Source organism: Brachymonas sp. KE5 (genome assembly GCF_057773645.1).
In genome coordinates this window covers 1240287-1470972 of record NZ_CM173463.1, presented here as the reverse complement: position 1 = coordinate 1470972, position 230686 = coordinate 1240287, and the positions used below count along the sequence as shown (strand labels likewise).

Below are 230686 nucleotides of genomic sequence, written 5' to 3'. Positions count from 1 at the left end.
GCAGAACGTCAAGGCCGAAGTGGTGCAGGCCGTAACGACCGGCGGCAAGACCTGGGGCGTGGAAATCGTCGACGTGCGCATCACCCGTGCCGACTATGCCGAGGCGATTACCGAATCCGTCTATCGACGCATGCAGGCCGAGCGTGAGCGCGTGGCCAACGAGCTGCGTTCCACCGGTACCGCCGAAGGCGAAAAAATCCGTGCCGATGCCGACCGCCAGCGCGACATCACCGTGGCCGAAGCCTACCGTGACGCCCAGCGCGTGAAAGGCGAGGGCGATGCAGAGGCTACCCGCGTCTACGGCGAGTCCTTCGGCAAGAGCCCGCAGTTCGCCAACTTCTACCGCGGCCTGGAAGCCTATCGCAAGAGCTTCGAGAACAAGAACGACGTGATGGTGGTCGACCCGGCCAGCAATGACTTCTTCAAGTCGCTGCGCCAGGGTGGCGCCTCTGTGGGCGGCGGCAACTGATCAGGCTTCCATGCAGGACGATGTGCTGTGGCTGGCATTGGCCTTCATGCTGATGTTCGAAGGCCTGTTCCCGCTGCTGATGCCGGCACGCTGGCGCGAAGTGTTCAGCGAACTCACGCGCCTGCCGGACCAGCGCATCCGCCTGTTCGGCTTCCTGAGTGTGGCCGGCGGGCTGCTGCTGTACTGGATCATCAGCAACTGAACTCGGGCATCGGGTGACGGTTTGTGTCAACCTGATGGATTGCTTGTAAAATCCGGTTTTTAACAGACCTGATATTTCCAATGTCCGCCTGGGTACTTCCCGACCATATCGCTGATGTGCTGCCTGCGCAGGCACGACTGATTGAAGACTACCGGCGTACCCTGCTGGACACTGCGCGCAGCTATGGCTACGAGCTGGTGGTGCCGCCGCTGGTCGAGCATATCGATTCCCTGCTGTCCGGCACCGGCGAGGCGCTGGATCTGCAGACCTTCAAGATGGTCGATCTACTGTCCGGCCGCACGCTCGGCGTCCGTGCCGACACCACGCAGCAGGTCGCCCGCATCGATGCGCACCTGCTCAACCGCGAAGGTGTGGCCCGCCTGTGCTACTGCGGCCCGGTGCTGCATACCCGCCCCGAACAACCTCATGCCAGCCGCGAGCCGCTCCAGTTCGGCGCCGAAATCTACGGCTGCAGCGGCTCCGGGGCCGAACTCGAAATCCTCTCCCTGGCGCTCGATTCGCTCAAGAGCGTGCACACGCCCACAGAGCGCGGCCTGGTGGCCGACCTGACCGATGCGCGCATCGTGCCGGCCCTGCTGCAGCAGGCACCGGAAGTGGTGGTCGACATCGAACGCCTGCAGAATGCCCTGATTTCCAAGAACGCCGATGCGCTGGAGCTGGCGGCCCAGGCGCTGCCGTCCGTCGTGCGCCAGCAGCTGCATGCCTTGCTCGGCCTGTACGGCGATGTGTCCGTGATCGGCAAGGCGCGCAAGGCCCTGCCGGCATTGCCGCAGATCGGCGAAGCGCTGGACCAGCTCGAATGGCTGTGCGAGCATATCCAGCGCACCCATCCGGATATCACCCTGCTGATCGACCTGGCGGATGCCGCCGGCTATGCCTACTACAGCGGCCCGCGGTTCGCGCTCTACCTGCGAGGTTGCAGCGAAGCGCTGGTGCGGGGCGGCCGTTATGACGAGGTGGGCGCCGTGTTCGGCCGCAATCGTCCGGCGGTCGGTTTCAGCCTGGACGTAAAGGCGCTGGCGCGCATGTCCACGCCACCGGCACGCCCGGCCGCCATCCGCGCCGAGTGGCGCGAGGCGCTGGACTGGCGCCAGACCGTGCGCGCGCTGCGTGCCGCAGGTGAAACCGTGATCGTCACTTTCCCGGGGCAGGGCGTCGAGGAAGACACTGCCTGCTGCGACCGTACGCTGGTCGAGCAAGGCGGACAATGGGTGGTGCAGCCCATGTCCGCCGCCTGAGCGGATCGCTGTTCGCGCGATCCCCATAACCCTTTGTTTTGATTGAAGGAACATGCAATGAGCAACAATCTGGCTGGCCAGGCCGCCAAGGGCCGCAACGTCGTGGTGGTCGGCACCCAGTGGGGTGACGAGGGCAAGGGCAAGCTGGTCGACTGGCTGACCGAAAGCGCCAATGGCGTCGTCCGCTTCCAGGGGGGGCACAATGCCGGCCACACGCTCGTCATCAACGGCGTGAAAACCGCGCTGCACCTGATCCCGAGCGGCATCATGCGTCCGGGCGTGAAGTGCTACATCGGCAACGGCGTGGTGCTGTCCGTGACCAAGCTGCTGGAAGAAATCGCCGGCCTGGAAAAAGCCGGCGTCGAGGTGCGTTCGCGTCTGCGCGTGAGCGAGGCATGCCCGCTGATCCTGCCGTTCCACGCTGTGCTCGATATTGCCCGCGAAGCTGCCAAGACGCGCGCCGGCGCCGAGAAGATCGGCACCACCGGCCGCGGCATCGGCCCCGCCTACGAGGACAAGATCGCCCGCCGTGCCCTGCGCGTGCAGGACCTGAAGCATCCCGAGCGCTTTGCCGCCAAGCTGCGCGAACTGATCGAGCTGTACAACCACATCCTGTCCAGCTGGCTGCACGCCGCCGACGTGGACTTTGGCGAGGCGCTCAAGCCCTATCTGGTCAACGGCCAGGTGCAGTACGACGCCGTGTATGCCGAAGCCATGCAGCAGGCCGAGCAGGTCAAGCCGATGATTGCCGACGTCTCGCGCGAGCTGAACGAGGTGCACAAGGAGGGCGGCAATCTGCTGTTCGAAGGCGCCCAAGGCACGTTGCTGGACATCGACCACGGCACCTATCCCTTCGTGACCTCCAGCAACTGCGTGGCGGGCAACGCCGCCGCCGGCGCTGGCGTTGGCCCGGGAATGCTGCACTATGTGCTGGGCATCACCAAGGCCTACTGCACGCGCGTGGGCGGCGGTCCGTTCCCCACCGAGCTGGACTGGGAAACCGAAGGCACGCCCGGCTGGCACATGGCCACCGTGGGTGCGGAGAAGGGCGTGACCACCGGTCGCAGCCGCCGTTGCGGCTGGTTCGATGCCGCGCTGCTCAAGCGCAGCGCCCAGGTCAACGGCCTGAGCGGCCTGTGCATCACCAAGCTGGACGTGCTGGACGGCCTGCCCGAACTGCAACTGTGCGTGGGCTATGAACTGGACGGCGAACAGGTCGACATCCTGCCGCTGGGTGCCGATGACATCGCCCGCTGCAAGCCGGTGTACGAAACCCTGCCGGGCTGGACCGACACCACCGTGGGCGTGACCGAATACGACAAGCTGCCGGAACAGGCACGCAAGTACCTGCAGCGCATCGAGGAAACCACCGGCGTGCCGGTGCACGTGATCTCGACCAGCCCCGATCGCGATCACACCATCATGATGCAGCATCCGTTTGCAGTTCCTGCATCCGGCTGCTGATAACAAAAACACACCGGCCCACAAGGCCGGTTCTTCACTGGGAGGTCCGGCCATGTTGACGGAAGACGGCAAGCATCTGTATATCACCAACGACGAATACCACCGCCTGATCGAGCGCCTGGCGCTGATGGTGCACGAATCGGGCTGGGAGTTCGATACCATCCTGTGCCTGGCGCGTGGCGGCATGCGCCCGGGTGATGTGCTGAGCCGTATCTTCGAAGTGCCGCTGGCCATCATGTCCACCAGTTCCTACCGCGAGAACGACGGCAAGACCCAGGGCACGCTGGACATTGCCCACTACATTACCACCCCGCGCGGCCAGATTGCCGGGCGCGTGCTGCTGGTGGATGACCTGGCCGACAGCGGCGTGACGCTGCAGGCCGTGGTGCAGAACCTGCGCGAGAAATACCCCGCAATCGTCGAGCTGCGCTCTGCCGTGCTGTGGACCAAGGGCGTTTCGGCCTACCAGCCCGATTACTCCGTCGAACACCTGCCCACCAGCCCGTGGATCCACCAGCCGTTCGAGAACTACGACTCGATCCGGCCCCATGTGCTGGCCTCCAGGCTGGCCTCATAGCCTGCAGTGAAAACGACGCGACCATGAGCTTCTTCCGCCGCTGGATCCCCGATCAGGAAACGCTGGAGCGCAGCCGCTGGCTGGCCTGGCTGGCTCCCTGGCTGGGGCAGCCTGCCTTGTGGGTCTGGTCGCGTCATGGTGTGGCGCTGGGCGTTTCCATCGGCATCTTCTTCGGCATGCTGGTGCCGGTGGCACAGATTCCGGCCTCGGCGGTGGCGGCCATCGTGCTGCGTGCCAACCTGCCGGCAGCAGCAGCCAGCACGCTGGTGAGCAACCCGGTCACCTTTGCGCCGGTGTATTACCTGGCCTATCGCCTGGGCAACATTGTGCTGGAGCCCACTGCCCCCAAGAGCGCTTCGGAAAAAGACAGCGAAGCCGAACAAAAGGCCACCGAGTTGCACCAGACTATCCACGGCTCCGAGAAGGTCGGCTTCTGGCAAGGCATCAAGATGATGGGCAAGCCGCTGATGGTCGGCCTGGCGATACTTGCCGTCAGCGGCGGGCTGCTCGCCTATGTGCTGATCAGCCTGATCTGGTCTGCGCATCAGTGGTACAAGATGCGCTCCGGCAAGGAATAGCCAGTTGTATGCCTGACGCTCTAGGGAGTTGCTGTAGCGTGACAGAGGTCTCGGCGGCTGACACCAGTTGCGCGCTATCATGCCGGCATGAAACGCCACGCCAGCACTGACCTCATCCATCACGACTACCAGCCTCCTGCAGAATTCGAGGCGCCGCAACCGCCGGTCTGCAAGGCCTCCACGGTGTTCTTTCCGAACGTGGCCGCCATGCGCGAGCGCACCTGGCTCGACAAGAGCGGCTACACCTATGGCTTGCATGGCACGCCCACCAGCTACACGCTGGAAGAGCGTCTGTGTGCGCTGGAAGGCGGGCGCCACGCGGTGCTGGTGCCCAGCGGGCTGGCAGCCATCGCCTGCGTGAACATGGCCCTGCTGCACAGCGGCGACGAGGTCTTGCTGCCCGACAACGCCTATGGTCCGAGCAAGACCCTGGCCGACGGCGAGCTGGATCATTGGGGTATTGGCTACCGCACCTATGATCCCATGGACGTGAACGACCTGGCCGACAAGATCGGTCCCAATACGCGTCTGGTGTGGCTGGAAGCGGCCGGCTCGGTTACGTTGGAGTTTCCCGATCTGCTGGCGCAGGTGCGCACCTGCCGTGAACTGGGCGTGCTGACTGCGCTGGACAACACCTGGGGCGCCGGCCTGGCCTTCCAGCCTTTCGATCTGCTGCGCAGTGGCGATGAGGAGGCAATCGGTGTGGACATCAGCATTCACGCGCTGACCAAGTATCCCAGCGGCGGCGGCGACGTATTGATGGGCAGCGTGATCACGCGCGACCCGGCGCTGCACAAGCGCATCCTGCTCAGCCATATGCGTCTCGGCTTTGGCGTGGGCATGAACGACGTGGAAGCGGTGCTGCGCAGCCTGCCGAGCATGGCCTTGCGCTACCAGGCGGCCGACCGCTCGGCGCGTCACGTGGCGCAATGGTGTACCGGGCAGCCGCAGTTTGCGCAGGTATTGCACCCCAGCCTGCCTGATGCGCCCGGACATGACTACTGGAAAGCGTTGTGCGTCACGCCCGAGCAGCCGCATGGCGCGGCCGCCGGGCTGGTGAGCGTGGTGTTCGAGCCGCACTATACCCAGGACGAAATCGATGCCTTCTGCGACAGCCTGCGCCTGTTCCGCATCGGCTACAGCTGGGGCGGACCGGTCAGCCTGGTGATGCCGTACGAACTGGAAACCATGCGTGATGCCTGGCCGGAGCATATTGCGCGCGGCACGCTGGTGCGCCTGTGCATCGGGCTGGAAGACCCGCGCGACCTGGAGGCGGATCTGGCACAGGCGCTGCTGACCTTGCCGGTCTGAGGCAACAGGTTCTAGCGGCCCCCCGGGACCGAAGCCATTGTCCGGAGCGGACCGGCGTTGCAAGGAGATCAAGGGGGGCGACGCGGCCCTGCGCAGGGCAGATTGCGTGCCAGCTTACTTCAGCAGCAGTTTCTTCAGCTCGGGCAGCACATTGCCGGCAATTCGGGCTTGTGCCTTCGCATTCGGGTGAATGCGGTCGGACTGGAAGTATTGCAGTGCATCGGGCGCATCGGCCACGCCCTTGAGCAGGAACGGCAGCACGGCTGCCTTCTGGGCCTTGCCCACGTCGGCAAATACCTGGGCGAACTGGCGCGTGTAGCTGGCGCCGTAGTTGGGCGGCACCTGCATGCCCAGCAGCAGTACCTTGGCGCCGGATTGCTGTGCCAGTTGCGTCATGGCCGTCAGATTGGCCTGGGTTTGCGCCAGCGGCAGGCCGCGCAGGGCATCGTTGGCACCCAGCTCTAGCAAAAGCACCTTGGGTTGATGCGTCTTGAGCAGTTGCGGCAGGCGCGCGCGGCCGCCAGCGGTGGTGTCGCCGCTGATGCTGGCATTGACGAGGCGCGCCGGAATTTTGCCTGCGTCGAGCTGCTTCTGCAACAGGGCGACCCAGCCGGTGCCGCGGGGCAGGCCGTATTCGGCGCTGATGGAGTCGCCGACGACAAGGACGGCAGGGACATTGCCGGGAGCAGACTGTGCGGTGGCTGTTGCAGCAAGCCCCGACAGCAACAGGCTCAACGGCAGGGCAACAAACATCCGGCGCGAACGAGGGGGAGTGCTGGTATTCATGATGATAGTTGGAGTGCTGCGGGAGCAGATGGTTCCGGAAGGGGCCGCGTCAGGTGGCATGGCTGCGGAAGGGTTTGGTAAGGAGGGGTAACATGAGACCGTAGCTAGATTTGCCGACCCCGTTCCAAGGATGTCTCCCGTCATGAATATTGTTTCAGTCAATGCTGCTCCCGTTGCGCCACTGCTTAGCGTACAACGTGTATCGAAAACCGTGGAGCAGGCTGACGGGCCCCTGGTGATTCTGCCTGAAACCAGCTTTGAGATATCGTCCGGCAGCACCACTGCCATTGTTGGAGCCTCTGGTTCCGGCAAGAGCACTCTGCTGTCCATCATGGCGGGTCTGGACCAACCCAGCAGCGGCACCGTGGTCATTGACGGGCAGGATTTGTTCGCGCTGAATGAAGACGAGCGCGCAGCCTTGCGTGCGCGAACCATGGGCTTCGTGTTTCAGAGCTTTCAGCTCATGCCCAATCTGACGGCCTTGGAAAACGTCATGCTGCCTCTGGAACTGGCGGACCGGCGTGATGCGCGTGAACGTGCCGCTGCCATGCTGGAGCAGGTGGGTCTGGGCCGGCGCATGCAGCATTACCCGCGTCTGTTATCCGGCGGAGAGCAGCAGCGCGTGGCGCTGGCGCGCGCCTTCGTGGTGGAGCCACTGCTGTTGCTGGCAGACGAACCGACAGGTAGCCTGGATTCGGCTACTGGCGACAGCATCATGCAGTTGATGGTGGATCTCAACCAAGTGCATCAGACGGCGCTGGTACTCGTTACGCACGACAAACATCTGGCCCATCGATGCGAGCGACGGATTGCGCTTGGAACCATGCCAACCTAAGCTGTCGACCTGCTATTACATAGTTATTGCACCTTAATGAATTCTTGGGTTGATCGATAGCGCGTGTGCACCACTTGTTTTAAAACATGAAATCGGTTAATGTGATGTTAGGGTTTGTCATAATTATTTACATGTATTGAAAGTGTTTACAAGCCGGAGGTGCCGGGCGCTGTGAAGTGTCTGGTCTGCCAGTCAAAAACGCATTAAAGAGGAGATCGCCATGAATCGCTCATACAAGAGGATTTGGAATCAGGCGCTGGGTGCTTGGGTGGCCGCATCAGAAGTCGCGCGTACACGAGGCAAGCGTTCAAAATCGTTGCTGCTGACTGCGACGATCGCAGCGGTGACCGGTTTCCACATGGCCCCGGCAACAGCAGCTGACTTGTGGACAAGTGGTGCATGCACGTTTAACGTAACTGGCGGCGGTGTACTGGGAATCTCGGCCGCGTCTGGTTACACGGAACAACAATGTGCAGCAGCCTTGATCGGTAGTGGAGCTACTGGATGGGGCATTGGAGAAGGAGCCACAACTCCAGTGGTTGGTATTGTCAACAGCGGGGATCGGGTGGATTTTGTTTCCGGTGATTCCGGCAATACTGCAGTGGATGTCACGAAAACCGCTACGGACGCTGGTGAGCAGTTTGCGGTAACAATCAAGTCTGCTCGCTCTCCCATGCAGTACACGACTACAAATATTGCTGCTGGCGGAAATATCGCAAATGTGGATCAATTCACTCCTACGAACTTTGTGACCTTGGTGGGCGTGGGGACAAATGCTGTGACCATCAACAATGTGGCGCCGGCAGTTCTTTCCGCAGATAGCCTTCAAGCTGTCAACGGATCGCAGCTTTTTGCTTTGCAGGAATGGGTCAACAAGGGCTGGAATCTCACGACGGGGCAGAGTGGCACAGGCACTGTAACGGGCACAACAGTCGAGTCCGTAGCTCCGACCGAGACTGTGACACTTACGGCCGGCGACAACATTGCGATCACACAAAACGCCACAAACGTCACTATTGCTACCAAGGCGGATGTCGCTTTCAACAGCGTGACTGCCAATACCGTAACGGTTGGTCCGGTTACCATTGGCAGCGCGGGTATTAACGCCGGTGATACGAAAATAACCGGGGTAGCAGACGGAGCCATCTCCAAGGACAGCACGGATGCAGTGAATGGCAGCCAGCTCTGGGATCTGCAGCAAACTGCCGGTGCTGGTTGGAACCTCCAGGCCAATGGCGGCACGCCTACCAATATTGCGCCTAGGGGGACGGTCAATGTCGTCAATGGCAGTAATACAACGGCTGTCCTTGAGGGCAATCAGTTGAAAATCAATGTAGTTGACAATCCCACCTTCAGTGGCCCTGTAACGATGAATGGTGGAGCAACTGTGTCCAACAACTTGACGGTTACGAATGGCACAACGGTGGACATGGGTGGAAACAAGATTACCAATGTTGCCCCAGGTACGAATGGCACCGATGCCGTCAACCTGAACCAGTTGACCCAGGCAACCAAGGGCCTGACTAATATCGACAACAGGCTTAATGATCTGGACAAGGAGGCCCGTGCCGGTACTGCCAGTGCCATGGCCACCGCAGGGCTGCCACAAGCATATTTGCCGGGCAAGAGCATGCTGGCAGTAGCGGGAAGTACTTATCGTGGGGCGACGGGGGTTGCTCTGGGTGTATCCACCATCACCGACAACGGCAAATGGGTGATCAAAGGTAGTGTCAACACCAACAACAAGGGCCATGTAGGCGCTACGCTTGGCGCTGGCTACCAGTGGTGACCCCATGCCCCGGCGTGCGTGCCGGGGCACAGGGCTGGATGTTCTTTGAATCAACACATTGAAGGGATTTGTGATGAAAAAGCACACAAGCATCAAATGGGTTGCCACTGGCATGGCACTGGCTGCACTGGGTCTGGTGGGCTGCACCTCCACGGTGAGCAAGGGAGTGAACGACCAGGGCCAGGCGCAGGAAGTGGTCTTCCCTGATCTGGACAAGACTTCCGGCGTGCCGGAAGGCATCTTCCCCAACGTGGAGAACATGCGCAAGATCGGCCCCGGCGTTACCAAGGATGACCTGTACTACCTGATCGGTCGCCCGCATTTCCGCGAGATGAAGGGCGCCCGCGAGTGGGACTACGTCATGAAGTTCCGCGAGTCGGTCAACGGCCCGGTGACGGTGTGCCAGTACAAGGTCATCTTTGATGGCAACATGAAGGGCCAGTCCTTCCACTGGAAGCCCTCCGAGTGCGCGCGCTTCATCGGTGGCGTTCCGGTTGCTCCCCGGGTGATCAGCCTGAAGGCCGATGCCCTGTTCGCGTTTGATCGCTACAGCCTGGCCGACATGCGACCCGAAGGCCGTGCCGAACTGGACAAGCTGGCTGGCCAGTTGAAGGAACTGGGGCAGGATGCACGCATGAACATCGTCGGTCACACGGACCGCCTGGGCAGCGATGCCTACAACCAGCGCCTGTCGCAACTGCGTGCGAACACTGTGCGTGAGTACCTGATCGCACAGGGCCTGCCGGCCGGCAATATGCGTGCCGCCGGCATGGGCGAAAGCCAGCCGGTGGTGCAATGCTCGCAGCGCAACCGCACCGAGCTGATTGCCTGCCTGGCACCCAACCGTCGCGTCGACGTGGAAGTGTCCGGCATCCAGCAATAAGCACCGCGTTTGAGCTCCCGTCAGGGTGGGGGAACCACCCTGGAGCGGTTCATTCCGCATGCAGATCCTTGGATCGCATGCGGTTTTTTATTGCCCCAGCGGCGATAATTCCAGCATGTCCTCATCCCACAAGATTGTTTTCGGCTTCCACGCCGTCGGCGTGCGCCTGAAGATGGCGCCCGAGTCGGTGCTGGAGGTGTTTGTAGACCCCAGCCGGCGCGATGCGCGCATGCGCCAGTTCATCGAACGCGCCAAGGAGGCCAAGGTGCAGCTGGTGGAGGCCGATGGCCTGCGCCTGTCGCGCCTGAGCGGCAGCCACGGCCATCAGGGCGTGGTGGCGCGCGTGAGCGAGATCCAGCTCAAGCAGTCGCTGGATGACCTGCTCGACAGCCTGGACGAGCCGCCGTTGTTGCTGGTGCTCGATGGCGTGACCGATCCGCACAACCTGGGCGCCTGCCTGCGCGTGGCTGATGGCGCCGGGGCGCATGCCGTGATTGCGCCCAAGGACCATGCAGCCGGCATCAATGCCACGGTGGCCAAGGTGGCCAGTGGTGCGGCGGATACGGTGCCGTATTTCATGGTGACCAACCTGGCACGCACGCTCAACGAACTCAAGGAGCGCAACATCTGGATCATCGGCACCAGCGGTGATGCCGACAAGACGCTGTACCAGGTCGACATGCGCACGCCCACGGCGCTGGTGCTGGGCGCCGAAGGCCCCGGCATGCGCCAGCTCACGCGCAAGACCTGTGATGAACTGGTCAGCATCCCCATGCAGGGCGCAGTGGAGAGCCTGAACGTGTCGGTGGCCAGCGGCGTCTGTCTGTACGAAGCCCTGCGCCAGCGTTCGTTGCCCTGAGCCACCCGGAGTAGTAAAAGGAGAGCCCCATGCCCTTGCAGGAAAAAATGCAGAAGGTGCGCGGCTGGATCCAGTCGGCCCAGCGCGTCGTGGCGTTGACTGGCGCCGGCATCAGCGCCGAATCCGGCGTGCCGACTTTTCGTGATGCGCAGACCGGTCTGTGGGCGCGCTACAAGCCCGAGGATCTGGCGACGGAGGCGGCCTTCCGCCACGATCCACAGCGCGTCTGGGATTGGTATGCCTGGCGTCGCGAGCTGGTCGCCAACGTGAGCCCGAACGCGGCGCACCATGCGCTGGCCGAGTTTGGCAGGCAGCATCCCGGCCGGCTGACGCTGGTTACCCAGAACGTTGACGGCCTGCACCAGCAGGCGGGCAGCGAGGATGTGCTGGCCCTGCATGGCAATATCCGGCAGGACCGCTGGCTGCGTCCCTGTCCGCGAGAGCGTTTCTCCGAGCGCGATTGCGAGCCGGCCACCGCCACGGAAGGGCGCCCGCCCAAATGCGATGTGTGCGGCAACCAGTTGCGTCCGGCCGTCGTCTGGTTTGGCGAGGCGCTGCCCGAGATTTCGCTGTTCCGTGCCGACGAGGCGGCGGGCAATTGCGACCTGATGCTGGTAATCGGCACCTCGGGTCTGGTGTATCCGGCGGCCGGCCTGGCCGATGTGGCGCGCCGCGCCGGTGCGCGCGTGGTCATCATCAACACCGGCCCGACCGAGCTGGATGACCTGGCAGACTGCGTGATCCGCTGCAAGGCAGCCGAATGCCTGCCGGAGCTGCTGCTTGGCGAAGCACGGATGGCCGTGAATGCAGAGGATGGCGTATGACTTTGCGACAAGTGTGCCTGGCGACGTGCGTGGCTGCGCTGGCCCTGATCGGCGCGGATGCACGCAGGAGCAGCAGAACAAGATCAGCCGCGACATCCAGAACTGGACCGGCACCAATGGCGTGCTGGAGATCTACGCGGGTGACAAGCTGGTGCGCCGCTTTCTCAAGATTGACAAGATGAGCACCGCCATGGGCACGGATGATGGCCGCGCGCGTAACTACCGCTTCGGTTACGGTGTGCTGGATGAAAACCTGAATTTCGTGGCCGACCCGAATGAGCGCAAGGTGTATTTCGAGATCAGCGATTACACCAACATGGTGTTTTTCGAGAATCCGCGCTAGGGGCTGTGAGCAGTACCGGGGCGGCTTCTTGCGGTGGGCGGGCCGCCATCCTGCAGTGGCGACAGGAACAGGGTTTGCCACGGACTTTGAATGGGCGAGTGCTGCTCCTGGTGTCGCAAAACCGCTGCGCATGGCCGTGCCCGCGCAAGGGCGTTGCCTGCTGCAACTGGCGCCAAAACCCGCCACAAACTAGAATGCGCGCATGATTGCTACCAGCGCCCGCAGTACTTCGCGCGCCTCTTCTTCCCGTTCATCCGCCAAACCCCTCACCAGCTACAAGCCCTTCTGGGCCAAGCGTTTCGGCATCGCTCCTTTCCTGCCCATGAGCCGTGCCGAGATGGAGCAGCTGGGCTGGGACAGCTGCGACATCGTCCTGGTGACGGGCGACGCCTATGTCGACCATCCGAGTTTCGGCATGGCCGTGATCGGCCGTGTGCTGGAGGCGCAGGGCTTTCGCGTCGGCATCATCGCGCAGCCGGACTGGCAGAGTGCCGAGCCGTTCAAGGCGCTGGGCAAGCCCAACCTGTTCTGGGGCGTGACGGCCGGCAACATGGACAGCATGATCAACCGCTACACGGCTGATCGCAAGATTCGCAGCGACGATGCCTACACCCCCGGTGCCGAGGCCGGCAAGCGTCCGGATCGCGCCGCCATCGTCTACAGCCAGCGCTGCCGCGAGGCGTACAAGGACGTGCCCATCGTGCTGGGCGGCATCGAAGGCAGCCTGCGCCGCATCGCGCATTACGACTACTGGAGTGACAAGGTCCGCCGCAGCATGGTGGTGGACAGTAAGTGCGACCTGCTGCTGTACGGCAATGCCGAGCGCGCGCTGGTGGAAGTGGCGCATCGCCTGGCGCAACGCGAGCCGGTGGAGAGCATTACCGACGTGCGCGGCACGGCTTTCGTGATGCGCAGCAGCCCGGAAGGCTGGCAGGAAATCGATTCCACCGAGGTGGACCAGCCGGGCAGGGTGGATGCGCATGTGCATCCCTACCAGACCACGGGCGAGCGTGCGCAGGAGCAGGCTTGCGCTTCGTCGCAGCAGGCCGGCGAGCAGGTGGTGCGCGTCGTGCGCCGCAAGAATGCCAACGGCCTGAACGCGGATGCTCCGTCGGCAGAACCCATGCCCATGCAGACAGCTGCAGACCAGAATGCGTATCGTCCTGCGGTGCAACTGCAGCCAGGCGCGGTTGCTTCCAGCGCCACACCATCAGGAGCAGATCAACCGCATCGCGTAGCCCCGCCTCCGCGCGAGCGCAGCGTGATCCGTCTGCCGAGCTACGAACAGGTCAAGGCCGATCCGGTTCTGTACGCGCACGCCAACCGTGTGCTGCACCTGGAAACCAACCCCGGCAACGCCCGCGCGCTGGTGCAGGCGCACGGCGAAGGCCACACCGCACGCGACGTCTGGCTCAACCCGCCGCCCATCCCGCTCACCACCGAAGAGATGGACTGGGTGTTCGATCTGCCGTACGCGCGCAGCCCGCATCCGGTCTATGCCGATGAAAACGGCCGCCACGACGGCGCCACCAAGATCCCGGCCTGGGAGATGATCCGCTTCTCGGTCAACATCATGCGCGGCTGCTTCGGCGGCTGTACCTTCTGCTCGATTACCGAGCACGAAGGCCGCATCATCCAGAGCCGCAGCGAGGACTCCATCATCCGCGAGGTGGAGGAGATGCGCGACAAGGTGCAGGGATTTACCGGCATCGTCAGCGACCTGGGCGGGCCGACTGCCAATATGTACCGCCTGGGCTGCAAGAGCAAGGAGATCGAGGCCGCCTGCCGCAAGCCGAGTTGCGTCTATCCCGGCATCTGCCAGAACCTGACCACCAACCACGATCCGCTGATCGCCATCTACAAGCGCGCGCGCAAGCTGCCCGGCGTGAAGAAGGTGCTGATCGGTTCCGGTCTGCGCTACGATCTGGCGGTGAAGTCGCCTGAGTACGTGAAGGAACTGGTGCAGCACCACGTGGGCGGTTACCTCAAGATTGCGCCCGAGCATACCGAGCAGGGGCCGCTGTCCAAGATGATGAAGCCGGGCATCGGCACTTATGACCGCTTCAAGCAGATGTTCGAGAAGTACAGCAAGGAAGCGCACAAGGAACAGTTCCTGATCCCGTACTTCATTGCCGCGCATCCGGGCACCAGCGACGAGGACATGATGAATCTTGCGCTGTGGCTCAAGCGCAACGGCTTCCGTGCCGACCAGGTGCAGACCTTCTACCCGAGCCCGATGGCCACTGCCACGGCCATGTACCACTCGCGCCTGAACCCGCTCAAGGGCATTCACCGCCCGGATGGCCCCAATGCCGACCGGGCCGAGGAGGTGGATGTGGTGAAGGGCGAGCGTCGCCGCCGCTTGCACAAGGCCTTTCTGCGCTATCACGATCCGAACAACTGGCCCTTGCTGCGCGAGGCGCTCAAGAGCATGGGGCGTGCCGACCTGATCGGCAATGGCAAGCAGCATCTGATTCCGACCTGGCAGCCGCTGGGAGACGGGGGCTACCAAAGCCCGCGACGCACCAACTCGACGACGGGGACAATGCCAGGAAAAAGGGCGACTGTGGCCACTCCGGCCGGGGGCGCCACGACGCCCAAGCGCGCCAGCGTTGCCGGCAAGCCTGCCAAGGGAACGCTGCTGACCCAGCATACGGGCCTGCCGCCACGCGAACTGGGAGCGAAGGCGCCCGCTCGGCAGGGTCGGGCTGGCCAGACCGCACGCACGCCGGATGCGCGTACGCGCCTCGACGCCAAGCGCGGCAGTCCTGTCGGGCGTGGCAAGCGCGGATAAGCCGAAGCGCAGGCCTGCTGCGCGCTCCATTGGTCCAAAGGATTGCTGCTTGATGCGCAGCCCGCAACGAAGCGGCCTGTCACAGCAAGGCTAACCGCTCAAGTTCATCCATCAGGCGCCAGAAAAGCTGGCGCCTGACTGGTGCGAACCCTCAGTCCTCGTCCTGCACCTTGTACTCGGACACCAGTTGCTGCTGCACGTTCGGCGGCACGATCTCGTAGTGCGACAGCGAGACCGAGTAGGTGCCCTGACCCGCCGTCATGGCATGCAGGCGTGCCTGGTAGCCGGCAATCTCGGCCAGCGGCACCTGTGCCTGCACCACCATATTGCCCAGATTGGCACCGTCGGTGCCGGTCACCATGCCCCGGCGCGTCGACAGGTCGCCCGTGATGGCGCCCACGGCGCTTTCAGGCGCAGTGACCTGCATCTTCGCGATCGGCTCTAGCACCACGGCGCGGGCGGCGCGCATGGCTTCCAGGAAGGCCTTGCGGCCGGCCGTGACGAAGGCGATTTCCTTGCTGTCCACCGGGTGGTGCTTGCCATCATGCACCACCACGCGCACGTCGACCACCGGGTAGCCGGCAATGGCGCCGGTTGCCAGCGCTTCGCGCACGCCTTTTTCCACGGCGGGAATGAACTGGTAGGGAATCGCACCGCCCTTGACTTCGTCGGCAAACTCGAAGCCGGCGCCACGCGGCAGCGGTTCGATGCGCAGATGCACCTCGCCGAACTGGCCGGCGCCGCCGGTCTGCTTCTTGTGGCGGTACTGGGCCTGCGCGCCCTGGGTAATGGTTTCGCGGTAGGCGATGCGCGGCGGCTTGGTATCGACCTCGAACTTGTACACCTCGCGCATGCGGTCGAACATGACGCGCATGTGCAATTCGCTCAGGCCGTAGATGATGGTCTCGTTGGTGGTAGCCACATGCTCGATGCGCAGACACGGGTCTTCGGCCACCAGCTTGCCCATGATTTCCCACATGCGCTGCTCGTCGCCACGGCGCTTGGGCGAAATGGCCACGCCATACACCGGCACCGGGAAGGGCAGCGGGGCAAGGCGCAAATGCGCGTCTTCGGCGGCATCATGCAGCACCGCATCGTAGTGCAGTTCGTCTACCTTGCCGATGGCGCACAGGTCGCCGGGGCCGGCCTGGGGCACCTCAATATGCTCCTTGCCCTGCACCAGGAACAGGTGTCCCACCTTGAACGGCTTGCGGCCATCACCGATGAACAGCTGGCTGTCGCGGCGGATGGTGCCCTGGTGCACGCGCAGCATAGCCAGCTTGCCCACGTAGGGGTCGATGCTGATCTTGAACACCTGGGCCAGCACATGGGCGGCCGGGTCGGGCGTGGCGTGCTCAGGCACGGCATCGTCGCCTTCGCCGCGCAGGAAATCGGGCGGGTTGCCTTCGGAGGGGTTGGGCAGCATCTTCACGATGATGTCCAGCAGTTCGGCCACGCCGGCGCCGGTGCGGGCAGAGACGAAGCACACCGGAATCAGGTGGCCTTCGCGCATGGCCTGCTCCAGCGGGGCGTGCAGTTCGGAGGCGTCCACATCACCTTCGTTCAGGTAGCGTTCGACGAAGTCGCCGTCCACTTCCACCACCTGTTCCACCAGGGCCTGGTGGGCATCGGCCACCGCGCCAAAATCGCTGTGGCCTTCGCGATTGAAGAAGCAGTCCACCACCTTGCTGGCACCGGCGTCGGGCAGGTTCAGCGGCAGGCACTCCTTGCCGAAGGTCTGCTGGATCTGCTGCAGCAGGGCGGGCAGGTCGGCATCGGGGGCGTCCATCTTGTTGACGATGATGATGCGGTCGAGCTTGCAGCCGGCGGCGTACTGCATCAGGCGCTGCGTCATCGGCTCGATGCCCTTGGCGGCGTCGATCACGATGGCGGCGGTTTCCACCGCCTCGAGTGCGGGCAGGATCTGGCCGGCAAAGTCGGGCAGGCCGGGGGTGTCGATCATGTGGATGCGGGTGTCGCCGCATTGCATGTGCATCAGGGACGACTGCAGCGAATGCTGCGCCTTGATTTCCAGCGAGTCATGGTCGCTGACGGTGCTGCCGCGCTCCACGTTGCCGGCGGAGGCGATGGCGCCGGCTTGCACCAGCAGGGCTTCGGCGAGCGTGGTCTTGCCACTGCCCACAGCACCGGTCAGCGCCAGGGTGCGGATGTTGTCAGGGGCGATGGAAAATGCGTTACTGGAAAGTGTCGTCATAGTGCTTTGCTCCTTGTAACTGCAGCATAGCACCGGCGCAGCGCCTTCCCGGGGAGAAGGCACAGGATTTGTTGATGCAGGTTGACTCCTGCACGGCGAGTCGCCTCAAAAACTCTGCTGGTAATACAGCACGCCAAAATTCACGCCTGGATTAGGCTTTTTGATGCTGGCGTTCGAAATATGCTGATAGCGTAATCCGACGGTGTGCCGTGCGTTCTGCCCCCACTGATAGCCCACGCCGATCATGTCCGAAAACTGGAATGCCGTGGATACCGTCTTGTCGGCCGTTACCTGCGTGCGCGACAGCAGGCGCAGGCCGATGGAGGTTTCGGCGAAGAAGCGCCCCTGCTCTGGCGGCGTGTTGCGGTACAGGCGCAGCACTGGCGAATAGCCGACCTCGAACACATCTTTGTGCTGCTTGACCAGCCACTGCGAGGCGGTCACTTCGTGGCGCAGGTCGAGATGCCAGTTGCGGCCTTGCCAGAGCGGTTCGGCGGAGTGGTCCCAGCCCAGCACCAGCCCGACCTTGGCCACATCGTCATCGACTGCGGAGCCGGCGACCAGGCCAGCATCGAAGGCATGGGCCTGAGAGGCCATCCCGGATGCGCCCAGCAGGAACAGCGTACAGAAAAAAATGTTTTTGGATCGCGTAAACCTGAACGTTGCGTGCATACGGGATTCCTTTCCATGTGGCAAGAATTATAGGCCTGTCACTTTGCGCACAACGCAAGCGTCCGATGTGCCAACAAACAACGTCGAGAAAAATACTTGGTGGAAACACCAATCTGAACGATAATCCCATCTCTTTGGCGAGCACGGTGCAAAATGCCCCGCGCCATTCGCAGTACATCTCCCATCTAGCACCTCAGGCCACTTGGCCTTCTCCCACATCTTTCGTGGTGAATGCTGTCAGACGGTTGATGCACTTTTTCAACCCTGACACACGCAGCCCGCAACGGGTTTTTTGCGTGCGTGCGAGTAAAAAAATGACTCAAAACCAGACCACTGGGGCTGCCGCATTGGCGCAGTCCGAATCTTCCATGGCCGATGCTGCGCTGCAGGCCATTTCCGAGACCAACAATTCCATTCCGGATCCGCATCTGCATGCGCCGCTGGCGGCTGACGCCCTGGCGCCGGTAGCCGACGGCGACAATGGCTTCGTCAAGCTGGGCCTGGCCGAGCCGCTGGTACAGGCTTGTCTGGACCTGGGCTACACCCAGCCGACCGTGGTGCAGAACACCGCCATCCCGCTGGCCTTGGCCGAGCAGGATGCCGAGGGCCACAACTATGTGGACCTGATGGTGTCCAGCCAGACCGGTTCCGGCAAGACGGCGGCGTTCCTGCTGCCCGTGCTGCACACGCTGCTGGAGCAGCAACAGGCAGCCATCGCCGCCGAGAAGGCCGAGTGGCAGCGCAAGATCGACGAGGCCATCGCCAACGGCGAAGAGCCGCCGAAGAGGCCGCGCCGCAAGAACCCGACCGACCGCCGCCATTTCAAGGCGGCCACGCCGGGCGCGCTGGTGCTGTGCCCCACGCGCGAGCTGGCGCAACAGGTGGCGCATGATGCTATCGACCTGGTCAAGCATTGCAAGGGCCTGCGCATTGCGCACGTGGTGGGCGGCATGCCCTACGCCGTGCAGGTGGCGCGTCTGCAGAACGCCGATCTGGTGGTGGCCACGCCCGGCCGTCTGCTGGACCTGCAGCGCTCCATGCAGATCAAGCTGGACAAGGTGCAGTTTCTGGTGGTGGACGAGGCCGATCGCATGCTGGATCTGGGCTTCCAGGAAGACCTGGCCGAGATTCACCAGCTGACGGCCGACCGCCGCCAGACCATGATGTTCAGCGCCACGTTCGCGCCGCGCATCCAGCAACTGGCTGCGCGCGTGATGCGTAGCCCGCAGAAGGTGCAGATCGATTCCCCGCAGGAGAAGCACGCCTCGATCGAGCAGAAGCTTTACTGGGCCGACAACTTCGCGCACAAGCGCGCCATGCTGGACCACTGGCTGCGTGATCCTTCCATTGAGCAGGCCATCGTGTTCGCCAGCACGCAGATCGAGTGCGACGGCCTGGCCGAAGACCTGCAGCAGGCCGGCTTTGTTGCCGTGGCGCTGCATGGGGCCCTGAGCCAAGGCCTGCGCAACCGCCGCCTGATGGCGCTGCGCCAGGGCAAGGTGCAATTCCTGGTGGCTACCGATGTGGCGGCGCGCGGTATCGATGTGCCCAGCATTTCGCACGTGTTCAACTTCGGCCTGCCGATGAAGGCAGAGGATTACACGCACCGCATCGGCCGCACCGGCCGTGCCGGCCGCAGCGGCATCGCCGTGACCTTTGCCGAGTTCCGCGACCGCAACCGCGTGTGGGACATCGAGGACTATACGAAGCAGCCGTTCATGACGGCCGTGGTGCCGGGCATGGAGCCCGAGCAGCGCACGCCAACGCGCCATCCGCCCAAGGGCAAGGGCCGCGCCGGTTTTGGCGGTGAAGGCCGTGGCGGCCGCGGCAAAGGTGGTTTTGGTGGCAACGGTCCGCGCAAGGGCTTCAGCCAGGGTCGTGTGGCCGGTTTCGGCGGCTTTGGCGAAGCGCCGGCTCCGCGCAAGCCTCGCGCCGGTGCCGAGGGTGGTGGCAGCTGGGGCCGTCCGCAACGCGAGGCGGCACACCATGCCGGTCGCCGTCCGGAGCGCCAGGAGTTTGGCGGCAGCGGCCGTCCATCCTTCGGCGGCAACGGCCCGCGTCGTGAAGGCGGTGGCATGCGCGGCGGTGCCATGGCAGCTGGCCACCATTCGGGCAAGCGCGGCCGCTGACAGGTGTCGGGTCGCGCAGGTTCGTGGCCCAGGCAATCGATCACGGGTTGGCCGCCGCAGTTGCCAACCCGGCCAAAAACGAAGTCCTGCTGATTGAACTGCACCCCAAAAGTTGGACACCAACTTTGGGGTGTTTTTCATGGTGTGGTCGAAGCGGCAGAGCCCGGTGCAGCTCAGTTCTGCATGGCCTCGATTTCCATCAGCAGGTTGGAGCGGCAGATGTCGGCCACGAAATAGGCCACCTGCGCCTGTGGGGGCAGTCGCTCGATGCAGATCCGGCGGACCTGTTCCAGGTCACGCGCATGACGCACGTAGACCTTGTACAGCGTCAGCTGCTCCAGACTGGAGCCGGCATTGCGCGCCACGAGGGCGATGTTATCGATGGCGGTGCGAGTTTGCGCCGCAATGTCGCCGATATGCACGGTCTGGTGACCGATGATGCTGGCGGTGCCCGAGACGAAGAAGGGCCGACCGCCCGGCAGCCGCGCAGTGCTGGCGCGGGCAAAGCAGGGCGGCCGCGGGCCGTGATCGGACGGGTAGCGGTAGGCGGCAACCTGGCGCGGATTCTCGACATGCGTGCCGGGGTTGCGGCCTGCGAGGAAATACATGCGGATGCTGTCTCCGTCGCAGCCGATGCCCGTTGCTGCCGGCATATGGCGCGTGGCCCAGGGCATCTGGACCAGATCCTGGTCGTAGGCAGCGGCGAAGGCCTGCGCCCGGCCGGAGTTGAAATCGCGGTACACCTCCAGCCCCTCGCTGTTGGGCTGGTTGATGCGCGGAATGTAGTTCCATATACGCCAGAGGTGCGGGAAGCCGCTGTCCTGCAGCAGCCGGAACAGCTCCATGTAGGCGGCCGCGACTGCAGGCGCACATGCACCCTGTTCGGGCATGACGATGGAGGTGCAGCCCCACAGCACTTCGGTGTTGTGGCGGCAGGCGTAATTTCCGTACTGCAGGGGGTGGACGGGTGTCTGGCTCAGCCAGGTTTCATGCCATTCGCAGCCGTCCGGTTCGGCAGCCATCGGAATGGAAAATCGGCTGGGTGAGTTTGATTCTGGGTTATTTCCATAGACTCCGTTACCGAGAATAAAGCCCTGATCAGGAACAAATACGGAATTGGTTGAATATGTTCCCGATCTATCCACGGAAGGTGTGCCAAGCGGCATGGCGCGATATGCCGCAAGACGGCACGTTAGCAACAAAGGTTGATGGCGCAGATCGGTCATTGATTCATTCCACCCCATTGCGATGCGCCAGTTCCACGAACAGGCCGGAATGGTCGAGTTCGGCCAGCCCGTGGGCAATGGCTTCGCCATACAGTTGCTCCACCAGCGACGCGATGGGCAGCGTGCAGTCCAGCTCTGCTGCCGTGCTCATGGCGTTGCGCATGTCCTTGAGTTGCACATCCATGCGGGCGCGTTTGGCGAAATCGCGCTGCACCATGCGCTCGCCGTGCAGGGTCAGGATGCGGCTGTCGGCAAAACCGCCCATCAGGGCCTCGCGCACCTTGCCCATGTCGGCGCCGCCCTTGGCGCACAGGATGAGGGCCTCGGCAACGGCGCCGATGGTGGTGCCGACGATCATCTGGTTGGCCACTTTCGCAAGCTGGCCGCTGCCAGCCGGGCCTACGTGCGTGGATCGGCCGAGGGGGGCGAACACGATTTGGGCTTCGGCAAAATCAGCTGCAGACCCTCCTGCCATGATGGACAGCGTGCCCTGTTCGGCTCCAATCGTGCCTCCTGACACTGGCGCGTCCAGTGCACGTAAGCCAAGGACTGCCAACTGCTGTGCATGTTCCCTCGCTTCCGTGGGGGCGATGCTGGCCATGTCGATCCACAGGGCGCCGGGACGCATGGCATCGGCCACGCCCTGGTTGAATAGCACTTCGCGCACGACCTGGCCGTTTTCCAGCATGCTGATGAGGATATGAGCCCGCGCGGCGGCTTCGGCAGCGGTGGGGTGGACGATGGCGCCATATTCGGTCAGGCCGTTGGCCTTGCTGGCCGTGCGGTTCCAGACGTGGACGGCAAAGCCGGCCTGGCACAGGCGGCGGGCCATGGGAAAGCCCATGGCACCCGTGCCAAGCAGGGCCAGCACAGGATGATCGGAAGGGGAATCAGTCATGAACAGGAGAAGCGGGGCGCCGCAGGGCGGCGAATGCGGCAATGATAGCGGCTGGATCCGTACGCGTCAGCGCTCGTCGCGTCGCAAGCCCAGCGCCTTGCGCAATTGTCCGAACTCCTCGGACTGGTTCAGCAGGTCTGCCCCCGCGCGCTTGAGCTTTTCCACGGTCGGCCCCGGCAGGTAGAGCGAGGTTGGCACATTCAGCATTTCCTCGCGCAATGCGGAGTCGGCCAGATCCTTCAGTGTGAGGCTGATGAAGTACAACTCGATCGGCTCGCCGCCTTGCAGCTGCACGCGCCGTTCCTCGTCCTTGCGCCAGTTGTCGGCCAGGCGGCGGAACTGGCGCACGCTTTCCTGTGAGTTGCGGTCGATCGGGATGTTGATCAGGGCCTGTACCACCTCGCGCAGGCGCGGCACGTCGGCACTACGGTCGATGGTGGTGTCCATGCGGTTCTGCGCATTGACGTTGATGACCACGATCTTGCGTGTATTGTGCACCGTGAACTGGTCATACAGCTGCTTGTTGCTGTAGAGCTGCGTCATGTCCAGCAGGCTGCGCATGCCGAGGTTGTCCACCAGGCCGCCATCGAGGAGGTGGATATAGGGACGTTTCTCGCGGTTGCCGTAGCTCAGCACATTGTCGAGCAGTTCGCGGCGGGTGGTGGTTTGCAGGGCGTTCGGGTCGGCGTAGAACACGGCCTGCTCCATCTCGCCAGGCACGGCGTAGCCGCAATGCCCGCCGTTGTTGTTGAGCGTGAGGGGCGAAAATACCAGCGGTACAGCGCTGGAGGCCGCCACGGCCCGCGCCAGCGGCAGGGCAGAGAGATCCAGGCAGAGCGGATCGAAGGCCTCCTGCGTGAAATCCAGCCGCGTGCCCGAGGCCATGTCGGTACTGCCGATAACGGTGAACGGGCCTTTGCGCCTGTGCGCCAGATCGCCAAAAGTGGCGTGACGGAACAGGGCCAGGTTCAGCTGTTCCTCCAGCAGGTCACCGCGCCCGAACTGGGGCGAGGTCAGGCGCGACCAATTGGTAATGGTGAAAGCCTTGCGCGCGATATTGCCCTGCAGGTTCTGCTTGAGAAAATCCCGCTCGAAATCGCCGAACATGTCTTCGCCATGCAGCGCGTAGTAGGCAGACAGGATGGATCCGCCGGAAACCCCGAAGGTCAGATCCACCTGGTCGAACAGCCGGTGCGTCTTGCCATTCCATTCGAACTGCTGCCTGCGGAGTTCGTCCAGCACGCCATAGCCCAGCGCCGCCGCGCGCGAACCCCCCCCGGAGAACATCACCACCATGAAGATGTCGTCCGCATTGCCCGGCAACTGCTGGCGCGTAATGGCCTGGCGCAGGCGGTAGCCTTCCTGAGGGGCTATGCGGTCGATGGTTGCCAGCGGCTGGTACTGGACGGAGGCGCAGGCCTGCAGCAGCAGGACCAGCAGCAGGGCGGCAAGCAGTTTGAAGGAGCGGTGCATCAATTACATCAGCAGGTGTTCGGCATTATTGTCGCCGCCCAGTATGACGTAATTTACCTTGCGGATATCCATCAAGGCACGTCCGCCCGAATAGCTGATGGAGCTTTGCAGATCCTGCTGCATTTCCAGCAGGGTGTCGGCCAGCTTGCCCGTGATGGGCTCCAGAATGCGCTTGCCCTCCACATGGCGATATTCGCCCTTGTTGAAATCGCTGGCCGAGCCGTAGTATTCCTTGAACAGCTCGCCGTCCACTTCCACCGTGCGGCCGGGGGATTCCTCATGGCCGGCAAACAGCGAACCGACCATCACCATGGTGGCGCCGAAGCGGATGGATTTGGCAATATCGCCATGGCTGCGAATGCCGCCATCGGCAATCAGCGGCTTGGTAGCCACGCGTGCGCACCATTTCACCGCGCTGAGCTGCCACCCGCCGGTACCGAAGCCGGTCTTGAGCTTGGTGATGCACACCTTGCCCGGACCGATGCCGACCTTGGTGGCGTCAGCGCCCCAGTTCTCCATATCGATCACCGCCTCGGGCGTACCGACGTTGCCGGCAATCACGAAACTCTGCGGCAGCCTGTCCTTGATGTGGCCGATCATGTGCTTGACCGAATCGGCATGGCCGTGGGCGATGTCGATGGTGATGTATTCGGGCACCAGACCCTCCCGAGCCAAGGTGTCGACGGTGGCGCGGTCCTCCTCCTTGATGCCCAGCGAGATGCTGGCATACAGCCCCAGTTCGTGCATGCGGCGCACGAAGGCGACCGAATCCAGGTCGAAACGGTGCATCACGTAGAAATAGCCATTCTGTGCCAGCCAGATGCACAGCGGCTCGTCCACCACGGTTTTCATGTTGGCGGGCACGGCGGGGAGCTTGAAGCTGCGCGGGCCGAACTGCACGCTGGTGTCGCACTGACTGCGGCTTTCGACGCGGCATTTGCGCGGCAGCAGGAGTACGTGGTCGTAGTCGAAGATTTCCATGGAATTCCAAGTCCTTTGCTTGCGAAGAAACAGACAAAAAGAAAGGCACTTGGATTGCACCGCGGTCCCCGGTCATGCCTGTGAAGCAGGCACAAAAAACCGGGCGCAAATACTTGGGCCCGGTAGTTAATTCTAGCCTTGATCGGCACATCGTGCATGGGGCGCTCAGCTTTCTACAATAGCACCATGTCTTCCCTATTCGACGATGATTTCTTTGCGCCCGCCGCCCCCATGGCAGGCGCCGGCGATGCCCTGCTGCGCGGCCTGAACGACGAGCAGATGCGGGCCGTCACGCTCCCCGACGAGCATGCCCTGATTCTGGCCGGTGCCGGCTCCGGCAAGACGCGCGTGCTGACCACACGCATTGCATGGCTATTGCAGCAGCAGCGCGTATCGCCCGGCGGCATCATGGCCGTGACGTTTACCAACAAGGCGGCCAAAGAGATGGCGGCGCGCCTGTCGGCCATGCTGCCCATCAACGTGCGCGGCATGTGGATCGGCACCTTCCACGGTCTGTGCAACCGCTTTCTGCGTGCGCACTACAAGGTGGCGAACCTGCCGCAGGGCTTCCAGATCCTGGACACGCAGGACCAGCTCTCGGCCATCAAGCGCCTGTACAAGCAGTTCAACATCAATGATGACCAATTCCCCGCCAAGCAGATGCAGTGGTTCATCGGCGGCTGCAAGGAAGAGGGCATGCGCCCGGGCGACGTGCCGGTGCGTGATGCCGAAAGCCGCAAGAAGGTAGAGATCTATCAGCTCTACGAGGAGCAGTGCCAGCGCGAAGGCGTGGTGGACTTTGGCGAACTGATGCTGCGCAGCTACGAAATCCTCCGTGACTATCCGCTGGTGCGCCAGCATTACCAGCGCCGCTTCCGCCACATTCTCGTGGACGAGTTCCAGGATACCAACCGCCTGCAGTACCTCTGGCTCAAGCAGTTCGTGCCCGAGGCGGGCAGTCCGGTGCCGCGCAATGCCATCTTCGCGGTGGGCGACGATGACCAGAGCATCTACGCCTTCCGCGGTGCGCGCGTGGGCAACATGAACGATTTCGTCACCGAACTGAAAGTGCAGCACCAGATCAAGCTGGAACAGAACTACCGCAGCTACAGCAACATTCTGGACAGTGCGAACGCACTGATCAGTCATAACACGCGCCGCCTGGGCAAGAACCTGCGTACCGACCAGGGCTGCGGCGAGCCGGTCCGCGTGGTGGAGCTGCCTGGCGATCTGGCCGAGGCACAGTGGATCGTCGACGAGATCAAGCAACTGGTGCGCGACGGCAGTGCGCGCAAGGAAGTCGCCATTCTCTACCGCAGCAACGCGCAGAGCCGGGTGATCGAATCGACGCTGTTCAACCATGCGATTCCCTACCGCGTGTATGGCGGCCTGCGCTTTTTCGAGCGAGCTGAGATCAAGCACGCGCTGGCCTACCTGCGCCTGCTGGACAATTCGCGCGATGACACTTCCTTCCTGCGCGTGGTGAACTTTCCGCCGCGCGGCATCGGGGCACGCACGCTGGAGCAGTTGCAGGATGCCGCCCGCGGCGGCAATACCGCGCTGGTGGATGCGGTGCAGCAGGTGCCCGGCAAGGCCGGGGCCAATCTGGCCTCGTTCGTGGCCAAAATCGATGCCATGCGCGAGCAGGCAGACCAGATCACGCTGAAGGAAATCGTCGAGCTGGTGCTGGAAAACAGCGGTCTGCTGGAGCATTACCGCAACGAGCGCGACGGCGCCGACCGGGTGGAAAACCTGCAGGAACTGGTCAACGCCGCCGAAAGCTTTGTCAGTCTGGAAGGCTTTGGCAAGGAAAGCGCCGGCATGCACCAGCTCGATACCAGCGCAGCACCCGCCTGGCCCGGCGAGAGCGAGGCCGCCGCGCAGGATGCGGCGATCACGGCCAGTGCGGCCGACGTGCTGCCCGATGGCGAAACCCTGTCTCCGCTGGCCGCCTTCCTCACCCATGCGGCTCTGGAGGCCGGAGACAACCAGGCTCAGGCTGGCCAGGACGCCGTGCAGCTGATGACCGTGCACGCCGCAAAGGGCCTGGAATTCAACAACGTGTTCATCAGCGGCCTGGAAGAGGGTTTGTTCCCGCACGAGAACTCCCTCAACGACTACGACGGTCTGGAAGAAGAGCGCCGCCTGATGTATGTGGCCATCACCCGCGCACGCCAGCGCCTCTACCTGAGCCACGCGCAGACGCGCCTGCTGCACGGCCAGACGCGCTACAACATCCGCAGCCGCTTCTTCGACGAACTGCCCGAGGAATGCCTCAAGTGGATCACCCCCAAGCGCGCCGGCTTTGCCGATGCCATGCCGGGCTACGAAGGCCGCTGGGGCGGCAGCCAGGGCGATAGCTGGAACCGCGACGTGCGCCAGGCCGTGGGGCAGGGCGCAGCCGAAGTGGTGCGCAAGACCGAACCGGCGCATGGCCTGAAGAAAGGCATGCGCGTGTTCCACACCAAGTTCGGCGAAGGCACGGTGCAGATGCTGGAAGGCAGCGGCGCCGATGCCAAGGCGCAGATCAACTTCAGCCGCCACGGCGTGAAGTGGCTGGCCTTGAGCGTCGCCAAGCTCACGCCGATCGACTGAACCCGTTCCGGCACCGGCCCGTCCGCGCGATGCACAATAGGGCCGATGCACGAATCAGACTGACCAGGAGAGATTCCCCATGCGAGCCCTGTCCCGCACCTTGCAAATGACCCTGACACTGGCCGGAGCCGCCTGGCTGGCCGGCTGCGCCACCGTGTCGCTCGACAATCCGGGCTGGCCGCCGGTCGATGGCCGCCGCTCCGCGCCCGTTGAAACCCGCAGTACCGTTCCATCCCGCATCCCCGCGCCCGTTCCGCCGCCGCCCTCCGTGCAGGACCAGCTGGAAGATGCCGGCGTCGTCGTCACGCCGGTGCAGGATGCTTCTTTGCCGCGCGTTCCGGTCGCATCCGAGCCGGAGGCCCCGGCGCAGGACCTGTCCTGGGTCGGCCACTACGACGGCATGCTGCCCTGTGGCGATTGCGAGGGCATCCGCACGCTACTGTCGCTGTACGAGAACCACACCTATATCCTCAGCATGAAACGCGAAGGCAGCAACAGCCTGCCCAGCATCATGCGGGGAGCCTTCAGTTGGAATGCCGATCACACCGTGGTGCAGCTGGACCAGAATGCCCAGAACCGCCGCTACCAGGTGCTGGGCGGCTCGGCCCGCCTGCTGAACAAGGACGGCAGCCTGATCACCGGCGTGCTGGCGGATCGCTATATCCTGAAGCAGCGGCAGGACTGAGCCGCTGACCGGCCGGGGGCGCCCGCGCTTTAACGCTTCAACGCTTTCGCCACCTCATGCACCAGCGCCGGCCCGCGATAGATCAGGCCGGTGTAGATCTGCACCAGATCCGCTCCTGCAGCCAGCTTGCTGCGCGCATCCTCGCCGCTCAGCACACCGCCCACGCCGATGATCGGGAAGTCCTTGCCCAGCTTCGCACGCAGCTCGCGGATGACGTGGTTGCTCTTTTCCAGCACGGGTGCGCCGCTCAGGCCGCCGGTTTCCTCCGCGTGGGGCAGGCCCTGCACAGCCTCGCGCCCGATGGTGGTGTTGGTGGCAATCACGCCCAGCTTGCCGGCATGGCTGCCATCGGCATTGCAGCCATAGCGGCGCAGCGTGGTGGCAATCAACTCGATCTGGTCCTGCTCCAGATCCGGGGCGATCTTGATGAACAGCGGCTTGTCCTTGCCATGCTGTTGCGCCAGCGCGGCGCGGCGCTGCATCAGGGTGTCCAGCAGGGCATCCAGCGCCTCGTCGCTCTGCAGCGCACGCAGGTTCTTGGTGTTGGGGCTGCTGATGTTCACCGTCACGTAATCGGCCCAGGGATAGACGCCATCCAGGCAGATGAGGTAGTCGTCCGCCGCCTGCTCGATCGGCGTGCTCGCGTTCTTGCCGATGTTCAGGCCCAGCAGGCTGCGGCTATTGGCTGGCCGTGTGCGCTGCACATTGCGCACAAAGGCCTCCAGCCCCTCGTTGTTGAAGCCCAGCCGGTTGATCAACGCGTTGGCCTTGGGCAGCCGGAAAATACGTGGCTTGGGGTTGCCCGGCTGGCCCTTGGGCGTGACGGTGCCCACCTCGATCGAGCCAAACCCCATCGCCTCCCAGGCCGCAATGCAGCGCGCGTTCTTGTCCAGACCGGCGGCCAGGCCCACGCGGTTGGGAAAACGCAGCCCGCACAGCATCACCGGATCGTCCACGAAGGGCTGCGTATAGGCGCGGCGCAGCAGCGAGGAGTGCTGGGTCTTTGCCAGCATGTCGATGGTGGTTTCGTGGGCGGTTTCCGCATCCAGGCGGAACAGCACGGAGCGGGACAGGGAGTAGGGGATCAGGGACATATTGCTGTGTTCTAGTTGTTGGTGTGCCTGCTGCAGCGGGCACAATATGCGTATTGTCCCAAATCCTTTGCAGGAAAAGCAGCCCATGACCCAAGACGAACTCAAAACCCTGGTCGGCCAGGCCGCCCTCAACTACGTCACCCCCGGCACCATCGTCGGCGTGGGGACGGGTTCCACCGTCAACAAGTTCATTGATGCGCTGGGCACCATGAAGGACCAGATCCAGGGCGCGGTGAGCAGTTCGGTGGCTTCCACCGAGCGTCTGCAGGCGCTGGGCATTCCGGTGTTCCCTGCGGAAGAGGTGGAATGGCTGGATGTGTATATCGACGGCGCTGACGAGATTGACGGCCACGGCTACATGATCAAGGGCGGCGGCGCGGCGCTGACGCGCGAGAAGATCGTTGCCGCGCAAAGCCGCCGTTTCGTCTGTATTGTCGATGCCAGCAAGCGCGTGGAGGCGCTCGGCGCTTTCCCGCTGCCGGTCGAGATCATCCCCATGGCCGCCGGCCGGATCATGCGCCAGTTCGAGGAAATGGGCGGACAGGCCAGCGTCCGCCTCAAGGACGGCGTGCCGCTGGTGACTGACAACGGCCAGCATATCCTCGATGTGCACGGCCTGCGCATCACCGATCCGCTTGCCTTCGAGAATCTGGTCAACCAGTGGCCAGGGGTGGTCACCGTGGGCGTGTTTGCGCACCAGAAGGCGCATGTGTGCCTTCTGGGCACGGAGCAGGGCGTCGAGACACTGCTCTACTGATCGCCCGATTAACCCATGAAAAAACCCGGTCGGTGCAAACCTTCCGGGTTTTTTCTTTTGTCAGCCCTCCGTGAAGGAGGGCAGCAGCCGCATCAGGCAATCAGCAAACGCCTTGGGCCAGCATGGCATCGGCCACTTTGACGAAGCCGGCGATGTTGGCACCGTCCACGTAGTTGACGCGGCCCTTGCCGTCCTTGCTGCCGTAAGCCACGCAGTTGCTGTGGATGTCGGTCATGATGTTCAGCAGCTTGGCGTCGACTTCCTGGCTGCTCCAGTACAGGCGCTGGGCGCCCTGGGCCATTTCCAGGCCGGACACGGCCACACCGCCGGCGTTGCTGGCCTTGCCAGGTGCGTACAGCACTTTTTCGTTGGCCAGGAACACTTCCACGGCTTCCAGCGTGCTGGGCATGTTGGCACCTTCGGCCACGCAGATCACGCCGTTCTTCACCAGGGTCTTGGCGTCTTCCTCGTTGAGTTCGTTCTGGGTGGCGCAGGGCAGGGCAATGTCCACCGGGATGTGCCACGGGGTTTTGCCTTCTTCGTACTGCAGGCCGAACTGCTCGGCAAACTCGCTCATGCGGCCGCGCTTCTCGTTCTTCAGGTCCATCAGGGCCAGCAGCTTCTCCTTCGTGAAGCCGTTGGCGTCATACACGGTACCATTGGAGTCGGAAGCGGTCACCACCTTGGCGCCGAATTCCATGGCCTTCTCGATGGCGTACTGGGCCACGTTGCCGGAGCCGGACACGGAGACGGTTTTGCCTTCCATGGAGTTGCCGGCATGCTGCAGCATGGCCTGGGCAAAGTACACGGTGCCGTAGCCGGTGGCTTCGGGGCGGATCAGGCTGCCGCCGTAGGTCAGGCCGCGGCCGGTGAAGACGGTGCCGGTGTTGTTCGACAGCTTCTTCATCATGCCGTTCATGAAGCCCACTTCACGCGCGCCCACGCCGATGTCGCCAGCAGGCACGTCGGTGTCGGGGCCGATGTGGCGGTACAGCTCGGTCATCAAGGCCTGGCAGAAGCGCATCACTTCGTTGTCGCTCTTGCCCTTGGGGTCGAAATCGGAGCCGCCCTTGCCGCCGCCCATGGGCAGCGTGGTCAGTGCGTTCTTGAAGGTCTGCTCGAAAGCCAGGAACTTCAGGATGGACAGGTTGACGGAGGGGTGAAAGCGCATGCCGCCCTTGAACGGGCCGATGGCATTGCTGTGCTGGATGCGGAAAGCGCGGTTGACGTGGGTCTGGCCCTTGTCATCCTGCCAGCTCACGCGGAACTGGATCACGCGCTCGGGTTCGCACAGACGCTCGAGCAGGGCTTGCTGGGCGTAGCGCGGATTCTGCTGCACGAACGGCCACAGGCTCGACAACACTTCCTTGACCGCCTGCAGGAATTCGGGTTGATTGGGGTCGCGCTTGATCAGCGTGGCCAGGAAAGAGTCGAGGGAGGTGTTTTGTAGCATCTTGTCGTGCCCGTATCGTGAGGAGATATAAACCCCCGGAGAGGCGCACCGTCCCGCACACACACGACACAATCCTGCGCTCTTTCCGGATCAGGGCAGGTATTAACCTGCCACAAAGGCCGTCAGAACTTCGTCCGCATCACACTTTGCAGGTGAATTTTACAGACGTCGAAAGCATCCATGGACACTTTTGGGCCACGAATTGATGCAGCGCACCATTGTTACGGATGCGTCAAGCCAAAATGTTGCCGTGACGATACGCTGAAGCGCGCGTGGAAGCCTCCACGCGCGCTCGGGATTGCATGATGTATTACGGCGACCGGGGTGAGATTCAGTCAATGCCCTGGGTCACGCCAGGCTGACGAAACCGCTCAGGCCGGCTCGGCCATGCCCTGATGCCGCAGCAGCGCCTCGATGCTGGGCGTGCGGCCGCGGAAGGCCTTGAAGGACTCCATGGCCGGACGGCTGCCGCCGCGCTCCAGGATTTCCTCGCGGAAGCGGCGGGCCGTGGCCGGGTCGGGTGTGCCGTCGAAGGCGGCGGTTTCCTCGAAGGCGGCGTAGGCATCGGCGCTCAGCACCTCGGCCCACTTGTAGCTGTAGTATCCCGCCGAGTAGCCGCCGGCAAAGATATGGCTGAAAGTGTGCGCCATGCGGTTCCACTCGGGCGGCAGGATCACGGCTACTTCCTGGCGCACGGCGTGCAGCAGCGGCATCACGTCGGTCGGCGCCGGATTCTGGCTGTGCAGCAGCATGTCGAACAGGGCGAATTCCACCTGACGCAGCGTTTGCATGCCGCTCTGGAAGTTGCGTGCGGCCAGCATGCGCTCGTACAGTTCGCGCGGCAGCGGCTCGCCGGTATCCACATGGGCCGTCATGTCGCGCAGCACGCTCCATTCCCAGCAGAAGTTTTCCATGAACTGGCTGGGCAGTTCCACAGCATCCCATTCCACGCCGCTGATGCCGGAAACATCGTGCTCGTTCACCTGCGTCAGCATGTGGTGCAGGCCGTGGCCGGTTTCGTGGAACAGCGTGATCACGTCATCGTGTGTCAGCAGCGGCGGCTTGCCGCCCACGCCTTCGGCAAAGTTGCAGACCAGATGGGCGACCGGGGTCTGCAGGCTGCCGTCGTCCGGGCGCACCCAGCGGGCGCGCACGTCGTCCATCCAGGCGCCGCCGCGCTTGCCCTGGCGTGCGGGCGGATCGAGGTAGAACTGGCCCACCAGCACACCGTTGCGTTCCAGACGGTAGAACTCCACGCTGTCGTGCCAGACCGGCGCATGGTCGCGCCGGATGCTGACGTCGAACAGGTTTTCGACGATCTTGAACAGGCCGGCCAGCACCTTGGGTGCCGGAAAGTACTGCTTCACTTCCTGCTCGCTGAAGGCATAGCGCGCTTCCTTGAGCTTTTCGCTGATGTAGGGCCAGTCCCAGGGCTGGGGATCGTGCAGCTTAAGTTCCGTGGCGGCAAACTCGCGCAGGTCGGCGACGTCCTTTTCGGCATAGGGGCGGGCCTTGGAGGCCAGATCGCGCAGGAAGCCGATGACTTCGTCCGGCCGGTCGGCCATCTTGGGCACCAGCGAGACCTCGGCAAAGCTGGTGTAGCCCAGCAGCGCGGCTTCTTCCTGGCGCAGGGCCAGAATCTCGGCCATGACGGCGCTGTTGTCGTACTTCACGGCATCGCCTTCGGCCTGCTCCGAGGCGCGCGTGTTGTAGGCGCGATAGAGCTTCTGGCGCAGGGCGCTGTTGTCGGCAAACTGCATCACGGGCAGGTAGCTTGGGATCTTGAGGGTCAGCTTGTAACCCTGCTTGCCATCGGCTTCAGCGGCTGCACGCGCGGCGTCGATCACATCCTGCGGCACGCCCTGCAACTCTTCCAGCGTGGCGTAATAGGCCCAGGTGTCGGTCGCATCGAGGGCGTTTTCGCTGAACTTCTGCGTCAGCTCGGCCATGCGTTCCTGGATGGCGGCGTGGCGCTCGCGGTCGGCGCCCTCCAGTTCGGCGCCGCTCAGCACGAAACCGCGCAGGGCGTTCTTCAAGGCTTGCTGCTGTTCGGCGTTGAGGCTGTTGGCGTCGATCGCCTTGTATTTGGCATAGAGGCGTTCATCGGCACCCAGGCGCGTCCAGAAATCGGATACCGCGGGCAGCATGGCGTTGTAGGCGGCACGCAATTCGGGGGTGTCGCACACGCTCTTGAGGTGGCCGACTGCGCCCCAGGCGCGACCCAGCTTTTCCGTAGCGACATCCAGCGTTGCGGCCAGTTGCTGCCAGCTGGCAGGAAACTCGGCAGCGGTGACGGTGGCCAAGGCCTGGTCGGCGTCCGCCAGTAACTGGCTGATGGCCGGAGCAACGTGCTCGGGCCGGATCTGGTCGAACAGCGGCAGGGCGCCGAAGTCGAGCAGGGGATTGGTTGAAGGGCTGAGAGAAGCGGAGGTGGGTGCAGTCATCCTGACAATGTAAGGTTGAATGCCGACCCTTCAAGGGTGATATTGGGATACCTTGTGAGGCAAGGAAAGGGGGCTGGCCCCGGCGTGGCAGACTCGGGATTGCGGGGGCGGGCCATTTTGTGCGCAGCGAGAGGGATGAAGTCGCTGGTCGGCCGCATGAGCGGCAGGCCAGCGATTGCGAACAGCGATTCGCTACTTGCGCACAGGCTATCGCTGAATCAGCGCGCGGCCGCCTCGCGTTCTGCAGCCTCGATGGTGTTGACCAGCAGCATGGTGATGGTCATCGGGCCGACGCCGCCCGGCACCGGCGTGATGTAGCCGGCCACTTCCTTCACGCCATCAAAGTCGACGTCGCCGCAGAGCTTGCCTTCGTCGTTGCGGTTCATGCCCACGTCCAGCACGACGGCACCGGGCTTGACCATGTCGGCGGTCAGTACATTGCGCTTGCCCACGGCGGCCACGATGACGTCGGCCTGCAGGGTCTGCGCCTTCAGGTCGGCGGTGCGGCTGTGGCAGACGGTCACGGTGGCGTCCTTGGCCAGCAGCATCAGCGCCATGGGCTTGCCCACGATGTTGCTGCGGCCGATCACCACGGCGTGCTTGCCTTTCAGGTCGTAGCCGATGCTTTCCAGCATCTTCATGCAGCCGTAGGGCGTGCAGGGCCAGAAGCCGGGCATGCCGGTCATCAGGGCGCCTGCGCTGGCGATATGGAAGCCGTCCACGTCCTTGGCCGGGCTGATGGCCTCGATCACTTTCTGGGCATCGATGTGTGCAGGCAGCGGCAGTTGCACCAGAATGCCGTGGATGGACGGGTCGTTGTTCAGGGCGTCCACGCGGGCCAGCAGCTCGGCTTCGGTCATTGAGGCGTCGTATTTTTCGAGCACGGAGTGCAGGCCGTTGTCTTCGCAGGCCTTGACCTTGTTGCGCACGTAGACCTGGCTGGCCGGATTGGCGCCCACCAGCACCACGGCCAAGCCGGGCGTGATGCCCCTGGCCTTGAGCGCAGCGGCGCGCTCGGCCACTTCGCCGCGCAGTTTCCGGGAGAGTTCGTTACCGTTGATGAGTTGGGCTGTCATGGGAGATCCTGGAAAAATGGATTGATCAAAAAAACATTCCCGCTCGGGCGGGAATGCTGGTGCAGGGTGGGGCGTGCTCAGGACTTGGGGGCGTTGGAACCCAGTGCCACCTTGAGCAGGTCGGCCACCGTATTGGCGTTGAGTTTTTCCATGATATTGGCGCGGTGCGCCTCCACCGTCTTGATGCTGATGTTCAGGTCATCGGCAATCTGCTTGTTCAGGCGGCCGGCCACGATGCGCTCCAGCACCTGGGCTTCGCGGTTGGTGAGCTTGCCCAGCAGCGATTCGCGTGTGCTGGCCTGCTGGTGTTCGGCAAATGCGGCGCGCGCACGATCCAGCATCTTCTCGACCAGGGCTTCCAGGTCTTCCTCGCGGAAAGGCTTCTGAATGAAGTCGAGCGCGCCTTTTTTCATGGTCTCGACCGCCATGGGCACGTCGCCATGGCCAGTGATGAACACGATGGGCAGCGGCGATTTGCGCTCGATCAGGCGATCCTGCAGATCCAGGCCGCTCATGCCATCCATGCGGATATCCACGAACATGCAGGCGACCTCGCGCGGGTCGTAGCGGCTGAGAAAGGTCTCGGCGGAGTCGAAGCAGCGCACGCGGTAGCCCTTGCCCTCAAGCAGCCACTGCAGCGAGTCGCGTACGGCCTCGTCATCATCCACGACGTAAATGGTGCCTTTTTCTGGAATCAAGCTCATGATGTGATCGTCTGTGAGTCGCTGGGAACAGGGGTGGTGGGGATGGGCAGCCAGAAAGTGAATCGGCACCCAGCCACCATATTGTCATTGTAGATGTTCTCGGCCATCAATCGGCCCTGGTGCGATTCAACAATGCTGCGGCACAGGTTCAGGCCGATGCCCATGCCCTCGGCCTTGGTGGTGTAGAACGCCTCGAACAGGTGGTCCAGCGTTTCCTGCGACAAGCCGGTGCCCTGGTCCTGGATGCTGAATTCCACCACCGGGCGGTCTTCGCGCACGGTGCTGCAAACCTCCAGGCGTACGTGGCGGCGGTCGGCCAGCATGCCTGCCTGGTCGATGGCCTCGGCAGCGTTCTTGAGCAGGTTGATCAGCACCTGTTCCACCAGGATTTTGTCCACGCGCAGGATGGGCAGGCCGCGCTCCACGCTGTACTGCAGGCGCACATTGCGGCGGCGCATCTCGATTTCGGCCAGTTCCACGGCCTCGACCACCATGGTCTCGACGTCGGCATCCGAATAGTTGGGTGTGCTGCGCTTCACGAAGGTGCGGATGCGCTGGATGATCTGTCCGGCGCGCTGGGCCTGGCGCGAGGTCTTGTCCAGTGCGCCCAGCAGTGCCTCCTGGTCGATCTGTCCGTTGCGCAGGCGGCTGATCATGCCGTTGCAGTAGTTGTTGATGGCGGTGAGCGGCTGGTTGAGCTCGTGCGCCACGCTGGAGGCCATTTCCCCCATGGTGACCAGACGGCTCGCGGCCTGGGCGCGCGCCTCGTGCTGGGCACTTTGCTCCTCGGCCTGGCGGCGAGCGGTGATGTCGGTGGCGACCACCAGCTGTGCCAGCCGGCCGTCCACCCATTCCAGATAGCGCGAACGCACCTCGATCCACTTGTCGAGCTGCGACAGGTAGATTTCCGTGTTGTTGCTGGCATCGTGCAGCGCGGCGGTCGGCAGTCCGGCGAGCGGGTCTTCGCCGCTGCGGGGGGTGCCGGTCGCGTCGCCACCGGGGCTGCCAGCCTTGGTCAGCATGCGCATGTGGCCTGCCGCGTTGTCGTCGCTGAACCAATGGCGGTAGGCCTGGTTGGCAAACAGCAGTTCGTTGCTGCCGAGCGGCGCAACGGAAATGCTCACGTCCAGCGCATCCAGCACGCGGGTGAAGCGTTCGTAGGCGTTCGTGAGCTGGCGTTTGATGCGGTTCGGTTCGGTGATGTCCGTCATGGACGACATCCAGCCCGTCTGCCGGCCATCCACGCCGATCAGCGGCGACATGTAGATGCGCGCCTCGAAGGTGGTGCCGTTCTTGCGCTGCACACGCATGATGTAGCCGCCCTGCGGGATCTGGTCCTGCAGGGTCTTGCTCAGGATGCGGTGGTGGCGTGTATGGTCATCCTCATGCCAGAAGGAGTAGGGCGGGCGCTGCCCGATCAGTTCTTCCGCGCTCCAGCCGGTCATCTGGCAGAAGGCCGCGTTCACGTAGCTGATGCGTCCGTCCAGATCCAGTGCGCGCATGCCGATGACCAGCGAGTTTTCCATGGCGCGGCGAAAGCTGGTTTCGGACAGCAGTTCCTGCTGCGAACGCTGGCGACGGCGCAGGTGACGCCAGTTGGCGATCAGCATCCAGGCAGTGAGTGCACTCAGGGCCAGCACCAGCAGGAACAGGCCGCGGTTGGTCATGCTGCTGCTGGCACGGTAGGCGCGCAAATGCAGGGTCAGCACGTTATCCACTGTTGCCAGCGGGGCGTTGTACACGCTGTTGTGCATGGAAGACCAGAGCTGCCACCAGGCCACTTTTTCATCGGGATCGACGTTCTGGCCGGCTACCACGCGCTTGTGCGCATCCATCAGCGAGACGGCGTACTGGGCGAACACGTCCGAAGGGATGGCGTAATACAGCAGCGATGACAGGTTGTAGCGCGCGTACAGATAGCCATTCGGTGCGTCGCGCTGCCCCAGTGGCAGCATGAAAGCGAGGAATGCGTCCTCGCCTTCGTGGCGTGTGATGAGCACATAGCGCGCCTGCCGTGCTTCGCACACGGCCTCGAGCAGGCTGCGCTCCTGGGGCAGAGGCAGGGTGGCGCCCGGACGGGCCAGGGTGTAGGCCCCGGAATCATGCATTTCCCGCGAGGCGCGCGTGTTGCCGTCGGCGTCCAGCCAGGTCATGTCCAGCACCTCGGGGTTGTCGAGCGCCATACGGCTTACCTGCTGGGTGAACATCCCGGTTGAAACCCGGGCGGGATCCAGTTCGCGCCCGAACTTCTGCAATTGCTCCTGGCGCTCGGACAGGCGCAAGTTGACGCGCTGGCGCGAATGCTCGCCATCGCGTTGCACCGATTGCTGCTCGGCCTGCATCTCTTCCATGCGCAGATAGCTGATGGCGGCCACCACCGCCATCACGAACAGCAGCACCGCCAGCACCGGAAACAGGCCCATGAAACGGTCCTGCCGGTGCGCGGGAAGGTCGCGCCACCACTGCAGCGAAGTCAGGGGCTTGCCCCGCCGGGATCTGGTGCTGTTGCCCATGAAAACGATGATTGACCTTGTGCGACGACGGTTTGAAGAGAACTCAGCCGCCCATCATGCCAGCCCAGCTTTGTATGGGCCTTACAGAATGTGATCGATTGGTCATATTTTTATAATATAAAAACAATCATCATATTTTGAAATAGGGGTTTCCTTGTGAGATACTGCCTGTGCATTTATGCACAATCCCTTGAGAACCACAAACACAGGAGACAACCATGCCAGACGCACAGATGCCGGTGGACGGTCACATCATTCCGGATACCGACAGGGAAGAAACCCGGGAATGGGTAGACGCCCTGGCTGCAGTGATCGCCAACGAGGGCAGGGAACGCGCCCATTTCCTGCTGGAGCACCTGCTGGAAACGGCCCGCCAGCACAGCATGGACATGCCGTTTTCCGCTCATACGGCCTATGTCAACACGCTGGAGCCCGAGCAGGAAGCCCGCAACCCCGGCAACGTCACCATCGAAAAGCGCCTGCGTTCCTTCATGCGCTGGAACGCCATGGCCATGGTGGTGCGCGCCAACCGCCTCAACCCCGCTGACGGCGGCGATCTGGGTGGCCACATCGGCTCCTTCGCCTCGCTGGCCAGCATGCTGGGGGCCGGCTTCAACCACTTCTGGCACGCCGAAAGCGAAAACCACGGCGGCGACTGCCTCTACATCCAGGGTCACAGCGCGCCCGGCATCTATGCCCGCGCCTACCTGGAAGGCCGTCTGACCGAAGAGCAACTCGACAACTTCCGTCAGGAAGTCGGCGGCAAGGGCCTGTCCAGCTACCCGCACCCCAAGCTGATGCCCGACTTCTGGCAGTTCCCCACGGTGTCCATGGGTCTGGGCCCGCTGATGGCCATCTACCAGGCGCGCTTCCTGAAGTACCTGCACGCCCGCGGCATTGCCAATACCGAAAACCGCAAGGTCTGGGTGTTTCTGGGCGACGGCGAGATGGACGAGGTGGAAAGCCTGGGCGCCATCAGCCTGGCCTCGCGCGAGAAGCTGGACAACCTGATTTTCGTGATCAACTGCAACCTGCAGCGCCTGGACGGTCCGGTGCGCGGCAACGGCAAGATCGTGCAGGAACTGGAAGGCGAATTCCGTGGTTCCGGCTGGAACGTGATCAAGCTGCTGTGGGGCAGCAACTGGGATCCGCTGCTGGCCCGCGACAAGGACGGCAAGCTGCGCCAGCTGATGATGGAGGTGCTGGACGGCGACTACCAGTCCTTCAAGGCCAACGACGGCGCCTACGTGCGCAAGCACTTCTTCGGCCGCTACCCCGAAACGGCCAAGCTGGTCGAGCACATGAGCGACGACGAGATCTGGGAACTGCGCCGTGGTGGCCATGATCCGCAGAAGGTCTATGCCGCGTTCCATGCTGCCAACGAGCACAAGGGCCAGCCCACCGTGCTGCTGGTCAAGACCATCAAGGGCTTCGGCATGGGCAAGGCCGGTGAAGGCAAGAACACCGTGCACCAGACCAAGAAGCTGAGCGATGACGATATCCGCTACATCCGCGACCGCTTCAACATCCCGATCCCGGACAGCGAGCTGCCCAGCATTCCGTATTACAAGCCGGCGGATGACACGCCCGAGATGCAGTACCTGCACGCCCGCCGCAAGGAACTGGGGGGCTATCTGCCGCACCGCCGCGCGAAGAGCGACGAGAGCTTCACCGTGCCTTCGCTGGAAACCTTCAAGGCCGTGCTCGAGCCCACTGCCGAAGGCCGTGAGATCAGCACCACGCAGGCCTATGTGCGCTTCCTGACGCAGCTGCTGCGCGACCAGGCCCTGGGCCCGCGCGTGGTGCCCATCCTGGTGGACGAGGCCCGTACCTTCGGCATGGAAGGCCTGTTCCGCCAGATCGGCATCTACAACCCCGCTGGCCAGAACTACACCCCGGTCGACCGCGACCAGGTGATGTACTACAAGGAGCAGACCGACGGCCAGATCCTGCAGGAAGGCATCAACGAAGCCGGCGGCATGTCCAGCTGGATTGCCGCTGCCACCAGCTACTCCACGTCGAACCGGATCATGATCCCGTTCTACGTCTATTACTCCATGTTCGGCTTCCAGCGCGTGGGCGATCTGGCCTGGGCGGCTGGCGACATGCAGGCGCGCGGTTTCCTGCTGGGTGGCACCTCCGGCCGTACCACGCTCAACGGCGAAGGCCTGCAGCACGAGGACGGCCACAGCCACATCCTGGCCGGCACCATCCCGAACTGCGTCACTTACGACCCGACCTTCGCGCATGAAGTGGCCATCATCCTGCACCACGGCCTCAAGCGCATGGTCGAGAAGCAGGACAACGTGTTCTTCTACCTCACGCTGCTGAACGAGAACTACGCCATGCCTGGCCTGACGCCCGGTACGGAAGAGCAGATCATCAAGGGCATGTACCTGTGCAAGCCCGGCGCCGAAGGCGTGCAGCAGCGCGTGCAGCTGCTGGGCTCCGGCTCCATTCTGCGCGAGAGCATCGCAGCGCAGGCCCTGCTGGCGCAGGACTGGGGCATTGCCGCAGACGTCTGGAGCTGCCCGAGCTTCAACGAGCTGGGTCGCGACGGCCAAGACGCCGAGCGCTGGAACCTGCTGCACCCGCTGGAGACGCCGCGCAAGTCCTTTGTGCAGCAGCAACTGGAAGGCAGCACCGGCCCGGTGATTGCCTCCACCGACTACATCAAGGCCTACGCCGAGCAGATCCGTCCGTTCATCCCGGCCGGTCGCAGCTACCGCGTGCTGGGCACAGACGGCTTCGGCCGCAGCGATTTCCGCTACCGCCTGCGCGAGCACTTCGAGATCGACCGCCACTACATCGTGCTGGCCGCGCTCCGCTCGCTGGCCGACGAGGGCAAGCTGCCGGTGGCCAAGGTGGCAGAAGCCATCGCCAAATACGGCATCGACGCCGACAAGATCAACCCGCTGTACGCCTGATCCGGCGCGAAAGGAGACAGACTATGGCAACGATCGAAGTCAAGGTGCCGGATATCGGTGATTTTTCCGATGTGGCAGTGATCGAGGTGCTGGTCAAGGCCGGTGACACCGTCAAGGTGGAGCAGAGCCTGATCACGGTGGAGAGCGACAAGGCCTCCATGGAAATTCCCTCCAGCCATGCTGGTGTGGTGAAGGAAGTCAAGGTCAGCCTGGGCGACAAGGTGCGCGAAGGCTCCGTGGTGCTGCTGCTGGAAGCCTCCGATGCAGACGCAGGGCAGGGGGCGGCCGCGCCTTCCCCGGCCAATGCCGAGCCGCCGGTGGGGGGCAGCGAAGTGGTTCCGGGGGCGAGCGAAGCATCTGCCGCAGCACGCGCCGCCGACACGGCCGGCGCCGGCGTGCTGCAACAGCAGGCGCATGCCGCCCCGGGCGGCAGCGTCGAAGTGCGCGTGCCCGATATTGGTGATTTCAAGGATGTCGCCGTCATTGAGCTGTTCGTCAAGCCCGGCGATACCGTCAAGGTCGAGCAGAGCCTGCTCACCGTGGAGAGCGACAAGGCATCGATGGAGATCCCGTCCAGCCACGCTGGTACCGTCAAGGAAGTCAAGGTCAACCTGGGCGACAAGATCAACCAGGGCGACCTGATCGTGATTCTGGGGGCTGCCGCTGGCGCATCCGCGCCGGCTCCGGCCGCTGCACATTCAGAGAGTGCTGCAGCCCCGATGCAAGCCGCAGCCGCTCCTGCACAGGCAGCAGCGCCCTCGGTGCAGACAGCAACGCAGGACGCAGCCCCCAAGGCAGCCGCCCCGGCCGCAGCACATAACCCTGCTGCAGCACCCGCAAGCGGCAAGCTGCCACATGCATCGCCCTCCGTACGCAAGTTCGCGCGCCTGCTGGGCGTGCCGATTGCCGAGGTCAAGGGCACTGGTCCCAAGGGCCGCATCACGCAGGAAGACGTCCAGTCCTTCACCAAGGCCGTCATGTCCGGTGCGCTGCAGACGCAGGCGCAGGCGGCCAAGGCTCCGGCCGGCGGCGGCGTGACCGGTGGCGGCGAACTCAACCTGCTGCCCTGGCCCAAGGTCGATTTCGCCAAGTTCGGCGAAATCGAAACGCAGCCGCTGTCGCGCATCAAGAAGATTTCCGCACAGAACCTGTCGCGCAACTGGGTGATGATCCCCGCGGTTACTTACCACGAGGATGCCGATATCACCGAACTGGAAGCCTTCCGCGTCCAGCTCAACAAAGAGAACGAGAAGGCCGGCATCAAGGTCACCATGCTCGCCTTCCTGATCAAGGCCTGCGTCAAGGCGCTGCAGAAGTTCCCCGAGTTCAACAGCTCGCTGGATGGCGACAACCTGGTGCTGAAGAAGTACTTCAACATCGCCTTTGCCGCCGATACCCCGAATGGTCTGGTGGTACCGGTCATCAAGAACGCCGACCGGAAGTCTGTGTTCGAGATTGCCCAGGAATCCGGCGAACTGGCGAAGAAGGCGCGCGACGGCAAGCTGGGCCCGGCCGACATGCAGGGTGCCTGCTTCACTATCTCCAGCCTGGGCGGCATTGGAGGCACCTACTTTGCGCCCATCGTCAATGCTCCCGAGGTGGCGATTCTGGGCGTCAACAAGAGCGCCATGAAACCGGTGTGGGACGGCAAGCAGTTCGTGCCGCGCCTGACGCTGCCGCTCTCGCTCACGGCCGACCATCGCGTCATCGACGGTGCACTGGCTACCCGTTTCAACGTCTACCTGGCGCAGCTGCTGGCTGATTTCCGCCGCGTGGCACTCTAAGGAGCTGAAGATGAGCGAAGTGCAAGTCAAGGTTCCCGATATCGGCGATTTCGCCGAAGTGGCCGTGATCGAGGTGTTGGTCAAGCCCGGCGACACCATCAAGGTGGAGCAGAGCCTGGTCACTGTCGAAAGCGACAAGGCCTCGATGGAAATCCCGTCCAGCCATGCCGGCGTGGTCAAGTCACTGGCGGTGCAACTGGGCGACAAGGTCAGCGAAGGCTCCGTGCTGCTGACGCTGGAGGTGCAGGAGCAGGGTGCGGCCGCTGCTCCGGCGGCTGGACAGACAGCGGCAGCCACGGCCAGTGCCGTCCCTGCCCAGGCAGGCGGGGCCGCCGGCTCTGCTGCCGCGTCCACGCCAGACGCATCTGCGCCAGCGCCCGCAGCTTCCAGCTACACCGGCCAGGTCGACCAGCAATGCGACGTGCTGGTGCTGGGCGGCGGCCCCGGTGGCTACAGCGCCGCTTTCCGCGCCGCCGATCTGGGCCTGAATGTGGTGCTTGTCGAGCGCTATGCCACCCTGGGCGGCGTCTGCCTGAACGTGGGCTGCATCCCGTCCAAGGCACTGCTGCACGTGGCAGCCGTCATGGACGAAGTCAGCCACATGGCCGACCTCGGCGTGGAATTCGGCAAACCGGTCGTCAACATCGACAAGCTGCGTGGCCACAAGGAAAAAGTCATCGGCAAGCTCAATGGCGGCCTCGCCGCCATGGCCAAGATGCGCAAGGTCACCGTGGTACGCGGCTACGGCGCCTTCGTCAGCCCCAACCATGTGCAGGTCGAGGAAACCACCGGCACCAGCCAGGAAAAGACGGGCAAGATCACCACCATCGGCTTCCAGAAGTGCATCATTGCCGCTGGCAGCCAGGCCGTGCGCCTGCCCTTCATGCCCGAAGATCCGCGCGTGGTCGACAGCACCGGTGCGCTGGCGCTCAAGGAAGTGCCCAAGCGCATGCTGATCCTCGGCGGCGGCATCATCGGCCTGGAAATGGGTACGGTGTACAGCACGCTGGGCGCGCGTCTGGACGTGGTCGAGATGCTGGACGGCCTGATGCAGGGCGCCGACCGCGATCTGGTCAAGGTCTGGCAGAAGATGAACGCCCACCGTTTCGACAACATCATGCTCAAGACCAGGACGGTGGCTGCCAAGGCGACCGAAGCGGGCATCGAGGTGACGTTTGCACCAGCGGAAGAGGGCGGCCAGGCTCCGGCTCCGCAAACCTACGATTTGGTGCTGCAGGCCGTGGGCCGCAGTCCCAACGGCAAGAAGATCGCTGCCGACAAGGCGGGCGTGTCCGTCAGCGACCGCGGCTTCATCTCGGTCGACGTGCAGATGCGCACCAACGTGCCGCATATCTTCGCCATCGGCGACATCGTCGGCCAGCCCATGCTGGCGCACAAGGCGGTGCATGAAGCCCATGTGGCAGCCGAAGTCATTGCAGGGGAACTCAAGGGTGACAAGGATCTGGCAGCCGCCGCCTTCGATGCCCGCGTGATTCCCAGCGTGGCCTACACCGATCCCGAAGTGGCCTGGGTCGGCCTCACCGAGGAGCAGGCCAAGGCACAGGGCATCAAGGTCAGCAAGGGCCTGTTCCCGTGGTCGGCCTCCGGCCGCGCTATCGCCAATGGCCGCGACGAAGGCTTCACCAAGCTGCTGTTCGACGAGGAAACGCACCGCATCGTCGGTGGCGGTATCGTCGGCACGCATGCGGGCGACATGATAGGCGAAATCGCACTGGCGATCGAGATGGGGGCCGATGCGGTCGACATTGGCAAGACCATCCATCCGCATCCCACGCTGGGCGAAAGCATCGGCATGGCAGCGGAAGCCGCGCATGGCAGCTGTACCGACTTGCCGCCGCAGAGGCGCAAGTAAGTACGGAAAGACCTGACAGAAGAAACGCCGGTCGCCCCAGGGCTGCCGGCGTTTTTCATGTCCTGCCGCTCCAGAAACAGGAAAGCGACCACCAGGGTCGCTTTCGTGTGAAGAAACTGTGAAGCCGCCGGGCGATCAGTTGCCCATCTGCGAGGCAATATCGAATGCCGTCTTCGTGGTGATGGTGCCGGCCACGCCTTCGCTGCCCGGAACGCGACGGGCGCCGTTGAAGCGGGAAGACCAATAGCTGCCATCCATGCTTTCCACGCGTACGCGGGCGCCGGAGCGGGGCGCGTGGATGAACTTGCCGTCGCCCACGTAGATGCCCACATGGCTGAAGGCGCGACGCATGGTATTGAAGAACACCAGGTCACCCGGACGCAGCTCGGAGCGGGAGATGCTCTGGGTGGCCGCGGCCTGATCGGCAGCACGACGGGGCAGCACCTGACCCAGCGTCTTTTCATAGGTGGCGCGAACAAAGCCGCTGCAGTCGAAGCCGGATTCGGCCGAGGTGCCGCCATATCGGTACGGCACACCGATGAAGCCCATGGCCGTGCTGACCAGGTCGGACGCGGTATTGCGTACGTTCTGTCCTACGTTCTGGATCTGGGAGCTGATCCTGCGTTCCTGGAGGAAGCTGTCAAGTTCATCGGAGGGGGAAGCATGGGCCACGGAAGCGAACAGACCCACGAACAGGAGGACAGGCAATTTCTTCATGGGAGCGTAGTTTATCGGACATGTAGGTGAAATCCGACACGGATACACAGAGATAACCGACTTTTACCCGCTTTTTTGTATCAAAAGACCATTTTTTCCTGAAACAAGCCTGACAGTACCCTTTTTCGTCAATCCCTTGTCAGGATTTGTGATATATGCCTGCGCTCAAAGTGCGTAGGGGATATCCGCTAGGCCGCATCGGGACGGGCAGGGGAAAAGCAGCCCATAATCCCATGGATACCCCGAATGAACCAGAACAGAAGGACACGCCCATGCTGCTCAACGTCGAAGAATCCCAGCTCGTCCTGGTCGATTACCAGGAACGCCTCATGCCTTTCATCCACGAAGGCGACATGGTGGTGCGCAACGCCGTCCGCCTCGGCAAGATCGCCCGCATGCTGCAAGTCCCCGTCTGGGGCACCGAAGAGAACCCCTCGCGCCTGGGCCCGAATGCGCCCGAGGTGCGCGAGCTGTGCGACAAGACCCTGTCCAAGATGTACTTCAATGCCTGCGAGGATGGCCTGTCCGACGCACTGCGTCCGCCGGCACGGCCGGTTTCGGGCAATGCACGCAGCCTGCCGCGCCACCTGCAGAAGAACATCGACAAGCCGGCCGAGCGCAACACCATCGTGATCGCCGGCTGCGAGGCACATGTCTGCCTGATGCAGACCGCCCTGGGCCTGCTGGAGGACGAGTTCGACGTCTGGGTCGTGACCGACGCCTGCAGTTCCCGCACCGAGCGCAACCGCGATGCCGGCTTCGATCGCCTGGCCACCGCCGGCGCCGAACTGGTGACCACCGAGATGGTGGCCTTCGAATGGATGCGCACTGCCGAGCATCCGCAATTCCGCGATGTGCTGGCCCTCATCAAGTAAGCATTCGGCCGGGTCTAAGGACTAACCCGGTTTCTGCTTTTGCGCGCCCACGAAAGCAGCATTTCTCCTCTGGAGTGTCAGCCGCGCGCAAGAAAAGATGTCACATAATGCTGCAGATAAAAATACGGACACAAGGAGCCCTCATGCAGAGTTACGCAGACTTCCATCAACAGTCTCTGGACAACCGCGACGCCTTCTGGGCAGAGCAGGCCAAGCGCATTGACTGGGAAACCCCGCCCCAGCAGATCTGCGACTACAGCAACCCGCCGTTTGCCCGCTGGTTCGTCGGCGGCAAGACCAACATCTGCCACAACGCGGTGGATCGCCACGCTGCCAAGCGCCCCAACGATGCCGCCCTGATCGCGGTTTCCACCGAAACCAATACCGAAAAGACCTATAGCTTCTCCGAGCTGCAGCGTGAAGTCGAGCGCATGGCCGCCACGCTGCTGGATCTGGGCGTGCAGCAGGGCGATCGCGTGCTGATCTACATGCCGATGATCGCCGAGGCCTGCTTTGCCATGCTGGCCTGCACCCGTATCGGCGCCATTCACTCGGTCGTGTTCGGAGGCTTTGCTTCCGGCTCCCTGTCCACCCGCATCGACGATGCGCAGCCCAAGGTCATCGTGAGTGCAGACGGGGGTTCCCGCGGCGCCAAGCCCGTGCCCTACAAGCCTCTGCTGGACGAAGCCATCAACCTGGCGCAGCACAAGCCGGCCGCCGTGCTGCTCGTCGATCGTGGCCTGACCCCCATGAATCTGGTCGAAGGCCGCGACGTATTGTGGGGTGATCTGCGTGCCAGACACATGGACGCACAGGTGCCTTGCGTCTGGCTCGACTCCACCGCTCCGAGCTACACCCTGTACACCAGCGGCACCACCGGCAAGCCCAAGGGCGTGCAGCGGGACACGGGCGGCTACGCCGTGGCGCTGGCAACCAGCATTCCCTACATCTACGGCGGCCAGCCCGGCGAAACCTTCTTCTCCACCAGCGACATCGGCTGGGTGGTGGGTCACAGCTACATCATCTATGGCCCGCTGCTGGGCGGCATGGCCACCATCATGTACGAAGGCCTGCCCACGCAGGGCTTTGATCACCAGCCCGACGGCGGCATCTGGTGGCGCCTGGTCGACAAGTACAAGGTCAGCGTCATGTTCAGCGCGCCTACGGCCATCCGCGTGCTCAAGAAGCAGGACCCCGCGCACCTCACCAAGCACGATCTCTCCAGCCTCAAGGCCCTGTTCCTGGCCGGTGAGCCGCTGGATGAGCCCACGGCCAAGTGGATTTCCGATGGCCTGAATGGCAAGCCGATCATCGACAACTACTGGCAGACCGAAACCGGCTGGCCTATTCTGGGCATCTCCAACGGCATTGACGGCGTCGAGAAAAACCAGCCGCGCTTCGGCAGCCCGGGCTTTCCCACCTATGGCTACAACGTGCGCCTGGTGGATGAGGCAACCGGCCTGGCCGTCGAGGGCGATGATGCCAAGGGCGTGCTGGTGGTCGAGGGCCCGCTGCCTCCCGGCTGCCTGCAAACCGTGTGGGGCGACGACAAGCGTTTCGTCAGCACCTACTGGAACAAGATGGAAGACGCCGCCACGGGCGAAGGCCGCTGGGTGTACAGCACCTATGACTGGGCGCGCCGTGATGCCGATGGCTACTACTTCATCCTGGGCCGCACCGACGACGTGATCAACGTTGCCGGCCACCGTCTGGGCACGCGCGAGATCGAGGAGAGCATTGCCGCTCACCCCAACGTGGCCGAAGCGGCCGTGGTGGGGGTGGCCGACGACGTCAAGGGCCAGGTGGCTCTCGCCTTCGTCACGGCCAAGTCTTCCGAAGGTCTGGACACGCCCGAAGGCGTCAAGAAAATGGAGCAGGAAATCATGCGCCAGGTCGATGGCGACCTGGGTGCGGTGGCGCGTCCGGCACGCGTCATGATCGTGACGGCCCTGCCCAAGACGCGCAGCGGCAAGCTGCTGCGCCGCGCGCTGCAGGCCGTGGCCGAAGGCCGCGACCCGGGAGACCTGACCACGATTGACGACCCGTCTTCGCTGATGGCCATCAAGAGCATGGTCTGACCCCAGAAAGGCAGGCAGGCTGGCAACAGCCTGCCTTGCGGCCAGCGTCGGATCATGCGCAAAGTAAGCGCGTGGTCAGTCAAACGGTGGCACAATACTCGCCTGACTCGTGAGGTTGCACTCCCCAGTTCGGCGCAACGCGTACGCGTTCCGCACATCCTTCCCAGTCACTGTCGCATCCGCCAACCGGTTCAGCCGTGTCGCGGAAGGTTTTCCCAACCAGCTAATGTGCCCTGCAGGGGCACGGAGGTAAGCGCAAGATGAGCGATTCATCGGTATTCAAAGCCTATCAGTCCAACACGTACCTGTTTGGCGGCAACGCCCCGTACGTGGAGGAAATGTACGAAAACTACCTGGCCAATCCCGGCAGCGTGCCGGACAGCTGGCGCGAGTATTTCGATAACCTGCAGCACCTGCCTGCGGTCGACGGCACCAACAGCCGCGACATTCCGCACATGCCGGTCATCAATGCGTTTGCCGAGCGCGCCAAGCAGGGTGGCACCCAGGTGGTGTTTGCCAACCCTGACGTGGAACTGGGCCGCAAGCGCACCGCCGCGCAGCAGTTGATTGCAGCCTATCGCAACTCCGGCACCCGCTGGGCCGATCTGGATCCGCTCAAGCGCAGCGAGCGTCCCAACATCCCCGAACTGGACCTGGCGTTCTACGATTTCTCCGATTCCGACCTGGAAACGGTGTTCAACACCAGCAATACCTTCTTCGGCAAGGAGCGCATGGCCCTGCGCGACCTGCTGAACGCCCTGCGTGAAACCTACTGCGGCACCATCGGCGCCGAATTCATGCACACCAGCGATTTCAACCAGAAGCGCTGGTGGCAGCAGAAGCTCGAATCCTCCCGCGGCAAGCCGCAGTTCAACACCGAGAAGAAGAAGCGCATCCTCGAGCGCCTGACCGCAGCCGAAGGCCTCGAGCGCTTCCTGCACACCAAGTACGTGGGCCAGAAGCGCTTCTCGCTGGAAGGCGGCGAGAGCTTCATCGTGGCCATGGACGAACTGATCAACCAGGCCGGCGCCAAGGGCGTGCAGGAAATCGTGATCGGCATGGCCCACCGCGGCCGCCTTAACGTGCTGGTCAACACCCTGGGCAAGATGCCGCGCGACCTGTTCGCAGAATTCGACCACACGGCTCCCGAAGACCTGCCCAGCGGCGACGTGAAATACCACCAGGGTTTCAGCTCCGACGTGTCCACCGAAGGTGGTCCGGTGCACCTGAGCCTGGCGTTCAACCCGTCCCACCTCGAAATCGTCAACCCCGTGGTGGAAGGCTCCGTACGCGCCCGCATGGACCGCCGCAAGGATCCCCAGGGCAAGCAGGTGCTGCCGGTGCTGGTGCACGGCGATGCGGCCTTTGCCGGCCAGGGCGTGGTCATGGAAACGCTGGCACTGGCCGAAACGCGTGGCTACCACACCGGTGGTACCGTGCATATCGTCATCAACAACCAGATTGGGTTCACCACTTCCGATCCGCGCGACAGCCGCTCGACGCTGTACTGCACCGACGTGGTCAAGATGATGGACATTCCGGTGCTGCACGTGAACGGCGACGATCCGGAAGCCGTGGCGCTGTGCATGCAGTGGGCCATGGAGTACCGCAGCGAGTTCCGCAAGGACGTGGTGCTGGACATCGTCTGCTACCGCAAACTGGGCCACAACGAGCAGGATACTCCCATGCTCACCCAGCCGCTGATGTACACCAAGATTGCCAAGCATCCCGGCACGCGCAAGCTGTACGCCGACAAGCTGGCTGCGCAGGGCATGGGCGAGACGCTGGGCGACGACATGGTCAAGGCCTACCGCGCTGCCATGGACGAAGGCCGCCACACGGTCGACCCGGTGCTCAGCCACTTCAAGAGCAAGTACGCAGTGGACTGGACGCCGTATCTGGACAAGAAATGGACCGATGCCGGCGACACCGCCATTCCCGTCACGGAATGGAAGCGTCTGGCCGAGCGCATCACCACGGTGCCGGAAAACTTCAACGTGCACCAGCTGGTCAAGAAGGTGCTGGATGACCGCGCGGCCATGGGCCGTGGCGACATCCCGGTGGACTGGGGCATGGGCGAGCACATGGCTTTTGCCTCCCTGTGCGCCAGCGGCTTCCCGGTGCGCCTGTCGGGCGAGGACTGCGGCCGCGGTACCTTCACGCACCGCCACGCCGTGCTGCACGACCAGAAGCGCGAGAAGTTCGACGAGGGCATCTACATCCCGCTGCAGAACATTTCCGAGAACCAGGCTCCGTTCGTCGTGATCGACTCCATCCTGTCCGAAGAGGCGGTGCTGGGCTTCGAATACGGCTACGCTTCCAACGACCCGCAGTCGCTGGTGATCTGGGAAGCCCAGTTCGGCGACTTCGCCAACGGTGCCCAGGTGGTGATCGACCAGTTCATCGCTTCCGGTGAAGTGAAGTGGGGCCGCATCAACGGCATCACGCTGATGCTGCCGCACGGCTACGAAGGCCAGGGTCCCGAGCACAGCTCGGCCCGTCTGGAACGCTTCATGCAGCTGGCCGCAGACGCCAACATGCAGATCGTGCAGCCGACCACGGCCAGCCAGATCTTCCACGTGCTGCGTCGCCAGATGGTGCGCAATCTGCGCAAGCCGCTGATCATCATGACGCCCAAGTCGCTGCTGCGCAACAAGGATGCCACTTCTCCGTTGTCCGAGTTCACCAAGGGCGGCTTCCAGACCGTCATCCCCGAGCAGAACGCCGACGTGCAGAACAAGGCCGACAAGGTCAAGCGCGTGCTGGTGTGCTCCGGCAAGGTGTACTACGACCTGGTCAAGAAGCGTGAAGAGCGCAAGGACAACGACGTCGCCATCCTGCGTGTGGAACAGCTCTATCCGTTCCCGCACAAGGCTTTCTCGACAGAACTCAAGAAGTACCCCAACTGCCAGGAAGTGGTGTGGTGCCAGGACGAGCCGCAGAACCAGGGTGCCTGGTTCTTCGTGCAGCACTCGATTTTCGAGAACATGGCTCCCGGCCAGAAGCTGGGCTACTCCGGTCGTGCTGCCTCTGCCTCCCCGGCAGTGGGTTATGCGCACCTGCACCAGGACCAGCAGAAATCGCTGGTCGAAGGTGCCTTCGCCCGCCTGAAAGGCTTCGTGCTGACCCGCTGATGGGCCCGCCGCTGGTAATTACTTCAAAGATTCAAGAGAAAGAACAAAATCATGGCTATCGTAGATGTCAAAGTTCCGCAGCTGTCCGAATCCGTTGCCGAGGCAACGATGCTGCAGTGGAAGAAAAAACCCGGCGAGGCCGTCGCCGTTGATGAAATCCTGATCGAGATCGAGACCGACAAGGTCGTGCTCGAGGTGCCTGCGCCCGCTGGCGGTGTGCTGGCCGAGATCATCGAGCAGGACGGTGCCACGGTCACTGCCGAACAGCTGATCGCCCGCATCGATACCGAAGGCGTGGCGGGCGCCGCTCCGGCGGCTGCAGCCCCCGCGGCCGCTGCTCCGGCAGCCCCGGCTGCAGCGCCTGCGGCTCCGGCTGCCACCGGCGGCAGCATGGCCGGCGTGGCCATGCCCGCAGCAGCCAAGCTGATGGCTGACAACAACTTGGCCGCTGGCTCCGTGCCGGGTACCGGCAAGGATGGCCGCGTGACCAAGGGCGACGTGCTGGGTGCCGTTGCCGGTGGTGCCAAGGCGGCTCCGGCTGCCGTCATTCCCACGGGCGTGCCGACTTCCGCGCTGCCGCAGGCTGCCGCTCCCGCTCCCAATCTGGGCGACCGTCCGGAACAGCGCGTGCCGATGACCCGCCTGCGTGCACGCGTGGCCGAGCGTCTGCTGCAGTCCCAGTCCACCAACGCCATCCTGACCACCTTCAACGAGGTGAACATGGCGCCCGTGATGGAAATGCGCAAGAAGTTCCAGGAGAAGTTCGAGAAGGAACACGGCGTCAAGCTGGGTTTCATGAGCTTCTTCGTCAAGGCTGCGGTGGCCGCGCTGAAGAAGTACCCGGTGCTGAATGCCTCCGTGGACGGTAACGACATCGTCTACCACGGCTACTTCGACATCGGTATCGCCGTGGGCAGCCCGCGCGGTCTGGTGGTGCCGATCATCCGCAATGCGGACCAGATGAGCTTCGCCGACATCGAGAAGAAAATCGCCGAGTTCGGCACCAAGGCCAAGGACGGCAAGCTGGGCATCGAAGAGATGACCGGCGGTACCTTCTCCATCTCCAACGGTGGCGTGTTCGGTTCCATGATGTCGACCCCGATCATCAACCCGCCGCAGTCCGCCATTCTGGGCGTGCACGCCACCAAGGACCGTGCCGTCGTCGAGAACGGCCAGATCGTGGTGCGTCCGATGAACTATCTGGCCATGTCCTATGACCACCGCATCATCGACGGCCGCGAAGCCGTGCTGGGTCTGGTCACCATGAAGGAAGCGCTGGAAGATCCGGCTCGCCTGCTGTTCGACATCTAAGCCATTGCATGGCATCAAACGGGTGGCACTGCCGCCCGTTTTTGTAATTGATCAAAGGATTTCATCATGTCCCAACAATTCGACGTCGTCGTCATCGGTGCCGGCCCCGGCGGTTACATTGCAGCCATCCGCGCGGCCCAACTCGGCAAGAAGGTGGCCTGTATCGACGAATGGAAAAACGCCAAGGGCGGTGCTGCCCCCGGCGGCACCTGCACCAACGTGGGCTGCATCCCGTCCAAGGCGCTGCTGCAGAGCTCCGAGCATTACGAGCATGCCGCGCACCACTTCGCCGACCACGGCATCTCCGTCAAGGGCCTGTCCATGGACGTGGCCAAGATGATTGCCCGCAAGGACGAGGTGGTCAAGCAGAACAACGACGGCATCCTGTACCTGTTCAAGAAGAACAAGGTCACCTTCTTCCACGGCCGCGGCTCCTTCGTGAAGGCCGTCGAGGGTGGCTACGAAGTCAAGGTCTCCGGCGAGAAGGAAGAGGTCATCACCGGTCAGCACGTGATCGTGGCCACCGGCTCCAACGCCCGTCCGCTGCCGCAGGCTCCGTTCGATGAAGAGAACATCCTGTCCAACGACGGCGCGCTGCGCATCGGCGCCGCTCCCAAGAAGCTGGCCGTGATCGGTTCCGGCGTGATCGGCCTGGAAATGGGTTCCGTGTGGCGCCGCCTGGGTGCCGACGTGACGATCCTCGAAGGCCTGCCCACGTTCCTGGGCGCAGTCGACGAGCAGATCGCCAAGGAGGCCAAGAAGGCCTTTGACAAGCAGGGCCTGAAAATCGAGCTGGGCGTGCAGGTCGGTGACATCACCACCGGCAAGAAGGGCGTGAGCATCGCCTACAAGAACGCCAAGGGCGAAGACCAGAAGCTGGAAGCCGACAAGCTGATCGTGTCGATCGGCCGCGTGCCCAATACCAACGGTCTGAACCCCGAAGCCGTGGGCCTGCAGCTGGACGAGCGCGGTGCCATCGTCGTGGACGGTGACTGTAAATCAAATTTGCCCAATGTGTGGGCAGTGGGTGATGTGGTGCGTGGCCCCATGCTGGCGCACAAGGCAGAGGAAGAGGGCGTTGCCGTGGCCGAGCGCATTGCCGGCCAGCACGGTCACGTCGACTTCGCTCTGGTGCCTTGGGTCATCTACACCAGCCCCGAAATCGCCTGGGTCGGCCGTACCGAGCAGCAGCTCAAGGCCGACGGCGTGGCCTACAAGGCCGGCACCTTCCCGTTCATGGCCAACGGCCGTGCGCGTGCGCTGGGTGATACCACCGGCATGGTGAAGTTCCTGGCCGATGCCACCACCGATGAAATCCTGGGCGTGCACATCGTCGGCCCGATGGCTTCCGAACTGATCGCCGAGGCCTGCGTCGCCATGGCCTTCCGCGCCAGCAGCGAAGACATCGCCCGCATCTGCCATGCTCACCCGAGCCTGAGCGAATCCACCAAGGAAGCGGCGCTGGCCGTCGACAAGCGCACGCTGAACTTCTGATGACCGCTGCGTTGAAGGACGGACCAGTCGCGCGCGTGTACCAGCGGGAGCTGGCCGCGCGCGGCTTCCAGAGTGATCCGGCACAGCTCCGCGCCATTGCGGCGCTGGAGCGCTGTGCCCATGAATGGGCCCATTACAAGAGCAAGCGTTCGAGCAAGCTCAAGAAGATGTTCAACAACCCGCCGATTCCGCGCGGGGTGTACATGTATGGCGGCGTGGGGCGCGGCAAGAGCTTCCTGATGGACTGCTTCTTCGAGGCCGTGCCGATCAAGCGCAAGACGCGCCTGCATTTCCACGAATTCATGCGCGAGGTGCATCGCGAACTCGGCAAGCTGCAGGGCACCGAGAACCCGCTGGACGCACTCGGCAAGCAGATGGCCAGGCGCTTCAAGCTGATCTGCTTCGACGAATTCCATGTGGCGGACGTGACCGATGCCATGATCCTGCACCGCCTGCTGGTGGCGCTGTTCGAGAATGGCGTGGGCTTTGTCACCACCTCCAACTTCAGGCCGGACGACCTTTATCCGAACGGTCTGCACCGCGACCGCATCCTGCCCGCCATTGCCTTGCTGAACGAGCGGCTGGAAGTGCTGAACGTGGACAACGGTACCGACTACCGCCAGCGTACGCTGGAAAAGCTGCACCTGTATCTCACGCCGCTCACGCCCGAGACGGATGCCGAACTTGACGCAGCGTTCGACAAGCTGGTGACCGGCAAGGACGAGGAGCCGGTTTTCCATCTGGCTTCGCGCCAGATCCAGGCACGCCGCCGCTCCGGTGACGTGATCTGGTTCGACTTCCGCGAACTGTGCGGCAAGCCCTGCTCGCAGAACGACTACCTCGAGATCGCGACCGAGTTCCATACCGTGGTGCTGTCGGGCGTGCCCGAGATGAACGAAAGCATGGCCTCGATTGCACGCCGTTTCACCTTGCTGGTAGACGTGCTGTACGATAGGCGGGTAAAACTCGTGATCTCCGCGGCCGTGCCGCCGGCGCAGCTCTACACCAAGGGCATGCTGGCGCATGAATTCGTGCGCACCGTATCCCGTCTGGAAGAAATGCAGTCGGCCGAATACCTCGCGCTCGAGCACCGTGCGGTAGATATCACCCTGACCTGAGGCATTTTCCTGCATGCATTGTTTTCGGCATATCCCGGCCCGGTCCTGCCTGGCAGCATTCGGGCTGGTTGCGCTGGCCTTTCTCGCTGGCTGTACGCCGCCCAAGCTGCCGAGCTTGCAGCCGACGGTGGAAGAGGTTCCCTTCCTCGGCCAGCAACTGACCCAGGAGCAGATCGCCGAATGGCGTGACAAGGTGGCGCAGCGCCGCCAGGCCATCGAAGCCCGCCATGCGGCCGAGAAGGTGGAGTGCTACCAGCGCTTTTTCGTGAACCGCTGCATTGCCGAGAGCCGAAGCACCTATCGTATGGAGGCGAGCGTGCTGCGCAAGCAGGATCTGGAGCTCAATCGCCAGGAGCGGCTGCTCAAGGAAATCGACCGTCAGTTGCGCATCCAGCAGAACGCGCAGGATGCAGCGGCGGCGGCGGCCGCGGTAACGGCCGTACCTGCATCCGCTCCCGCCCCCATTGGCGCGGCTGTTGCACCGGCACGAACTTCTGCTTCTGCCGCAGCTCCCGCTGGTACGCGCTCACCCGCGCCGGCAAAATAACAGGCGGCCCGTCCTTTGCAGAGGCAAAATCCCCTCAGATCCACCATCCTGCCTGCCCCATGGCCGATATCACGACCCACTATCAGGACCACACGCTGCTGATCCGGATCAGCGACACCCTCCATGCGCCTTCGGCGGGAGAGCTTTTCGTCAACCTGGTCGAGATCCTGAGCGAGGCAGAGCGCAGCGAGGAGGTGCGCAGCATCGTGCTGACAGGCCATCAGGGATTTCTGCGCTCGCTGGCATTGCCTTCCGGTTTGCCGGCGCAGGAGGCGCAGGCCTGGGTCGAGGGATGGCATACCGTCCTCGAAACGGTGGATACCGGCACCCGGCCGGTGGTGGCAGCGCTTGAGGGCGAGGTGTCTGCCATGGGCTTTGCCCTGGCACTGGCCTGCGAGCGCGTGGTGGTGAGCCGCTCCATGCGTCTGGTGCAGGAGCCGGGGCAGCATGGCCTGGGTTCCGGTCTGAGCTGGTTTCTGGGCCAGCACCTGCCGCAATCGCTGGCCAGCCAGTTGCTGTTGGGCAGCGCGGCACGTATCCAGCCGGAGCAGTTGCTGCAGGCAGGCCTGATCGGCATGCTGGTGGGGCAGGGCGAGGCTCTGGATCATGCGCTGGCGGATGCTGCACACCTCAACCGCCATGCCGCACACACCGTGCAACTGGCGCGCGAGTTGCTGCGGCAGGCGCCGCTGCAGTCGCTGCATGCCCAGCTGGAAGCCGAGCGCCAGCTGTTGTGGAAGCTGCAGCGCCAGTCTCCGATCAGTTGATGTCCAGTCTTCAGGATCAGGTTCATCACGAGCCTCCTCAGACAGTGCCGGCGAGCGCACTGGAGCAGCAAGTCATCGAGTTTTTCGCGCCTGGCGGCGCGCTGGCCCAGCACGATCCCTACTACCGCGAACGCAGCGGCCAGTTGCGCATGGCGCTGGCGGTGGCGCGCGCGATTGCCGGGCATGATGCCCTGGTGGTCGAGGCGGGAACCGGCGTCGGCAAGACCTTTGCCTATCTGGTTCCCGCGCTGCTGGCCGGCGAACGCGTGCTGGTATCCACGGCGACCAAGACCCTGCAGGACCAGCTGTTCACCCGCGATCTGCCGTATCTGGCCAATCTGCTCGGACTGCCCTTGCGCCTGGCCTTGCTGAAAGGGCGGGGCAGCTATCTATGCCTGCACCGGTTGCAGCAGGCGCGGCACAGCGTGCTGCGTTCGGACGGCGTCCTGCTGCACACCATCAGCCGCATCGAGCGTTTCGCCCAGGTCACGCGCACGGGCGACCTGTCCGAACTGGAAGGGCTGGATGAGCGTTCTCCAGCCATTCCGCTGGTTACCTCCACCCGCGAAAACTGCCTGGGCAGCTCCTGCGAGCACTTCCGGCAATGCCATGTCAACGTGGCGCGGCGCGAGGCTCTGGCAGCGGACGTGGTGGTGGTCAACCACCATCTGTTCTTCGCCGATCTGGCGGTGCGTGAATCGGGCATGGCCGAGTTGCTGCCGTCCGTGCATACGGTGATCTTTGACGAGGCGCACCAACTCAACGAAATTGGCACGCAGTTCATGGGCATGCAGCTGGGCAGCAGCCATTTGCTGGACCTGTGCCGCGACATGCTCGCCACCGGCATGCAGTCGGCGCGCGGGCTGGCGGACTGGCAGACGCTGGCGCGCCAGCTGGAGCATGCGGTGCGCGAACTGCGCCTGGTGGTGGGGCAACGGCCCGCCGGCACCAAGCTGCGCTGGACCGAGCCGGTGCCCGACACCCTGAATCCGGACGAGTGGCCGGGCGCCTTGCGTGCAGTACGTGCGGCGCTGGAGGATGCCGCTGCATCGCTGGACATGATGTCGGAGCTGGGTCCGGACTTCGTGCGCCTGCACCAGCGCGCCACGTCCATGCAGGAGCGCATCGACCTGTTCCAGCAACCCTGCCCGCCGGACGCGGTGCGCTGGGTGGATGTGTCAGCCCAGTTGCGTCTGGTGCAATCGCCGCTGGATATTGCAGAAACGGTGCGTACGCGGATGCTGAAACGGGGCGCCAGCATCAAGCAGGATTCAGCCTGGGACGAAGTTGAAAAAAATCATGAAGAATTGCCAGTAAGACAGGATAGGGCCTGGATTTTTACCTCTGCAACCCTGGGTGACGAGCCTCAGTTGCGCTGGTTTACCGAGCCTTGCGGCATGGGCGATGTCGCCACGCTGCAGGTCGAAAGTCCGTTCGCCTATGCCACGCATGCCGGGGTGCATGTGCCCGGCGATTTTCCCTTGCCGAATGCGCCGGATCACCCGGCCGCCGTGGCAGGGCTGGTTGCCGACGCTGCCGGCCAGCTCGGTGGTCGCACCCTGGTGCTCACCACTACCTTGCGCAGTCTGCGCCTGATTGGCGAAGCCCTGCGTCGCCATTTCGAATGCAGGGACAGCATCGAGGTGCTGGTGCAGGGCGAATCCACCAAGCGCCGTCTGATCGAGCGCTTCCGCCAGGGGGATGACGAGGGCAGGCTGCCTGGTTGTATCCTGGTGGCTTCGGCCTCGTTCTGGGAAGGGGTGGACGTGCCGGGCGATGGCCTGCAACTGGTGGTGATCGACAAGCTGCCATTTCCGCCGCCGCAGGATCCGCTGGTGGAGGCGCGATCGCGCCGGCTGGAGCTGGAGGGGCGCAGCCCGTTCCGCGATTATTTCCTGCCCGAAACCGCCGTCATGCTCAAGCAGGGGGCAGGGCGCCTGATCCGGCGCGAGAACGATACGGGCGTACTGGTGGTGTGCGACCGGCGTCTGCTGCAGATGAGTTACGGCAAGCGCCTGCTCAAGGCCTTGCCGCCGATGCGCCTGCTGGCCAGCAGGGCGGAGCTGGATGCCGTGCTGCAGGAACTGGCCTGCAGGCACGGCCAGGACTGATTACCAGAGCTTCCAGAAGGACTTGCGCTCGGCCTTGTAGCCCTTCTCGAGGTAGCGGCTCTCGGGGAAGTTCTGCGCCAGCACGCGCTGGGCATCGTCACGCGGCTGCTCCAGGCCGAGGCGGTCGTAGGAGCTCATCAGGATGGCCAGTGCTTCTTCCTGGGCCGGCGTGCCCTGGTAGTTGCTGATGGTGGATTGCGCACGGTTGATGGCGGCCACATAGGCGCCGCGCTTGAAGTAGTAGGAGGCAATCGCCACCTCCGACTTGGCCATGGCGTTGACGATGTAGGTCATGCGCTTGCGGGCATCGGCCGCATAGCGGGAATCCGGGAAGCGCGTGACCAGCTCGCGGAAGGCCTCGAAGGAGTCCTTGGCGGCCTGCATGTCGCGCTCGGCCAGATCCTGCGTGCTCAGGAAGGTCAGCCAGCCTTCCTTGTTGTTGAAGTTGACCACACCCTTCATGTAAATGGCGTAATCGAGTGCCGGGCTGGAGGGGTTGAGGCGGATGAAACGGTCCAGCGTGGCACTGGCCTCGGCGATGTCGCCGTTCTGGAACTGGGCGTAGGCCTTTTCCAGCTGGGCCTGCTGTGCCAAGGGGGTGCCGGCGGCGCGGCCTTCGAGCACGTCGTACAGGGGGATGGCCTGCTCGAAGCCGCCCGAGTTGCTCTCGCTGCGGGCTTCGCTGTAGATCTTGTTGGGGCTCCAGCTGGAGGTTTTTTCCTGCAGCGTGGGCGGTGCGGAGCATGCGGACAGCAGCACTGCCATGCAGCCGGCGAGCAGGGCCGGGCTGTAAACGCGGGATAATGGACCGGTACGCATTGTTTTTTGCATGGAATAGGGCTCTGTGGCAGTCAAGTACTCGAAAGATTATAGCCAGCTCCCTGTCACTGCTAAGCCATGAATTTGCAAGCGTTTGCGGCACTGCTCCGGCACGGTTCGGCAGCTTGCCGGCGAGCGCGCTGTGCGGGCGGATTCCATGCCCGGAGGACCCATTCCCTTGCTTCCCCATTCCCCTGAAATAGCCGATGACGCCCTGTTGCCCGATGCCGCGGCGGCCGATGAGTCCGCGCTCGAGGCCGACGATGAAACCCGTGAGCTGATGGTCGACGCGGCCGGCAACGGCCAGCGGCTGGACCGCTTTCTGGCCGGTGCTGTTGCCGAGTTTTCGCGCAGCTATCTGCAGCAACTGATCGAGGCAGGCCTGCTGACCCGCAATGGCCAGCCCTGCAGCAAGGCAGCGACCAAGCTGCGGGCGGGCGACCGGCTGGCGCTGGTGCTGCGCGCCACGGCACAGTCGCAGGCCTTTGTGGCGCAGGAAATTCCGCTCGACATCGTCCATGAAGACGCGCATCTGGTCATCATCAACAAGCCGGCAGGCATGGTGGTGCATCCGGCGGCCGGCAACTGGAGTGGTACCTTGCTCAATGCCTTGCTGCACCGCTATGCCGAGGCGGCACAGGTGCCGCGCGCGGGCATCGTGCACCGGCTCGACAAGGACACAAGCGGGTTGATGGTGGTAGCCCGCGACCGCAGCACGATGGACCAGCTGGTGCAGCAGATTGCGGCACGCGAAGTCGGGCGCGAATACTGGGCGATAGGCCAGGGGCACTGGAAACGCGTGTCGGAGCAGGCCTGCAGCGTCGATGCCGCCATCGGCCGCGATCCGCGCAACCGGCTGCGCATGGCTGTGGTGGATCTGGCGCACCAGTCCGGCAAGACCGCGCGTACCGACATCACGCTCGTCGGCAACAGCACCACCGGCGGCGCACCGGCCTGCTGGGTGCAGTGCAAGCTGCACACCGGGCGTACACACCAGATCCGCGTGCACATGCAGCATCTGGGGCATCCGCTGCTGGGCGATGCCACCTATGGCGGTGCGCAGGCCTGGGGCATGCAGCGTCAGGCCTTGCATGCCTTCCGGCTTTCGCTGCGGCATCCCGTTACGGGGCAGCCCTTACAATGCGTGGCGCCGCTGCCTGCCGACATGCACGATGCCCTGCAGGCCATGGGGCTGCCGCCGCAGGCGCCTGCATTCTTTCCTGTCCAGCCATGAACTCCGCGCAAGCCAAACGCATCCTCGAGACCGCCTTGATCTGCGCACAGCAGCCCCTGACGCTGCGCGACATGCGCACGCTGTTCGAGGACGCGCTGGGCGCCGATACGCTGCGCCAGCTGCTGCACGAGCTGGCGCAGGAGTGGGAGCAGAAGGGCGTGGAACTGGTGTGCGTCTCGAGCGGCTGGCGTTTCCAGAGCCGACCGGAAATGCGCCCCTTTCTCGATCGCCTGCACCCGGAAAAGCCGCCACGCTACACGCGCGCCACGCTGGAAACACTGGCCATCATTGCCTATCGCCAGCCGGTAACGCGCGGCGATATCGAGGATATCCGCGGTGTGACGGTCAACTCGCAACTGATCAAGCAACTGGAAGACCGCGGCTGGGTCGAAACCATCGGCTACCGTGAAACGGCCGGCCGTCCCGGCCTGCTCGCCACCACGCGCCAGTTTCTGGACGACCTGGGTCTCGCCTCGCTGGACCAGCTCCCCGCGCTCGAGGATATTGACCAGGGCGCCGTGTTTTCCCAACTCGAATCTCTGGAAACCCCGTTGCCGCTCGAAGAGCCAGCTGCCACCGAGACAGCCGAATCCATCCCCGCTGTGGCGGCCACGCCAACCGGGGCTGCATCGGAAACCCCGGCAGTTGCCCCGCAGCCCGATGCAGGCGACAATACGCCATCGCACCATTCAGCAGTTCCGACGCCGGACGGCATGCCCGTCGCGTCTGATTCTCCCGATTCCGGGACGACTGGCTCCGGGCCGGTCTGATACGTTTTTCCTGCAGCTTCCTGCCAGACTTCGTACTTCTATCTCGGGCCTTGCCCATACTTTCTGCATGACCCGGCCGGATTTTCCGTGCCTTGCCAGTCCTGTTTTTCATCGACCGTCCACGCGGCCCATGCCCGTGCAGACCTGTTTTCCCTTGCCATGACCATGACCTCCAGTTCTTCGCAACATCCCGATCCGCAACCGAAGGAGGAGGGCGATCACGTTCCGGCTCCATCCGGCAAGACATCCGGGCAACCTGAAGACCTGTTCGCCGCCGTCGTCTCCGGCGAGTTTGACAGCGGCGATGAAGGCGAGGCCGAACGCCCCGCCAAGCGCGTGCTGCTGCCCCAGCCCGACGCTCCCAAGCTGCACAAGGTGCTGGCCCAGGCCGGCCTGGGTTCGCGCCTGGAAATGGAGCAGCTGATCACCGAAGGCCGCATCTCCGTCAACAACGAGCCGGCCCACGTCGGCCAGCGCATCCAGTTCGGCGACGTCGTCAAGATCAACGGCAAACCGATCCGCTTGCGCATTGCGCCCCCGCCGCCGCGCGTGATCGCCTACCACAAGCCGGTGGGCGAACTGGTCACGCACGACGATCCGCAGAACCGTCCCACGGTGTTCCGCAAGCTGCCGCGCCTGCCGCAGGGCAAGTGGCAATCGGTCGGCCGTCTGGACCTGAACACCGAAGGCCTGCTGCTGATCACCAGTTCCGGCGAGTTGGCCAACCAGCTGATGCACCCGCGTTTCGGCCTGCAGCGCGAGTACGCCGTGCGCGTGCTTGGTGCCCTGACCGACGAAGAAAAGCAGACCCTGCTCGACGGCGTGCAGCTGGAAGACGGCATGGCGCAGTTCGGCAGCATCGAGGAAGGTGGCGGTGAAGGCGCCAACTGCTGGTACCGCGTGACCATCTCCGAAGGCCGCAACCGCGAGGTGCGCCGCATGTTCGAGGCCGTTGGCCACGCGGTGAGCCGCCTGATCCGTATCCGCTACGGCGCCATGGCTCTGCCGCGCAATCTGCGCCGCGGCCACTGGATCGAGCTGGGCGATCGCGACATCAAGGCCCTGATGGCCATGGTGGGCATGAAGGACCCCGGCCGGGCGATTCAGGAACGCCAGGAAGTGCAGACGCGCCGCCGCAGTCCCGACCGGGGCGGTGCCGGCAAGAAGCGCCCCTCGCTGCCAGCCGGGCCTGCGCGTGCCAGCGCGCCGCGCCGCAGCCCGCGTTCTTCCACGCAACAGCAGCAGCCCGATCCGATGCAGACGTCTTTCGGCTACATGGATGGCCGCGGCGCCAGCCGTGGCGGCAAGGGTGGCGGTGGCCGCAGCGCTCCCGGCGGCTGGATGGGCCAAGGCAGCAAGCGCCGCAAGTAATCCCCAATCCGTGGCGCAAGTCCCGTGCTTTGGCTCTTGCGCGCGCTAAAATGCAATGTTTGCAGATGCAGGGTGGCAGAAGCCGCCGTGCCCGCGCAAATCCCATACGAATCCTCATAACCGACCCACAGGAAATACCATGGCAATCGAACGCACGCTCTCCATCATCAAGCCCGACGCAGTGGCCAAAAACGTCATCGGCCAGATCTACGCCCGCTTCGAAGGCGCCGGCCTGAAGGTCATCGCTGCCAAGATGGCCCACCTGTCCCGCGGCGAAGCCGAGCAGTTCTACGCCGTGCACAAGGAGCGTCCCTTCTTCAAGGATCTGGTGGATTTCATGGTCTCCGGCCCCGTCATGATCCAGGTGCTGGAAGGCGAAGGCGCCATTGCCAAGAACCGTGAGCTGATGGGCGCTACCGATCCCAAGAAGGCCGACAAGGGCACCATCCGCGCCGACTTCGCCGACAGCATCGACGCTAACGCCGTGCACGGCTCCGACGCCCCCGAAACCGCTGCCGTGGAAGTGTCCTTCTTCTTCCCGGGCATGAACGTCTACTCCCGTTAATCCGGAGTTTGTACGCATGACCACCGCCATCAACCTGCTCGATTTCGACCTCGAAGGGCTGGTGGCGTGGTGCGGCCAGCTGGGCGAGAAGCGCTTCCGCGCCACCCAGCTGTTCCGCTGGATCCACCAGAAGGGTGTATCCGACTTCGCGCAGATGAGCGACTTGGCCAAATCCCTGCGTGAAAAACTGGCCGGTGTGGCGGTAGTAGAGCCGCTGCCCGTGGTGTCGCAGCACATGTCTGCCGATGGCACCATCAAATGGCTGTTTGACGTGGGCGACGGCAACGCCGTCGAAACCGTCTTCATCCCCGAAACCGATCGCGGCACGCTGTGCGTTTCATCGCAGGCGGGCTGTGCGGTGGGTTGCCGCTTTTGCTCTACCGGACACCAGGGCTTCAGCCGCAACCTCACCACTGGCGAAATCATGGCGCAGCTGTGGTTTGCCGAACATTTTCTGCGCAAGCACCTGCAGACCGATGAGCGCGTCATCTCCAACGTGGTGATGATGGGCATGGGCGAGCCGCTGCAGAACTATGGCGCCCTGGTGCCGGCGCTGCGCATCATGCTGGATGACCATGGCTATGGCCTGTCGCGCCGCCGCGTGACGGTGTCCACCTCGGGCGTGGTGCCCATCATGGACCGCCTCTCGCAGGACTGCGCCGTGGCGCTGGCAGTATCGCTGCACGCGCCGAACGATGCGCTGCGCGACCATCTGGTGCCGCTCAACCGCAAATACCCGCTGGCCGAGCTGATGCAGGCCTGTCAGCGCTATCTGGAGTTCGCCCCGCGCGACTTCATCACCTTCGAATACTGCATGCTTGATGGCGTCAACGACCAGCCCGAGCATGCGCGCCAGTTGATCGATCTGGTCCGCAGTTCGGGCAAGGGCGCCTGGTGCAAGTTCAACCTGATTCCTTTCAACCCCTTCCCGGCATCGGGCCTGAAGCGCTCTTCCAACGCCGTGGTGCAGGAGTTCGGCCGCCTGCTCAATGAGGCGGGCATCGTCACCACCGTGCGCAAGACGCGCGGGGATGACATCGACGCCGCCTGCGGCCAGTTGGCGGGCGACGTGAAGGACCGCACTCGTGTCGAGCAGCGCATCGTGCTGCAGCGCAAGGCCGATATCGCTGTCCGTGCCGCAGGCGAGGAAGCCCGTGGCGACTGAGGGCCGGGTTCGCGCAATGCTTTGTCGGCGCCTGGGCCTGCCGTTCTGGCTGGGTGCCCTGGTCCTGATGGTGGGCCTGGGGGCGTGCAGCAATACCGCCGGCACAGTCGCTTCCGATACCAGCGCGCAGCAGCGTGCCCGCTTGCGCATGGAATTGGCCCTGGGTTATTTCCAGAACGGACAATCCGCCGTGGCGCTCGAAGAAGTCCGGCAGGCACTGGCTGCCGACCCTCGCCATGGTCCGGCCTACAACCTGCAGGGCCTGATCCTGCTGCGACAGGGCGACCGAGCCGGAGCGGAGCGCAGCTGGCGCCAGGCCGTACGCCTTAACGGACATGACGCAGACGCGCGGCATAATCTGGGTTTGCTGCTGTGTGAGCAGGGCGTCTACGAAGAGTCGGTGCAGCAATTTGCGCAGGCATTGGCCGAGCCCGCCTATGCGGGCAAGCCGCGCACCCATCTGGCAGCCGGCACCTGTGCGCTGAAGGCGGGGCGGGCGGCGCAGGCGGCCAGCCATGCCAAAGCAGCCAGCGAACAGCAACCGAGTGCGGCCTCGCTGTGGCTGGGCATGCGTGCCGAACACCAGCTGGGCCATGCGCAGGCAGTCAGCGACTATGCCCGCCGCCTGCAGCAGCAGTTTCCTGATTCCGCAGAAATGCAGCGTTACCAGCGCCAGGCCTGGAACGATTAACGACAGAACGACGCACCATGAATCAAGCAGTCAAAGCTTCCTACCAATTCGATTCCAGCCAGACGGCTGGCCAGATGCTGCGCGGCCTGCGGGAGCATGCCGGTGTGGAGCTCGAGGTGCTCGCCGCGGCGATGAAGGTGCCGCCGCAGAAGATCGAGGCGCTGGAGCAGGACAACCTCGTTTCGCTGCCGGCATACTTTGCCCGCGGCCTGTCGGCCAATATTTGCCGTTACCTCGATGCCGACCCGCATCCGGTGCTGGCCAAGCTGCCCGATGACAAGCCACGCATCGCCACCGATGACGAATCCATCAACGCGCCGTTCAGCCCGCACCGCTTCGGTTCCGGCATGCGCTCCGGCGGCATTCCGCCCTGGGCGATTGTTGGTGCCGGCGTGCTGGCAGCAGGTGCGCTGGTGCTGTTCCTGTATCCCACGCTGAGCAGCAAGCTCGGCAGTGCCCGTGCTGCAGCCAGCGCTGCCAGTGCGGCTCCGGCGGCTGATGCCGCATCCGCGGCGCCGGCGCAGGGTTCGCTGACCAATCTGCAGGCTCCGCCTGCGGCCGCTCCGTCCAACCTGCAGCCGGCGCCCTTGACTCTGCAGCCGGCACCGGCCGCCTCGGCACCGGACGCAGCCGCCAGTGCCGTTGCTGCGGCCCCGGTACCCGCCGGCGAAGGCCTGACCTTGCGCGCGGTAGGCGAAACCTGGGTCCAGGTGCGTTCGGCAGCGGGCAAGACTGTCTACGAGCGCACGCTCAAGGCGGGCGAAAGCGATCAGGTTGCCATTGCCGCCTATCCGGTGCGTGTCACCATCGGCCGTGCCGAGAACGTGCAGCTGACCGACCGCGGCCAGCCCTTCGACATGGCCAGCGTGGCCTCGATCGGCGTGGCACGTTTCGAACTCAAGTAAACGGAATATTCCTCATGCTGCTGACTACCGATCCCGTACCGGTTGCTGCTCCGGCCCGCCATGCCACGCTGCAGGCCGTTGTGCGCCATGGCGAGCGCGTGGTGACCATCGGCGGCGATGCGCCGGTGCGTGTGCAATCGATGACCAATACCGATACGGTGGACGCCGTTGGTACGGCCATCCAGATCAAGGAGCTTGCGCAGGCCGGCTCCGAGCTGGTGCGCATTACCGTCAACACGCCCGAGGCCGCGCAGGCCGTGCCGTATGTGCGCGAGCAGCTCGACCGCATGGGCATCGATGTGCCGCTGATCGGGGATTTTCACTATAACGGCCACCGTCTTTTGACAGAATTTCCCGATTGCGCGCAAGCTTTGTCCAAATACCGCATCAACCCGGGCAACGTGGGCAAGGGCGACAAGAAGGACAAGCAGTTCGGGCAGATGATCGAAGCCGCCATGCGCTGGGACAAGCCGGTGCGCATCGGTGTGAACTGGGGCAGCCTGGATCAGGAACTGCTGGCCGGCATGATGGACGAGAACAGCCGTCGCGCCCATCCCTGGAGCGGCCAGCAGGTGATGTACGAGGCGCTGATGGCATCGGCCATCGGTTCCGCCCATCGTGCCGTCGAGATGGGTATGCTCAAGAACCAGATCCTGCTGTCCTGCAAGGTCAGTGGCGTGCAGGACCTGATCGCCGTCTATCGTGCCCTGGCGCAGCGCTGCAACTACCCGCTGCACCTGGGCCTGACCGAGGCCGGCATGGGCACCAAGGGCACCGTGGCTTCCACCGCAGCCCTGTCGGTGCTGCTGCAGGAAGGCATTGGCGACACCATCCGCGTCTCGCTCACGCCGCAACCGGGCGAGTCGCGCACACAGGAAGTGGTGATCGCTTCCGAAATCCTGCAGGCGCTGGGTTTGCGCACCTTCGTGCCCAGTGTCACCGCTTGCCCCGGCTGTGGTCGCACCACCAGCAGCACCTTCCAGGAACTGGCCAAGCAGATCGACGATTTCCTGCGCGCGCAGATGCCGGTCTGGCGTGAACAGTATCCGGGTGTGGAAAACATGAAGGTGGCCGTGATGGGCTGCATCGTGAACGGCCCGGGTGAGAGCAAGCATGCCGATATCGGCATCAGTCTGCCCGGCACTGGCGAGGCGCCTGCCGCACCTGTCTACATCGACGGCGAAAAAGCCCTCACGCTGCGTGGAGAGAGCATCGCTGCCGAATTCCAGCAGCTCGTCACCCGCTATATCGAAGACCGTTTCGGCGCCAACCGCGCCCAATAAACCACCGGCATGGCCTGTTGTGCGCATTGCGCGCCAGAGCCGGCCGCAATGCATACCATGGCTGAAAAAATTACCGCAATCAAGGGAATGAACGATGTGCTGCCGCCGCAGTCGGCGCACTGGGAATGGCTGGAACAGCAAGTGCGCGAGGTAATGGCGCGCTTTGCCTACCGCAACATCCGCACCCCCATCGTCGAGCCCACCGGCCTGTTCGTGCGCAGCCTTGGCGAAGTCACGGACGTGGTCGAGAAGGAGATGTACTCCTTCGAGGATAAGCTCAACGGTGAGGCGCTGACGCTGCGCCCGGAGAACACCGCCGGCGTGGTGCGCGCCGTGGTCGAGAACAACCTGCTGTACGAAGGTGGCAAGCGCCTGTACTACATGGGCCCCATGTTCCGCCATGAGCGCCCGCAGCGCGGCCGCTACCGCCAGTTCCACCAGGTAGGCGCCGAAGCGCTGGGCTTTGCCGGTGCGCATGTCGATGCCGAGCTGATCCTGCTGGCACACAGCCTGTGGCAACAGTTGGGCGTGCGCGATGTTCGGCTGGAAATCAACAGCCTGGGCCAGCCCGACGAGCGCAAGGCGCACCGCGAGGCGCTGATCCGCCATTTCGAGGCCCATGCCGACCTGCTGGACGAGGACGGCAAGCGCCGTCTGTACAGCAACCCGCTGCGCATTCTGGATACCAAGAATCCGGCGATGAAGCCGGTGGTGGAATCTGCCCCGCGCCTGCTGGATTTCCTGGGCGAAGCCTCGTTGCAGGCATTCGAGACGCTGCAGGCCATCCTGCGCAGCAACGGCGTGGAGTTCACCATCAACCCGCGTCTGGTCCGCGGTCTGGACTATTACAACCTGACCGTGTTTGAATTCATTACAGAAAGCCTGGGCGCCCAGGGCACCATCTGCGCCGGCGGCCGTTACGATGGTCTGGTCGAGCAGGTGGGCGGCAAGCCGGCCCCTGGCGTGGGCTGGGCCATGGGCGTGGAACGTGTGCTGGAGCTGCTGAAGGAGCAGAACCTGCTGCCGGCCATCCCGGTGCCGGATGCCTATGCCGTGATTCCCGACATGGCCAGCCTGCCGGTGGCGATGCAGGCCATCCAGCAGCTGCGCATGGCGGGGGTCTCGGTGCAGATGCATGCCAGCGCCACGGCCGAGATGGGCAGCTTCAAGTCGCAATTCAAGAAGGCAGACGGCAGCGGGGCGCGTTATGCGCTCGTGTTCGGTGCCGACGAAGTGGCCGAAGGCTGCGTTACGGTGAAATCGCTGCGTGACGGAGCCGGCGCGCAGGAGAAAAAACCGCTGGCCGAAATTGCGCAGTGGGCGAACCGCCTACAATCATCGGATTGACGCGTGGGCAAGGCATGGCCTTGCATCACGACATTTTTGACAGGACGCTCGAACAAGCATGGCGATTCAGATTCAGAACCTCGACCTGGAAGAACAGGAACAACTCGACAAGCTCAAGCACTTCTGGGAGCGCTGGGGCAACCTGATCAGCGGCGTGCTCATCGTGGCGCTGCTGGGTTTTGCCGGCTGGCGTGGCTACGACTGGTACCAGTCGCGCCAGGCGGGCCAGGCTTCCGGTCTGTACGACCAGGTGCAGGCCAACGCCGAGGCGGGCGATACGACCAAGCTGGCCAGTTCGCTCAAGGCCATGCAGGATGATTACAAGTCGACCACCTATGCACAGCAGGCCAACCTTTTGGCAGCCAAGGTGTTCTTCGAGAAGGGTCAGCTGGACCAGGCGCGTAATGCCTTGTCGGCTGCTGCCGCTTCCTCGACCGACAAGGGCCTGCAAAGCCTGGCCAGGCTGCAACTGGCCTCGCTGTTGACGCAGCAGAAGCAGTACGATCAGGCCGTGCAGCAGCTCTCCACCGACATCCAGCCCGAATTTGCCGCTCTGGCCGCCGATCGCCTGGGTGATGTGCAGTCGCTGCAGGGCAAGAATGCCGAGGCCATCAAGTCCTATACCACCGCGTTCAAGGGCATCGAAGCCGGCCAGCCGTACCGTCAGATGATCGCCATGAAGCTGACGGCGCTGGGCGTAGACGTCAGCACCATCGATCCGAATTTCGGCAAGCAGGATGCTGCCGAGGAGGCTGCCCCTGCAGAAGCACCGGCCAGTATCACAGCACCCGCAGCCTCCGCGCCCGCTGCCGCTTCGAGCGCAGCTGCGCCTGCCAGCGCACCGGCTTCTGCCGGCTGATCGCCAAGAATCCGTCCGACCATTTTCCGAAGGAGACAGCATGATCCCGCGTCGCTCCCTGAAGTCCTCCGCTGGCCGCTGGCTGCTGGCATCCTGCACGGTGGCCGTCCTGGCGGCCTGTTCCGGCAACAAGCCTCCGCCGCCGTCGCCGCTGCAGGCCAACCCGGCCAGCGTGCCGGCCGGCGTGGCCTGGAGCCAGAAGCTGCCTGCCGAGGTGAATTTCCCGCTGCAGGTAGCAACGGTTGGCAACGAGATTGTGGTGGCTGACAGCCGCGGCAACGTGCAGGCCATGCAGGCCGGCAGCGGTGCCGTGCTGTGGCAGGCTTCCGTCGGCAAGGGGATCAGCGCCGGTGTCGGCAGCGATGGCACCACGGCAGCCGTGGTGACCGACCGCAACGAACTGGTCGCCCTGCGGGGTGGCAAGGAGCAATGGCGCATCCCGCTGGATACGCGTGTCTATACTGCGCCGCTGGTGGCGGGTGGCCGTGTGTTCGTGCTGGGTGCCGACCGCAGCGTGGCCGCCTACGATGGCGGCAATGGCTTCCGCCTGTGGACGCAGAAGGCCCGTGCCGCTGATGACGGGCTGGTGCTGCGTCAGGGCTCGCTGCTGACTGCCGCTGGTGGTGCGCTGCTGGCAGGCGTGTCTGGCCGCGTGGTGGCGTTCAATCCCGACGACGGCACCCCGCTGATGCAGGTCAGCGTTGCCAGCGCCCGTGGCGGTACCGACGTGGCCCGCATGGGCGACGTGCTGGCTCCCGCATCGCGCGAGGGCGGCAGCCTGTGCACGCGCACCTTCCAGGCCGGCGTGAGCTGTGCCGTGCTGGGTGGCGGCGGCAACACCGTGTGGAGCCAGCCCAGCACGGGGTCGACCGGCATTTCCGGCGATGCCCAGATCGTGGTCGGTAGCGATGACTCCGGCAACGTGGTGGCCTGGGAACGTGCCAACGGCAATCCGGTGTGGAACAACACCACGCTGCGTTACCGCGGCCTGGGCGCGCCGCTGGTGGCCGGCAACCAGGTGCTGGTGGGTGACGCACAGGGTTATGTGCATGTGCTGGCGCGCCAGAGCGGCGCCCTGGTGAACCGTGTTGCCACCGATGGTGCCCCGATCCGGGTGGCGCCGGTGCTGGCCGGCAACTCGGTGATTGTCGTGGGCAGCAAGGGCACCGTCACCGCCATTCAAGCCCGCTGATCCTGATTGTTTGTCATGAAACCTGTCATTGCCCTTGTCGGGCGGCCCAATGTGGGCAAATCCACGCTGTTCAACCGGATGACCAAGTCGCGGGACGCGATCGTGGCCGACTTTGCCGGCCTGACGCGGGACCGCCACTATGGCAACGGCCGCCAGGGGCGACGCGAATACATCGTCATCGATACGGGGGGCTTCGAGCCCGATGCGGGCGAAGGCAGCATCTTCCGCGAAATGGCGCGCCAGACGCAGCAGGCCGTGGCCGAGGCGGATGTGGTGCTGTTCATCGTGGACGCGCGTGCCGGCTTGTCGGCACAGGATCATGACATTGCCAACTACCTGCGTCGCCTGGGCAAGACCGCCATCCTGGTGGCCAACAAGGCCGAGGGCATGAAGGAAGGCCAGCAACTGGTCGACTTCTACGAGCTCGGCTTGGGCGAGGTGTACCCCGTATCGGCGGCGCACGGCCAGGGCATTCGCAGCCTGATCGATTTTGCACTCGACAGCATCGGCATGCCCGAGCCGGACGAAGATGCGCCGGATGAAAGCGAAGGCGTCATCAAGCTGGCCGTGGCCGGCCGTCCGAACGTCGGCAAGTCCACGCTGATCAACACCTGGCTGGGCGAGGAGCGCCTGGTGGCCTTCGACATGCCGGGCACCACGCGGGATGCCATCAGCGTGCCTTTCGAGCGCAACGGCCAGAAATTCGAGCTGATCGATACCGCCGGCCTGCGGCGCAAGGGCAAGGTGTTCGAGGCGATCGAGAAGTTCTCGGTGGTCAAGACACTGCAGGCGATCGAGTCGGCCAACGTGGTGCTGCTGTTGCTGGATGCCACGCAGGGCGTGACGGACCAGGACGCGCATATCGCCGGCTTCATCCTGGAAAGTGGTCGCGCCGTGGTGGTGGCGATCAACAAGTGGGACGCAGTTGACGAGTACCAGCGCGAGCTGGTGCTGCGTTCGGTGGAGACGCGGCTGGCATTCCTCAAGTTTGCCGCGCTGCACTATATTTCTGCCATCAAGCGCCAGGGTCTGGGCCCGGTATGGCAGTCCATCATCCAGGCGCACAAGGCGGCGAACATCAAGATGTCCACGCCGCAGCTCACGCGACTGCTGCACGAGGCAGTGCAATTCCAGGCGCCCAAGCGCTCGGGCATGTTCCGTCCCAAGCTGCGCTATGCGCACCAGGGCGGCATGAATCCGCCGGTGGTGGTGGTTCACGGCAATTCGCTGGAACACGTCACCGATGCCTACAAGCGCTATCTGGAAGGCCGGCTGCGCAAGCAGTTCAACCTGATCGGCACGCCGCTGCGCATCGAGATGAAAACCTCGCACAACCCGTACGCGGACAAGGAGTAAGCTGGCGGTCTGCGGTCTGCGGTCTGCGGTCTGCGGTCTGTGGTCTGTGGTCTGTGGTCTGTGGTCTGCGGTCTGTGGTCTGTCGTCAGCAGTCAGTAGTCAGCAGTCAACCGATGCGGCAGGCAAGGCTGTTGCCGCAGCCAGGCCACTACGGACGGCGCCTTCCAGAGTCGCCGGATAAGGACCTTCCACGTAATCCCCGCAAGCTTGCAGACCTGCAGCGATACCGGCCGGAGGACGCAGCACCCCAGCGTGGCACATAAAGGTCGCACGCTTGTCTACCAGCGTGGCGATGATGTCGAGCTGCTCCAGGCCGAGTTGCTCGCTGGCCTGTGCCCGGATGGCGTTTTCCAGGGCGTCTCGCTCCAGTTCGCAGCAACTGGTCACGAAAGCCAGCAGTTGTTCCTTGCGGCCGCCACTTGTTGTTCTCGCCTGCGCATCGTGGCTGAAGACGAATTGTGCGGGGCGTTCCGGGGTGTCGCGCAGGGCCTGCATGGGGGGCAGCGGTTTGGAGCTAGCGTACCGGGCGTAGGTAGTGGCGATGGGCGCATGCTGCAAAGTCCGGGCAACGTCGGCCCATTCCGGGGCAATGCTGCTGACCAGGCGCGCTGCCTCACGTGCGGGTACGGCCAGAATGATGCGGTCAAAACGCCCGACCTGTGAGGCCGCTGCCTTGCAGTCGTGCGCAAGCTCCCACATTCCCTGATGTGATCGATGGATCGCTCGTACGCGACAGCCGAGATGGACGCTGGCTCCCTTGCGTTCCAGCCACTGTGCGGCGGGGCGGGGCAGCAGTTCGCCGAGCGACTCGCGTGCAATCAGCGCATCCGAACCACCGCGTTCGGCCAGCAGGGCATCCTGCAGTACGCGCAGAAATACCGAGCCACTGGTGTCTGCAGGCTGGCTGTTGAAAGCGGATATGCACAGGGGCGTGACAAGATCGGCCATCACGCGCGGATGCAGGCCATGGCACACGTCCTGCACCGTTGCGCGTTCCGCTGCGCGGAAGCGCTGCCATTGCCAGCGGGCTGCAACCCGCAGCAGCGAGAGCCGCGCCGCCCAGCTCCATCCGCGCGCCCGCAGGATGGCGCGCAGTACATCGAGCTGCGGGTGGCCGGCGGGTGAAGGCATGCACAGTCCATGGCCATCGGGTGTGCGCAGATCCAGAGGCAGGCGGAGCAGGGCGCTCTGTGTATCCACGCCAAGCTCCTGCATCAGACGCAGGGATTCGCGGTAGGCGCCGATCAGAATGTGCTGGCCGTTGTCCAGCGTAGTGCCGTCCGGCAGCGTGACGCTGCGCGCCCGGCCGCCGGGTTCGGCAGCGGCTTCGAAGAGCGTCACCGCGTGCCCCTGGCGTGTTGCGGCCACGGCCGCGGCGCATCCTGCCCAGCCGGCGCCGATAACCGCGACTTGCAGTGGCATTTGCATTTCCGGACCCACGGTTGCGAACGTGTCGGGCTGTGGCACTCTCATATCAGTGGCTCCGGCATAGGCCCAGGTCGCCGGACGTGCGCGGGCTTTTGTTCGCCTTCCGAGTCACTGCTACCCGCCCTCAGATCCGGTGCGCTCCCAGCGCCTGCACCTTCCAGGCCAGCCAGAACTTGCGCAGCGGCGTCAGGCTGATGCGCTGGTGCAGCACCTGGAAGTTTTCCTGTTCGATCTCGCGCAGCAGGGTGCGGTAGATGCTGGCCATCATCAGGCCGGGTTTCTGGGCGCGGCGCTCTGACGCGGGCAACAGGGCCAGAGCCTTGTCGTAGTACTGGTGTGCGCGTTGGGCCTGGTAGCGCATCATCTCGACAAACTCCGGACTGTATTCGCGTGCCAGAATGGAGCTGGCCTTGACGCCGAAGTGCTGCAGGTCGCTGATGGGCAGGTAGATGCGGCCGCGCATGGCGTCTTCGCCGACGTCGCGGATGATGTTGGTGAGCTGCAGCGCCAGGCCGAGTTGGTGTGCGTATTCGGTGGTTTGCTGTTCGGTCTGGCCGAAGATGCGGGCCGAGACTTCGCCGACGATGCCGGCGACAAGGTGGCAGTAGCGCTGCAGCCCGGCAAAGTCGAGGTAGCGCGTTTGCTGCAGGTCCATTTGGCAGCCTTCGATCACCGCCATCAGGTGACGCTGCTCGATTCCGAAGGTGGGGGCGTGCCGCATCAGGGCGCGCATGACGGGATGCGTGGGCTTGCCGGCAAAGGACTGTCGCACCTCGTTTTCCCACCACGCCAGCTTGGTCTGTGCCAGGCTCGGGTCGCTCACTTCATCCACCACGTCATCCACTTCGCGGCAGAACGCATAGAAGGCCGTGATGGCGGCGCGTCGTTCGGCGGGCAGGAACAGGAACGCATAGTAGAAGCTGCTGCCGGATGCGGCGGCTTTTTGCTGGACGTACTGCTGGGGCGTGGCGGGCGTGGTTTCGGACATGGGTGCGCTCAGTGGGAGTGGCGGCTATTGTCCCATGCAAATGGGGCGCCGGCGTGACGGGGGGGGGCTTGCTCTGCCGTGTGCAGGACGTTCAGCGCAAGGGCTGCAGGCTGCGGGCGAGCATGAGCAGCCCATCCATGGCTCCGATGCGAGGTCGCTTGCTGAAGGCTTCCGCTCCCAGTTTCGCGGTTTTTTCCCCGATGCGCAGCCCGCCTTGCATGACCAGGCGCAGCTCCCAGGCGGCCTTGCGGCCGGCGATACCAGCCACGGCTTCCGGCAACGCCGCCCCTTGCGACATCAGCCCGCGCGCGCGTTCCAGCAATTCTTGCAGCAGGGCTGCTCGCTGCGCTGCCGGTGCATGCATGGGGTCACGGCAATCCACGCCATGGCGATCCGCCAGATCCTGCGGCAGGTAGTAGCGGCCGCGGGACACGTCCACCGAGATGTCCTGCCAGAAGTTGAACAGCTGCAGCGCGGTGCAGATGGCATCGCTCTGTCGCAGCGCAGGCTCCGAGCGCACGCCATACAGGTGCAACATCAGCCGTCCCACCGGATTGGCGGAATAGCGGGCGTAGTCGATCAGGTCATCATGGCGGGGGTAGACGGCGACGGCTTCCGAATGCAGGATGTCACGTTCAAAGGCCGTGAGCAGGTCGTGCAGCAGAGCCGCGGGCAGATCGTGTTGCCTCACGGCATGCTGCAGGGGGGGCATCACGTCCGGCCAGTCGCCATCAGCCGGGTAGGGCGCAGGCGCAGTGGCCAGTTCCAGCGCCCGGCGATAGCGGTGCAACGCCAGCAGACGCTCGCCGGCCTCCAGTTCGCCTTCATCCGCCAGATCGTCGGCAGTGCGCGCGAAATGATAGATGGCTGCCACCGCCGGTCGCAGTGGCTTCGGGCACAGCAGGCTCGCCACCGGAAAGTTCTCGTAATGCGTGACAGGTGGCGGGGTGGGAGAAGGCACGGATGCGGAAGGTAACAGTAAAAACCGGGGTGGCAGGGCAGAATTATCTGTCCGGGCCCCTAAACCGGGCTTTTTGCCAGCTAAAATCGCATGTTACCCGTTTTCGGTGAAGCCGCCCCAGGTGTGACTGATCCGCAAACGCAAGCGCGGGTGGCGAAATTGGTAGACGCACCAGGTTTAGGTCCTGACGCCAGCAATGGTGTGGGGGTTCGAGTCCCCCCCCGCGCACCACAGATTCTTTTCATGGCAAGCCCGTCCCCGGCGCCGCTTGCATTAGCCTGATCAAAGGAACACACCCATGTCCGTGAACGTCGAAACCCTGGAAAAGCTGGAGCGCAAGATCGTCCTGTCCGTGCCCGTCAAGGAAGTGCAGGATGAAGTGACCAAGCGCCTGCAGCGTCTGGCCCGCACCGTCAAGATGGACGGCTTCCGTCCTGGCAAGGTGCCGCTGAGCGTGGTGGCCAACCAGTACGGCCCCGGTGTCCAGTATGAAGTGATCAACGACAAGGTTGGCGAAGCCTTCTTCAAGGCTGCCACCGAAGCCGATCTGCGCGTGGCCGGCCAGCCCTCCATCAGCGAGAAGGAAGGTGCCGCCGAAGGCGAGATGCTGTTCGACGCCGTGTTCGAGGTGTACCCCGAAGTGCAGTTCAAGGATCTGGCCGAAGCCGAAGTCGAGAAGCTGACCGCCGAGGTGGACGATGCTGCCGTCGAGCGCACCATCGACATCCTGCGCAAGCAGCGCCGCACCTTCAGTCAGCGCGGCAAGGACGAGCCGGCCGTGGACGGCGACCGCGTGACCGTGGACTTCGAAGGCAAGATCGACGGTGAAGTGTTCGCCGGCGGCAAGGCCGAAGACTTCCAGTACCTGGTCGGCGAAGGCCAGATGCTGGCCGAGTTCGAAGACGCCGTGCGCGGCATGAAGATCGGCGAGAGCAAGACTTTCCCGCTGGCCTTCCCCGAGGACTACCACGGCAAGGACGTGGCTGGCAAGACGGCCGACTTCCTGGTGACCGTGAAGAAGCTGGAAGCCGCCCACCTGCCCGAAGTGAACGACGAGTTCGCCAAGCAGCTGGGCGTGGCCGAAGCCACCGTGGACGGCCTGCGTGCCGACATCCGCAAGAACCTGGAGCGCGAGGTCAAGTACCGCGTGCTGGCCCGCAACAAGACGGCTGTGATGGATGCCCTGGTGGCCAACGCCGAGCTGGACCTGCCCAAGGCCAGTGTGCAGGCCGAGATCAACAACATGGTGGCCAATGCCCGTGCCGACCTGAAGCAGCGCGGCATCAAGGACGCCGACAAGGCTCCGATCCCGGGCGACCTGTTCAAGGACCAGGCCGAGCGTCGCGTGCGCCTGGGCCTGATCGTGGCCGACCTGGTGCGTGCCAACAACCTGCTGGCCACGCCCGAGCAGGTGCAGGCCCACGTGCAGGAACTGGCTGCCAGCTACGAGAAGCCCGAGGACGTGGCCCGCTGGTACACCGGTGACCAGCAGCGCATGGCCGAGATCGAAGCCGTCGTGACCGAGAATAACGTCACCGACTTCGTGCTTGGCAAGGCCAAGGTCAGCGAGAAGAAGGTGAGCTTCGACGAGCTGATGGGCCAGGCCTGATCGCCTGGACGAGGCGTCCTGTCCCTGCGATAGCAACGCACTCGAACCAAAGGCCTGCCGGCGGGCTTGCAGTCTGCCGCGCAGGCCTTATTTATTGGGGCATCATTCTTGCCATAATGTGACAGCGTCGTCTTCTGCCAGCAGATGCGGCGAATGATCTGCCACAAAGCCATTTTCCGGAGTCAACGCATGCAATTCACGCGCAACAGTGCCCTCGATGCCCAAGCCCTCGGCCTCATCCCGATGGTGGTCGAACAATCCGGCCGGGGCGAGCGCTCGTACGACATCTATTCCCGCCTGCTCAAGGAGCGCGTGGTGTTCCTGGTCGGCCCGGTGAACGACCAGACAGCCAATCTGGTGGTGGCCCAGTTGTTGTTCCTCGAGAGCGAGAACCCGGACAAGGATATCTCCCTGTATATCAACTCCCCGGGTGGCTCGGTGAGCGCCGGCATGTCGATCTACGACACCATGCAGTTCATCAAGCCCGACGTGTCCACGCTGTGCATGGGCATGGCGGCCAGCATGGGTGCCTTCCTGCTGTCTTCCGGTGCCAAGGGCAAGCGTTTCAGCCTGCCCAACTCGCGCGTGATGATTCACCAGCCGCTGGGCGGTGCGCAGGGCCAGGCCACCGACATCGAGATCCACGCGCGCGAGATCCTGCGCCTGCGCAAGGACCTGAACCAGATCCTGTCCGAGAACACCGGCCAGCCGCTGGAAAAGATCGAGCGCGATACCGAGCGCGACTACTTCATGGCTGCCCATGAAGCCAAGGACTACGGTCTGGTCGACCGCGTGATCAAGCATCGCGGCGAAGCCGTCTGACGCGGCTGCCGTCGGGCTTGCCGTGCTGTGGTGCGGCGGGCCTGATCTACCACAATACTGTGTAAATACTGACGGTTAGAAACGTTTTCTAACCTACAATCGCACTCCATGACTAGCAAAAAAGACGCTCCCGGCAAGACCATGCACTGCTCCTTCTGCGGCAAGACGCAGGACGAGGTGGACAAACTGGTGTCCGGCAGCTACGGCGGTCAGTCCGTATTCATCTGCAACGAGTGCATCTCCCAGTGCAACGAGATCCTGGAAGAGGATGCCAGCCAGGCGGCTGCCGCTGCGCCCGCCGGCGAGCAGTTGCCCACGCCCGCGCAGCTCAAGGAAAACCTCGACAACTACGTGATCGGCCAGGAAGCCGCCAAGCGCACGCTGGCGGTGGCGGTGTACAACCACTACAAGCGCCTGATGCACAAGGAGCAGCTCGGCAAGGATGACGTGGAGCTGAGCAAGAGCAACATCCTGCTGATCGGCCCCACCGGCTCCGGCAAGACGCTGCTGGCGCAGACCATGGCGCGCATGCTGAACGTGCCTTTCGTGATGGCCGATGCCACCACCCTGACCGAAGCCGGCTACGTGGGTGAAGACGTCGAGAACATCATCACCAAGCTGCTGCAGAGCTGCGAATACGACGTGGAGAAGGCGCAGCGCGGCATCATCTACATCGACGAGATCGACAAGATTTCGCGCAAATCCGACAACCCGTCCATCACGCGCGACGTGTCCGGCGAAGGCGTGCAGCAGGCACTGCTCAAGCTGATCGAAGGCACCATGGCCAGCATTCCGCCGCAGGGCGGGCGCAAGCACCCCAATCAGGATTTCCTGCAGGTGGATACGACGAACATGCTGTTCATCTGCGGCGGCGCCTTTGCCGGCCTGGAAAAGGTGATCGAGCGCCGTACGGCGGGCAGCGGCATCGGCTTTGGCGCCGAGGTGCGCAGCAAGGAAAACCGCACGCTGACCGAGATCTTCCAGAATATCGAGCCGGAAGACCTGATCAAGTACGGCCTGATTCCCGAACTGATCGGCCGCATGCCCGTGGTGACGGCGCTGGCCGAGCTGGACGAGAAGGCGTTGATCAAGATTCTGACCGAGCCCAAGAACGCGCTGGTCAAGCAGTACGGCAAGCTGTTCCAGATGGAAGACGTGGAGCTGGAAATCACGCCCAAGGCGCTGCAGGCGATTGCGCGCAAGGCGATGGAGCGCAAGACTGGCGCCCGTGGTCTGCGCTCGATTCTGGAGCAGGCTTTGCTGGACACCATGTTCGACCTCCCGGGCATGCAGAATGTGGAAAAGGTCGTTGTGGACGAATCCGTGGTCAACGACGCCAAGCCGCCGATGCTGGTGTACCGCAACAAGGAAAAGCAGCAGGCCTGAGCCGCTGCATCCGATGTCTGACCGGCTCCCCTGCGAGCCGGTTTTCATGTGCGGCGCCGTGGTCTCGCAACACGCCCCGTGCACAGGGTTATTGCCCCGGGCGATGACGTGCCGGAGGAGTTGTGGGACATTGGGTTTGCGGTCTGCGCTTTCGGTGTTGCGCCTGCGTTGCACTGCTTGAAAACAGGGTGTATGGCCTCATAACAGGCTATCCAGCCCCTTTTGTGAAAGAAGTTCGAGATGTCTGACTTTGTCTACCTGCCCCCCGAAAGCGTGGAACTGCCCATGCTTCCCCTGCGGGACGTGGTGGTGTTCCCGCACATGGTGATTCCGCTGTTCGTCGGGCGCGCCAAGAGCATTGCTGCGCTCGAAGCAGCCATGGAAGCGGGCCGTTCCGTCATGCTGGTGGCCCAGAAGACGGCCGCCCAGGACGAGCCCGCCATCGACGACATGTTCGCCACCGGCTGCATTGCCTCCATTCTGCAACTGCTTAAGCTGCCGGACGGCACGGTGAAGGTGCTGGTGGAAGGGCGTCAGCGCGCGCAGGTGCAGTCCATTGCAGAGGGCGAGAAGTTCTTTACCGCCACCGTGTTGCCTGCAGCAGCCGATGCGGCTGTTGCGCAGGAATTGTCGCGCGAAGCGCAGAGCGAGATCGAGGCGCTGCGCCGTGCGCTGATGCAGTCCTTCGAGCAGTACGTCAAGCTGAACAAGAAGATTCCTCAGGAAATCCTGTCCTCCATCGGCAGCATCGACGATGCCGGACGCCTGGCCGATACCATCGCCGCGCACTTGCCGCTGAACCTGGAAGACAAGCAGGAAGTGCTGGAGAAGATGGATATCCAGCAACGTCTGGAACTGCTGTTTGGCCAACTCGAGCACGAGGTCGACATCCTCAACGTCGACAAGCGCATCCGCGGCCGCGTCAAGCGCCAGATGGAAAAGAACCAGCGCGACTTCTACCTGAACGAGCAGGTGAAGGCGATCCAGAAGGAACTGGGAGATGGCGAAGAGGGCGCCGATCTGGAAGAGCTGGAGCGCAAGATCAAGGCTGCGCGCATGCCCAAGGCGGCGCTGGCCAAGGCCGAAGCCGAGCTGAAGAAGCTGAAACTGATGTCGCCCATGTCGGCTGAGGCAGGCGTGGCACGCAACTATCTGGATGTGCTGGTCGGCCTGCCGTGGAGCAAGAAGACCAAGATCAAGCAGGATCTGGCGGAGGCCGAGCGCATCCTGAACGAGGACCACTATGGTCTGGAGCGGGTCAAGGACCGCATCCTGGAATACCTCGCCGTGCAGCAGCGTGTGGACAAGGTGAAGGCGCCTATCCTGTGTCTGGTCGGCCCGCCGGGCGTGGGCAAGACCTCGCTGGGGCAGTCCGTGGCCAAGGCCACGGGCCGCAAGTACGTGCGCATGGCGCTGGGCGGCATGCGCGACGAGGCCGAGATCCGCGGTCACCGTCGTACCTATATTGGCGCATTGCCGGGCAAGGTGCTGCAGAACCTGACCAAGGCAGGAGCACGCAACCCGCTGTTCCTGCTGGACGAGATCGACAAGCTGGGTGCGGACTTCCGCGGCGACCCGTCGAGCGCGCTGCTGGAAGTGCTGGATCCCGAGCAGAACCATACCTTCAACGATCATTACGTCGAGCTGGATTTCGACCTGAGCGACGTGATGTTCGTGGCGACGTCGAACTCCATGAACATTCCCGCGGCCTTGCTGGACCGCATGGAGGTAATTCGCCTGTCCGGTTATACCGAAGACGAGAAGGTCAATATCGCCGCGCGCTATCTGCTGCCCAAGCAGATGACGAACAACGGCGTGAAGGCCGAGGAGCTGGAGATCACCGAAGACGCGGTGCGCGACATCGTGCGTTACTACACACGCGAAGCCGGCGTGCGCGGGCTGGAGCGCGAGCTGTCGAAGATCTGCCGCAAGGTGGTAAAGGCGGTGCAACTCAAGCAGGTGAGCGACAAGGTGGTGGTGACGGCTGATAACCTGAACGACTATCTGGGTGTGCGCCGCTATACCTATGGCCGTGCCGACGAAGCCAGCCGCATCGGCCAGGTCGTGGGCTTGGCCTGGACGGAAGTGGGCGGCGATCTTCTCACCATCGAAACTGCCATCATGCCGGGCAAGGGCAATATCCTGCGTACCGGTTCGCTGGGCGACGTGATGAAGGAATCGGTCGAGGCGGCCCGTACCGTGGTGCGCAGCCGTGCGGCACGCCTGGGCATTGCGGACGAGGTGTTCGAGAAAAAGGACATCCACATCCACGTGCCGGATGGCGCCACGCCCAAGGACGGCCCGAGCGCGGGTGCGGCCATGACGACGGCGCTGGTGTCTGCGATTACCGGCATTCCGGTGCGCAGCGATGTGGCCATGACCGGCGAGATCACGCTGCGCGGCGAGGTGACCATCATCGGCGGCCTGAAGGAGAAGCTGCTGGCGGCGTTGCGCGGTGGCATCAAGAAGGTGATCATTCCCGAAGACAACATGAAGGATCTGCAGGAAATTCCGGCCAATGTGAAGGAAGGCCTGGAGATCATTCCGGTGAAGTGGATCGACCAGGTGCTGGCGATTGCGCTGGAGCGCGAGCCGCAGCCGCTGGAGATGGCGGAGTCTGCCGGTGTGCCGATCGACCCGGCGGCCACGGCTCCGGTAAAAACCGTGCGAGCCAAGCGTCCGGCTACAAAACACTGAAAATTCGGTATATAATTTAAGGCTTCGGCGATGCAGAAATGTGCGCCGAAGCGTAGTTGAGATGTGAGTGGCATCACACTGCAAAAAATCAGAAGACTTGAAAAACTCGCTGATTTCTTGCTATAATCTTAGCTTCACGCGGGAATAGCTCAGTTGGTAGAGCGCAACCTTGCCAAGGTTGAGGTCGCGAGTTCGAGCCTCGTTTCCCGCTCCATATTCAAAGGGGAAGCTCGCAAAAGCTTCCCTTTTTTGTCCAGCCTATGGCTGGGCATTGTCCCAGACAGGGCGCGATAGCAAAGCGGTTATGCAACGGATTGCAAATCCGTCTAGCCCGGTTCGACTCCGGGTCGCGCCTCCAAAAAAACACAGCACATTCAAGCACTTAGCGTCTTATGGCCTGGGTGCTTTTTCTTTGCCTGTGCGGCATGCGTGCAAACGGCTACCCGGCTGGACGGATTTGCAATCCGTCTCGGGGCGCTCCGCTACTGATGCAAGGGGAGGTGACAGGGGATGAATGGTGCGCGTGATACCTGCGAATCGTGCAGGCGGGGATAGTCAGGCCACGCTGGTTTCGCGCAGCGCCATTTCCTTCAGTTCACGCAGAGCTTGCTGGATCGGCTTGTTCAGTTCGGGCATGCCGGTGGAGGAGGGGAAGTCCAGCAGGGAGGCTTCCATTTCGGCGTAGGTCTGGCCGGGATTGTCGCAACGTTCCATCAGGCAGTCGGCAGCGGCGAATGCGATGGCTTTCCAGGTGGCGAGCTGGTAGTGCAGGTCTTTGTTTTCTTGCATGATGGCACCCAGGTGCTGGTGAGGAGTTCAAGCACAATTCTGGGTAGCTTGCATGTCACTATTGTGACCGACCTGTCATAAACCATCCCCTTACATTCAGGGTGTTGTGCGCAGGAGGCCCTCTCGAAGTCCTGCTCGCGCAACTCCCTCAGGGTGTGGTGCGTGGGAGGTTCTGGAACGGGTCTTCGGTCTGGAAGCGCTGGTATAGCAGCGGCTGGGCCGGGGTTACGTGGCCGTTGGCGCATTGCAGGTGCTGGTCGAGATGACGCTCGGAGGCCTGCAGCAGGCGGCGGTAGAACTCGCGGCACATCAGGCGCGCCTCGTTGCCGGGCCAGTCGTGCGGCAGCAGTTCGGCGGGCAGTTCGGGATCACGCAGCAGCAGGCGGCGGTATTCGTGGATCAGCACGGTGCGCAGCAGGAAGGCGGTTTCGTCGGGGATCACGTCGCCAAGATTCTGGCGCAGCGCCTCGATCAGCGGGCGGTAGCGCTCCACGAAGGCGGTGTAATCGTTGCCGAGTTGCTCCAGGTTCCAGGCGCGCAGCACCATGTCGACATCGCGCGCGGAGTTGCCGAAGTGGTTTTCCACGGCGAGCAGCGGCATCAGTTCCTGCAGCAGTTCTCCGAGGCCGTCGGCCATCAGGGCATCGGAGGCGGCGTCCAGGTCGGCGCTGGGGTGGATGAAGCAGTCGGTGCCGAGCAGGCCGAAGCCTTGCCAGAACAGGGCGCGGCGCAGTTGCTCGCGCTGGCGCGCGGCGATGTCGCCGACGACCAGCATCAGGCGCCAGCGGCGGTCCCAGACCGGAGTGCTGGAGGCGTAGATGTGGCCCGCGGCATCTTCGATGCGCTGTTGGCCGGCAGGGGTAAGCAGGTAGTCGGCCCGGCGGCCGAAGGCTTCGGTGCGCAGCCAGCCGTCCTGCGCCAGGCGGAAGACGGTGGTGCGGATCAGGCGCTCACCCACGCCCAGGGGTTCCAGCAGGCGGATCAGGCTGCCAAGCCAGATGCGACCGCCGCGCGGGTAGATCGCATCACCGAAAGCGGAGATGATGAGCGATCCGGCGCGGATGCGGCGTTGCTGGCTGAAGGCGTCGAGATGGGCCTGGATGAGGGTGGCGGGCATGCGGCGGGTTGCGCTGGGTCAAATGCATCATTATAGGAAGGCGGCAGCTGGCTTTTCGGAGCAGCGCCAGGGTCTTCCGGACAGGGCGGACGGGAGGTGCGGAAGGCAGCGTGGATTTGCCGGCGCGCAGGGACGAACCCTGGATGCCTGGCGGGTGCGAAGGTGCCAAGGTGTTTCATGCCCTTGTGCATGGGCGATGCCCTCGCGATGCGTGCGGGCGAGTCAGCCTGGCCTGGTTGCGGAGGGGTCGGGAGCGGTGGAGCCGAGCTGCCGTGAGAGGGCTTGCGCGGCTTCGCGCAAGGCGTGCATGGCCGGGCTGTCTTCGCCGAGGTCGCTCATGCCGGCGATGCCGACGACGACCAGGGCCATGGTGATTTCGTTGCGGAAGTTGAACACCGGTGCGCCGAGTGCCTGCACGCCGCCGGCAAAGTAGTGCTCGCCGATGGACACGGCGCCTTGTCCGCGGATCTGGGAGAGGCGCTGTTGCACGTCTGCCATGGTGCGCATGGGGGCGTCGGCGGGCTGACGGGCCAGTTCGGCCTGGATCAGGGCCGAGGTGCGGCGCTCGGGCAGCCAGGCTGCAAACACCAGACCGCTGGCACTGTTGAGCAGTTCTACGCTGACGCCGGTGACCACGTTGACGGTGATGGGCCGGCGGGGCCGTTCCCAGCGCACGATGACCGGGCCGTTGGCGCTCCAGACTGCCAGGGCGGTGGTTTCGTTGATCTGGTTGCGCAGCTGGGAGATGGCTTCCAGGCCGAGACGAATGCGGTCGATGCGGTTGACGGCGGCCAGACCGATGTTGAGAGCAAACGGGCCCAGATCGTAGTGGGAGGTGGCGGGGTCCTGCATGACCAGGCCGGCGCGGATCAGGCTGACCAGATAGCGGTGCGCCTTGGCCGGTGGCATGTCGGCCTGCAGGGCGATGTCCTTGAGCATCATCGGGCCCTGGCTGTTGACCAGCACGCGCGCCACGGACAGGCCGATTTCCAGCGATTGCACGCCGCTCTTGCTGTCTTTTCCTGGCTGGATCATGAAGCGCATCCTCCTGGGTCAATGAAAAAACGGTGCAGTGCAGAGGCACCGCACCGTTCGCGGGGAGACAGCCGCCCCCGCGCCTCGATCGGGGGCAGGCGTCAGTTCGCCGTGCTGAGCAGATGGGAGGCGTCGGCCACCGTAGGCTGCTGCTGGGCGAAGAAGCCTTCAGTGTAGATCATGCCGTCCTGTGCTCCGAGCGCCTTGACGGCATCGACGCAGGTGGCGACGAACTCCGGGCTGCCGGCGGCAAAGATGGTGTGTTTGGACAGGTCGGGGAACATGGAGGGCAGCACCTCGTTGACGCGGCCGTGCAGGAAACCGTCCTTCTGTTCGCGCGTGAGGGTGACCTTGTAGTCGAAGTTGCGGTGCTTGGTGCGCCACCAGGCCATCATGCCGTGACCGTACACGTCGGGCTCGGTGCGGGCGGAGAACAGCAGGGTGACAGGCTTGCGGAAGCCGCGGCGCAGCGCGGTTTCGGCCAGCGCCATGATAGGGGCCAGGCCGGTGCCTGCGGCCAGGCAGAGGATGGGAGTATCGACCGCCGGGTCGCCGATGAAGGTGCCGTAGGGGCCAGAGAGCTTGACGTTGTCGCCGATGGTGAGGGTGTCGTGCACCCACTGGCTGGTGGGGCCGTCATCGGAGCGGGCGATCTGCAGGGTGATTTCGCCATCGGGACGCGGGGCGTTGGCGATGGAGAAGGCGCGGGCCGGGATGTTGTTGCTGCCGGGGCCGAGCGTGACGTACTGGCCGGGCCAGTAGCGCAGCGGCTTGCCGACCGGGCGCAGGCGCAGTTCGACCACGCGGGCGGCCACGATGCGCTTGTCCACCACCACGAACAGGGCGTTTTCGCGTGGCGGGAATAGCTTGGGCTTGGCGTCTTCCGTGCCCCATTCGATCACCAGTTCGTCGGAGATGGGCTTGGCCATGCACATGAGGCCGAAGCCCTGGCGGCGGTCTTCCTGCGAAAGGGCCATGTCGAGCACCATGCCCTGATCGAACTGGCCGGAGAGAACCTTGACCTTGCATTCGCCGCAGGCGCCGGCGCGGCAGTTGTTGGGCAGGGCGAAGCCGGCCTTTTCCAATGACATGAGCACGGTGTCGCCATAAGCGCACTCGACGGATTTGCCGGAAGGCTGCATCACGATGCGGGCCATGTGTGTCTCCTGAATGTTTCTGGTTATCGTCTGCTTGTGGGGGTTTTCGGGTGCGCTTCCTGCGAAAGAAGCGCACCGGGAAACCGCCGCGAGGGCGGTGACCGGCAGATGCCGCGCGAGGCGGCACCTTGCGGACGGTATTCCGGGATCAGAACACCGGGATGATGTCTTCCATGTCGATGTCGGACACTTCCTGGCCGGTGATGCCGACTTCGGGGATGGCGGGGAACGGGATGTTGTAGCGGTCCAGCACGCCTTTCAGGTTGAGCATGGCGTTCTTCCAGTTTTCCAGCTTGGCTTCGTAGGTGGGGATGCCGAAACCGGCCATGCGCGCCACTTCCTCGGCTTCACGCTGGTTGGCGATGAAGTCTTCGGGCAGGTCCCAGAATTCCATCGGGGGCTCGAACAGCACGGCAGACAGGAACAAATAGCCGGCGCGGATCTGCTTGGTGACCACGGCTTTGGTTTCCTCGGCGATCTTCGGATAGTCGCGCTCCATCACGGCCATGCAGATGGCCATGTGACGGCCTTCGTCGCGGCCGATGTTCTTGAAGCCTTCCTTGAACACGGCCTCGCGGCTGTTCTCGTACATCTGCTTGAAGATGGTGGCGGCAGCGATTTCGCCCATCAGGAAGGAGCTGAACAGCACGGCCAGGGAGTACTTCGGCACGGCCTGCTTGTAGCCGGTCCAGTAGCGCGAGCCGTTGAAGTACAGCCACTTGGTGTTCTTCTGCAGACGCTTGCCCAGTTCGGTCTTGGGCTCGTAGGTGATGGGATCCGGGTGGCCCAGCAGTTTGGTGATGGCCAGGCCACACATGATTTCGTGGTTCTGCTCGTCACGCTGGACGGAGAAGAAGCACTTGCGCACCGGATCTTCCTCGTGCACTTCGTAGGTCTTGATCAGGGCTTCGGCGAAAACCGGCGGCGCGGAGGCGTCGAATACGGAGAGCAGGGTCCACCAGTAGGCGATGGCCTCGCGCTCTTCCCAGGAGTAGCTGTCCACGTCCAGCGTGTCCCAAGGCAGTTTTTCGGGTTCCCAGTTCTCGCGCAGGGCGGCTTCCCAGACTTCCTGCAGCTTCTGGGTGTGCGATTCCCACGACAGGGGGTACACGTTGGGTTGTTCGATCTCGGGCGGAAATTCCATCTTGTCCGCGAAGCGTTCCTTATGGCTGGCCATGTCTCATCTCCTCATAGGTTGGTACGGTGCAATGCCAGCCTGCCTCGGCTGGTCTGGAAAAACTATAACACACAGAAAAATAAAAACAACAAGATCATGTATCACATAAGCAAAGAATAGAGCCAATTTGGCCGGTTTCATGATCGCTTAAGAAGTGTTGATGATGATTTATCCACATGATTTATCAATGGATTTACGCTATTTTTACTTCCTTCGAAATGTGTTTCACTAATCGTAAACCCTAGTGTGGATTTGTTCAATTGATACTATAAAATTTGCCTCAACAACGATTCGTGTAGCACGACAAGTGCCAAACCCGCAGCGAACCGACTGCTGCTGAACTGGAGACGAGAACAATGAGCCATCCCCTGTACGAGAAGCACAAGGCCACCCTGGAGGCAGGCCTCAAGGCCTTCGGCGAGCGCAGCTACTGGTCTGCCTACAACGAGATGCCCAGTCCCAAGGTCTATGGCGAAGAGGCACCGGCAGCCGGCAAACAGGCCTTTGACGATCTGCTGGGCAAGCAGTTCGAGTTGGACCAGCCCGGCAGCAGCGGCTGGCAGGGCAGCGAAAAGTCGCCGTATGGCATCGAGCTGAACGTGCAATACCCGGCGTGCGATGTCGATACGCTGGTGGCTGCGGCCGAGAAGGCGATGGAGTCCTGGCAGGCGCTGGGCCTGGAAGGCCGTACCGGTGTGTGTCTCGAAATGCTGGAGCGCCTGAACAAGCAGAGCTTCGAAATTGCCCACGCCGTGATGCAGACCACTGGCCAGGGCTGGATGATGGCGTTCCAGGCGGGCGGCCCGCATGCGCAGGACCGCGGCCTGGAGTCCGTGGTGGCGGCACATCAGGTGCAGATGCTGTCTGCGCCCAGTGCACATTGGGAAAAGCCGCAGGGCAAGAATCCGCCGCTGGTGATGAAGAAGCATTTCGAGCTGGTCGGCAAGGGCGTGGGCGTGGTGATCGGCTGCGGCACGTTCCCCACGTGGAATACCTATCCGGGCCTGTTTGCTGCATTGGCCACGGGCAATGCCGTGATCGTCAAGCCGCACAGCAACTCGATCCTGCCGGCTGCCATTACCGTGCGCACCATGCGCGAGGTGCTGAAGGAGCAGGGCGTCGATCCCAACCTGGTAAGCCTGTGCGTGACCGGCGGTCATGCCGATACGCAGAAGCTGGTGACGCATCCGGCTGTCAGGTCGGTGGATTTCACCGGCGGCAACAGCTTTGGCCACTGGCTGATCGACAACTGCAAGCAGGCCACCGTGTACGCCGAAATGGCCGGCGTGAACAACGTGGTGATCGATTCCACCGATGCCTACAAGGCGATGCTGCGCAATCTGGCGTTCACGCTGTCGCTGTATTCCGGCCAGATGTGCACCACGCCGCAGGCGATTCTGGTGCCGGCCGGCGGCATCGAGACGGATGAAGGCCACAAGAGCTACGACGATGTCTGCAATGACCTGGCCAAGTCGGTGAGCGGCTTCCTGTCCAAGCCGGAAGTGGCGCATGCGGTGCTGGGTGCGATCCAGTCCGACGCGACGGCAGACCGCATTGCCGAAGCGGCTGCCGGCCACCATGGTCGCGTGATTCTGGCGCCGCAGAAGCTGGACAACCCCGAGTTTCCGCACGCTTCGGTCAGCACGCCGGTGCTGATTGCCGTGGATGCTGCGGACGAGAAGGCTTACATGGAAGAGCGCTTCGGCCCGATCAGCTTTGTGGTGAAGACGGCGGATACGGCGGCTTCGATTGCGCTGTCCGAGCGTCTGGTGAAGGAGTGCGGTGCGCTGACGGTGAGCGTGTATTCCACCAGCCGCGATGTGATCAACGCCATGATCAAGGCGACGCAGCGCTCCAAGGTGGCGCTGTCGATCAACCTGACGGGTGGCGTGTTCGTGAATCAGTCGGCGGCGTTCTCCGACTACCACGGCACGGGCGGCAACCCCGGTGCCAACGCCTCCTATACCGACCTGGGTTTTGTCGCCAACCGCTTCGTGGTGGTGCAGTACCGCGAGCATGCGTGAGGGCGGCATGGACTACCAGAACATTCTCTACAGCGTGCAGGATGGCGTGGCCCGCCTGACGCTGAACCGCCCCGACAAGCTCAACAGCTTCACTGGCGCCATGCATGCGGAAATCCGCCATGCGCTCGACCAGCTGGAGCAGGACGCCGGCGTGCGCGTGCTGCTGCTGACCGGCGCCGGCCGCGGCTTTTGCGCGGGGCAGGATCTGGCGGATCCCGATGTGGCCCCGGTGGACGGCAAGCCGGCGGATCTGGGAGCGGCTGTCGAGCGCAACTATCGGCCCTTGATCCTGCGTCTGCAGAACCTGCGCGTGCCGACCGTGGCGGCCGTGAATGGCATTGCAGCCGGTGCCGGCGCCTCGCTGGCGCTGGCCTGCGATCTGGTGATTGCCACGCAATCTGCCTCGTTCCTGCAGGCCTTCAGCAAGATCGGGCTGGTGCCGGATACCGGAGGCACCTGGTTCCTGCCGCAACGCGTCGGCATGGCGCGCGCCATGGGTCTGGCGCTGCTGGCAGAGAAGCTGCCTGCGCAACAGGCGGCCGACTGGGGCCTGATCTGGGCCGCTGTGGCCGACGAGGAGTTTGCGGCGCACGTCGACAAGCTGGTGCAAATGCTGGTGCAGGCGCCGACCAAGGCGCTGGTGCGTACGCGCCAGGCCATGCACGCCGCTGCCGGCCATACGCTGGAGCAGCAACTGGCCATGGAAGGCGGTTTCATGCGCGAGCTGGGCTGGAGCCACGACTACAACGAGGGCGTCGCCGCCTTCATGGCCCGGCGCGCGCCGCAGTTCAAGGGGGAATGAGCATGGCGGCATTGCCTCTGCAAACCGTGATCGGCGTGGTGGGCACCGGCGCCATGGGCGCCGGCATTGCCCAGGTGGCAGCGGCCGCTGGCCATCCGGTGCGCCTGTTCGACAACCGCGCCGGTGCGGCCGAGCAGGCCGTGGCCGGCATCCGCCAGCAGTTCGACAAGCTGGCGGTCAAGGGCAAGCTGTCGCAGGACGATGCTGCAGCTGCTGCCGGCCGTCTCACCGCCGTGAATAGCCTGCAGGAGCTTGCCGGTTGTGGTCTGATCGTCGAAGCCATTGTCGAGAAGCTGGAGGCCAAGCAAGGCCTGTACAACGAACTGGAAGGCATCGTGGGGCAGGATTGCATTTTCGGCACGAACACGTCCTCGATTTCCGTGACGGCAATTGGTTCGGCGCTTCAGCATCCGCAGCGGCTGGCGGGCATGCACTTCTTCAATCCGGCGCCGCTGATGAAGCTGGTGGAGATCGTGTCCGGCCTGGCGACCGATGCTGGCGTGGCACAGACCCTGTTCGATACGGCTACCGCCTGGGGCAAGCGCGCCGTGCATGCCAGGTCCACGCCGGGCTTCATCGTGAACCGTGTGGCACGCCCGTACTACGCCGAGGCGCTGCGCCTGGTGCAGGAGGGTGCTGCCGACCATGCCACTATCGATGCCGTGATGCGCGATGCGGGGGGCTTCCGCATGGGGCCGTTCGAACTGATGGACATGATTGGCCACGACGTGAACTTTGCCGTGACCAAGTCGGTGTGGAGTGCTTATTTCTACGACAAGCGCTTCCAGCCCTCGCTGTTGCAGCAGGAGCTGGTGGAGGCGGGCTTTCTGGGCCGCAAGAACGGCCGGGGCTTTTTCGATTACCGCGAAGGGGCCGTGCGTCCCGAAGCACGGGCTTTTGCTGCCATGCCGGCGCCTGCAGACGTTGCCATCGTGGGCGAGTCGCCTGCCGCGGCTGGTCTGGCGCAGCGCCTGCATCTGCAGGGCATCGATTTCTCGCGCAAGCCGGTCCATGCGGACGGGCGCATTGCCGAGGCCGGCGAAGCCGTAATCTACCTGACGGATGGCCGCACGGCCGCCCGGCGCGCCGCGCAGAACGGTGTGGACAACACCGTGCTGATCGACCTCGCGCTGGACTACACCCAGGCCAGCCGTGTTGCCCTGACGGCCGCCGCCAGCGCCCGCGAGCAGGCGGTGCAGGATGCCGTGGGCCTGCTGCAATCCGCCGGGCTGATGGTTTCGCCGCTGAAGGACGTTCCCGGCCTGGCCGTGATGCGGACCGTGGCCATGCTGGCCAACGAGGCCGCCGATGCCGTGAACCAGGGCGTATGCAGTGCCGGCGATGCCGATGCCGCCATGCAGCTCGGCGTGAACTACCCGCGTGGCCCCTTGCTGTGGGCCGAGCAGGTGGGCCTGAACGCCGTGCGCGACACGCTGGCCCATCTTGGAAATATCTACGGCGAGGATCGCTATCGCATCTCCCCGCTGCTGCAGCAACGCATCGATGAAGGAAGGAAGTTCCATGAATAACAACACGGCAGAGCAGCAGCTCGCGCTGGATGTGGCCGAAGCCATGTGGTCGCGCGACCAGGCGGCGCAGGCATTGGGCATGGCGATTGTCGAGGTACGCCCCGGCTACGCGGTGCTGACGATGAAGGTGCGGCCCGACATGGTCAACGGCCACCACATCTGCCACGGCGGCCTGATCTTCACACTGGCCGACACCGCCTTTGCCTACGCCTGCAACAGCTACAACCACAACACCGTGGCTTCGGCCTGCCATATCGACTTCCTGTCTCCGGGCAAGGAGGGCGATCTGCTCGAAGCCGAGGCGGTGGAACGTTCGCTCTCGGGCCGCACCGGCGTGTACGACATCACCGTGCGCGTGGCCGGCGGCAAGACCGTGGCGCTGTTCCGCGGCAAGAGCTACCGCATTCAGGGCGAAGTGATCGCGGGGCTGCAACAGGCCGTTTGAGCCTGGGCCCACCGCAATAACAAGGATGGAGGAGAACCATGACTGTCAAGCAACCCCAGCCCGGCGATCTTGAGCCGATAGAAACCGCCAGCCGCGACGAGATTGCGGCCCTGCAACTGCAGCGTCTGCAATGGACGGTGCGCCATGCCTACGAGAACATGCCGCACTACAAGCAGGTGTTCGACGAAGCCGGCGTGCATCCGGATGACCTGAAAACCTTGGCCGATCTGGCCAAGTTCCCCTTCACCACCAAGAAGGACCTGCGCGACAACTATCCCTTCGGCATGTTTGCCGTGCCGCGTGAACAGATCAGCCGCTTGCACGCATCGTCCGGCACCACCGGCAAGCCGACCGTGGTGGGCTACACGAAGAACGACATCAGCAACTGGGCCGACCTCGGCGCACGTTCGATCCGCGCTGCAGGTGGCCGTCCCGGCGATATCTGCCACATCTCCTATGGCTACGGCCTGTTCACCGGCGGCCTGGGTGCACACTATGCGGCCGAGCGCGCCGGCTGCACCGTGGTGCCCATGTCCGGCGGCCAGACCGAGAAGCAGGTGCAGCTGATCCAGGATTTTAAGCCGGACATCATCATGGTGACCCCCTCCTACTCGCTGGTGATCGCGGAAGAGTTCGAGAAGATGGGCCTGGATCCGGCCGAGTGCTCGCTCAAGGTGGGCATTTTCGGTGCCGAGCCCTGGGGCGAGGGCATGCGCGCCGAAATCGAGAAGAAGCTGGGCCTGGATGCGGTTGATATTTACGGTCTGTCCGAAGTGATGGGCCCGGGCGTTGCCAGCGAATGCATCGAGTCCAAGGATGGCCCGGTGATCTGGGAAGACCACTTCTATCCCGAAATCATCGATCCCGATACCGGCCGCGTGCTGCCTGACGGCGAGCTGGGTGAACTGGTCTTTACCTCGCTGACGAAAGAGGGCATGCCCGTCATCCGCTACCGCACGCGTGACCTGACGCGCCTGCTGCCGCCCACCTCGCGCTCCTTCCGCCGCATGGGCAAGATCACCGGCCGCTCCGACGACATGCTGATCATCCGTGGCGTGAACGTGTTCCCGACACAGATCGAAGAGCAGATACTGCGCGACAAGCGCCTGGCCGGCAACTACCAGCTGGTGGTGAGCCGCGATGGCCACATGGACAACCTGGAAGTGCGCTGCGAACTGCAGCGCGATGCCGCCGACCTGCCCGATGCCGATATCCGGGATATTGTCAAGCAGCTGCAGCACCACATCAAGACACTGATCGGGGTTTCGACCAAGATCACCGTGATGCAGCCCGACGGCATTCCGCGCACCCTGACCGGCAAGGCCGTGCGCATCCTCGACCAGCGTGCCAAGGAAAGGTAATCCGTCATGACGCAGGCTTTCATTTGTGATGCCATCCGCACGCCGATAGGCCGCTACGGCGGTGCCCTGGCCAGCGTGCGTGCCGACGATCTGGCTGCGCTGCCGATCAAGGCGCTGCAGGAGCGCAATCCCGGCGTCGACTGGACCGCGGTGGACGACATCATCTACGGCTGTGCCAACCAGGCTGGCGAGGACAACCGCAACGTGGCGCGCATGGCCGGGCTGCTGTCCGGCCTGCCGATCGAGGTGCCGGGCACTACCGTCAACCGCCTGTGCGGCTCCGGCATGGATGCCGTGGGCCTGGCCGCGCGCACCATCAAGGCGGGTGAAGCCGGCCTGATGATCGCCGGTGGCGTGGAAAGCATGTCGCGCGCGCCCTTCGTGATGGGCAAGGCCGAAAGCGCCTTCTCGCGCAGCGCGCAGATCTACGACACCACCATCGGCTGGCGTTTTCCCAACCCGGTGCTGAAGAAGCTGTACGACACGCATTCGATGCCGCAGACGGCAGACAACGTGGCGCAGGACTTCAACATCTCCCGCGAGGACCAGGACGCCTTCGCCGTGCGCTCGCAGCAGCGCTGGGCGGCCGCCGATGCTGCTGGCCGTTTCGATGCCGAGCTGATTCCGGTTGCCATTCCGCAGAAGAAGGGCGACCCGAAGATGTTCACCCGCGACGAGCATCCGCGTCCCGAAACCACGCTGGAGATGCTGGCCAGGCTCAAGGGCGTGAACGGCCCCGATTTGACGGTGACGGCAGGCAATGCCTCCGGCGTGAATGACGGTGCCTGTGCACTGCTGATCGCTTCGGAACAGGCCGCCGGCCGCTACGGCCTCAAGCCGATCGCCCGAGTGGTCGGCATGGCCACGGCCGGCGTGGCGCCGCGCATCATGGGCTTCGGTCCGGCACCGGCCGTGCGCAAGGTGCTCGGCCAGACCGGCCTGAGCCTGGACCAGATGGATGTGATCGAGCTGAACGAAGCCTTTGCCGCGCAGGCACTGGCCGTGCTGCGCGATCTGGGCCTGCCGGACACCGCCGGCCACGTCAATCCCAACGGCGGCGCCATCGCCATCGGCCACCCGCTCGGCATGAGCGGCGCGCGCCTGGTGACCACCGCCGCCTACGAGTTGCAACGACGGGGCGGCCGCTACGCCCTGTGCACCATGTGTATCGGAGTCGGGCAAGGCATTGCCCTGATTATCGAGCGCGTTTGAACGAAGAAAACCACCCAAAGGAGACAAGAGATGATGACCATGCACACCCTGAAGACCGGCAGCTCGCTCGCTGTGACCGCCTTGATGCTGGCTGGCGCTGCTACCATGCTGACGGCCTGCAATTCCAAGGAGGCCAGCAAGCCGGCCGAAGGCACAAGCGCCGCAGGTGGCGCCCCGGCTGCCGGCGGTGACGCCAACGGCCCGATCAAGGTCGGCTCCGTGCTGTCCGTGACCGGCCCCGCCTCTTTCCTGGGCGATCCGGAACTGAAAACCCTGCAGATGTACGTCGAGGACATCAACAAGCAGGGCGGCGTGAACGGCCGCCAGCTGCAGCTGGTGCACTATGACGACGGAAGCGATGCCAACAAGGCCAACGGCTTCGGCAAGCGCCTGATCGAGGACGACAAGGTCGACGTGATCGTCGGTGGCACCACCACCGGCTCCACCATGGCCATCGCTCCGCTGGTCGACAAGGCCGGCGTGCCCATGATCTCGCTGGCCGGCGCCGTGGTGATCACGCAGCCGACGCAGAAGTGGCTGTTCAAGACCCCGCACACCGACCGCATGGCGGCCGAGAAGGTGTTCGAGGACATGAAGAAGCGCGGCATCAGCAAGATCGGCCTGCTGTCCGAGACCAGCGGCTTCGGCCAGTCCGGCAAGAAGGAAACCGAAGGCGTGGCCGCCAAGTCCGGCATCCAGATCGTGGCCAACGAAACCTACGGCCCGAAGGACACCGACATGAGCGCCCAGCTCACCAAGATCAAGGGTACGCCTGATGTGCAGGCCGTGCTGATCTTTGGTCTGGGCCAGGGCCCGGCCGTGGCCACCAAGAACTACCGCCAGCTCGACATCAAGCAGCCGCTGTACCAGTCCCATGGCGTGGCGTCCAACGAGTTCCTGAAGCTGGCCGGCGATGCCGCCAACGGCGTGCGCATGCCTGCCTCCCCGCAGCTCGCTCCCGAAGCGCTCAAGGCCGACGACAAGCAGAAGCCCGTGGTCGAGGCCTACAACAATGCCTTCCGTGCCAAGTGGAACCAGGAGCCGTCCGCCTTCGGTGGCCACGCCTACGACGGCCTGATGATGGCGGTGGAAGCCATCAAGACCGCCGGCGGCACCGACAAGGCCAAGGTGCGTGACGCCATCGAAGCCACCAAGGGCTTTGTCGGCACCGGCGGCATCTTCAACATGTCTGCCGAAGACCACAACGGCCTGGACCTGTCCGCATTCAAGATGCTGGAGGTCAAGGACGGCAAGTGGACGCTGGTCGAGTAATCGGCTGATCCACGCCAGCGCGGCAGGCTCCGCGCCGTTGATAACGGGATCGTGACAGCGGGGCAGGGATCAACCCGAACCCGCCTCCTGTCACGGATTCCCCCAGATTCCCGGGGCAGGGCGCTACACGCGCCCCTGGCCCACCGACCTTCGACAAGAGTCATGTACCAAACCCTTGACATCGAGCGGCAGGGCGCTGTCGCCACGCTCTGGATGAACCGTCCCGAAGTGTTCAACGCCTTCGACGAGCAGTTGATCGCCGATCTGCATGCCGCCTGCACCGCGCTGGACGCCGATGCTTCCGTGCGCGTCGTCGTGCTGGCCGGCCGCGGCAAGCATTTCTCGGCCGGCGCCGACCTGAACTGGATGAAGCGCGCCGCCGGCTATACCGAGGCCGAGAACCATGCCGATGCCCTGCGCTTTGCCGGCATGCTGCGCGCACTCTCCGGCATGCGCAAGCCGACCATTGCCCGCGTGCAGGGCGCTGCCCTGGGCGGCGGCACCGGCCTGACGGCAGCCTGCGACATGGCCATTGCCAGTGAAGACGCCAGCTTTGCCACCTCCGAAGTCAAGTTCGGCATCATTCCCGCCGTCATCAGCCCCTATGTGCTGCGCGCCATCGGCCCGCGCCACGCCCTGCGCTACTTCCAGAGCGCCGAGCGCATCGGTGCGCAGCGCGCGCTCGAGATGGGCCTGGTCGGCGAAGTGGTGCCGCTGCAGGATCTGGACGCCGCCGTGCAGAAACTGGCCGACACGCTGCTGACCTGCGGCCCTGGCGCCCAGTTCGCTGCCAAGCAACTCGTCGGCGCCGTCACCGCGCGCCCGATCGACGACGCCACCACCGAGGAAACCGCCCGCCGCATCGCCGGCCAGCGCGCCACCGACGAAGCGAAGGACGGCATCACCGCCTTCCTCGACAAACGCCCACCGCAGTGGATGGCGCAAGCCTGAGCTGCAGGACCCACCGACCCAAGGGAGACCCATCATGGCAGAGTTCCTGCAGTACCTGTTCTCGGGCATCACCGTAGGCTCGACCTACGCGCTGGCGGCCCTAGGCTTCACGCTGATCTACAACTCCAGCAACGTCATCAACTTCGCGCAGGGTGAATTCATCATGCTGGGCGGCATGCTGGCGGTGTATTTCACCAACGCCGGCCTGCCGTTGCCGGTCGCCTTCATCCTCGCCATCCTGATTCCGGCCATCGTCGGCATCGTGATGGAAAAGGTCACCATCGAGCCCGTGAAGGGCGCCGAAACGGTGACGCTGATCATCATCACCATCGGCGCCTCGCTGTTCATCCGCGGCCTGATCCAGGTCTGGCTGGGCAAGGGCACCTTCAGCCTGCCGGCCTTTTCGGGCGACAAGCCGATCTACATCCTGGGTGCCGCCATCCAGCCGCAGAGCCTGTGGGTGCTGGGCGTGACGGCCATCGTGGTGGTGGCGCTGTGGTACTTCTTCAACCGCACGCTGTCCGGCAAGGCCATGCTGGCCACCTCCGTCAACCAGACGGCGGCGCAGCTGGTCGGCATCAACACCAGCAAGGTGTTGTTCGTCAGCTTTGCGCTGTCGGCAGCGCTGGGCGCCCTGGGCGGCATCCTGCTCACGCCGGTGACCATGACCTCCTACGACGTCGGCATCATGCTCGGCCTGAAGGGCTTCGTCGCCGCCGTGGTGGGCGGATTGGGCAACGGCCTCGGCGCAGTCGTCAGCGGCCTGCTGGTCGGCATCCTGGAATCCATGGGCGCCGGCTACATCTCCTCGGCCTACAAGGATGCGATCCCGTTCATCCTGATCCTGCTGGTGCTGTTCTTCATGCCGCGCGGCCTGTTCGGCGGCAAATCTACCGACCGGGTGTAACCATGCGCAAGACAACCATGTACATTTCCATCGGGGTGCTCGCGCTGGCGCTGGTGATCGCTCCCTTCGTCATCAGCAACGCCTTCTATCTCGACCTGCTGATCCGCATCGCCATGAACGCCATCGTGGTGCTGGGCCTGAACCTGCTGATCGGCTTTGCCGGCCAGATCAGCCTGGGCCATGCCGGCTTCCTGGGCATCGGCGCCTATGCCTCGGCGATTCTGCCCACGCATTTCGGCTGGCATCCGCTGCTGGCGATGGGGGCGGGCGCCGTGATCTGCGGCGTGCTGGCAGCAGCGATTGCGCGCCCGATCTTCCGTCTCAAGGGCCATTATCTCGCCATGGCCACGCTGGGCCTGGGCATCCTGGTCAACATCGTGCTGCGCAACGAGGCGCAGCTCACGGGCGGCCCGGACGGCATGCCGCTGCCCACCATGGGCCTGTTCGGCTTCGAACTGAGCAGCGACCGCCACTGGTACTGGGTCGTCGCCGCCTTCCTGGTGGTCAGCGTGTGGGCCTCGCTCAACCTGATCGACTCCCCGTTCGGCCGCGCGCTGCGTGCGCTGCACGGCTCGGAAGTGGCCTCGCGCGTGGTAGGCGTGAACGTGGTGCGCTACAAGGTCAGCATCTTCACCATGTCGGCGGTGTTTGCCAGCATCATGGGCAGCGTGATGGCGCATTACATCGGCATGGTGACGCCGGGCTTTGCCGACTTCTTCCACTCCATCGAACTGGTGACCATGGTGGTGGTGGGCGGTATGGCCTCCGTCTGGGGCTCGCTGCTGGGCGCTGCGCTGCTCACGGCGCTGCCGCAGGCCCTGGCCACCCTGGAAGGCTGGGAAACCGTTATCTTCGGCGCGATCCTGATGCTGTTCATGATCTTCCTGCCCAAGGGCATTGTCCCCACGCTGGCCAGCAAGTTCGGCAAGAAAGGCCATTGACCATGTCCATGCTCGACGTAAAGAACCTCTCCATCCATTTCGGGGGCGTCAAGGCCGTCAATGACGTGTCCTTCTCGATCGACCCCGGCATGATCTACGCGGTGATCGGCCCCAATGGCGCCGGCAAGACCACCTTGTTCAACCTGATCACCGGTGTGTACAAGCCCACGACCGGCACCATCAAGCTCAATGGCGAGGAAATCCAGGGCAAATCGTCCGACGAACTGGCCCGCCGCGGCATGGCGCGCACCTTCCAGAACCTGCAGGTGTGCATGAACATGTCGGCTCTGGAGAACGTGATGGTGGGAGCGCACCTGCGCCTGGACCGCAACCTGTTCAAGGGCGCACTGCACCTGCCGTCCATCACCAGGCGCGATGCCGAATTGCGCGAGGAGGCGGCCGAGCTGATGCGCTTCGTTGGCCTGGGCGGCCAGGTCAAGGCCCGCGCCGACAGCATGTCCTACGGCGCGCTCAAGCGCCTGGAAATTGCCCGCGCGCTGGCCATGCAGCCCAAGCTGCTGTTCCTGGACGAGCCCGCAGCCGGCCTCAACCACACCGAAACGCATGAAATCGACGAGCTGATCCGCAAGGTGGCCGAAAACGGCGTGACCTGCGTGCTGGTCGAACACGACATGAAGATGGTGATGAACCTGTCCCAACGCATTCTCGTGCTCGATTACGGCCGCAAGCTGGCCGAAGGCACGCGCGAGGAAGTCCGCAACAACCCGGACGTGATTGCCGCCTACCTGGGCGCACATGCCTGAGCCGGCCGAAGGAAACCCCATGCAAGCCTTGCGCATCATCATCGAAGAACACCAGAACCTGTGGCGCGTCGCGGCCACGCTCGACTCGCTCGCCGGCGACATCGAGCAGGGCCAGCAAGTCGACGCCGGCTTTTTCACGGCGCTGTTCGATTACATCGACCAGTTCATGGATGGCTGCCACCATGCCAAGGAAGACCACCACCTGTTCCCGGCGCTGCGCCAGCGCAGCCCGCAAGCCGCGGCGGTGCTGGATCGCCTGCAGGCCGAACACCGCAACGGACCGGAAATGCTGCTCGCACTGCGCAGCAAAATGGGCAGCGCCATGCAGAGCGAGGCGCACCGCAACGATTTCGTCGAGGCGCTGCGTACCTATGCCCAAAGCGTGAAGGCGCACATCCGCACCGAAGAGAAGGACGTGATGCCACTGGCCCGCGCCTCGCTCACTGATGACGACTGGCAATCCATCGACGAGGCCTTCGGCAACAATGCCGATCCCGTTTTCGGCGGCGAGGCCAGGGCAGAGTTCCGCCAGCTGTTCCACCGCCTGGTCAACCTGGCACCGGAATCCGTGGGTCTGGGCGCACACGAGGCCGGCAATCTCACCACCGGCAAGGCCAAACCGACCGGCGAGCTGCTGCTCTCCGTCAGCGGCATGGAAAGCTGCTACGGCCGCATCAAGGCGCTCAAGGGGCTGGATGTGGAAGTGCACAAGGGTGAACTGGTGGCGCTGGTCGGCGCCAACGGGGCTGGCAAGACCACCTTCATGCGCACACTTTCCGGCGTGCAGCCCATGTCGGCCGGCAAGATCATGTTTGCAGGCGAAGACATTTCCCGGCTGCGTGCCGACCTGCGCGTGCGCCGCGGCATCTGCCAGAGCCCCGAAGGCCGCCAGGTGTTCGGGCCGCTCTCCATCGAGGACAACCTGCGCCTGGGTGCCTTCACCCAGCCTAAAGAGAACCTGCAGGAGGACATGGAGAAGGTCTATGGCATGTTCCCGATCCTGAAGGAAAAACGCAATCTGCCCGCAGGCACGCTCTCCGGCGGCCAGCAGCAAATGCTGGCCATTGGGCGCGCGCTGATGGGGCGTCCCAAGCTGCTGCTGCTGGATGAACCTTCCATGGGCCTGGCCCCGCTGCTGGTGGAAGAAGTCTTCAACGTCATCAAGTCGCTCAAGTCGCACGGCATGACCATTCTGCTGGTCGAGCAGAACGCGGCCGCGGCGCTCGCCATTGCCGATCGTGGCTATGTGCTGGAAACCGGCTCGGTCACGCTGAGCGGCCCCGGCCCCGAGCTGCTGGCCAACGATGAAGTACGCCAGGCCTACCTGGGGATGTAAGGGCGCAACGAAACAAGGGCAGGGTGCTAACCCTGCTTCGTCAATGAGCACGGGTGTGCTACATTTTGCGGGCTCCGGACTCTTGTCTGCGGCCCGCTTTTTTTCAGGTTAGATCCATGGCGCAGTTCTCGTACCTCCCTTCCCGACTGGTTTCCGCTTCGCTTGTCCTGGCCGGCCTGATGGCTGCTCCGCAGGCCTGGGCATCGCTCTGGGTCAATGAGCAGAACATGCTGCGCCCGGTTGCCCTGGATGCTGCACGGCGTCTGGCCAATGCCGCCAACGACGGCATGAACCCCAATCACTATGGTGGCGCACAACTGCTGCAGACCATCCAGGCCAACCAGGGCAGGGCGCTCGATCCTGCCACCGCTGCCAGTCTGGATGCACAACTGACCGACAAGCTCGAACTGTATCTGCATCACCTGCGCAACGGCCGCGTCGATCCGCGCCAGCTCGGCACGAACTACGACGCCAACAAGACCGACTGGAAGGCCTTCGATGCCCCGACGGCCCTGCGCGAAGCCCTGGGCATGGGCAATCTGGGCAGCGCCTTCGATGCGGCCACACCGCGCGTACCCATGTATGCCGAACTGCGCAAGGCCCTCGAGCGCGAGCGCCAGCTGGCCAATGATCCCGCCTGGGCGGGAACACTCCCTGCCTTGCCCAAGGGCGGAAAACTCGGCAACAGCCAGGCCTGGGCCGGTCTGCCCATGCTGACGCAGCGCCTGATCGCCCTGGGCGACCTGCCCGCCGGCACCGCGGCCCCGGCCACCTACAACAGCACCCTGCAGGCCGGCGTCAAAGCCTTCCAGCAGCGCTATGGCCTGCCCGAAAACGGCATCCTCAACAAGGCCACGCTCGACAAGCTGAATGAATCCCCCAGGCAGCGTGCCGACCGCATCGCGCTGGCCATGGAGCGCCTGCGCTGGACGCCGATGCTGCAGGGCCATCGCACCATCGTGGTCAACGTGCCCGAGTTCCGCCTGCGCGCCTATGACAACGCCAATGGCCAGGAAGAACCCAGGATTTCCATGCGCGTGATCGTCGGCAAGGCGCTGGACACGCGCACGCCGCTTTTCGACGAGGACATGCGCTACATCGAATTCAGCCCCTACTGGAACGTGCCGCCCTCCATCGCGCGCTCCGAAACCATCCCCAAGATCCGCCGCGATCCGGGCTACATGGCCCGCAACGGCTTCGAGATCGTGGGGCAGGGCGGCCTGCAGGGCGTGCTCAACGGCACGGCGCGCATCCGCCAGAAGCCCGGCCGGAGCAACGCGCTGGGCGACATCAAGTTCGTTTTTCCGAACAACCAGAATATCTACCTGCACCACACCTCGTCGCCCGGCCTGTTCAACCGCACCCGACGCGACTTCAGCCACGGCTGCATCCGGGTGGAGGAGCCGGTGCAGCTGGCCAAATTCGTGCTGCAGGACGACCCGGCCTGGACGGAAGAACGCATCCGCAAGGCCATGGGGGCAGGCAAGGCCAGCACGGTGCGCCTGAAGGAACCGCTGCCGGTTGTGATCACTTACATGACCACCGTGGTCAGTAACGGGCAGCTGCTGTTCTTCCCCGACCTGTACGGCCACGACCGCAAGCTGGCCGACTTGCTGGCTCAAGGTAAAACAACAAGAATTCAGCCTAAGTCAGCGACGGCGTTACAAAAAAACAGTAGCGCCGCGAGCGCGCCATCCCTACAATAAGCTCCATCGACAGTTTTTCATGACTGTTACATGGGGCAGGTAGTCTGTTGCAATAGTGAATCGGCCACCTGCTTTTTCCTGTTTTTTGTGCGCTGCATGCAACTTCTGACGCGACAAGCCGCTCCAAGTCAGGTTGTCCCGCACGCTATCCAGGTTGCCTTGAATTCATGATCCAGACAAAGACTCCTTCCCGCCGCTATTTTCTGGGTTCCGCCCTCCGCGCCACTGCCGCCGGAACCCTCGCTGTCGGTAGCGGCAGCGCTCTCGCTTCCATTCCCTCGTCCCGCGGCCTTTCCTTCAACAATCTGCATACCAACGAGCGCATCTCGCTGGTTTATGCCGTGGGCGACAATTTCCTGCCGCAATCCATGACGCGCCTGAACACCTTCCTGCGCGACCACTACAGCGGCATCGTCGGCTCCATGGATCCCACGCTGTTCGACCTGCTGTACCGCGTGCGCCAGGCGCTTGGCACCAGCCAGACCTTCGATGTGATTTCCGGCTACCGCAGCCCGGTCACCAACAGCACCCTGCGCAATACGCGCGGTGGTGGCGTCGCCAGGAAGAGCCTGCACATGGAAGGCAAGGCCATCGACGTGCGCCTGCCCGGCGTGCCGCTGGCCGAACTGCGCGATGCCGCCAAGTCGCTGAAAGCAGGCGGCGTTGGTTACTATCCTGACAGCCAGTTCGTGCACGTCGATACCGGCCGCGTGCGTTCCTGGTAAATTTACCGGGCGTCATTGACCCCAGCAGGATTGTTCAGCCGGCAGCACCTTCCCCTGCCTGCCAGTGCCCGCTCTTGCCGCCCAGCTTTTCCAGCAGTCGCACGCCATCGATGCGCATGCCGCGGTCCACGGCCTTGAGCATGTCGTACACGGTCAGCAGTCCGGCCATGGCACCGGACAGTGCCTCCATTTCCACGCCCGTGCGGCCCACCGTTTCCGTCGTCACACGGATATGCACCCGGTGCAGTGCAACCTCCTTCTCGAATTCCACCCCCACATGCGTCAGCGCCAGCGGATGGCAGAGCGGAATCAGCAGGGCGGTGTGCTTGGTGCCCTGGATGGCCGCCAAGCGCGCCACGCCCAGCACATCGCCTTTCTTCGCCTGCCCCTGGTCGAGCAGGGCAAAGGTCTCGGGCAGCATGGTGATATGGCCAGTGGCGGTGGCGCGGCGGCGGGTTTCCGCTTTTTCGCCCACGTCCACCATGTGGGCCTGGCCGGTGGCATCGAAATGGGTGAGGGAAGACATGAGGTTCCAGTAGCAAGGGTTGCGTAGCGCCCTAGTGTAGTGGCTTGTTCCACGCAGCTGCCCCCAGGTGGGCCACAACACCGCTCCCAGGGCTGCAAGACAAGACATGTCCCCGCCGGAGGAAGTAGGGCACCCGCGCCGGAGCTACGCCGAACGAAGGAGCCTGCTGGCAGCCCGGCGGAGTGAAGGGCCGCAGCCTTTCGCCTATGATGGCCGGCATGTCCTCAACCGATCAGGGAGCGAGATGATCCGGATTCTGTATTTTGGCGTGCTGCGCGACCGCGTCGGCCGCGACAGCGAAGAACTGGAGTGGAACGGCGGCAGCACCGATGCGCTGCTGCAGCACCTGCGCGAGCGTGGCCCGCAATGGGCCGAGGCGCTGGCGCCCGGCCAGGTCTTCCGCATGGCCCTCAACCGCCAGATGGCCTATGGCGAAATGCCCGTGCCCGATGGTGCCGAAGTCGGCATCCTGCCGCCCGTTACCGGAGGCTGAGCATGTGGCTGACCGTTTCCGTCCAGCAGCAGGCCTTTGACCTTGGTGCCGAAGAGCAGGCGCTGCGCCAGCATGCCGGGGATGCCGGTGCACTCGTCGCATTCCAGGGCATGGTGCGCGCGCACGACCAGGCCGATGCGCTGGCCGCCCTGCATCTCGAGCACTACCCCGGCGTCACCGAAAGCGAAATCGAACGCATCGCCCGTCAGGCCGGCGCGCGCTGGCCGGTTACCGCCTGTCGCGTGGTGCACCGCGTGGGCCGTCTGCAACCGGGTGAAGGCATCGTACTGGTACTGGTCTCTTCGGGCCACCGCCGCGCCGCCTTCGCCGCCGCCGAATACCTGATGGACTACCTCAAGACCGAAGCGCCGTTCTGGAAGCGCGAGGAGTTTGCCGACGGCAGCACCAGCTGGGTGGCTGCCAAGGATAGCGACGATGCCGCGCGCGCGCGCTGGAGCGACGAGGCCGGACCGCAATGACATTGCAGCAGGCTTTCTCAAGCACCCCGGGCAGAGCGCTTGCCGCTGCCGCTTCACCGGTACGCATCAACGATGTCTGACGCATTGCCGGTCACCGCACTCATCCTTGCGGGAGGAGAAGGGCGGCGCATGGGGGGTCAGGACAAGGGCATGACCCGGCTTGCCGGCCAGCCCCTGATGCATCACGTGATCGCGCGCCTGCGCCCGCAGGTGCAGCAATTGCTGATCAGCGCCAACCGCAACCTGCCCGATTACGCCGCCCTCGGCTATCCGGTGCATACGGACGAAACCCGTTGGCAGGGCATGGGCCCCATGGCTGCACTTGCCTCTCTGGCTGCCACGCTGGCGCATACCCCCGGCTACGTGCAACTGGCCCCCTGCGACGCACCGCTGCTCCCCGGCCATCTGGTGCACGATCTGCTCGCCACTCTGCAGCAGAACCCCGCGCTTGAAATCGCCTACCCGCAATGCGGCGATCGCCCGCAACCCGCCATGGCGCTGGCAAAATGCGCGACACTGGCCAGCGTTCCGGCGTATCTGGCCTCCGGCCAGCGCAGCCTGCGCGGCTGGATCGCCAGCCGCGCCGCACAAGCCGTTGCCTTCGACGATGCAGCAGCGTTTGCCAACGCCAACGACCCTGCCGCCTTGCTTCAACTCGAACACCTGTTATCCCATGATGCTTGACTACCACGACGCCCTGCGTCAGCTGCTGGCGTCCCTGCAGCCGATCTCCGACACGATGTCCGTTCCGCTGGCGCAGGCCTGCGGCCATGTGCTGGCCGCCGACTTGCCCGCGCTGCACGACACTCCGCAATTCGACAACAGCGCCATGGACGGCTACGCCCTGGCTGATCCCGATGGCAACGGCACACGCTTCACGCTGGCTGGCCGTATCGCCGCCGGCGAAAGCACCTCCCTGACGCTGCAGCCCGGCCAGGCCGCACGCATTTTCACCGGCGCTCCGGTCCCTGCCGGTACCACCGCCGTGGTTGCACAGGAGGACGTGCAGACCGAGGGCGAAGCGGTGGTCCTGACCAAACCGGCCCCTGTGGGCTCCCATATCCGCCATCGCGCCGAAGAATACGCGGCTGGCGGCGTGCTGCTGCCGCAGGGCACGCTGCTCGATCCGGCCGCCGTCGCACTCGCCGCCAGCCAGGGCCATGCGACGCTGCCGGTGCTGCGCCCCTTGCGTGTGGCGGTATTCTCGAGCGGCAACGAACTGCGTGAACCGGGCACCGAACTCGCCCCCGGCCAGATCTTCGACGCCAACCGCTACCAGATGCTTGCCTGGCTGGCCGGCATGCCGGTCGAGGTGGTGTCCAGCGAATGCCTGCCCGACAACGCCGCCGTCACGCGCGAACGCCTGCAGGCCGCCTCGCAGCAGGCCGACGTGATCCTGACCAGCGGCGGTGTCTCCGTGGGGGAAGAAGACCATATCCGTGCCGCCCTCGCCGACATCGGGCAGCTCGACGTCTGGAAACTCGCCATCAAGCCCGGCAAGCCCTTCGCCTGGGGCCGTGCCGGACACGCGCATGTCTTCATGCTGCCGGGCAACCCGGTCGCGACCTTCGTCACCTTCTTCATGCTGGTTGCCCCGGCGCTGCGCAAGCTGCAGGGCATGCCACAGCCCGAACCGCTGGCCGTGCAGGCTGTGTCCGGCTTCGAGCGCACCAAGCGCGAGCCGCGCCGCGAATTCCTGCGCGCCGTGGCCCATGCCGGCCCCGATGGCCGCTGGCACGTCAACGCGCTGCAAGGACAGGGCTCCGCCATGCTCTCGGCCTGCGTGCAGGCCAACGTCCTGGCCGAAATCACCCCTGACACCCCGGTCGCCGTCGGCGATCCGGTCACGATCTACCCCCTGCCAGGAAAAGGATGGTTCTGATGGAAAACCTGCCCGTCATCCGCATCGGACTCGTCTCGGTCAGCGATCGCGCCAGCAGCGGCGTCTATCAGGACGAAGGCCTGCCTTCGCTGCGCGCCTGGCTGGAACGTGCCCTGCGCAACCCGGTTGAATTTGTCGAGCGCCTGATCCCCGATGAGCAGCCCGTCATCGAGCACACCCTGCGCACCCTGGCCGACCAGGAAGGCTGCGCCCTGGTCCTGACCACGGGCGGAACCGGCCCGGCACCGCGCGACGTCACGCCCGAAGCCACGCTGGCGGTGGCGGACCGCGTCATGCCAGGCTTTGGCGAACAGATGCGCCAGGTCAGCCTGTACTACGTTCCCACCGCCATCCTGTCGCGCCAGGTGGGCGTGATCCGCGGTACCAGCCTGATCCTGAACCTGCCGGGCCGTCCCAAGGCCATCCAGGAAACACTGGAAGGCGTGAAGAACGCCGACGGCCAGGTGGTGGTGCATGGCATCTTCGCCTCGGTGCCGTACTGCATCGAACTGATGGGCGGCCCCTATATCGACACCCGCAGCGAGGTCGTCAACGCCTTCCGGCCGAAGAAGAAGTAAGCGCAGTGGCCCGCCGCAGGATCGCGGCGGTGCACAAGCTTCGAAGAAGCAGCGGGCTCAGCCGCCCGTCATCGACATGAAGCGGACGGTTTTTTCCGGCCGCTCGACAAACTCGTGCCGCTCCGGCTTGAGTTCGATGGCTTCACGGATGGCGGCTTCCAGTTCCTCGTCGCTGCAACCCGCACGCAGCAAGGGGCGCAGTTCGAAACTTTCATCCTGCCCCAGGCACATATAGAGCGTGCCATCCACCGACAGGCGTACCCGGTTGCAGGTTTCGCAGAAGTGCTGCGAAATCGGCGTGATCAGGCCCAGCGTGAATCCGGTACCGGGGCTCACCCAGTAGCGTGCCGGACCACCGCCCAGCCGCACCGTGGTCGGCACCAGTTCGTATTTCTTCTCCAGTTGCGAGAGCAGGGCGGTCAGCGAAAGGCCCTGCGTGTCCTGCCCGGTATGGCCCATCGGCATGGCCTCGATCATGCGCAGCACAAAGCCGTTTTCCATGCAGAAGGCCACCATGGCGTCGATATCGCCATCGTTCACGCCCTGCATCGGCACCATGTTGATCTTGATGCGGTCAAAGCCCGCCTCGCGCGCGTTGCGCAGGCCGTCCAGTACCTTCTGCAGGCTGTCGCTGCCGGTGATCTGCTCGACGCATTCGCCGCGCAGCGAATCCAGGCTTACGTTCAGCCGCATCACGCCTGCTTCGCGCAAGGCTTTGGCATGCTTGCCCAACTGCGTGCCATTGGTGGTGAGCGAAAGATCCTCTACATTCGGCAGCGCCGAAATGCGCCGCGCCAGATCCGGCAGATTGCGGCGCAGCAGCGGCTCGCCACCGGTCAGGCGGAAACGCGTGGTACCCAGACGCGCAAAGGCAGCCACCACACGCGTGAGCTCGTCAAAGGTCAGCCAGTTCTCCGGCTCCTCGAAATCGCGGAAGCCCTTGGGGATGCAGTAGGAGCAGCGCAGATCGCAGCGGTCGGTGACCGACACGCGCAGGTAATCGATGCTGCGGCCAAAGCGGTCCACAAGCCGGCGCGAGTCCTGATGGCGGGAGGAAGAAGATACGTCGTTCAATACCTGCATGGAGTGAATTGTGGCCCCATTTATGGGGGAGTGTTCAAACCCCTCTGTGCCGGGGGGACTTGCACCGTGCGATATTGCGGCAATCCCTCCAGCAGATCGAAGCGGGCAGGGCAATGCCAGTGCATCAGCGCCCCGGTCTCCGGATGCGGCAGCGACAGGGCATAGGCATGCAGCAGCAGGCGCGGCGCCATTGCCTGATTGGCCGCATCGCCATAGAGCAGATCGCCCGCAATCGGATGGCCGAGCGATTGCAGGTGCACGCGCAACTGGTGCGAGCGCCCCGTGACAGGCTCCAGGTCGACCACGCTGTGCAGCCCCTGCGGGCGCAGGAATTCTTCAGCCAGGCCGGGAAAAACCTCCGGCACAGGCACCGTGCGCCAGTGCGTTATGCTCGGCTTGCCATGTTCCCGATCGATCCTGCTGCGCGGCCGGTTGGGCCAATCCACGCACAGGGGCGCATCGATGGTTTGCCAGGCATCACCGACCGACTGCAGATGACCCTGCACGATCGCCACATAGCGCTTGTGCACCTGCCGCCGCGCAAAGGCATCGCCCAGCCGGCGCTGGGCTTGCGGGGTGCGCGCCATCACCATCAGCCCGCTCGTGCCCATGTCCAGGCGGTGCACGATGAGCGCATCCGGAAACAGGCATTGCACGCGCACGCTGAGCGAATCGTGGTTTTCCTCACCCCGACCGGGCACAGCCAGCAGATTGGCGGGCTTGTCCAGCACGATCAGGTGGGCGTCCTGATGCAGGATAACAACGCCTGATGCGGCCGCGCGTGTGCCGTCGTCAGGCGTTAAAACAGTATCCGGAAAATTGGGGGACATGAAAAAATCTGGCAACTGGTGGCCGGCGCAAAAGAACGGATAAACTTGAAATTTGTCACAAAACCGTAAAAATTGGCTCTCCAAGAAGGCCGACGGGATTGTCTCCTGAAATCACCCGCAACCCATTCATGATATTCAGCAAACTGCTCCCTCACGAGGGCAACTTCTTTGAACTGACCAGCCGCCACGCCGATTGCATCGTCGAAGGTGCACGCAACTTCTGTCAGCTCGTGGTGAACTACCCCGACCGCGACGTCCGCATCGCCCTGGCCGCCAAGGTGAGCGATGCCGAAGTCCGTGCCAACACCATCCTGCGCGAGTTCAACACGGCGCTGCACAAGACCTTCATTACCCCGGTCGACCGGGAGCAGTTGCACCAGCTGATCGGCCTGATGGACGGCGTGATCGACCTGCTGCGCGACAGCGCCGAAACCATGGCCATGTACGACCTGCAGGCCGTTACCCCCGAGCTGGCCAAGCTCAGCGAAATCAGCCTGCTGTGCTGCGAGCGCATGGACCAGGCCATCAAGCTGCTCATGCGCCTGGGCAAGGGCGATGCTGCCCAGCAGGCGCTGCTGCTGTGCGCCGAAGTGGATGCGCTCGAGTCCGAATCCGACCACGTGATGCGCCAGGGCATGAGCCGCTTGTTCCGCGAAGAGCCGGACGTGCGCGAACTCATCAAGCTCAAGGCCATGTACGACCTGCTCGAGGCCGTGACCGACCGCTGCGAGGACGTTGCCGAGCTGATCGAAGGCATCGTGCTGGAAAACGCCTGACCGGGCACGCGTTGCCCCTGCACCCCCCAACCTATACAAGACTCTTTCCCATGGAAGTCATCCCAAGCGCGCTGTGGGTTGTAATCATGCTCGTGGTCCTGGCCGTCCTGTTCGATTTCATGAACGGCTTCCACGATGCAGCCAACTCCATTGCCACCGTTGTTTCCACCGGTGTGCTGCGTCCCGGCCATGCCGTCGTGTTCGCGGCCTTCTTCAACTTCATCGCCATTTTCGTCTTCCACCTGAGTGTGGCGGCCACTGTGGGCAAGGGCATCGTCCTGCCCGAGGTGGTCGATACCCATGTGGTATTCGGTGCTCTGGTCGGTGCCATCAGCTGGAACCTGCTGACCTGGTACTACGGCATTCCCAGCAGCTCCTCGCACGCGCTGATCGGCGGCATCGTCGGCGCCGTCATGGCCAAGGGCGGCACCGACGCCCTGATCTGGCAGGGCATCAGCAAGACCGTGGCCTTCATAGTCATCTCTCCGCTGCTGGGCTTCCTGCTGGGCTCGGTCATGATGGTGCTGGTGGCGCGGCTGTTCCGCGGTACCTCGCCCTACAAGGTGGACAAGCATTTCCGCAAGATGCAGCTGCTTTCGGCCGGCGCCTACAGCTTGGGCCACGGCGGCAACGACGCGCAGAAAACCATCGGCATCATCTGGATGCTGCTGATTGCCACCGGCTACGCCAAGGCCGGCGAAGCCAGTCCGCCCACCTGGACCATCCTGGTCTGCTATGCCGCCATCGCCCTGGGCACCATGTTCGGCGGCTGGCGCATCGTGCGCACCATGGGCCAGAAGATCACCAAGCTCAAGCCGGTAGGGGGCTTCTGCGCCGAAACCGGCGGGGCCCTCACGCTGTTCTTTGCGACCGCGCTGGGCATTCCGGTCTCGACCACGCATACCATTACCGGCGCCATCGTCGGCGTGGGGTCCACGCAGCGCGCCAGTGCCGTGCGCTGGGGCGTGGCCGGCGGCATCGTCTGGGCCTGGATCCTGACCATTCCGGCCGCTGCCGTTGTGGCGGCAGGCGCGTACTGGCTCAGCCTGCTGATCTTCCAGTGAGCGTGGGCAGGGCGTTTTGACCTTGCCGCCACACAAATGACGGGCGCAGCGGCAAAAAGCAGGGCTGCGCCTGTTCATTGCACCGGATTGGCTTTATAATTGAATGTTTTCAGCGTGTCGCTGGCCGGGTGGCCAGTCGCGTGTCTCAAACGCTGGAAGAATTTTTACCACCCGAAGGATTTCAACATGGTCGTTATTCGACTCTCCCGCAGCGGCTCCAAGGCCCGTCCGTTCTACAACGTCGTCGTTGCCGACAAGCGCGTGCGCCGCGATGGCAGCTTCATCGAGCGCGTTGGTTTCTACAACCCCAGCGCCAAGGAAGGCACCGAAGGCCTGCGTATCGCCCAGGACCGCATTGCCTACTGGAAGAGCGTTGGCGCCCAGGCTTCTCCCACCGTGGAACGCCTGGTCAAGCAAGCTGCCAAGGCTGCTGCCTGATCTCCACAGACCTTGCCGGTCTGATGCAAAGCCCAGTGCATGCCACTGGGCTTTGTTTTTTCTGTTCCGCACGCACACAATCACCGCATGTCCGCTGATCTGAACTCCATTCTCGAACCCGCCACCTTGCCCGAAGACGCTGTCGAGGTCGCCCGCATCGGCGAGGCCTGGGGCGTGCGTGGCTGGTTCCGCATCATTCCCTACAGCAGCCTGCCCGAGGCCTTGTTCAGCGCCAAACAATGGTTCCTGCTGCCGGCCGAGCGTGGCGCACGCCATTTCGAGGGCGCCCGCACGCTGCAGATCCGCCAGGTGCGCGAACATGGCGATGGTCTGGTGGCCGGCGCCGCCGCCATCATGGACCGCAACGCTGCCGAACTGCTCAAGGGCGCCCGCATCCTGGTGCCGCGCTCCAGCTTCCCGCCGCCGGAAGAGGGCGAATACTACTGGGTCGACCTGATTGGCTGCGCCGTCAGCAACCGCGAGGGCGTGGCCCTGGGCACCGTGCGCGACCTGCTTGCCACCGGCCCGCAAACCACGCTGGTACTCGACGCCGGCCCTGATGCCGAAGGCAAGGCGCAGGAGCGCCTGATTCCCTTTGTCGATGCTTTCGTCGACAGCGTGGACGTGCCCGGCAAGCGCATCGTGGTCGACTGGCAGCCCGACTACTGATCGCACCGCATGCGCTTCGACATCATCACCCTGTTCCCCGAACTGATCCAGCCCTATCTGGAGGCCGGCGTCACGCGCCGCGCCTACGCCAGCGGGCAGGTGCAGGTCAAACTGTGGCAGTTGCGGGATTTTGCCGAAGGCAACTACCGTCGCGTGGACGACCGTCCGTTTGGCGGTGGCCCCGGCATGGTAATGATGGCCGAACCCCTGTCACGCTGCCTGCAGGCCATCCGCCAGGACCGTGCCGATGCCGAGGGCAGCGAGGCCCCCGTGGTGCTGTTCACGCCAATCGGCGCGCGGCTGGATCACGGCGTGGTCACGCAATGGGCAGAGGGAGAAGGCGCCATCCTGCTGTGCGGCCGCTACGAAGGCATCGACCAGCGCTTTGTCGATGCCCATGTCACGCACCAGCTCAGCCTGGGCGACTTCGTGCTTTCGGGCGGCGAGATCGCCGCCGTGGCGCTACTGGATGCCGTGGCGCGCCTGCAGCCCGGCGTGCTGCAGGACGAGGCCAGCCATATCCAGGACAGCTTCAATCCCGCACTCGATGGCCTGCTGGACTGCCCGCACTACACGCGTCCCGAGCAATGGCAGGGGCAGGGTGTGCCCGAAGTGCTGCTGGGCGGCAACCATGCCGCCATCGCCCGCTGGCGACGCGACCAGAGCCTGCAACTGACCGCACGGCACCGCCCGGAACTGATCGAGCGCGCCCGCAGCCAGGGTCTGCTGGACAAGGCAGACAAGACCACCCTGGCGCGCTTCGCGGACTCAGGCAAACGCTGATCGCTCAGACCTCGATGCCCGACTCGCGCGCCTCGACAAAGCAGTCCAGATAGCTGAAGTACTGCGACGTGAAGAACATGGCCGTGATCACCATCAGCGTCAGCTGCATCAGCACCGAGCCGATCACTGGCCCGGCCGCCGCCGTGAACAGCAACGAGGCGCCCAGCGCCACCAGCATGGTCAGGCCGATCCAGGCCATCAGGTAGACGAAAAACGCCGGGAAATTGCGCACGCAGGCCACAATGCTGAAAAACAGGCTTTTCACCGGCGATACGCCGTGCCAGTGCACCAGTGCCGGCGCATGCCAGAACAGCATGGCAATCACCACGTTGAGCGTACCGGCCAGCATGGCAGCCATCTGGAAATCGCCCTTGGACATCAGCTCGCGCAGCGCTTCCGGCGTGATGCTCTCACCCAGCAGGTAGATGCGCACGAACTGGCCGCCGTCCACCCACTGCGTCACGGCCATGCTCAGGCCGAACAGCACGGCATACAGCATGCCCAGCACGGCGATGGCGTGAACGCGTTGCTGGCCGGCGCGAAAGGCGGTGAGCAGCACGGTGGGCATGGGGTAGTTGCCCTGCGCCACTTCGCGTGCCGCCGTCATGAAGCCCAGCGTGGCCGCCGGCAGCATGGCCAGCGCCAGGGCGATGCCCAGCCACGGAATCAGCGACAGCAGGTTCACCACGGTCAGGAAGATGAAGAACAGTCCGAGCATGGCCAGCGGCTTCTTGCGGAAGGTGGCGATGCCTTGCTTCATCCATTGGATGCCCTGGCTGGCAGGGACGATGTTCAGTCGCATGGGCAGAAATTCAGTCAGGGTTCCGCAGCCGGGCCCGGTCAGGCGCGGTGCGGAACAAACCGTGCAGCCATGCCTGCTCAGGCATGCTGCGGCGTATGCAGCGTCAGCGGATGCGCAATGCGCTCGCGCAGCACGCGCTCGAAGTGCGTGGGATCATGCGGCACCAGCATGCTGGCTTCGCGCGGCAGGTAGAAATCCCACAGCCGCGATACCCAGAAGCGCAGTGCCGCGGCACGCAGCATGGCGGGCAGCAGTTCGCGCTCGGCCGCTTCCAGCGGCCGTACTGCCTGATAGGCATCCAGCAGCGCCTGGGTGCGTGCCGGATCGAGTGCACCGCTCGCCAGGTCGATGCACCAGTCATTGATGCACACGCCCAGGTCGAACAGCCAGGTATCCACTCCGGCAAAGTAGAAATCGAAGCAGCCGGTCAGGGTCTCTCCGTCGAACATCACATTGTCGCGGAACAGGTCGGCATGCACCGGGCCGCGCGGCAGGGCCTGATAGGCGGCGCTGGCGGCTATGTGGTTCTGGTAGGCCAGCTCGGATTGCAGCAGCGCACGCTGACCCTCGTCCATGTGCGGATAGACCTCGGGCGCCGTGGCATTCCACCAGGGCAGGCCGCGCAGGTTGGGCTGCTCGCGCTCGTAGTCGCGGGCGGCCAGATGCATGCGCGCCAGCGTGGTGCCAACGGCGGCGCAGTGCACCGCCTGCGGCTGCAGCTGGCTCTTGCCGGCCAGCCTGTTGACCACGGCAGCGGGCTTGCCGCACAAGGTGAACAGCACCTCGCCTTCGGCATTGTTCGCCGGCTGCGGCACGGGGATTCCGCGCAGCGCCAGATGCTGCATCAGGTACAGGTAGAACGGAAGCTGGGCGTGCGTCAGACGCTCGAACAGGGTCAGCACATATTCGCCACGGTCGGTCGTGGCGAAATAGTTGGTGTTTTCAATGCCGCCCTGGATGCCGCGCAGCTCCAGCAGAGTGCCGAGTTGCAATTCTTCGAACAGGGGACGGGCAGCCTCGAGCGAGACTTCGGTAAATACAGCCATGGTGGAGTCAAGCGCGCAAGAATCAGAATTTCAGCAGGTTCCACATGCGCTGGCCGGAGTTGGCCGTGGGATTGGTGCGTTCGGGATTGATCTCGTAGGCCGGTGCGCGGTTGTTCGGCTTGACGGTGATGATCTGCGATTCGCCACCCACGCGCAGTTCGTCGATGGTGGAGCCGCTGTCCTGGTGGTGCAGGCGCTCGATGCGCTGGTCACCGCGCAGCTGGCCGTCGCCTTCGGCAACGCCAGGCTGGTCAGACACGACAGCCGGGGCGCTGGCCGCAGCCACTCCGTGCGTCTGCGTCCACGCGGTATGGGAAAACACGGCGGCAGCCAGCAGGATGGAGACGGACAGGGGAGTTTTCATGGCGATGGTGCTTGGAAAGATCGGAACAGGGCGCCGCACGGGGCGCAATGCAGCGATTTTAGGGCATAAGACTGCTTTTCCCCAGCCGTCCGCGCGCACAGGGCGGGGAATGCCGCATTGCCGCACCGGGCTTTGCAGGCACAATGGCAGGCCTATGCAAGAACAGATTTCTCCCGACAACGCCCCCGTGGTGGACGCGCCCGACGACACCCTGCTGCTGGTGGACGGATCCAGCTACCTGTACCGGGCCTTCCATGCCGGAGGCGACTGGAGCGTGACGCTGCCCGACGGCACCCGCCAGCCCACCGGTGCGCTGCGCATCCTGATCAACATGATGCAGTCGCTGGAGCGCGAATATCCCACGCGCTACGCCGTCTGCGTGTTCGATGCCAAGGGCGAGACCTTCCGCAACGAGATCTATCCCGACTACAAGGGCCACCGTCCGCCCATGCCCGACGACCTGCGCAGCCAGATCGAGCCGATCCATGAGGTGGTGCGGCTGCTCGGATGGCACGTGCTGTGCATCGAGGGGGTGGAAGCCGACGACATCATCGGCACGCTGGCCGGCATGGCCGCGCAGCAGGGCAAACGCGTCATCATTTCCAGCGGCGACAAGGACCTGAGCCAGCTGGTCAACGAGCACATCACCATCATCGACACCATGACGGGCAAGAAGCGCGACGTGGCCGGTGTCACCGCCGAATTCGGCGTGCCGCCGTCGCTGATGATCGACTATCAGACGCTGGTGGGAGATGCGGTCGACAACGTGCCCGGGGTCGATAAGGTCGGCCCCAAGACTGCGGCAAAGTGGCTCAATGCCTATGGTTCGCTGGACAAGCTGATCGAGGAGGCGCCCGGGCTGAAAGGCGTGGTGGGAGAAAACCTGCGCAAGGCGCTGGACTGGCTGCCTATTGGCCGCCAGCTGGTCACCATCAAGACCGACTGCGACCTGAGCGGCCATGTGCACGGCTTGCCCGATCTGGGCCAGCTGGCACGCCATCCCCGCCGCTTCGAGGAACTGCGCGCTTTCTATGAGCGTTTCCAGTTCCGAAGCCTGCTCAAGACCCTGCTGGAGAAAGAGGGCGCTGCTGCTCCCTCTACGCCTGCCGTGGGCGGCACCGGCGACCTGTTCAGCGAGGCTCGCCCCAGCGGGGCCGACAGCGCCGGCCACGCCTCCGACTACCAGGCCATCACCACCTGGACGGATTTCGATGCCTGGCTGACGCGCATCGACCAGGCTGCGCTCACCGCCATCGACACCGAGACCACCTCGCTCAACCCGATGCAGGCCCGCATCCTGGGCATCAGCCTGAGCGTGGAGCCGGGCAAGGCCGTCTACATCCCGCTCGGGCATGAAGCCCCGGATGCCCCTGAACAGCTCCCGCTGGACGAGGTGCTGCAGCGCCTGCGCCCGTGGCTGGAAGATGCCGGCAAGCTCAAGCTCGGCCAGAACATCAAGTACGACCGCCATGTCTTTGCCAATCACGGCATCCAGGTGCATGGCTACGCGCATGACACCATGCTGCAAAGCTACGTGCTGGAAGCGCACAAGCCGCATGGCCTGGAAAGCCTGGCTCAGCGCCATATCAGCCGCCAGGGCCTGAGCTACGAGGATTTGTGCGGCAAGGGCGCCAGCCAGATTCCGTTCAGCCAGGTGCCGGTCGGGCAGGCCACCGTCTATGGCTGCGAGGATGCGGATTTTGCCCTGCAGGTGCATCAGGCCCTGTGGCCGCAGATCGCGCAGGACGAGAAACTGCGCCGCATCTATGAACTGGAGATCGCCGCCAGCGAAATCCTGTTCCGCATCGAACGCAACGGCGTGCAGATCGACGCCCAGCAACTCGCGCGACAGAGCAACGAGCTCGGCCTGCGCATGCTGGAACTGGAACGCAGCGCCCACGAAATGGCCGAGCAGAGCTTCAACCTGAGTTCCCCCAAGCAGATCGGCGAAATCTTCTTCACCAAACTGGGCCTGCCGGTCATCAAGAAAACCTCCACCGGCGCCCCCAGCACCGACGAGGAAGTGCTGGAAAAGCTGGCCGAGGATTTTCCGCTGCCGCGCACCATCCTGGAATACCGCAGCCTGTCCAAGCTGAAGAACACCTATACCGACAAGCTGGCGGGCATGACCAACCCGGGCACCGGGCGCGTGCACACCAACTACGCACAGGCCGTGGCCGTGACGGGGCGCCTGTCCAGCAGTGATCCCAACCTGCAGAACATCCCCGTGCGCACGGCAGAAGGGCGGCGCATCCGCGAAGCCTTTGTCGCCGGCGCCGGCAACGTGATTGCCAGTGCCGACTACAGCCAGATCGAACTGCGCATCATGGCCCACATCAGCCAGGATGCCGCCCTGATCCATGCCTTCGAAAGCGGCGCCGACGTGCACCGCGCCACCGCCTCCGAGGTGTTCGGCGTGGCGCCGGACCAGGTCAGCAGCGAACAGCGCCGCTACGCCAAGGTGATCAACTTTGGCCTGATTTACGGCATGAGCAGCTTTGGTCTAGCCAAGTCGCTCGGCATCGACAACACCGCGGCGCGCAATTACATCCAGCGCTACTTTGAGCGTTACCCGGGCGTGCGTGAATACATGGAGCGCACGCGTGACCAGGCACGCGAGCAGGGCTATGTCGAAACCGTCTTTGGCCGCCGCCTCTACCTGCCCGATATCAAGAGCCCCAATGGCCCGCGCCGCGCTGGCGCCGAGCGCGCCGCCATCAATGCCCCCATGCAGGGCACGGCCGCCGACCTGATCAAGATGAGCATGATCGAGGTGCAGCGCGTGCTGGACGAGCGCCAGGCCGCCACCCGCATGATCCTGCAGGTGCACGATGAACTGGTGTTCGAGGTGCCCGAGGCCGAGGTCGACTGGGTGCGCAGCGAAGTGCCGCGCATCATGGCCGGCGTGGCGGAACTGCGTGTGCCGCTGGTGGCCGAAATCGGCGTCGGTCCCAACTGGGAGCAGGCGCACTGATCAGAGTGTGGGCTGGGAGGGGCGCTCTTTCCTCATACTGTCGCTGACCGGCCTATTGCCGGGGGGGGATTAGCTGGAGCATTTCCAGTCCACCAGCCCGTTAATGCAGTTGATTAGGAAGGATTGATCCCCGATTTTCAACCCCGGAAGGAGAAAAGCATGAACCAGAACCAGCTAAAGGATGCCGAAACCCTGCTGACCGGTGCAGCCGAGCCGACGCGCCGCAGCATGCTGCAAACCGCTGCCGCCGCGAGTGCTGTGCTGGCGGCTGCAGTATCCGGTTGCGCCGCTCCCACGCAGCAACAAACTTCTGCTATCGGACTGGACGCCGGCAATGTGCTGATCGATATCAACGGCTTTGCCATGCCGGCCTATCGGGCTGCTGCTGCGGGTAAGAGCAACTTGCCGGTCGTGCTGGTGGTCTCCGAAATCTTCGGCGTCCATGCGCATATCGCGGACGTGGCCCGCCGTCTGGCGCATGAAGGCTATCTGGCCATCGCCCCATCCTTGTTCGTGCGTCAGGGCGATGCAGGCAGCTACACCGAAATCCCCAAGCTGATGAGGGAGGTGATTGCCAAGGTGCCGGATGCCCAGGTCATGGCTGACCTGGATGCCACGGTACGTTGGGCAGCGTCACATGGTGGCGATACCTCGCGTCTCGGAATTACCGGGTTCTGCTGGGGTGGCCGCATCACCTGGCTGTATGCCGCGCACAACCCCGCAGTGAAGGCCGGCGTGGCCTGGTATGGGCGACTGGCAGGCGATGCCTCACCGCTGGCACCGCGCCATCCTGTCGATGTGGCCGGACAGTTGCACGGTCCGGTGCTGGGACTGTACGGCGGCGCAGATACCGGGATTCCGCTCGATACCGTTGAGCGCATGAAAACGGCATTGCAGCAAGCGGGCGCGAAAGGCAACCGCGCCGCAGCGGCCAGCAGCTTCGTCGTGTATCCGGATGCCCCCCATGCTTTCCACGCAGACTACCGTCCGAGCTACCGCGAGGCGGCAGCCAGGGATGGCTGGAAACGCATGCTGGCCTGGTTCCGCCAGCATGGAGTAGCCTGAATCAGGCTCAGTAAAGAAACCGGGCCGCCCCACCAGGGGTCGGTTCTTCCATTGCTGCGCGCTTCGCCGGGGCAAGAGCGCGCTGCGTCAGGCACACAGTTCAACCGCGCTCCACCGGCAGCTCCGGCTTCGTCGTGCACCACTCGCTCCAGCTGCCGCCATACAGGGCAGGGCGGGGCAGGCCGGCGATTTCCATCGCCAGCACGTTCGGAATGGCGCTGACGCCGCTGCCGCAATACACGGTCACGCGGCTGGCGTCGCGCCCGGCCAGCAGGGCCTCGAATTCCTGGCGCAATACCTCGGCAGGCTTGAGGCGACCGCTGGCGTCCATGTTTTCGGCATACGGCCGGTTCAGCGCGCCCGGAATATGGCCGGCAACCGGATCGAGCATTTCTTCCTCGCCGCTGTAGCGCGCCGCTGCACGGGAATCGATCAGCGTGCACTCCCCCTTGCCCAGGCTTTGCGCCACTTCGTCGGTGGAGACCAGACGCACCAGCGGCTTGTTCAGCTCAAAGGGCTTGTCCACCATGGCGTAGGCGCCGCTTTCCATCTGCTGGCTGATCGGGTGCGGGCCGGATTCCACCGGGTAACCGGCTTCCTGCCAGGCCGCAAGGCCGCCATCCAGAACGGCCACGTTGTCATGGCCGAGCCACTTCATGATCCACCACAGGCGTCCGCAATAATTGTTTCCGCTACGGTCATAGACGACCGCCTGCATGTCGTTGGCAAAGCCCACGCGGCGCAGCGCGTGCACGCAATCCGAGCGTACCGGCAGCGGATGACGGCCGCCACTGGCGGCATTGTCCGGATCGCTGGAGCTGAGATAGGTATCCAGGTCCACATAAAGGGCACCCGGCACATGGGCTTCCAGGTACTGCTGCACGCCCAGATCGGGCTGCATCAGGTCGAAGCTGCAGTCGAACACCATCAGGGGCTTGCCCTGGCTCTGGAGTTCGTGCAGCTGGGTGGGCGTGATGAGGGTGGTGTACATCGGTGTCTCCGCTATTGTTCTGGTCGGGGCTGTCAGCCTGCATTCCGGGCGGCCTGCTGCATGGCCTGGTGCTGACGCACCCAGGTGGCGGCTATGCCGGAAAGCACAATGATAACCATGCCCAGCCAGGCCGCCGGCTCCAGCCGCTCATGGAACAGCCACAGGCTGAACAGCGAAGCATAGACGATGCCCAGATACTGCAGGGTGGCCACCACCAGCGTCGAGCCGCGCGTGTAGGCGCGCGTCATGCACCACTGGCCCAGCGAGGCAAAGATCCCCGTGGCCGGCAGCAGCCAGGCCGTGCGCCATTCCAGCAACGAAAACCCGGCAAACAGCAGGGTACCCACCAGTCCCACCAGCGTGGTGCCGAGCGAAAAATAGAACACCGTGCGCGTCTCGGGTTCACCGGCACGCCCCAGCGCGCTCACTTGCAGATAGGCCAGCGCCGACATCATTCCCGAAACCAGTCCCAGCAGGGCTGCCAGCGGGTCATTGCCTGCCATGCGCGGATTGAGCAGCAGCACCACGCCCACAAAACCGCACAGCACCGCCACGAACAGCCAGGGATAGGCAATGCGCCGCGTCTTCCACCATGCAGCCACGATCACCAGCGTACCCAGCCAGACACTGCTCATGGTGTTGAGTGTCATCGAGGTGGCAAACGGCAGATGCCCGATCGCGTAGAACCACAGCGACATCGCCGTGATGCCCGCCACATTGCGCCGAACATGCAGCAAAGGCACGGGAGTGGCCAGCGGAGTGCCGCGCAGCCAGAGCAGGGCGCTGAACAGCACCACCCCCGTCAGCCCGCGGTAGAACACGATCTCCAGCGTGCCATAGCCCGCCTGCGCCGCCAGCTTGATGCACACCCCCATGATGGCGAAGAACAGGGCGCCGAGCGCCATCCAGAGGGCTTGCATGAAGAAACTGCGGAGTAGAAGGAAGGGGGCAAGAAAATAGCCAGCAGCGGCTGGCGTCTGCTGGCTATTGTAAGGAACCGCGGCGGGTCCGGGGCGATCAGCGCAGGGCGTCGGTCGCCAGTTCCTCGGGGTTGCCCACCTTGCGGCGATACCATTCGTGGAAATGCTGCATGCCATCTTCCATCGGGCTCTGGTAGGGGCCGACTTCGTTGTCGCCCCGCTCCAGCAGCGCTTTGCGGCCGGCATCCATGCGCTCGGCGATCTCGTCGTCCTCGATGCAGGTTTCCATATAGGCAGCCTTTTGCGCCTCGATGAATTCCGGCTCGAATGCGGCGATTTCCTCGGGGTAGAAGAACTCCACCAGGTTCAGCGTCTTGTCCACGGCCAGCGGGTGCAGCGTGGAGACGGTCAGCACGTTGGGATACCACTCCACCATGATGTGCGGGTAGTAGGTCAGCCAGATGGCGCCATGCTCGGGCAGTTCGCCGTTGCGGTACTGCATCAGCACTTCGTGCCATTTCTGGTACACGGCGCTGCCGGGCTTCTTGAGCTGGTTGGCAATGCCGACCGTCTGCACCGAATACTCGGGCTTGAACTCCCAGGCCAGATCGTCGCAGGTGACGAAGTTGCCCAGGCCCGGATGGAACGGGCCGACGTGGTAATCCTCCAGATAGACCTCGATGAAGGTCTTCCAGTTGTAGTTGCAGATATGCGATTCGACATGGCTCAGCACGAAGCCGTCGAAATCGAGTGCGGCCGCCGGCCCCATGTTGGCTAGGTCCGCGTGGATGTCGCGGCCGTTGTCCTCGAACAGCATGCCGTGCCAGTTGTGCAGCTTGTAGTTGTTCAGGTTCAGGCAGGGATCATGGCTGAAATGTGGCGCACCCAGCAGCTTGCCGCTGCTGTTGTAGGTCCAGCGGTGCAGCGGGCAGACGATATTGCCGCCGGCCTCGGCTCCCAGATTGCCGCGTCCCTTGAGCATGACGGCCTGACGGTGGCGGCAGACGTTGGACACCAGCTCGATGCCATTGGGCGTGTGCACCAGTGCACGGCCTTCGTTCTCCTGCGGCAGCGCGTAATAGTCGCCCACGTTCGGCACGGCGGCAGCATGGCCCACGTAACGCGGACCATGGGCGAATATTGTTTCGAGTTCACGCTTGAAAAGCGCCTCGCTGAAATAACTGCTGACGGGGAACTGGCTTGTGGCCTGCTGTAATTGAAGACTTAAATCAGACATCTTGTCCTGACCTGAGACTCCCCCTATGAAGGGGCAGGGTGCGCTGGCGCGCGAAAAGGTGTGAAGCATGGATGAACCACATGCGAAGGAAGCACATGCCACCATGCCCCCACCGGCGAAGGCGTATTGTATCCCGCCCCCCGGATTTGTGCAGCGGGAGCGCCACAAAACGCCGCTATTTCGCATGGAAATCAACATCTTATGGATTTTTGCGACAGATTTTCATGCATGTCACATGACAGTCGCTTGAAGGCCTTGTTGCGGCCGCTGGCGGGCTTCGTGCGAGGCGATGGGGCAGCTTGCCCCACGTGGCGCGGGGCGTACAATCATCCTTCCATCCGAAAGTGAAGTCCCTCCCTGATGAGCAGCCTGCCTCCCTCCACCGCCACGCCATTGCCTGATACCTACGAAGAAGCGCTGACCGAACTCGAGAATCTGGTCCAGACCCTGGAATCGGGCCAGACCCCGCTCGACGAATTGCTCGCCAGCTACCAGCGCGGCGCGGCGCTGCTGGCATTCTGCAAGCAGAAGCTCACGGCAGTGGAGGACCAGATCCGCGTGCTCGAGTCCGGTTCGCAAGGCATCGGCACGCGTGCCCTGGAAGAGGACAACACATGAGCGCATCCACTCCCGAATTTGCGCAATGGATGCAGCAGCAGCTCGACCGCGTCGAGCAGGCGCTGTCCGACTGGGTAGGGCGTGACGCTCCCAAAGACCTGGGCGAAGCCATGCGCTACGCCGTGCTCGACGGCGGCAAGCGCCTGCGCCCGCTGCTGGTGCTGGCCGCCTGCGAAGCCACCGGTGGCCTGCGGGCCGCAGCCCTGCGCGGCGCCTGTGCCGTTGAACTGATCCACGCCTACTCGCTGGTGCACGACGACATGCCCTGCATGGACAACGATGTGCTCCGCCGCGGCAAGCCCACCGTGCATGTCGCCTACGGCGAAGCCACGGCCCTGCTGGCGGGCGACGCCCTGCAGGCCCTGGCCTTCGAACTGCTGACGCCGGATGCTGCCGAAGAGGACATTCCCTCCGCCATGCAGGCCACCCTCTGCCGTTTGCTGGCGCGCGCCGCTGGCGGCCACGGCATGGCCGGCGGCCAGGCCATCGACCTGGCCAGTGTCGGCGTGGCGCTGAGCCGTTCCGAGCTGCAGCGCATGCACGCCCTCAAGACGGGTGCCCTGTTGCAGGCCAGCGTGGTCATGGGCGCAGCCTGCAGCAATGCATCATCGGATACCCATACCGCGCTGCAGCAGTATGGCGCCGCCATCGGCCTGGCCTTCCAGGTGGTCGATGACATCCTCGACGTGACAGCCGACTCGCAGACCCTGGGCAAGACTGCCGGCAAGGATGCCGCGAACGACAAGCCCACCTATGTCTCGCTGCTGGGCCTGGATGCCTCGCGCGCCTACGCCCGCCAGCTGCACGACGAAGCGCTGCAGGCCCTGCAGGCCAGTGGCCTCGAACGCACAGACATCTTGCGGGCCCTGGCCGATCTGGTGATTGAACGCGCTTTCTGAGCGAAGCGCCGCAGCCCACCGGTACAATTCAGCCATGCGCCCGCAGCCGGGGCCGGTGTGTCATGACGCCGCGCCACGGGGCAGGGCAGGCCCGACTACAAGAATTTCAGGATTCCTCCTCGATGTCCGCATTGCTCGACAGCATCCACTCCCCGAAAGACTTGCGCAATCTGCCGCGCCAGCAGTTGCAGTCCCTTGCCGACGAGTTGCGGGCATTCCTGCTGGACAGCGTGTCGCAAACCGGCGGGCACCTGAGTTCCAACCTAGGCACGGTCGAGCTGTCGGTCGCGCTGCACTATGTCTACAACACGCCCGAAGACCGCATCGTCTGGGACGTCGGCCACCAGACCTATCCGCACAAGATCCTCACCGGTCGCCGCGACCGCATGGGCACGCTGCGCCAGCTCGGCGGCCTGAGCGGTTTCCCGCGGCGTGATGAAAGTGAATACGACACTTTCGGTACCGCCCATTCCTCTACCAGCATCTCGGCCGCCATGGGCATGGCCATTGCCGCGCGCCAGAAGGGGGACGAGCGCTACAGCATCGCCGTGATCGGCGATGGCGCCATGACCGCGGGCATGGCCTTCGAGGCACTGAACAATGCCGGCGTGGAGGAAGACATCCGCCTGCTGGTGATTCTGAACGACAACGACATGAGCATCAGCCCGCCGGTGGGTGCGCTCAACCGCTATCTGGCCCAGCTCATGAGCGGCCAGTTCTATGCGGCAGCCAAGAATGTCGGCAAGACCGTGCTCAAGAACGCGCCGCCGCTGCTGTCGCTGGCCAAGCGTCTGGAACAGCAGGCCAAGGGCATGGTGGTGCCGGCCACGCTGTTCGAGAAGTTCGGCTTCAACTACATCGGCCCCATCGACGGTCACGACCTCGATTCGCTGATTCCCACGCTGGAAAACATCAAGCACCTCAAGGGTCCGCAGTTCCTGCACGTGGTCACGCGCAAGGGGCAGGGCTACCAGCTGGCCGAGGCCGATCCGATCGCCTACCACGGTCCCGGCAAGTTCGACCCCAGCATCGGCCTGCAGAAACCTGCCACGCCGCCCAAGACCACCTTTACCCAGGTGTTCGGCCAGTGGCTGTGCGACATGGCTGCGGCCGACGAACGCCTGGTGGGCATCACGCCGGCCATGCGCGAGGGCTCGGGCATGGTGGAATTCCACCACCGTTTCCCCAAGCGCTACTACGACGTCGGCATCGCCGAACAGCATGCCGTGACCTTTGCCGGTGGTCTGGCCTGCGAAGGGCTCAAGCCGGTGGTCGCGATCTATTCCACCTTCCTGCAGCGCGCCTACGACCAGATGGTGCATGACGTGGCGCTGCAGAATCTGCCCGTGGTGTTTGCACTGGACCGCGCCGGCCTGGTGGGTGCCGATGGTGCTACCCACGCCGGCAACTACGACATTGCGTTTACACGCTGCATTCCCAACATGAGCGTGGCCTGCCCGGCAGACGAGGCCGAGTGCCGTCAACTGCTCACCACTGCCTATCGCCAGAATCACCCGGTGACCGTGCGCTATCCGCGCGGCGCTGGTGTGGGCACGGTGCCGGCCACCAACCTGGAAGACCTGCCGTTCGGCAAGGGAGAAATCCGCCGCAAGGGCCAGCGCATTGCACTGCTGGCTTTCGGCACGCTGCTGTATCCCGCGCTCGAAGCCGCCGAGCAGCTCGACGCCACCGTGGCCAACATGCGCTGGGCCAAGCCCCTGGATCACGTTTTGCTGGATGAGGTCGCGCGCACGCACGATGCCATCGTCACCATCGAGGATGGCTGCATCATGGGGGGTGCCGGCAGCGCCGTACTTGAATACCTGCAGGCGAAGGGCATTGGCTGCCCGGTGCTGCAGCTGGGCTTCCCGGACGTCTTCATCGAGCATGGCGATCCGGCCAGGCTGCTGCAGTTGCAGGGCTTGGACGCAGCGGGCATCAGGGCCAGCGTGGAGCGCCGTTTCGGCGAACTGCTGCAAAAATCTCCGATCGAACGTGCGTCTTAAGAAAAAACCCTGAACAGAAACTGACAGCGTCGACCGTATAATTTTGCAGTCAAATTTGACTGTTTCTTGTTGTAACCGGAGATTGGAATGGATCGTCGTTCACTTGTGAAAAACCTGGGCATTGCTGGCGCTACCGTCGCTGCGGGCGCACTGGCAGCCTGCGGCAAGAAGGAAGAAGCAGCTCCTGCAGCTGCAGCGGCTTCCGGCGGCGCTCCCGCCGTCCAGACTGGCGACACCGTGCGCTGGCGTCTGGCTTCCAGCTTCCCGAAATCGCTCGACACCATCTTCGGCAGCGCCGAAATGTTCGCCAAAACGGTCAAGGAACTGTCCGGTGGCAAGTTCGAGGTGTCCGTGCACCCGGCTGGCGAGCTGATGCCTGCCTTCGGCGTGGTGGATGCCTTGCAGAACAACACCGTGGAAATGGCCCAGACCGCTTCCTACTACTTCACCGGCAAGGATCCGCTGTTCGCATTCAGCTGCGCCGTTCCCTTCGGTCTGACGGCCCGCCAGATGGATTCCTGGAAAGAGCAGGGCAATGGCGGCAAGCTGATGAACGAGTTCTACGCCAAGTACAACTTCTTCTCTGCCAGCGCCGGCAACACCAGCACCCAGATGGGTGGCTGGTACCGCAAGGAAATCAAGACCGTGGCCGACCTGCAGGGCCTGAAGATGCGTCTGGGTGGCGGCATTTTTGGTGAAACCATGGCCAAGCTGGGCGTGGTGGCGCAGAACATGCCCGCCGGCGATGTGTACCAGGCGCTGGAAAAAGGCACGCTGGACGCCACCGAATTCGTCGGCCCGTACGACGACGAGAAGCTGGGCTTCAACAAGGTCGCTCCGTACTATTACTACCCCGGCTGGTGGGAGGGTGGCGCAGACCTGGAGTTCTTCGTCAACAAGAAGGCCTTCGAGGCGCTGTCCGAGACCAACAAGGCCATCGTGATTGCGGCCATGAAGGTGGCTGCCCGCGACATGACCACCAAGTACGACGCCAAGAACCCGATCGCCCTGAAGAATCTGGTGGCAGCCGGTACCAAGCTGATGCCGTTCTCCAAGGAAATCATGGACGCCGGCTACAAGGCCGCCATGGAAGTGTTCGCCGAGCACGAGGCCAAGTCGCCCGAATTCAAGAAAGTGCACCAGGACATGCGCGCGTTCCAGCGTGACCAGATCCTGTGGAACCGCTTCTCCGAGTTCCGCTACAACAGCTACATGGCTACGCTGAACAACCTGTAAGCCGTTTCGGCCTTTCAGGAGAGTCAAGCCGCCCTTCGGGGCGGCTTTTTTGTGGGCGGATCTTTACCCCAGGCATGAAAAACGCCCCGCGAGGGGGCGTGCAGGGGAGGGGGGCAAGGCCGCTTACTGCGCCTTCGGCACACTGCGCTTCATGGCTGCCATCGGATCATCACTGAAGCCGCTGCCATCGCCAGCGGCCGGAGGCGGAGCCAGCGGATCCGCACTGCCGGATTTCGCCGCCGGAGCGGGAGCGGGCGCCTGGGCAGGGGCCGGCGCGCTCGCCGCTGACGCTGCTCCCGGCGCACCAATCACCGGATCCGTCGGCACGAGATCGTCCGCCGGGGCCAGACCGCCGCCGGCGGGAGGCGTGGGCATGGTGGTGCCACCGGCCGGCGCATCCATGCCTTCCAGCGGCGGAGCGCCCAGACTGTCACGCATTTGCGCACCGACCTTGTCCAGATCGTAGGTCTGTTTGGCATCCAGGTTGCCCGTCACCAAGCCCGGGAAGGCGATCAGCACGCCCACCATGATCAGCTGGATCAGCACGAAGGGCACGGCACCCCAGTAGATCTGCATGGTAGTGACCGGCTGGGTGACCTTCTGTGTGACCTTGTCCAGATAGGGCTTGGCCGGAGCCACCGAGCGCAGGAAGAACAGGGCGAAGCCGAAGGGCGGGTGCAGGAAGGAGGTCTGCATGTTCACCGCCAGCAGCACACCGAACCAGATCAGGTCGATACCCAGTTTTTCAGCAACGGGGGCCAGCAGCGGCACCACGATGAAGGACAGCTCGAAGTAGTCCAGGAAGAACGCCAGGAAGAAGATCATGACGTTCACCAGGATCAGGAAGCCCACGGCGCCGCCCGGCAGGTCGGACAACAGGTGCTCCACCCAGCGCGGGCCGTCCGCCCCCTGGAACACCAGGCTGAACACCGTTGCGCCGATCAGGATGAACATCACGAAGCTGGCCAGCTTGGTGGTGGAGGCAAGCGCCTGCTTGAGCAGATCGAAGCTCATGCGGCCGCGTGCCAGCGCCATGATCAGGGCACCCACGGCGCCCATGGCACCGCCCTCGGTCGGGGTGGCAATGCCCAGGAAGATGGTACCCAGCACCAGGAAGATCAGCAGCAGGGGAGGGATGAGCACGAAAGTCACGCGCTCGGCCAGCTTGGACAGCAGGCCCATGCCGGTCACCTTGTTGACCATGGCGATCACCCAGGCCACAAACACGCCGCCACACATGGCGACGACGATTTTCTCGTCGGTGGGCACGCTGGTCACGGGCTTGCCTTCGATCCAGGTATGGATATCGGCCATGTGGCGCGCCAGAAACACGGCCACCAGCGTGGACAGCACGGTCAGCACCAGCAGCGACTGGTAGCCGCCGCTGCCGTTGGGCTCGCGGTAAATGCGCGCCTCGGGCGGCAGGGCAGGGACGCGCGAGGGCTTGAAGATCGCGAGCACGATGACGTACACCGCATACAGGCCCATCAACATGAAGCCGGGAATGAAGGCGCCCTTGTACATGTCGCCCACGCTGCGCCCCAGCTGGTCGGCCATGATGATCAGCACCAGCGAAGGCGGAATGATCTGCGCCAGCGTGCCGGAGGCGGCAATCACGCCACTGGCAAGACGACGGTCGTAGCCGTAGCGCAGCATGATGGGCAGGGAAATCAGGCCCATGGAAATGACCGACGCAGCCACGACGCCGGTGGTTGCGGCCAGCAGGGCGCCCACGAACACCACGGCAAGTGCCAGGCCGCCGCGCATCGGACCGAACACCTGGCCGACGGTATCCAGCAGGTCCTCGGCCATGCCGCTGCGTTCCAGGATCAGGCCCATCAGCGTAAAGAAGGGCACAGCCAGCAGGGTATCGTTCTGCATGATGCCGAACAGACGCAGGGGCAGGGCCTGCATCAGCGAAGCGGGCAGAACGCCCAGCTCGATACCGATGAAGCCGAAGAACAGCCCGCAGGCTCCCAGGCTGAAGGCAACCGGGAAGCCGATCAGCAGAAAGACGATCAACCCCGCAAACATGATCGGGGCAAAGTTGGAGGTAATGAATTCCATGGTTCAGGCGCTCCGCTCAGGCATTCTTGTTTTCTTCATTCTTGCGGATGGCCTCGGCCAGCGCTTCTTCGGCGCTTTTCTCGCCTTCCTTGATCGTGGGATCGGGAATGCGACCCTGCAGGAACGCGACGCGCTTGATCAGTTCTGACCAGCCCTGCAGCAACAGCAGCACAAAGCCCAGTGGCAGTGCGACCCATACCGGCCAGCGGATCAGGCCGCCGGGGTTGCCGGACATTTCGCCGGTCTGGTACTGCTGGATCAGCATCGGGATGCCGAAATACAGCACCACCAGGCAAAGCGGTGTGAGGAACAGGGCAAAACCTGCAATATCCACCCACATCTGGGCGCGCTTGGAGAGCTTGCTGTTGAGCACGTCGATACGCACGTGTTCCTGATTCAGCAGCGTGTAGCCGGCGGCGACCAGGAAGGCCCAGGCAAACAGGTACCACTGGATTTCGAGGTAGGCATTGGAACTGACGTTGAACAGCTTGCGCACCACGGCATTGATGGCACTGATCAGTGTGGAAGCCAGGATCAGCCAGATGACGAACTTGCCGACGAAGCGGTTGAGCGCATCAATGGCCCTGGACAGTTGCAGGAGCAAGGACATGGTGTCTCCGGGAAAACGACTACATAGTGCCCGCGCATTGCATTTTGGCTGCCAGAGTCAGCTGACATCACAATGACGGGGAGCAACGCATTTTACGGCTTGAGAGCGCTGTTACCCGGCGGAAATGCACGACAGGTCGGGGAAAACCCCGCTTGAGGAGATTTTCATGGGTTTGTGAAGCTCCACGCAGGGCTTCAGGGGCTGTCGTCATCGGCGTTGCGTCGTGCGCCGCGGATATTCATGAAGGCCAGGGCAATCTGCAGCACCAGCAAGGCAGGCGCATCGTGCTGCAGGGCCCACCAGGCCCATACGGCGTTGCTGAGCAGGAAGGTCCAAAAACCGATGCGGCGGCGCTCCTCGCGCGACGAGGCGGTGAACCAGGCCGCAGCCACGGTGATGAACATGGCCAGCCATTGCAGCCAGTCGAAGCGGGAGAACCATTCAGCCATGGTGCCTGTGCCGTGTTGTTGACGGCGCCATTGTGGCTGGTCGAAACGGTGGAGTGATGTAGGAACAGGGCGGATTGTGGGTGAGCCACGCATTGCCTTGCTGACGCTGTCCCACATGTAATTTGACATAATATACATCGTATCAAATAAAGTCGGCGGGCTTATGCTGCATTGCAGCAACGCTTTCTGCCCAACTTTCGACCGAATGTGCGGCAAATTGTCATTCAGGGTGACTGAAACTGTCATCTACTACACTTCAGGAGGAAAGCCGTCACGCCAGCATGGTAAAACATGGTTTTCCCTAATCCCTACAAGCAGTATAGGAAAGCCACCTCCCGTGCCTGACGTCAAGACTCATCCCCAAGCCGTAGCCGTAAGCGCCATGTCTGCACCGCCGCGGTACCTGTCCGATACGTATTCCTGGGCCTACGTCACGCCCGAAGCCGTACAGCGCTTCGAGCGTCAGTGGCTGGTCAACCTGATCCTGTGGGGCAACTTCCCGCGTCTGCGCGACATGGCCCTGGATGCCTTCGGCCAGCAGCTTGCCGGCCGCAGCCTGCAGGTGGCCTGCGTCTACGGCGACCTGACGGCACGCATGGCGGCCCGCCACGCCGACGAAAGCCAGCTGGACGTGATCGACGTGCTGCCGGTGCAGATCGAGAACCTCAAGCGCAAGCTGGGCACGCAGAGCAAGGTTGGCATCATCCAGGCCAACAGCGCTGCGTTGCCGCAGGCCGATGGCAGCTACGACCGTGCCTTGCTGTATTTCCTGCTGCACGAGCAGCCCGAGGATGTGCGCGTGAAGACCGTGCGCGAAGCTTTCCGTGTGGTCAAGCCCGGCGGCAAGATCGTGTTCGTGGACTATCACAAGCCCAGTCGCCTGCATCCGCTGTACCCGGTGATGCACCTGGTGCTCAAGACGCTCGAACCCTATGCGCTTGACCTGTGGAAGCGCGAGATCACCGACTGGTTCCCGGCCGAGTTCAAGGCCGCGAGCATCAGCAAGAAGACCTACTTTGGCGGCCTGTACCAGATCATCGAGGTGGTACGCGCCTGAGCGCCCTCTTCGCAAGCGCCCTGTTTCCGGGCGCCTGCATGCAAAAGGCCATGACTTTTGTCATGGCCTTTTACTTTAACAGTGCGTGATACCGCATTGTTATGAAAAGAAATTTCTTTTCAGAATGACCTAATCAGGCGCGCGCAAGCGGAATCCACTTGCGTACGCCCTGCATGGCCATCTTGCGTCGCATATAGGCGAGCTGCGTCTGCAGCGGCAGACCCTTCGGGCAGAGGTCTTCACAGCCCAGCAGGCTCATGCAGCCGAAAATTCCCTGGTCGTTGCCAACCACCTCGTAGTAGTCCGCATCGGTACGCTGGTCGCGCGGATCCAGGCGGAAGCGCGCGATCTTGTTGAGGCCGACGGCCGCAACGAAGTCGGGGCGCATCTGCGCCGTGCCGCAGGCTGCCACGCAGCAGCCACACTCGATGCAGCGGTCCAGTTCGTAGATGGCTTCGGCCATTTCAGGCTCCATGGGCGTTTCCATGGCATCCACGTCGGGGTCGTCGTGGCCATGCACCCAGGTCTGCAGGCGTTCAGCCATTTCTCGCATCCAGATGCCGGTATTGACCGACAGATCGGCAATCAGCGCAAATCCCGGCAAGGGATAGAGCGTGATCTGCTCCGGCAGGGTCTGCGTGAGCGTGCGGCAGGCCAGGCCCGGGCGGCCGTTGATCAGCATGGCGCAGGAGCCACAGACGCCGGCACGACAGACGAAGTCGAAGTTCAGGTCGGGCGCCTGGTTCTCGCGGATCTGGTTGAGCGCGATGAACAGCGTCATGCCGGCAGCTTCGGTCAACTGGTAATTTTCGACGCGCGGCGTAGATGCCGGATCGCGCGGATTGTGGCGGAAGATGGAGAACGTCAGAGTTCGGCTCATGGCTGCACCTCGGGCAAACGTGCGTTGTCTCCCCGGTAACGGGCCGGAAGACTTTCGCGGAATGGCAGCAATTGCTCCTGCACGGCGGTACGCGGCTGGCCCGTGTGGTCGGCACGGATCGCGTCCACCACGGCCTGGCGGTCTGCAGTTGCCGGGTTTTCAAGAATGTTGCGGGCGCCGTAGCCACGGAAACCGGGCGGCAGTTCCATCGTGTCGATGGCAATGGGTTCGTATTCGAAGGCGGGCGCCCCGCCCTCTTTCCAGCTCACCAGCGTGCGGCACAGCCAGTCGCGGTCGTTGCGCTGCGGGAAATCCTCGCGGGCGTGCGCACCCCGGCTTTCCCGGCGCGCCAGCGCGCCCTGCGCGGTGACCAGCGCCAGCTTGAGCATGCGCGGCAGGCGCATGGCCAGCACCAGCTCCGGGCTGGCATCGCGGCCCTTGTAGCGCGTGCCAATCTGTTCGGAGCGCTGCAGCAGCTTCTGCAGGCTGTCAACGGCCTCGCTCAGGCCGGCCTCGTTGCGGAACAGGCCGACCTGGCGCGTCATGATGTCTTCCATGGAGCGGCGGATGGCCTGGGCGTCTTCATGGCCCGGGCGTGCCAGGATGGCGCCGATGCGCGCCTCCTCGCGGGCCAGCGCCTCGCGCGCCAGCCCGGTACTCATGCTCAGGCGGCCACCCTCCTGTTCCACATAGTCGGCGACGTATTCGCCCACCAGCATGCCGGCGACCACGGTTTCGGCCACCGAGTTGCCGCCCAGGCGGTTGAAACCGTGCAGGTCCCAGCAGGCTGCCTCGCCGCAGGCGAACAGGCCGCGCAGCCACGGACTTTCACCGCGGTGGTTGGTGCGGATCCCGCCCATGGAATAGTGTTGGGTGGGACGTACCGGGATCCAGTCCTTCGCGGGGTCGATGCCGAGGAAGTACTGGCAGATGTCCTTCACTTCGCGCAGGTTCTTGTCGATATGCGCCGCGCCCAGGCCGGTGATGTCCAGCCACAGATGCTCGGGCTTGGTCGCATCGCCAGGAACGCCCTTGCCGCGCCGAATATGCTCGGCCATGCGGCGCGAAACCACGTCGCGCGAGGCCAGTTCGGCCTTTTCCGGCTCGTAATCGGGCATGAAACGGTGGCCGTCCACGTCGCGCAGCAGGCCGCCGTCGCCACGGCAACCCTCGGTCACGAGAATGCCGGCCGGCACGATGGCCGTGGGGTGGAACTGCACCGCTTCCATGTTGGCCAGACGGGCCACGCCGGTTTCCAGAGCCAGGGCGGCGCCCATGCCTTCGTTGATCAGTGCGTTGGTGGAGACGCCATAGATGCGGCCATGGCCGCCGGTGGCCATCACGGTGGCTTCGGCCATCCAGGCAGTCAGTTCACCCGTGATCAGATCCCGCACCACCGCGCCCTGGCAGCGGCCGCCGTCGTGGATCAGCGCAATCGCTTCCACGCGCTCGTCCACGGGAATGCTCTCCGCCACGGCACGGTCACCCAGCGCGTACAGCATGGCGTGGCCGGTACCGTCGGAGGTGTAGCAGGTGCGCCATTTGCGCGTGCCGCCAAAATCGCGCGCGGTGATCAGGCCGTGGGCTTCGTCGCGCTCGGTCAGCGTGACACGCTGGCCGTTGATGACGGCTTCGTGGTCGCCCTTGCGCACGCGGTTCCACGGCACGCCCCAGGCGGCCAGTTCGCGCACGGCCTTGGGCGCCATGTGGGTGAACATGCGGGCGACCAGCTGATCGCACCCCCAGTCGGAGCCGCGCACCGTATCCTCGAAATGCACATCCTCGTTGTCGCCGGCGCCCTTGATGGCGTTGGCCAGGCTTGCCTGCATGCCGCCCTGGGCGGCCACGGAATGGGAGCGCTTGGCAGGCACCAGCGAGAGGATGCGCACGTCCAGCCCGCGGCGGCGTGCCCCTACGGCGCAGCGCAGTCCGGCCAGGCCACCGCCAATCACGAGCACATCGGTATGCCGGATTTTCATTGCGCTTCCTCCTGGATCCATGCCGGCGTATAAAGCTCACCTGCGTTGGGGGCATGCTCGATACCCAGCTTGATGTAGGCGGCCAGCGAAGCCAGACCAAGCACCAGGAAGAAGGCCGTCAGCGCCCACTTGATGCGCACCAGACGGCGGCGACCTGCTTCGGAATCAGCCGAAGGCAGCCAGCCCCACTTGAGCGCAAGGCGATACAGGCCGATGGTGGCGTGCAGCTCGACGGCGAACAGCAGGATCAGGTACAGCGGCCAGAAATTGCCGGTCCAGACCCGGTCAGCCGATTCGTACGGGCCGATCAGTTCGGGGTGGCTCATCATGGTGTAGAGGTGCACCGGGGCCAGGAAGAACAGCGCAAAACCGGTCGCTACCTGGATCAGCCACAGCCAGGTGTCGCCGTGGCGCAGGCGGCTGCTGTGCCTGCCCATGCTGCGGTACTGGGCCCAGTCTGCAGGGAACTTGCGCAGCGCGAGCAAGGCGTGCAGGCCGAGCAGCATGAACACCGCGGCCACGACAATGGAAACAATCCAGTAATACGGTTTGCCGAAGATGAAATACCCTTCGAACATGCGCGCCACGATCCAGAAAAGGTCCTCGCTGATCAGGATGGTGGAGACAAAGCCCATGTGGAACCACATGAACAGGCCGAGCGCCAGGCCGGAAAGACTCTGGACAAGATCCAGGGCGGCAGGCCAGCTTGAGGCGCGCTGGCCGGATACGACAGGAGTGGTAGCTGATCGCATGGGGGCATACTCCGAAGACTTCTTTTCTTGTAACTATACTCCCGATGTTGCGCCGCACAATATCTTGATGTCAAGATATATCGTGAATTGCCTCCCCTTCTTTCACTTTCGCGGTCTTGAATACCAGCATCTGGCGCAATTGTGTGAGGAAATAGCAACGTAAACGGCAATGGCCGGCAAGGGGTACCCTGCCCTCGGCTGGACCGGCAAGCACAAAGGTCCTGCTCCCTTCCCAAGGAACAGGACCCGGTAGAAAGACCTTCGCAGCAGGGTCTCAGGGCAACGGAGCGGGCGCTGCCGGCTCCTGTCCGGGCGGATAGATCATGGGAATGGACTCCGGATTTTCCGGTATCGGCTCTCCACGCAGTTCGGCTGCAGACGCCGGTGACAGCGGAGCGAGCGGCCTGACCTTGCCTGGATCCCTGCGCTTGCGCTGGGCAGCTGCAATCAGCGCGATGCTGTCCTCCTTGCCGCCTCGCTTCGCGTATTCCAGCGGGGTATGGCCCAGGGTGTCGCGATCCCAGGGGTCGGCCTGGCGCGAGAGCAGGAAGCGCACAGCATCCTCGCTACCATACTGTGCCGCCATCATTAGCGGCGTGGCCAGGTTGGGCGCCTTGGCGTCGATATAGGCATCGCGCGCCAGCAGCAGGCGCATGATTTCGACGTTGCCGCGCGTGGCAGCGTAATGCAGCGGCGACCAGCCCCCCTTGTTGGTGGCGGCACCACGGGCAATCAGCTGCTTGGCCAGTTCGGTCTGGTTGCCGATGATGGCCATCATCAAAGGCGACTCGCCGAATTTGTTCGGAGTGCTGAGGTTGATGCCGCGGGCGTTGAGCAGCACCGGCAGCACCTTGGCCGACTGTTCCTGGATGGCTACCGTCAGCGCCGTGCGGCCGTTCTGGTCCAGTGCGTTGACGTCGACGCCACGGCGGATCAGCTCACGCGCGGTGACGTCGCTGTCACGTTTCACCGCCACCATCAGGTCATCCACCGGGGCAGCCAATGCGACAGCAGAAACAAACATAAAAACAAAGGAATAAAGGATTTTCTTCATCATCTTTCGATTTCACTCCCAAAGTAATTTCTCTGGTTTGGCGTCATTTCATGGTTTCATTGACTTCAATGAAATCATCAAGATGCCGTTTATTCATGATCCTGCTTCAAGCTCTTTCGAGATCCTGTTCCATGAGAAACAAAAGCTCGAAATTACGTGAAGTTGCCTCGGCGATCTGCTCTATGGAGCATTGCCTCACTTCAGCCAGCTGGCGGGCCACATGCGGCACGTAGGCGGGCGTATTGATCTTGCCGCGGTACGGCACCGGTGCCAGATAGGGGCTGTCGGTCTCGATCAGCAGGCGATCCATCGGCACGAATGCTGCCACATCGCGCAGATCCTGGGCGTTACGGAAGGTGACGATGCCCGAGAAGGAGATGTGGAAACCCATGTCGAGCGCGGCGCGGGCCACGGCCTCGGTTTCGGTAAAGCAATGAAAAACGCCGCCGGCAGACCCCGCGCTGCCGTCCTCGCCCTCTTCCCGCAGAATGGCCAGCGTGTCTTCGGACGCGCTGCGGGTGTGGATGACCAGCGGCTTGCCGAGCTGCCGCGCGGCGCGGATGTGAGTGCGGAAGCGCTCGCGCTGCCACTCCATGTCGGCCAGGCTGCGGCCGTTGAGGCGATAGTAGTCCAGGCCGGTTTCGCCGATACCCTGCACGCGCGGCAGGCTGCCGAGTTCAAGCAGCTTGTCCAGCGTAGGCTCTTCCAGGCCCTCGGTGTCCGGATGCACGCCTGCGGTGGCCCAGAAGTTGTCGTAGCGCATGGCCAGCGCATGCACGTCCGGAAATTCCTCCAGCGTGGTGCTGATGACGAGTGCACGGTCGACCTGCGCCTCGTTCATGGAATCACGGATGGACTCGATCTTGTCACGCAGTTCGGGGAAGTTGAGGTGGCAGTGGGAATCGACAAACATCATTAACAATCAATCTTCTGGATTGATTTTTTCAAGTAAATTATTGTTATTTCGCAGACCATCTGGAGGGCATTTCCGGTTGGTGATGCAGCGCTCTAGCGCCCCATCCGCGGCCGCTGGCCAGCACCGGTGGACGGCGCCAGCAGCGCCCTGCCCGCCTGGGCCACCAGGTCTTCCAGGAACAGGCCCGGGTTGTAGGGATGCTCGGCGGAGCGGCGATCCTGCGCCAGGCGCTTGCCCCACTGGCTGATGGCGCGCCAGCCAGCCAGGCGCCCTGCCGCCGGAAAATCCTCGCTGGCAAAGAAGCGCGGCGCAGCGCCCGCCTTGACGGCCAGCGCATCGTGACAGATCTTCTGCAGCACGTCGATCGCCTGCGCCGGCGCAAAGCCGGCAAACGCCTGAACGTGCGCCTGGCAGGCCGCCTGCGGCAGCTTGCGCCAGTCGGCGGCGCGCACGCCGGACCGGGCCAGTTCATGGGCATCTGCTGCCCGCCCGCCGGCGGCACGCAGCAGCACCTGGGCGTCCTCTTCCGATAGACCCTGCTCTTTCAGCCAGACCTGTGCCTCGGCCTGCCGGGGCCAGTCCAGGGTATGCGTCATGCAGCGGCTGCGGATGGTGGGCAGCAGCAGATGCGCAGCCTCGGTCGCCAGCACGAAACGCACGTTGCCGACCGGCTCTTCCAGCGTCTTGAGCAAGGCGTTGGCCGTAACGTGGTTCATGCGTTCGGCCGGATAGATCAGCACCGCCTTGCCGCGCGCGCGGCTGCTGGTGCGCTGGGCAAACTCGATGGCATCGCGCATGGCCTCGACGCGGATGTCCTTGCTGGGCTTGCGCTTCTTGTCGTCCAGTTCCTTCTGCGCCTTTTCGTCGAGCGGCCAGGCATAGGCCAGCATGTCCGTTTCCGGCATCAGCACCTGCAGATCGGGATGGGTGCGCACGGCAATGGCATGGCAGCTTTCGCACTGGCCGCAGGCGATACCGTCCGGCTGGGGATGATCGCACAGCCAGGCCTGCACCAGCGCCAGGCCCAGATCGTACTGGCCAAGTCCCGTGGGCCCTTGCAGCAGCCAGGCATGGCCGCGCTGCTGCAGCAGGGCTACCGCCTGCTGCCGGAGCCAGGGAGCCAAAGGCCGGTCGCGCTCCACCGGAGCCACTTCTGCTGCTGTGCTGCGTGTACGGCTCATGCCAGCCAGCCTTTCCGCTTCATCACAGCGGCTACCTGCTCCCAGACCTGTCCGGGCGTGCAGGATGCATCGATGCGCGCAAAGCGTGCCGGCGCCTCCTGCATGCGGCGTGCGTAGCCGGAGGCCACGCGCTCGAAGAAAGCACCCGATTCGGACTCGAACTTGTCAGGCTGGCGGGCATCGGCCAGACGCCGGGCCGCAATGGCGGGGGGAACGTCGAACCACAGGGTCAGGTCGGGCTGCAGTTGCGAGCCGTCTTCCTGGCGCAGCACCATGGCTTCGAGTGCATGCAGCGTGTCCCAGTCGAAATTGCGTCCTGCCCCCTGGTAGGCAAAGGTGGCATCGGCAAAACGGTCGCACAGCACGACTTCGCCGCGGGCCAGCGCGGGCGCAATCACCTGCTGCACATGGTCGCAGCGCGCGGCAAACACCAGCAAGGCCTCGGTCAACGCGCCCATGGGATCATGCAGCACCAGCGCACGGAGTTTTTCGGCCAGAGCTGTGCCGCCAGGCTCGCGCGTGCGCAGCACCACGCGGCCCTGGCGTGCAAAGGCCTCGGCCAGGGTGCCGATATGGGTGGTTTTGCCGGCGCCGTCGATGCCTTCGAAGTTGATGAACAGGCCTTGGGAAGAAGCGTTCATGCCTTACCTGCCGCGGATGTACTTGTTGACCGCGCGGTTGTGCTCGGTCAGGGTTTCGCTGAACTGGCTGGTGCCGTCGCCCCGCGCCACAAAATACAGGGCCTTGCTGTCCGCAGGATTGGCTGCTGCAGCCAGCGAGGCGGCGCCCGGCATCGAGATGGGCGTGGGCGGCAGGCCGGCGCGCGTGTAGCTGTTGTAGGGGGTGTCGCTTTCCAGGTCCCTGCGGCGCAGGTTGCCATCAAAACTCTCGCCCAGCCCGTAGATCACCGTGGGATCGGTCTGCAGGCGCATGCCGATTTTCAGGCGGTTGCTGAAAACTGCCGCCACCTGTGTGCGGTCGGCGCTGTGGCCGGTTTCCTTTTCGATGATGCTGGCCAGCTTGAGCAGGTCATACGGGTTCTTGATCGGCAGTTCGGGATCCCTGCCTTCCCAGGCGGCTTCGAGCTTGCGATCCATGGTGCGCATGGCCAGCTTGAGCAGCTCCACATCGGAGGAATACTTGGCGTACTTGTAGGTGTCGGGGAAGAACATGCCTTCCGGGTGGCCGGAACGGCCCAGCGCCTCCATCAGCTGCTCATCGCTCATGTCCTGCGTATCGTGACGCAGGGCTTCTGCCTTGGCCAGGGCGGCGCGCACCTGGCGAATGTTCCAGCCTTCGCCGATGCGTACCTTGCGCATGGCAAATTCGCCCTTGATCAGCTTGTTGACGAAGCTGCGCGGGGTGTCACCACGTTTCAGTTCGTAGGCACCCGCCTTGAAATTGCCCATGCGGCCGCCGATGCGCAGCCACAGGTCGAGCAGCCAGGAAGGTGTGTCCACGCCTGCCTGCACGGCACTGGCACTGATCTGCTGGGCGCCGTCGCCCTGCTTGACCTGCAGGTCGATCACGGGCTGTTTCAGGGCCAGGGGCTGCCCGCTCCACCAGTAGCCGGCGGCTGCAGCCAGCAGCAGGAAGGCCACGATGGTAATGATGAGTTTGCGCACGCGTTATCCTTGCTATTCAATGACTCTACGGTTCCACCCGGGAAGCGGGTGGAACGACATGATAATTCACGCATGACTTCCGTACCGAATCCGACTCCTCCGGCAGCAGGGCTGGCCGGCCTTTCGCTCCCCGATGGCGTGGTGCTGCTCAGCGGCGCCGACAGCAACTGGGGCATGATCCGCGTCCAGGGCGCGGACGCCACACGCTTCCTGCAGGCGCAGCTCACCCACGATTTTGCCCTGCTCCAGCCAGACCAGGCCCGTCTGGCTGCCTTCTGCAACGCCAAGGGCCGCATGCAGGCCAGTTTCGTCGCGCTGCGCACGGCGCAGGATGCGGAAGGCGCGAGCTATCTGCTGGTATGCCGCAAGGATCTGCTGGCGACGGTACTCAAGCGCCTGCGCATGTTCGTGCTGCGCAGCAAGGTCACGCTGGAAGAAGTGGGCGAGGGCCTGTCCCTGTACGGCCTGCTGGGCGAAGCGGCCGAAACGGCCTGGGGCGAGGGCGCCACCGGCGCGCAGCCGTGGGACTACCGCTACCACGACGGACGCCATCTGGTGTGGCTGTATCCGGCCGCAGAACCCGATGCGCGTCTGCCGCGCGCGCTGTGCGTGCAGGCCAGCGAACTGCCGGCTCCCGCCGGCGCACCGCTGGATGCTTCGCTGTGGGAGCTGGCGGAAGTGCGCAGCGGCGTGACCACGGTGAGCCAGGCAAGCTATGAAGCCTTTGTGCCGCAGATGGTCAACTACGAGAGCGTCGGCGGCGTGAACTTCAAGAAGGGGTGTTACCCGGGCCAGGAGGTGGTGGCGCGCAGCCAGTTCCGGGGCGCAATCAAGCGTCGCGCCCATCCCGCAGTGGGTGCTCTGGCTGCCGGTGCCGCCTTGCCCCAGGCCGGCCAGGATGTATGGCGCATTGCCAGCGATGGCGGCGAGCCCGAGCCCTGCGGTGTCATTGCGCAGGTGGCGCCCATGGATGGCGGCTTTGCCCTGCTGGCCTCGCTGCAGAACAGCTGTGCAGACGATGCCGTGCAAGGCCGCGCCACCTTGCGTGCAGGTGCTGCGGACGGCCCGGAACTGCAGCTGCAGCCCCTGCCCTACGCCCTGCTGGAAGATATCTGAGCGGTTTCAGCCTGCGCTGCGTGCCATCTGGTCGGCACGAGCGCGCAGGTGCAATGCAAGCTGGCTGACGGCAGGATGCTGCCAGGCTTGCGCGTGGGTTTCATCCTCAAGCACCTGCGGCAGCGCGGTACGCATGGCTTGCGCCAGTGTGCGCACGCGCTTGCGCACCTGATTGGGCGAAAGCCCGCACTGCTGGGCAAATTCGTCCCAGGCAGCGTCGGAGGGAGCCCCTGTGCTGCTGTGCCTGCCAATGGACAGCGCCATGCGGCTGGGCTCGGGCAGGTGTGGAGCGGATGCTACCAGCGTGCTGCATACATCCCACAGCGGTGCCAGTTGCCAATTGCCGGACGTTTGCGCGCGTTGCAGCAGCAGGCGGTGCGGGGATGCCGTGGCGTCGCCCACCAGTGCAAAGGCGATCACCATGTCGAGCAGTTGCAGCACCGGCAGAACGCTGGGATGGGCATGTTCACGCAGCACGGCGAAGCTGGCGGCCCAGCCGGCAGCCTGGCGCGATGTGGCGGCTCCGGGGGCCAGTCCCAGGGCCTGGCCAAGGGTTTCGGTCTGCACGCGTGTGACCAAGCCATCCTCGCCCAGCTGGCGATCGGGGCGCAGCTGCAGCAAGGTGGTGATGGATTCGGACTGCATCAACTGGCCCGGCAGCACCGGCACACCGAGCTTCTGCAGCAGTTTCAGGGTGAAGGCGCGCTGCAGCAGCGCTGCGTCCTGTCCCCCGGGGGCCATCCACAAAACATGGCTGCTCAGTTCGGACGCGGTGCCTGCCTCGTCCTCCTGCCAGATCGGCACGACGGTGTCGCCGGCGGGCCAGGCGGCACGGTGGGCGGGTTCGCGGCCCAGAATCAGTTCGCCGCAGGCATGGAGCAAGGCCTGTTCTGCGGCCTGCCCCTGGCCGGATTCCGCCTGTCCCTCTTCGAACAGCGGCAACTGCGGGGCGGCACTGGCCGCCGGCAGGATGCTGCTGACCAGATCCATGGCATAGCGCTTGCGCCCGCTTTGTGCCTTTCGCAGCGAAACAGCGCCGAGGCAGTCGGCACCGAGGGCTTCGAGCAGGGCCAGATCGTCATCCGGAGCGATATGGAGCTGGTTCACCAGCGCCTGACGCAAGGCCCCGGTAGGCAGCAGGCCCGCGAAAAACGCGTGGCTGGCCCAGTGATCGAAAGGCTTGTCCTGCAGCGGGAGATGCAGCGACAGCGGGACTGCGTCCGGCCGCTCCAGCCATTCGGGCGCATAGGAGAACTGCAGCCAGCCCTGGCTGGGCGCGGCCAGCGGACTGCCCTTGCCGGATGATCTGGCCGGCGTTCCACGATTGGTGAGCAGGCCTACGGGCTCGTCGTGCAGCAGAACCTGCAGGCTGATGGTGGAACGCGCTTGGCTGGTCATCCCTTCTCCTTGTCTGTTCAGGCGTCGTCGGTATCGGCAACGTCATCGGCCAACGGGACGCCCTGCATCTGCAGGCGCGCGCCCAAAGCCTGGATGACCTGGAGCACCTTGTTCAGGCGCACGGTGGTCTTGCCGGCTTCGAGTTCGACCACAAAGCGCAGTCCGACACCCGCGGCGAGCGCCACGTCGGCCTGGGTCAGACCCAAGGCCTTGCGTGCCCGGTACAACGCCAACCCCAAATCTTGGGGACAATCTATGGGTTGCAAGGCGACTTTTTGCATATCTATTTCCCGCTCGGGGTTTTCATGCACATTATTTTACAAATTCGTTAGGTGAATGACAAGCGGTGGTGTGGATGCGTGCGCAGGGAAGGCGATGCCCAAGGCGATGTTCCCGTCAGCAGCCTCGTGCTGAAATGACGGCACGGAGCCAAGCCGGGCATACGCCCTGCCCTGGCGCTAGCCGGACCGACTGCCGGCGCCGTAGATGCGGGCCTCCACGGGCCCGCCGTGCCATCAGAAGGTCAGGACCTTGTCGGCCGCCAGCGTGTAGTCGGCCAGTTCGCCGAGGTTGCCGACGCTGCAACCCTCGATCAGCGGGAGATCCAGAAGGCCGCGGCTCTGCACGCAGGTACGGCACAGCTTGACCACACCGCCCAGCTCCACCAGGGTTTCAATCATTTCCTGCATGGTGTTGCCGCTGGCATGCTGCTGGTTGGGCAGCGCCATGACGGTGGCGTCGGACATCAGGAACACCGTGATCTGCGGCTTGTTCTCCTCCTTGCCGGCCAGAGCCAGGGCCAGGCGCATGGCGGAAAGGCTCAGTTCGCTGCCGTACGGCGGGGCGTTGACGATGAAGAGGATGTTCTGCATGGGTTTTCCTGATTGGTAATGAAAGAACCAACTATAGCAAGCGAGGATGAATCACCGCTTCTGCAACCCCTTGAGCTTTTCGAAGGCTGAGGCCATCGCCGTGGCCTGCGGCTGTGGCGACTGGCCGCGCCCATAGCCGCCAGGGCGTTGCTGCTGGCCGCGACCCGCGCCCTCGTAGCGGTTCTCGCGCGGCTCGCGCTTGCCGGTGGGGGCATCCAGCTTCATGGTCAGGCTGATGCGCTTGCGCGGCACGTCCACTTCCAGCACCTTGACCTTGACGATCTGGCCGGTCTTGACGATCTCGCGCGCATCCTCGACGAACTTGTTGGCCAGCTGGCTGACGTGGACCAGACCATCCTGGTGCACACCCAGATCGACGAAGGCGCCGAAGGCGGCCACGTTGCTGACCGTGCCTTCCAGCACCATGCCTTCCTTCAGGTCGGCGATGTCTTCCACGCCGTCATTGAAGCGGGCCACGGCGAAGTCCGGGCGGGGGTCGCGGCCGGGCTTTTCCAGTTCCTGCAGGATGTCCTTGACGGTGATGACACCGAACTGTTCATTGGCGAACAGCTCGGGGCGCAGTGTCTTGAGCAGTTCGGCACGGCCCATCACCTCCTGCACCGGCTTGCCCGCCTTGGCGATGATCTGCTGGACCACCGGATAGGTTTCCGGGTGCACGCCGGTCAGGTCCAGCGGGTTGTCGCCGCCCCGGATGCGCAGAAAGCCGGCGCTCTGTTCGAAGGTCTTGGGGCCGAGGCCGGTCACCTTGAGCAGCTGCTGGCGGTTGGCAAAGGCGCCGTTGGCTTCGCGCCAGCGTACCACCGACTTGGCCACGGTGGCGGACAAGCCGGAGACGCGACTCAACAGCGGCACGCTGGCAGTATTCAGATCCACGCCGACCGCGTTCACGCAGTCTTCCACTACGGCATCCAGCGTACGCGCCAGTTCGCTCTGGTTCACATCGTGCTGGTACTGGCCCACGCCAATGCTCTTGGGATCGATCTTGACCAGTTCGGCCAGCGGATCCTGCAGGCGGCGTGCAATACTGGCGGCGCCGCGCAGGCTGACGTCCACATCGGGCATTTCCTGGCTGGCGTATTCGCTGGCGCTGTAGACGGAAGCCCCCGCTTCGCTCACCACCACCTTCTGAATGGCCAGCTTCTCGACGTTGTTGGAGGCCGCCATCTTGTCCAGCAGCTTGATCAGGTCACCCGCCAGCTTGTCGGTTTCGCGGCTGGCGGTGCCATTGCCGATGGCGATCAGGTTGACGCTATGCTTGGCGCACAGGCGCGCCAGCGTATGCAGGCTCCCTTCCCAGTCCTTGCGCGGCTCGTGCGGGAACACCGTGGCGGTATCGACCAGCTTGCCGGTGGCATCGACCACGGCCACCTTCACACCAGTGCGGATGCCCGGGTCGAGGCCCATGACGGACTTCTGTCCGGCCGGTGCAGCCAGCAGCAGATCGCGCAGGTTGTCGCCAAACACCTTGATGGCGACCTTTTCGGCCTCTTCCCGCAGACGGGCGAACAGGTCGCGCTCGATGGACAGGGCCAGCTTGACGCGCCAGGTCCATGCGACGCACTTGCGCAGCAGGTCGTCGGAGGGACGGTTCTGGTGGCTCCAGCCCAGGTGCAGGGCAATCTTACCCTCGGCGAGGCTGGGCTGACCCGGCTTCGGCTTTTCGCCTTCGGGCAGGATGCTGTCGGGCAGCACAAGCTTGGCGTCGAGAATGTCCTGCGCACGCCCGCGGAAAACCGCTAGGGCGCGGTGCGACGGCACGCGACCGATCGGCTCGTCGTAGTCGAAGTAATCGCGGAACTTGGCCACTTCGGCGTCATTCTCGTTCTTGCCGGCCATCAACTTGCTCTGGAACAGGCCCTCGTGCCACATCCATTCGCGCAGGTTCTGCACCAGCGCAGCGTCTTCGGCCCAGCGCTCGCTCAGGATGTCGCGCACACCGTCGAGCACAGCCGGCACGGTGGTGAAGTCTTCACCGCCCTCACCTTTTTCGGCCTGAACGAAGGCCTGCGCCTCGACTTGCGGGTCGAGCGATGGGTCGGCAAACAGCTTGTCGGCCAGTGGTTCGATACCGAATTCACGCGCCATCTGGCCCTTGGTGCGGCGCTTGGGCTTGTAAGGCAGGTACAGGTCTTCCAGCTCCTGCTTGGTGGGGGCCATCTCGATGGCCGCACGCAGTTCGGGCGTCAGCTTGCCCTGCTCGTCGATGCTCTTGAGCACGGCCGCGCGGCGGTCGGCCAGTTCGCGCAGGTAGGACAGGCGAGTTTCCAGTTCGCGCAGTTGCGCATCGTCCAGGCCGCCGGTGGCTTCCTTGCGGTAGCGGGCGATGAAGGGTACGGTTGCGCCGCCGTCCAGAAGTTCAACTGCAGTCTGAACTTGACGTGGCAGCACCTTGATTTCACTGGCGATTTGTTCGATGATTTTTTGCACTGGAAGCATCCTCAGAACCACCGCTCACTCGCAGTTCGCGTGGTTCACTGTCCGAAAAACGCACCAGTGTGCCACAAATGCAGCCACTCGCTGGCGTGCGAGCAGGATACAAAAACAGGCACAAGTTCACGTGCCGTAGCACCTTGCTCCGGAGGCATTGTTTCAGCGGCCCTGCATCCGTTATATTCTCCCGAAAGGTCACCAGAAGGCTGGCCACAGGCACAAGGAGAACACCATGCGCAACCGCACCATTCTGATGATCATCTTTTTCATTCTCGTCGCGGCTTTCGTGGCCCTGAACTGGGGTGAGCTGTCACGCCAGACGACACTGAACCTGGGCATGTCCGAGGTGCAGGGGCCGCTCGGCCTGGTGATGCTGGGCATTCTGGGGCTGGCGGTGATCCTGTTCCTGGTTTATGCCGTCACCCTGCAGACCGCGTCCCTGCTGGAATCGCGCAACCACACCAAGGAACTGAACGCCCAGCGCGAGCTGGCCAACAAGGCCGAAATCAGCCGCTTTACCGAACTGCGCGGCGTGATCGACCAGATCGAGGCCGACTCGAAGACGCGCCAGAACGAACTGAAACAGTGGTTCGAGCAGCGCATGGCCACGCTCCAGCAGGAGGTGAGCGCCAAAGTCGACAGCAGCGGCAATACGCTTGCGGCCTATATGGGCGAACTGGAAGACCGGTTCGAGGGTCGTGTGCGACCTACGGCAACCCGGACAGTCGAGGACGTGACGCCGCGCGTCTGAGTCTGGCTTGGGGCGGGCAAGCAAGCCCGCATCCCGAAATCAGTCAGAAGAAATTACCTGATCCAACTCTTTCGGCAGGTGCAGTTCCTGCGCCTTCTTGCTGCCCACGGCCAGCTTGCGCACGAACTTGAATGTGCCGGTGGCATGTGCGCACGGCTTGCCCGCTTCGTTGTAGAGCGTGCCTTCGGTAAACGCCATGGTGGCGGTGCGGTGGATCAGGCGGCCCTTGCCAATCAGCGTGCCCTGTGCCGGTTGCATGAAGCTGGTCTTCATCTCGATGGTGACCACGCCCATATTGGGCTCCAGGCAGCGCGCCGAGGCGGCGAGCGTCACATCAAGCAGGGTCATGCAGACGCCACCGTGCACCACGTTGAAGGAATTGAGGTGCTCCGGCTGCGGGGTGTAGCGCAACAGGGATTCGCCGTTGGCTGATTTTTCCGTGACGATGCCCAGATGTTCCACGAAGGGTATATGGGGCACGTTGATGCGTTCGGGCTGCTTCGCCAGGCTGTCGCCAGCAGGTGCCGCGGCGGACACGTCGTGCCCGCCGCTCATACCTCGTAATCCACCACGGTACGGCTGGAACACAGCGGCTTGACTTGCGCCTTCACCGCCATGTGATCCGGATGCTCCTGGTAGGCGTCCAGCACTTCCCTGCTTTCGAAGGCCGAATACAGCACCACATCGGCATTGGCCTCCAGTCCGTCGGTGCGGATGCCCGCCTCCAGCGCGAGGATGCCGGGCACCACGTTGCGGCAACTTTCCAGCAGCGCTTTCATGCGCGGTGCGTCGGCGGGGTTGTGCAGGGTCCAGATGACGATGTGCTTGATCATGGTGTGCGGTAACGAAGTGCAGAAAAGCGCACAGCTTACAGCACTTCGAACACGCCCGCAGCCCCCATGCCGCCACCAATGCACATGGTGACGCAAACGCGCTTCGCGCCACGGCGCTTGCCCTCGATCAGCGCATGGCCCACCAGACGCTGACCGCTCATGCCGTAAGGGTGGCCGACGGCGATGGCGCCGCCGTTCACGTTGAGGCGATCTTCGGGAATGCCGAGGCGGTCGCGGCAGTACAGCACCTGCACGGCAAAAGCTTCGTTCAGTTCCCACAGGTCGATATCGTCCACTTTCAGTCCCAGACGGTCCAGCACCTTGGGCACGGCAAACACCGGGCCGATGCCCATTTCGTCGGGCGCGCAGCCGGCCACGGCAAAGCCGAGGAAGCGGCCCAGCGGCTGCAGGCCACGCTGTTCGGCCAGCTTCTCGTCCATCACCACGCAGGCACCGGCACCGTCAGAGAACTGGCTGGCGTTGCCGGCGGAAATGGTGCCGCCCGGCAGGCTGGAGCGCAAGCCGGCGACGGCTTCGAGCGTGGTGCCCTCACGCAGGCCCTCGTCCTTGCTGACGGTGACTTCGCGCGTGATCAGGCCCAAGGTCTTGTCAGCAATGCCGGCGGTGACGGTGATGGGCGCAATCTCGGCCTCAAACAGGCCGGCTGCCTGAGCGGCGCAGGCCTTCTGCTGGCTGACGGCGCCGTAAGCGTCCATGGCTTCGCGCGCGATGCCGTAACGCTTGGCCACGACTTCGGCAGTCTGCAGCATGTTCAGGTAGATGTCGGGGCGCTTTGCGGCGAGCCACGGGTCCTGCAGCATATGCTGGTTCATCTCCTGCTGCACGCAGGAAATGCTTTCCAGGCCACCGGCAACATAGACACTGCCCTCCCCTGCGATGATGCGCTGTGCGGCCAGCGCAATGGTCTGCAGTCCCGAGGAACAGTAGCGGTTCACCGTCATGCCGGAAACGGAATCCGGCAGACCGGCGCGAATCACGATCTGGCGTGCAATGTTGGCGCCGGTGGCGCCTTCGGGCAAGGCGCAGCCCATGATCACGTCTTCCACTTCGGCAGGGTCGATGCCGGCGCGCTGGACGGCGTGCTGCACCACATGGCCGCCCAGCGTGGCGCCGTGCGTGAGGTTGAAGGAACCCTTCCAGCTCTTGGCCAGCGGGGTGCGTGCAGTGGATACGATGACGGCAGAGGTCATGGCAAAAATCTCCTCGTTGTTCTGTTTATGGGTCAGGCGAACTGCTTGCCTTCGGCGACCAGACGCTGCAGCAAGGGGGCGGGTTGCCAGAATTCGGCATCGTCCAGCGGGTTGCGTGCAAAGTCGCGCATGGCCGTGAGTACCTGGTTCAGGCCCAGTTCGTTGGCGTAGTGCATGGGGCCGCCGCGGTGGATCGGGAAGCCATAGCCTGCGATGTAGACCATGTCGATGTCGCCGGACTTGCTGGCAATGCCTTCGTCGAGGATGCGTGCGCCCTCGTTCACCAGTGCCAGCACCAGGCGCTTGACGATTTCGTCATTGCTCACCTTGCGCGGCGTGATGCCTTTTTCCTTGCGATGGTCCTCGATCATCTGGTTGACCTGCGCGCTTGGCTGCGCGTCGCGCTTGCCGGCAGCGTAGTCGTACCAGCCGGCGCCGGTCTTCTGGCCGAAACGGCCCATTTCGCACAGCTTGTCGGCGGTGCCGCTGAAGCGGTAGCCGGGGCGCTCGACATACAGGCGCTTGCGGATGGCCCAACCGATGTCGTTGCCGGACAGGTCGGACATGCGGAACGGGCCCATCGGGAAGCCGAACTGCTCCAGCGCGCGATCGACCTGCTGCGGCGTGCAACCCTCATCCAGCAGGAAGCCGGCCTGGCGCAGGTACTCGCCGACCATGCGGTTGCCGATGAACCCGTCGCACACGCCGGAGACAACGGCAATCTTGCGGATCTTCTTGGCCAGAGCCATGACGGTAGCCAGCACGTCCTTGGCAGTCTGTTCGCCACGAACCACTTCCAGCAGCTTCATCACATTGGCGGGGCTGAAGAAATGCAGGCCCACCACGTCCTGCGGACGATGGGTGAAGGAGGCAATGCGATTCAGATCCAGCGTGGAGGTATTGCTGGCCAGGATGCAGCCGGGCTTGCAGACTTCATCCAGTTTGCGGAACACCTGCTCCTTCACGCCCATGTCCTCGAATACGGCTTCGATCACCAGATCGACGTCTTTCAGATCAGCGTAGTCAAGCGTGGTGTGCAGCAGGCCCATGCGCTGCTCCAGCTTGTCGGCCTTGAGCTTGCCTTTCTTGAGCTGGGCTTCGTAATTGCCACGGATGGTGGCAACACCGCGGTCCAGCGCCTCCTGCTTCATTTCGAGCAGCAGCACCGGGATGCCGGCGTTGAGGAAGTTCATGGCAATGCCGCCGCCCATGCCGGCGCCGATGATGCCGACCTTCTGCACCGGACGCAGCGGCGTGTCGGCCGGAACGTCGGCAATCTTGCTGGTGGCGCGCTCGGCGAAGAACAGATGGCGCAGCGAACGCGATTCGGGCGTCATCATCAGGTCCAGGAACAGGTCGCGCTCCTTGAGCAGACCTTCGTCCAGGCGGGTTTGCGTGGCGACCTGCACGGCGTCCACGCACTTGGCGGGTGCGGGGAGGTTCTTGGCCATGCCGCGCGCCATGTTGCGGGCGAACTGGAAATAGGCTTCGCCCTGCGGATGGGCGCAAGGCAGCTGGCGCACTTGCGGCAGCGGACGCACGTCGGCGATGCTTTCGGCAAAGGCGACGGCTTCGTGCAGCAGGGTCTCTGCGCTGGGGACCAGCTTGTCGAACAGCTTCTGGCCCGGAGCCTGGGCCAGCATCTCGGCGGGCACGCTGTTGCCCGTGATGATCATGTTCAGTGCCGGCTCCACCCCCAGCACACGCGGCAGACGCTGCGTGCCGCCTGCGCCAGGCAGCAGCCCGAGCTTGACTTCGGGCAGAGCAATCTGCGTGCCGGCCGCCACCACGCGGTAATGGCAGCCCAGCGACAGTTCCAGGCCGCCGCCCATGGTCAGTCCATGCAGGGCCGCCACGACAGGCTTGGTGGCATGCTCGACCGCGTGGATCATGGTGTGCAGGTTGGGTTCGGCAAAGGCGAGATCGGTGCCGAACTCCTTGATGTCTGCCCCGCTGCAGAACTGCTTGCCTGCACCATTGATGACGATGGCCCGGACGTCTGCGTCCTGTTCGGCTTGCTGCAGGGCCTGCATGAAGGCCTTGCGGGTGGCCAGGCCCAGCCCGTTCATGGGCGGGTTGTCGAGAGTGATGACGGCCACCGGGCCGCGCTTGGCGAAATGCGCTGTCATGGAAGTGAGTCTCCGGCTGGAGTTCCGTCTTCCCTGCGGCAGACGGAACGGAAAACCGCATCTGCCGACAAGCAGAAAAGTACGGTCGTTTTATTTTCAGCCGATTGTAGGGGAGAAATCGCACATTAAATGTGAAGTCCCTACAAGGGTAAACCCATGGAGTACGAAAGAACGCGACTTGCGCCGGGCTCTACGGAGGTAGTGCACTCTGCCGGACTCGGGAAAGCCCGAGCAAGGGCTCAGGCGAGCGCGTAGGAAAGACCGCCGTAGGCCAGAATCCCCGCCAGCGTCGGCAGTGCAACACCGCCGGCGACACGGCGCGCCAGCACGATGGCCAGCAGGGACAGCAGCACCCGCGCGAGCGGCCAGACCGGCTGCCCCCACTGCCATTGCGACCAGAGCGAAGCCACCAGCAAGGCGCCGATGGCCGCCGGGCCGAGTGCCTGCAAGGCTCCGCGCAGCCAGGGCTGCATGGCCTCGTCGCCCCGCCCCTGGTGCCAGCGCATGGGCCACAGGCGCAGCACGAAGGTCCCCAGGCCGCAGAGCAGGATGATCCACCACAGGTTGGCGGTGTTCATGGTGCGCCCTCCGCTTCGGTGGCCGGATCAGGATCACGCGCGCCATCCCACGCGCCCAGAATGGCGCCGCTGGCCAGTCCGCCAAGCATGGCGATATGCCCCGGCAGCAGCCACAGCAGGACGGCCGTGGCCAGCATAGCCCCAAGCGTAACGCGCAAACGCGTGTGGCGCAGGATTTCCAGCAGCAAGGCAAAGAACAGCGCAGGCAGCACGAAATCCAGCGTCTCGCGCAGCCACGGTGCCTGCTGGCCGAGCTGGTGACCCAGCAAGGCACCGACTGCCGTGCCCGACACCCACGAGGCATAGGCGCCCAGTTGCATGCCCAGATACCAGTCCTGCCGCTGCTCCGGGGCGATCCGGTCCAGCCGGCCGATGGAGGTGGCATAGACTTCGTCCGTCAGGCCGAAAGCCAAAACCGGCAAAGGCAGGCGCTGGCGCGTACTGCCAAGCTTGTCGAGAACGGACGGCCCGTAGAACAGATGACGCACATTCATCAGCAGCACGGTGGAAATGATGCCAAAGGCCCCTGCCCCGGCCGCAGCCAGGGCCACCAGCACGAACTGGGCAGCGCCCGCGTACACGGTGAGCGAGACCAGAATCGCCAGCCAGGGAGCGAAACCCGCCTGGATCGCGGCCAGGCCGAACGAGACGGCAATCGGAAAATAGCCCAGTCCGATCGACAGGCTGTCCGTCAGCCCCTTGCCGACCGTGGGAAAGTGAATACGTGCAGACATGAGGGCGTGCGCGTCAGTCCGCGTCCTGCTCCAGCGCCGGCGGCGACGAGTGTAATGCCTTCTGCGCCAGGTCGTACACCTCGCGCGCACGTGCACTCTTGAGGCGATGGTCGCTCCATACCTGGCGCCAGCGCCGCGCCCCGCGCTGGCCGTGGCGCAGGCCCAGCATGCAGCGGGCCACGGCATACCACCAGGTGTCGTACCGGGCGGCTTCGCGCTCCATGTAGTCCACCATGGCCAGTTCCACCTCGTCGCGCGTGAGCGTGACGGCGCGGTCTGGTTCGCCGGCCATCAACCCGTCCCACCGGGTGAGTGACCACGGGTTGTGCCAGGCCTCGCGGCCGATCATCACGCCGTCGACGTGGCGCCAGTGTTCCTGGATCTGCTCCGCAGTCGTTACGCCGCCGTTGAGTGAAATATCGAGCTGCGGAAAATCCTGCTTCAGGCGATACACCACGTCGTAGCGCAGCGGCGGGATTTCGCGGTTTTCCTTGGGGCTCAGGCCCTTGAGCCAGGCATTGCGCGCATGCACGATGAAGTGCTGTACGCCACTGTCCGCCAGCGTGCCGACAAAATCGCGCACCATGGCGTAACTCTCGTCCTTGTCCAGCCCGATGCGGTGCTTGACCGTGACCGGCACGTGTTGCACCGCGTCCTGCATGGCCTTGACGCAATCGGCCACCAGATCCGGCTCGCGCATCAGGCAGGCCCCAAAGGCACCGGATTGCACACGCTCGCTCGGGCAGCCGCAGTTGAGGTTGATCTCGTCATAACCCCACTGCTCGCCCATGCGCGCGCTTTCGGCCAGCATGGCCGGATCGCTGCCGCCAAGCTGCAGCGCCACCGGATGCTCCTCGGCGTTGTAGCGCAGATGGCTGTCGGCCGCGCCGCGCGTGATGGCGCCCTGGTTGATCATCTCCGTATAGAGCAAGGCGTTCTTGCTCAGCAGCCGCCAGAAATAGCGGGCGTGCCGGTCGGAAACATCCAACAGCGGCGCAGTGGCCAGGCGCGGACGCTCACCCATGTATTACCCCAGCAGCATGCTGACAAACACCGCAATCACGCCAAGCGGTGCCACGAAACGGCTGACCACGCTCCAGATGGTGTAGCCGGTGCCTTCCAGGCCCAGTTCCTTGCGGATGCTTTCCTGGTTCATGAACCAGCCGGCGAAGATGATGATGCCCAGGCCGGTCAGCGGCAGCATGAACTTGCTGGTAAGCTTGTCCAGGAAGTCGAAGATGTTGTTGCCCATGATCTGCACATCGCTCCAGTGGTTGAAGGACAGCAGCGAGGCCACGCCCAGCAGCCAGATCACACTACCCGCCAGCAGGGTGGCCGACTTGCGGCCGAGCGGGGTCTTCTCTTCCAGCAGCGCCACCACCGGCTCCAGCAGCGACATGGAGGACGTCAGCGCGGCAAAGGTCAGCAGGATGAAAAACAGCGTACCCAGCAGCGTGCCGGCCGGCATGTTGCCGAAGGCGATGGGCAGCGTCACGAAGATCAGGCCGGGGCCGGAGCTGGGCTCGAGACCGTGCGAGAACACCAGCGGGAAGATCGCCAGGCCCGCCATCAGCGCGATTAAGGTATCCAGCAGCACTACCGTGCGTGCCGCGCCCAGCAGGTTCACATCCTTGCCCAGGTAGGCGCCATAGGCGGTCATGATGCCCATGCCCAACGACAGCGTGAAGAAGGCATGGCCCAGTGCGGCCAGCACCACGTTGCCATTCACGGCGGACCAGTCCGGCGTGAACAGGAACTGCAGCGTGCGCCCGAAGGAGTCGGTGGCGAGAATGCCGTTGGCCACCAGGATCAGCAGCACGACGACCAGCGCCGGCATCATGATCTTGGATGCGCGCTCCAGGCCGGACGTGACGCCCATGGCGACGATGCCCATGGTCAGCGCCATGAAGACCGTGTGCCACACCAGCAGGCTGTTGGAGTTGGCGAGGAAACCTTCGAACACGGCGCCGGTTTCCTTGCCCGTCATGCCGCTGAACGTACCGCTACCCGTGAGCAGCAGGTAGTCCAGCGCCCAGCCGCCGATCACGCTGTAGAACGACAGGATCAGGAAGGCGCCCAGCACGCCGGAAATGCCCAGCCACTTCCAGCCGCGGGAGCGGTTTTCGCTCACGGCCACGTGCTCCATGGCCTGGATCGGGTTCTTTTGCGCGCGACGGCCGATCAGCCACTCCATCACCAGGATGGGCACGCCGATCAGCGCAATGCACAGCAGATAGGTGATGACAAAGGCCGAGCCGCCGCTCACGCCGGTCATGTAGGGGAACTTCCAGATATTGCCGAGGCCGACGGCAGAGCCGGTAGCGGCCAGGATGAAGCCAAGCCGCGAGCCCCACTGGGCATGAGTGGATGTCATGATGCTGGAACCTTTCTTTGATCTCGTGGATGCAAAGCCCGGCAAATGCCGTCGCACGGCTGCAGGGATAGCCTGCAGCGCGCAGTCGCAAGTTTGCGGGAGGAGAAAAAATTGGTAATAGGCCAGTGCCGTGGAGGCAGATCAGGCAATTACCGTGCCTTGGCCGGGATGGTGGCCAAAGCGTCGGGTGGCCGACATTTTAGCCCAGGGGCCCGAGAGGAAACCCTAGGCAGTATCCCCAAGCAAACGATAGTCCCACGATGTCGGTCATTTGAGGTAGCTGCGCAGCACTTCCAGCAACTGTTCCGTGTCGGCCTCGCGCTGCTGCACGCTAGCGTCAGGGTCGCTCATGTGGCCGCTGATATGCCCTTCGAGCACCTGCAGCATCAGGCCATTGACAGCGCCACGGATGGACGCAATCTGCTGCAGCACCGTCATGCATTCGGCCTCTGAGTCGAGCGCCTTGCCCAGCGCCTGCACCTGCCCTTCGATGCGGCGCACGCGCGCCTGCAGGCGCTTCTTGTCGGAAACTGTGTGGCTCATGGCGGGCATCTTAGCAGCCCTTTCGGATCTGCAGAAATAGTATAGGGGGGTATACTATTTTTCACTAGCGCTTTGCCCGCTTCTGCATTGCATATGTCCCTCTCTTCCACTTCTTCCACCCCCGTGCGCCAGCCCTGCAAACACGGGCATTGCTTTGATACCGGCAATCCGCTGGCGGAACGTGGCACCCGGCTGGCCATGTGGCTCACCATCGTGATGATGGTGGCGGAGATTGTCGGAGGCTGGTGGTATGGCTCCATGGCGCTGCTGGCGGATGGCTGGCACATGGGATCACACGCCATCGCACTGGGGCTTGCCGCTTTCGCCTACGCTTACGCGCGCAGGCATGCAGCCGATCCGCGTTTTGCCTTTGGCACCTGGAAAGTGGAGGTGCTCGCCAGCTACACCAGTGCCCTGCTGCTGCTCGGGATTGCTGCGCTGATGCTGTATGAATCGGTGGAGCGCGTGCTCAATCCCGTGGCGATTCACTACAACGAAGCGATCACGGTGGCGATCATCGGGCTGGGGGTGAATCTTGTATGCGCCAAGCTACTGCATGGGGGACACGACCACGACCACGACCATGGGCATGGGCACGATGCTCATGGCGCACAGCACCATGATCTGAACCTGCATGCCGCCTACATCCATGTGCTGACCGACGCCGCAACTTCTGTGCTGGCCATCGTGGCGCTGTTTGCCGGCAAGTCGCGGCCGGGGGAATGCCCTGCCCGCCCGGAAGTTGTGCTCGCACGAGCGCCAGCGAAGCTGGTGATCAGGGTGCCTGGTCGCATGGCGATTCCTGACGACAGTGTAGGATAGCTGAAACTTCCGCATCCATTGTGCCTGCCCGATGCATCCAGACCGCCTCTTTCCCACTCGCCGCTCCGTTCTGCGCTCGGGCCTTTCCCTGGCGCTGGGAGGTACGCTTGCGCTCCGCACGCCGGCTGCAGCGGGGGCGGAGAACGGCAACTTGCTGCGATTCTTTGCGCCCTCTGGCTACCTCGCGGACCCGGAACGTATCCACACTGGAATCAATCGCCTGCTTGCCGCCGGTTTCAAGCTGGATAACACCCAGGCACTCTATCGCCGCCACCAGCGCTTTGCCGGCACGGATATCGAACGGATTGCTGATCTGCAAGATGTGGCCGGCGGGCGGGCGCCTGTGCCGAAGGTTTTGCTGGGCGCACGCGGCGGGTATGGCGCCATGCGCCTGCTGCCGCACATCGACTGGGTCTCCCTGGGCGGCCGCATGCGCGAGGCTGGGACACTGCTGCTGGGCTACAGCGATATCTGTGCCGTGCAACTCGCGCTGCTGGCTCAGGGCAGAACAGGCAGCTTCGCCGGACCCCTGCTCTACAGTGAATTCGGCAGCCCGAATCCCAGCCTGTATACGCTGCAGCAGTTCATCCGGACGGTGACCAGCCGCGAGTTGCAGATCGACGTTACGGCGCCAGTGGAAAGGCAGCTCAAGCTGCACGGCACTTGGTGGGGCGGCAATTTGTCCGTGCTGTCGTCGCTGGCAGGGAGCCCGTGGCTGCCGAACGTGCCAGGAGGCATTCTGTTTGTGGAGGACGTCGGCGAGCAGCCTTATCGCATCGAGCGGATGCTGCAAACACTGTATCTGGCCGGAGTTTTCAAACAGCAGCAGGCCATCGTTTTCGGCACTTTTCGGCTGAGCAAGGAACGCGACCTGTATGACGAGAGTTACGATCTGGATACGGTGATTGATACGCTGCGGCGCCTGACCAGGCTGCCTGTGCTGACAGGGTTCCCGTCGGGGCATATTCGGGACAAGGTAACGGTGCCGTTGGGTTATCCTGCGGCGCTGCAAACCGGCGCTCAAGGATATAGCGTGCGGTTTTCAGGCCATCCGATCCTGGAAACATCCCAATTGAACCTGCCCTCCCTGCTTGAGGTGCCAGAAGGAATCACGCCATCTCAGAGGCAAACCTTGCCCCAGGAGCCGGTCGAATGACCAGACGCATGTAAAAAAGAACCGACTCTCGCCGGCTCCTGTTTCACGGACTACGCAACGGGCAGGTCACACCACCCACTTGCGCGCATTCACCCACATCTGCATCCACGGGCTGAAGCCGCTGCGGTCGCCCGCCTGCTTCGGATCGGTCCAGCTCATCTGGATCTGGCGGAACACGCGCTCGGGGTGCGGCATCATGGCGGTGAAGCGGCCATCGGCGGTGGTTACGGCCGTCAGGCCGCCGGCACTGCCGTTGGGGTTGAACGGGTAGACCTCGGTCGGCTGGCCGTGGTTGTCCACGTAGCGCATGGCCTTGAGCACCTGGTTCTCGTTGCCCTGCACCGTGAAGTTGGCATAGCCTTCGCCATGCGCCACGGCGATCGGCAGGCGGCTGCCGGCCATGCCCTGCAGGAAGATGCTGGGCGATTCCAGTACCTCGACCATGCTCAGGCGCGCCTCGAAGCGTGCGCTCTGGTTGTGAGTGAAACGCGGCCAGTGCTCGGCACCCGGGATCATGCTGGCCAGTTCGGCAAACATCTGGCAACCGTTGCACACGCCCAGCGCGAAGGTGTCATTGCGGCCGAAGAACTGGGCGAAGGCGTCGCGCAGCATCGGGTTGAAGGTGATGGAGCGCGCCCAGCCCACACCGGCACCCAGGGTATCGCCGTAGCTGAAGCCGCCGCAGGCCACCACGCCCTGCATGTCGGCCAGCTTGACGCGGCCGGACTGCAGGTCTGTCATGTGCACGTCGAAGGCTTGGAAACCGGCACGGTCGAAGGCATAGGCCATCTCGATGTGCGAGTTAACGCCTTGCTCGCGCAGCACGGCCACGCGCGGGCGGCTGGTATGCACCGCAGGTGCTTCAGGCTTGAAGGTGAGGTGCACGTGCATGCCCGGGTCTTCCTTGACGCCGGCGGCTGCGTGCTCGCTGTCTGCGCACTCGGGGTTGTCGCGCAGCTGGCAGATTTTCCAGCTCACGCTGTCCCAGACCTGATGCAGGTCAAACAGGTCGGCCGCGAAGATCTGCTGCGCATCGCGCCAGATGGAGAGCTGGCCCTTGCCCAGTTCCATGGCGGAGGCGTCCGAGCGCACGGTACCGATGAAATGGCTGCTGGCGCCCAGACCGTGCTCACGCAGCACCTGCATGACGGCGCTGCGATCCGCACTGCGCACCTGCAGCACCACACCGAGTTCCTCGTTGAACAGGGCATTGAGCGTCTGCTCGTGGCGCAGGCCGCTGACCTGCTGCGCCCAGTTCTTGCTCTCGCCGCTGTCCATGCGGCTGTCGCTCACGCCGTCGCCGGCGCTCATCAGCATGTCGATATTCAGCGCCACGCCCACATGGCCGGCAAAGGCCATTTCGGCCACGGCCGCCAGCAGGCCGCCGTCGCTGCGGTCGTGGTAGGCCAGGATCTTGCCTTCGCTGCGAAGCTGGTTGATGGCCTTGACCAGTTCCACCAGATCCTGCGGAGAATCCAGATCCGGCACCACGTCGCCGCCCTGCCCCAGCACCTGGCTCAGAATGCTGCCGGCCATGCGATTCTGGCCGTGGCCCAGGTCGACCAGCAGCAGATGGGTTTCGGCTTCCTCGTTGTTCAGTTGCGGCGTGAGCGTGCCGCGCACGTCGTCCACTGTGGCGAAAGCGGAAACGATCAGGCTCACCGGCGATACCACCTTGCGGCTCTGGGCGGCGCCTTCAGCCGTCGGATCCTGCCACTGCGTGCGCATGGAGAGCGAGTCCTTGCCCACCGGAATCGAAACACCCAGCTGCGGGCACAGTTCCATGCCCACGGCCTCGACCGTGCGGTACAGCGCGGCATCTTCGCCGGCTTCGCCGCAGGCTGCCATCCAGTTGGCACTGAGCTTGACGCGCGACAGTTCGATCGGCGCAGCCAGCAGGTTGGTGATGGCTTCGGCCACGGCCATGCGACCAGAGGCGGGAGCATCGAGCACGGCCAGCGGGGTGCGCTCGCCCATGCTCATGGCCTCGCCGGCCACGCCAGAGTAATCGGTCAGGGTCACGGCTACATCGGCCACCGGTACCTGCCAGGGGCCGACCATCTGGTCGCGGTGCGTCAGGCCCCCCACGGCGCGGTCGCCGATGGTGATCAGGAAGCGCTTGCTGGCCACGGTCGGGTGGCTCAGCACCTGAATCACGGCGTCCTGCAGGGTGATATCGCTCACGTCCAGCGGCATGCCCTTGTGCTGGATGGTCTGCACATTGCGCTGCATCTTGGGCGGCTTGCCCAGCAGCACGTTCATCGGCATATCGACCGGCTGCTGGCCTTCCCTGGCGGCAGCGCCAGTCTCCAGATCGATGTCGCCCACCTTCAGCTCACGCTCTTCAGTGGTGACGCCGACGACCGCAAACGGGCAACGCTCGCGCTCGCACAGGGCGCGGAACTTGGCCAGGCTCTCGGGCGCGATGGCCATGACGTAGCGTTCCTGGCTCTCATTGCACCAGATTTCCTTGGGCGCCATGCCGGTTTCTTCCAGCGGCACCTGGCGCAGGTCGAAACGGGCACCACGTGCGGCGTCGTTGACCAGCTCGGGGAAGGCATTGGACAGGCCGCCGGCGCCCACGTCGTGGATGGCCAGGATCGGGTTGTTGTCGCCCATGGCCCAGCAGTGGTTGATCACCTCCTGGGCACGGCGCTCGATTTCGGGGTTGCCGCGCTGCACGGAGTCGAAGTCCAGATGCGCGGCGTTGGCGCCGCTGCTCATGGAGCTGGCCGCGCCGCCGCCCATGCCGATGCGCATGCCGGGGCCGCCGAGCTGCACCAGCAGGGTGCCGGCCGGGAACATGATCTTGTGCGTCTGCGTGGCGTCGATGGAGCCCAGGCCGCCAGCAATCATGATGGGCTTGTGGTAGCCCATCTGGCGTACCTGCACGCCATCGGCAGTGCTGCTGACGATGGTCTGCTCATACTCGCGGAAGTAACCGGCCAGGTTCGGGCGGCCGAATTCGTCGTTGAAGGCGGCGCCGCCAAGCGGGCCCTCGATCATGATCTGCAGCGGGCTGGCGATATGCGCCGGCTTGCCGCCGGGCTGATCGCTCATGCCGTCCCACAGTTTGGAGACGGTAAAACCGGTCAGGCCGGCCTTGGGACGGGAGCCGCGGCCGGTGGCGCCTTCGTCGCGGATCTCGCCGCCGGCGCCGGTGGCTGCGCCCGCGTACGGAGAAATCGCCGTCGGGTGGTTGTGCGTCTCGACCTTCATCAGCACGTGCTGCAGCACCTCTTCGCCTGCGTAGGCCATGCCTTCGCAAGTATCCCGATTGGCCACAAAACGTTCACTGTTACGGCCTTCCATGATGGCGGCGTTGTCACTGTAGGCCACGATGGTGTGCTGCGGCGACACCTGCTCGGTGTTGCGGATCATGCCGAACAGCGACTTGACCTGCTTCTCGCCATCGATGGTGAACTCGGCATTGAAAATCTTGTGGCGGCAGTGTTCGCTATTGGCCTGGGCGAACATCATCAGCTCGACGTCGGTCGGGTTGCGCTGCAGCGTGGTGAAGGCATCCACCAGGTAGTCGATTTCATCATCGGCCAGGGCCAGGCCCCAGTTTTTGTTGGCGACTTCCAGCGCCGCGCGGCCGCCCTGCAGCACGTCGACCTGCTCCATGGGAGCGGCCGGGAGGTGGGTGAACAGATCCTTGGCGGCGTCGAGCGAAGGCAACACACTTTCTGTCATGCGGTCGTGCAGCAAAGCCGCCACTGCTTCGCGTTCGCTGTCGCTCAGACTGGCGCCGTGCAGGAAGTATTCGGTGCCACGCTCCACGCGGCGCACACCGGCAGTTTCGGTCAGGCCGCAGTTGCGGGCAATGTCGGTGGCCTTGGACGCCCAGGGCGACACGGTGCCGATGCGGGGGGTGACGACGAGGGTGGTGTTGGCAGCGCCCTGCTCGTTGTAGGCCTCGCCGTAGGTCAGCAATTGCTCCAGCGAGGTGCGGCTGGCGGGATCGAGTTCGGTATCGCTTTCCACCCAGTGGGCAAAGCGCGCGCTGATGGCCTGCACACCCGGCGCCACCGCCTGGATCTGGTTCAGCAACTGGCGTGCACGAAACGCGGTCAGGGCATTGCCGCCCTCGAAGGATGTGATGAATGTTTGCATGGGGGTGGACGCAGTGGACATGAGGCCGCTGGAGGGTCTGGAATCAGGGATGCAAGCTGTCGGCGCAAGCCGCCAGTGCCAGGATTCTGCCAATGAAAAAACCTGCCGGTACTGCTACCGGCATGACAGACTCCATTGTAAACGTCACGTGTAATGCGAGTGCCCCCGCGACGGCCAAAACTGCTGCCATCCAGGGCGATTACAACGGTTCAGGCGAAGACTTCCCACGGCACGACACAGGAAGCGCCGGGCTGCTCCATGCGCAGCACCTGCAGGTTGAACACCTGCTGCAGCAGATCATCGTCCAGCACGGCATGCGGTGCACCCCGGGCCACCATGCGGCCCTGCTGCAGCACGCAGACCTGGGTGCAGAAGCGAGAGGCCAGCGTCAGATCGTGCAGCACCACGGCGACAGCCATGCCCTGCCCTGCCAGTTGCTGCAGCAAGGCCATGATGTGAAGCTGGTGGGCCGGATCGAGCGCCGCCAACGGTTCGTCGGCCAGCAGGACCGGGGCTTGCGTGGCGAGGGCACGGGCCAGAAGCACACGGGCGCGCTCGCCGCCGGAGAGCGTCTGCACGTTGCGCGCGGCCAGGGTGTGGCAGTCGGCCAGTTCCATGGCCTGCTCGACTGCCTGGCGGCCGGACGCCGTATGGCCGTCACCGTGCGGCAGACGGCCCAAGGCGACCACATCTCGCACTGGCAGCGGCCAGTGCACCTGCTGGCCCTGCGCCAGATAGGCCATGCGCCGTGCGCGCTCGCGTGCGGACCAGTGCTGCAGGGGCTTGTCTTCCAGCGTGATGGCGCCCTGCTCCGGCTGCACCACGCCGAGCAAGGCGCGCAGCAGCGTGGTCTTGCCGGCTCCGTTGGGACCCAGCACGCCGAGCAACTGGCCTGGCTGCAGTTCGAGATGCACGCCGTCCAGCAGACGGCGCTCCTCGGCCTTGACCACGAGGCCGCTGGCCTGCAACAGTGAAGCCTTGCCGGCTACTTGCGTCTGCATGGCCTGATCCTGCATCACTGCGCTCATGCTTCCCTCCGGTGCAGACGCAGAATCAGCGACAGGAAGAACGGCGCACCAATCAGCGCCGTCAGCACACCCAGCTTGAGCTCCTGTCCTTCGTTGTAGAGCAGGCGCACGCCCATGTCCGCCAGCAGCAGCAGCACGGCACCCGCCCATGCGGAAGCGGGCAGCAATCGAGCCGGATCGGCCTTGACCCAGGGGCGCATCAGGTGCGGCGCAACGAGTCCGATAAAGCCGATCGATCCCGCCACCGATACGGCCGCACCGACGCTGCAGGCCGTCCCGACCAGCACCAGCAGGCGCAGTCGGCGCAGATCGATGCCCAGCGAGTGCGCCGTTTCCTCGCCCAGTGCCAGTGCCTGCAGGCCGCGGCGGGACTGCCACAGCAACAGCATCCCGACCAGGATCGCGGGCACGGCGAGCCCGACTTCGCGCATGCTGCGGTCGGCCAGCGAGCCCATCATCCAGAACACGATTTCCTGCAAGGCAAAGGCATTGCGCGACCAGTTCATCACCAGCGCGATCAGGGCGCTGCTGAGCGCCGAAATTGCCACACCGGCCAGAATCAGCGTGGTGGTGTCATCGTTGCGGCGCGCCAACGCAAACACCAGCGCAACGGCCAGCGCCGTGCCGGCCATGCCTGCGAGTGGCAAGGCCAGCACCATCGCCTGGGCCAGACCGGTATACAGCGCCACCACGGCGCCCAGCGCCGCGCCGCCTGTCACGCCCAGCAGCCCGGGTTCTGCCAGGGGATTGCGCAGCAGGCCCTGCAAGGCCGCACCGGACATGCCCAGGGACGCCCCCACCGCCACGCACAGCACGGTGCGGGGCACGCGCAAGTCCCACAGGATGCGCGACGGCACCCATTCACCCGCCAGCGCGCCCTGCAGCAGGCGCAGCGGTTTCATGTCGGCATAGCCCACGGCCAGCGAGGCGAGCGCCAACGCCGCCAGCAGCAGCCCCGCGGGCAGCCACCACAGGCTGGAGCGAATTCCGGTTTCTTGCATGGCCCGCATTATGAAGCGCTCTTGCGCTGCGCCAGCATGCGCGCCACCTGCAGACTCCAGTAGCCGCCGCAGATGGTCATGCGCGTCGGCAGGATGGTCTCGCTCAGGCTGGTACCGGCCAGCGCGGGATGCAGTTGCTCACGCGGTTCCACACTGGGGAGCTTGCGCGCGTAATCGGGGGTCATCATCAGGTCGGGCTGGGCTTCGACCAGGCGCTCCAGCGGCAAATAGCCGTAGCCATTGAGGCCTGCCAGCACGCCGGCATTGCGATAGCCGGCCAGTTGCAGCAGCTCATCCATCATGGTGCCCTTGCCGGTGCTGTAGCCCTGCCAGCTGCGCTCGGCGGCGATCGGCCAGGGCTTTGGATCGCCCTGCACGGTGGTGCGCAGCGCCTGCTCCTGTTCGCGGATGGTCTGCACGAGCTTCTGCCCGCGCTCTGGCTCGCCGACGGCAGCGGCGACAAGCTCAGTCTGCGTGACCACTTCGTCCAGCTTGTGCGCCAGCGGCACCTCCACCACGCGGATGCCGAGATCGCGCAGCATCTGGCTGGTGTAACGCGTGGTGTAGGCACCTACCAGCACCAGATCGGGCTTGAGCAGCAGCACTTCTTCCGTATCGCCACGGACAATCGGCAAGGTGCGCGCCTTCGTCTCCAGCATGGACAGCTCGGGATCATGCGCCAGCTTGCTCAGTGCCGCGATACGCTGCGGCTCGACCAGCTGCAGCAGCAACTGGTCGGCGCAGAGGTTGAGGGAGACGATGCGCTGGGGCTTGGCGGTAATGGCCGCCTTGCTCGCCCCAAGCGGAGCGGGTTTGTCGGCCGGTTGGCAGCCCCCTAGCGTTGCCAGCAGACACACGCCAGCCGCCACCGTAACGCCCCACCGCCCCCGCCGAGGCGGCGGAACGGGCGAACATTCAGCGGATTCGGGCGTGTGCCACACAGTCATGCCGGCAGCTTACTTGAAGTCCCAGCGGTAACCCAGCTTGAACTCGCGGCCGGGCATGGCATAGCCGGGAACCGACTCGTAATTCTTGTCGAACAGGTTGTCGACACTGAAGCTCAGGGTGTGATTCGGCAGGAAGCGGTAGGCCACGCTGGCGTCCCACAGGGTGTAGCCCGGGTACTGCTTGGTGGTACTGCTCCAGTCGGCAAAGAAGGCGCTCTTGGTGGCCTTGCCGGTATAACGGGCGCCCACTCGCGTGTGCAACTTGTCCCAGTTGCCGTCCAGTGTCAAGCGTGCACTGTGTTTGGGTACGTACTCAAGATCTTTCCATACACCCTTGCTCTCTGATTCGGCGCGGAGGCTATGGGTATAACCCAATCCGAGTTTGAGATTGGGATTGATGTCCCAGCCTGCCGTGAGTTCGAGTCCGCGCATGCGGGCCTGATCTGCGTTGATCCAACTGGTGTAGCCTTTGCCTGCTTCCTGATATTTGTAGCTGACGATCTTGTCCTTGACGCGGGTGTCATAAAAGGTCAGGTCAACGTTCCAGTCAGGCTGTTCCAGCGTGACGCCGATATCCGCGCTGCGGCTGCTCTCGGGCTTCAGGTTGGGGTTGCCACGGTAGTTCGAGAACGTGGAGTAGTCCCCTGCCAGCTTCCATGCGCTGGGCGCCATGAAGCCCTTGCCGGCCGAGGCGTGCACGGCCACCATCGGCGTAAAGTAGTGCTTGATACCCGCGCTCGGGCTGAACTGGTTGAATGTCCGGCTTTGCGGCGTATTGTTGGGCAGCAGGGCCGTCGGCAAGGTGGACAGCTTGAAGCGGTCATAACGTCCACCCACGTACACGTTGGTCTGATCGTTATTGAATGCCATATGCTGTTGCGCGTAGATGGCAGTCGTCTGCAGCTTGCTGTCGGGGTTGTAAACCGTTGCGGGACCGAACAGGTAGCTGACCGATCCGGCCTTGGTCTGGTCGTAATCCACACCATACACCAGCTTGTAGCCATCCGCCCAGGTCCATTCATCCTTGAGTTGTGCGCCCTGCCAGGTGATTTTTGCATCGAAATCCAGCGGACGCTGGCCGCTTGGCGGCGCCTTGTAAGTAGTGTTGGTTTCCTTGCCGGAATAGACAGCCGCGCTCAACGCATGTTGCCCCATCACCCCCTTGAGCTTGGCACTGTACAAATCGCGCTTCACATCCTTGACAGTAGGCTTGCCGTCATACTCCGACCAGGCACCAGGGTTCCCAACATCATCGCCGCGCGCCACATCTGCACGAGCGTCAAGTGTCCAGCCCGGAGCAAGTTCAAAACCGAGCCGGAGTCCGTGACTGTACTGAGTGGCAGCGCTGTTGTTCCAGCGCGTGCCATCGCCGGACTTGTAGTCACCCTGCTTCTGCCATGATCCGAAATAGTCCAGGTTCAGCCACGGAGTCAGTGCACCGCCAATATCCGCTTGCACCGAACGATGCTTGAAGTTGCCGACAGAAACGCCAACCCCGCCCTGCAGATCGCCAGTACGGCGAACCGGAATCACATTGATAACGCCAGACATGGCTTGTGCGCCATACAAAGCAGAAGACGGTCCGCGCAGCACCTCGACCCGAGCGGCCCCCTGGCTGGGAATCAGGCCAATGTTGTCCTTGATGGCAGGGATGCCGTCCTGCAGAAACAGCGTCTGCCACGACTCACCCACCATCGGAGAACTGGGCGTATAACCGCGCACGGAAACGGCAGCATTCATGCCCGGATACTGTTTGATATCGACGTTGGCGGTCTTGTCCAGCAGGTCAGCCAGATCGTGGTGGGGTGTCTGCTCGATTTCCTTGCGGGTAACCACCTCGATACGCTGTGGCGTATCCTTCAGGCGCATTTCCGATCGTGCGCCCGTTACGACGACGCGATAGGTGTCTGCATTGGCGCCAGTGTCTTGCGATGCAGCCACAACCTCAACAGGCCCTGCCGTCTGCGCCACGGCAGCAGCAACCGGCGTCAGGCAGAAAAGCAAGCCTGCCAGGCGGATGGATTCCATTTTCATTTTCAAAGCCACTCTCGATTTTCCTGATGGCCACGCTGCACGCAGACAGTTTCGCTGCAGGCATTGCACGACATCGCACAGGCCATGCAAAGCCTGCTTGCGTTGTCACGACGATGCCGGAAGAAACAAGCGATGTTCTGTCTGCTCCCCGCAGACGGCCAGGTTCAAGCTGTCGCAACCCTGATCCGACAGCATCCACAACAACAGGCCGGTATCCGGACTCGCAAGTTCTGGTGCATCGCCTTCCCACAGGCGGCGCGCGCGTTGCCTTGCACAACGCCGCACCGCACCTGCAGTGGCTGCCGCGCCATCGATTGGCGCAGCCTGATACACCCACACTCGCTTACCGTTGCGGGGGCAGTCCGGGCCTGACGTTGCCATGCAACGCGCACCCGGTTCCCGTTTAACCTGCGCATTCCGGCCGCAGCCGGCGCCTGCAGGCACCTGTGGTCTAGTGCACCGGCCACACGCCGATGCGTGACCGATTGTAATTACAAACCCTGTCGCTGCCCACGAAATGGGCAAAACTTTGCCGTTCAAGTGCCTGTACGCAACGCCCCTTTGCCCACGCGGGATGCCGCATTGCAGGATAATTGCGCCCCATGACCATCAAGATTCATACACCCGAAGAAATCGATCACATGCGGGTGGCCTGCCGTTTCGCGGCCGAGCTGCTCGACTATATCGGCCCGCACATCGTCCCCGGCGTCACCACCAACGAGATCGACCGCCTGTGCGAGGAGTACACCTCCAGCCGTGGTTCCGTTTCTGCGCCGCTCAACTACGCGCCCCCGGGCCACACGCCCTACCCCAAGTCCATCTGCACTTCGGTCAACCAGCAGGTGTGCCACGGCATCCCCAACGACAAGCCGCTGAAAAAAGGCGATATCGTCAACATTGACGTGACCCCCATCACCAACGGCTGGCATGGCGACAGCAGCCGCATGTTCATCGTGGGCGGCGAAGATGCTGCGCCCCCGTTCGTGCGCCGTCTGTGCCGCGTCACCCATGAGTCGATGTGGAAAGGCATTGTCGAAGTCAAGCCGGGCGCGCGCCTGGGCGATATCGGCAGCGCCATCCAGAAATACGTCGAAAGCCACGGCTACAGCGTGGTGCGCGAATTCTGCGGCCACGGCATCGGACAGGAATTCCATACCGAACCGCAGGTACTGCACTACGGCAAGCCCGGCACGCTGGAAGAGCTGCAGCCCGGCATGATTTTCACGATTGAACCGATGGTCAACGCCGGCCGCCGCGAGATCAAGGAATCGAACGACGGCTGGTCCATCGTGACGAAGGACCGTTCGCTGTCGGCCCAGTACGAACACACCATCGTCGTGACCGAAACCGGCTACGAAGTGCTGACCGTGTCGGAAGGCATGCCGGCGCTGCCGGACTTCGTCAGCGCCATCCGCACCTGAACCCGTCCTGACCATGCACGCACCGAGCCAGGACGCCGTTGCCCCGGAGGCGCTGCAGGCGCTGCGAGACGGCTATGCGCGGGACAAGGCGGACCTGCTCGCGCATTTCCGCGATCCGGACATCGGCTACCGCCGCATGCGCGGCGTGCTGGGCACGCTCAAGAAGCTGACCCAGTTGACCGACAACGTCTTGCTGGCCCTGTGGCGCCTGCATGGGCTGGATCGCGACAAGGCAGCGCTGGTCGCGGTGGGCGGCTATGGCCGCGGCGAGCTGTTTCCGCATTCCGACATCGACGTGCTGGTGCTGCTGCCGGATGCAGCCTCCCCTTCCCCGGCGCACGACCCGGTCCAGGCACGCGTCAGCGCCTTCATCGGCAGCTGCTGGGATGTGGGCCTGCAAATCGGCTCGGCCGTACGCACCCTGTCCGAATGCCTGAGCGAATCCGCAGGCGACATCACGGTGCAGACCTCGTTGCTGGAGCGCCGGCTGATTTTCGGCCCGCAGGCCCTGTACCGCCAGCTGAGCGCGGCCTACGACAGCGCCATGCAGCCCTATGCCTTCTACCTGGCCAAGACGCTGGAAATGCGTCAGCGCCACGCCAAGTTCGACAACACGCCGTATGCGCTGGAGCCCAACTGCAAGGAATCTCCCGGCGGCCTGCGTGATCTGCACATCGTGCTGTGGGTGGCCAAGGCAGCCGGCTACGGCACCACCTGGGATGCGCTGACGCGCCACGGCCTGATGACACGCTACGAGGCCAAGCAGATCAAGCGCAACTACACCCTGCTCAGCCTGATCCGCGCCCGCCTGCACATGGTGGCCAACCGGCGTGAAGACCGGCTGGTGTTCGACATGCAGACACTGGTGGCCGAGCTTTTCGGCTACACCCCGATCGAACGCCAGACGCGCCAGGGCCACGATCGCAGCCCGATCCGCCCCAGCGAAGCGCTGATGCGGCACTATTACTGGACGGCCAAGGCCGTCACGCAGCTCAGCCAGATCCTGCTGCTGAACATTGCCGAACGCCTGCGCGATTCCGGCCACACACGCAACTACGACCCGGCGCCCGTCACCCGCGCCATGCGTGCGCTGCAGGCACGCAGCTCCGCACGCGATCCGCAGGCGAGCGAACCCGGCGCCCAGCTCGCCGCGCAGGAAGTGGTCAACCCCGTGGCAAGCACGGCCACGCCACACACCGACTACCTGGCGCTGGGCGCGCAGCGGCGCGAAATGCGGCCGATCAACGAGCGTTTTCTCGACAACAACGGCCTGCTCGAAGTGGTCAGCGACACGCTCTACCGCGAGCAGCCGCACGCCATTCTTGAAACTTTTCTGGTACTGCAGCAGACGGTCGGCATCAAGGGTCTGTCGGCACGCACGCTGCGCGCCCTGTTCAACGCCCGCGTGCTGATGGACAGTGCCTTCCGGCGCGATCCGGTCAACCGGCAGCAGTTCCTGCAGATCCTGCAGGCGCCCAGCGGCGTGACACAGGCGCTGCGCCTGATGAACCAGACCTCCGTGCTGGGCCGCTACCTGTGGGTGTTCCGCAAGATCGTGGGCCAGATGCAACACGACCTGTTCCACGTCTACACCGTGGATCAGCACATCCTGATGGTGGTGCGCAACGTGCGGCGCTTCTTCAAGGTGGAGCATGCGCACGAGTATCCGCTGTGCTCGCAACTGGCCGCCGGCTGGGACTCGCCCTGGATCCTGTCCACCGCCGCACTGTTTCATGACATTGCCAAGGGCCGCGGCGGTGACCATTCGCTGCTCGGCGAGCGCGAAATCCGCCGTTTTGCCAAGAACCACGGCATCAGCAAGCCCGACACCAACCTGCTGGCCTTTCTGGTGCGCGAACACCTGAGCATGAGCACCATTGCGCAGAAGCAGGATCTGAGTGACCCGGAAGTGATCCTCGCCTTTGCGCGCAAGGTGGGCAACGAGCGCTACCTGACGGCGCTGTACCTGCTGACCGTGGCCGATATCCGCGGCACCAGTCCCAAGGTGTGGAACGGCTGGAAAGGCAAGCTGCTGGAAGACTTGTACCAGGCCACCCTGCGCGTGCTCGGCGGTCACCATCCAGATCAGGATTCGCTGGTGGAATCGCACAAGCGCGGCGCGCTGGTGGAAATGGCGCGGTTTTCCATGCCCTTCGAGGGCCATGTGAAGCTGTGGAACACGCTGGACGTGGGCTATTTCATGCGCCACGACAGCGGCGACATCGCCTGGCACACACGCCACATCGCCCGCCATGCCGGCCAGGGCAAGACGGTGGTGCGTGCCCGCCCGGCCCCGCATGGCGAAGGCCTGCAGGTGCTGGTCTACAGCCCCGACCAACCAGAACTGTTCGCCCGCATCTGCGGCTACTTCGAGCAGGCCGCCTTCAGCATTCTGGACGCCAAGGTGCACACCACCAGCGATGGCTACGCGCTCGACACCTTCCAGGTCGTGACCTCGCTCATGCCCGAGCACTACCGCGAGTTCATCACCATGGTGGAAACCTCGCTGGCGCGCGCCATCGAACAGCACGGCCCGTTGCCCGAACCCGCGCGTGGCCGTGTTTCGCGCCGCGTGCGCATGTTCCCGATCACGCCGGCGGTGCAGCTTTCTGCCGATGAAAAAGCCCAGCACTGGGTGCTGACCATCACCACCAGCGACCGTCTCGGCCTGCTCTATCGCATTGCCCGCGTGCTCAGCCAGCACCAGATCAGCGTGCAACTGGCCAAGATTTCGACCATGGGCGAGCGGGTGGAAGACACCTTCCTGATCGCGTCGCCTTCGCTCGCGTCGGCACGCTTCCAGGCCGAACTGGAACGCGCGCTGCTGGATGCGATTGCCATCCACTGAGACATTTGTCACAGCCTAGGCAAAAAGCATCAGTGCAATTAGCATTTACACACACTTTGGGGCTCTTCGTAAAGCCCGTGCAGCACCGCTCTGATTGAATAATGGCGTGCTGCCTGATCAAGGCACGCGCCCAACGGAGATAACCATGAAAAAACAAATCGCCATCCTGATTGCCACCACAGCCGCCGCCTTTGGCGTATCGGCTGCTACCGTCCATATCAATCCGCCTTCCGTCAACGTGGGCGTGCCCGGCGTGGTGGTATCCACCCCCGGCGTTGTCGTGAACCCGCCGGTTGCGGCGCGGGGCGACAACGGCCTGCATCTGGGCCAGCGCAAGGCACATGTGAACCAGGGCAACCATTACGGCCAATACAAGAATGCCGGCAAGGGCAAGCGCAAGGGGGCTGGCAATATGGGCCGCGGCAAGAAGTGGTGATTTGAAGGGCAGTTTGTCGCTGCCCTGAACCCGCAAAGAAAAAGACCTGCTTGAACGATGCAAGCAGGTCTTTCTATTTGGTGCCTCGAACCGGAATCGAACCGGTACGACGTTTTACCGTCGGCGGATTTTAAGTCCGCTGTGTCTACCAATTTCACCATCGAGGCGTGGCGCATCTGATACAGATGCGCCGGAAAGCCTGCGATTATACGGTGGGCAGACTCAGCGTGCCGCCTCACGACGCGTGCGCACAGCCTCGGCCAGCTGACGCAGCACCGGCTCGGTCTGATCCATGCTGATGCAGGCATCGGTAATGGATACGCCACGCTTGAGTTCGCCATCGCCCAGGTCCTGCCGCCCTTCTTCCAGATGACTCTCGATCATCACGCCGGTAATGCGGCGCTCGCCGCCGGCGATCTGGGCGGCCACGTCGGCGGCCACGTCGATCTGTTTCTGGTGCTGCTTGCTGCTGTTGGCGTGCGACAGGTCGACCATGACCTGTTCGGTCAGGCCGGCCTTGGCCAGCGCCTCGCAGGCGGCCTGCACATGGGCTGCATCGTAGTTGGGCGCCTTGCCGCCGCGCAGGATCACGTGGCAGTCGGCATTGCCTCGCGTCTCGAAGATCGCGGCCTGGCCCATCTTGGTCATGCCGATGAAGGCATGGGGCGATTGTGCCGCCACCATGGCGTCCACCGCCACCTTGATGCCGCCATCGGTTCCGTTCTTGAAGCCGACCGGGCAGCTCAGGCCCGAGGCCAGCTGGCGGTGGCTCTGGCTTTCGGTGGTGCGGGCGCCGATGGCGCCCCAGGCGATCAGGTCGCTGATGAACTGCGGGCTGAGCAGATCCAGAAATTCAGTGCCTGCCGGCAGGCCCAGCTCGATCACATCCAGCAACAGGCGGCGCGCCTTTTCCAGGCCTACGTTGATGGCGAAGGTGCCATCCAGATGCGGGTCGTTGATGTAGCCTTTCCAGCCCACGGTGGTGCGCGGTTTTTCGAAGTACACGCGCATGACCACCAGCAGTTCGCCTGCGAGCTCCTGCGCCAGCGGCAGCAGGCGCTGGGCGTACTCGATGGCCTGGTCGTGATCGTGGATGGAGCACGGCCCCACCACCACAATCAGGCGGTCATCGCGGCCGTGCAGCACATCGCTGATGGCGCGACGCTGCTGCTCCACGCGCTCCAGCGCCACATCGCTGATGGGCAGGCTTTCCTGCAGCAGGGCAGGAGTGAGCAGCGGGCGGACGGCGCTGATACGGGTGTCGTCGATGCGGGTGGTGTCGTGGGTAGAGGAAGTCATGCCGGTACAGTGTTCAGGATTGCTGCAATGCAGCAGATCATTGTAGCGGCTCGGCAGCCGTCCTGCTTGCTCAGCGCGCAGCCCAGCGCCGCTGCACATGCGGCCACAGCACGTTGATGGTCAGTCCCAACAGCACCAGCCCGGCCGCCAGCAACTTCCACCCCGGCATGCCCTCGCCCAGCAGCAGCGCCGAAGCGGCCATGCCGAACACAGGCACCAGCAGTGCCATCGGGCTGACCGAGGCAGCTGCATAACGGCTCAGCAGCCAGGCCCAGGCGCCGTAGCCGAAAATGGTGTTGCCGTACGATTGCCACAGCACGGCCAGCCAGGTACTCCAGCTGGTCTGCGTGACGCCCTCGACGATGCGCGGCCAGCCCTCGAACCAGAGCGAAAGCAGGAACAGCGGCGGCACCGCAAATGCGCTGCTCCATACCACGTAGGCCAGCATGTTCAGCTGCTCGCCGCCACGGGCCTGCTGCGCCAGTGCGGCCGACCGGTTGACGATATTGCCTGCGGCCCAGCTGATGGCCGCCAGCGTGATCAGCACCAGTCCGAGCAGCGTGGTCGATCCATCCGTGCGCACGGCAATCACCACCATGCCGGCCGCCGCCACCATGCTGGCCACCAACTGGAACAGCCGCGGCCGGTCACCCGAAAGAGCCATCGCCATGCCCATGGTGAAAAACACCTGCGACTGGATCACCAGCGAAGCCAGCCCCGGCGAAATGTCGCGCTGCATGGCGATGAACAGCAAACCGAACTGCCCTACCCCGATCAGCACGCCGTAGGCCGCCAGGTTGCGCCAGGGCACCTGCGGCCTTTTCACCAGCAGCATGAAGGGCAAGGCCGCCAGCAGGTAGCGCAGCGTGGCAAACAGCAGCGGCGGCAAGGCGTCCAGCGCCAGCCGGATGACGACGAAATTCGTGCCCCAGACGAACACGACGGCCAGCGCCAGCAGCAGGTGGCGCGCGGGGATGACAGATTGCATGAAATGGAAAACGGGCAGCAGCAGGAGGAATCAGGACAGGTGCGGCAGCCCGCGGCGCGGGCTTACCAGAAAGGCCGCGCCTCCTTCAGCGATTCCAGTGCCTGCTCGGTTTGCTGGCTGGATTCCATGTCGATGTGCTCGTACCAACCGGCCACGGCCCCGCCGGCAAATGCCGTTTCGGGGTGCTGGCTGGCCAAGGTTTCGAGCATGTGACGACATACGGCCGCGTCATTCATAGTGCCGAGCACCTTCTGCATGGCCTGCTGCGAAGACAGGTATTTCTTCACCTTGTAGGCATCGTACAGCGACGCAAAAAACTCTGCCGCATAACGCAATTTCTTCACCTGCTTGCGCAGGGTGTGGCGCTGCTCCTCGTTGAGCTTGTGCCAGCGGCGCGCCAGCTTGTCGACCGAATTGGCGCGGCGGTTCAGCGCATCGCGGGTGAAGGCGCGCAGCTTGTCTTCCTCTGCATTGGCTGGCGGCTCCTGGTAGAGCCAGTGCAGCACCTGCAGCAGCAGCATGCCGATACGCGGCGAATCCAGATCCTCCCGCATGGCTCGCATCAGGGCTTCACGCTGGGTCATCAGATGCTTCTTGACGGGCTCGAGCTTGACGCGGTGGGCCAGCGAGGGCTCCACGGCGGCAATGGTTTCGCGCACCAGCACATCGCGGTCGCGGATTTCGCCGAGCTGCTGGGCCAGCGCCTGCAGCTTGGTCTCGAGCTGGTTCCACACCGAATCGGTGGGCAGGGCCGCAAAGGCCTTGTCGGCCGAACGCATGCGGCGAATGGCCACGCGCGCCTGATGCACAAACTCCATGTCATCGCCCTGCCCCAGTTCGACCAGGTTGAACTGCAACTGTCGCATGCATTCCAGCATGATCACACGGCGTGCCTGGTGGGGCGTCATCTCCGGATCCAGCGGAACATCCTGCGCACCCACGGGTGTGGTTGGAATCTGCTCGAACAGGCGATAGCCGCGCTCGGCCTTGCTGCGCTGCTGAGGCAGCAGGGCGAAGTTGCGGGCCAGCATCAGGGCCACGGTAAACACCGCCTCGGTCGTGCCGTGCTTGAGCTCGATTTCGACTTCATTGATGGGATGCTTGCGGCCATCGCATTCGATGTGGCCGACATCCAGGGCGATTTCAACCACATTGCCCTGCTTGTCCTCGACTTCCCATTGCGTGCGGACAACCCGCGTGGCGAAGGTAGGTTGCAGACGGGTCGCGATCTTGTCGTCGCACAGAAAATCGCGCGCCTCGACGTGGCCGATGTTGGCCAGTTCCAGCATCTGGCCATGGGTGATGTGCTCGACCTCGGTGCGCGCATTGAGGCCGCCGCCACCCTTCTGGCCGAACTTGACGGTCTGGATCCACTGGTTGCCCTGCTGGCGCAGGCGCAGGCCCATGCGGCGCTTGGCCAGATCAAGGGCAGGCGTGTCGTAATAGATGCTGACGAGTGGCTGTTCCACCGGCTTGGACGCCTGTGGCAACAGCTTGGCCACCTTGCGCTTGAACTCCGCATTCTGCGAAGGCGACAGGGACAGGCTCAACTCGATTTCAGTGCTCATTCTTCGGGCTCCTGGATGCAGCCGCTGGCTGCAGACAACAAGGGGACAGGCTAACACGAATCCGTTACAACGTGGGTAGGCCAACTGCCCATCCGCAAGGGGCGGCTCGGCTATTGCTGTGTGAAGCCTGCTGCCCCCATCCCGCACACGCCCTGCTCGGGCCTTTCACACGGCCTGCGCAAGCAGTTCGAGCATGCCTGCCTCATCGAGCACGGCCACGCCCAGCGCCTGGGCCTTTTCCAGCTTGCTGCCCGCTTCGGCGCCGGCCACCACGTAATCGGTTTTCTTGCTCACGCTGCCCGCCACCTTGGCGCCGGCGGCTTCCAGCAGTTCCTTGGCCTGGTCGCGGCTCATGCCCGGCAGCGTGCCGGTGAGCACGAAGGTCTTGCCGGCCAGCGGCTGCGGTGCCATGCTGTCCACGGCGCCATCGGATTCGGGCCAGGTCACGCCATGGGCACGCAGGCGCTCGATGACTTCACGGTTGTGCGGTTCTTCGAGGAAATGGCGGATGCTGCTGGCAACGACCGGCCCCACGTCCGGCACCTGCAGCAGCGCCTGTTCGTCGGCAGCCAGCAAGGCATCGAGCCGGCCGAAATGGCGTGCCAGATCCTTGGCCGTGGTTTCACCCACATGGCGGATGCCCAGGCCGTAGATGAAACGGGCGAGCGTGGTGTGGCGGCTTTTTTCCAGGCCGTCGAGCAGATTCTGTGCGGACTTTTCCCCCATGCGGTCCAGCCCGGCCAGGGTGTCGAGCTGGAGCTCGTACAGGTCGGGCAGGCTGTGGATCAGGCCGCCGTCCACCAGCTGGTCGACCAGCTTTTCGCCGAGGTTTTCGATATCCATGGCGCGGCGCTGGGCGAAGTGCAGCACGGCCTGCTTGCGCTGGGCACTGCAGAACAGGCCTGCCGTGCAGCGTGTATCGACCTCGCCCTCCTCACGGCCCACGGCGCTGCCGCAGACCGGGCAGGCATCGGGCATGGAGAACGGCACCGTGCCCTCGGGCCGGCGATCGAGCACCACGGAGACCACTTCGGGGATCACATCACCGGCGCGGCGCACCACCACGGTATCGCCAATGCGCACGTCCTTGCGGCGCGCCTCTTCCTCGTTGTGGAGGGTGGCATTGGTGACCGTCACGCCGCCCACGAATACCGGCGCCAGCTTGGCCACCGGCGTGAGTTTGCCCGTGCGGCCAACCTGCACGTCGATGGCCTGCACGGTAGTGAGTTGCTCCTGCGCCGGATATTTGTGCGCCACGGCCCAGCGCGGCTCGCGGCTGACGAAGCCCAGGCGCTGCTGCAGCGCCAGTGCGTTGACCTTGTAGACCACACCGTCGATGTCGAACGGCAGGCTGTCGCGCAGCGCGGCGATCTTCTTGTGAAATTCGACCAGTTCCGGCGCGCCGGCCGCCACCGTGCGGTGATCCGACACCGGCAAGCCGAACCGGACCAGCGCATCCAGGATGCCGCTGTGGGTTTCGGGCATGGCATCCCAGCCCTGCACCTCGCCGTAGCCGTAGGCATAGAAGCTCAGCGGGCGGCTGGCGGCAATGGCGGGATCGAGCTGACGCAAGGCGCCGGCAGCCGCGTTGCGCGGATTGACGAAGGTTTTCTCGTTGCGTGCGCCGGCGGCGATCTTCTCGCGCTGACGCTCGTTCAGGGCTTCGAAATCATCGCGGCGCATGAAGACTTCGCCGCGCACTTCGAGCACCTCGGGCACGGCGCTGCCCTGCAGGCGCAGCGGAATCTGGCGCAGCGTGCGGATGTTCTGCGTCACGTCCTCGCCAGCTTCGCCATCGCCGCGCGTGGCACCCTGCACCAGCACGCCGTGCTCGTACCGCAGCGAAACAGCCAGTCCATCGAATTTCAGTTCGGCTTCGTATTCGACGGACGGGTCCAGCGGCGACAGGCCCAGTTCCTTGCGCACGCGCACGTCGAAGGCAATGGCGCCGCTGGCTTCCGTGTCCGTTTCGGTGCGGATGGAGAGCATGGGCACGGCATGGCGCACCGTGGCAAATCCGGGCAGGATCTGGCCCAGGATACGCTGGGTGGGCGAATCAGGCGTGCGAAGCTCGGGATGGGCTTCTTCGAGTGTCTGCAGTTCCTGGAACAGGCGGTCGTACTCGGCATCGGGCAGCTCGGGGGCATCCAGCGTGTAGTACAGATGGGCGTGATGCTGCAGCTGCGCGCGCAGCGCTGCGGCGCGCTCCTGTTGCGCGGGCGTGGGGCCGGGAGTGTCGGCGAACAGGTCCTGGGTGGTCATGCGGAATCCGGGGTGTCAGTACGCAAGCCCGAACGCCAAACGGCCGGCGTTGTGGCCAGCCATTGGGCATCGGGCATGCCAAAAATCAGGAGAACAGGCGGCGGGCCAGTGCCGAGCCGGCCGCGAAATCATGCTGCTCCAGCGTGTTGTACAGGCCTTCCAGATCATTGGCAATGGCATCCATGGTGTCGGCCGTGATGCGCTGGCCGTTGCCGTCGGTGATATTGCCGTCCATGTCCTTGGCCAGATGCAGTGCCGCCTCGCACATGCGCGCAAAGGGCTGTTCCTCGCGGTGCACGTGAGTCACTTCCAGGCACAGCAGGGCTTCGTAGAGGGCTGCCTGTTCCAGGTCTTCGGCCAGCGCGGCCTGCGTGTCGTACTCGAGGCTGAGCAACGGCGGCGCGCCTTCGACCGATGCCGGCAGCACCAGGCGGCCTGGCAGCACGCCGGGCACGAAACCGTGGCGGGCAGCACATTGCTGCAGGTAACCGGGGCTCCAGGCGGCCTGGCGCGCACGCAGCACGAAGCTCAGGCGCGCGTCGTTGGCGCTGGCGAACTGGTCCAGTTCGCGGGCACGGGCCACTTCTTCGAGCATTTCGGGGAAATGCGGCGTGCCGTTGATGGCATCGGCCACGGCCTGGGTCTTGAGCGTGAATTCGGAAAAGGCGATCTCGTTGAGCGGACCGCTGCGGTTGGCCAGTTGCACACCGGCCTGGAACTGGTCGTAGAACTGCCCGGCAACCGGCGGCTCCCACAGGCCGCTGTCGCGGTTGCGGCCTTCCACGGCGAACGGCTTGGTATCGACGCGACGGGTAGCGGGCAGTGCCGCCTGGGCCGCCTCGCCCGAAACCACGGCGCCCTGATCCAGCACGATGGTGGCCATGGCATCCAGCAGCGGATCAAGCAGCAGCTTGCGGTCGGGGCCGGTATTAAGGCTGATTTTCTGGGTGATGGCATCGGATTCGCCGTGTTCCGGAGCGGACCCGCCATTTGCCGCCGGGTGATTTGGCGCTGCATCGTCCTGCCCTGCCAGCTCGGGGCCGGCCCCCGGAGGCAGCATGTCAGTGGCCTGCAGGGCGGCATCCACGCCATCGGCTTCGGACACGGTGGCGCTGGCCTGCGGTGCAGGATCGGGCCGGCGCGGCTGGCTCTTGCGCGCCTGCCAGGCGTTGTGGGCGACCAGTCCGGCCAGAACCAGGGCGCCTGCAGCGGCCAATCCGATTTGTAGGGTATTGCTCATGGAAGGTCCAATCTGGGATCGCGCATATCTTAGAGCGAAAAGCGCCGGCTTCCGGGCACTCAGGCCACTTCCGCCATGGAAACGGCCGACTCCATGTCCACCGCCACGATGCGCGAAACGCCCTGCTCCTGCATGGTCACGCCGATCAGCTGTTCGGCCATTTCCATGGCGATCTTGTTGTGGCTGATGAACAGGAACTGCGTGCCCTGGCGGCTCATGGCCGTCACCAGCTTGGCATAGCGCTCGGTGTTGGCATCGTCCAGCGGCGCGTCCACCTCGTCCAGCAGGCAGAACGGTGCCGGGTTGAGCTGGAAGATGGCAAATACCAGCGCGATGGCCGTCAGCGCCTTTTCGCCGCCGGAGAGCAGGTGAATGGTCTGGTTCTTCTTGCCCGGAGGCTGTGCCATCACCTGCACGCCGGAGTCGAGGATTTCGTCGCCGGTCATGATCAACCGGGCCTGGCCGCCGCCGAACAGTTCGGGGAACATGCGGCCGAAGTGCTCGTTCACGGTCTCGAAGGTGGAGCCCAGCAGTTCGCGCGTTTCGCCGTCGATCTTGCGGATGGCGTCTTCGAGGGTGTCGATGGCGTCCATCAGATCGGCCGATTGCGCATCCAGAAAGGTCTTGCGCTCGCGCGAGCTGGCCAATTCTTCCATGGCAGCCAGGTTGACGGCCCCCAGGGCGGCAATTTCGCGCTGGATGCGGTCAATCTCGGTCTGCAGGCCGTGCAGGCGCACGCCCTCTTCCTCGATGCTGCGGGCGATCTCCGCATCGTCCACCTGCGCCTCGGCCAGCGATTGCGCGTATTGCTCGACGCCGATGCGGGCGGCCTGCTCCTTCAGCTGCAGTTCGGTGATGCGCTGGCGTAGCGGTTCGAGTTCGCGTTCCAGCGCCAGGCGGCGCTCATCGCTGGCCCGCAGCTTGCTGGTCAGGTCTTCGTAGGTGCTGCGCTGGGCGGCCAGTTGCTGCTCGCGCTCCAGTTTGGCATCCAGCGCCTGCTGCAGGCCGTTTTCGGCCGTGGCGGCGGTGAGCGATTCCAGATCCTGCCGGGCGCGCTGCTGCTCGGCCTGCAGGGCCTGCAGCTGCTGGGCTGCCGTGCCCAGGGTACGCTGCAGTTCGGCGGCGCGCGCTTGCACGCTGCGCTGTGCGAAGGTGGCCTCCTGCGCGGCACGCTCCAGGCTGCGTTGCTGCTCGCGGCAGGTTGCCAGCTTGCGCTCGCCTTCGATCACTTTTTCATCGAACTGGGCGTGGCGCTCCTGCGCATCGGCCAGTTGCATGTCCAGTTCCTCGAAGCGTCCTTCGGCCGTCATGCGGCGTTCCTGCAGGTCTTCAAGCAAGGCGTCGATTTCTTCCAGGTCGGTACCGATCTGGTCGCTGCGGGCACGCATCTGCTCGGCCTGCTGGCTCAGGCGCAGCACTTCCACCTGCAGTTGGTGGTGGGCGGTCTGGCTTTCGCTCGCCTCTCGGCGCGCCTGCGACAGACGCTGGCTGGCATCGGCATAGGCGGCTTCGGCGCGGTTGAGCGCGGTGCGCGATTCCTCGTGGATGAATTGCTGTGCGCGCAGTTCCTTGTCGAGGTTCTCGATTTCCTGTGCGCGCGCCAGCAGGCCGGCCTGCTCGCTGTCCTGCGCGTAGAAATCCACGCTGTGCGCAGTAACAGCATGGCCGGATTGCACGTAGATGGCTTCGCCGGGTTGCAGTTTGTCGCGCTGGGCCAGTGCCTCGTCGAGCGAACCGGCGGTGTAGCAGCCATGCAGCCACTCGGTCAGGATCGCCAGCAGGCCGGACTCGTGCACGCGCAGCAGATCGACCATACGCGGCAGGCTGCCCGCGCTTGCGGTTGCCGGGGCGACCGGCGTGGCGTAGAAACTCAGCTTGGCAGGCGGCGCATCGCTGGCGAAGGCGCGGACGGATTCGAGCCGGCTGACTTCCAGCGCGCCCATGCGTTCGCGCAGCGCGGCTTCCAGCGCAGTTTCCCAGCCCGGCTGCACGTGCAGGCGCGACCACAGGCGGTGCATCTCGCCGAGACCGTGCTTGTGCAGCCAGGGCGCCAGCTTGCCATCGGACTTGACCTTCTCCTGCAGCGCCCGCAGCGCCTCGCGGCGGGCCGACAGATCAGCCTGCTTGCGCGTTTCCTCGTTCAGGGCCTGCTGCGCCGTGCGGCGCTGCTCGTCCAGCTGCGGCACCATGTCCTGCAGTTCGGCCAGGCGCGCCTGCACGATCTCCAGCTGCTCGGCACTGCCGGCCAGCTCGGTCTGCATCTGCAGCAGCCGTGCCTCCTCGGGTGCGGCCAGGGCCTTGCGGTCGGCCAGCAGGCGCTCGCGGCGCTGCTCCTGCTGGCGCACCTGCTCGTCGATGCTGCGCTGCTCGGCAGCCAGCACCTGGATCTGCTGCTGCACCTGCACCACAGCCCCGCGCTGCTCGGCCGACTTCTGCTGCGCCTGCCGCAGGGCATCTTCCAGCTCCGGCAGCTGCATGGCCTGTTCCTCGACCTGCGCGGCCAGGATAGCTGCCTTCTCTTCGGACTCCATGTCCTGCGCTGCCAGCGCTTCGCGCTCGGCCTCGGCCTCGAGCTGGCGTTCGTTCCAGTGGAACAGCTGTTCACCCAGTTGCTGCAGGCGCTGCTCGGCACGCTGGCGGTTTTCCACCACGAAGCGGATCTCTGCTTCCAACTTGCCGACCTCTGCTGTGGCCTCGTACAGCTTGCCCTGGGCCAGGTTGACCTGGTCACCGGCGGCGTAATGGGCCTGGCGGATCGCCTCCAGCTCGCTTTCGGTACGGCGCATTTCGGCCATGCGCGCTTCCAGCGCAGTGTGCGCGGCATCCACGTCGGCCTTGACCTTGTGCTGGTCTGCCGCCGCATCCTCACGTTTGAGATACCACAACTGGTGCAGGCGGCGCGTGCCGGTCTGCTGCAGCCCCTGGTATTTCTGCGCCACTTCGGCCTGCTTTTCCAGCTTTTCCAGGTTGCTGTTGAGTTCGCGCAGGATGTCCTCCACGCGCGTCAGGTTCTCGCGCGTATCGTGCAGGCGGTTTTCGGTCTCGCGGCGGCGTTCCTTGTACTTGCTGACGCCCGCCGCCTCTTCCAGAAACAGGCGCAGTTCTTCCGGCCGGCTCTCGATGATGCGGCTGATGGTGCCCTGCCCGATGATGGCGTAGGCCCGTGGCCCCAGGCCGGTGCCCAGGAACACGTCCTGCACGTCGCGCCGGCGCACCGGCTGGTTGTTGATGAAGTAGCTGCTGCCGCCATCGCGCGTCAGCACGCGTTTGACGGCGATTTCGGAGAACTGGTTCCACTGCCCGCCAGCGCGGTGGCTGGCGTTGTCGAACACCAGCTCCACGCTGCTGCGGCTGGCCGGCTTGCGCGAGGTGGTGCCGTTGAAGATCACATCCTGCATGGATTCGCCGCGCAGTTCGCTCGCCTTGCTCTCACCCAGCACCCAGCGCACGGCATCCATGATGTTGGACTTGCCGCAGCCGTTGGGGCCGACCACGCCCACCAGCTGCCCTGGCAGCATGAAGTTGGTCGGTTCGGCAAACGACTTGAATCCGGAAAGTTTGATCGAATTGAGGCGCACGGCTGCAACATCGGCCGCGCTGTGCCAGATTACGTTCGTAATTACGCAATCCGTACCACGCTTCGGCCTCTTACAATAGTTGAATCATCAAAGAACGCATCATACCTGCTGCCTGTTGCGGGCCGCAGGGTGTTTGCGTGCCAGCGTCATCCATGAATCCCCGCCTGTCCCTGCTGCAACCCTACCCCTTCGAGCGGCTACGCCAGCTGTTTGCCGACATCACGCCCAACCCGGACTACGCCCCCATCAGCCTGGGCATCGGTGAACCCAAACATCCCACGCCGCCCTTCATCCAGCAGGCACTCTGCGATGCCACCATGGGCCAGCCTGGCCTGGCCGGCTACCCGGCCACCGTGGGTGAACCGGGCCTGCGCCAGGCCTGTGCCGACTGGATGCAGCGCCGCTACGGCGTGACGGTCGATCCCGCCACGCAGGTGTTGAGCGTGAACGGCTCGCGCGAGGCACTGTTTGCCATCGCGCAAACGGTGATCGACCCCACCGGCAACGCCATCGTGCTGTGCCCCAATCCGTTCTACCAGATCTACGAAGGCGCCGCCCTGCTCGCCGGCGCCACGCCCTGGTATGCCCCCAGCGTGCCGGAGCGCAACTTTGCAGTGGACTGGGACAGCGTGCCGGAAGATATCTGGCAACGCACGCGCCTGATCTATGTCTGCTCGCCGGGCAACCCCACCGGCGCCGTGATGCCGCTGGACGAATGGCAGAAGCTGTTCGCCCTGTCCGACCGCTACGGTTTCGTGATTGCCTCGGACGAGTGCTACAGCGAGATCTGGTTCCGCGACGAGGCTCCGCTCGGCGGCCTGGAAGCCGCGCAGAAGCTGGGGCGCCATGATTTCCGCAACCTGCTGATGTTCACCAGTCTGTCCAAGCGCAGCAATGTGCCGGGGCTGCGCAGCGGCTTTGTCGCAGGCGACGCCGCGTTGGTCAAGTCCTTCCTGCTGTACCGCACCTACCATGGCAGCGCCATGAATCCGGTGGTGCAAAAGGCCAGCGCCCTCGCCTGGGGCGACGAGGCCCATGTGGAGGACAACCGCCGCATGTACCGCGACAAGTTCGCGCAGGTCACGCCCGTGCTGGCCGACGTGCTGGACGTGGCACTGCCCGATGCCGGCTTCTACCTCTGGGCCCATGTCGGCAAGACCTGCGATGGCTCGGATACCGAGTTTGCCCGCCAGCTGCTGCAACAGGTCAACGTGACGGTGCTGCCCGGCAGCTTCCTCGCCCGCGAGGCGCATGGCCACAACCCCGGCGCCGGCCGCATCCGCATGGCCCTGGTGGCCGAGACCGCACAGTGCATGGAAGCCGCCCAGCGCATCCGCAACTTCGTCCAGTCCCTTTCTTCCTGACTCTCCTTTTCCGGCCGCCTCCTGCGGCCTGATTTTTTCGTTGTCTCCTCACCCATAACAAGGACTCGCCATGAGCACCATCCAACTGCAGACCATCATCGAAAACGCCTGGGACCATCGCGCCGAAATTTCTCCCTCCAGCGCTCCGAAGGAAATCGTCGATGCGGTGGAACATGTGCTGGCCGAGCTGGATGCCGGTACCCTGCGCGTGGCCACGCGCGAGGCGGTGGGCCAGTGGACGGTGCACCAGTGGATCAAGAAGGCCGTGCTGCTGAGTTTCCGCCTGCGCGACAACGAGGTGATGAAAGCCGGCGATCTGACCTTTTACGACAAGGTGCCCACCAAGTTCGGCAACATGAACGCCAACGAACTGCAGGCTGCAGGCGTGCGCGTGGTACCGCCGGCCATGGCGCGCCGCGGCAGCTATATCGCCAAGGGCGCCATCCTGATGCCGTCCTATGTCAACATCGGCGCCTACGTGGATGAAGGCTCCATGGTCGACACCTGGGCCACCGTGGGCAGTTGCGCCCAGGTCGGCAAGCATGTGCACCTGAGCGGCGGCGTGGGTCTGGGTGGTGTGCTTGAGCCGCTGCAGGCGGGTCCGACCATCATCGAGGACAACTGCTTCATTGGCGCCCGCTCGGAGATCGTCGAGGGCGTAATCGTGGAAGAGAACTCCGTGATCAGCATGGGCGTGTACATCGGCCAGAGCACGCCGATCTACGACCGCGCCACGGGCGAAATCAGCTATGGCCGCGTGCCGGCCGGCTCCGTCGTGATCAGCGGCAGCCTGCCCAAGGACAATGGCCGCTACAGCCTGTACGCGGCCATCATCGTCAAGCGCGTCGATGCACAGACCCGTGCCAAGACCAGCCTGAACGACCTGCTGCGCGACTGATGGATGCGCGGATGGCAGCTACACTGCCATCTGGCTGCGTTTGCCCGGCACCGCCTGCGCGGTGCCTTTCTGTCTTCAAGATCCCGGAATTTTCACCGTGTCCGACACCCTTCTTCTTGCCGAACAACTGATCGCCCTGCCCTCCGTCACGCCGGACGATGCCGGCTGCCTGCCGCTGATCGCCAGCCATCTCGAACCCCTGGGTTTTCAGTGCGAGCGCATCGACAGCGGCCCGGACCACTTCCGTGTCAGCAACCTGTGGGCGCTGCGCCTGGGCAGCCGGGGTGAAGCCGGCAAGACGCTGGTTTTCGCAGGGCATACCGACGTGGTCCCCACCGGCCCCGAAGCCGAGTGGACCAGCCCGCCCTTCCTGCCCACGCACCGCGACGGCAAGCTCTACGGCCGCGGCGCCAGCGACATGAAGACCTCGCTCGCCGCCATGGTGATGGCCGTGCGCGACTATCTGGCTGCCGAGCCGGACACCTCTCTCAACATCGCCTTCCTGCTCACCAGCGATGAGGAAGGCCCGGCCACCGATGGCACAGTTGCCGTCTGCAAGGTGCTGCGCGTGCGCGGCACGCGCCTGGACTACTGCGTGGTGGGCGAGCCCACTTCGGTGGAATGCACCGGCGACATGATCAAGAACGGTCGTCGCGGCTCCATGAGCGGCAAGCTCACCGTGCACGGCGTGCAGGGCCATATCGCCTATCCGCAGTTGGCGAAGAACCCGATTCACCTCGCTGCCCCTGCGCTGGCTGAGCTGGTCGGCATCACCTGGGATCAGGGCAATGCCTTCTTCCCGCCCACCAGCTGGCAGATCAGCAATATCCACGGCGGCACCGGCGCCAGCAACGTCATTCCCGGCTCGGTCGTGATCGACTTCAATTTCCGCTTCTGCACCGAGTCCACCCCCGAGAGCCTGCAGCAGCGCCTGGAAGCGGTGCTGAAAAAACACGCACTCGAATACACGCTCGACTGGACCATCAGCGGCTTACCTTTCCTCACCCAGCCGGGCGATCTGGTCAACGCCGTGCAGCAGGCCATCCGCGACGAAACCGGCATCGAAACCGAACTGTCCACCAGCGGCGGCACCAGCGACGGCCGCTTCATCGCGCAACTGTGCCCGCAGGTGATCGAGCTCGGCCCCCCGAATGCCACCATCCACAAGATCAACGAGCATGTGGCGCTGGCGGATATCGCCCCCCTGACCGGCATCTATCGCCGCATTCTGACCAACCTGGCAAAAGCGGAACACGCGTGAAACCGTGCGCGCTCGCCGCAGCGGCATGGCCAGAAGCGTGTACGCTGTCGGGATGAACGCGATCGCACAAGGCTTGCTGCTGCAACTGCGCTTCCCATTGCCACGGCCGCACATCCGGCGGCCAGAAGATTTTCTGCCTCTCCATGACTGATACCCTCACCCCCCTGCATGCGCTGGTCCGCCAGCAGGCCGAACGCCTCGAAGCCGCCGGCGTGGCCCTGGGACACGGCACGGCCACGCCCTTTGACGAAGCCGCCTGGCTGGTGCTGTGGCAACTCGGCCTGCCGCTGGACACCGACCTGGACGACCCGGCCCAGCCGACTCCCACGCAGGAGCAACTGCAGCAGGTCGACCAGCTCGTCACCCGCCGCATCCAGACGCGCCAGCCCGCTGCCTACCTCACGCGCGAAGCCTGGCTGCAAGGCGTGGCCTTCTACGTGGACGAACGCGCCATCATCCCGCGCAGCCTGATCGCCGAGACCCTGGCCGATGGCAGCATCGATGCTTTTCTGCACCCCGAAACCTGTCATGTGCTGGACCTGTGTACCGGCAACGGCAGCCTGGCGGTGCTGGCGGCCCTGGCGTGGCCTGATGTGGTGGTCGAGGCCGCCGATATCTCCACCGACGCGCTGGCCGTGGCCGCCATCAACGTGGAAAAGCACGGCCTGCAGCAACGCATCCGCCTGCTTCAGAGTGACGGCCTGGCCAACTGCACCGGCCCCTACGACCTGATCCTGTGCAACCCGCCCTACGTCAACGCGCACAGCATGGCGGCGCTGCCGCCCGAATTCCAGGCCGAGCCCGATCTGGCCCTGGCCGGCGGCGAAGACGGCATGGATTTCATCCGCCCGCTGCTGGCTGCCGCCCCTGCACGCCTGAGCGAACGTGGCGTGCTGGTGCTGGAAATCGGCCACGAGCGCGACCATTTCGAAGCAGCCTTCCCGCACCTGAACCCGCTCTGGCTCGAAACCAGCGCCGGTGGTGACCAGGTGCTGCTGCTCACGCGCGAAGCCCTGCTGGAGCAAGCCGAATGATTGTCATCCAGGATGTCACCCTGCAGCGCGGCACCAAGGTGCTGCTGGACAAGGCTTCGGTCACCCTCAACCCCGGCGAGCGCGTGGCGCTGGTCGGTCGCAACGGAGCCGGCAAGTCCAGCCTGTTCGGCCTGCTCAATGGCACGGTGCACGAAGACAGCGGCGAAGTGGTGGTGCCGGCCCACTGGCGCCTCGGCCAGGTCGCGCAGAACATGCCCGAAACCAGCGAAAGCGCCACCGCCTTCGTGTTGGGCGGCGACACGCGACTGCAGGAAGCCCAACAAGCCCTCGCCGCCGCCGAGGCCAGCGGCGACGGCATGGCCATCGCCCACGCCCACACACTGCTGCAGGACGCCGGCGCCCATGATGCCGCCTCGCGTGCCCAGACCCTGATCCTCGGGCTCGGCTTCCAGGTGAACGAGCTGGACAAGCCCGTCAACAGCTTCTCCGGCGGCTGGCGCATGCGCCTGCAACTGGCGCGCGCGCTGATGTGCCCGAGCGATCTGCTTCTGCTCGACGAACCCACCAACCACTTGGACCTGGACGCCCTGGTCTGGCTGGAAGGCTGGCTCAAGCGCTACCCCGGCACCCTGCTCATCATCAGCCACGACCGCGAATTCCTCGATGCCGTCACCCAGGTGACCGTGCACATCGAACACGCCAAGTTGAACCGCTACGGCGGCAACTACACCGCTTTCGAGGAAATGCGCGCCCAGCAGATCACCCTGCAACAGGCAGCCTATTCGCGCCAGCAGGAAAAGATCGCCCACCTGCAGAAATTCATCGACCGCTTCAAGGCCAAGGCCACCAAGGCCAAGCAGGCGCAAAGCCGCGTCAAGGCGCTCGAGCGCATGGAGCGCCTGGCGCCTGTGCTCACCAGTGCGGACTTCACTTTCGAATTCCAGGAGCCGCCGCAACTGCCCAACCCCATGCTCGCCATCCGCAATGCCAGCTTCGGCTACCGCGGAGCCGACTATGTGGCACCCGATGCCTCCCAGGCCGGCGATGTGGAGGACTTCAGCACCAGCCACACCCTGCGCGAGCACCAGTTGCAGACCGGCGAAGCGTTGGCCGATATCAGCGCCAGCGACACCGTCATCCTGCGCAACGTCGACCGCTCCGTGCTGGCCGGCCAGCGCATCGGCGTGCTCGGTGCCAACGGCCAGGGCAAATCCACCTTCGTCAAGACCATCGCGCATGCCCTGCCGCTGCTCGCTGGCCAGATCACCGAAGGCAAGGGCCTGCGCCTGGGCTACTTTGCCCAGCAGGAACTGGACGTACTGCAGCTCGACGATACCCCGCTCGGGCACATGATCCGCCTGGCCAAGGCGCACCCCGACATTGCCGCCCAGGCCGGCCGCGAGCAGGATCTGCGCAACTTCCTCGGCAGCTTCCAGTTCAGCGGCGACATGGTGTCGCAGCGCGTCGGCAGCATGAGCGGCGGCGAAAAAGCCCGCCTGGTGCTGGCCATGATCGTCTGGCAGCGCCCCAACCTGCTACTGCTGGACGAACCGACCAACCACCTCGACCTGACCACGCGCGAGGCGCTGGCCATGGCGCTGAACGAGTTCGAAGGCACCGTGATGCTGGTCAGCCACGACCGTGCCCTGCTGCGCGCCGTGTGCGACGACTTCTGGCTGGTCGGCCACGGCACCATCGCCCCGTTCGACGGCGACCTGGACGACTACCAGCGCTACCTGCTCGACATGGCCCGCCAGAAGCGCGAAAGCCTGGCCGAAGCCGCCGGTGCAGCGAAACAGGCTGCTGCCCCCACCGACAAGCCGGCCCTCAGTGGCGCCGAACAGCGCAAACTGCAGGCCGCACAGCGGCAGCAGTATCTGGAGCAGCGCCGCCCGCTGGCCAAGCGTCAGCAACAGCTCGAGCAGCAGATGGACAAGCTCAACGTGGAAAAAGCGTCGCTCGAAGCCCGCCTGTGCGAACCGCTGGACCCAGGAGCCATCGCCGAAGCCGGCCGCAAGCTCAAGCAGTGCACCGACGCGCTGGAGGAAGCAGAAATGAACTGGCTGGAGGTGTCCGCCGAACTGGAAGCCGTGGAAACGGCCTACGAGGCCGGCACAGCGTGACAAGGTTCCTGCTGTTCAGCGATTTTTAATCTGAACGACAAAAAAAGGCGCTACAGTAGGAGTGTTCATCATTCAACAAAGGGAATCCCCACCATGATGCAAATCATCTCCATCATCGTTGTCGGCTTCATCGTGGGCCTGCTGGCCCGCGCACTCAAGCCCGGCGACGACAAGCTCGGCCTGCTGATGACCACCGTGCTGGGCATTGCCGGCTCCGCCGTGGCCAACTTTGCCGGCTCCGCACTCGGCCTGTACCGTCCTGGCGAGGCCGCCGGCTGGATTGCCTCCATCCTGGGCGGCATCGTGCTGTTGTTCCTCTACGGCATGATCGCCAAAAAGTGATGCCGGGCCGGCTGCCGGCTTGACGGCAGGTTAATATGCAGGGGGGCTGTCATCAGCCCCCTTTCTCATGCCTTTACGCCTGTCGTCCATGCCCTTGCACCGATCCCTGCTGACCCTGCCCCTGCTGCTTGCCGGCCTCTCCCTGGTTGCCGGCTGCCAGAAGACGGAAACGCACGCCCCGGCCTCCATGTCTTCCAGCCTGGTCGGCCCGAGTGCGGTGCTGCCGGCCTCGGCGGCATCGCTGCCGGCCAGCGCATCCGAAGTGATCAAGGGCATCTACTTCTGGGGACCGGAAGTGGAAACCATCTCTCCCTGCAACACCAACCAGACCTTCTGGCTGGATGGCAGCGAAAGCGCGCTCGCACCCCTGGAGGAAATGGCGCTCGACAAGGCCAACCGCGCCAACGAGGCCTACCAGCCCATCTACGCCGAGTTGCGCGTGATCCGCAAGGGCCAGGCCACAGATGGCTTCGCCGTCGAGTATGACGGCGTGGTCGAGCTGCAGGAAGTGATTGCCAGCAACGCCGAGGTGCCTTCCGGCTGCAAGCTGATCGAGGTCCCCACCCCGCCGGCAGAGCCCGCTTCCGAGCCGGCATCGGCCGCCATGGACGCCGCCTCGCAACCAGCCTCTGCCCCCGCTGCCCGCAGCAAGGCCGGCTGACAGCCCAAAAAACGAAAAGGCCAGATCGGCAATGATCCGGCCTTGTTCAGAAAGCAGCATCCGGGCGAAGGCTTGCGGCCCTGCCGCAAGCCCCGCACTCCTGCGAACAGGGTCTGCTTATTCGATAGCTTCCTTGACGCCCTTGGGATAGTGGAACAGGGTCGCTGCCGGATCCTTCATCTCGCCGCTGGGCTCGAAAGTAATGGTGGCAGATACGCCCTTGTAGTTGGACTCTGCCAGCTTGGGCAGGTACACGGCCGGATCGGCGGAGTCGGCGCGCTTCATGGCGTCCATGATCAGCATGGCAGCGTCATAGGTGTAGGGGCTGTAGACTTGGTACTGGCCAGGGTAGGCCGCGTCATAGCGCTTCTTCCATTCTTCACCGCCGGGCATCTTGGTGATGGAGGAGCCGCCAACCGCGCACACCACGTTCTGGAGCGGCTTGGCGCCGCCGGAGAGCTTGGCCAGTTCCATGGTGCAAATGCCGTCGCCACCAAAGAACTTCTGCGTGGTCAAGCCGAGCTGCTCCATCTGGCGCAGCATCGGGCCGGCCTGGGCGTCCATGCCTCCATAGAAGATGCCGTCCGGCTTCTCGGCCTTGGTGGCAGTCAGGATCGCCATGAAGTCGGTCGCCTTGTCGGTGGTGAACTGCGTGCTCACGATCTCGATGCCGTTGGCCTTGGCCACCTTGGCAAACACCTCGGCAATGCCCTGGCCATAGGCGGTGCGGTCGTCGATCACGGCCACGCGCTTGAGGTTGTTCTTCTTGGCGTCATTGGCCAGTGCGGCACCCAGGGCGTCATCGTTGGCGATGATGCGGAAGGTGGTCTTGTAGCCGGGCTTGGTCAGCGCAGGGTTGGTGGCGGCGCCCGTCACCATCGGAATGCCGCAGTCGTTGTAGATCTTGGAGGCAGGAATGGTGGTGCCGGAGTTGAGGTGGCCAACCACGCCTGCCACCTTGGAGTCGCACAGCTTCTGCGCCACGGCCGTGCCCTGCTTGGGATCGGCAGCGTCATCTTCCACCACGGCTTCGAAACGGATCTTCTTGCCGCCCAGGGTCATGCCCTTCTGGTTCATGTCGTCCACGGCCATCAGCACGCCGTTGGCATTGTCCTTGCCGTAGTGTGCCTGGCTGCCGGACATGGGCGCAACGGAAGCGATCTTCACCACCTGCACGTCACCACCGGCCGCGGGAGCGGCAGGTGCGGCAGATACGGAGGCTCCGCTGGCCGGAGCGGCGGGTGCCTCTTCCTTCTTGCCGCAGGATGCCAGCAAGGCGGCAGCAGCCAGGGTGGCCGCAACGCTGAAACGCAACTGATAGTGCATGATGTTTGTCTCCAGATATAGGTGTGTCTTCGAAAGCCGGGCTTTCCCGCCGCCTGGTCTGCCTGTTTGCAAATCCTTCAACGACAGCGAAAAAATTGTAATGCGCCAGTTACCGTTCACTCGTCCTATTTGCACGTTCTAGGGCAAACACCGAGAACCCGGCTTTCTCAGCCCTTCACCTGCACATCATGCCGCTGGATCTGGTAGCCACGGCTGGTGTAATAGCGCCAGCGCTCGCGCGCCTGGGCACGGTCCGCCTCGTCCTGCGAAACCACCTCGATCAGCCGTGCGAACTGCTCGAACCCGGCCGGCACCTGCGGCATCAGACTGACCAGCACATCATGGCGTGCGCAGCTGCCCACGTCGCCGGTAAGCCAGACGCGCGCACACTCCTGCATGGCAGCCGCCGTCGCACCTCCTTCCTGCCCTTCGCGCCAGTGGCCGATGAAATCGGTCGCGGACAGCTCCCACAGTTTGCGGTCGAGCTTGTCCAGCGTTGCCGGCTCGGCCACCACCACGATGGAATCGGCACGCCCCACCGCCTTGCGCAGCAGGCGGCTGAGGTAGGCAACCCGGTCGGGAATATTGAAATGGAAGGCGATTTCGGTCATGCCAGGGCCTGAATCATCCGCGCTTGCCTGCTGCGGCGCCCTTGCCCTTGGCTGCTGCAGGCTTGCGGGCCGCCGGTTTGCCCGTCTTGCCGGTATCCCTTGCTGTCGCCTTGTCCCCCTCGGGTGCAGGCAGGGCAAACTGCACCGGCGTCTTCGCCAGGTTCAGCACCAGCCGCACCAGCAAGGGCACCGGGCGGCCGGTAGCCCCCTTGGCGGCGCCCTCGTCCCAGGCCGTGCCGGCAATGTCCAGATGCGCCCAGGGATAGGCCGAGGTATAGCGTTCCAGGAACTTGGCTGCAGAAATCGCCCCGGCGGTACGCCCTGCGATGTTCGCCATATCCGCGAAATTGGATTTCAGTCCCTTGCCATAGGCATCGTCCATAGGCATGCGCCAGCACAGGTCGGCCGACTCGTCCGCCGCCTGCTCGATGGCGCGCGCCAGCTCATCGTGCTGGCTGAACAGGCCCGAGCGCAGGTTGCCCAGCGCCATCACGCAGTTGCCGGTCAGCGTGGCGATATCCACCACCGCCAGCGGTTTGAAGCGTTCGGCATAGGTCAGCGCATCGCACAGGATCAGGCGCCCTTCGGCGTCGGTATTGAGCACCTCGATGGTCTGGCCGCTCATGCTGGTGATTACATCGCCCGGCTTGGTGGCTTCGCCGCTGGGCATGTTCTCGCAGGCGGGAATCAGGCCCACCACGTTGATGGCCGGACGCAGGTGGCGCAGCGCCTCGAACAGCCCCAGCACGCTGGCAGCACCCGACATGTCGAACTTCATCTCGTCCATGCCGGCGCCCGGCTTGATGGAAATGCCGCCGCTGTCGAAGGTGATGCCCTTGCCGACAAAGGCGAGCGGCGCCTGCTTGCGGTCAGCGCCGTGGTACTGCAGCACGATGAAGCGCAGTGGCTCGCTGGAGCCCTTGGCCACGGCCAGGAAAGCGCCCATGCCCAGCTTGCGCACTTTGGCCTCGTCCAGCAGTTCGCATTTGAAACGTGCGTCGCCATGGCCTTCGTTGCCGGAACGGGCAATCTCCTCGGCGACCTTGCCCAGCAGCGTGGGGGTGGCATGGTTGGCAGGACGGTTGGCCCATTCGCGCGCCAGGCCCATGCCGGCCAGCAGCGCACGACCTTCCTCGAAACCCGTACGGCAGTCATTGGCATTCGGCGCGCCGATAACGACCTTCTTCAGCCCGCCCTTGGCCGAAGGCTTGGTGTTGCTGTACACATAGCCGGCGCCCCCCACGGCGAGCATGGCAGTACGCACCTGGTCGATCGTGGCGTCCTGCGCGAAATACACGGCCAGACGCACGTCCTCGCTGACCAGTTCCTTCACCGCCTTGGACAGTGCCTCGCGGATGTCCTGCGGCTTGCCCTGGCCGATCCCGAGCAGGATTACGCGGGAGGCAAAGGCATCGTCGGGCAGGTAGAGCGACAGGCGCTTGCCCGCAGCCGGGCTCCAGTGGCCGCACTGCATGGCGCGGGCAATGGTACCGGGCAGGCCGGCCATGCGCTCCGGCAGCACTTCGTAGCCATCACGCAGCAGGACGAGCAAGACATCACTGCGCACAGCCTTGCTCGGAGCCAGCAGGTCGGAGGGGGAGAGTTGGAAATTCATGATAATGTCGGTTTGTTCTTGGATTGCAAGCGCGGGACTAATGTTATTCGATTCTTCCATACGCCGCGAACTGACCCGCACCTTTGGCGCGACGCTGTTCGTGCTGCTCATCATCGTGCTCACGATGATGCTGATCCGCACGCTCAACTTCGCCAACAAGGGTACGGTGGATCCGTCCGAGGTGTCGCTGGTGCTGGGCTTTACCGTACTGGCCTATTTCCCGACCATCCTCACGCTCAGCCTGTTCATCAGCATTGTCTACACGCTGTCACGCATGTACCGGGACAGCGAGATGGATGTCTGGTTTTCTGCCGGACAGGGCCTGTTCCGCTTCCTGCGGCCGGTGCTGCAGTTTTCAGCGCCGGTCATCGTGGTGATTGCCCTGCTGTCGGTGTTTGGCTGGCCTTGGGCCAATGCCAAGTCGCAGGAGCTGCTCAACCGCTACCAGAGCCGCGGCGACCTCGAGCGCATTGCCCCCGGCCAGTTCCAGGAATCGCGTGACGGCAGCCGCGTGTTCTACATCGACAACAAGGACATGAAGGAGCGCGGCACCCCGGACAAGGCCAGCAAGCTGTTCATCTTTGCCCGCCAGCCCAAGAGCGAAGTGGTGGTGTCGGCCAGCAACGGGCATATCCGCATGGTGGGCAACGAGCGCTTTGCCGTCCTCAACAACGGGCAAAGCACCGAAATCCACGATGACCAGACACTGACCATCAGCCGTTTCCAGGAATACGGCATCCGCATCGGGGGCAAGCCGGTGGAGGTGAAGGACGTCAACCTCAACGACCCGACCACCCTGATCGGCATTTCGCCGCGCATCATCCCCACTCCGGCCCTTTTCCGCATTCCGGAAGGACGCTTCCAGGGCGAATTGGGCTGGCGCCTGGGTATGGCGCTGGCGGGCATCAACTTCATGCTGCTGGCGCTGGCGTCCTCGCGCGTCAACCCGCGCTCGGGACGCAGCGGCGGGCTGATCGTGGCCCTGCTGTTCTTCGTCGCCTATTTCAACCTGCTCAACTTCGGCAAGAACTGGGTGGCCACCGGCAAGATCGGCATGCCGATGATGCTGCTGGTGCTGCATGGTGGTGTCTTCGTGGCCTCGCTGCTGTGGTTGTGGAAGCGCCACATGCAATGGTCTTTCAGCCATCTGTGGCAGCGTCGCCGCACGCGTGAAACGGGAAGTGCAGCATGAAAACGGCACAAGGCTATATCCACCGCCAGATCTATCTGGCCGTTCTGTTCGTGACAATCGGCTTTCTGGCGCTGTTCTTCTTCTTTGATGCGGTCAACGACATCTCGTACACCAGCCGCAATCCGGTGCTGCAGTACACCATCGTGAATGCCTTGTCCTATGTGGGCATGCTGATTCCCGGCCATGTGTACGAACTGCTGCCCATCGCCGTGCTGATCGGCACCATCTTCGTGATGGCCAGCCTGGCGCAGAACTCCGAATTCACCATTCTGCGCACCAGCGGCCTGAGCCCTGCACGCGCCCTGCGCAGCCTGCTGTGGATCGGCGCCATTTTTGGCGTGCTCACCTTTCTGGTCGGCGACTACGTCGCGCCGCGCACAGAGAAGTTCGCCCAGAACTACAAGGCCCGTTTCGAAGGCAACCTCACGTCCGGGCGTACCGGTGCGTGGATGAAGGAGAGCGCGGGTGGAGGCGACCGCATCGTCAACGTGCAGCAACTCACACCCCAGGCTGAGATGCGCAATGTGCGCGTGTTCAACTTCGGGGCCGATGGTGCCTTGTCCGATATCGTCAAGGCCGAATCCGGCACCTTCGGCAAGGACGGCAGCTGGCATCTGCAGAATGTGCAGCACACCGTGCTGACGGGAGCGGCCGAAGAGCAATACCGCATCAAGCGCGAACAGTTGCCAACCATGCACATGACGACGGAAATCGCACAGAGCATGGTGGCGTCGGCCCTGCTCGAACCGGACCGCATGTCGGCACTGGAGCTGTACCAGTACGTTTCGCACCTCAAGAGCAACAACCAGTCGGCACAGAACTACGAAATCCAGTTCTGGCGCAAGGTGTTCTACCCGCTGAGTTGCCTGGTAATGGTGATCCTGGCCCTGCCCTTTGCCTACCTGCATTTCCGCTCGGGCAACATCACCACGGCGGTATTTGGCGGCGTGGTGATCGGCATCAGCTTCTTCCTGCTCAACAACGTGTTCGGCTACATCGGCAACCTCAATGGCTGGGTGCCGTGGGTGGCGGCAGCGATACCCAGCGTGATCTATACGCTGATCTCGCTGGGTGCATTTGTCTGGCTGGTGCTGAAGCGCTAGTACCGTCGCAGATTTGCCCGGAAAAATTTCGCAGGCCTTGAAAATCACCAAAAACCGAGGCTATAATCGATGTCTTCGGAGTATGGCGCAGCCTGGTAGCGCGTCTCGTTCGGGACGAGAAGGTCGAAGGTTCGAATCCTTTTACTCCGACCATCCATGAAAAGGGTTGCAGCGCAATGTTGCAACCCTTTTTCTTTTTGCATGACAGGCATTGCGGCCATACCACATGCATGCAAAGCATAAGACTCATTCCTCTTATACAATATCGCCCATAACGACCGCAGCCGGTCCTTTTCTTCATCGGGCACCATGAACCTCCATCAATTCCGCTTTGTCCAGGAAGCGGTCCGCCGCAATCTCAACCTCACGGAAACCGCCAAGGCGCTGTTCACCTCGCAGCCCGGGGTGTCCAAGGCCATCATCGAGCTGGAGGAGGAACTGGGCGTGGATATCTTTGCGCGCCACGGCAAGCGCCTGAAGCATGTGACGGAGCCCGGCCAGCACATCCTGGCCAGCATCGAGATCATCCAGCGCGAAGTGGCCAACCTCAAGCGCATCGGCGAGCAGTTCAGCACGCAGGACAGCGGGCGCCTGAGCATTGCCGCCACCCATACGCAGGCCCGCTACGTGCTGCCGCTGCGCGTGGCCCAATTGCGCCAGCGCTATCCCAAGGTCCAGGTGAGCCTGCATCAGGGCACGCCCGAGCAGGTGGCGCGCATGCTGCAGGAAGAATCCGCCGAAATCGGCATTGCGACCGAGTCGCTGGCCGACTACGCGGACCTGGTCACCCTGCCCTGCTACAACTGGCAGCACGTGCTGGTCGTGCCCGAAGCGCATCCGCTGGCGCACGAAGAGCGCATCACGCTGGAGATGCTGGCCCAGCAGCCGCTCATCACCTACCATCCCTCGTTCACCGGACGCACCCGTATCGACCAGGCCTTTGCGCAGCGTCGCCTGACGCCGGAAGTGGTGCTGGAAGCCATCGATTCGGATGTGATCAGCACTTACGTGACGCACGGACTGGGCGTCGGCATCGTGGCCGAAATGGCGATGACGCATGATCCCAAACCGGGACTGGTGTACCGCCCGCTGGGGCATCTGTTCGGCAGCAACGTCACGCGCGTGGCCTTCAAGCGCGGCGTATACCTGCGCAACTACGTGTACGAGTTTGCCGAGTACCTGAGTGACCGCCTGCCGCGCCAGCTAGTGATGAAGGCCATGACCGGCCAGTTCGACGACTACGAGCTGTAAGCACACCCGCCCCACCTGCCCCCCGCGCCGCCGTCACGCCGGCGCGGTTCCGGAGACTCCATGAGCGCCGCCCTGCACACCCCCGCCATTTCCTCGCGCCTGCCAGCGGTAGGCACCACGATTTTCTCCGTCATGTCTGCGCTGGCCCAGCAGCATGAAGCGGTCAACCTCGGACAGGGTTTTCCGGATTTTCCGTGCGACCCGGCGCTGGTCGACGAGGTGCACCAGGCCATGCTGGCGGGGCACAACCAGTATCCGCCCATGCCCGGCGTGCCGGCGTTGCGTCAGGCCATAGCGGACAAGATCAGCCTCCTCTACGGGCAGCGCTACGATGCCGATGCCGGCATCACGGTGACGGCCGGCGCCACGCAGGCACTGCTGACCTGCCTGCTCGCCGTGGTGCAGCCCGGTGACGAGGTGATCGTGCTGGAACCCTGCTATGACAGCTACCTGCCCGGCATTGCCATGGCCGGCGGCATCCCGGTGCGTGTGCCGCTCAGGCCCGGCAGCTTTCGCCCGGATTTCGACCGCATTGCCGCGGCAATCACGCCGCGCACACGCGCCATCATGATCAACACCCCGCACAACCCTTCCGGCACGGTGTGGAGCGAGGCCGACATGCTGCGGCTGCAGGACCTGCTGGACGGCACCGAGGTGATCGTGATCAGCGACGAGGTGTACGAGCACATGGTGTTCGATGGCGCTCCGCACTGCAGCGTGGCGCGCTACCCGGCCCTGGCAGCACGCAGCATGATCGTGAGCAGCTTCGGCAAGACCTTCCATGTGACGGGCTGGAAGGTGGGCTATGTGGCGGCGCCCCCGGCGCTGATGGCCGAGTTTCGCAAGATCCACCAGTTCAACGTGTTCACCGTCAACACGCCGATGCAGCACGGGCTGGCACAGTACATGCGTGATCCGCAGCCCTACCTGCAACTGCCCGCCTTCTACCAGCGCAAGCGCGACCTGTTTGCCGAAGGGCTGCGCCACACCCGCCTGCAACTGCTGCCCTGCACCGGCACCTATTTCCAGTGCGTGCGCTATGACGCCCTCGCCGTGACCGAGCGCGACCTGCCAGAAGGCGAGTTCTGCCAGTGGCTGACGCGGGAGGTGGGTGTTGCCGCGATTCCGCTCTCGGCCTTCTACGCCGAAGGCTTCGAGCAGAAAATCATCCGCTTCTGCTTTGCCAAGCGGGATGAAACGCTGGCACTGGCGCTGCAGCGCCTTGCCAGCCTGTAAGGCTTACTTGCTGGCGGCTGCGTCCTGGGCACGCTTGGCCGCGGCTTCGGCCTTCTCCAGGGCCGCATTGGCAGCTGCCTTGCCTTCTTCCGTTGCCTGCTTGGCGGCAGCCTTGCCTTCGGCCGTGGCGTCCTGCACCGCAGCCTTGGCACGATCGGCAGCAGCAGCGGCCTTTTCCGCAGCGGCAGAGGCTGCCGTGGCAGCGGCCTTGCCGGCCATCTCGGCAGCCGAAGCAGCCTGATCCACCGCAGCGCTGGCCTGGGCGGCAGCGCGCTCATCCTTGGGAGTTTCTTCCTTCTTTCCGCAAGCCACCACGGACATGGCGGCAACCAGGGAGGCAACAAGCAGCGTGCGTTGGAATTTCATGATGGTCCTCGAATCGATGGGATGAATGGCTGCGCGGGAGTCCAAGCGCAGAGTCGTCGGAAGCTGACAATTTCATGACATCCCGACAAGGCAGACTGTAATGGAACTGCGCCGGATGTGGCAACGCTGTCTGCAACGGAATGTAATCGGGCAACGGATCGTTGCATGGTTGGCACCAAAAACAAAGGCCGCCCCGACTGAGCGGGCGGCCTTGTGCGACGCGGATGGCGTGATTACTTGGCGTGGCTGACCATGTACATCACGGCAGCTTTCACGTCCTCGTCAGGAGCGGTGGAGCCACCCTTGGGAGGCATCACGCCCTTCTGGCCGGTGAAGCCCTCGATGGAGTGCTTGAACAGTGTTTCTTCGCCCTGGGCAATACGGGGAGCCCAGTCGGCCTTGTCGTCCAGCTTGGGAGCGCCGGCAACGCCAGCAGCATGGCAGGCCTGGCAGGTGGACTTGTACAGGGCTTCGCCCTTGGCCAGGTCGAGGCCGGCAGCGGCACCTGCAGCAGCACCGGTCACGGCAGCGGAAGCGGCGTTCACGGCGGAGGCGGCAGCAGCGGCCGTAGCGGACGCAGCGTTATCGACGGCGGAAGCGGCACTATCCATTGCAGAGGCGGCGGTGTCAACTGCAGCGGAAGCGGCGGTCACGGCCGCAGAGCCAGCCATGTCAGCGGCAGAAGCGGCCATGTCGGCAGCGGAGGCAGCCTGGCTGGCGGCAGCCGTGTCTTCCTTCTTGCCACAAGCGGTCAGGGCTGCAGCGGCAGCCAGGGTCAGGACGAGCAGAGAGCGTTGAACGTTCATGAGTTGTTCCTTCGGTTCATTGGAAAATCAGAGTCAGGCACTTTCCGCAAACTGCTGGGCAAGCGCTGCCGACCAGTGCCACTTTAACGGACACCAGTTCCATTGTGTGTCAGACAACGCCGATTTGTGAGTTTATTGTCAGCTTTGCTGTTACACGGTGCAGTCTTACAACGAAGTCTTGACTTGACTCAATACACGAGTTGCTGCCACGCCTTCTCCAGTCGTTTTACGCTCACAGGCTGGGGAGTGCGCAGTTCCTGCGCAAAGAAGCTGACGCGCAACTCCTCCAGCAGCCAGCGGAACTCCTGCATGCGCGCATCCGTCTGGCCCTTGCGCTCGGCCAGCAAGCGCCAGTAGCGCTGCTCCAGCGGCTTGTGTTCGGCCATTTTCTGCGCATCGCGGGCAGGATCGGTGCGCAGCTTGTCCAGTCGCAGGGTGATGGCCTTGAGGTAGCGCGGCAGGTGCTGCAGTTGCGACCAGGGGGTTTCTGCCAGGAAGCGTTTGCTGCACAGACGCTGCAACTGCTGCGTGGCGTCTGCCACGGCATCGGGCTGGATCTTCGTGTCCTTGATCTTGCGCGTGGCGACGGCGAATTCGGCCAGCACCACGCCCGTCTGTCGTGCCACTTCCTGCGCGATCAGACTGAGGCGGCTCCTGCCCTCTTCCACGCGCCTGGCAAACGCCTCGGAATCGGAGGGAAGCGGATCAGCGAGAAAGGCGCGATCCATGGCCACGTCCAGGATCTGCTGACGCAGTTCCTCTGCCGTTCCCAGCGGCATATAGGCGGCGGCCATTTTCTGGAAATCCGGCAAGTTCTTTTCCAGATACTTGAGTGCGTCCCTGACCTGCAGGGCAAACAGCCGGCGCAGGCCGCTGCGGTGACGTGCGGCTGCCACTTCCGGTTCGTCGAATACCTCGATGCTCACGGCGTTGCCCTGGTCGATCAGGGCGGGAAAGCCGATCAGCGTCTGGCGGCCGCGGCGCATTTCCATGATTTCGGGCAGTTCGCCGAAGGTCCAGGCGGTGTAGCGCTGGTCTTCGGCCAGATTGCTGGCCATGGAAGCGCCTGAGTCCTGCCCTCTGGATGCCTTCCCCGCTGCGGTTTCCAGCGGCGCCTTGCGGGAGTCCGCCTTATCCGGCGCCTGCGGGCGCTTGCCGGAATCACCTGTCTCGCTCGTGCCACCCGACGTGCTGCGCAATTCCTGCCGCAGCACGGCCAGCGCCTGGAAAGCCCCGCGCGCCTGGCTGCCCAGCTCCGCCTTGAGCGCACCGAGATTGCGTCCCATGCCCAGCTGGCGGCCGTGCTCGTCCGTCACGCGCAGGTTCATGAACAGGTGTGCCGGCAGCATGTCCAGCTTGAAATCGTTGCGCTTCACGTCCAGGCTGGTGTGGTCGCGCACGGCCTTGAGCAAGGCATCCAGCAGGCTGCCGTGGGCAAAGCCGGGCTCATCCTGCAGTTGGGCGGCCAGCCGCGTGGCACTTTCCGGCAGCGGCACGAAACGGCTGCGCGGACGCTGCGGCAGGCTCTTGAGCAGGGCCTGGATCTTGTCCTTGAGCATGCCGGGCACCAGCCATTCGGCGCGGTCCTCACTGACCTGGTTGAGGGCGAACAGCGGCAATTCCACCGTCACGCCGTCGCGCGCATCGCCCGGCTCGTGCAGATAGGTGGCGCGGCAGTCCACGCCACCCAGGCGAATGGTGCGCGGAAACAGCTCTGTGGTGATGCCGGCCGCCTCGTGCCGCATCAGCTCTTCCTTGCTGATCTGCAGCAGCTTCGGGTTGCCGCGGCTCGCGCTGCGGAACCATTTTTCGAGCTGGTGGGCGTTGGTGACGTCTGCCGGAATCTGCGCGTCGTAGAAGGCATAGATCAGCTCGTCGTCGACCAGCACGTCCTGGCGACGCGACTTGTGCTCCAGCTCCTCGACCTGTCGCACCATCTTGCGGTTGGCTGCCAGGAACGGCAGGGAGGATTCCCAGTCATCCCCGACCAGCGCCTGGCGGATGAAGATCTCGCGCGCGCTAACGGGATCAATACGGTCGTAATCGACGCGCCGGTTGTTGTAGACCACGATGCCGTAGAGCGTGGCACGTTCCAGCGCCACCACCTTGCCGGCCTTCTTTTCCCAATGCGGGTCCAGCAACTGTTTGCGCAGCAGATGTGCGCCGACCTCTTCCAGCCATTGCGGCTCGATGTTGGCGATGCCGCGACCGAACAGGCGCGTGGTTTCGACCAGTTCCGCGCAGGCAATCCAGCGCCCCGGCTTCTTGCGCAGGTGGGCACCAGGATGGCGCCAGAACTTGATGCCGCGCGCACCCAGGTACCAGTCTTCATCCTCGCTCTTGAAGCCCACGTTGCCCAGCAGGCCGGCCAGCATGCTCTGGTGCAGCTGGGCATAGCTGGCGGGGGCCACGTTGTGCTTCCAGCCCTGTTCGCCGGCCACTGTCAGCAGCTGGCTGTGGATGTCGCGCCATTCGCGCACGCGGCGCACGTTGATGAAATTCTGGCGCAGCAGGGACTCGTACTGGCGGTTGCTGAGCCTGTGGGTAGGCGCAGCTGCGGATGCACTTGCGGCACCGGCTGGCTGAACACGCCCGGCCTGCGCTGTTTCCCGCTTGCCAGTGGGGCCTTGCGGTGTGCCCGTCTGGCCTCGATGGCCCTGGCCTTCCAGTGCCTGTGTCACCTGCCCGGCAGCCACCAGGCGTTGCGCCACCGGCAGCACCGCCTGCGAGGCGCCCTTGCGGGACAGCGCCAATTGTTGCGCACGCGCTGAAGGCAGCGAAGGGGAACCACCCCGCGCCTCATGCAGCCATTGCCACAGCTTGAGCGTGCTGACGAATTCGCTTTTCTCGTCGTCGAACTTGGCCTGCGCCTGGTCGGCTTGGGTCTGCTGTTCCAGCGGACGGTCGCGCACGTCCTGCACGCTCAGCGCCGAGGCAATCACCAGCGCTTCGTCCAGCGCGCCGCGCGCATTGGCTTCCAGCAGGATGCGCCCGATGCGCGGATCCAGCGGCAGGCGTGCCAGTGCGCGCCCCACGTCGGTCAGCTGGTTGGCAGCATCGACCGCACCCAGCTCTTTCAGCAACTGGTAGCCATCGGCGATTGCCTTGGGGCGCGGCGCCTCCAGGAAGGGAAAGCGCTCCACATCGCCCAGATGCAGCGATTGCATGCGCAGGATCACGCCCGCCAGTGAGGAGCGCAGGATTTCGGGATCGGTAAAGCGCGGGCGGCTGTTGAAATCCTTCTCGTCATACAGGCGGATGCAGATGCCGTTGGCGACACGGCCGCAGCGACCGGCACGCTGGTTGGCCGCGGCCTGGCTGACGGATTCGACCAGCAGTTGCTCCACCTTGTTGCGGTAGCTGTAACGCTTGACGCGCGCCGTGCCACTGTCAATCACGTAGCGGATGCCCGGCACCGTGAGCGAGGTTTCGGCCACGTTGGTGGCCAGCACGATGCGGCGGCCGCCGTGGCTGTCGAACACGCGGTCCTGCTCGGCTTGGCTCAGGCGTGCAAACAGCGGCAGCACTTCGGTGTTGCGCAACACCGGGCTGTGGCTCAGGTGCTTGCGCAGATGGTCGGCCGCTTCGCGGATTTCGCGTTCGCCGGGCAGGAACACCAGGATGTCGCCGCTATCTCCTGGGGAACGCCAGAGCTCGTCCACCGCATCGGCTATGGCCGTGTTCAGGTCGGTATCCTTGCTTTCCTCGAAGGGGCGATAGCGCGTCTCGACCGGATACAGGCGTCCGGACACCATCAGCACTGGCGCCGGCCCCTTGCGCGAGGCAAAGTGCTGGGCAAAACGGTCGGCGTCGATGGTGGCCGAGGTGACGATGACCTTCAGGTCCGGCCGGCGCGGCAGGATTTCCTTGAGGTAGCCGAGCAGGAAGTCGATGTTCAGGCTGCGTTCATGCGCCTCGTCGATGATGAGGGTGTCATAGGCCTTGAGCAGCGGGTCGCTCTGCGTCTCGGCCAGCAGGATGCCGTCGGTCATCAGCTTGACGGAAGCACCCTTCTGCAGCCGGTCCTGGAAACGCACCTTGTAGCCCACCACCTCGCCCAGCGCCGTGTTGAGCTCTTCGGCAATGCGCTTGGCCACGCTGCTGGCGGCAATCCGGCGCGGCTGGGTGTGGCCGATCAGGCGCGGTTTTTCGCCTGGGCGCGCATGTATGGCGCCGCGGCCCAGTGCCAGCGCAATCTTGGGCAATTGGGTGGTCTTGCCCGAGCCGGTCTCGCCGCAGACGATGACGACCTGGTGCTCGCGCACCGCTGTCATGATCTCGTCGCGCCGGGAAGATACCGGCAGGTTTTCGGGGAATTCAATCAGCAAAATGGATGCCTGGCGGCCGCAAGCCCGCCAGCGAATAGGGAAAAGCGTGATTATCCTTGATCACGCTCCTGTTGCACCCCTGGCTTGCAGCAGAAGGCCGAGGGCAATCGCCTTGCTGACCGCCTGCGCACGCGAGCGAACCTGCAGCTTGCGATAGATATTCTTCAGGTGTGCGTTCGCCGTCTGCACGCTGATGCCCAACTCCGTCGCCACTTCAGCACTGGTATGGCCTTTCGCCACCATCTGCAACACCTCCTGCTCGCGGAGGGTAAGACACTCCTCTCCTTGCGAAGCCCTGCCATCGAGACGTGCGCCCCTGGCTCCCGCCCCATTGCGCAACCGTGGCAAAAGGCGGCGGGTGATGCTGGCCGTCACGGGAGCCCCACCGTGGACCACTTCGAGAATGGCATCGCCATAGCTGACGAACCAAGAACTCTTGACCAGATACCCGGTGGCGCCTTTTTCGAACGCTAGCATGGCCAGTGCTTCATCGTCATCGATGGAGGTGGCAACCACCTCCACCAGCGGCATACATTGCTTGACCTGATCGATGACATCAAGACATTGTCCACTCTGGAGCTGCAAATCGAGCAGCATCACATCGAACTCCTGCTGAGCCAGTATGCGCTTCACATCCTGCAGGGAACTGGCTATGGCACGCAAATCGATCCGCGGATCTTTCTGCAACTCGCCAGCAATCACACGCTGGGCGTGTGTATTACCTTCCACCAAAACGACCTGAATCGGACGATCTATCCTGCCAACATAGCGTCGCATGAGAAAATACCACAAAAGTAACAAAACCGTCACACAAAATTTTCGTCAACGGGCGAAATTTCTTGATGCTTTACACATGCTACGAAATTTATCAAGATTGTTACCAACTTTTCTAGCGGGAAACACCGTTAACTTTTTGGGTTTTCTTGTATTTTTTCAAATAAACATGAATCTTACATTAAGTTACATGTGCACTTTTGTATTTATTCATTTGTGTTTATCCATATAAATCAAAGGCTTGTGTTTCATTTGCGAACGGTAGCCCGGAAGGATGGGTACCCAGATCTGGCGATTTCCAAAGCCTGGCAGACGAAACAAACTGCAGTCGTCGAGCAAACGGTGTAACACAACGCAAACACCGGCAGCCCGTCCGACTGGCAGGCCCCTCCTGGCAGCCGTATCCATCAACAATCCTTGGAGAAACCAACATGAAACGCCTCGCAATCATTGCCGCTGCTTTCGCCACTACCGCTGCTTTCGCAGCTCCGGGTGAAGTGCAGATCAACGCCCCCTCCATCCAGGGCGTCGCTGCCATCCAGTCTTCCATCACCAACAAGGCTGCTGGCTTCATGGTCAAGGCACAGCAGAACGTCTCCACCAACACGGCTGGCGTTGAAATCAACAGCCCGTCCATTCAGCTGACAATTGCCAACGATTCCAGCCTGAGCAACGAAGCCAGCGGCTTCCTGAGCACTGCGAAGCAGAACCTGGCCACCAACGACGGCAACGTGACCGTTGACGCTCCGCAACTGCAGGTCGTTTATGCCAATGGCAGCAACATCGCCAACGAATCACTCGGCTTCATGACTGAAGCCGTGCAGAACCTGGCCAACAACTACGCTCCCGCTCCGTAAGCGTCCGGCCCTCCGTGGTGCAGCTGCCTAACTAGATGACAGGCAGCTGCATCCTGGTCATTATCACCACCAGGAGATCGGCATGTTCTTCAAACGCATTCCGCTGATTGCCGTCCTGCTCGTCGCCGGCTCCGCCACCAGCCCCCTGCTCGCAGGGCCCTGGGAGGACACAATTACTCTGAGCCGGCCCGTGCAATATCTGAAACTGCCCAACTATTCCGTGCAGAAGTCCAGCCCGCTTGAAAAGACGGATGGCATGCCTGCGTCGTTACGCGCAAAAGTGGCGCGCTACCAGGCCAAGGCCAAGTCCCAGATGTCTGGCGACGGCACGATCTATACCGAGAAAGACGTGATTTCCAGAAGCTCCGGCAACGCCCTCCAGCGCACCTGCGTACAGGAAGTTGCAAGCAATACCTTTGCCACCACGCCGGGAGTGCCTGGCGCAACCAAGGGCAAGGGAGACCAGATCGTCGTCCTGCGCGGGGATGTCATCAACATTTGCAACTAAGCTGCTCACGCTGCGATGCCGGTTGCAGAGCAACATCCAGGATAGTCACGCACAGCCCCGAAAGTCAGTCATGCCGATTCAGATCCAGAAAGCAATTTCTTCCCATTTGCCGCGCCTGGCTGGCACGCGCCCGTCCTTCCGGCGTTTTCTTGTTCCTGCACTGACGACACTGCTCGCCACAGGCTGCAGCCTGCCCATCAATCCGGCACGGGATGCCGAGTTCCAGTCCTACGCCAGCATGTCATCCCGACCGGTCACCCGCCCGGTCCGGTCAATTTCGAGCTTCTCCGACTCGCTAATGTGCATGGACAAGCTGTTCCAGGAGGCGCGGGTCCCCACGACCCTGATCAGCAGCAAGTCTATCCCCGACTACTCCACACGAGTGCCCGTCGCCACCAAGGAAATGATCATCACTGCGCTGTCGCAGATGTCGCGCCTGAGCAATGCCTTCCGCTATGTGGACTTCGAGGTGGACATAGCACGCCAAGACACCGTCCAGAACCTGACCACCATCCTGCTGAACAACAACCAGATGCAGTTGCAACGACCGGCACTGTACGTGTCGGGCGCAATGTCCTTTGTCGACCAGAACGTCATCAACAACCGCATGCAGCTGGGCACTTCGGCCACCCGCTTTGAAAGCGGCATGGGTTCCAATCGCAGTGCCACCGTGGTGGGCCTGGAATTGCACCTGGGAGATTTCAAATCCCGCACCATTATTCCCGGACTCGACTCCGCGAATGAAGTCATCATTGGAAACGGCGGACAAGGCCTGGATCTTTCCGGTCGGATCGGCAAGTATGGATGGGATTTCAATGTCGGTCGCGACTATGCGCTGGGTACAGGCGCCGCAGTACGTACCCTGGTCGAACTGGCCATGATCGAACTGACAGGCAAATGGGCGCGCGTGCCCTACTGGCAATGCCTGACACTGGAACAAACCCACCCTGCCTTCCAGCGACAGCTGCGCGAATGGTATGAATCCAGCGATCCACTGACGCGCCAGCGACTGATACAGCGCTCCCTCATCGCCCAGGGCTATCTTCCCCGTAGCGAGGCCCTGCTGCTCGCCAATAGCCCCATTCTGCGCGACGCAGTCGCTAGGTTTCAGGCAGATCAGGGTATTGTGGTCAATGGCATCATCGACTACACCACTTATGACCGCGTCCTGCGCAACTTCGTGAAGCTGGATGGGGATGGCAACTTCGAGCGCATCGGGTGGCAAAACACCAAGGCTGACAAACGTGATGCCGGCAGTCCTCTCCCAGAAGCTTCCGCCCCCCTGAAAATCGACTTGCAGATCGAAAACCCGGTCATTGACAAGACACAGTTCTATTCCGGCACCCCGCTATTCTTGTCGGTACGCCTGTCTCGGGCCTCGCACCTTTCGTGCTACCACGCCAGCCCGCAGGGGAACGTAATTCGCCTGCTTCCCAACATGTCGAATCCTGCGTCCTTGGTATCGGCCAACCAGACCATCCGCATTCCCGACTGGATGTCGCCCAATCCGCCGTTCGTACTGGATACGGGCGCCCCTGGCACTGAATCTGCGATCTGCCTGGCCACCAGCGAAGATCCCATGAAGAAGCTGCCGGCGCCCTACCAGGTTCCCGCCCTGACGCTGGTCCAAGGCGCCAGCGGCGTCGAAGGCGTGCGCCAGCAATTCGAGCAGGCATTCGGCAAAGAGGCAGTCGCATCCAGGACGCTGAAGTGGCAAGTCCTGCCCAAGCCTTGATACGAACCACAAGACCTCTGTCGAGCATGTCCAAACTGTCCACTCTGACTCGCCACGGCAAGTCTGCAACTTCCGCTGTCATCCTGCTGTTCACCTTGGGCGGTAATGGTGCAGCGTGTGCACAAGGCATGGACAAGCCCTTCCCCGGCGCTGGCCCGACTGCCTCTACCAGCCTGACGATCCCCGACCCGGCATTCGAGCAGGAAATATCCCGCCTGAAGTGGGAAGTGAATGGATCACCCCGTGGAAGCGCTTCCGCTGCCGATGCGGCTTGGCTGCTGGGCCTCATCTACCTGCATGGTGCAGGCACGCGCGCAGACCTTCCGCAAGCCTTCGACTGGTTCGCCCGCTCACTGGATCTGGGCGGGCAAGGCTGGGCACATGCCGGGCTTGCATGGTGTCACATGGAGGCCTGCAACGGAGAGAAGAACCTCGAGGCTGCATCCGGGCATATCACGGAACTCAGGCATACGCATCCAGGCCGAGCCGATTACCTTGCCTGGCTGCTTAGCACCCGCCATGGTACGGCCTTCCGTAGCAGTGACACTGCCAGTTCCAGGCAACTGCTGCGACGTGCGGCACGCTCCGGCGATGTACAGGCAGAAATCGAACTAGGCTTGCGTGCGGCAACCAGCAACAATCTGCCAAAGGCCTCCGGATATGTCCGGCAGGACGCCCCGCACGCAGCATCCGCCCAAGCCGACATCCGCATTGTCCAGCAACCGGATAGCACGAGACAAGGACGCTACCCGGATGCCAACAGTCCGGCGGAGGACATTTACCGTGCGGCCCGCGCCAACCATCGTGGCGACGGTCGACCCAGAAATTTCACGGAAGCCATACGGCTCTATCGGCTGGCCAGCGCCAAGGGGAACCTCCCGGCAAGGAGGATGCTGGAACTGATCTACTCCCGTCCGAACAGTGCGGGTGGTGTCGACATTGGCTGGATGTCGCAACTTGCCAACGTCAACCTGGCCCCAGCGTCGCCCTTCATCGACGGTTCGCCAGCTCCCGACGCACGCCGCCTGCAACGCGACCCCACCCCGTTGTTCGACCTGTTACCTCCCCAATGGCAGAAGCGCGTACCTCTGGCAGGCCCCTGACAACTCCGGGAAACTCCTCATATCACCAAAGTTGACAACACAGGCTGCATCAGGGCAACACTTGCGTAACTAATTCACATGCCGGAGCACGCAAGACCTTTTACCCCGAAAGGAAAAGGCGGACAATCGGGGCATGGCAGTCGCGCGCGCGAAATATATTCCCGCAAGCGACCTGCAAGCTCCTGCAAGAATCGAACAAGAAATCCCCTGCCCTCCGATGTCCGGCGTCTTCAACTTCACCTTTGTTCCCTGGTTCCGTTCCGTTGCGCCCTACATCCACATGCACCGTGGCAAGACGATCGTGATCGGGGTGCCTGGCGAGGCCATTGCTGCCGGCAAACTCGGCAACATCGCGCAGGATCTGGCACTTATCCAGAGCATGGGCGTGCAGATCGTGCTGGTGCACGGCTTCCGTCCGCAGGTGAACGAACAGCTCCGCGCCAAGGGCTACGAACCCCATTTCTACAAGGGCACCCGCGTCACCGACAGCGTGGCGCTGGACTGCGCGCTCGAGGCCGCCGGCCAGCTGCGCTACGAAGTCGAAGCCGCCTTCAGCCAGGGCCTGCCCAACACGCCCATGGCCGGCGCTACCGTACGCATCATTTCGGGCAACTTCCTCACGGCACGCCCGGTCGGCATCGTCGACGGCATCGATTACCAGCACTCAGGCCTCGTGCGCAAGGTCGACGCCACCGCCATCCAGACCATGCTCGATGGCGGCGCCATGGTACTGCTGTCTCCGCTGGGTTTTTCGCCCACGGGCGAAGCCTTCAACCTCACCATGGAGAACGTGGCCACCGAAGTCGCCAGCGAACTCCATGCCGACAAGCTGATCTTCCTGACGGACAACGGCGGCATCCGCCTGCGCCCGCTCGATCCCCCGGCGGACGACAACCCCATTGACACCGAACTGCCCCTGGCCTACGCCGAAGAGCTGCTGGCGCAGTTGCCGCCGGCCGAAAAGCCGTCCGACATGGGCTTTCATCTGCAGTACTGCGTCACTGCCTGCAAGAACGGCGTGGAACGCAGCCACATCGTGCCCTATCTGGTCGATGGCTCCATCCTGCTTGAAATCTACACGCACGATGGCATCGGCAGCATGGTGGTCGACGAAAAGCTCGAAAGCCTGCGCGAAGCCACCATCGAGGACGTGGGCGGCATCCTGCAGCTGATCGAGCCCTTCGAGAAGGACGGCACCCTGGTCAAGCGCAGCCGCACCGAAATCGAGCGCGATGCCGACCACTACACCATCATCGAGCACGACGGCGTGATCTTCGGCTGCGCCGCGCTCTATCCCTACCCCGAAGACGGCACCGGCGAAATGGCCTCGGTCACCGTCAGCCCGCAAGTGCAGGGCCAGGGCGACGGCGACAAGCTGCTGCGCCGCATCGAGCAGCGCGCCCGCGCAATGGGCCTGAAAAGCATTTTCGTCCTCACCACCCGCACCATGCACTGGTTCATCAAGCGCGGCTTCACCGTGGTTGATCCGACCTGGCTTCCGGAAGCCCGCAAGCGCAAGTACAACTGGGACCGCAAGAGCCTGGTGCTGGTGAAGAAGCTGCAGTAAGCCACGCATCCCGCGGCAGGCAATTGCTGCCGTGCCCGTGGCCCGTATCGAATGTCAATCTGAAAAAGGAGTTTCCCGCATGGTGACCCGCAAAACCACCCCCATCTCCCTCAAGGATCCCACACGTCTGGTGCGTTCCGGTGACGTGGTGATCGGCAAGAGTGCTGTCGAGAACATCGACAAGGTCGCCACGCATGATGCCTCCATGTCCGCCATGACGCGCCGCAGTGTTGCCATCGAGCAGATCCTGGAAAAGGCCGAGGACAAGCTCGAGGCCATGCAGACGCTGCTGTCCCGCGCCTCAAAGGACGAGGTCGAAGCCCTCAAGCGCATGCTGGCCATCGACAGCTCCGTGGTACGCCAGAACGTCTCTGCCGACGAGGAGCTGGCTCCCGACTGGCGCAAGGGCGGCTACCCCTACAAGAACCTGATGAGCCGCAAGAACTACGAGAAGCAGAAGTACTCGCTTCAGGTAGAACTGCTCAAGCTGCAGGCCTGGGTCAAGGAAACCGGCGCGCGCGTCGTGATCGTGTTCGAAGGCCGCGATGCAGCCGGCAAGGGCGGCACCATCAAACGCTTCATGGAACACCTGAACCCGCGCGGCGCGCGCGTGGTAGCCCTGGAAAAGCCGACCGACGAGGAACGCGGCCAGTGGTACTTCCAGCGCTACGTGAAGAACCTGCCCACGCACGGGGAAATCGTGCTGTTCGACCGTTCCTGGTACAACCGTTCCGGCGTCGAGCGCGTGATGGGTTTCTGCACCGATGAGGAATACCGCGAATTCATGCTGCAGGCCCCGCTGTTCGAGCGCATGCTCACCCGCAGCGGCGTGTTCCTGTTCAAGTTCTGGTTCTCCGTCAGCCGCGACGAACAGCGCCGCCGCTTCAAGGAGCGCGAGCTGCACCCGCTCAAGCAGTGGAAACTCAGCCCAATCGACAAGGCCTCGCTCGACAAGTGGGACGACTACACCCGCGCCAAGGAAGCCATGTTCTTCGAAACCGACACCGTGGACGCCCCCTGGACCGTCATCAAGTCCGACTGCAAGAAGCGCGCCCGCCTCAACGCCATGCGCTACGTGCTGAACAAGGTGCCCTACGCCAACAAGGCTCTGGACAACATCGGCACGCTCGACACCCTGCTGGTCGGTCGCGCCAACAACATCTACGAAACGGGCGAGCGCCCCATGGGTGAAGTGCGCAACGCCTTCGAACTGCTGGCCAAGAACAAGTAAGCGCCGGTCCGGCAAGAGGCTGGCATGGTCGGCCTCCTGAAACAGCAAGGCCACTGGATTTCCAGAGGCCTTGCCTTATTGTGCCTGTTACTTTGCCGCACATTGCCTGCGCATGCGCAGCAGCCAGCCGATGCCGATCACGATCAGGGCCACAAAGCCCACGAAAGACCAGTTGGCGATCGTGCCGCCGAGAAAAGTCCAGTCCACCGCCGTGCAATCACCGCTGCCGGCAAAGATCTTGGGCAGCGCCTGACTCAGCGGCATCTGCTCGATCATGCCGTAGAAGTCGCGGCCGCAACTGTAGAACTCGGGCGGATACCACTGCAGCCAGGACTGGCGCGCCGCCACAAACGCCCCCGCAGCCGCCACCGGCACGATCAGAAGATAACTCGCCGCATGCCAGCGGCACCCCTTGCCCGCCCAGCCGGCCAGCGCCAGCAGCAGCACCAGAATATACAGGTAGCGCTGCACGATGCACATCGGACATGGCGTGAGTCCACCGTTGTATTGCAGGTTCAGCCCAAACGCCAGCATGCCCGCAACCGCAACAGCAATCCAGGCCAGAGTACGTCGCGGCGTGTCGAAGAACAGGGAAATCAGCGCTTGCATGGGGCCACCTGCAGAAAATTGGCCGCCCGGAGAGACTCGAATTCTTCCGGTATGCCATTGAATACAAAGGGATTTTTCGCGGTGACTTTTGCCGTTTGCCCCCACTTGTTCCCCTATACCCACTTGTTCCCCCATTTGATTTTCAAAACGGGCAAAAAAGGTGGGAAATTGACGCCATTATGCGACAGGTTGGGGGCAAATCTGGACTCACACCGCCCTGCTCTACCCCACCAGCAATTGCAGGATCACCCCACCCGCTTGCACAGCAATTCCAGCACCCGCCTCTGACTGGCTCGCTCGATCACCGTCTTGATTTCCAGTGTCTTGCCGCGATGCGTCAGCCGATCAGCAGCAGTAATGCCAGGCTGATAGCGCAGGATCACGCGCACGTCAGTCAGTGCGGCCACAGCGTCACCGGCAATGATTTCCTTGCCGCTCAAAGGCAGCACAGCAGCCCAGAACGTGCCCACCGTCACCCATTCGCTAACAGTAGCGCCATAGGCATCTTCGGTTTCCGTGAATCGCTCCAGCGTCACGCGTTGATCCAGCGTACCGGCTTCCATGCTCACACCCCCATCAGCCGATAGGGAGACAGCAGGCGCTCAAACGTTTTGTTTTGCACCAGCGGGCGTTCTGCCTGTTCTTCCCGATGCTCGTACAGATCGCCCACACGCAGCAGGATTGCGGCCTCTACAGGCGCGGGAATGGGATCAGGCAGGGATTGCCCCAGGTAGTCGGCTACAGACGCTGTAGCGGCGTCCAGATAGCTTTGCAGCAGCGTATCCTCATCACTGGATTCGATGCGCAGATGGTCTTTCACGGCAAATAGATCAGGCATGGCAGGCTTTCATGGTTGATTGCTGGCTGAATAGGTGCCGGTCGCCGGGTCATCACTCCCGCACCGGCTCTTGCAGAAGTCGAAAGGAGCGGGTTCATGCAAACCCATAAACCCTTCCGCAAGCCCCGACACTGGCAAACGCGCCTAACCCGTGTGTCGGAACGGGTCGAACGGACAGCACGCTGTCACGCTCAAACATAGAAAACCTCACAGGTAGCCATCTCGGCCACCTCAGAGCGTGCGGCAAGGCCCATCGCCATTGCCAGGGCTTGCATACCGTCAATGCGTCCAGTAGCGCGGGCCTTGTCCAGCTTGCGGCTTCCGGCAGGGTCTTTCGTCACCACGGCGTTTGCAGCACACATCGTCAGCACCGGATGCCCACCATGCGCCACACGGCCATTCAGCAATTCGGCCTCGAGGGCGTCCAGCGCAGGGGTCATGTCGCGGAATCCCTGCCCCCACTCGATCAGCGGCAAGTCCAGGCCGATGGCGTCTAGCTCGCGTTGCAGCAGATCAATGCGCCAGCGGTCGAAGGCAATCCCTTGAACATCCAGCTCACCGAGAATCTCGGCCATGTCACGCGCCACAAACGAATAGTCAATGGATGCACCCGGAGTCGTGCGCAGGTAGCCTTGCCGCTCCCACACGTCATAGGGACAACGATCACGCTTTGCACGATCCTGCAAGCCCTTCTCTGGCGTCCAGAAGTGCGGTTGCACGTGCCACACCTCACCCTCGCGCCAGATCAGCACCAGCGCCGTTAAATCAGTGCGTGCAGACAAGTCCAGGCCAGCGAAAACCGGGCCTTCTGGCGTGCCTACAGGCCCACTACAGGCCTTCCACACGTCCGGGCTGATGAACGGTGATTCAGTCGATACACGCTGATTCAGCAGCAGATTTCGGGCCGTGTTTTCCATGGATGGCATACGCTGTGCCTGCTTCATCTGCTCGGATAGATCCTTCTCGCTGCGGAACAGGCCCAATGCAGGGTTTGCAGCTCGCCATGCCGATTCATCCAGCAGCTCGCAGCCTTCAGGGGCCGCGTAGACGTGACTGACGATGTGCGGATCGTTGCTGCTTGCAGCATCGTCCAGCCACACGGAAAACAGATCAGCATCGTTTGCCGCTTGCGTCGATATTGCAATCAGTAGTGGAGAATCATGCGCCCCTTGACTGGTGACAATGGCGTCAATGAAGTCTGACTGTGGGCCACGTACCTGCCCCACTTCGTCCAGGATGGCGAGTACAGGGGACAGGCCGTGTGCCGTCTTGCCATCAGCAGCCAGTGCCCGAAACTCCACGTTAAGCGGCAGGCCGATCAGGCGTTTGCCACTCGGGACAATGCGCACCAGATCGGATAGCGTCGGGGATAGCTGCACCATCTTGCTGGCCAGATTGAACACTAGCGCAGCTTGATCCCGCGACATGGCACCGGACACAATCTGACTGTTCTGCACCGCCTCCGGCCCCACCAGATGCGCCAGCAGAAGGCCAGCAATAAGCCCAGATTTGCCGTTCTTGCGGGCGATGCTCAAATAGGCGCGGCGGGTTCCGTGCGGGTTGTCGTACAGCTCCCGGATGAACACCTTCTGAAAGTCGGCCAGCTTGAGCGGTTCGCCTACGTGTGCACCTTCAGGCGTCACGCAGTACCGTTCGATAAACCGGATGACTTTCTCAGATCGTGTCATCACACCACCTTCAGGCGGGGAATCAGATCATCATGCGCTTGGCTTCTGGCTTCACGCTCGAGCATGGCGGCGTTGATTTGATCCTCAGCCCTTCCAGTCGCACCCGGATGCACGAAGCACGCCCTTGCAAGCGCCATGGACAGCCGAGTCAGCTTTGCATGTTCGTCGCCACCCACATCAGCCGATTGCAGCGCATATTGCGTGCGGGCAAGGTTCGCAGCATTCACCAGGTCGTTCGGCGTCCAGGCATCACGCGGTCTGGATGTGATAATCGCCTCCCAGAAGGGTTTGCAATGCTCGGGAAGGGTGACGTACCCGGGCGGCTCCAGCGTCGCACAGGCGGCGTTCTGGTGCGCTTGCAGGGCAGCTTTAGCACTATCGGAGCGTGGGCGGCGGGATTTCATGGGTTTTAACTTCGGTTTGCATTAAAACAAGGGAATCCACTCGGTACATGGGACTCAGTTGCTGGCGATTTTTCATGCTTTCGTTCTACTAGCTGGCTCACCATCTGCGCCCACGGATGGCGCGGGTCTAGCGGCATCCCATCAGCATCACAGCCCCAATTGACACGCTTGCCCATGTCACCGGCAGTCTTGCGGGAATGGCACTCATGACACAGCCCTTGCAGGTTGTCGCGCTCGTTGTTGTTCCCGTCGTTGTCGATGTGGTCAACGTCAGTAGCAGGCACCCCACACATGCGGCACAGCGGTTCCTCCGACAGCACCCGCTCACGCAGCAGGCGCCACGCCTTCCTGTTCAGCGGCAGTAGGCGTGGCTTCTTCACGGCTTCACCCCAGGCGGCGGGCTAGATGGCTTGAACTTGGGCAAGTTCTCCAGCTTGCGGGCTTCGTCAATCGTCAGCCATCCCGATGCAATGCCCGCGGCATAGAAGTCTGCCCGGTTGACTGCATCACCCCGTAGAAGTCCTTCCACCGAATGTTCTGCAAAGTAGATGCGGCGTCCTGCATCCGTCAGCAGCTTGTGGCTAATGGCCTGCTCCCACATCACCAGATGGCGGCGCAGTGTCAGGGTCGCAAACTGGCGGCCCAGCTCCACGGCGTTACTGTAGTTGCCATGCCTCAAGTCACCGATCACTGTCGGCGGCACACGGAACAAGCGTGCGATTTCCTCAACGGAGAACTGTCTGGCGGCGATCCATTCGGCATCTTCCAGCGTCATGCTGATGGCCTGGTATTCCATGCCGCCTTCCAGCACCGGCACTTTCCCGGCATTCGCTGCACCGGCGTATTGGCTGCTCCAGCTCGTTTTCAGCGCCTGGCGCTGGTCAGGCTTCAGGACACCGGGGGCCTTCAACACACCGGAAAGCCGGGTACCGTTGTTGAAGGCTGCATTGCCATGGTCGCGCTCGGCCATCGCCAGTTGCACCACTTCACGGGCGGCAGCAATCGGACTCACACCCATCACACCATCGTCACCAATCCGGTGACGCAGGTGCAGGACTTCACCGGCCAGCAGGCGGGTTACCTTGCCGTCCTTCGTCGTGTAGTCATAGGCCAGCTTTCCGGCCACGTCCAGGACTTGCACACGGTCGGGAGACAGCGGAATGAGTTGCCGTACCTGCCCATCCGCTCCCGTCACGATCTTGGCAAAGGAGTTGCCGCGCAGCAGGACACAAGCCTGCATCCATTCCCTAAACTCGAGAGCCGTTTGCTGCTCGTTGGCCTGCTCGTGCAGGACACGGTACAGCGGATGATCCGATGCCCGTTCACGGTCGTCACCATTGCGGCGGTACAAGATCAACGGCAGGGATGCCGTAGTCTCGGAGATGGCCTGCACGCAGGAATAGACAGCCGAGATGCTTTGTGCGGTACTCGGGTTCACCGGGCCACTGCGCAGCGCGGCAAAGTCCGTCCAATACGAATCACCGCCCACTGCCTGATTGGTGGAGCGGCGCTCAAACAGTCCCTTGATGCGCTTCATCATTTGCAAGTCTCCAGCCACTGGCGGGCAGTCGGGTTATGGATTTCCTGACGATGGCGAAGGCTCACCGTAGTTTCGGGATAGGCGGGCCAGGCCTGCACCACAGTGACTTCGTGCAGCTCTACTTCGCGCAGCTCGCGGGTATTGCCCGTCCAGACTTCATCCTGTGCGACAAAACCGAAGCTCATCCCACCCAGATCACCACGCGCAGCCAGGGCGGCCAGATCGCGGCCTGTGGTTGTGTCGGGCAGCGTCAGGGTGAAGGCCAGGCCGTGCGAGTCCTCATGCAGCGCCAGCGTGCCGCTACTGGTGCGGCCCAGCACGGCACGGGCGTCGTGGTCGGCCAGCGCCAGAACATCGCGGCCACTCTCCAGGCTCTTGGTAAAGGCACCGGGCGCGATGCGCTCGATGAAGTCGCCCACCTTCGTTTCGGAGTTGAACACGGCGGCATAGCCGGTCAGCGTGCGGCCACTGGCCTGAAGGCCGGTAGCCGTGCGGCGTTCGATGTTCTGGCTCATGGCTTACCCCTTACAGGCCCAGGTCGTCAGCCACAACGAACGCCTTGGGATGGCGCACCACGGCATCCATGCTGTGCATGATTCGCAGTTGAACGTCGCCCTTCTCGTAGTAGCCGGCGGCATAGGGGTTCGCCAGCACTTCGGTTGCTCCCCACTCACCGATCACCATTTGCGAGAAGTCGCCAGCAATCACGCGGCCCGTGTTGGGGGTGCCGGTCTTGGCGTCCAGTTGGTTGGTCACGTAGGCGGGCAGGCCAGCCACGCGGCCACCTTGCATCAGGTACTCGCTACCTGCCGTGGCGTCCTTGAGCGTGGTTTGCAGCTTCGTCGCGGCCTTGGCATGGGTCACGATGGCATTTGGCGAGATGTTCTCCAGGCCCAGTTTCTCCAGCATGCCGACGATGGCGGCCCATGTCAGAGTCGCCAGGGATGCGGTCTGGATGCCGGTCACGTTCAGGATGCCCACCGGCTGTTTGGCGGCTGCGGTGCCATGCAGCAAGGCTTTGTCCACGGCCAGGCCCACCACGGCGGTGATGTCGTCCCGCAGTAGCTGTTCAATGCTCGGGTTTGACTGCAACGCCAGTTGTCGGCTGAAGGCAGTCAACGCGCCCACGGTCTTGGGCTCCAACTTGATGGTGCTGTACGTGGTGGCGCTCTCGGTCAAGCCGTCGCCCTCGCTGATCCAATGGGCGGTCGCTGCGCCCGTGGCCTTGGGGAGCACAGTATCACCGCGCAGGCCGGTCAGCACGCGAGCGCCCAGTTGGCGAACGATCATGCTGTTGCGCAGCAGGCCAATGAATTGATCGGCGCGGTAGTCGTCGGGCACTACGGCAGAAGCGCCGGTCGTGGTCATCGTGGCGCGCTTCTCGAAAATGGATGTGGGCACGAGGATGCCGCCGCTACGGGCTTCGATGCCCTGGCGCTTGGCCTCGGCTTGGAACTCAGCCAATGCACCCGTGGCGGCGCGGTTCTCGATCTGGCAGCGGATGGCGTCCAGCACGTTGACCTGGCCTTCCATGTCCTGGCGCGGCTTGTCCACCGGCGCACCGATGGCGCGGCGCTCGGCTTCAGCCAGGAATGCGGCGCGGGCTTCGTCCTGCTCGATGCGCTGGATTTCAGCCTTCAGGCCGTCGAAGGCTTTCTGTTCGTCGCCGGTCATGGCGCGTTTCTCGGCGTCGGCCTTGTCCACCAGGGCGCGGGCTTCGGCCAGCTTCAGAGCGCGTTGCTCTTTCAGATCGTTCAGTTTCATACAGGGTCTTTCAAAAGGTTGTCGGTACGTACCGGCCACCATTGACACAAACTATCGTTGAACGATGGCCTATTGCAATTCTATATTGATTTGTGGTAAATGCAACTGGGTTGCGTTTGAGTCACACTGCCTGCTTTATCGGGCCAGCACGGTAAAAGGATCAGCCACCATGCAATCCAGAAGAAGCCCTGCCGGTTCGGTGGGGCGCTCGCTGTTTTCAGCCCCAGAAGTTGCCCTGTAATCGCCTTCATGGGGTGGTAATCTATTAAGGGTGTACAGATTCTGTAGTCACTGAAGGGGAGTCGGTCGGATAAGCGCAATCGGCTGTAAAGCCTTGTTGCCATTGGCTTTTCGGGGCTTTCTGGCATTTGTTGACGCTACAGTTTCTGTAGTCGGTGCATGGGGAGTGACTACAGTTTCTGTAGCGTTAATCGGGGTCATCGCTACAGTTTCTGTAGCGTCACGCTTCAATTTCTGTAGCGTCGTTTTTTTCTTGGGCTTCGGTGCCGCAGCAGCATCTACAGCTTTTCTTGCCTCTGTCAGACTGGTGAACTTGCGGTAATCCCGCGTTTCCTTCTGCGCCTCGATATTCAGTTTGGGATGGCCGAAAACATCCCGATCAGTGAAGCGGTACAGGTTGCACATCTTGGAACCGCGATTTACCCCCACAGTCTCCCGCGTCTTGGCAATCAGTCCAACGGCTTCAAGTTGACGAAGTGACTTTGCCAGCGTCGCCGGTGCCGTCCAACCACGATGACGAAGGTCTGTCATTGCTGCATTGATGTTGCCGTTATTGGTGGTTCTCAGCGCAGAAATCATGTCTATATACAGCTTCACCGCACTGGCAGGCAGCGCGATGAATGCCGGACTTTGCAGCACCTCCAACGGGATGCGAATGTGCGCCTCTGTAATGCCAGGTGGTTTTCTGCGTGCCATTTAGCCCCCAAGCATGTCGGCCATGCGCAGCAGGTGGGCGCGTTCCGATTCCTCGGCCACCTTGGCGGCATGCAAAGCGTTTTCAGGCAGCAGGTATTCAACTTCCCAGCGCAGCAACTCGCGCAGAATATGCGCTGGCATGGCCTCGGCCTCCACCGTGTACTTGACGTGTTGGGAGCGCTTGTCCGATGCCTTGCGCGGCTTGGTCGGCAGGTCGTATTCGTCAATCTGCTCTTCGTTGATACCGACGCGCACAAATTCCAGCGGAATCGTGCTTCTAAGGTGCTGGCGCAATTCCTTTTGCAATGACTGGTCAATCAGCACACCAGCCGGATCGTAGTCGCCGATATACAGCACCACCAGCGGGCGGTTGTCATCGCTGCTGTTGTGCTGCTCGGCAGCTTGATGCACAAAGCTCAGGCTAGAGAAACCACCGCACGGATACAGGCTCACCGCCAGTTCCTCGCAGTCCTTCTGTATCACGCTGGCAATACTGCGAGACTCGGCCCATACCTCACAGCGGTAATTAGCGTTTCGCCACAGGTCGGCCCGATAGTACCCGGCCAGGCTTCGCACGAAGTCATCAGCGCCGGAAAAAGTGTCGACGTGCCAGCCTCGACGCGACATGTCTGCAATCCAGTTGTACGGAATGCGTCCGGCGCGGCGCAGCTTCACACAGCGTTCCTGCACATGCCGGTAACCGTTGTCCGATTTCTCCACCGACTCAGGGAGCCGGGGATCAGTCATGCGGTAGAAGACGTGTCTGACAGATTGCGGATGATCTTCCTTCAAGACTTGGATGATCTGGCTGTCCAGTTGATCAATGCGGGCTTGAGTGCGGCGCTCGCGTTTTAACGTGCCAGCACGGTAAACCATTATTGCACCTCCGCTTGCGCCTTGAGCCAGTTTTGCAACGTTGCCGCCTTCCAGCGAATGCAGCGGGCGCTCAGACGAACAGGGGCCGGGAAAGTGCCGTCTTTCACGCGGCGGCGGATCGTCGGTTCTGACAGGCCGGTCAATTCCTTGACGACCGACATAATCAGCAGGGCTTCAGGGATATGCAGGCTCTTGACGGACTGACGGGGTTTCTTTTCGGTGATGGTTTCTTGGCTATGCACTTGTTTGCTCCGTGTGCTAATTGATTGAACACGAAGCAATGGTGCCGAAAGGTGATTATCTGGCCTAGATTACTATGCTGGCATGGTGGGCACTCTGCCAGCACGGTGGTTACTCTGCTGGCAGAGTGGCGTATTCAGGCGGAATGTCTTCACCTTTTGCCCAGGCCGTGCACCATTTGTCCGTTATCACCTTCTGGCTTGCAAGCGCCTCATATTTATCAAGCATTGCCCTTGCAAAAGCCGACTTGGTTTTGTACGGGCCTCCGTCCTGCTGCCAACGTACCCACTGCTCATAAACATCACGTTTGGCAATTTGCTTAGGATCATCTTTCCACCTGTTGCGCGCCCCTTTTTCCACCATATCCCATGCTCGCTGTTGAGATTGAAAAGCGCCTGAGTGATATCCAGCGTAGAATTCCATATTCCCTAGCCAGTAAATGCCATTTCCGACACGTTGAGCAGCAATTTCCAATTCCAATTGCTTGAGTGAGCTAATGGCAATTATGAGGCTAACTCTGATTTCAATTTCTACCGCATTCAGTTTGAAATCCTCTGGCGGCATATAACTTACCTCGACTATCTCGGTTGGGGCCAGTTCCTTCTTGTGCGGTTCAGCCATGAACTTTACTAACGTGTCATGTAGATCATCTCGTTCAGCAGCATTGTCAACTAGTGAATCTATAACTGCCTCAATTTTCTCGTATGAATAATGATGCGTGAAAACGTCACGCCATGCAGCCTTGATGACAAACTTTTTCCTCTCCGCATAAATTGACATTGCTGTCAGCGGATTATTTTCATCAAGAAGATCTTTTCTAATGTTCATCGCATCCCCCATGCACCCTGAAAAGTTGCCAGCCCAGCCCGTCAGGGAAACGGGTTTTCGGGGATCAGCCTAGGGCTGGCGAAACTCGAATTACTTGCCGTCGCGCAGCTTGTCCAGATAGTCGGCCCACGTCTGCATCAGGCCCCTTCTCTGCTCCATGTATTCCGTGCGGTCGTATGCAGCGCCTAGAACCCCACTCTTGCCGTGTGCCAGTTGGGCCTCGATCACATCAGGATTGGCATTCAGGCGCTCCACCAGCATGGTTCTAGCCGTCGCCCTGAACCCGTGTGCGGTTGCTTCCTGCCCGCTAAATCCGAGTCGGCGCAAAGCCGTATTCACCGTGTTTTCGCTCATGGGCCGGATGCGGGATTGCAGGGACGGGAACACATACTTGCCGTCACCCGTCAGCGGCTGCACTTCCTTCAAAACCTCAATGGCTTGCTTCGGCAGTGGGACGAAGTGCGGGCGTCCGTTCTCCTTGCCGTGCAGCTTGCGCTTCATCTTCGCTGCCGGAATCGTCCACATGGCGTTTTCCAGATCAAGCTCGGCCCACTCCATCATCCTGATATTGCCGGGACGCTGAAACAGCATGGCAGACAGTTGCAGTGCCGCTTGCGTGGTCGGTTGGCCGGGATACTCGTAAATGGCTCGCAGCAAGTCAGCCAGCGGCTTTTCGTCCACGATGGCCGCCATGTGCTTGACTCGCACCGGCTCCAGCGCCCCATGCAGATCAGGTGCAGGATTGTGTGTACAGCGGCCCGTGATGATGCCGTAGCGGAACACCTGCCCCGAATACTGGCGCAGTGAATGGGCGGTTTCGTTCGCCCCTCGCCTCTCCACCTTCAGCAAGGTCTGATGCAGGATCGGAGCATTCACGTCACGGATCGGCAAACCTCCGATGTGCGGAAACATGTCCTTTTCCATGCGCTCGATCCAGCGGGCGGCATAGGTCTTGCTCCAGCCCTTGGATTTGCTCAGGTGAAATTCACGGGCAACTGCCTCGAAGGTGTTTTCTGATTCGAGCTTGTTGGTCAGCCGTTCGGCCAGTCGCTTGACTGCCGGATCACTGCCAGCACGCAACAGGCGGCGTGCATCTTCGGCATGGCTTCGGGCTTCCTTGACACTGACAGAAGGCCATGCGCCCAGGGCTAGGCGCTTTTCCCTCCCATCGTAGCGGTACTTCCAGAACCAGCGTTTGGAGCCAGCGGCAGACACTTCCAGATAGACGCCTTGGGCATCTGTCAGGCGGGCGCGGGCCTTGTCAGGCGGGCAAGTGGCTTTCTTGCAGGCTGCTTCGGTGAGCATGGGGGAACGACTCCGTATGAGTTATGTCTGTTCCCCCGCATTGTTCCCCCAAAAATCCCCAAAATCAAGACAAATCATGTGCGCCATGAGCAATCACGAGCGATCACGCTTTTTATAAGTCTTTGATTTTGCTAGCCTGTGATTGGAAGTTAACGGCTAAGATTGCCTAAATTGGCCTGCCCGGAGGGACTCGAACCCCCGACCTGCTGCTTAGAAGGCAGCTGCTCTATCCAGTTGAGCTACGGGCAGTGAAACGGCTGCCATTCTACCCAGCGCACACAGCAGCAAGAAGCTGCAGGCCAAGGCAGGAAAAGAAAAAGGACCGGCAAAGCATTTCGCCAGTCCTTTGTCATGTCTTGGTCGGAGCAGAGAGATTCGAACTCCCGACCCTCTGGTCCCAAACCAGATGCGCTACCAGACTGCGCTATGCTCCGCAAAGACGGTGATTGTAGCCTTTTGTACGCCCATCCGGCAAGCCGCCGCCAAATTTTTGGCAAATTTCCGCATCCTTGCCGCGTCGCGCATTGACCCCACGGCAAACCGCCACGTTGCTGCGTTAAAGTGAGTCATCCGTGCGAGCCTGCTTTCCGCGCGGACACAGAGCCAGAACAATATCCGGAGACTCCATGAGCAAACCCCTCAAGGTCCTGCGCGGCGTGCGCGTCGTCAGCCTCGCCCTCAACCTGCCCGGCCCCGCTGCCCTGCAACGCTGCAAGGAGATGGGTGCCACCTGCATCAAGCTGGAACCCCCTGCCCCCGCGGGCCAGACCACCAGCGACCCGATGCACATCTACAGCCCGGCCGGCCACGCCGAGATGCATGACGGCATCAAGGTGCTGCCCGTCAACCTCAAGACCGAACAGGGCCAGCGCCAGCTGCACAGGCAGCTCGAAAAAGCCGATGTGCTGATCACGTCCTTTCGCCAGAGCGCCATGCAGAAGCTCGGCGTGGACTGGAAGACCCTGCACAAGCAGCATCCGCACCTCTCGCTGGTCGCCATCTACGGCAGCACCACCAACCCCGATGAAGCCGGCCACGACCTGACCTACCAGGCCCAGAACGGCCTGGTCACCGGCCTGAACCTGCCGCCCACGCTGTTTGCCGACATGGCCGGCTCGCTCATGGCGAGCGAGGCCGTTTTGCAGTGCGTGCTGCATCGCCAGAAACACGCCAAGGGCACGCTGATCGAAGTCGGCCTCAGCCAGGCCGTGTCCTATCTGGCACGTCCCCGCACCAGCTTCGACATGCAGCATCCCAAGGCCCTGACCGGCGGAGGCCATGTAGGCTACCGCGTCTATGCCTGCAAGGACGGCCGCGTCGCCCTGGCTGCGCTGGAGCCGCACTTCTACCAGCGCGTCTGCGCCGAAGCCGGCATCGACCCCACCGTGCCCGACAGCATCCTGCTCGACAGCTCGCGCCAGGCCATCGAGAAGTGGCTGGCGGGCAAGACGCGCAAGCAGCTCGACAAGCTGGCACTGGAGAAGGACATTCCGCTGGAGACCCTGCCCCGGGACTGACACCGCAACGCCTCCACCCCCGAATGACAAACCGGGGAACCCATGTCCAGCCAGAAAACCCGCTTCCGCCGATTCCTCCGCCCGGAACAAAGGACCCCCGCGTGAAACACTCCGCCCACGAAAAGCACGACCTGGAAGCCCTTGCCGTCCGCGCCATGCGCGAACGCGGCCTCAAGCCCGAATTCTCGCCCGCTGCCCTGGACCAGCTCGCCGCCATCACCCATCTCGGCGAACCGCACGGCGGCGAAGTGCGCGACCTGACGGACCTGCTGTGGTGCTCGATCGACAACGACGATTCGCGTGACCTCGACCAGCTCACCGTGAGCGAAGTGCTGCCCGGCGGCGCCGTGCGCATTCTGGTGGCCATCGCCGATGTGGACGCGCTGGTGCGCAAGGACACCCCCATCGACCAGCACGCCCGCCACAACACCACCTCGGTCTACACCTCGGCCGTGATCTTTCCGATGCTGCCCGAGAAGCTCTCCACCGATCTCACCTCGCTCAACCCCGACGGCCCGCGCCTGGCCATGGTGACGGACATGAGCTTCCAGCCCGATGGCAGCATGTCCGCCTCCAGCATCTATCGCGCCCGCGTCCATAACAAGGCCAAGCTGGCCTACGATTCGGTCTCGGCCTGGATCGACGGCGACGGTCCGCTGCCACCCGCTGCGGCCGCCGTTCCAGGCATGGACCAGCAGCTGCGCACGCAGGATTCGATCGCCCAGCAGCTGCGCGCATGCCGCCGCGAACAGGGAGCGCTCGAATTCCAGACCTTCCAGCCCAAGGCCGTGTTCGACGGCGAAAAGGTGATCGAGATCCGCCAGCAGGTGCAGAACCGCGCCCGCCAGCTGATCGAGGAATTCATGATCGCCACGAACGGCGTCACCGCGCGCTTCCTGGCCGCGCACCGCCGCCCCTCGCTGCGCCGCGTGGTGCGATCGCCCGAACGCTGGCTCAAGATCGTGGCAGTGGCAGCCGAATACAACGAAACCCTGCCCGAAGAGCCCGACGCACTGGCGCTGGAAAACTTCCTCGCCAAGCGCCGCAAGCTCGATCCCGAGCGCTTCCCGGATCTCTCGCTTACCATCATCAAGCTGATGGGCGCAGGCGAATACGTGGTGGAAGTGCCGGGCGGCCCCAAGCTGGGCCACTTCGGCCTGGCAGTGCGCGACTACTCGCACTCCACCGCCCCCAACCGCCGCTTCCCCGACCTGGTCACGGCACGCCTGCTCAAGGCCACGCTCAAGGAGCAGCCGGCCCCCTACTCCATCGACGAGCTGGCCAGCCTCGCCACGCACTGCACGCGCCAGGAAGGCGCAGCCAACAAGGTCGAGCGCCAGATGCGCAAGTCCGAAGCTGCGTTGGTGCTGGACAAGTACCTGGGGGAGATCTTCGACGGCATCGTCACCGGCTCCTCCAACGGCAACACCTGGGTGCGTATCTTCCTGCCGCCGGCCGAAGGCAAGCTGCTGGTGGCGGCCGGGGATCGCGTCAAGGTCGGCGAGCGCGTGCGTGCCCGGCTGCTGTCTACCGATGTGGAACGCGGCTTCATCGATTTCGAACTGGTATGTCAGTCCTGAACGCCCAGGCGCGCCGGCCGGCACCCGGCCGGCGTTCTGAATGACAGCACGGTGCAGGGCTCGGGCAGGCCTTTTGCACCTTGCAGAAAAACCATGCAATTGGTATAATCCAAAGTTCGACATGGCAAGTGCGACAGCAGCACCTCCGAACATGGCCAACAGCGGGTCAACACGGCACCCCGACCGGCCTCCCATTCGCAAGGACTGTATCCCAAATGTTCGCCCTTCCCCCTTGCCCACGTCTGCCATCCCCTGTGGTTGCCTGTGCAACTGCAGCCGCGAAGGCATTTTCGTAAGGCGGGGTTGACTCCCCCACTGGAAATTCCGGCATGTGCTCCCCATATGGGAAGCACTCTGTTGCGCGCCCTGCATCCGGCAGGCTGTATTCACTCACTTGAAGGATGTGGAAGGGTTATCCATGGCTACCAGAAAGAAAGACAGCACGGCAACGGCCCCCGAGGCCGCCGAAGCAGGTACCACTGCACCCCGCACAAGCAGCACGGCCAGAACGGCAGCCGCACCCGTCGAGACCCCCGCCCCCACCAGGACCAGCCGCCGGCGTACCACGCCCGCGGCAGAGACCGAAGCAATGACGACCGAATCCACCCCCAAGACTCCCCGTACCCGCACCGTGCGTGCGGCCAAGGCCACGACCGAGGCAGCCGCTGCCGAAGCGGCCGAACAAACCGTGAAGACCACCACGCGCCGCACCCGCGCCAAGCCCGCCCCTGCCGACGCCGAGACCGAAGCGCCTGAAGCAGCCGCGGCTGCTCCCAAGAAGACGACGACCCGCCGCACCACCGCAGCCAGGGCCAAGCCTGCAGCCGCCGCCAAGACGGCTTCCACCCCCGCAGCCAAGCGCGGCCGCAAGGCCAAGGGCGACGACCTCGACGAGGATTTCAGCGACGTCGAAGCCGAATTCGCCGAAGAGGAAGTGGCAGAAGAAGCCGCGCCCGAGCAGGCCGCAACCGCCGAGAAGGTCAAGCCGCTGCGCATGAAACTCTCCAAGGCCAAGGAGCGCGCGCTGATGAAGGAATTCGGTCTGGACGAAGCCGTCCTGTCCGAAGAGGAAGTTTCCACCCGCCGCCAGCGCCTGAAAGAGCTGATCAAGCTGGGCAAGACGCGCGGCTACCTCACCAACGCCGAAATCTCCGACCACCTGCCCGACAAGCTGGTCGATGCCGAGACGCTGGAAGTCGTGGTCTCCATGCTGGGCGACATGGGCGTTTCCGTCTATGAACAGACCCCCGACGCCGAAACCCTGCTGCTGAACAACGCCACCGGCACCGCCGCCACCGAGGAGGAAGCCGAGGAAGAAGCCGAAGCCGCCCTGTCCAACGTGGACAACGAATTCGGCCGCACCACCGACCCGGTCCGCATGTACATGCGCGAAATGGGCACGGTCGAACTGCTCACGCGCGAAGGCGAGATCGAGATCGCCAAGCGCATCGAGGGCGGCATGATGGACATGATGGAAGCCATTTCCGGCTCTCCCGCCACCATCGACGAGATTCTCGCCATGGCAGACGAAATCCGTGAAGACAAGGTCGTGATCACGACCGTGGTCGACGGCTTTACCGATGCCGACGAGAACGACGACTACGTGGCCGAAGAAGACGAGGACGAGGTCGACGATGATGACGACGGCGGTACCAAGTCCCAGACCAAGATGATGGAAATGGTCAAGAACGAGGCGCTGCGCCGTTTCGACGATATCCGCGCCAGCTTCGAGACCATGCTCGCCGCCTACGAGAAGGACGGCTACGGCTCGCCCGCCTACGTGCAGGCGCAGAAGGCCATCAGCAGCAAGCTGATGACCATCCGTTTCACCGCCAAGACCATCGAGAAGCTGTGCGACACCGTGCGCGAACAGGTCGAGGAGGTGCGCAAGAACCAGCGCCTGCTGCGCCAGATCATCGTGGACAAGTGCCACATGCCGCAGGAAAAGTTCGTTGCCGAATTCTCCGACAACCTGCTCAACCTGCAGTGGGTGGAGCAGCAGGCCGCAGCCGGCAAGCCCTGGAGCGCCACGCTGGAACGCAACATCCCGCCGGTGCAGGAGCTGCAGCAGCGCCTGATCGACCTGCAGAAACGCGTCGTGGTGCCGCTGGAAGAGCTGAAGAACATCAACAAGCGCATGATCGACGGCGAGCGCTTCTCGCGCAACGCCAAGAAGGAAATGATCGAGGCCAACCTGCGCCTGGTGATTTCCATCGCCAAGAAGTACACCAACCGCGGCCTGCAGTTCCTGGACCTGATCCAGGAAGGCAACATCGGCCTGATGAAGGCGGTGGACAAGTTCGAATTCCGCCGCGGCTTCAAGTTCTCGACCTATGCCACCTGGTGGATCCGCCAGGCCATCACGCGCTCCATCGCGGACCAGGCCCGCACCATCCGCATCCCGGTGCACATGATCGAGACCATCAACAAGATGAACCGCATCTCGCGCCAGCACCTGCAGGAATTCGGCTTCGAACCGGACGCCTCCATCCTGGCCGAGAAGATGGACATCCCCGAAGACAAGATCCGCAAGATCATGAAGATCGCAAAGGAGCCGATCTCGATGGAAACCCCCATCGGAGACGACGACGATTCGCATCTGGGCGATTTCATCGAGGACAGCGTCAACACCGCTCCGATCGAGGCCGCCATGCAGGCCGGCCTGCGCGACGTGGTCAAGGACATCCTCGACTCGCTCACCCCGCGCGAAGCCAAGGTGCTGCGCATGCGCTTCGGCATCGAGATGGACAACGACCATACCCTGGAAGAAGTCGGCAAGCAGTTCGACGTGACGCGCGAGCGCATCCGCCAGATCGAGCACAAGGCGCTGCGCAAGCTCAAGCACCCGAGCCGCAGCGACAAGCTGCGCACCTTCCTCGGTGGCAACGACTGATGGCGAACATGATCTCGACCAGGAATTTCTCCAGGACAGGCGCCGCATGCGCCATTGCAGTTGCCGTGCTGGTGGCAGGGTGCAAGCCCGCCAACGAACCGGCCAGGCTGGCCGGCGCAGATGCCGCATCTGCGGCAGCCTCTGCGGCAACCGCCCCCGCTTCTTCAGCTTCTACTCCCAACAAGGACGCTTCCATGAGCAATACCGTGACCACCCCCACCGGCCTGCAGTACATCGACACCGAAGTCGGTACCGGCGCCGAAGCCAAGGCCGGCCAGAACGTGCTGGTGCACTACACCGGCTGGTTGTACAACAACGGCGAGCAAGGCGCCAAGTTCGACTCCAGCAAGGACCGTGGCCAGCCCTTCGCCTTTGGCCTGGGCCAGCGCATGGTGATCGCCGGCTGGGACGAAGGAGTGGCCGGCATGAAAGTGGGCGGCAAGCGCACCCTGATCATTCCGCCCGAGCTGGGCTATGGCGCCCGCGGCGCCGGCGGCGTGATTCCGCCCAATGCCACGCTCAAGTTCGACGTGGAACTGCTGGATCTGCGCTGATCGCACACACTGCACTTCAAAACGCCCCGCCTCGACGGGGCGTTTTTCATGGAGCGGCAGAATCAGGTACGATGGAAATTGCAGTTAAAACTCGACCTCATCATCATGACCCTGATCGTCCAGCTTTCCGATACCCATATCAGCCGGCCGGGCGAACTGGCCTATGGCCGCATCGACACCTCCACCTTTCTGCGCCAGGCCGTCACGGTCATTCAGCGTTTGCCGCAGCGCCCGGATGCCGTCGTCATTACCGGCGATCTGGTGGATCGCGGGCAGGCCGAAGAATACCGTCAGCTGAAAGATCTGCTGACCCCGCTCGACCCGGTTCCCGTCTATCTGCTGCCCGGCAACCACGACGACCGTGCCACGCTGCGCGACGCCTTTCCGGAGCAGCCGGCGTGGATGTCCGGCGGCTTTGCCCAATACAGTGTACCCATCGGTACTATGCAGTTGATCGCGCTGGATACCGTGGTGCCAAGACGTGACCAGGGCCACCTCTGCAGTGAACGCCTGGCGTGGCTCGACAACGCGCTTGGCCAATGTTCGGAGCGCCCCACGCTGATCGCCCTGCACCACCCTCCCTTCCGGACGCTGATCGACGGCATGGACGAAATCGGGCTGATCGAAGGGGCTGCCGAGCTGGAGGCCATCGTGCAGCGCCACCCGCACGTGCACGGACTGATATCCGGCCACATGCACCGTCATATCCAGACCGGGTTCGCCCACACTCGTGCCATCGTGGCGCCTTCCACGGCCCACCAGGTGGCGCTGGATCTTGCTCCGGATGCCCCGCTGGCCTGGACCCTGGAGCCGCCCGGCTTGCTGCTGCACGCCTTCTCGCCGGAAGGCCGGCTGGTGACGCACGAGATGACGACGCTGGCGTTTGCAGGACCCTTTCCGTTCGTCTGACGCGCGCCCTTGCCTGCAATCCATGCAGGCGCCCGCAACATATTTTGCGTGACTCACATATGCGCGCTCTCGTATAATGAAAGGTTACAAATTCCCGACTTCCGGCCCACAAGGCCGGCTCCGGCGGATCTTTCCGCATGTCCTTAACCCGAGACCTTTCATGCACGCATTCACCCGTCGATTTGCCCTCTCCCTGGCCGTGGCCGCCGCACTGGCCGGCTGTTCCAAGTCCGAAACGCCTGCCACTGCCGCTTCCGGCACGCCCGCCGCCGCGGCCGACAAGGTGATGGTGGTTGCCACCAACGCCGCCTTTGCCCCGTTCGAGTCCCTGTCCTCCAGCGGCGAAGTGGAAGGGTTCGACGCCGACGTGATCAAGGCCGTTGCCGACAAGGCCGGATTCAAGATCCGCTTCGTCAACACCCCCTGGGAAGGCATTTTCAACACGCTGAACAGCGGCGAGAGCGACATCGTGATGTCTGCCGTGACCATCACCGACGTGCGCAAGGAAAGCATGGAGTTCTCCGAGCCCTACTTCGATGCCGTGCAACTGATCGCCGTCCCGCAGGACTCCAAGGTGGCTTCTCTGGAAGACATCAAGGCCCTGACCATCGGCGTGCAGAACGGCACCACGGGTGACGAAGTCGTGTCCAAGCTGATCGGCAAGACCAACCCCAACATCAAGCGTTTCGAATCCATGCCGCTGGCCCTGAAGGAGCTCGAAGCCGGCGGCCTGCAGGCCGTGGTGGGCGACAACGGCGTGGTCAAGCACTATATCCAGAACAACAGCGGCAGCAAGTTCAAGCTGGTCAACGACCAGAGCTTCACCCCCGAGCGCTACGGCATCGTGATCAAGAAGGGCAATATCGAACTGCTGAAGAAGGTCAACGACGGCCTGAGCGCCATCCGCCAGGACGGCAGCTACACCACCATCTACAGCAAGTGGTTCGGTGCGCCTGAAGCTGCTCCGGCCGCTGCCGCTGCATTGGCCCCCGCTTCTGCCGCCGCCTCTGCCGCTTCCAACTGACGCGTAGTCTGACAACCCGCATTGCCCTGCCCCCTCCCGGCAGGGCATGTTCTTTCTGGTAGAAGCGCATGGACTTACGCTGGAATATTCTCGCTCCCTACGCCCCGCTGTTCATCTCGGGCGTGCAGATGACGATCAAGCTCACCGTCATCGCCCTGGTGCTGGGCCTGGCCGCCGGCATGATGATCGGCCTGGTCACCTCGCGCAAGCCCAAGGGCTGGCGCCGCATTCCCCACGCCCTGCTGACCGCCTATGTCGGCGTACTGCGCGGCACCCCGCTGTTCGTGCAGATCCTGCTGGTGCACTTTGCACTCACCCCCACCCTGATCCATCCGGAAACCGGTCTTCTGCTCACCGGCGAGGCTGCCAGCACTTTCCGCCAGACCTACGGCGCCTTCTTCTCCGGCGCACTGGCCCTCACGCTCAATGCCAGTGCCTACATTTCCGAAATCGTGCGCGCCGGCATCCAGTCCATCGCGCGCGGCCAGGTGCAGGCGGCCGAAAGCCTGGGCATGAACGAATACCAGACCATGCGCTACATCG

General features: G+C 63.7%; 195 protein-coding genes, 7 tRNA genes, 2 pseudogenes and 1 riboswitch (2 of these 205 only partly in view). Of the genes and pseudogenes, 113 read left to right on the top strand and 91 right to left on the bottom strand.

Translation table 11 applies throughout. The features are described from left to right. The 7 genes from hflC to ACX36O_RS06905 all read left to right on the top strand — a co-directional run. A protein-coding gene (hflC, locus tag ACX36O_RS06935) for a protease modulator HflC (protein ID WP_213360735.1) crosses the window boundary here: on the top strand, positions 1 to 469 show its 3' portion. The gene continues 434 nt to the left of window position 1, outside the view; only the last 469 of its 903 coding nucleotides appear in the window; its start codon lies off the left edge, out of view; the stop codon is at positions 467 to 469. A gap of 10 nt (positions 470 to 479) precedes the next feature. Then, positions 480 to 671 (top strand): DUF2065 domain-containing protein, encoded by a 192-nt coding sequence (locus tag ACX36O_RS06930; protein ID WP_371687061.1) that lies wholly within the window; start codon positions 480 to 482, stop codon positions 669 to 671. 80 nt (positions 672 to 751) lie between these two features. Then, positions 752 to 1930, top strand: coding sequence for an ATP phosphoribosyltransferase regulatory subunit (locus ACX36O_RS06925; RefSeq protein ID WP_371687062.1), 1179 nt, complete (start codon positions 752 to 754; stop codon positions 1928 to 1930). Positions 1931 to 1987: 57 nt separating this feature from the next. Continuing rightward, positions 1988 to 3394 (top strand): adenylosuccinate synthase, encoded by a 1407-nt coding sequence (locus ACX36O_RS06920; protein ID WP_371687063.1) that lies wholly within the window; start codon positions 1988 to 1990, stop codon positions 3392 to 3394. A 52-nt stretch (positions 3395 to 3446) separates the two neighbouring features. After that, positions 3447 to 3971 carry a phosphoribosyltransferase gene (locus ACX36O_RS06915; protein WP_213360730.1) on the top strand — a complete coding sequence of 175 codons (525 nt, stop codon included), beginning with the start codon at positions 3447 to 3449 and terminating at the stop codon, positions 3969 to 3971. Positions 3972 to 3994: 23 nt separating this feature from the next. Beyond that, positions 3995 to 4549 carry a DUF2062 domain-containing protein gene (locus ACX36O_RS06910; protein WP_371687064.1) on the top strand — a complete coding sequence of 185 codons (555 nt, stop codon included), beginning with the start codon at positions 3995 to 3997 and terminating at the stop codon, positions 4547 to 4549. A gap of 87 nt (positions 4550 to 4636) precedes the next feature. Next, entirely contained in the window at positions 4637 to 5860 is a 1224-nt protein-coding gene (locus tag ACX36O_RS06905) for a PLP-dependent transferase (RefSeq protein ID WP_488359550.1), read from the top strand. 114 nt (positions 5861 to 5974) lie between these two features. Here ACX36O_RS06905 and ACX36O_RS06900 read toward each other — a convergent pair whose 3' ends face one another. Next, positions 5975 to 6646 (bottom strand): arylesterase, encoded by a 672-nt coding sequence (locus tag ACX36O_RS06900; RefSeq protein ID WP_488359549.1) that lies wholly within the window; start codon positions 6644 to 6646, stop codon positions 5975 to 5977. Between the two features lie 142 nt (positions 6647 to 6788). Between ACX36O_RS06900 and ACX36O_RS06895 the strand changes: the two genes are divergently transcribed. The 7 genes from ACX36O_RS06895 to ACX36O_RS06865 all read left to right on the top strand — a co-directional run bounded on the left by ACX36O_RS06895 (position 6789) and on the right by ACX36O_RS06865 (position 14973). Beyond that, positions 6789 to 7481, top strand: a complete 693-nt coding sequence (locus tag ACX36O_RS06895; protein ID WP_488359548.1) for an ABC transporter ATP-binding protein — start codon at positions 6789 to 6791, stop codon at positions 7479 to 7481. A gap of 220 nt (positions 7482 to 7701) precedes the next feature. Beyond that, the gene (locus tag ACX36O_RS06890) at positions 7702 to 9270 is read left to right on the top strand and encodes a YadA-like family protein (protein WP_488359547.1); all 1569 of its coding nucleotides are present in this window, start codon (positions 7702 to 7704) and stop codon (positions 9268 to 9270) included. Between the two features lie 73 nt (positions 9271 to 9343). Next, positions 9344 to 10153, top strand: a complete 810-nt coding sequence (locus ACX36O_RS06885; protein ID WP_213360723.1) for an OmpA family protein — start codon at positions 9344 to 9346, stop codon at positions 10151 to 10153. 115 nt (positions 10154 to 10268) lie between these two features. Beyond that, a complete protein-coding gene (rlmB, locus tag ACX36O_RS06880) occupies positions 10269 to 11012 on the top strand; it encodes a 23S rRNA (guanosine(2251)-2'-O)-methyltransferase RlmB (protein WP_488359546.1) in 744 nt (247 codons plus the stop codon). A 29-nt stretch (positions 11013 to 11041) separates the two neighbouring features. Further along, positions 11042 to 11836, top strand: a complete 795-nt coding sequence (locus ACX36O_RS06875) for an SIR2 family NAD-dependent protein deacylase (protein WP_488359545.1) — start codon at positions 11042 to 11044, stop codon at positions 11834 to 11836. Then, positions 11826 to 12179 carry a hypothetical protein gene (locus tag ACX36O_RS06870; RefSeq protein ID WP_488359544.1) on the top strand — a complete coding sequence of 118 codons (354 nt, stop codon included), beginning with the start codon at positions 11826 to 11828 and terminating at the stop codon, positions 12177 to 12179. Before ACX36O_RS06875 ends, ACX36O_RS06870 begins: the two co-directional genes overlap by 11 nt. A gap of 202 nt (positions 12180 to 12381) precedes the next feature. Next, entirely contained in the window at positions 12382 to 14973 is a 2592-nt protein-coding gene (locus ACX36O_RS06865) for a YgiQ family radical SAM protein (RefSeq protein ID WP_488359543.1), read from the top strand. A gap of 151 nt (positions 14974 to 15124) precedes the next feature. On the opposite strand, the gene fusA is transcribed toward ACX36O_RS06865, so the two are convergent. After that, complete coding sequence (fusA, locus tag ACX36O_RS06860) at positions 15125 to 17188, bottom strand: elongation factor G (RefSeq protein ID WP_488359542.1); 2064 nt, start codon at positions 17186 to 17188, stop codon at positions 15125 to 15127. 105 nt (positions 17189 to 17293) lie between these two features. Further along, positions 17294 to 17860 carry an acyloxyacyl hydrolase gene (locus ACX36O_RS06855; RefSeq protein ID WP_488359541.1) on the bottom strand — a complete coding sequence of 189 codons (567 nt, stop codon included), beginning with the start codon at positions 17858 to 17860 and terminating at the stop codon, positions 17294 to 17296. Between the two features lie 314 nt (positions 17861 to 18174). Between ACX36O_RS06855 and ACX36O_RS06850 the strand changes: the two genes are divergently transcribed. Beyond that, a complete protein-coding gene (locus ACX36O_RS06850) occupies positions 18175 to 19989 on the top strand; it encodes a DEAD/DEAH box helicase (RefSeq protein ID WP_488359540.1) in 1815 nt (604 codons plus the stop codon). Positions 19990 to 20162: 173 nt separating this feature from the next. Here the strand turns inward: ACX36O_RS06850 and ACX36O_RS06845 are convergent, their stop codons facing one another. The 4 genes from ACX36O_RS06845 to ACX36O_RS06830 all read right to left on the bottom strand — a co-directional run bounded on the left by ACX36O_RS06845 (position 20163) and on the right by ACX36O_RS06830 (position 24567). Beyond that, positions 20163 to 21011: a chorismate transformation FkbO/Hyg5 family protein gene (locus ACX36O_RS06845; RefSeq protein ID WP_213360715.1), complete on the bottom strand. Its 849-nt coding sequence runs from the start codon at positions 21009 to 21011 to the stop codon at positions 20163 to 20165. Between the two features lie 208 nt (positions 21012 to 21219). Next, positions 21220 to 22113, bottom strand: a complete 894-nt coding sequence (locus tag ACX36O_RS06840) for an NAD(P)-dependent oxidoreductase (RefSeq protein ID WP_213360714.1) — start codon at positions 22111 to 22113, stop codon at positions 21220 to 21222. A 66-nt stretch (positions 22114 to 22179) separates the two neighbouring features. After that, positions 22180 to 23586: a patatin-like phospholipase family protein gene (locus tag ACX36O_RS06835; protein ID WP_213360712.1), complete on the bottom strand. Its 1407-nt coding sequence runs from the start codon at positions 23584 to 23586 to the stop codon at positions 22180 to 22182. Positions 23587 to 23589: 3 nt separating this feature from the next. Further along, positions 23590 to 24567, bottom strand: a complete 978-nt coding sequence (locus ACX36O_RS06830; RefSeq protein ID WP_213360710.1) for a GMP reductase — start codon at positions 24565 to 24567, stop codon at positions 23590 to 23592. 186 nt (positions 24568 to 24753) lie between these two features. Between ACX36O_RS06830 and ACX36O_RS06825 the strand changes: the two genes are divergently transcribed. After that, positions 24754 to 27162: a UvrD-helicase domain-containing protein gene (locus tag ACX36O_RS06825; protein ID WP_371686272.1), complete on the top strand. Its 2409-nt coding sequence runs from the start codon at positions 24754 to 24756 to the stop codon at positions 27160 to 27162. Positions 27163 to 27241: 79 nt separating this feature from the next. Continuing rightward, a complete protein-coding gene (locus tag ACX36O_RS06820) occupies positions 27242 to 27847 on the top strand; it encodes a copper resistance protein NlpE (protein ID WP_371686273.1) in 606 nt (201 codons plus the stop codon). Between the two features lie 29 nt (positions 27848 to 27876). On the opposite strand, the gene ACX36O_RS06815 is transcribed toward ACX36O_RS06820, so the two are convergent. Then, on the bottom strand, positions 27877 to 28941 hold the full coding sequence (locus ACX36O_RS06815) for a quinone-dependent dihydroorotate dehydrogenase (RefSeq protein WP_213360705.1): 1065 nt from the start codon (positions 28939 to 28941) through the stop codon (positions 27877 to 27879). Positions 28942 to 29026: 85 nt separating this feature from the next. Here ACX36O_RS06815 and rpiA point away from each other — a divergent pair, with 85 nt between their 5' ends. After that, entirely contained in the window at positions 29027 to 29698 is a 672-nt protein-coding gene (rpiA, locus tag ACX36O_RS06810; RefSeq protein WP_213360704.1) for a ribose-5-phosphate isomerase RpiA, read from the top strand. A gap of 100 nt (positions 29699 to 29798) precedes the next feature. On the opposite strand, the gene gdhA is transcribed toward rpiA, so the two are convergent. The 5 genes from gdhA to ACX36O_RS06785 form a co-directional block, all read right to left on the bottom strand. After that, a complete protein-coding gene (gdhA, locus tag ACX36O_RS06805) occupies positions 29799 to 31151 on the bottom strand; it encodes an NADP-specific glutamate dehydrogenase (protein WP_213360703.1) in 1353 nt (450 codons plus the stop codon). A 371-nt stretch (positions 31152 to 31522) separates the two neighbouring features. Further along, entirely contained in the window at positions 31523 to 33595 is a 2073-nt protein-coding gene (locus ACX36O_RS06800) for a M3 family metallopeptidase (protein ID WP_488359539.1), read from the bottom strand. A gap of 218 nt (positions 33596 to 33813) precedes the next feature. Further along, a complete protein-coding gene (gene folD / locus ACX36O_RS06795) occupies positions 33814 to 34671 on the bottom strand; it encodes a bifunctional methylenetetrahydrofolate dehydrogenase/methenyltetrahydrofolate cyclohydrolase FolD (protein ID WP_371686275.1) in 858 nt (285 codons plus the stop codon). Positions 34672 to 34748: 77 nt separating this feature from the next. Beyond that, positions 34749 to 35375 (bottom strand): response regulator transcription factor, encoded by a 627-nt coding sequence (locus ACX36O_RS06790; protein ID WP_213360700.1) that lies wholly within the window; start codon positions 35373 to 35375, stop codon positions 34749 to 34751. After that, complete coding sequence (locus ACX36O_RS06785; protein ID WP_488359538.1) at positions 35372 to 37888, bottom strand: PAS domain-containing sensor histidine kinase; 2517 nt, start codon at positions 37886 to 37888, stop codon at positions 35372 to 35374. Before ACX36O_RS06785 ends, ACX36O_RS06790 begins: the two co-directional genes overlap by 4 nt. Positions 37889 to 38106: 218 nt before the next feature. Between ACX36O_RS06785 and aceE the strand changes: the two genes are divergently transcribed. From aceE to lpdA (ACX36O_RS06770), 3 genes are read left to right on the top strand one after another with little or no spacing between them, the layout of a single operon-like run. Next, entirely contained in the window at positions 38107 to 40815 is a 2709-nt protein-coding gene (aceE, locus tag ACX36O_RS06780) for a pyruvate dehydrogenase (acetyl-transferring), homodimeric type (RefSeq protein ID WP_371686277.1), read from the top strand. A gap of 23 nt (positions 40816 to 40838) precedes the next feature. Next, positions 40839 to 42599 carry a dihydrolipoyllysine-residue acetyltransferase gene (aceF, locus tag ACX36O_RS06775; protein ID WP_213360697.1) on the top strand — a complete coding sequence of 587 codons (1761 nt, stop codon included), beginning with the start codon at positions 40839 to 40841 and terminating at the stop codon, positions 42597 to 42599. 10 nt (positions 42600 to 42609) lie between these two features. Next, on the top strand, positions 42610 to 44472 hold the full coding sequence (gene lpdA / locus ACX36O_RS06770) for a dihydrolipoyl dehydrogenase (RefSeq protein WP_488359537.1): 1863 nt from the start codon (positions 42610 to 42612) through the stop codon (positions 44470 to 44472). 135 nt (positions 44473 to 44607) lie between these two features. Here the strand turns inward: lpdA (ACX36O_RS06770) and ACX36O_RS06765 are convergent, their stop codons facing one another. Then, a complete protein-coding gene (locus ACX36O_RS06765) occupies positions 44608 to 45189 on the bottom strand; it encodes a C40 family peptidase (RefSeq protein WP_213360695.1) in 582 nt (193 codons plus the stop codon). Between the two features lie 272 nt (positions 45190 to 45461). Here ACX36O_RS06765 and ACX36O_RS06760 point away from each other — a divergent pair, with 272 nt between their 5' ends. The 9 genes from ACX36O_RS06760 to yoaA all read left to right on the top strand — a co-directional run bounded on the left by ACX36O_RS06760 (position 45462) and on the right by yoaA (position 58624). After that, complete coding sequence (locus tag ACX36O_RS06760) at positions 45462 to 46064, top strand: isochorismatase family protein (protein WP_213362678.1); 603 nt, start codon at positions 45462 to 45464, stop codon at positions 46062 to 46064. A gap of 107 nt (positions 46065 to 46171) precedes the next feature. After that, positions 46172 to 48142, top strand: a complete 1971-nt coding sequence (locus tag ACX36O_RS06755; RefSeq protein WP_213360694.1) for a propionate--CoA ligase — start codon at positions 46172 to 46174, stop codon at positions 48140 to 48142. Positions 48143 to 48402: 260 nt separating this feature from the next. Further along, the gene (locus ACX36O_RS06750) at positions 48403 to 51276 is read left to right on the top strand and encodes a 2-oxoglutarate dehydrogenase E1 component (RefSeq protein ID WP_213360693.1); all 2874 of its coding nucleotides are present in this window, start codon (positions 48403 to 48405) and stop codon (positions 51274 to 51276) included. 51 nt (positions 51277 to 51327) lie between these two features. After that, the gene (gene odhB, locus ACX36O_RS06745; RefSeq protein ID WP_213360692.1) at positions 51328 to 52587 is read left to right on the top strand and encodes a 2-oxoglutarate dehydrogenase complex dihydrolipoyllysine-residue succinyltransferase; all 1260 of its coding nucleotides are present in this window, start codon (positions 51328 to 51330) and stop codon (positions 52585 to 52587) included. Between the two features lie 66 nt (positions 52588 to 52653). After that, the gene (lpdA, locus tag ACX36O_RS06740; protein WP_213360690.1) at positions 52654 to 54081 is read left to right on the top strand and encodes a dihydrolipoyl dehydrogenase; all 1428 of its coding nucleotides are present in this window, start codon (positions 52654 to 52656) and stop codon (positions 54079 to 54081) included. Beyond that, on the top strand, positions 54081 to 55199 hold the full coding sequence (zapE, locus tag ACX36O_RS06735; protein ID WP_371686249.1) for a cell division protein ZapE: 1119 nt from the start codon (positions 54081 to 54083) through the stop codon (positions 55197 to 55199). The genes lpdA (ACX36O_RS06740) and zapE overlap by 1 nt, the downstream gene beginning before the upstream one ends. Positions 55200 to 55212: 13 nt before the next feature. Next, a complete protein-coding gene (locus ACX36O_RS06730) occupies positions 55213 to 55746 on the top strand; it encodes a hypothetical protein (protein ID WP_488359536.1) in 534 nt (177 codons plus the stop codon). Positions 55747 to 55805: 59 nt separating this feature from the next. Next, positions 55806 to 56513: an enoyl-CoA hydratase-related protein gene (locus ACX36O_RS06725; RefSeq protein ID WP_371686251.1), complete on the top strand. Its 708-nt coding sequence runs from the start codon at positions 55806 to 55808 to the stop codon at positions 56511 to 56513. A 44-nt stretch (positions 56514 to 56557) separates the two neighbouring features. Continuing rightward, positions 56558 to 58624, top strand: coding sequence for a DNA repair helicase YoaA (gene yoaA, locus ACX36O_RS06720; protein WP_488359535.1), 2067 nt, complete (start codon positions 56558 to 56560; stop codon positions 58622 to 58624). Here the strand turns inward: yoaA and ACX36O_RS06715 are convergent, their stop codons facing one another. Continuing rightward, positions 58625 to 59443, bottom strand: coding sequence for an outer membrane protein assembly factor BamD (locus ACX36O_RS06715; protein WP_488359534.1), 819 nt, complete (start codon positions 59441 to 59443; stop codon positions 58625 to 58627). A 157-nt stretch (positions 59444 to 59600) separates the two neighbouring features. Between ACX36O_RS06715 and ACX36O_RS06710 the strand changes: the two genes are divergently transcribed. From ACX36O_RS06710 to der, 12 genes are all read left to right on the top strand, one after another. Continuing rightward, the gene (locus ACX36O_RS06710; protein ID WP_488359533.1) at positions 59601 to 60677 is read left to right on the top strand and encodes an RluA family pseudouridine synthase; all 1077 of its coding nucleotides are present in this window, start codon (positions 59601 to 59603) and stop codon (positions 60675 to 60677) included. Beyond that, entirely contained in the window at positions 60674 to 61447 is a 774-nt protein-coding gene (gene scpB, locus ACX36O_RS06705) for an SMC-Scp complex subunit ScpB (RefSeq protein ID WP_371686255.1), read from the top strand. Before ACX36O_RS06710 ends, scpB begins: the two co-directional genes overlap by 4 nt. Positions 61448 to 61612: 165 nt before the next feature. Beyond that, a complete protein-coding gene (locus ACX36O_RS06700; RefSeq protein ID WP_213362676.1) occupies positions 61613 to 62818 on the top strand; it encodes a pseudouridine synthase in 1206 nt (401 codons plus the stop codon). A 139-nt stretch (positions 62819 to 62957) separates the two neighbouring features. Next, positions 62958 to 63383: a nucleoside-diphosphate kinase gene (gene ndk / locus ACX36O_RS06695; RefSeq protein ID WP_091814852.1), complete on the top strand. Its 426-nt coding sequence runs from the start codon at positions 62958 to 62960 to the stop codon at positions 63381 to 63383. A gap of 16 nt (positions 63384 to 63399) precedes the next feature. Next, positions 63400 to 64548 carry a dual-specificity RNA methyltransferase RlmN gene (gene rlmN, locus ACX36O_RS06690; protein WP_213360676.1) on the top strand — a complete coding sequence of 383 codons (1149 nt, stop codon included), beginning with the start codon at positions 63400 to 63402 and terminating at the stop codon, positions 64546 to 64548. A 16-nt stretch (positions 64549 to 64564) separates the two neighbouring features. Further along, complete coding sequence (locus ACX36O_RS06685; RefSeq protein WP_488360221.1) at positions 64565 to 65239, top strand: tetratricopeptide repeat protein; 675 nt, start codon at positions 64565 to 64567, stop codon at positions 65237 to 65239. A gap of 17 nt (positions 65240 to 65256) precedes the next feature. Next, entirely contained in the window at positions 65257 to 66144 is an 888-nt protein-coding gene (locus tag ACX36O_RS06680) for a helix-turn-helix domain-containing protein (protein WP_488360220.1), read from the top strand. A gap of 14 nt (positions 66145 to 66158) precedes the next feature. Beyond that, positions 66159 to 67427, top strand: a complete 1269-nt coding sequence (ispG, locus tag ACX36O_RS06675; RefSeq protein ID WP_488360219.1) for a flavodoxin-dependent (E)-4-hydroxy-3-methylbut-2-enyl-diphosphate synthase — start codon at positions 66159 to 66161, stop codon at positions 67425 to 67427. 57 nt (positions 67428 to 67484) lie between these two features. After that, positions 67485 to 68774 carry a histidine--tRNA ligase gene (gene hisS / locus ACX36O_RS06670; RefSeq protein WP_213360671.1) on the top strand — a complete coding sequence of 430 codons (1290 nt, stop codon included), beginning with the start codon at positions 67485 to 67487 and terminating at the stop codon, positions 68772 to 68774. A 58-nt stretch (positions 68775 to 68832) separates the two neighbouring features. Continuing rightward, positions 68833 to 69633 (top strand): YfgM family protein, encoded by an 801-nt coding sequence (locus tag ACX36O_RS06665; protein WP_488360218.1) that lies wholly within the window; start codon positions 68833 to 68835, stop codon positions 69631 to 69633. Positions 69634 to 69673: 40 nt separating this feature from the next. Continuing rightward, a complete protein-coding gene (locus ACX36O_RS06660; protein ID WP_371686258.1) occupies positions 69674 to 70825 on the top strand; it encodes an outer membrane protein assembly factor BamB in 1152 nt (383 codons plus the stop codon). Positions 70826 to 70840: 15 nt separating this feature from the next. Further along, the gene (der, locus tag ACX36O_RS06655) at positions 70841 to 72181 is read left to right on the top strand and encodes a ribosome biogenesis GTPase Der (protein WP_213360667.1); all 1341 of its coding nucleotides are present in this window, start codon (positions 70841 to 70843) and stop codon (positions 72179 to 72181) included. A gap of 99 nt (positions 72182 to 72280) precedes the next feature. Here der and hpnE read toward each other — a convergent pair whose 3' ends face one another. From hpnE to hpnC, 3 genes are all read right to left on the bottom strand, one after another. Further along, complete coding sequence (gene hpnE, locus ACX36O_RS06650) at positions 72281 to 73603, bottom strand: hydroxysqualene dehydroxylase HpnE (protein ID WP_488360217.1); 1323 nt, start codon at positions 73601 to 73603, stop codon at positions 72281 to 72283. 130 nt (positions 73604 to 73733) lie between these two features. Then, complete coding sequence (hpnD, locus tag ACX36O_RS06645) at positions 73734 to 74597, bottom strand: presqualene diphosphate synthase HpnD (RefSeq protein ID WP_213360663.1); 864 nt, start codon at positions 74595 to 74597, stop codon at positions 73734 to 73736. Positions 74598 to 74688: 91 nt separating this feature from the next. Continuing rightward, entirely contained in the window at positions 74689 to 75558 is an 870-nt protein-coding gene (gene hpnC / locus ACX36O_RS06640; protein ID WP_250131004.1) for a squalene synthase HpnC, read from the bottom strand. 144 nt (positions 75559 to 75702) lie between these two features. Between hpnC and ACX36O_RS06635 the strand changes: the two genes are divergently transcribed. The 7 genes from ACX36O_RS06635 to ACX36O_RS06605 all read left to right on the top strand — a co-directional run bounded on the left by ACX36O_RS06635 (position 75703) and on the right by ACX36O_RS06605 (position 82430). After that, positions 75703 to 75789, top strand: a tRNA-Leu gene (locus ACX36O_RS06635). 67 nt (positions 75790 to 75856) lie between these two features. Continuing rightward, positions 75857 to 77167 (top strand): trigger factor, encoded by a 1311-nt coding sequence (gene tig / locus ACX36O_RS06630; RefSeq protein ID WP_213360662.1) that lies wholly within the window; start codon positions 75857 to 75859, stop codon positions 77165 to 77167. Positions 77168 to 77356: 189 nt separating this feature from the next. Beyond that, complete coding sequence (gene clpP / locus ACX36O_RS06625) at positions 77357 to 77989, top strand: ATP-dependent Clp endopeptidase proteolytic subunit ClpP (protein ID WP_213360660.1); 633 nt, start codon at positions 77357 to 77359, stop codon at positions 77987 to 77989. A 108-nt stretch (positions 77990 to 78097) separates the two neighbouring features. Next, complete coding sequence (clpX, locus tag ACX36O_RS06620; protein ID WP_371686260.1) at positions 78098 to 79375, top strand: ATP-dependent Clp protease ATP-binding subunit ClpX; 1278 nt, start codon at positions 78098 to 78100, stop codon at positions 79373 to 79375. 240 nt (positions 79376 to 79615) lie between these two features. Continuing rightward, a complete protein-coding gene (gene lon, locus ACX36O_RS06615) occupies positions 79616 to 82072 on the top strand; it encodes an endopeptidase La (protein ID WP_213360656.1) in 2457 nt (818 codons plus the stop codon). Between the two features lie 138 nt (positions 82073 to 82210). Further along, a tRNA-Gly gene (locus ACX36O_RS06610) sits at positions 82211 to 82286 on the top strand. Between the two features lie 70 nt (positions 82287 to 82356). Further along, a tRNA-Cys gene (locus tag ACX36O_RS06605) sits at positions 82357 to 82430 on the top strand. A gap of 197 nt (positions 82431 to 82627) precedes the next feature. Here the strand turns inward: ACX36O_RS06605 and ACX36O_RS06600 are convergent. From ACX36O_RS06600 to ACX36O_RS06580, 5 genes are all read right to left on the bottom strand, one after another. Continuing rightward, positions 82628 to 82861, bottom strand: coding sequence for a hypothetical protein (locus tag ACX36O_RS06600; RefSeq protein ID WP_213360654.1), 234 nt, complete (start codon positions 82859 to 82861; stop codon positions 82628 to 82630). 148 nt (positions 82862 to 83009) lie between these two features. Next, a complete protein-coding gene (paaX, locus tag ACX36O_RS06595; RefSeq protein ID WP_488360216.1) occupies positions 83010 to 83978 on the bottom strand; it encodes a phenylacetic acid degradation operon negative regulatory protein PaaX in 969 nt (322 codons plus the stop codon). A gap of 222 nt (positions 83979 to 84200) precedes the next feature. Then, complete coding sequence (locus tag ACX36O_RS06590) at positions 84201 to 85013, bottom strand: IclR family transcriptional regulator (protein ID WP_213360645.1); 813 nt, start codon at positions 85011 to 85013, stop codon at positions 84201 to 84203. A 101-nt stretch (positions 85014 to 85114) separates the two neighbouring features. Next, positions 85115 to 86170, bottom strand: coding sequence for a 2Fe-2S iron-sulfur cluster-binding protein (locus tag ACX36O_RS06585; protein WP_213360644.1), 1056 nt, complete (start codon positions 86168 to 86170; stop codon positions 85115 to 85117). Between the two features lie 148 nt (positions 86171 to 86318). Next, a complete protein-coding gene (locus tag ACX36O_RS06580) occupies positions 86319 to 87347 on the bottom strand; it encodes a hypothetical protein (protein ID WP_250131003.1) in 1029 nt (342 codons plus the stop codon). A 356-nt stretch (positions 87348 to 87703) separates the two neighbouring features. Between ACX36O_RS06580 and paaN the strand changes: the two genes are divergently transcribed. The 15 genes and pseudogenes from paaN to mepK all read left to right on the top strand — a co-directional run bounded on the left by paaN (position 87704) and on the right by mepK (position 103322). Beyond that, positions 87704 to 89371, top strand: a complete 1668-nt coding sequence (paaN, locus tag ACX36O_RS06575; RefSeq protein ID WP_488360215.1) for a phenylacetic acid degradation protein PaaN — start codon at positions 87704 to 87706, stop codon at positions 89369 to 89371. 7 nt (positions 89372 to 89378) lie between these two features. Continuing rightward, positions 89379 to 90173: a 2-(1,2-epoxy-1,2-dihydrophenyl)acetyl-CoA isomerase PaaG gene (gene paaG, locus ACX36O_RS06570; RefSeq protein WP_213360642.1), complete on the top strand. Its 795-nt coding sequence runs from the start codon at positions 89379 to 89381 to the stop codon at positions 90171 to 90173. A gap of 2 nt (positions 90174 to 90175) precedes the next feature. Next, on the top strand, positions 90176 to 91702 hold the full coding sequence (locus ACX36O_RS06565) for a 3-hydroxyacyl-CoA dehydrogenase (RefSeq protein WP_213360641.1): 1527 nt from the start codon (positions 90176 to 90178) through the stop codon (positions 91700 to 91702). After that, a complete protein-coding gene (gene paaI / locus ACX36O_RS06560) occupies positions 91695 to 92147 on the top strand; it encodes a hydroxyphenylacetyl-CoA thioesterase PaaI (protein ID WP_250131002.1) in 453 nt (150 codons plus the stop codon). The genes ACX36O_RS06565 and paaI overlap by 8 nt, the downstream gene beginning before the upstream one ends. Positions 92148 to 92185: 38 nt before the next feature. Then, a complete protein-coding gene (gene paaK, locus ACX36O_RS06555; RefSeq protein ID WP_213360638.1) occupies positions 92186 to 93508 on the top strand; it encodes a phenylacetate--CoA ligase PaaK in 1323 nt (440 codons plus the stop codon). A gap of 6 nt (positions 93509 to 93514) precedes the next feature. Then, a complete protein-coding gene (pcaF, locus tag ACX36O_RS06550) occupies positions 93515 to 94720 on the top strand; it encodes a 3-oxoadipyl-CoA thiolase (protein ID WP_213360636.1) in 1206 nt (401 codons plus the stop codon). A 30-nt stretch (positions 94721 to 94750) separates the two neighbouring features. Then, the gene (locus ACX36O_RS06545) at positions 94751 to 95992 is read left to right on the top strand and encodes an ABC transporter substrate-binding protein (RefSeq protein ID WP_250131001.1); all 1242 of its coding nucleotides are present in this window, start codon (positions 94751 to 94753) and stop codon (positions 95990 to 95992) included. Between the two features lie 162 nt (positions 95993 to 96154). After that, positions 96155 to 96943 carry an enoyl-CoA hydratase/isomerase family protein gene (locus tag ACX36O_RS06540; RefSeq protein ID WP_488360214.1) on the top strand — a complete coding sequence of 263 codons (789 nt, stop codon included), beginning with the start codon at positions 96155 to 96157 and terminating at the stop codon, positions 96941 to 96943. Positions 96944 to 96977: 34 nt separating this feature from the next. Continuing rightward, a complete protein-coding gene (locus ACX36O_RS06535) occupies positions 96978 to 97850 on the top strand; it encodes a branched-chain amino acid ABC transporter permease (RefSeq protein ID WP_091814918.1) in 873 nt (290 codons plus the stop codon). A gap of 17 nt (positions 97851 to 97867) precedes the next feature. Beyond that, a complete protein-coding gene (locus tag ACX36O_RS06530; protein ID WP_488360213.1) occupies positions 97868 to 98791 on the top strand; it encodes a branched-chain amino acid ABC transporter permease in 924 nt (307 codons plus the stop codon). 2 nt (positions 98792 to 98793) lie between these two features. Then, on the top strand, positions 98794 to 99555 hold the full coding sequence (locus ACX36O_RS06525) for an ABC transporter ATP-binding protein (RefSeq protein ID WP_213360632.1): 762 nt from the start codon (positions 98794 to 98796) through the stop codon (positions 99553 to 99555). Continuing rightward, positions 99548 to 99973, top strand: a pseudogene (locus tag ACX36O_RS06520) (hemerythrin domain-containing protein); the annotation flags it as partial. The gene ACX36O_RS06525 and the pseudogene ACX36O_RS06520, both read left to right, overlap by 8 nt. A gap of 216 nt (positions 99974 to 100189) precedes the next feature. Next, positions 100190 to 100891, top strand: coding sequence for an ABC transporter ATP-binding protein (locus tag ACX36O_RS06515; protein ID WP_250131114.1), 702 nt, complete (start codon positions 100190 to 100192; stop codon positions 100889 to 100891). Positions 100892 to 101007: 116 nt separating this feature from the next. After that, entirely contained in the window at positions 101008 to 102597 is a 1590-nt protein-coding gene (locus tag ACX36O_RS06510; RefSeq protein WP_213360630.1) for a L,D-transpeptidase family protein, read from the top strand. Positions 102598 to 102764: 167 nt separating this feature from the next. Beyond that, on the top strand, positions 102765 to 103322 hold the full coding sequence (gene mepK / locus ACX36O_RS06505; protein WP_213360629.1) for a peptidoglycan L,D-endopeptidase MepK: 558 nt from the start codon (positions 102765 to 102767) through the stop codon (positions 103320 to 103322). Positions 103323 to 103356: 34 nt separating this feature from the next. On the opposite strand, the gene moaC is transcribed toward mepK, so the two are convergent. Then, a complete protein-coding gene (moaC, locus tag ACX36O_RS06500) occupies positions 103357 to 103848 on the bottom strand; it encodes a cyclic pyranopterin monophosphate synthase MoaC (RefSeq protein ID WP_213360628.1) in 492 nt (163 codons plus the stop codon). 244 nt (positions 103849 to 104092) lie between these two features. Here moaC and ACX36O_RS06495 point away from each other — a divergent pair, with 244 nt between their 5' ends. The 5 genes from ACX36O_RS06495 (at position 104093) to mog (ending at position 107280) form a co-directional block, all read left to right on the top strand. Then, positions 104093 to 104341, top strand: a complete 249-nt coding sequence (locus tag ACX36O_RS06495) for a MoaD/ThiS family protein (protein WP_250131000.1) — start codon at positions 104093 to 104095, stop codon at positions 104339 to 104341. 2 nt (positions 104342 to 104343) lie between these two features. Next, complete coding sequence (locus ACX36O_RS06490) at positions 104344 to 104820, top strand: molybdenum cofactor biosynthesis protein MoaE (protein WP_213360626.1); 477 nt, start codon at positions 104344 to 104346, stop codon at positions 104818 to 104820. A 72-nt stretch (positions 104821 to 104892) separates the two neighbouring features. Next, positions 104893 to 105504 carry a molybdenum cofactor guanylyltransferase MobA gene (mobA, locus tag ACX36O_RS06485; RefSeq protein ID WP_371686417.1) on the top strand — a complete coding sequence of 204 codons (612 nt, stop codon included), beginning with the start codon at positions 104893 to 104895 and terminating at the stop codon, positions 105502 to 105504. Beyond that, complete coding sequence (locus tag ACX36O_RS06480) at positions 105494 to 106702, top strand: molybdopterin molybdotransferase MoeA (RefSeq protein WP_213360622.1); 1209 nt, start codon at positions 105494 to 105496, stop codon at positions 106700 to 106702. Before mobA ends, ACX36O_RS06480 begins: the two co-directional genes overlap by 11 nt. After that, complete coding sequence (gene mog / locus ACX36O_RS06475) at positions 106702 to 107280, top strand: molybdopterin adenylyltransferase (RefSeq protein ID WP_213360621.1); 579 nt, start codon at positions 106702 to 106704, stop codon at positions 107278 to 107280. The genes ACX36O_RS06480 and mog overlap by 1 nt, the downstream gene beginning before the upstream one ends. 57 nt (positions 107281 to 107337) lie before the next feature. Here the strand turns inward: mog and moaA are convergent, their stop codons facing one another. Together moaA and ACX36O_RS06465 are read right to left on the bottom strand one after the other, a co-directional pair. Further along, positions 107338 to 108363 (bottom strand): GTP 3',8-cyclase MoaA, encoded by a 1026-nt coding sequence (moaA, locus tag ACX36O_RS06470; protein ID WP_213360620.1) that lies wholly within the window; start codon positions 108361 to 108363, stop codon positions 107338 to 107340. A 20-nt stretch (positions 108364 to 108383) separates the two neighbouring features. Further along, positions 108384 to 109193 carry an RluA family pseudouridine synthase gene (locus tag ACX36O_RS06465; protein ID WP_213360619.1) on the bottom strand — a complete coding sequence of 270 codons (810 nt, stop codon included), beginning with the start codon at positions 109191 to 109193 and terminating at the stop codon, positions 108384 to 108386. Between the two features lie 128 nt (positions 109194 to 109321). Between ACX36O_RS06465 and ACX36O_RS06460 the strand changes: the two genes are divergently transcribed. The 5 genes from ACX36O_RS06460 (at position 109322) to trmD (ending at position 112923) form a co-directional block, all read left to right on the top strand. Continuing rightward, the gene (locus tag ACX36O_RS06460) at positions 109322 to 109969 is read left to right on the top strand and encodes a DUF47 domain-containing protein (protein ID WP_213360618.1); all 648 of its coding nucleotides are present in this window, start codon (positions 109322 to 109324) and stop codon (positions 109967 to 109969) included. A gap of 50 nt (positions 109970 to 110019) precedes the next feature. Then, the gene (locus tag ACX36O_RS06455; RefSeq protein ID WP_213360617.1) at positions 110020 to 111033 is read left to right on the top strand and encodes an inorganic phosphate transporter; all 1014 of its coding nucleotides are present in this window, start codon (positions 110020 to 110022) and stop codon (positions 111031 to 111033) included. 186 nt (positions 111034 to 111219) lie between these two features. Further along, entirely contained in the window at positions 111220 to 111471 is a 252-nt protein-coding gene (gene rpsP, locus ACX36O_RS06450) for a 30S ribosomal protein S16 (RefSeq protein ID WP_213360616.1), read from the top strand. A gap of 87 nt (positions 111472 to 111558) precedes the next feature. Continuing rightward, the gene (gene rimM, locus ACX36O_RS06445) at positions 111559 to 112140 is read left to right on the top strand and encodes a ribosome maturation factor RimM (protein WP_371686416.1); all 582 of its coding nucleotides are present in this window, start codon (positions 111559 to 111561) and stop codon (positions 112138 to 112140) included. Between the two features lie 9 nt (positions 112141 to 112149). Further along, positions 112150 to 112923: a tRNA (guanosine(37)-N1)-methyltransferase TrmD gene (gene trmD, locus ACX36O_RS06440; RefSeq protein ID WP_213360614.1), complete on the top strand. Its 774-nt coding sequence runs from the start codon at positions 112150 to 112152 to the stop codon at positions 112921 to 112923. Between the two features lie 4 nt (positions 112924 to 112927). Here the strand turns inward: trmD and ACX36O_RS06435 are convergent, their stop codons facing one another. The 3 genes from ACX36O_RS06435 to ACX36O_RS06425 all read right to left on the bottom strand — a co-directional run bounded on the left by ACX36O_RS06435 (position 112928) and on the right by ACX36O_RS06425 (position 115135). Further along, positions 112928 to 113725 (bottom strand): BPSS1780 family membrane protein, encoded by a 798-nt coding sequence (locus ACX36O_RS06435; RefSeq protein ID WP_371686415.1) that lies wholly within the window; start codon positions 113723 to 113725, stop codon positions 112928 to 112930. A 77-nt stretch (positions 113726 to 113802) separates the two neighbouring features. Beyond that, positions 113803 to 114771, bottom strand: a complete 969-nt coding sequence (locus ACX36O_RS06430) for a homoserine kinase (protein WP_213360610.1) — start codon at positions 114769 to 114771, stop codon at positions 113803 to 113805. A 22-nt stretch (positions 114772 to 114793) separates the two neighbouring features. Further along, positions 114794 to 115135, bottom strand: a complete 342-nt coding sequence (locus tag ACX36O_RS06425; protein WP_213360609.1) for a hypothetical protein — start codon at positions 115133 to 115135, stop codon at positions 114794 to 114796. Between the two features lie 154 nt (positions 115136 to 115289). On the opposite strand from ACX36O_RS06425, the gene polA reads away from it, so the two are divergent. After that, positions 115290 to 118109, top strand: coding sequence for a DNA polymerase I (gene polA / locus ACX36O_RS06420; RefSeq protein ID WP_213360608.1), 2820 nt, complete (start codon positions 115290 to 115292; stop codon positions 118107 to 118109). Positions 118110 to 118268: 159 nt separating this feature from the next. Next, positions 118269 to 119174, top strand: a complete 906-nt coding sequence (locus tag ACX36O_RS06415) for a dienelactone hydrolase family protein (RefSeq protein WP_371686414.1) — start codon at positions 118269 to 118271, stop codon at positions 119172 to 119174. 100 nt (positions 119175 to 119274) lie between these two features. Here the strand turns inward: ACX36O_RS06415 and ACX36O_RS06410 are convergent, their stop codons facing one another. From ACX36O_RS06410 to ACX36O_RS06400, 3 genes are all read right to left on the bottom strand, one after another. Further along, positions 119275 to 120165, bottom strand: coding sequence for a sulfurtransferase (locus ACX36O_RS06410; protein WP_213360606.1), 891 nt, complete (start codon positions 120163 to 120165; stop codon positions 119275 to 119277). A 32-nt stretch (positions 120166 to 120197) separates the two neighbouring features. Continuing rightward, positions 120198 to 121085 carry a DMT family transporter gene (locus ACX36O_RS06405; RefSeq protein WP_213360605.1) on the bottom strand — a complete coding sequence of 296 codons (888 nt, stop codon included), beginning with the start codon at positions 121083 to 121085 and terminating at the stop codon, positions 120198 to 120200. Between the two features lie 97 nt (positions 121086 to 121182). Next, positions 121183 to 122322 (bottom strand): aromatic ring-hydroxylating oxygenase subunit alpha, encoded by a 1140-nt coding sequence (locus ACX36O_RS06400; protein WP_213360603.1) that lies wholly within the window; start codon positions 122320 to 122322, stop codon positions 121183 to 121185. Between the two features lie 360 nt (positions 122323 to 122682). Between ACX36O_RS06400 and xseB the strand changes: the two genes are divergently transcribed. The 4 genes from xseB (at position 122683) to ACX36O_RS06380 (ending at position 127081) form a co-directional block, all read left to right on the top strand. Further along, positions 122683 to 122940: an exodeoxyribonuclease VII small subunit gene (gene xseB / locus ACX36O_RS06395; protein WP_213360601.1), complete on the top strand. Its 258-nt coding sequence runs from the start codon at positions 122683 to 122685 to the stop codon at positions 122938 to 122940. Next, positions 122937 to 123839, top strand: a complete 903-nt coding sequence (locus tag ACX36O_RS06390) for a polyprenyl synthetase family protein (RefSeq protein WP_213360599.1) — start codon at positions 122937 to 122939, stop codon at positions 123837 to 123839. Before xseB ends, ACX36O_RS06390 begins: the two co-directional genes overlap by 4 nt. Positions 123840 to 123961: 122 nt before the next feature. Then, positions 123962 to 125845, top strand: a complete 1884-nt coding sequence (gene dxs, locus ACX36O_RS06385; RefSeq protein WP_213360598.1) for a 1-deoxy-D-xylulose-5-phosphate synthase — start codon at positions 123962 to 123964, stop codon at positions 125843 to 125845. 87 nt (positions 125846 to 125932) lie between these two features. After that, positions 125933 to 127081, top strand: coding sequence for a TRAP transporter substrate-binding protein (locus tag ACX36O_RS06380; protein WP_213360597.1), 1149 nt, complete (start codon positions 125933 to 125935; stop codon positions 127079 to 127081). A 123-nt stretch (positions 127082 to 127204) separates the two neighbouring features. Here the strand turns inward: ACX36O_RS06380 and ACX36O_RS06375 are convergent, their stop codons facing one another. The 3 genes from ACX36O_RS06375 to ACX36O_RS06365 all read right to left on the bottom strand — a co-directional run bounded on the left by ACX36O_RS06375 (position 127205) and on the right by ACX36O_RS06365 (position 130207). Continuing rightward, a complete protein-coding gene (locus ACX36O_RS06375) occupies positions 127205 to 129148 on the bottom strand; it encodes a TRAP transporter large permease (RefSeq protein ID WP_213360596.1) in 1944 nt (647 codons plus the stop codon). Between the two features lie 16 nt (positions 129149 to 129164). Then, the gene (locus ACX36O_RS06370; RefSeq protein ID WP_213360595.1) at positions 129165 to 129758 is read right to left on the bottom strand and encodes a TRAP transporter small permease subunit; all 594 of its coding nucleotides are present in this window, start codon (positions 129756 to 129758) and stop codon (positions 129165 to 129167) included. A gap of 194 nt (positions 129759 to 129952) precedes the next feature. Further along, positions 129953 to 130207, bottom strand: a complete 255-nt coding sequence (locus ACX36O_RS06365; protein WP_213360594.1) for a hypothetical protein — start codon at positions 130205 to 130207, stop codon at positions 129953 to 129955. Positions 130208 to 130589: 382 nt separating this feature from the next. Here ACX36O_RS06365 and rquA point away from each other — a divergent pair, with 382 nt between their 5' ends. Continuing rightward, positions 130590 to 131264 carry a rhodoquinone biosynthesis methyltransferase RquA gene (rquA, locus tag ACX36O_RS06360; RefSeq protein ID WP_213360593.1) on the top strand — a complete coding sequence of 225 codons (675 nt, stop codon included), beginning with the start codon at positions 130590 to 130592 and terminating at the stop codon, positions 131262 to 131264. Positions 131265 to 131397: 133 nt separating this feature from the next. Here rquA and ACX36O_RS06355 read toward each other — a convergent pair whose 3' ends face one another. The 8 genes from ACX36O_RS06355 to mltG all read right to left on the bottom strand — a co-directional run bounded on the left by ACX36O_RS06355 (position 131398) and on the right by mltG (position 139651). Next, on the bottom strand, positions 131398 to 132144 hold the full coding sequence (locus ACX36O_RS06355; RefSeq protein ID WP_371686411.1) for a fumarate reductase iron-sulfur subunit: 747 nt from the start codon (positions 132142 to 132144) through the stop codon (positions 131398 to 131400). Further along, complete coding sequence (locus tag ACX36O_RS06350; RefSeq protein ID WP_488360212.1) at positions 132141 to 134123, bottom strand: fumarate reductase flavoprotein subunit; 1983 nt, start codon at positions 134121 to 134123, stop codon at positions 132141 to 132143. The genes ACX36O_RS06355 and ACX36O_RS06350 overlap by 4 nt, the downstream gene beginning before the upstream one ends. Further along, the gene (locus tag ACX36O_RS06345; protein ID WP_213360590.1) at positions 134120 to 134875 is read right to left on the bottom strand and encodes a fumarate reductase cytochrome b subunit; all 756 of its coding nucleotides are present in this window, start codon (positions 134873 to 134875) and stop codon (positions 134120 to 134122) included. Before ACX36O_RS06345 ends, ACX36O_RS06350 begins: the two co-directional genes overlap by 4 nt. Before the next feature lie 274 nt (positions 134876 to 135149). Next, positions 135150 to 135899 carry an ankyrin repeat domain-containing protein gene (locus tag ACX36O_RS06340; protein ID WP_213360589.1) on the bottom strand — a complete coding sequence of 250 codons (750 nt, stop codon included), beginning with the start codon at positions 135897 to 135899 and terminating at the stop codon, positions 135150 to 135152. A 136-nt stretch (positions 135900 to 136035) separates the two neighbouring features. Beyond that, positions 136036 to 136842 (bottom strand): TatD family hydrolase, encoded by an 807-nt coding sequence (locus ACX36O_RS06335; protein ID WP_213360588.1) that lies wholly within the window; start codon positions 136840 to 136842, stop codon positions 136036 to 136038. Between the two features lie 95 nt (positions 136843 to 136937). After that, a complete protein-coding gene (locus ACX36O_RS06330; protein WP_213360587.1) occupies positions 136938 to 138026 on the bottom strand; it encodes a DNA polymerase III subunit delta' in 1089 nt (362 codons plus the stop codon). Then, positions 138023 to 138667, bottom strand: coding sequence for a dTMP kinase (tmk, locus tag ACX36O_RS06325; RefSeq protein WP_213360585.1), 645 nt, complete (start codon positions 138665 to 138667; stop codon positions 138023 to 138025). The genes ACX36O_RS06330 and tmk overlap by 4 nt, the downstream gene beginning before the upstream one ends. Positions 138668 to 138670: 3 nt before the next feature. Then, positions 138671 to 139651, bottom strand: a complete 981-nt coding sequence (gene mltG, locus ACX36O_RS06320) for an endolytic transglycosylase MltG (protein ID WP_213360583.1) — start codon at positions 139649 to 139651, stop codon at positions 138671 to 138673. Between the two features lie 72 nt (positions 139652 to 139723). On the opposite strand from mltG, the gene ygfZ reads away from it, so the two are divergent. After that, positions 139724 to 140767 (top strand): CAF17-like 4Fe-4S cluster assembly/insertion protein YgfZ, encoded by a 1044-nt coding sequence (gene ygfZ, locus ACX36O_RS06315; protein WP_213360581.1) that lies wholly within the window; start codon positions 139724 to 139726, stop codon positions 140765 to 140767. 6 nt (positions 140768 to 140773) lie between these two features. Here ygfZ and ACX36O_RS06310 read toward each other — a convergent pair whose 3' ends face one another. The 4 genes from ACX36O_RS06310 to ACX36O_RS06295 form a co-directional block, all read right to left on the bottom strand. Then, entirely contained in the window at positions 140774 to 142165 is a 1392-nt protein-coding gene (locus tag ACX36O_RS06310; protein ID WP_488360211.1) for a HipA N-terminal domain-containing protein, read from the bottom strand. Positions 142166 to 142182: 17 nt separating this feature from the next. Further along, entirely contained in the window at positions 142183 to 142446 is a 264-nt protein-coding gene (locus ACX36O_RS06305; RefSeq protein WP_213360577.1) for a helix-turn-helix transcriptional regulator, read from the bottom strand. A 234-nt stretch (positions 142447 to 142680) separates the two neighbouring features. Further along, on the bottom strand, positions 142681 to 143037 hold the full coding sequence (locus ACX36O_RS06300) for a DsrE/DsrF/TusD sulfur relay family protein (RefSeq protein WP_213360575.1): 357 nt from the start codon (positions 143035 to 143037) through the stop codon (positions 142681 to 142683). 51 nt (positions 143038 to 143088) lie between these two features. Next, a complete protein-coding gene (locus tag ACX36O_RS06295) occupies positions 143089 to 145485 on the bottom strand; it encodes a Tex family protein (protein WP_488360210.1) in 2397 nt (798 codons plus the stop codon). A 235-nt stretch (positions 145486 to 145720) separates the two neighbouring features. Here ACX36O_RS06295 and ACX36O_RS06290 point away from each other — a divergent pair, with 235 nt between their 5' ends. Beyond that, complete coding sequence (locus ACX36O_RS06290) at positions 145721 to 146239, top strand: LapA family protein (RefSeq protein WP_213360570.1); 519 nt, start codon at positions 145721 to 145723, stop codon at positions 146237 to 146239. A gap of 39 nt (positions 146240 to 146278) precedes the next feature. On the opposite strand, the gene ACX36O_RS06285 is transcribed toward ACX36O_RS06290, so the two are convergent. The 9 genes from ACX36O_RS06285 to ACX36O_RS06245 form a co-directional block, all read right to left on the bottom strand. Beyond that, entirely contained in the window at positions 146279 to 146794 is a 516-nt protein-coding gene (locus ACX36O_RS06285) for a PaaI family thioesterase (RefSeq protein ID WP_213360567.1), read from the bottom strand. After that, positions 146791 to 147072 (bottom strand): Dabb family protein, encoded by a 282-nt coding sequence (locus ACX36O_RS06280; RefSeq protein ID WP_213360566.1) that lies wholly within the window; start codon positions 147070 to 147072, stop codon positions 146791 to 146793. Before ACX36O_RS06280 ends, ACX36O_RS06285 begins: the two co-directional genes overlap by 4 nt. 35 nt (positions 147073 to 147107) lie before the next feature. Continuing rightward, positions 147108 to 148283, bottom strand: a complete 1176-nt coding sequence (locus tag ACX36O_RS06275; protein WP_213360565.1) for an acetyl-CoA C-acyltransferase — start codon at positions 148281 to 148283, stop codon at positions 147108 to 147110. 32 nt (positions 148284 to 148315) lie between these two features. Next, positions 148316 to 150412 carry a 3-hydroxyacyl-CoA dehydrogenase NAD-binding domain-containing protein gene (locus tag ACX36O_RS06270; protein WP_488360209.1) on the bottom strand — a complete coding sequence of 699 codons (2097 nt, stop codon included), beginning with the start codon at positions 150410 to 150412 and terminating at the stop codon, positions 148316 to 148318. A 239-nt stretch (positions 150413 to 150651) separates the two neighbouring features. After that, positions 150652 to 150990, bottom strand: a complete 339-nt coding sequence (locus tag ACX36O_RS06265; RefSeq protein WP_213360563.1) for an AzlD domain-containing protein — start codon at positions 150988 to 150990, stop codon at positions 150652 to 150654. After that, positions 150987 to 151724 (bottom strand): AzlC family ABC transporter permease, encoded by a 738-nt coding sequence (locus ACX36O_RS06260; protein WP_213360562.1) that lies wholly within the window; start codon positions 151722 to 151724, stop codon positions 150987 to 150989. The genes ACX36O_RS06265 and ACX36O_RS06260 overlap by 4 nt, the downstream gene beginning before the upstream one ends. 13 nt (positions 151725 to 151737) lie before the next feature. Further along, complete coding sequence (gene dusA / locus ACX36O_RS06255; protein WP_213360559.1) at positions 151738 to 152748, bottom strand: tRNA dihydrouridine(20/20a) synthase DusA; 1011 nt, start codon at positions 152746 to 152748, stop codon at positions 151738 to 151740. 3 nt (positions 152749 to 152751) lie between these two features. Beyond that, positions 152752 to 154098, bottom strand: coding sequence for a sodium-dependent transporter (locus ACX36O_RS06250; RefSeq protein WP_213360555.1), 1347 nt, complete (start codon positions 154096 to 154098; stop codon positions 152752 to 152754). 267 nt (positions 154099 to 154365) lie between these two features. Beyond that, entirely contained in the window at positions 154366 to 154641 is a 276-nt protein-coding gene (locus ACX36O_RS06245) for a metal/formaldehyde-sensitive transcriptional repressor (RefSeq protein WP_213360553.1), read from the bottom strand. A 93-nt stretch (positions 154642 to 154734) separates the two neighbouring features. Here ACX36O_RS06245 and ACX36O_RS06240 point away from each other — a divergent pair. Together ACX36O_RS06240 and ACX36O_RS06235 are read left to right on the top strand one after the other, a co-directional pair. After that, a pseudogene (locus ACX36O_RS06240) lies at positions 154735 to 155346 on the top strand (cation diffusion facilitator family transporter); the annotation flags it as partial. Positions 155347 to 155614: 268 nt separating this feature from the next. Further along, entirely contained in the window at positions 155615 to 156619 is a 1005-nt protein-coding gene (locus tag ACX36O_RS06235; protein WP_371698756.1) for an LD-carboxypeptidase, read from the top strand. Between the two features lie 66 nt (positions 156620 to 156685). Here ACX36O_RS06235 and purL read toward each other — a convergent pair whose 3' ends face one another. The 5 genes from purL to ACX36O_RS06210 all read right to left on the bottom strand — a co-directional run bounded on the left by purL (position 156686) and on the right by ACX36O_RS06210 (position 165739). Then, entirely contained in the window at positions 156686 to 160735 is a 4050-nt protein-coding gene (purL, locus tag ACX36O_RS06230; RefSeq protein WP_213360544.1) for a phosphoribosylformylglycinamidine synthase, read from the bottom strand. Positions 160736 to 160944: 209 nt separating this feature from the next. Beyond that, entirely contained in the window at positions 160945 to 161763 is an 819-nt protein-coding gene (locus tag ACX36O_RS06225) for a heme ABC transporter ATP-binding protein (RefSeq protein ID WP_213360541.1), read from the bottom strand. Next, positions 161760 to 162764, bottom strand: coding sequence for a FecCD family ABC transporter permease (locus ACX36O_RS06220; RefSeq protein ID WP_488360208.1), 1005 nt, complete (start codon positions 162762 to 162764; stop codon positions 161760 to 161762). The genes ACX36O_RS06225 and ACX36O_RS06220 overlap by 4 nt, the downstream gene beginning before the upstream one ends. 8 nt (positions 162765 to 162772) lie before the next feature. Next, the gene (locus tag ACX36O_RS06215; RefSeq protein ID WP_213360537.1) at positions 162773 to 163621 is read right to left on the bottom strand and encodes an ABC transporter substrate-binding protein; all 849 of its coding nucleotides are present in this window, start codon (positions 163619 to 163621) and stop codon (positions 162773 to 162775) included. Between the two features lie 99 nt (positions 163622 to 163720). After that, complete coding sequence (locus ACX36O_RS06210) at positions 163721 to 165739, bottom strand: TonB-dependent receptor plug domain-containing protein (RefSeq protein WP_488360207.1); 2019 nt, start codon at positions 165737 to 165739, stop codon at positions 163721 to 163723. A 195-nt stretch (positions 165740 to 165934) separates the two neighbouring features. Continuing rightward, a riboswitch (cobalamin riboswitch) is annotated at positions 165935 to 166208 on the bottom strand. Positions 166209 to 166347: 139 nt separating this feature from the next. On the opposite strand from ACX36O_RS06210, the gene map reads away from it, so the two are divergent. The 3 genes from map to ACX36O_RS06195 all read left to right on the top strand — a co-directional run bounded on the left by map (position 166348) and on the right by ACX36O_RS06195 (position 170450). Then, the gene (gene map / locus ACX36O_RS06205; RefSeq protein ID WP_213360533.1) at positions 166348 to 167166 is read left to right on the top strand and encodes a type I methionyl aminopeptidase; all 819 of its coding nucleotides are present in this window, start codon (positions 166348 to 166350) and stop codon (positions 167164 to 167166) included. A 13-nt stretch (positions 167167 to 167179) separates the two neighbouring features. Then, a complete protein-coding gene (glnD, locus tag ACX36O_RS06200; protein WP_488360206.1) occupies positions 167180 to 170014 on the top strand; it encodes a [protein-PII] uridylyltransferase in 2835 nt (944 codons plus the stop codon). A 145-nt stretch (positions 170015 to 170159) separates the two neighbouring features. Continuing rightward, positions 170160 to 170450, top strand: a complete 291-nt coding sequence (locus tag ACX36O_RS06195) for a hypothetical protein (protein ID WP_213360531.1) — start codon at positions 170160 to 170162, stop codon at positions 170448 to 170450. 78 nt (positions 170451 to 170528) lie between these two features. Here ACX36O_RS06195 and ACX36O_RS06190 read toward each other — a convergent pair. The 7 genes from ACX36O_RS06190 to smc form a co-directional block, all read right to left on the bottom strand. Continuing rightward, a tRNA-Leu gene (locus ACX36O_RS06190) sits at positions 170529 to 170617 on the bottom strand. Between the two features lie 55 nt (positions 170618 to 170672). Beyond that, complete coding sequence (locus ACX36O_RS06185) at positions 170673 to 171749, bottom strand: 3-deoxy-7-phosphoheptulonate synthase (RefSeq protein ID WP_213360530.1); 1077 nt, start codon at positions 171747 to 171749, stop codon at positions 170673 to 170675. 70 nt (positions 171750 to 171819) lie between these two features. Beyond that, the gene (locus ACX36O_RS06180) at positions 171820 to 172737 is read right to left on the bottom strand and encodes an EamA family transporter (RefSeq protein ID WP_371686401.1); all 918 of its coding nucleotides are present in this window, start codon (positions 172735 to 172737) and stop codon (positions 171820 to 171822) included. A 62-nt stretch (positions 172738 to 172799) separates the two neighbouring features. Further along, on the bottom strand, positions 172800 to 174305 hold the full coding sequence (locus ACX36O_RS06175; protein ID WP_213360529.1) for a CYTH and CHAD domain-containing protein: 1506 nt from the start codon (positions 174303 to 174305) through the stop codon (positions 172800 to 172802). 165 nt (positions 174306 to 174470) lie between these two features. Then, positions 174471 to 176567 (bottom strand): NAD-dependent DNA ligase LigA, encoded by a 2097-nt coding sequence (ligA, locus tag ACX36O_RS06170; protein WP_213360528.1) that lies wholly within the window; start codon positions 176565 to 176567, stop codon positions 174471 to 174473. An 85-nt stretch (positions 176568 to 176652) separates the two neighbouring features. Next, a complete protein-coding gene (locus tag ACX36O_RS06165) occupies positions 176653 to 177807 on the bottom strand; it encodes a cell division protein ZipA C-terminal FtsZ-binding domain-containing protein (RefSeq protein WP_213360527.1) in 1155 nt (384 codons plus the stop codon). Between the two features lie 59 nt (positions 177808 to 177866). After that, positions 177867 to 181385 (bottom strand): chromosome segregation protein SMC, encoded by a 3519-nt coding sequence (gene smc, locus ACX36O_RS06160; RefSeq protein ID WP_213360525.1) that lies wholly within the window; start codon positions 181383 to 181385, stop codon positions 177867 to 177869. Positions 181386 to 181537: 152 nt separating this feature from the next. On the opposite strand from smc, the gene dapC reads away from it, so the two are divergent. From dapC to ACX36O_RS06125, 7 genes are all read left to right on the top strand, one after another. After that, positions 181538 to 182749, top strand: coding sequence for a succinyldiaminopimelate transaminase (dapC, locus tag ACX36O_RS06155; RefSeq protein ID WP_213360523.1), 1212 nt, complete (start codon positions 181538 to 181540; stop codon positions 182747 to 182749). 70 nt (positions 182750 to 182819) lie between these two features. Further along, on the top strand, positions 182820 to 183647 hold the full coding sequence (gene dapD, locus ACX36O_RS06150; protein ID WP_371686398.1) for a 2,3,4,5-tetrahydropyridine-2,6-dicarboxylate N-succinyltransferase: 828 nt from the start codon (positions 182820 to 182822) through the stop codon (positions 183645 to 183647). 97 nt (positions 183648 to 183744) lie between these two features. After that, complete coding sequence (gene dapE / locus ACX36O_RS06145; protein WP_488360205.1) at positions 183745 to 184908, top strand: succinyl-diaminopimelate desuccinylase; 1164 nt, start codon at positions 183745 to 183747, stop codon at positions 184906 to 184908. A gap of 143 nt (positions 184909 to 185051) precedes the next feature. Further along, entirely contained in the window at positions 185052 to 185942 is an 891-nt protein-coding gene (prmB, locus tag ACX36O_RS06140; protein ID WP_488360204.1) for a 50S ribosomal protein L3 N(5)-glutamine methyltransferase, read from the top strand. Further along, on the top strand, positions 185939 to 188026 hold the full coding sequence (gene abc-f, locus ACX36O_RS06135) for a ribosomal protection-like ABC-F family protein (RefSeq protein WP_488360203.1): 2088 nt from the start codon (positions 185939 to 185941) through the stop codon (positions 188024 to 188026). Before prmB ends, abc-f begins: the two co-directional genes overlap by 4 nt. Before the next feature lie 93 nt (positions 188027 to 188119). After that, positions 188120 to 188368, top strand: coding sequence for a GlsB/YeaQ/YmgE family stress response membrane protein (locus ACX36O_RS06130; protein WP_250130997.1), 249 nt, complete (start codon positions 188120 to 188122; stop codon positions 188366 to 188368). Between the two features lie 88 nt (positions 188369 to 188456). After that, a complete protein-coding gene (locus ACX36O_RS06125; protein ID WP_371686397.1) occupies positions 188457 to 189029 on the top strand; it encodes a hypothetical protein in 573 nt (190 codons plus the stop codon). A gap of 117 nt (positions 189030 to 189146) precedes the next feature. Here the strand turns inward: ACX36O_RS06125 and ACX36O_RS06120 are convergent, their stop codons facing one another. The 3 genes from ACX36O_RS06120 to ACX36O_RS06110 all read right to left on the bottom strand — a co-directional run bounded on the left by ACX36O_RS06120 (position 189147) and on the right by ACX36O_RS06110 (position 192581). Then, positions 189147 to 190355, bottom strand: a complete 1209-nt coding sequence (locus ACX36O_RS06120) for a branched-chain amino acid ABC transporter substrate-binding protein (RefSeq protein WP_213360513.1) — start codon at positions 190353 to 190355, stop codon at positions 189147 to 189149. Positions 190356 to 190522: 167 nt separating this feature from the next. Beyond that, positions 190523 to 190966 (bottom strand): DNA polymerase III subunit chi, encoded by a 444-nt coding sequence (locus tag ACX36O_RS06115; RefSeq protein ID WP_213360512.1) that lies wholly within the window; start codon positions 190964 to 190966, stop codon positions 190523 to 190525. Positions 190967 to 190979: 13 nt separating this feature from the next. Beyond that, entirely contained in the window at positions 190980 to 192581 is a 1602-nt protein-coding gene (locus tag ACX36O_RS06110; protein ID WP_371686396.1) for a leucyl aminopeptidase, read from the bottom strand. Positions 192582 to 192621: 40 nt separating this feature from the next. Here ACX36O_RS06110 and lptF point away from each other — a divergent pair, with 40 nt between their 5' ends. The 5 genes from lptF (at position 192622) to ACX36O_RS06085 (ending at position 197363) form a co-directional block, all read left to right on the top strand. Further along, the gene (lptF, locus tag ACX36O_RS06105) at positions 192622 to 193773 is read left to right on the top strand and encodes an LPS export ABC transporter permease LptF (protein ID WP_213360509.1); all 1152 of its coding nucleotides are present in this window, start codon (positions 192622 to 192624) and stop codon (positions 193771 to 193773) included. Continuing rightward, positions 193770 to 194876 (top strand): LPS export ABC transporter permease LptG, encoded by a 1107-nt coding sequence (lptG, locus tag ACX36O_RS06100; RefSeq protein WP_213360507.1) that lies wholly within the window; start codon positions 193770 to 193772, stop codon positions 194874 to 194876. The genes lptF and lptG overlap by 4 nt, the downstream gene beginning before the upstream one ends. Positions 194877 to 194952: 76 nt before the next feature. Then, positions 194953 to 195029: transfer RNA gene (locus ACX36O_RS06095), tRNA-Pro, on the top strand. Between the two features lie 156 nt (positions 195030 to 195185). After that, a complete protein-coding gene (locus ACX36O_RS06090; protein WP_213360505.1) occupies positions 195186 to 196127 on the top strand; it encodes a CysB family HTH-type transcriptional regulator in 942 nt (313 codons plus the stop codon). Positions 196128 to 196187: 60 nt separating this feature from the next. After that, positions 196188 to 197363 carry a pyridoxal phosphate-dependent aminotransferase gene (locus tag ACX36O_RS06085; RefSeq protein ID WP_213360504.1) on the top strand — a complete coding sequence of 392 codons (1176 nt, stop codon included), beginning with the start codon at positions 196188 to 196190 and terminating at the stop codon, positions 197361 to 197363. A gap of 3 nt (positions 197364 to 197366) precedes the next feature. Here ACX36O_RS06085 and ACX36O_RS06080 read toward each other — a convergent pair whose 3' ends face one another. The 4 genes from ACX36O_RS06080 to ACX36O_RS06065 all read right to left on the bottom strand — a co-directional run bounded on the left by ACX36O_RS06080 (position 197367) and on the right by ACX36O_RS06065 (position 203640). Further along, positions 197367 to 197729: a hypothetical protein gene (locus ACX36O_RS06080; RefSeq protein ID WP_371686395.1), complete on the bottom strand. Its 363-nt coding sequence runs from the start codon at positions 197727 to 197729 to the stop codon at positions 197367 to 197369. 233 nt (positions 197730 to 197962) lie between these two features. After that, the gene (locus ACX36O_RS06075) at positions 197963 to 198535 is read right to left on the bottom strand and encodes a c-type cytochrome (protein ID WP_250130996.1); all 573 of its coding nucleotides are present in this window, start codon (positions 198533 to 198535) and stop codon (positions 197963 to 197965) included. A 188-nt stretch (positions 198536 to 198723) separates the two neighbouring features. After that, positions 198724 to 202863, bottom strand: coding sequence for an ATP-dependent RNA helicase HrpA (gene hrpA / locus ACX36O_RS06070; protein ID WP_371686394.1), 4140 nt, complete (start codon positions 202861 to 202863; stop codon positions 198724 to 198726). Positions 202864 to 202923: 60 nt separating this feature from the next. After that, positions 202924 to 203640, bottom strand: coding sequence for a response regulator transcription factor (locus tag ACX36O_RS06065; protein WP_213360502.1), 717 nt, complete (start codon positions 203638 to 203640; stop codon positions 202924 to 202926). Between the two features lie 428 nt (positions 203641 to 204068). Here ACX36O_RS06065 and ACX36O_RS06060 point away from each other — a divergent pair, with 428 nt between their 5' ends. From ACX36O_RS06060 to ppk2, 6 genes are all read left to right on the top strand, one after another. Continuing rightward, complete coding sequence (locus ACX36O_RS06060) at positions 204069 to 204494, top strand: hypothetical protein (RefSeq protein ID WP_213360501.1); 426 nt, start codon at positions 204069 to 204071, stop codon at positions 204492 to 204494. Positions 204495 to 204576: 82 nt separating this feature from the next. Then, a complete protein-coding gene (locus tag ACX36O_RS06055; RefSeq protein ID WP_213360500.1) occupies positions 204577 to 205002 on the top strand; it encodes a hypothetical protein in 426 nt (141 codons plus the stop codon). Positions 205003 to 205072: 70 nt separating this feature from the next. Beyond that, a complete protein-coding gene (locus ACX36O_RS06050) occupies positions 205073 to 206737 on the top strand; it encodes a DUF4384 domain-containing protein (protein ID WP_371686392.1) in 1665 nt (554 codons plus the stop codon). A 26-nt stretch (positions 206738 to 206763) separates the two neighbouring features. Further along, complete coding sequence (locus ACX36O_RS06045) at positions 206764 to 207840, top strand: tetratricopeptide repeat protein (protein ID WP_371686391.1); 1077 nt, start codon at positions 206764 to 206766, stop codon at positions 207838 to 207840. Between the two features lie 217 nt (positions 207841 to 208057). Further along, positions 208058 to 209407 (top strand): amino-acid N-acetyltransferase, encoded by a 1350-nt coding sequence (argA, locus tag ACX36O_RS06040; protein ID WP_213360495.1) that lies wholly within the window; start codon positions 208058 to 208060, stop codon positions 209405 to 209407. Positions 209408 to 209486: 79 nt separating this feature from the next. Then, positions 209487 to 210638, top strand: a complete 1152-nt coding sequence (ppk2, locus tag ACX36O_RS06035) for a polyphosphate kinase 2 (protein ID WP_371686390.1) — start codon at positions 209487 to 209489, stop codon at positions 210636 to 210638. A gap of 87 nt (positions 210639 to 210725) precedes the next feature. Here ppk2 and ACX36O_RS06030 read toward each other — a convergent pair whose 3' ends face one another. From ACX36O_RS06030 to ACX36O_RS05955, 16 genes are all read right to left on the bottom strand, one after another. After that, positions 210726 to 211238 carry a disulfide bond formation protein B gene (locus tag ACX36O_RS06030; RefSeq protein WP_371686421.1) on the bottom strand — a complete coding sequence of 171 codons (513 nt, stop codon included), beginning with the start codon at positions 211236 to 211238 and terminating at the stop codon, positions 210726 to 210728. A 254-nt stretch (positions 211239 to 211492) separates the two neighbouring features. Then, the gene (locus tag ACX36O_RS06025) at positions 211493 to 211810 is read right to left on the bottom strand and encodes a phage head closure protein (RefSeq protein WP_488360202.1); all 318 of its coding nucleotides are present in this window, start codon (positions 211808 to 211810) and stop codon (positions 211493 to 211495) included. A gap of 2 nt (positions 211811 to 211812) precedes the next feature. Further along, the gene (locus tag ACX36O_RS06020; protein WP_488360201.1) at positions 211813 to 212085 is read right to left on the bottom strand and encodes a head-tail connector protein; all 273 of its coding nucleotides are present in this window, start codon (positions 212083 to 212085) and stop codon (positions 211813 to 211815) included. 191 nt (positions 212086 to 212276) lie between these two features. Further along, positions 212277 to 213773 (bottom strand): terminase large subunit, encoded by a 1497-nt coding sequence (locus tag ACX36O_RS06015; protein WP_488360200.1) that lies wholly within the window; start codon positions 213771 to 213773, stop codon positions 212277 to 212279. Next, positions 213773 to 214177 carry a terminase gene (locus ACX36O_RS06010; protein WP_488360199.1) on the bottom strand — a complete coding sequence of 135 codons (405 nt, stop codon included), beginning with the start codon at positions 214175 to 214177 and terminating at the stop codon, positions 213773 to 213775. The genes ACX36O_RS06015 and ACX36O_RS06010 overlap by 1 nt, the downstream gene beginning before the upstream one ends. Positions 214178 to 214182: 5 nt before the next feature. Next, positions 214183 to 214470 (bottom strand): HNH endonuclease signature motif containing protein, encoded by a 288-nt coding sequence (locus ACX36O_RS06005; protein ID WP_488360233.1) that lies wholly within the window; start codon positions 214468 to 214470, stop codon positions 214183 to 214185. Between the two features lie 83 nt (positions 214471 to 214553). Beyond that, positions 214554 to 215717 (bottom strand): phage portal protein, encoded by a 1164-nt coding sequence (locus tag ACX36O_RS06000; protein WP_488360198.1) that lies wholly within the window; start codon positions 215715 to 215717, stop codon positions 214554 to 214556. Then, entirely contained in the window at positions 215714 to 216232 is a 519-nt protein-coding gene (locus tag ACX36O_RS05995; RefSeq protein WP_488360197.1) for an HK97 family phage prohead protease, read from the bottom strand. The genes ACX36O_RS06000 and ACX36O_RS05995 overlap by 4 nt, the downstream gene beginning before the upstream one ends. Before the next feature lie 10 nt (positions 216233 to 216242). Continuing rightward, complete coding sequence (locus ACX36O_RS05990; RefSeq protein ID WP_488360196.1) at positions 216243 to 217481, bottom strand: phage major capsid protein; 1239 nt, start codon at positions 217479 to 217481, stop codon at positions 216243 to 216245. 288 nt (positions 217482 to 217769) lie between these two features. Next, positions 217770 to 218417, bottom strand: coding sequence for a hypothetical protein (locus tag ACX36O_RS05985; protein WP_488360195.1), 648 nt, complete (start codon positions 218415 to 218417; stop codon positions 217770 to 217772). Beyond that, a complete protein-coding gene (locus tag ACX36O_RS05980; RefSeq protein WP_488360194.1) occupies positions 218418 to 219293 on the bottom strand; it encodes a hypothetical protein in 876 nt (291 codons plus the stop codon). After that, the gene (locus ACX36O_RS05975) at positions 219293 to 219535 is read right to left on the bottom strand and encodes a helix-turn-helix transcriptional regulator (protein WP_488360193.1); all 243 of its coding nucleotides are present in this window, start codon (positions 219533 to 219535) and stop codon (positions 219293 to 219295) included. The genes ACX36O_RS05980 and ACX36O_RS05975 overlap by 1 nt, the downstream gene beginning before the upstream one ends. 109 nt (positions 219536 to 219644) lie before the next feature. Beyond that, complete coding sequence (locus ACX36O_RS05970) at positions 219645 to 220361, bottom strand: hypothetical protein (protein ID WP_488360192.1); 717 nt, start codon at positions 220359 to 220361, stop codon at positions 219645 to 219647. 90 nt (positions 220362 to 220451) lie between these two features. Continuing rightward, the gene (locus tag ACX36O_RS05965; protein ID WP_488360191.1) at positions 220452 to 221666 is read right to left on the bottom strand and encodes a tyrosine-type recombinase/integrase; all 1215 of its coding nucleotides are present in this window, start codon (positions 221664 to 221666) and stop codon (positions 220452 to 220454) included. A gap of 172 nt (positions 221667 to 221838) precedes the next feature. Next, a tRNA-Arg gene (locus tag ACX36O_RS05960) sits at positions 221839 to 221915 on the bottom strand. A 108-nt stretch (positions 221916 to 222023) separates the two neighbouring features. After that, positions 222024 to 222100 (bottom strand) — tRNA-Pro (locus ACX36O_RS05955). A 192-nt stretch (positions 222101 to 222292) separates the two neighbouring features. Here ACX36O_RS05955 and ACX36O_RS05950 point away from each other — a divergent pair. From ACX36O_RS05950 to ACX36O_RS05920, 7 genes are all read left to right on the top strand, one after another. After that, positions 222293 to 223183, top strand: a complete 891-nt coding sequence (locus tag ACX36O_RS05950) for a CoA transferase (protein ID WP_213360493.1) — start codon at positions 222293 to 222295, stop codon at positions 223181 to 223183. Between the two features lie 101 nt (positions 223184 to 223284). Next, complete coding sequence (locus ACX36O_RS05945; RefSeq protein WP_371698215.1) at positions 223285 to 224763, top strand: RNB domain-containing ribonuclease; 1479 nt, start codon at positions 223285 to 223287, stop codon at positions 224761 to 224763. Between the two features lie 418 nt (positions 224764 to 225181). Beyond that, positions 225182 to 227656 carry an RNA polymerase sigma factor RpoD gene (gene rpoD / locus ACX36O_RS05940; RefSeq protein WP_213360491.1) on the top strand — a complete coding sequence of 825 codons (2475 nt, stop codon included), beginning with the start codon at positions 225182 to 225184 and terminating at the stop codon, positions 227654 to 227656. Between the two features lie 194 nt (positions 227657 to 227850). Next, the gene (locus ACX36O_RS05935) at positions 227851 to 228210 is read left to right on the top strand and encodes an FKBP-type peptidyl-prolyl cis-trans isomerase (RefSeq protein WP_213360489.1); all 360 of its coding nucleotides are present in this window, start codon (positions 227851 to 227853) and stop codon (positions 228208 to 228210) included. A 105-nt stretch (positions 228211 to 228315) separates the two neighbouring features. Then, positions 228316 to 229119 carry a phosphodiesterase gene (locus ACX36O_RS05930; RefSeq protein ID WP_213360487.1) on the top strand — a complete coding sequence of 268 codons (804 nt, stop codon included), beginning with the start codon at positions 228316 to 228318 and terminating at the stop codon, positions 229117 to 229119. 160 nt (positions 229120 to 229279) lie between these two features. Beyond that, entirely contained in the window at positions 229280 to 230143 is an 864-nt protein-coding gene (locus ACX36O_RS05925) for a basic amino acid ABC transporter substrate-binding protein (protein WP_488360190.1), read from the top strand. A gap of 68 nt (positions 230144 to 230211) precedes the next feature. Next, positions 230212 to 230686 carry the 5' portion of an amino acid ABC transporter permease gene (locus ACX36O_RS05920; protein ID WP_213360483.1) on the top strand. Its footprint extends 251 nt past the window's final position, so only the first 475 of its 726 coding nucleotides appear in the window; its start codon is at positions 230212 to 230214; its stop codon lies beyond the right edge, outside the window.

What these genes read in the sequence shown, in the direction of transcription:
- ACX36O_RS06930 (WP_371687061.1), top strand. Translation starts at nt 480, where the DNA reads ATGCAGGACGATGTGCTGTGGCTGGCATTGGCCTTCATGCTGATGTTC.
- ACX36O_RS06925 (WP_371687062.1), top strand. Translation starts at nt 752, where the DNA reads ATGTCCGCCTGGGTACTTCCCGACCATATCGCTGATGTGCTGCCTGCG.
- ACX36O_RS06920 (WP_371687063.1), top strand. Translation starts at nt 1,988, where the DNA reads ATGAGCAACAATCTGGCTGGCCAGGCCGCCAAGGGCCGCAACGTCGTG.
- ACX36O_RS06915 (WP_213360730.1), top strand. Translation starts at nt 3,447, where the DNA reads ATGTTGACGGAAGACGGCAAGCATCTGTATATCACCAACGACGAATAC.
- ACX36O_RS06910 (WP_371687064.1), top strand. Translation starts at nt 3,995, where the DNA reads ATGAGCTTCTTCCGCCGCTGGATCCCCGATCAGGAAACGCTGGAGCGC.
- ACX36O_RS06905 (WP_488359550.1), top strand. Translation starts at nt 4,637, where the DNA reads ATGAAACGCCACGCCAGCACTGACCTCATCCATCACGACTACCAGCCT.
- ACX36O_RS06900 (WP_488359549.1), bottom strand. Translation starts at nt 6,646, where the DNA reads ATGAATACCAGCACTCCCCCTCGTTCGCGCCGGATGTTTGTTGCCCTG.
- ACX36O_RS06895 (WP_488359548.1), top strand. Translation starts at nt 6,789, where the DNA reads ATGAATATTGTTTCAGTCAATGCTGCTCCCGTTGCGCCACTGCTTAGC.
- ACX36O_RS06890 (WP_488359547.1), top strand. Translation starts at nt 7,702, where the DNA reads ATGAATCGCTCATACAAGAGGATTTGGAATCAGGCGCTGGGTGCTTGG.
- ACX36O_RS06885 (WP_213360723.1), top strand. Translation starts at nt 9,344, where the DNA reads ATGAAAAAGCACACAAGCATCAAATGGGTTGCCACTGGCATGGCACTG.
- rlmB (WP_488359546.1), top strand. Translation starts at nt 10,269, where the DNA reads ATGTCCTCATCCCACAAGATTGTTTTCGGCTTCCACGCCGTCGGCGTG.
- ACX36O_RS06875 (WP_488359545.1), top strand. Translation starts at nt 11,042, where the DNA reads ATGCCCTTGCAGGAAAAAATGCAGAAGGTGCGCGGCTGGATCCAGTCG.
- ACX36O_RS06870 (WP_488359544.1), top strand. Translation starts at nt 11,826, where the DNA reads ATGGCGTATGACTTTGCGACAAGTGTGCCTGGCGACGTGCGTGGCTGC.
- ACX36O_RS06865 (WP_488359543.1), top strand. Translation starts at nt 12,382, where the DNA reads ATGATTGCTACCAGCGCCCGCAGTACTTCGCGCGCCTCTTCTTCCCGT.
- fusA (WP_488359542.1), bottom strand. Translation starts at nt 17,188, where the DNA reads ATGACGACACTTTCCAGTAACGCATTTTCCATCGCCCCTGACAACATC.
- ACX36O_RS06855 (WP_488359541.1), bottom strand. Translation starts at nt 17,860, where the DNA reads ATGCACGCAACGTTCAGGTTTACGCGATCCAAAAACATTTTTTTCTGT.
- ACX36O_RS06850 (WP_488359540.1), top strand. Translation starts at nt 18,175, where the DNA reads ATGACTCAAAACCAGACCACTGGGGCTGCCGCATTGGCGCAGTCCGAA.
- ACX36O_RS06845 (WP_213360715.1), bottom strand. Translation starts at nt 21,011, where the DNA reads ATGGCTGCCGAACCGGACGGCTGCGAATGGCATGAAACCTGGCTGAGC.
- ACX36O_RS06840 (WP_213360714.1), bottom strand. Translation starts at nt 22,113, where the DNA reads ATGACTGATTCCCCTTCCGATCATCCTGTGCTGGCCCTGCTTGGCACG.
- ACX36O_RS06835 (WP_213360712.1), bottom strand. Translation starts at nt 23,586, where the DNA reads ATGCACCGCTCCTTCAAACTGCTTGCCGCCCTGCTGCTGGTCCTGCTG.
- ACX36O_RS06830 (WP_213360710.1), bottom strand. Translation starts at nt 24,567, where the DNA reads ATGGAAATCTTCGACTACGACCACGTACTCCTGCTGCCGCGCAAATGC.
- ACX36O_RS06825 (WP_371686272.1), top strand. Translation starts at nt 24,754, where the DNA reads ATGTCTTCCCTATTCGACGATGATTTCTTTGCGCCCGCCGCCCCCATG.
- ACX36O_RS06820 (WP_371686273.1), top strand. Translation starts at nt 27,242, where the DNA reads ATGCGAGCCCTGTCCCGCACCTTGCAAATGACCCTGACACTGGCCGGA.
- ACX36O_RS06815 (WP_213360705.1), bottom strand. Translation starts at nt 28,941, where the DNA reads ATGTCCCTGATCCCCTACTCCCTGTCCCGCTCCGTGCTGTTCCGCCTG.
- rpiA (WP_213360704.1), top strand. Translation starts at nt 29,027, where the DNA reads ATGACCCAAGACGAACTCAAAACCCTGGTCGGCCAGGCCGCCCTCAAC.
- gdhA (WP_213360703.1), bottom strand. Translation starts at nt 31,151, where the DNA reads ATGCTACAAAACACCTCCCTCGACTCTTTCCTGGCCACGCTGATCAAG.
- ACX36O_RS06800 (WP_488359539.1), bottom strand. Translation starts at nt 33,595, where the DNA reads ATGACTGCACCCACCTCCGCTTCTCTCAGCCCTTCAACCAATCCCCTG.
- folD (WP_371686275.1), bottom strand. Translation starts at nt 34,671, where the DNA reads ATGACAGCCCAACTCATCAACGGTAACGAACTCTCCCGGAAACTGCGC.
- ACX36O_RS06790 (WP_213360700.1), bottom strand. Translation starts at nt 35,375, where the DNA reads ATGAGCTTGATTCCAGAAAAAGGCACCATTTACGTCGTGGATGATGAC.
- ACX36O_RS06785 (WP_488359538.1), bottom strand. Translation starts at nt 37,888, where the DNA reads ATGGGCAACAGCACCAGATCCCGGCGGGGCAAGCCCCTGACTTCGCTG.
- aceE (WP_371686277.1), top strand. Translation starts at nt 38,107, where the DNA reads ATGCCAGACGCACAGATGCCGGTGGACGGTCACATCATTCCGGATACC.
- aceF (WP_213360697.1), top strand. Translation starts at nt 40,839, where the DNA reads ATGGCAACGATCGAAGTCAAGGTGCCGGATATCGGTGATTTTTCCGAT.
- lpdA (WP_488359537.1), top strand. Translation starts at nt 42,610, where the DNA reads ATGAGCGAAGTGCAAGTCAAGGTTCCCGATATCGGCGATTTCGCCGAA.
- ACX36O_RS06765 (WP_213360695.1), bottom strand. Translation starts at nt 45,189, where the DNA reads ATGAAGAAATTGCCTGTCCTCCTGTTCGTGGGTCTGTTCGCTTCCGTG.
- ACX36O_RS06760 (WP_213362678.1), top strand. Translation starts at nt 45,462, where the DNA reads ATGCTGCTCAACGTCGAAGAATCCCAGCTCGTCCTGGTCGATTACCAG.
- ACX36O_RS06755 (WP_213360694.1), top strand. Translation starts at nt 46,172, where the DNA reads ATGCTGCAGATAAAAATACGGACACAAGGAGCCCTCATGCAGAGTTAC.
- ACX36O_RS06750 (WP_213360693.1), top strand. Translation starts at nt 48,403, where the DNA reads ATGAGCGATTCATCGGTATTCAAAGCCTATCAGTCCAACACGTACCTG.
- odhB (WP_213360692.1), top strand. Translation starts at nt 51,328, where the DNA reads ATGGCTATCGTAGATGTCAAAGTTCCGCAGCTGTCCGAATCCGTTGCC.
- lpdA (WP_213360690.1), top strand. Translation starts at nt 52,654, where the DNA reads ATGTCCCAACAATTCGACGTCGTCGTCATCGGTGCCGGCCCCGGCGGT.
- zapE (WP_371686249.1), top strand. Translation starts at nt 54,081, where the DNA reads ATGACCGCTGCGTTGAAGGACGGACCAGTCGCGCGCGTGTACCAGCGG.
- ACX36O_RS06730 (WP_488359536.1), top strand. Translation starts at nt 55,213, where the DNA reads ATGCATTGTTTTCGGCATATCCCGGCCCGGTCCTGCCTGGCAGCATTC.
- ACX36O_RS06725 (WP_371686251.1), top strand. Translation starts at nt 55,806, where the DNA reads ATGGCCGATATCACGACCCACTATCAGGACCACACGCTGCTGATCCGG.
- ACX36O_RS06715 (WP_488359534.1), bottom strand. Translation starts at nt 59,443, where the DNA reads ATGCGTACCGGTCCATTATCCCGCGTTTACAGCCCGGCCCTGCTCGCC.
- ACX36O_RS06710 (WP_488359533.1), top strand. Translation starts at nt 59,601, where the DNA reads ATGCCCGGAGGACCCATTCCCTTGCTTCCCCATTCCCCTGAAATAGCC.
- scpB (WP_371686255.1), top strand. Translation starts at nt 60,674, where the DNA reads ATGAACTCCGCGCAAGCCAAACGCATCCTCGAGACCGCCTTGATCTGC.
- ACX36O_RS06700 (WP_213362676.1), top strand. Translation starts at nt 61,613, where the DNA reads ATGACCTCCAGTTCTTCGCAACATCCCGATCCGCAACCGAAGGAGGAG.
- ndk (WP_091814852.1), top strand. Translation starts at nt 62,958, where the DNA reads ATGGCAATCGAACGCACGCTCTCCATCATCAAGCCCGACGCAGTGGCC.
- rlmN (WP_213360676.1), top strand. Translation starts at nt 63,400, where the DNA reads ATGACCACCGCCATCAACCTGCTCGATTTCGACCTCGAAGGGCTGGTG.
- ACX36O_RS06685 (WP_488360221.1), top strand. Translation starts at nt 64,565, where the DNA reads ATGCTTTGTCGGCGCCTGGGCCTGCCGTTCTGGCTGGGTGCCCTGGTC.
- ACX36O_RS06680 (WP_488360220.1), top strand. Translation starts at nt 65,257, where the DNA reads ATGAATCAAGCAGTCAAAGCTTCCTACCAATTCGATTCCAGCCAGACG.
- ispG (WP_488360219.1), top strand. Translation starts at nt 66,159, where the DNA reads ATGCTGCTGACTACCGATCCCGTACCGGTTGCTGCTCCGGCCCGCCAT.
- hisS (WP_213360671.1), top strand. Translation starts at nt 67,485, where the DNA reads ATGGCTGAAAAAATTACCGCAATCAAGGGAATGAACGATGTGCTGCCG.
- ACX36O_RS06665 (WP_488360218.1), top strand. Translation starts at nt 68,833, where the DNA reads ATGGCGATTCAGATTCAGAACCTCGACCTGGAAGAACAGGAACAACTC.
- ACX36O_RS06660 (WP_371686258.1), top strand. Translation starts at nt 69,674, where the DNA reads ATGATCCCGCGTCGCTCCCTGAAGTCCTCCGCTGGCCGCTGGCTGCTG.
- der (WP_213360667.1), top strand. Translation starts at nt 70,841, where the DNA reads ATGAAACCTGTCATTGCCCTTGTCGGGCGGCCCAATGTGGGCAAATCC.
- hpnE (WP_488360217.1), bottom strand. Translation starts at nt 73,603, where the DNA reads ATGCCACTGCAAGTCGCGGTTATCGGCGCCGGCTGGGCAGGATGCGCC.
- hpnD (WP_213360663.1), bottom strand. Translation starts at nt 74,597, where the DNA reads ATGTCCGAAACCACGCCCGCCACGCCCCAGCAGTACGTCCAGCAAAAA.
- tig (WP_213360662.1), top strand. Translation starts at nt 75,857, where the DNA reads ATGTCCGTGAACGTCGAAACCCTGGAAAAGCTGGAGCGCAAGATCGTC.
- clpP (WP_213360660.1), top strand. Translation starts at nt 77,357, where the DNA reads ATGCAATTCACGCGCAACAGTGCCCTCGATGCCCAAGCCCTCGGCCTC.
- clpX (WP_371686260.1), top strand. Translation starts at nt 78,098, where the DNA reads ATGACTAGCAAAAAAGACGCTCCCGGCAAGACCATGCACTGCTCCTTC.
- lon (WP_213360656.1), top strand. Translation starts at nt 79,616, where the DNA reads ATGTCTGACTTTGTCTACCTGCCCCCCGAAAGCGTGGAACTGCCCATG.
- ACX36O_RS06600 (WP_213360654.1), bottom strand. Translation starts at nt 82,861, where the DNA reads ATGCAAGAAAACAAAGACCTGCACTACCAGCTCGCCACCTGGAAAGCC.
- paaX (WP_488360216.1), bottom strand. Translation starts at nt 83,978, where the DNA reads ATGCCCGCCACCCTCATCCAGGCCCATCTCGACGCCTTCAGCCAGCAA.
- ACX36O_RS06590 (WP_213360645.1), bottom strand. Translation starts at nt 85,013, where the DNA reads ATGATCCAGCCAGGAAAAGACAGCAAGAGCGGCGTGCAATCGCTGGAA.
- ACX36O_RS06585 (WP_213360644.1), bottom strand. Translation starts at nt 86,170, where the DNA reads ATGGCCCGCATCGTGATGCAGCCTTCCGGCAAATCCGTCGAGTGCGCT.
- ACX36O_RS06580 (WP_250131003.1), bottom strand. Translation starts at nt 87,347, where the DNA reads ATGGCCAGCCATAAGGAACGCTTCGCGGACAAGATGGAATTTCCGCCC.
- paaN (WP_488360215.1), top strand. Translation starts at nt 87,704, where the DNA reads ATGAGCCATCCCCTGTACGAGAAGCACAAGGCCACCCTGGAGGCAGGC.
- paaG (WP_213360642.1), top strand. Translation starts at nt 89,379, where the DNA reads ATGGACTACCAGAACATTCTCTACAGCGTGCAGGATGGCGTGGCCCGC.
- ACX36O_RS06565 (WP_213360641.1), top strand. Translation starts at nt 90,176, where the DNA reads ATGGCGGCATTGCCTCTGCAAACCGTGATCGGCGTGGTGGGCACCGGC.
- paaI (WP_250131002.1), top strand. Translation starts at nt 91,695, where the DNA reads ATGAATAACAACACGGCAGAGCAGCAGCTCGCGCTGGATGTGGCCGAA.
- paaK (WP_213360638.1), top strand. Translation starts at nt 92,186, where the DNA reads ATGACTGTCAAGCAACCCCAGCCCGGCGATCTTGAGCCGATAGAAACC.
- pcaF (WP_213360636.1), top strand. Translation starts at nt 93,515, where the DNA reads ATGACGCAGGCTTTCATTTGTGATGCCATCCGCACGCCGATAGGCCGC.
- ACX36O_RS06545 (WP_250131001.1), top strand. Translation starts at nt 94,751, where the DNA reads ATGATGACCATGCACACCCTGAAGACCGGCAGCTCGCTCGCTGTGACC.
- ACX36O_RS06540 (WP_488360214.1), top strand. Translation starts at nt 96,155, where the DNA reads ATGTACCAAACCCTTGACATCGAGCGGCAGGGCGCTGTCGCCACGCTC.
- ACX36O_RS06535 (WP_091814918.1), top strand. Translation starts at nt 96,978, where the DNA reads ATGGCAGAGTTCCTGCAGTACCTGTTCTCGGGCATCACCGTAGGCTCG.
- ACX36O_RS06530 (WP_488360213.1), top strand. Translation starts at nt 97,868, where the DNA reads ATGTACATTTCCATCGGGGTGCTCGCGCTGGCGCTGGTGATCGCTCCC.
- ACX36O_RS06525 (WP_213360632.1), top strand. Translation starts at nt 98,794, where the DNA reads ATGTCCATGCTCGACGTAAAGAACCTCTCCATCCATTTCGGGGGCGTC.
- ACX36O_RS06510 (WP_213360630.1), top strand. Translation starts at nt 101,008, where the DNA reads ATGGCGCAGTTCTCGTACCTCCCTTCCCGACTGGTTTCCGCTTCGCTT.
- mepK (WP_213360629.1), top strand. Translation starts at nt 102,765, where the DNA reads ATGATCCAGACAAAGACTCCTTCCCGCCGCTATTTTCTGGGTTCCGCC.
- moaC (WP_213360628.1), bottom strand. Translation starts at nt 103,848, where the DNA reads ATGTCTTCCCTCACCCATTTCGATGCCACCGGCCAGGCCCACATGGTG.
- ACX36O_RS06495 (WP_250131000.1), top strand. Translation starts at nt 104,093, where the DNA reads ATGATCCGGATTCTGTATTTTGGCGTGCTGCGCGACCGCGTCGGCCGC.
- ACX36O_RS06490 (WP_213360626.1), top strand. Translation starts at nt 104,344, where the DNA reads ATGTGGCTGACCGTTTCCGTCCAGCAGCAGGCCTTTGACCTTGGTGCC.
- mobA (WP_371686417.1), top strand. Translation starts at nt 104,893, where the DNA reads ATGTCTGACGCATTGCCGGTCACCGCACTCATCCTTGCGGGAGGAGAA.
- ACX36O_RS06480 (WP_213360622.1), top strand. Translation starts at nt 105,494, where the DNA reads ATGATGCTTGACTACCACGACGCCCTGCGTCAGCTGCTGGCGTCCCTG.
- mog (WP_213360621.1), top strand. Translation starts at nt 106,702, where the DNA reads ATGGAAAACCTGCCCGTCATCCGCATCGGACTCGTCTCGGTCAGCGAT.
- moaA (WP_213360620.1), bottom strand. Translation starts at nt 108,363, where the DNA reads ATGCAGGTATTGAACGACGTATCTTCTTCCTCCCGCCATCAGGACTCG.
- ACX36O_RS06465 (WP_213360619.1), bottom strand. Translation starts at nt 109,193, where the DNA reads ATGTCCCCCAATTTTCCGGATACTGTTTTAACGCCTGACGACGGCACA.
- ACX36O_RS06460 (WP_213360618.1), top strand. Translation starts at nt 109,322, where the DNA reads ATGATATTCAGCAAACTGCTCCCTCACGAGGGCAACTTCTTTGAACTG.
- ACX36O_RS06455 (WP_213360617.1), top strand. Translation starts at nt 110,020, where the DNA reads ATGGAAGTCATCCCAAGCGCGCTGTGGGTTGTAATCATGCTCGTGGTC.
- rpsP (WP_213360616.1), top strand. Translation starts at nt 111,220, where the DNA reads ATGGTCGTTATTCGACTCTCCCGCAGCGGCTCCAAGGCCCGTCCGTTC.
- rimM (WP_371686416.1), top strand. Translation starts at nt 111,559, where the DNA reads ATGTCCGCTGATCTGAACTCCATTCTCGAACCCGCCACCTTGCCCGAA.
- trmD (WP_213360614.1), top strand. Translation starts at nt 112,150, where the DNA reads ATGCGCTTCGACATCATCACCCTGTTCCCCGAACTGATCCAGCCCTAT.
- ACX36O_RS06435 (WP_371686415.1), bottom strand. Translation starts at nt 113,725, where the DNA reads ATGCGACTGAACATCGTCCCTGCCAGCCAGGGCATCCAATGGATGAAG.
- ACX36O_RS06430 (WP_213360610.1), bottom strand. Translation starts at nt 114,771, where the DNA reads ATGGCTGTATTTACCGAAGTCTCGCTCGAGGCTGCCCGTCCCCTGTTC.
- ACX36O_RS06425 (WP_213360609.1), bottom strand. Translation starts at nt 115,135, where the DNA reads ATGAAAACTCCCCTGTCCGTCTCCATCCTGCTGGCTGCCGCCGTGTTT.
- polA (WP_213360608.1), top strand. Translation starts at nt 115,290, where the DNA reads ATGCAAGAACAGATTTCTCCCGACAACGCCCCCGTGGTGGACGCGCCC.
- ACX36O_RS06415 (WP_371686414.1), top strand. Translation starts at nt 118,269, where the DNA reads ATGAACCAGAACCAGCTAAAGGATGCCGAAACCCTGCTGACCGGTGCA.
- ACX36O_RS06410 (WP_213360606.1), bottom strand. Translation starts at nt 120,165, where the DNA reads ATGTACACCACCCTCATCACGCCCACCCAGCTGCACGAACTCCAGAGC.
- ACX36O_RS06405 (WP_213360605.1), bottom strand. Translation starts at nt 121,085, where the DNA reads ATGCAAGCCCTCTGGATGGCGCTCGGCGCCCTGTTCTTCGCCATCATG.
- ACX36O_RS06400 (WP_213360603.1), bottom strand. Translation starts at nt 122,322, where the DNA reads ATGTCTGATTTAAGTCTTCAATTACAGCAGGCCACAAGCCAGTTCCCC.
- xseB (WP_213360601.1), top strand. Translation starts at nt 122,683, where the DNA reads ATGAGCAGCCTGCCTCCCTCCACCGCCACGCCATTGCCTGATACCTAC.
- ACX36O_RS06390 (WP_213360599.1), top strand. Translation starts at nt 122,937, where the DNA reads ATGAGCGCATCCACTCCCGAATTTGCGCAATGGATGCAGCAGCAGCTC.
- dxs (WP_213360598.1), top strand. Translation starts at nt 123,962, where the DNA reads ATGTCCGCATTGCTCGACAGCATCCACTCCCCGAAAGACTTGCGCAAT.
- ACX36O_RS06380 (WP_213360597.1), top strand. Translation starts at nt 125,933, where the DNA reads ATGGATCGTCGTTCACTTGTGAAAAACCTGGGCATTGCTGGCGCTACC.
- ACX36O_RS06375 (WP_213360596.1), bottom strand. Translation starts at nt 129,148, where the DNA reads ATGGAATTCATTACCTCCAACTTTGCCCCGATCATGTTTGCGGGGTTG.
- ACX36O_RS06370 (WP_213360595.1), bottom strand. Translation starts at nt 129,758, where the DNA reads ATGTCCTTGCTCCTGCAACTGTCCAGGGCCATTGATGCGCTCAACCGC.
- ACX36O_RS06365 (WP_213360594.1), bottom strand. Translation starts at nt 130,207, where the DNA reads ATGGCTGAATGGTTCTCCCGCTTCGACTGGCTGCAATGGCTGGCCATG.
- rquA (WP_213360593.1), top strand. Translation starts at nt 130,590, where the DNA reads ATGTCTGCACCGCCGCGGTACCTGTCCGATACGTATTCCTGGGCCTAC.
- ACX36O_RS06355 (WP_371686411.1), bottom strand. Translation starts at nt 132,144, where the DNA reads ATGAGCCGAACTCTGACGTTCTCCATCTTCCGCCACAATCCGCGCGAT.
- ACX36O_RS06350 (WP_488360212.1), bottom strand. Translation starts at nt 134,123, where the DNA reads ATGAAAATCCGGCATACCGATGTGCTCGTGATTGGCGGTGGCCTGGCC.
- ACX36O_RS06345 (WP_213360590.1), bottom strand. Translation starts at nt 134,875, where the DNA reads ATGCGATCAGCTACCACTCCTGTCGTATCCGGCCAGCGCGCCTCAAGC.
- ACX36O_RS06340 (WP_213360589.1), bottom strand. Translation starts at nt 135,899, where the DNA reads ATGTTTGTTTCTGCTGTCGCATTGGCTGCCCCGGTGGATGACCTGATG.
- ACX36O_RS06335 (WP_213360588.1), bottom strand. Translation starts at nt 136,842, where the DNA reads ATGTTTGTCGATTCCCACTGCCACCTCAACTTCCCCGAACTGCGTGAC.
- ACX36O_RS06330 (WP_213360587.1), bottom strand. Translation starts at nt 138,026, where the DNA reads ATGAGCCGTACACGCAGCACAGCAGCAGAAGTGGCTCCGGTGGAGCGC.
- tmk (WP_213360585.1), bottom strand. Translation starts at nt 138,667, where the DNA reads ATGAACGCTTCTTCCCAAGGCCTGTTCATCAACTTCGAAGGCATCGAC.
- ygfZ (WP_213360581.1), top strand. Translation starts at nt 139,724, where the DNA reads ATGACTTCCGTACCGAATCCGACTCCTCCGGCAGCAGGGCTGGCCGGC.
- ACX36O_RS06310 (WP_488360211.1), bottom strand. Translation starts at nt 142,165, where the DNA reads ATGACCAGCCAAGCGCGTTCCACCATCAGCCTGCAGGTTCTGCTGCAC.
- ACX36O_RS06305 (WP_213360577.1), bottom strand. Translation starts at nt 142,446, where the DNA reads ATGCAAAAAGTCGCCTTGCAACCCATAGATTGTCCCCAAGATTTGGGG.
- ACX36O_RS06300 (WP_213360575.1), bottom strand. Translation starts at nt 143,037, where the DNA reads ATGCAGAACATCCTCTTCATCGTCAACGCCCCGCCGTACGGCAGCGAA.
- ACX36O_RS06290 (WP_213360570.1), top strand. Translation starts at nt 145,721, where the DNA reads ATGCGCAACCGCACCATTCTGATGATCATCTTTTTCATTCTCGTCGCG.
- ACX36O_RS06285 (WP_213360567.1), bottom strand. Translation starts at nt 146,794, where the DNA reads ATGAGCGGCGGGCACGACGTGTCCGCCGCGGCACCTGCTGGCGACAGC.
- ACX36O_RS06280 (WP_213360566.1), bottom strand. Translation starts at nt 147,072, where the DNA reads ATGATCAAGCACATCGTCATCTGGACCCTGCACAACCCCGCCGACGCA.
- ACX36O_RS06275 (WP_213360565.1), bottom strand. Translation starts at nt 148,283, where the DNA reads ATGACCTCTGCCGTCATCGTATCCACTGCACGCACCCCGCTGGCCAAG.
- ACX36O_RS06270 (WP_488360209.1), bottom strand. Translation starts at nt 150,412, where the DNA reads ATGACAGCGCATTTCGCCAAGCGCGGCCCGGTGGCCGTCATCACTCTC.
- ACX36O_RS06265 (WP_213360563.1), bottom strand. Translation starts at nt 150,990, where the DNA reads ATGAACACCGCCAACCTGTGGTGGATCATCCTGCTCTGCGGCCTGGGG.
- ACX36O_RS06260 (WP_213360562.1), bottom strand. Translation starts at nt 151,724, where the DNA reads ATGTCTGCACGTATTCACTTTCCCACGGTCGGCAAGGGGCTGACGGAC.
- dusA (WP_213360559.1), bottom strand. Translation starts at nt 152,748, where the DNA reads ATGGGTGAGCGTCCGCGCCTGGCCACTGCGCCGCTGTTGGATGTTTCC.
- ACX36O_RS06250 (WP_213360555.1), bottom strand. Translation starts at nt 154,098, where the DNA reads ATGACATCCACTCATGCCCAGTGGGGCTCGCGGCTTGGCTTCATCCTG.
- ACX36O_RS06245 (WP_213360553.1), bottom strand. Translation starts at nt 154,641, where the DNA reads ATGAGCCACACAGTTTCCGACAAGAAGCGCCTGCAGGCGCGCGTGCGC.
- purL (WP_213360544.1), bottom strand. Translation starts at nt 160,735, where the DNA reads ATGCAAACATTCATCACATCCTTCGAGGGCGGCAATGCCCTGACCGCG.
- ACX36O_RS06225 (WP_213360541.1), bottom strand. Translation starts at nt 161,763, where the DNA reads ATGAGCGCAGTGATGCAGGATCAGGCCATGCAGACGCAAGTAGCCGGC.
- ACX36O_RS06220 (WP_488360208.1), bottom strand. Translation starts at nt 162,764, where the DNA reads ATGCAAGAAACCGGAATTCGCTCCAGCCTGTGGTGGCTGCCCGCGGGG.
- ACX36O_RS06210 (WP_488360207.1), bottom strand. Translation starts at nt 165,739, where the DNA reads ATGGAATCCATCCGCCTGGCAGGCTTGCTTTTCTGCCTGACGCCGGTT.
- map (WP_213360533.1), top strand. Translation starts at nt 166,348, where the DNA reads ATGACCATCAAGATTCATACACCCGAAGAAATCGATCACATGCGGGTG.
- glnD (WP_488360206.1), top strand. Translation starts at nt 167,180, where the DNA reads ATGCACGCACCGAGCCAGGACGCCGTTGCCCCGGAGGCGCTGCAGGCG.
- ACX36O_RS06195 (WP_213360531.1), top strand. Translation starts at nt 170,160, where the DNA reads ATGAAAAAACAAATCGCCATCCTGATTGCCACCACAGCCGCCGCCTTT.
- ACX36O_RS06185 (WP_213360530.1), bottom strand. Translation starts at nt 171,749, where the DNA reads ATGACTTCCTCTACCCACGACACCACCCGCATCGACGACACCCGTATC.
- ACX36O_RS06180 (WP_371686401.1), bottom strand. Translation starts at nt 172,737, where the DNA reads ATGCAATCTGTCATCCCCGCGCGCCACCTGCTGCTGGCGCTGGCCGTC.
- ACX36O_RS06175 (WP_213360529.1), bottom strand. Translation starts at nt 174,305, where the DNA reads ATGAGCACTGAAATCGAGTTGAGCCTGTCCCTGTCGCCTTCGCAGAAT.
- ligA (WP_213360528.1), bottom strand. Translation starts at nt 176,567, where the DNA reads ATGACCACCCAGGACCTGTTCGCCGACACTCCCGGCCCCACGCCCGCG.
- ACX36O_RS06165 (WP_213360527.1), bottom strand. Translation starts at nt 177,807, where the DNA reads ATGAGCAATACCCTACAAATCGGATTGGCCGCTGCAGGCGCCCTGGTT.
- dapC (WP_213360523.1), top strand. Translation starts at nt 181,538, where the DNA reads ATGAATCCCCGCCTGTCCCTGCTGCAACCCTACCCCTTCGAGCGGCTA.
- dapD (WP_371686398.1), top strand. Translation starts at nt 182,820, where the DNA reads ATGAGCACCATCCAACTGCAGACCATCATCGAAAACGCCTGGGACCAT.
- prmB (WP_488360204.1), top strand. Translation starts at nt 185,052, where the DNA reads ATGACTGATACCCTCACCCCCCTGCATGCGCTGGTCCGCCAGCAGGCC.
- abc-f (WP_488360203.1), top strand. Translation starts at nt 185,939, where the DNA reads ATGATTGTCATCCAGGATGTCACCCTGCAGCGCGGCACCAAGGTGCTG.
- ACX36O_RS06130 (WP_250130997.1), top strand. Translation starts at nt 188,120, where the DNA reads ATGATGCAAATCATCTCCATCATCGTTGTCGGCTTCATCGTGGGCCTG.
- ACX36O_RS06125 (WP_371686397.1), top strand. Translation starts at nt 188,457, where the DNA reads ATGCCCTTGCACCGATCCCTGCTGACCCTGCCCCTGCTGCTTGCCGGC.
- ACX36O_RS06120 (WP_213360513.1), bottom strand. Translation starts at nt 190,355, where the DNA reads ATGCACTATCAGTTGCGTTTCAGCGTTGCGGCCACCCTGGCTGCTGCC.
- ACX36O_RS06115 (WP_213360512.1), bottom strand. Translation starts at nt 190,966, where the DNA reads ATGACCGAAATCGCCTTCCATTTCAATATTCCCGACCGGGTTGCCTAC.
- ACX36O_RS06110 (WP_371686396.1), bottom strand. Translation starts at nt 192,581, where the DNA reads ATGAATTTCCAACTCTCCCCCTCCGACCTGCTGGCTCCGAGCAAGGCT.
- lptF (WP_213360509.1), top strand. Translation starts at nt 192,622, where the DNA reads ATGTTATTCGATTCTTCCATACGCCGCGAACTGACCCGCACCTTTGGC.
- lptG (WP_213360507.1), top strand. Translation starts at nt 193,770, where the DNA reads ATGAAAACGGCACAAGGCTATATCCACCGCCAGATCTATCTGGCCGTT.
- ACX36O_RS06090 (WP_213360505.1), top strand. Translation starts at nt 195,186, where the DNA reads ATGAACCTCCATCAATTCCGCTTTGTCCAGGAAGCGGTCCGCCGCAAT.
- ACX36O_RS06085 (WP_213360504.1), top strand. Translation starts at nt 196,188, where the DNA reads ATGAGCGCCGCCCTGCACACCCCCGCCATTTCCTCGCGCCTGCCAGCG.
- ACX36O_RS06080 (WP_371686395.1), bottom strand. Translation starts at nt 197,729, where the DNA reads ATGAAATTCCAACGCACGCTGCTTGTTGCCTCCCTGGTTGCCGCCATG.
- ACX36O_RS06075 (WP_250130996.1), bottom strand. Translation starts at nt 198,535, where the DNA reads ATGAACGTTCAACGCTCTCTGCTCGTCCTGACCCTGGCTGCCGCTGCA.
- ACX36O_RS06065 (WP_213360502.1), bottom strand. Translation starts at nt 203,640, where the DNA reads ATGCGACGCTATGTTGGCAGGATAGATCGTCCGATTCAGGTCGTTTTG.
- ACX36O_RS06060 (WP_213360501.1), top strand. Translation starts at nt 204,069, where the DNA reads ATGAAACGCCTCGCAATCATTGCCGCTGCTTTCGCCACTACCGCTGCT.
- ACX36O_RS06055 (WP_213360500.1), top strand. Translation starts at nt 204,577, where the DNA reads ATGTTCTTCAAACGCATTCCGCTGATTGCCGTCCTGCTCGTCGCCGGC.
- ACX36O_RS06050 (WP_371686392.1), top strand. Translation starts at nt 205,073, where the DNA reads ATGCCGATTCAGATCCAGAAAGCAATTTCTTCCCATTTGCCGCGCCTG.
- ACX36O_RS06045 (WP_371686391.1), top strand. Translation starts at nt 206,764, where the DNA reads ATGTCCAAACTGTCCACTCTGACTCGCCACGGCAAGTCTGCAACTTCC.
- argA (WP_213360495.1), top strand. Translation starts at nt 208,058, where the DNA reads ATGTCCGGCGTCTTCAACTTCACCTTTGTTCCCTGGTTCCGTTCCGTT.
- ppk2 (WP_371686390.1), top strand. Translation starts at nt 209,487, where the DNA reads ATGGTGACCCGCAAAACCACCCCCATCTCCCTCAAGGATCCCACACGT.
- ACX36O_RS06025 (WP_488360202.1), bottom strand. Translation starts at nt 211,810, where the DNA reads ATGGAAGCCGGTACGCTGGATCAACGCGTGACGCTGGAGCGATTCACG.
- ACX36O_RS06020 (WP_488360201.1), bottom strand. Translation starts at nt 212,085, where the DNA reads ATGCCTGATCTATTTGCCGTGAAAGACCATCTGCGCATCGAATCCAGT.
- ACX36O_RS06015 (WP_488360200.1), bottom strand. Translation starts at nt 213,773, where the DNA reads ATGACACGATCTGAGAAAGTCATCCGGTTTATCGAACGGTACTGCGTG.
- ACX36O_RS06010 (WP_488360199.1), bottom strand. Translation starts at nt 214,177, where the DNA reads ATGAAATCCCGCCGCCCACGCTCCGATAGTGCTAAAGCTGCCCTGCAA.
- ACX36O_RS06005 (WP_488360233.1), bottom strand. Translation starts at nt 214,470, where the DNA reads ATGTGTGGGGTGCCTGCTACTGACGTTGACCACATCGACAACGACGGG.
- ACX36O_RS06000 (WP_488360198.1), bottom strand. Translation starts at nt 215,717, where the DNA reads ATGATGAAGCGCATCAAGGGACTGTTTGAGCGCCGCTCCACCAATCAG.
- ACX36O_RS05995 (WP_488360197.1), bottom strand. Translation starts at nt 216,232, where the DNA reads ATGAGCCAGAACATCGAACGCCGCACGGCTACCGGCCTTCAGGCCAGT.
- ACX36O_RS05990 (WP_488360196.1), bottom strand. Translation starts at nt 217,481, where the DNA reads ATGAAACTGAACGATCTGAAAGAGCAACGCGCTCTGAAGCTGGCCGAA.
- ACX36O_RS05985 (WP_488360195.1), bottom strand. Translation starts at nt 218,417, where the DNA reads ATGGCACGCAGAAAACCACCTGGCATTACAGAGGCGCACATTCGCATC.
- ACX36O_RS05980 (WP_488360194.1), bottom strand. Translation starts at nt 219,293, where the DNA reads ATGGTTTACCGTGCTGGCACGTTAAAACGCGAGCGCCGCACTCAAGCC.
- ACX36O_RS05970 (WP_488360192.1), bottom strand. Translation starts at nt 220,361, where the DNA reads ATGAACATTAGAAAAGATCTTCTTGATGAAAATAATCCGCTGACAGCA.
- ACX36O_RS05965 (WP_488360191.1), bottom strand. Translation starts at nt 221,666, where the DNA reads ATGCTCACCGAAGCAGCCTGCAAGAAAGCCACTTGCCCGCCTGACAAG.
- ACX36O_RS05950 (WP_213360493.1), top strand. Translation starts at nt 222,293, where the DNA reads ATGAGCAAACCCCTCAAGGTCCTGCGCGGCGTGCGCGTCGTCAGCCTC.
- rpoD (WP_213360491.1), top strand. Translation starts at nt 225,182, where the DNA reads ATGGCTACCAGAAAGAAAGACAGCACGGCAACGGCCCCCGAGGCCGCC.
- ACX36O_RS05935 (WP_213360489.1), top strand. Translation starts at nt 227,851, where the DNA reads ATGAGCAATACCGTGACCACCCCCACCGGCCTGCAGTACATCGACACC.
- ACX36O_RS05930 (WP_213360487.1), top strand. Translation starts at nt 228,316, where the DNA reads ATGACCCTGATCGTCCAGCTTTCCGATACCCATATCAGCCGGCCGGGC.
- ACX36O_RS05925 (WP_488360190.1), top strand. Translation starts at nt 229,280, where the DNA reads ATGCACGCATTCACCCGTCGATTTGCCCTCTCCCTGGCCGTGGCCGCC.